General features: G+C 70.9%; 200 protein-coding genes, 7 tRNA genes, 1 rRNA gene and 1 riboswitch (1 of these 209 running past the window's edge). Of the genes, 148 read left to right on the top strand and 60 right to left on the bottom strand.

Annotation, left to right across the window (positions count from 1 at the left end; genetic code table 11):
- Together ACFYWS_RS22455 and ACFYWS_RS22450 are read left to right on the top strand one after the other, a co-directional pair.
- A protein-coding gene (locus ACFYWS_RS22455; RefSeq protein ID WP_389279332.1) for a PLP-dependent aminotransferase family protein crosses the window boundary here: on the top strand, positions 1-1,378 show its 3' portion. It extends 92 nt beyond the left edge of the window; 1,378 of the gene's 1,470 nt are visible here — the last part of the coding sequence; the start codon falls outside the window, past its left edge; the stop codon is at positions 1,376-1,378.
- Between the two features lie 10 nt (positions 1,379-1,388).
- Positions 1,389-1,820: a GNAT family N-acetyltransferase gene (locus tag ACFYWS_RS22450; RefSeq protein ID WP_389279330.1), complete on the top strand. Its 432-nt coding sequence runs from the start codon at positions 1,389-1,391 to the stop codon at positions 1,818-1,820.
- A gap of 63 nt (positions 1,821-1,883) precedes the next feature.
- On the opposite strand, the gene ACFYWS_RS22445 is transcribed toward ACFYWS_RS22450, so the two are convergent.
- Positions 1,884-2,336, bottom strand: coding sequence for a DUF6314 family protein (locus ACFYWS_RS22445; protein WP_389279328.1), 453 nt, complete (start codon positions 2,334-2,336; stop codon positions 1,884-1,886).
- A 119-nt stretch (positions 2,337-2,455) separates the two neighbouring features.
- Between ACFYWS_RS22445 and ACFYWS_RS22440 the strand changes: the two genes are divergently transcribed.
- Complete coding sequence (locus ACFYWS_RS22440; protein ID WP_389279326.1) at positions 2,456-4,951, top strand: alpha-L-arabinofuranosidase C-terminal domain-containing protein; 2,496 nt, start codon at positions 2,456-2,458, stop codon at positions 4,949-4,951.
- Between the two features lie 92 nt (positions 4,952-5,043).
- Here the strand turns inward: ACFYWS_RS22440 and ACFYWS_RS22435 are convergent, their stop codons facing one another.
- Positions 5,044-6,036: an aldo/keto reductase gene (locus tag ACFYWS_RS22435; protein WP_389279324.1), complete on the bottom strand. Its 993-nt coding sequence runs from the start codon at positions 6,034-6,036 to the stop codon at positions 5,044-5,046.
- A gap of 142 nt (positions 6,037-6,178) precedes the next feature.
- Between ACFYWS_RS22435 and ACFYWS_RS22430 the strand changes: the two genes are divergently transcribed.
- The 6 genes from ACFYWS_RS22430 to ACFYWS_RS22405 all read left to right on the top strand — a co-directional run bounded on the left by ACFYWS_RS22430 (position 6,179) and on the right by ACFYWS_RS22405 (position 12,386).
- A complete protein-coding gene (locus ACFYWS_RS22430) occupies positions 6,179-7,399 on the top strand; it encodes a hypothetical protein (RefSeq protein ID WP_389279322.1) in 1,221 nt (406 codons plus the stop codon).
- 101 nt (positions 7,400-7,500) lie between these two features.
- On the top strand, positions 7,501-8,529 hold the full coding sequence (argC, locus tag ACFYWS_RS22425; protein WP_389279320.1) for an N-acetyl-gamma-glutamyl-phosphate reductase: 1,029 nt from the start codon (positions 7,501-7,503) through the stop codon (positions 8,527-8,529).
- Complete coding sequence (gene argJ / locus ACFYWS_RS22420) at positions 8,526-9,677, top strand: bifunctional glutamate N-acetyltransferase/amino-acid acetyltransferase ArgJ (RefSeq protein WP_389279318.1); 1,152 nt, start codon at positions 8,526-8,528, stop codon at positions 9,675-9,677. Before argC ends, argJ begins: the two co-directional genes overlap by 4 nt.
- A complete protein-coding gene (gene argB, locus ACFYWS_RS22415) occupies positions 9,674-10,618 on the top strand; it encodes an acetylglutamate kinase (RefSeq protein WP_389279316.1) in 945 nt (314 codons plus the stop codon). The genes argJ and argB overlap by 4 nt, the downstream gene beginning before the upstream one ends.
- A complete protein-coding gene (locus tag ACFYWS_RS22410) occupies positions 10,615-11,811 on the top strand; it encodes an acetylornithine transaminase (RefSeq protein ID WP_389279314.1) in 1,197 nt (398 codons plus the stop codon). The genes argB and ACFYWS_RS22410 overlap by 4 nt, the downstream gene beginning before the upstream one ends.
- Before the next feature lie 14 nt (positions 11,812-11,825).
- On the top strand, positions 11,826-12,386 hold the full coding sequence (locus tag ACFYWS_RS22405) for an arginine repressor (protein WP_389279312.1): 561 nt from the start codon (positions 11,826-11,828) through the stop codon (positions 12,384-12,386).
- Between the two features lie 85 nt (positions 12,387-12,471).
- Here the strand turns inward: ACFYWS_RS22405 and ACFYWS_RS22400 are convergent, their stop codons facing one another.
- The 7 genes from ACFYWS_RS22400 to ACFYWS_RS22370 all read right to left on the bottom strand — a co-directional run bounded on the left by ACFYWS_RS22400 (position 12,472) and on the right by ACFYWS_RS22370 (position 19,183).
- Positions 12,472-13,437 (bottom strand): PfkB family carbohydrate kinase, encoded by a 966-nt coding sequence (locus tag ACFYWS_RS22400; protein WP_389279310.1) that lies wholly within the window; start codon positions 13,435-13,437, stop codon positions 12,472-12,474.
- Positions 13,434-14,909, bottom strand: coding sequence for a purine-cytosine permease family protein (locus ACFYWS_RS22395; protein WP_389279308.1), 1,476 nt, complete (start codon positions 14,907-14,909; stop codon positions 13,434-13,436). The genes ACFYWS_RS22400 and ACFYWS_RS22395 overlap by 4 nt, the downstream gene beginning before the upstream one ends.
- A 27-nt stretch (positions 14,910-14,936) precedes the next feature.
- A complete protein-coding gene (locus ACFYWS_RS22390) occupies positions 14,937-15,956 on the bottom strand; it encodes an ADP-ribosylglycohydrolase family protein (RefSeq protein WP_389279306.1) in 1,020 nt (339 codons plus the stop codon).
- On the bottom strand, positions 15,953-16,672 hold the full coding sequence (locus ACFYWS_RS22385) for a GntR family transcriptional regulator (RefSeq protein ID WP_389279304.1): 720 nt from the start codon (positions 16,670-16,672) through the stop codon (positions 15,953-15,955). Before ACFYWS_RS22385 ends, ACFYWS_RS22390 begins: the two co-directional genes overlap by 4 nt.
- A gap of 98 nt (positions 16,673-16,770) precedes the next feature.
- Positions 16,771-17,820: a bile acid:sodium symporter family protein gene (locus ACFYWS_RS22380; RefSeq protein WP_389279302.1), complete on the bottom strand. Its 1,050-nt coding sequence runs from the start codon at positions 17,818-17,820 to the stop codon at positions 16,771-16,773.
- A gap of 46 nt (positions 17,821-17,866) precedes the next feature.
- On the bottom strand, positions 17,867-18,592 hold the full coding sequence (locus tag ACFYWS_RS22375) for a L,D-transpeptidase (protein ID WP_389279300.1): 726 nt from the start codon (positions 18,590-18,592) through the stop codon (positions 17,867-17,869).
- Positions 18,593-18,595: 3 nt separating this feature from the next.
- Positions 18,596-19,183 carry a pyridoxamine 5'-phosphate oxidase family protein gene (locus ACFYWS_RS22370; protein ID WP_389279298.1) on the bottom strand — a complete coding sequence of 196 codons (588 nt, stop codon included), beginning with the start codon at positions 19,181-19,183 and terminating at the stop codon, positions 18,596-18,598.
- Positions 19,184-19,308: 125 nt separating this feature from the next.
- Here ACFYWS_RS22370 and argH point away from each other — a divergent pair, with 125 nt between their 5' ends.
- On the top strand, positions 19,309-20,736 hold the full coding sequence (argH, locus tag ACFYWS_RS22365; protein WP_389279296.1) for an argininosuccinate lyase: 1,428 nt from the start codon (positions 19,309-19,311) through the stop codon (positions 20,734-20,736).
- Between the two features lie 99 nt (positions 20,737-20,835).
- On the opposite strand, the gene ACFYWS_RS22360 is transcribed toward argH, so the two are convergent.
- Positions 20,836-21,105 carry a hypothetical protein gene (locus tag ACFYWS_RS22360; protein WP_389279294.1) on the bottom strand — a complete coding sequence of 90 codons (270 nt, stop codon included), beginning with the start codon at positions 21,103-21,105 and terminating at the stop codon, positions 20,836-20,838.
- 121 nt (positions 21,106-21,226) lie between these two features.
- Here ACFYWS_RS22360 and ACFYWS_RS22355 point away from each other — a divergent pair, with 121 nt between their 5' ends.
- Positions 21,227-21,778, top strand: coding sequence for a TetR/AcrR family transcriptional regulator (locus tag ACFYWS_RS22355; protein WP_389279292.1), 552 nt, complete (start codon positions 21,227-21,229; stop codon positions 21,776-21,778).
- Positions 21,775-23,307 carry an MFS transporter gene (locus ACFYWS_RS22350; protein WP_389279290.1) on the top strand — a complete coding sequence of 511 codons (1,533 nt, stop codon included), beginning with the start codon at positions 21,775-21,777 and terminating at the stop codon, positions 23,305-23,307. Before ACFYWS_RS22355 ends, ACFYWS_RS22350 begins: the two co-directional genes overlap by 4 nt.
- A gap of 218 nt (positions 23,308-23,525) precedes the next feature.
- On the opposite strand, the gene ACFYWS_RS22345 is transcribed toward ACFYWS_RS22350, so the two are convergent.
- The gene (locus ACFYWS_RS22345) at positions 23,526-24,215 is read right to left on the bottom strand and encodes a lysophospholipid acyltransferase family protein (RefSeq protein WP_389279288.1); all 690 of its coding nucleotides are present in this window, start codon (positions 24,213-24,215) and stop codon (positions 23,526-23,528) included.
- A gap of 273 nt (positions 24,216-24,488) precedes the next feature.
- Here ACFYWS_RS22345 and ACFYWS_RS22340 point away from each other — a divergent pair, with 273 nt between their 5' ends.
- From ACFYWS_RS22340 to ACFYWS_RS22330, 3 genes are all read left to right on the top strand, one after another.
- Positions 24,489-25,700: a glycerophosphodiester phosphodiesterase gene (locus ACFYWS_RS22340; protein WP_389279286.1), complete on the top strand. Its 1,212-nt coding sequence runs from the start codon at positions 24,489-24,491 to the stop codon at positions 25,698-25,700.
- Positions 25,701-25,774: 74 nt separating this feature from the next.
- Positions 25,775-26,293, top strand: coding sequence for a sigma-70 family RNA polymerase sigma factor (locus ACFYWS_RS22335; protein WP_389279284.1), 519 nt, complete (start codon positions 25,775-25,777; stop codon positions 26,291-26,293).
- Positions 26,294-26,332: 39 nt separating this feature from the next.
- Complete coding sequence (locus tag ACFYWS_RS22330; protein ID WP_389279282.1) at positions 26,333-26,857, top strand: GNAT family N-acetyltransferase; 525 nt, start codon at positions 26,333-26,335, stop codon at positions 26,855-26,857.
- A gap of 3 nt (positions 26,858-26,860) precedes the next feature.
- On the opposite strand, the gene ACFYWS_RS22325 is transcribed toward ACFYWS_RS22330, so the two are convergent.
- Entirely contained in the window at positions 26,861-27,316 is a 456-nt protein-coding gene (locus ACFYWS_RS22325; RefSeq protein WP_389279280.1) for a hypothetical protein, read from the bottom strand.
- Position 27,317: 1 nt separating this feature from the next.
- Positions 27,318-27,677 carry a hypothetical protein gene (locus ACFYWS_RS22320; protein ID WP_266721663.1) on the bottom strand — a complete coding sequence of 120 codons (360 nt, stop codon included), beginning with the start codon at positions 27,675-27,677 and terminating at the stop codon, positions 27,318-27,320.
- 71 nt (positions 27,678-27,748) lie between these two features.
- Here ACFYWS_RS22320 and ACFYWS_RS22315 point away from each other — a divergent pair, with 71 nt between their 5' ends.
- The 10 genes from ACFYWS_RS22315 (at position 27,749) to ACFYWS_RS22270 (ending at position 41,133) form a co-directional block, all read left to right on the top strand.
- Positions 27,749-28,399: an HAD-IA family hydrolase gene (locus ACFYWS_RS22315; RefSeq protein ID WP_389279278.1), complete on the top strand. Its 651-nt coding sequence runs from the start codon at positions 27,749-27,751 to the stop codon at positions 28,397-28,399.
- A gap of 458 nt (positions 28,400-28,857) precedes the next feature.
- Positions 28,858-29,898, top strand: coding sequence for a methionine ABC transporter ATP-binding protein (locus ACFYWS_RS22310; protein WP_389279276.1), 1,041 nt, complete (start codon positions 28,858-28,860; stop codon positions 29,896-29,898).
- The gene (locus ACFYWS_RS22305) at positions 29,895-30,626 is read left to right on the top strand and encodes a methionine ABC transporter permease (protein WP_389279274.1); all 732 of its coding nucleotides are present in this window, start codon (positions 29,895-29,897) and stop codon (positions 30,624-30,626) included. The genes ACFYWS_RS22310 and ACFYWS_RS22305 overlap by 4 nt, the downstream gene beginning before the upstream one ends.
- 57 nt (positions 30,627-30,683) lie before the next feature.
- Positions 30,684-31,514 carry a MetQ/NlpA family ABC transporter substrate-binding protein gene (locus ACFYWS_RS22300; protein ID WP_389279272.1) on the top strand — a complete coding sequence of 277 codons (831 nt, stop codon included), beginning with the start codon at positions 30,684-30,686 and terminating at the stop codon, positions 31,512-31,514.
- Positions 31,514-32,332 carry a MetQ/NlpA family ABC transporter substrate-binding protein gene (locus tag ACFYWS_RS22295; RefSeq protein WP_389279270.1) on the top strand — a complete coding sequence of 273 codons (819 nt, stop codon included), beginning with the start codon at positions 31,514-31,516 and terminating at the stop codon, positions 32,330-32,332. Before ACFYWS_RS22300 ends, ACFYWS_RS22295 begins: the two co-directional genes overlap by 1 nt.
- 147 nt (positions 32,333-32,479) lie before the next feature.
- The gene (locus ACFYWS_RS22290; protein ID WP_389279268.1) at positions 32,480-33,118 is read left to right on the top strand and encodes a GNAT family N-acetyltransferase; all 639 of its coding nucleotides are present in this window, start codon (positions 32,480-32,482) and stop codon (positions 33,116-33,118) included.
- Positions 33,119-33,239: 121 nt separating this feature from the next.
- Positions 33,240-34,454, top strand: coding sequence for a precorrin-6y C5,15-methyltransferase (decarboxylating) subunit CbiE (gene cbiE / locus ACFYWS_RS22285; RefSeq protein ID WP_389279266.1), 1,215 nt, complete (start codon positions 33,240-33,242; stop codon positions 34,452-34,454).
- 374 nt (positions 34,455-34,828) lie between these two features.
- Entirely contained in the window at positions 34,829-38,854 is a 4,026-nt protein-coding gene (cobT, locus tag ACFYWS_RS22280) for a nicotinate-nucleotide--dimethylbenzimidazole phosphoribosyltransferase (RefSeq protein WP_389279264.1), read from the top strand.
- Between the two features lie 154 nt (positions 38,855-39,008).
- The gene (gene cobA, locus ACFYWS_RS22275; RefSeq protein WP_389279262.1) at positions 39,009-40,235 is read left to right on the top strand and encodes a uroporphyrinogen-III C-methyltransferase; all 1,227 of its coding nucleotides are present in this window, start codon (positions 39,009-39,011) and stop codon (positions 40,233-40,235) included.
- Positions 40,236-40,299: 64 nt separating this feature from the next.
- Positions 40,300-41,133: a TrmH family RNA methyltransferase gene (locus tag ACFYWS_RS22270; RefSeq protein ID WP_389279260.1), complete on the top strand. Its 834-nt coding sequence runs from the start codon at positions 40,300-40,302 to the stop codon at positions 41,131-41,133.
- A 46-nt stretch (positions 41,134-41,179) separates the two neighbouring features.
- Here ACFYWS_RS22270 and ACFYWS_RS22265 read toward each other — a convergent pair whose 3' ends face one another.
- Positions 41,180-42,385, bottom strand: a complete 1,206-nt coding sequence (locus ACFYWS_RS22265; RefSeq protein ID WP_389279811.1) for a serine/threonine-protein kinase — start codon at positions 42,383-42,385, stop codon at positions 41,180-41,182.
- A 199-nt stretch (positions 42,386-42,584) separates the two neighbouring features.
- On the opposite strand from ACFYWS_RS22265, the gene ACFYWS_RS22260 reads away from it, so the two are divergent.
- The 4 genes from ACFYWS_RS22260 (at position 42,585) to ACFYWS_RS22245 (ending at position 44,781) form a co-directional block, all read left to right on the top strand.
- The gene (locus tag ACFYWS_RS22260) at positions 42,585-42,860 is read left to right on the top strand and encodes a hypothetical protein (protein WP_389279258.1); all 276 of its coding nucleotides are present in this window, start codon (positions 42,585-42,587) and stop codon (positions 42,858-42,860) included.
- 234 nt (positions 42,861-43,094) lie between these two features.
- The gene (locus tag ACFYWS_RS22255; protein ID WP_385762950.1) at positions 43,095-43,301 is read left to right on the top strand and encodes a hypothetical protein; all 207 of its coding nucleotides are present in this window, start codon (positions 43,095-43,097) and stop codon (positions 43,299-43,301) included.
- Positions 43,302-43,458: 157 nt separating this feature from the next.
- Positions 43,459-44,409, top strand: a complete 951-nt coding sequence (locus ACFYWS_RS22250) for an aminoglycoside phosphotransferase family protein (RefSeq protein ID WP_389279256.1) — start codon at positions 43,459-43,461, stop codon at positions 44,407-44,409.
- 69 nt (positions 44,410-44,478) lie between these two features.
- Positions 44,479-44,781 (top strand): zf-TFIIB domain-containing protein, encoded by a 303-nt coding sequence (locus tag ACFYWS_RS22245; protein WP_389279254.1) that lies wholly within the window; start codon positions 44,479-44,481, stop codon positions 44,779-44,781.
- Positions 44,782-44,823: 42 nt separating this feature from the next.
- Here ACFYWS_RS22245 and ACFYWS_RS22240 read toward each other — a convergent pair.
- The 5 genes from ACFYWS_RS22240 to ACFYWS_RS22220 all read right to left on the bottom strand — a co-directional run bounded on the left by ACFYWS_RS22240 (position 44,824) and on the right by ACFYWS_RS22220 (position 45,270).
- Positions 44,824-44,898 (bottom strand) — tRNA-Val (locus ACFYWS_RS22240).
- Positions 44,899-44,917: 19 nt separating this feature from the next.
- Positions 44,918-44,989, bottom strand: a tRNA-Val gene (locus tag ACFYWS_RS22235).
- A gap of 24 nt (positions 44,990-45,013) precedes the next feature.
- A tRNA-Val gene (locus ACFYWS_RS22230) sits at positions 45,014-45,085 on the bottom strand.
- A gap of 1 nt (position 45,086) precedes the next feature.
- Positions 45,087-45,160, bottom strand: a tRNA-Cys gene (locus ACFYWS_RS22225).
- A 37-nt stretch (positions 45,161-45,197) separates the two neighbouring features.
- Positions 45,198-45,270: transfer RNA gene (locus ACFYWS_RS22220), tRNA-Gly, on the bottom strand.
- A gap of 155 nt (positions 45,271-45,425) precedes the next feature.
- Between ACFYWS_RS22220 and ACFYWS_RS22215 the strand changes: the two genes are divergently transcribed.
- Genes ACFYWS_RS22215 through ACFYWS_RS22205 form a run of 3 tightly spaced genes read left to right on the top strand, consistent with a single transcriptional unit; the run spans position 45,426 to position 48,166 of the window.
- The gene (locus tag ACFYWS_RS22215; RefSeq protein WP_389279252.1) at positions 45,426-46,463 is read left to right on the top strand and encodes a chorismate-binding protein; all 1,038 of its coding nucleotides are present in this window, start codon (positions 45,426-45,428) and stop codon (positions 46,461-46,463) included.
- 13 nt (positions 46,464-46,476) lie between these two features.
- Positions 46,477-47,298 carry an aminotransferase class IV gene (locus ACFYWS_RS22210; protein WP_389279250.1) on the top strand — a complete coding sequence of 274 codons (822 nt, stop codon included), beginning with the start codon at positions 46,477-46,479 and terminating at the stop codon, positions 47,296-47,298.
- Positions 47,299-47,341: 43 nt separating this feature from the next.
- On the top strand, positions 47,342-48,166 hold the full coding sequence (locus ACFYWS_RS22205) for a GNAT family N-acetyltransferase (protein WP_389279248.1): 825 nt from the start codon (positions 47,342-47,344) through the stop codon (positions 48,164-48,166).
- Between the two features lie 3 nt (positions 48,167-48,169).
- Here ACFYWS_RS22205 and ACFYWS_RS22200 read toward each other — a convergent pair whose 3' ends face one another.
- Positions 48,170-48,673: a DsbA family protein gene (locus ACFYWS_RS22200; RefSeq protein WP_389279246.1), complete on the bottom strand. Its 504-nt coding sequence runs from the start codon at positions 48,671-48,673 to the stop codon at positions 48,170-48,172.
- 176 nt (positions 48,674-48,849) lie between these two features.
- Between ACFYWS_RS22200 and ACFYWS_RS22195 the strand changes: the two genes are divergently transcribed.
- Both ACFYWS_RS22195 and ACFYWS_RS22190 read left to right on the top strand, forming a co-directional pair.
- Positions 48,850-49,281 carry a hypothetical protein gene (locus ACFYWS_RS22195; RefSeq protein ID WP_389279244.1) on the top strand — a complete coding sequence of 144 codons (432 nt, stop codon included), beginning with the start codon at positions 48,850-48,852 and terminating at the stop codon, positions 49,279-49,281.
- 125 nt (positions 49,282-49,406) lie between these two features.
- Positions 49,407-49,625, top strand: coding sequence for a hypothetical protein (locus ACFYWS_RS22190; protein WP_389279242.1), 219 nt, complete (start codon positions 49,407-49,409; stop codon positions 49,623-49,625).
- Positions 49,626-49,655: 30 nt separating this feature from the next.
- On the opposite strand, the gene ACFYWS_RS22185 is transcribed toward ACFYWS_RS22190, so the two are convergent.
- The gene (locus ACFYWS_RS22185) at positions 49,656-50,216 is read right to left on the bottom strand and encodes a CGNR zinc finger domain-containing protein (RefSeq protein WP_389279240.1); all 561 of its coding nucleotides are present in this window, start codon (positions 50,214-50,216) and stop codon (positions 49,656-49,658) included.
- 245 nt (positions 50,217-50,461) lie between these two features.
- Entirely contained in the window at positions 50,462-50,875 is a 414-nt protein-coding gene (locus ACFYWS_RS22180; protein ID WP_257850025.1) for an SsgA family sporulation/cell division regulator, read from the bottom strand.
- A 190-nt stretch (positions 50,876-51,065) separates the two neighbouring features.
- Here ACFYWS_RS22180 and ACFYWS_RS22175 point away from each other — a divergent pair, with 190 nt between their 5' ends.
- From ACFYWS_RS22175 to ACFYWS_RS22135, 9 genes are all read left to right on the top strand, one after another.
- A complete protein-coding gene (locus ACFYWS_RS22175) occupies positions 51,066-51,536 on the top strand; it encodes a TIGR02611 family protein (protein ID WP_389279238.1) in 471 nt (156 codons plus the stop codon).
- Between the two features lie 75 nt (positions 51,537-51,611).
- Positions 51,612-51,683 (top strand) — tRNA-Val (locus tag ACFYWS_RS22170).
- Positions 51,684-51,872: 189 nt separating this feature from the next.
- Complete coding sequence (locus ACFYWS_RS22165; RefSeq protein ID WP_389279236.1) at positions 51,873-53,195, top strand: ABC transporter substrate-binding protein; 1,323 nt, start codon at positions 51,873-51,875, stop codon at positions 53,193-53,195.
- A 105-nt stretch (positions 53,196-53,300) separates the two neighbouring features.
- On the top strand, positions 53,301-54,257 hold the full coding sequence (locus tag ACFYWS_RS22160) for a carbohydrate ABC transporter permease (protein ID WP_389279234.1): 957 nt from the start codon (positions 53,301-53,303) through the stop codon (positions 54,255-54,257).
- Positions 54,254-55,126 carry a carbohydrate ABC transporter permease gene (locus ACFYWS_RS22155; protein ID WP_389279233.1) on the top strand — a complete coding sequence of 291 codons (873 nt, stop codon included), beginning with the start codon at positions 54,254-54,256 and terminating at the stop codon, positions 55,124-55,126. The genes ACFYWS_RS22160 and ACFYWS_RS22155 overlap by 4 nt, the downstream gene beginning before the upstream one ends.
- Positions 55,127-55,134: 8 nt before the next feature.
- Positions 55,135-55,734, top strand: a complete 600-nt coding sequence (locus ACFYWS_RS22150) for a hypothetical protein (protein WP_389279231.1) — start codon at positions 55,135-55,137, stop codon at positions 55,732-55,734.
- Positions 55,735-55,871: 137 nt separating this feature from the next.
- Complete coding sequence (locus ACFYWS_RS22145) at positions 55,872-58,616, top strand: Tat pathway signal sequence domain protein (RefSeq protein WP_389279229.1); 2,745 nt, start codon at positions 55,872-55,874, stop codon at positions 58,614-58,616.
- A gap of 33 nt (positions 58,617-58,649) precedes the next feature.
- Positions 58,650-59,105, top strand: coding sequence for an SRPBCC family protein (locus ACFYWS_RS22140; RefSeq protein ID WP_389279810.1), 456 nt, complete (start codon positions 58,650-58,652; stop codon positions 59,103-59,105).
- A gap of 53 nt (positions 59,106-59,158) precedes the next feature.
- Positions 59,159-59,230: transfer RNA gene (locus ACFYWS_RS22135), tRNA-Val, on the top strand.
- 76 nt (positions 59,231-59,306) lie between these two features.
- Here ACFYWS_RS22135 and ACFYWS_RS22130 read toward each other — a convergent pair.
- Positions 59,307-60,032, bottom strand: a complete 726-nt coding sequence (locus ACFYWS_RS22130) for a 3'-5' exonuclease (RefSeq protein WP_389279227.1) — start codon at positions 60,030-60,032, stop codon at positions 59,307-59,309.
- A 184-nt stretch (positions 60,033-60,216) separates the two neighbouring features.
- On the opposite strand from ACFYWS_RS22130, the gene ACFYWS_RS22125 reads away from it, so the two are divergent.
- Positions 60,217-60,783: a DUF4365 domain-containing protein gene (locus ACFYWS_RS22125; RefSeq protein ID WP_389279808.1), complete on the top strand. Its 567-nt coding sequence runs from the start codon at positions 60,217-60,219 to the stop codon at positions 60,781-60,783.
- A gap of 36 nt (positions 60,784-60,819) precedes the next feature.
- Positions 60,820-62,037, top strand: coding sequence for a hypothetical protein (locus ACFYWS_RS22120; protein WP_389279225.1), 1,218 nt, complete (start codon positions 60,820-60,822; stop codon positions 62,035-62,037).
- A 9-nt stretch (positions 62,038-62,046) separates the two neighbouring features.
- Here ACFYWS_RS22120 and ACFYWS_RS22115 read toward each other — a convergent pair whose 3' ends face one another.
- A complete protein-coding gene (locus ACFYWS_RS22115; RefSeq protein ID WP_389279223.1) occupies positions 62,047-62,610 on the bottom strand; it encodes a DinB family protein in 564 nt (187 codons plus the stop codon).
- A gap of 343 nt (positions 62,611-62,953) precedes the next feature.
- Here ACFYWS_RS22115 and thrS point away from each other — a divergent pair, with 343 nt between their 5' ends.
- Positions 62,954-64,933: a threonine--tRNA ligase gene (gene thrS / locus ACFYWS_RS22110; RefSeq protein ID WP_389279221.1), complete on the top strand. Its 1,980-nt coding sequence runs from the start codon at positions 62,954-62,956 to the stop codon at positions 64,931-64,933.
- A 3-nt stretch (positions 64,934-64,936) separates the two neighbouring features.
- On the opposite strand, the gene ACFYWS_RS22105 is transcribed toward thrS, so the two are convergent.
- Positions 64,937-65,629 carry a potassium channel family protein gene (locus ACFYWS_RS22105; RefSeq protein WP_389279219.1) on the bottom strand — a complete coding sequence of 231 codons (693 nt, stop codon included), beginning with the start codon at positions 65,627-65,629 and terminating at the stop codon, positions 64,937-64,939.
- Positions 65,630-65,696: 67 nt separating this feature from the next.
- On the opposite strand from ACFYWS_RS22105, the gene ACFYWS_RS22100 reads away from it, so the two are divergent.
- Entirely contained in the window at positions 65,697-66,260 is a 564-nt protein-coding gene (locus ACFYWS_RS22100) for an HIT family protein (protein ID WP_389279217.1), read from the top strand.
- Between the two features lie 11 nt (positions 66,261-66,271).
- Here ACFYWS_RS22100 and ACFYWS_RS22095 read toward each other — a convergent pair whose 3' ends face one another.
- Both ACFYWS_RS22095 and ACFYWS_RS22090 read right to left on the bottom strand, forming a co-directional pair.
- Complete coding sequence (locus ACFYWS_RS22095) at positions 66,272-68,020, bottom strand: hypothetical protein (RefSeq protein ID WP_389279806.1); 1,749 nt, start codon at positions 68,018-68,020, stop codon at positions 66,272-66,274.
- Between the two features lie 186 nt (positions 68,021-68,206).
- Entirely contained in the window at positions 68,207-70,423 is a 2,217-nt protein-coding gene (locus ACFYWS_RS22090; protein WP_389279215.1) for an elongation factor G-like protein EF-G2, read from the bottom strand.
- Between the two features lie 199 nt (positions 70,424-70,622).
- On the opposite strand from ACFYWS_RS22090, the gene pgsA reads away from it, so the two are divergent.
- The 15 genes from pgsA (at position 70,623) to ACFYWS_RS22015 (ending at position 85,954) form a co-directional block, all read left to right on the top strand.
- The gene (pgsA, locus tag ACFYWS_RS22085; RefSeq protein WP_389279804.1) at positions 70,623-71,336 is read left to right on the top strand and encodes a phosphatidylinositol phosphate synthase; all 714 of its coding nucleotides are present in this window, start codon (positions 70,623-70,625) and stop codon (positions 71,334-71,336) included.
- A complete protein-coding gene (locus ACFYWS_RS22080; protein ID WP_389279213.1) occupies positions 71,333-72,247 on the top strand; it encodes a phosphatidylinositol mannoside acyltransferase in 915 nt (304 codons plus the stop codon). The genes pgsA and ACFYWS_RS22080 overlap by 4 nt, the downstream gene beginning before the upstream one ends.
- Positions 72,244-73,449 (top strand): glycosyltransferase family 4 protein, encoded by a 1,206-nt coding sequence (locus ACFYWS_RS22075; protein ID WP_389279211.1) that lies wholly within the window; start codon positions 72,244-72,246, stop codon positions 73,447-73,449. Before ACFYWS_RS22080 ends, ACFYWS_RS22075 begins: the two co-directional genes overlap by 4 nt.
- A gap of 32 nt (positions 73,450-73,481) precedes the next feature.
- Positions 73,482-74,027 carry a hypothetical protein gene (locus tag ACFYWS_RS22070; RefSeq protein WP_389279209.1) on the top strand — a complete coding sequence of 182 codons (546 nt, stop codon included), beginning with the start codon at positions 73,482-73,484 and terminating at the stop codon, positions 74,025-74,027.
- Between the two features lie 108 nt (positions 74,028-74,135).
- The gene (gene pdxS, locus ACFYWS_RS22065) at positions 74,136-75,035 is read left to right on the top strand and encodes a pyridoxal 5'-phosphate synthase lyase subunit PdxS (RefSeq protein ID WP_389279208.1); all 900 of its coding nucleotides are present in this window, start codon (positions 74,136-74,138) and stop codon (positions 75,033-75,035) included.
- Positions 75,035-75,640, top strand: a complete 606-nt coding sequence (gene pdxT, locus ACFYWS_RS22060; protein ID WP_389279206.1) for a pyridoxal 5'-phosphate synthase glutaminase subunit PdxT — start codon at positions 75,035-75,037, stop codon at positions 75,638-75,640. The genes pdxS and pdxT overlap by 1 nt, the downstream gene beginning before the upstream one ends.
- 44 nt (positions 75,641-75,684) lie before the next feature.
- Complete coding sequence (locus ACFYWS_RS22055; protein WP_389279204.1) at positions 75,685-76,437, top strand: YebC/PmpR family DNA-binding transcriptional regulator; 753 nt, start codon at positions 75,685-75,687, stop codon at positions 76,435-76,437.
- A 127-nt stretch (positions 76,438-76,564) separates the two neighbouring features.
- Positions 76,565-77,122, top strand: coding sequence for a crossover junction endodeoxyribonuclease RuvC (gene ruvC, locus ACFYWS_RS22050; protein WP_389279202.1), 558 nt, complete (start codon positions 76,565-76,567; stop codon positions 77,120-77,122).
- Positions 77,119-77,727 (top strand): Holliday junction branch migration protein RuvA, encoded by a 609-nt coding sequence (ruvA, locus tag ACFYWS_RS22045; protein ID WP_389279200.1) that lies wholly within the window; start codon positions 77,119-77,121, stop codon positions 77,725-77,727. The genes ruvC and ruvA overlap by 4 nt, the downstream gene beginning before the upstream one ends.
- A 47-nt stretch (positions 77,728-77,774) precedes the next feature.
- Positions 77,775-78,854 carry a Holliday junction branch migration DNA helicase RuvB gene (gene ruvB / locus ACFYWS_RS22040; RefSeq protein WP_389279198.1) on the top strand — a complete coding sequence of 360 codons (1,080 nt, stop codon included), beginning with the start codon at positions 77,775-77,777 and terminating at the stop codon, positions 78,852-78,854.
- 164 nt (positions 78,855-79,018) lie between these two features.
- Positions 79,019-79,531, top strand: a complete 513-nt coding sequence (yajC, locus tag ACFYWS_RS22035; RefSeq protein WP_389279196.1) for a preprotein translocase subunit YajC — start codon at positions 79,019-79,021, stop codon at positions 79,529-79,531.
- Between the two features lie 140 nt (positions 79,532-79,671).
- A complete protein-coding gene (gene secD / locus ACFYWS_RS22030) occupies positions 79,672-81,426 on the top strand; it encodes a protein translocase subunit SecD (RefSeq protein WP_389279193.1) in 1,755 nt (584 codons plus the stop codon).
- A gap of 1 nt (position 81,427) precedes the next feature.
- Positions 81,428-82,564 carry a protein translocase subunit SecF gene (gene secF, locus ACFYWS_RS22025; protein WP_389279190.1) on the top strand — a complete coding sequence of 379 codons (1,137 nt, stop codon included), beginning with the start codon at positions 81,428-81,430 and terminating at the stop codon, positions 82,562-82,564.
- A 154-nt stretch (positions 82,565-82,718) separates the two neighbouring features.
- A complete protein-coding gene (locus ACFYWS_RS22020) occupies positions 82,719-83,258 on the top strand; it encodes an adenine phosphoribosyltransferase (RefSeq protein ID WP_389279187.1) in 540 nt (179 codons plus the stop codon).
- A gap of 170 nt (positions 83,259-83,428) precedes the next feature.
- Positions 83,429-85,954 carry a RelA/SpoT family protein gene (locus tag ACFYWS_RS22015; RefSeq protein WP_389279184.1) on the top strand — a complete coding sequence of 842 codons (2,526 nt, stop codon included), beginning with the start codon at positions 83,429-83,431 and terminating at the stop codon, positions 85,952-85,954.
- Positions 85,955-86,067: 113 nt separating this feature from the next.
- Here the strand turns inward: ACFYWS_RS22015 and ACFYWS_RS22010 are convergent, their stop codons facing one another.
- Positions 86,068-87,300, bottom strand: a complete 1,233-nt coding sequence (locus ACFYWS_RS22010; protein WP_389279181.1) for a DUF349 domain-containing protein — start codon at positions 87,298-87,300, stop codon at positions 86,068-86,070.
- A gap of 202 nt (positions 87,301-87,502) precedes the next feature.
- Positions 87,503-88,282 carry a peptidylprolyl isomerase gene (locus ACFYWS_RS22005; protein ID WP_389279178.1) on the bottom strand — a complete coding sequence of 260 codons (780 nt, stop codon included), beginning with the start codon at positions 88,280-88,282 and terminating at the stop codon, positions 87,503-87,505.
- A gap of 142 nt (positions 88,283-88,424) precedes the next feature.
- Here ACFYWS_RS22005 and ACFYWS_RS22000 point away from each other — a divergent pair, with 142 nt between their 5' ends.
- From ACFYWS_RS22000 to rpsD, 5 genes are all read left to right on the top strand, one after another.
- Positions 88,425-89,135: an MBL fold metallo-hydrolase gene (locus tag ACFYWS_RS22000; protein WP_389279175.1), complete on the top strand. Its 711-nt coding sequence runs from the start codon at positions 88,425-88,427 to the stop codon at positions 89,133-89,135.
- Between the two features lie 12 nt (positions 89,136-89,147).
- A complete protein-coding gene (gene hisS / locus ACFYWS_RS21995; protein WP_389279172.1) occupies positions 89,148-90,410 on the top strand; it encodes a histidine--tRNA ligase in 1,263 nt (420 codons plus the stop codon).
- A gap of 175 nt (positions 90,411-90,585) precedes the next feature.
- Positions 90,586-91,227 (top strand): vitamin K epoxide reductase family protein, encoded by a 642-nt coding sequence (locus tag ACFYWS_RS21990; RefSeq protein ID WP_389279169.1) that lies wholly within the window; start codon positions 90,586-90,588, stop codon positions 91,225-91,227.
- A 49-nt stretch (positions 91,228-91,276) separates the two neighbouring features.
- Positions 91,277-92,644, top strand: a complete 1,368-nt coding sequence (locus ACFYWS_RS21985) for a replication-associated recombination protein A (RefSeq protein ID WP_389279166.1) — start codon at positions 91,277-91,279, stop codon at positions 92,642-92,644.
- 364 nt (positions 92,645-93,008) lie between these two features.
- Complete coding sequence (gene rpsD, locus ACFYWS_RS21980) at positions 93,009-93,623, top strand: 30S ribosomal protein S4 (RefSeq protein ID WP_266721773.1); 615 nt, start codon at positions 93,009-93,011, stop codon at positions 93,621-93,623.
- A gap of 54 nt (positions 93,624-93,677) precedes the next feature.
- Here rpsD and ACFYWS_RS21975 read toward each other — a convergent pair whose 3' ends face one another.
- Positions 93,678-95,939 carry an ATP-binding protein gene (locus ACFYWS_RS21975; RefSeq protein ID WP_389279163.1) on the bottom strand — a complete coding sequence of 754 codons (2,262 nt, stop codon included), beginning with the start codon at positions 95,937-95,939 and terminating at the stop codon, positions 93,678-93,680.
- A 185-nt stretch (positions 95,940-96,124) separates the two neighbouring features.
- Between ACFYWS_RS21975 and ACFYWS_RS21970 the strand changes: the two genes are divergently transcribed.
- The 15 genes from ACFYWS_RS21970 (at position 96,125) to ACFYWS_RS21900 (ending at position 113,247) form a co-directional block, all read left to right on the top strand.
- Positions 96,125-96,571 (top strand): DUF948 domain-containing protein, encoded by a 447-nt coding sequence (locus ACFYWS_RS21970; RefSeq protein ID WP_389279160.1) that lies wholly within the window; start codon positions 96,125-96,127, stop codon positions 96,569-96,571.
- A gap of 8 nt (positions 96,572-96,579) precedes the next feature.
- Positions 96,580-96,957 carry a DUF6167 family protein gene (locus ACFYWS_RS21965; protein WP_389279157.1) on the top strand — a complete coding sequence of 126 codons (378 nt, stop codon included), beginning with the start codon at positions 96,580-96,582 and terminating at the stop codon, positions 96,955-96,957.
- The gene (alaS, locus tag ACFYWS_RS21960) at positions 96,957-99,629 is read left to right on the top strand and encodes an alanine--tRNA ligase (RefSeq protein WP_389279154.1); all 2,673 of its coding nucleotides are present in this window, start codon (positions 96,957-96,959) and stop codon (positions 99,627-99,629) included. Before ACFYWS_RS21965 ends, alaS begins: the two co-directional genes overlap by 1 nt.
- Positions 99,629-100,093 carry a Holliday junction resolvase RuvX gene (gene ruvX / locus ACFYWS_RS21955; RefSeq protein WP_266721783.1) on the top strand — a complete coding sequence of 155 codons (465 nt, stop codon included), beginning with the start codon at positions 99,629-99,631 and terminating at the stop codon, positions 100,091-100,093. The genes alaS and ruvX overlap by 1 nt, the downstream gene beginning before the upstream one ends.
- Before the next feature lie 128 nt (positions 100,094-100,221).
- Positions 100,222-101,892, top strand: a complete 1,671-nt coding sequence (gene mltG / locus ACFYWS_RS21950) for an endolytic transglycosylase MltG (protein ID WP_389279150.1) — start codon at positions 100,222-100,224, stop codon at positions 101,890-101,892.
- Positions 101,873-102,706, top strand: a complete 834-nt coding sequence (locus ACFYWS_RS21945) for a shikimate dehydrogenase (RefSeq protein WP_389279147.1) — start codon at positions 101,873-101,875, stop codon at positions 102,704-102,706. Before mltG ends, ACFYWS_RS21945 begins: the two co-directional genes overlap by 20 nt.
- 119 nt (positions 102,707-102,825) lie before the next feature.
- Positions 102,826-104,010 carry a chorismate synthase gene (gene aroC / locus ACFYWS_RS21940; RefSeq protein ID WP_389279144.1) on the top strand — a complete coding sequence of 395 codons (1,185 nt, stop codon included), beginning with the start codon at positions 102,826-102,828 and terminating at the stop codon, positions 104,008-104,010.
- A complete protein-coding gene (locus tag ACFYWS_RS21935; protein ID WP_389279141.1) occupies positions 104,007-104,522 on the top strand; it encodes a shikimate kinase in 516 nt (171 codons plus the stop codon). The genes aroC and ACFYWS_RS21935 overlap by 4 nt, the downstream gene beginning before the upstream one ends.
- Positions 104,519-105,610, top strand: coding sequence for a 3-dehydroquinate synthase (gene aroB, locus ACFYWS_RS21930; protein WP_389279138.1), 1,092 nt, complete (start codon positions 104,519-104,521; stop codon positions 105,608-105,610). Before ACFYWS_RS21935 ends, aroB begins: the two co-directional genes overlap by 4 nt.
- A gap of 134 nt (positions 105,611-105,744) precedes the next feature.
- Positions 105,745-106,596, top strand: a complete 852-nt coding sequence (locus tag ACFYWS_RS21925; protein WP_389279135.1) for a Pro-rich N-terminal domain-containing protein — start codon at positions 105,745-105,747, stop codon at positions 106,594-106,596.
- A gap of 1,582 nt (positions 106,597-108,178) precedes the next feature.
- Positions 108,179-109,297 carry a M24 family metallopeptidase gene (locus ACFYWS_RS21920; protein ID WP_389279132.1) on the top strand — a complete coding sequence of 373 codons (1,119 nt, stop codon included), beginning with the start codon at positions 108,179-108,181 and terminating at the stop codon, positions 109,295-109,297.
- A 61-nt stretch (positions 109,298-109,358) separates the two neighbouring features.
- On the top strand, positions 109,359-109,925 hold the full coding sequence (gene efp, locus ACFYWS_RS21915) for an elongation factor P (protein WP_326014241.1): 567 nt from the start codon (positions 109,359-109,361) through the stop codon (positions 109,923-109,925).
- 2 nt (positions 109,926-109,927) lie between these two features.
- A complete protein-coding gene (gene nusB / locus ACFYWS_RS21910) occupies positions 109,928-110,362 on the top strand; it encodes a transcription antitermination factor NusB (RefSeq protein ID WP_389279129.1) in 435 nt (144 codons plus the stop codon).
- A 105-nt stretch (positions 110,363-110,467) separates the two neighbouring features.
- Entirely contained in the window at positions 110,468-111,808 is a 1,341-nt protein-coding gene (locus tag ACFYWS_RS21905) for an MFS transporter (RefSeq protein WP_389279126.1), read from the top strand.
- Entirely contained in the window at positions 111,805-113,247 is a 1,443-nt protein-coding gene (locus ACFYWS_RS21900; RefSeq protein ID WP_389279123.1) for an aminotransferase class V-fold PLP-dependent enzyme, read from the top strand. The genes ACFYWS_RS21905 and ACFYWS_RS21900 overlap by 4 nt, the downstream gene beginning before the upstream one ends.
- Before the next feature lie 154 nt (positions 113,248-113,401).
- On the opposite strand, the gene bldD is transcribed toward ACFYWS_RS21900, so the two are convergent.
- Entirely contained in the window at positions 113,402-113,902 is a 501-nt protein-coding gene (bldD, locus tag ACFYWS_RS21895; protein ID WP_266721805.1) for a transcriptional regulator BldD, read from the bottom strand.
- A 243-nt stretch (positions 113,903-114,145) separates the two neighbouring features.
- Between bldD and pyrR the strand changes: the two genes are divergently transcribed.
- The 14 genes from pyrR to ACFYWS_RS21825 all read left to right on the top strand — a co-directional run bounded on the left by pyrR (position 114,146) and on the right by ACFYWS_RS21825 (position 130,776).
- Positions 114,146-114,718 (top strand): bifunctional pyr operon transcriptional regulator/uracil phosphoribosyltransferase PyrR, encoded by a 573-nt coding sequence (pyrR, locus tag ACFYWS_RS21890; protein WP_266721807.1) that lies wholly within the window; start codon positions 114,146-114,148, stop codon positions 114,716-114,718.
- Positions 114,719-114,820: 102 nt separating this feature from the next.
- Positions 114,821-115,801, top strand: a complete 981-nt coding sequence (locus tag ACFYWS_RS21885; protein ID WP_389279119.1) for an aspartate carbamoyltransferase catalytic subunit — start codon at positions 114,821-114,823, stop codon at positions 115,799-115,801.
- Positions 115,802-115,803: 2 nt separating this feature from the next.
- Positions 115,804-117,093: a dihydroorotase gene (locus ACFYWS_RS21880; protein WP_389279117.1), complete on the top strand. Its 1,290-nt coding sequence runs from the start codon at positions 115,804-115,806 to the stop codon at positions 117,091-117,093.
- Positions 117,090-117,668 (top strand): hypothetical protein, encoded by a 579-nt coding sequence (locus tag ACFYWS_RS21875; protein WP_389279115.1) that lies wholly within the window; start codon positions 117,090-117,092, stop codon positions 117,666-117,668. The genes ACFYWS_RS21880 and ACFYWS_RS21875 overlap by 4 nt, the downstream gene beginning before the upstream one ends.
- A complete protein-coding gene (gene carA / locus ACFYWS_RS21870; RefSeq protein WP_389279113.1) occupies positions 117,665-118,822 on the top strand; it encodes a glutamine-hydrolyzing carbamoyl-phosphate synthase small subunit in 1,158 nt (385 codons plus the stop codon). The genes ACFYWS_RS21875 and carA overlap by 4 nt, the downstream gene beginning before the upstream one ends.
- On the top strand, positions 118,815-122,123 hold the full coding sequence (carB, locus tag ACFYWS_RS21865; RefSeq protein ID WP_389279110.1) for a carbamoyl-phosphate synthase large subunit: 3,309 nt from the start codon (positions 118,815-118,817) through the stop codon (positions 122,121-122,123). The genes carA and carB overlap by 8 nt, the downstream gene beginning before the upstream one ends.
- Positions 122,124-122,211: 88 nt before the next feature.
- Positions 122,212-123,315 carry a quinone-dependent dihydroorotate dehydrogenase gene (locus ACFYWS_RS21860; protein ID WP_389279107.1) on the top strand — a complete coding sequence of 368 codons (1,104 nt, stop codon included), beginning with the start codon at positions 122,212-122,214 and terminating at the stop codon, positions 123,313-123,315.
- Entirely contained in the window at positions 123,312-124,157 is an 846-nt protein-coding gene (pyrF, locus tag ACFYWS_RS21855; RefSeq protein WP_389279104.1) for an orotidine-5'-phosphate decarboxylase, read from the top strand. Before ACFYWS_RS21860 ends, pyrF begins: the two co-directional genes overlap by 4 nt.
- A gap of 279 nt (positions 124,158-124,436) precedes the next feature.
- Complete coding sequence (locus ACFYWS_RS21850) at positions 124,437-124,760, top strand: integration host factor (RefSeq protein WP_026246651.1); 324 nt, start codon at positions 124,437-124,439, stop codon at positions 124,758-124,760.
- 72 nt (positions 124,761-124,832) lie between these two features.
- On the top strand, positions 124,833-125,390 hold the full coding sequence (gmk, locus tag ACFYWS_RS21845) for a guanylate kinase (RefSeq protein WP_389279101.1): 558 nt from the start codon (positions 124,833-124,835) through the stop codon (positions 125,388-125,390).
- 26 nt (positions 125,391-125,416) lie between these two features.
- On the top strand, positions 125,417-125,689 hold the full coding sequence (gene rpoZ / locus ACFYWS_RS21840) for a DNA-directed RNA polymerase subunit omega (protein ID WP_326014223.1): 273 nt from the start codon (positions 125,417-125,419) through the stop codon (positions 125,687-125,689).
- 58 nt (positions 125,690-125,747) lie between these two features.
- Complete coding sequence (gene coaBC / locus ACFYWS_RS21835) at positions 125,748-127,001, top strand: bifunctional phosphopantothenoylcysteine decarboxylase/phosphopantothenate--cysteine ligase CoaBC (protein WP_389279097.1); 1,254 nt, start codon at positions 125,748-125,750, stop codon at positions 126,999-127,001.
- Between the two features lie 302 nt (positions 127,002-127,303).
- Entirely contained in the window at positions 127,304-128,512 is a 1,209-nt protein-coding gene (gene metK, locus ACFYWS_RS21830) for a methionine adenosyltransferase (protein WP_389279094.1), read from the top strand.
- 122 nt (positions 128,513-128,634) lie between these two features.
- Entirely contained in the window at positions 128,635-130,776 is a 2,142-nt protein-coding gene (locus ACFYWS_RS21825; RefSeq protein ID WP_389279091.1) for a primosomal protein N', read from the top strand.
- A 226-nt stretch (positions 130,777-131,002) separates the two neighbouring features.
- On the opposite strand, the gene ACFYWS_RS21820 is transcribed toward ACFYWS_RS21825, so the two are convergent.
- A complete protein-coding gene (locus tag ACFYWS_RS21820; RefSeq protein WP_389279088.1) occupies positions 131,003-131,578 on the bottom strand; it encodes a hypothetical protein in 576 nt (191 codons plus the stop codon).
- Positions 131,579-131,860: 282 nt separating this feature from the next.
- Between ACFYWS_RS21820 and fmt the strand changes: the two genes are divergently transcribed.
- Positions 131,861-132,790: a methionyl-tRNA formyltransferase gene (fmt, locus tag ACFYWS_RS21815; protein ID WP_389279085.1), complete on the top strand. Its 930-nt coding sequence runs from the start codon at positions 131,861-131,863 to the stop codon at positions 132,788-132,790.
- 105 nt (positions 132,791-132,895) lie between these two features.
- Positions 132,896-134,326, top strand: a complete 1,431-nt coding sequence (locus ACFYWS_RS21810) for an RsmB/NOP family class I SAM-dependent RNA methyltransferase (RefSeq protein WP_389279082.1) — start codon at positions 132,896-132,898, stop codon at positions 134,324-134,326.
- Between the two features lie 83 nt (positions 134,327-134,409).
- Here ACFYWS_RS21810 and ACFYWS_RS21805 read toward each other — a convergent pair whose 3' ends face one another.
- On the bottom strand, positions 134,410-136,542 hold the full coding sequence (locus ACFYWS_RS21805; RefSeq protein ID WP_389279079.1) for an MMPL family transporter: 2,133 nt from the start codon (positions 136,540-136,542) through the stop codon (positions 134,410-134,412).
- A gap of 173 nt (positions 136,543-136,715) precedes the next feature.
- Here ACFYWS_RS21805 and rpe point away from each other — a divergent pair, with 173 nt between their 5' ends.
- The 8 genes from rpe (at position 136,716) to ACFYWS_RS21765 (ending at position 145,600) form a co-directional block, all read left to right on the top strand.
- Positions 136,716-137,402, top strand: coding sequence for a ribulose-phosphate 3-epimerase (gene rpe / locus ACFYWS_RS21800; protein ID WP_326014212.1), 687 nt, complete (start codon positions 136,716-136,718; stop codon positions 137,400-137,402).
- Between the two features lie 198 nt (positions 137,403-137,600).
- Entirely contained in the window at positions 137,601-138,584 is a 984-nt protein-coding gene (locus tag ACFYWS_RS21795; RefSeq protein WP_389279802.1) for a sugar-binding transcriptional regulator, read from the top strand.
- Between the two features lie 115 nt (positions 138,585-138,699).
- Positions 138,700-139,002 (top strand): barstar family protein, encoded by a 303-nt coding sequence (locus ACFYWS_RS21790; protein WP_389279075.1) that lies wholly within the window; start codon positions 138,700-138,702, stop codon positions 139,000-139,002.
- A 117-nt stretch (positions 139,003-139,119) separates the two neighbouring features.
- Positions 139,120-140,562: a GuaB1 family IMP dehydrogenase-related protein gene (locus ACFYWS_RS21785; protein WP_389279072.1), complete on the top strand. Its 1,443-nt coding sequence runs from the start codon at positions 139,120-139,122 to the stop codon at positions 140,560-140,562.
- Between the two features lie 318 nt (positions 140,563-140,880).
- Positions 140,881-142,365: an amino acid permease gene (locus ACFYWS_RS21780; RefSeq protein WP_389279069.1), complete on the top strand. Its 1,485-nt coding sequence runs from the start codon at positions 140,881-140,883 to the stop codon at positions 142,363-142,365.
- Positions 142,366-142,375: 10 nt separating this feature from the next.
- Entirely contained in the window at positions 142,376-142,828 is a 453-nt protein-coding gene (locus ACFYWS_RS21775) for an Lrp/AsnC family transcriptional regulator (RefSeq protein WP_389279066.1), read from the top strand.
- Between the two features lie 171 nt (positions 142,829-142,999).
- The gene (locus ACFYWS_RS21770; protein ID WP_389279063.1) at positions 143,000-143,806 is read left to right on the top strand and encodes a carbon-nitrogen hydrolase family protein; all 807 of its coding nucleotides are present in this window, start codon (positions 143,000-143,002) and stop codon (positions 143,804-143,806) included.
- Positions 143,807-143,881: 75 nt separating this feature from the next.
- A complete protein-coding gene (locus tag ACFYWS_RS21765; protein WP_389279060.1) occupies positions 143,882-145,600 on the top strand; it encodes a flavin monoamine oxidase family protein in 1,719 nt (572 codons plus the stop codon).
- 11 nt (positions 145,601-145,611) lie between these two features.
- Here the strand turns inward: ACFYWS_RS21765 and ACFYWS_RS21760 are convergent, their stop codons facing one another.
- Both ACFYWS_RS21760 and ACFYWS_RS21755 read right to left on the bottom strand, forming a co-directional pair.
- On the bottom strand, positions 145,612-146,544 hold the full coding sequence (locus ACFYWS_RS21760) for an LLM class F420-dependent oxidoreductase (RefSeq protein WP_389279057.1): 933 nt from the start codon (positions 146,542-146,544) through the stop codon (positions 145,612-145,614).
- Positions 146,545-146,626: 82 nt separating this feature from the next.
- A complete protein-coding gene (locus tag ACFYWS_RS21755) occupies positions 146,627-147,340 on the bottom strand; it encodes a DUF5995 family protein (protein ID WP_389279054.1) in 714 nt (237 codons plus the stop codon).
- A 155-nt stretch (positions 147,341-147,495) separates the two neighbouring features.
- Between ACFYWS_RS21755 and ACFYWS_RS21750 the strand changes: the two genes are divergently transcribed.
- Together ACFYWS_RS21750 and ACFYWS_RS21745 are read left to right on the top strand one after the other, a co-directional pair.
- On the top strand, positions 147,496-148,635 hold the full coding sequence (locus tag ACFYWS_RS21750; protein WP_389279800.1) for a glycoside hydrolase family 6 protein: 1,140 nt from the start codon (positions 147,496-147,498) through the stop codon (positions 148,633-148,635).
- 123 nt (positions 148,636-148,758) lie between these two features.
- Complete coding sequence (locus ACFYWS_RS21745) at positions 148,759-149,922, top strand: RNA-guided endonuclease InsQ/TnpB family protein (RefSeq protein ID WP_389279051.1); 1,164 nt, start codon at positions 148,759-148,761, stop codon at positions 149,920-149,922.
- A 350-nt stretch (positions 149,923-150,272) separates the two neighbouring features.
- Here the strand turns inward: ACFYWS_RS21745 and ACFYWS_RS21740 are convergent, their stop codons facing one another.
- Entirely contained in the window at positions 150,273-151,661 is a 1,389-nt protein-coding gene (locus tag ACFYWS_RS21740; RefSeq protein ID WP_389279048.1) for a uracil-xanthine permease family protein, read from the bottom strand.
- Between the two features lie 123 nt (positions 151,662-151,784).
- The gene (locus ACFYWS_RS21735) at positions 151,785-152,999 is read right to left on the bottom strand and encodes an MFS transporter (protein ID WP_389279045.1); all 1,215 of its coding nucleotides are present in this window, start codon (positions 152,997-152,999) and stop codon (positions 151,785-151,787) included.
- A gap of 94 nt (positions 153,000-153,093) precedes the next feature.
- Between ACFYWS_RS21735 and ACFYWS_RS21730 the strand changes: the two genes are divergently transcribed.
- Positions 153,094-154,260: an ROK family transcriptional regulator gene (locus ACFYWS_RS21730; RefSeq protein WP_389279042.1), complete on the top strand. Its 1,167-nt coding sequence runs from the start codon at positions 153,094-153,096 to the stop codon at positions 154,258-154,260.
- Between the two features lie 79 nt (positions 154,261-154,339).
- Here the strand turns inward: ACFYWS_RS21730 and ACFYWS_RS21725 are convergent, their stop codons facing one another.
- Entirely contained in the window at positions 154,340-155,074 is a 735-nt protein-coding gene (locus ACFYWS_RS21725) for an SDR family oxidoreductase (RefSeq protein WP_389279039.1), read from the bottom strand.
- Positions 155,075-155,212: 138 nt separating this feature from the next.
- A riboswitch (FMN riboswitch) is annotated at positions 155,213-155,345 on the top strand.
- Between the two features lie 158 nt (positions 155,346-155,503).
- Between ACFYWS_RS21725 and ACFYWS_RS21720 the strand changes: the two genes are divergently transcribed.
- The 9 genes from ACFYWS_RS21720 (at position 155,504) to ACFYWS_RS21680 (ending at position 162,947) form a co-directional block, all read left to right on the top strand.
- Positions 155,504-156,106 carry a riboflavin synthase gene (locus ACFYWS_RS21720; protein ID WP_389279036.1) on the top strand — a complete coding sequence of 201 codons (603 nt, stop codon included), beginning with the start codon at positions 155,504-155,506 and terminating at the stop codon, positions 156,104-156,106.
- Complete coding sequence (locus ACFYWS_RS21715; RefSeq protein WP_389279034.1) at positions 156,103-156,753, top strand: nicotinamide riboside transporter PnuC; 651 nt, start codon at positions 156,103-156,105, stop codon at positions 156,751-156,753. Before ACFYWS_RS21720 ends, ACFYWS_RS21715 begins: the two co-directional genes overlap by 4 nt.
- The gene (locus ACFYWS_RS21710) at positions 156,750-158,030 is read left to right on the top strand and encodes a bifunctional 3,4-dihydroxy-2-butanone-4-phosphate synthase/GTP cyclohydrolase II (protein ID WP_389279031.1); all 1,281 of its coding nucleotides are present in this window, start codon (positions 156,750-156,752) and stop codon (positions 158,028-158,030) included. Before ACFYWS_RS21715 ends, ACFYWS_RS21710 begins: the two co-directional genes overlap by 4 nt.
- Before the next feature lie 36 nt (positions 158,031-158,066).
- Positions 158,067-158,552 (top strand): 6,7-dimethyl-8-ribityllumazine synthase, encoded by a 486-nt coding sequence (ribH, locus tag ACFYWS_RS21705; RefSeq protein WP_389279028.1) that lies wholly within the window; start codon positions 158,067-158,069, stop codon positions 158,550-158,552.
- Between the two features lie 34 nt (positions 158,553-158,586).
- Entirely contained in the window at positions 158,587-158,859 is a 273-nt protein-coding gene (locus ACFYWS_RS21700; protein ID WP_326014703.1) for a phosphoribosyl-ATP diphosphatase, read from the top strand.
- A gap of 64 nt (positions 158,860-158,923) precedes the next feature.
- Positions 158,924-159,781 carry an ATP phosphoribosyltransferase gene (gene hisG / locus ACFYWS_RS21695; RefSeq protein WP_389279024.1) on the top strand — a complete coding sequence of 286 codons (858 nt, stop codon included), beginning with the start codon at positions 158,924-158,926 and terminating at the stop codon, positions 159,779-159,781.
- Between the two features lie 11 nt (positions 159,782-159,792).
- Positions 159,793-160,254, top strand: coding sequence for a PH domain-containing protein (locus ACFYWS_RS21690; protein ID WP_389279021.1), 462 nt, complete (start codon positions 159,793-159,795; stop codon positions 160,252-160,254).
- A 276-nt stretch (positions 160,255-160,530) separates the two neighbouring features.
- A complete protein-coding gene (locus tag ACFYWS_RS21685) occupies positions 160,531-161,868 on the top strand; it encodes a hemolysin family protein (RefSeq protein ID WP_389279018.1) in 1,338 nt (445 codons plus the stop codon).
- Positions 161,865-162,947: a hemolysin family protein gene (locus tag ACFYWS_RS21680; RefSeq protein WP_389279015.1), complete on the top strand. Its 1,083-nt coding sequence runs from the start codon at positions 161,865-161,867 to the stop codon at positions 162,945-162,947. The genes ACFYWS_RS21685 and ACFYWS_RS21680 overlap by 4 nt, the downstream gene beginning before the upstream one ends.
- Before the next feature lie 121 nt (positions 162,948-163,068).
- Here the strand turns inward: ACFYWS_RS21680 and ACFYWS_RS21675 are convergent, their stop codons facing one another.
- The gene (locus ACFYWS_RS21675) at positions 163,069-164,931 is read right to left on the bottom strand and encodes an AAA family ATPase (protein WP_389279012.1); all 1,863 of its coding nucleotides are present in this window, start codon (positions 164,929-164,931) and stop codon (positions 163,069-163,071) included.
- 407 nt (positions 164,932-165,338) lie between these two features.
- On the bottom strand, positions 165,339-165,980 hold the full coding sequence (locus ACFYWS_RS21670; RefSeq protein WP_389279009.1) for a uridine kinase: 642 nt from the start codon (positions 165,978-165,980) through the stop codon (positions 165,339-165,341).
- Between the two features lie 204 nt (positions 165,981-166,184).
- Between ACFYWS_RS21670 and ACFYWS_RS21665 the strand changes: the two genes are divergently transcribed.
- Positions 166,185-167,579 carry a peptidase C39 family protein gene (locus tag ACFYWS_RS21665; RefSeq protein WP_389279006.1) on the top strand — a complete coding sequence of 465 codons (1,395 nt, stop codon included), beginning with the start codon at positions 166,185-166,187 and terminating at the stop codon, positions 167,577-167,579.
- Positions 167,580-167,624: 45 nt separating this feature from the next.
- On the opposite strand, the gene ACFYWS_RS21660 is transcribed toward ACFYWS_RS21665, so the two are convergent.
- Positions 167,625-169,106, bottom strand: a complete 1,482-nt coding sequence (locus tag ACFYWS_RS21660) for a M1 family metallopeptidase (protein ID WP_389279003.1) — start codon at positions 169,104-169,106, stop codon at positions 167,625-167,627.
- Between the two features lie 185 nt (positions 169,107-169,291).
- On the opposite strand from ACFYWS_RS21660, the gene ACFYWS_RS21655 reads away from it, so the two are divergent.
- Together ACFYWS_RS21655 and ACFYWS_RS21650 are read left to right on the top strand one after the other, a co-directional pair.
- Entirely contained in the window at positions 169,292-169,444 is a 153-nt protein-coding gene (locus ACFYWS_RS21655) for an SCO1431 family membrane protein (RefSeq protein WP_389279000.1), read from the top strand.
- Positions 169,445-169,565: 121 nt separating this feature from the next.
- Entirely contained in the window at positions 169,566-170,195 is a 630-nt protein-coding gene (locus tag ACFYWS_RS21650; protein WP_389278997.1) for a TetR/AcrR family transcriptional regulator, read from the top strand.
- A gap of 70 nt (positions 170,196-170,265) precedes the next feature.
- On the opposite strand, the gene ACFYWS_RS21645 is transcribed toward ACFYWS_RS21650, so the two are convergent.
- Positions 170,266-171,507 (bottom strand): glycoside hydrolase family 18 protein, encoded by a 1,242-nt coding sequence (locus tag ACFYWS_RS21645; protein ID WP_389278994.1) that lies wholly within the window; start codon positions 171,505-171,507, stop codon positions 170,266-170,268.
- A 308-nt stretch (positions 171,508-171,815) separates the two neighbouring features.
- On the opposite strand from ACFYWS_RS21645, the gene ACFYWS_RS21640 reads away from it, so the two are divergent.
- A complete protein-coding gene (locus tag ACFYWS_RS21640; protein WP_389278991.1) occupies positions 171,816-172,985 on the top strand; it encodes an acyl-CoA dehydrogenase family protein in 1,170 nt (389 codons plus the stop codon).
- Positions 172,986-173,008: 23 nt separating this feature from the next.
- Here ACFYWS_RS21640 and ACFYWS_RS21635 read toward each other — a convergent pair whose 3' ends face one another.
- Positions 173,009-173,131, bottom strand: a complete 123-nt coding sequence (locus ACFYWS_RS21635; RefSeq protein ID WP_389278988.1) for a hypothetical protein — start codon at positions 173,129-173,131, stop codon at positions 173,009-173,011.
- A gap of 619 nt (positions 173,132-173,750) precedes the next feature.
- Between ACFYWS_RS21635 and ACFYWS_RS21630 the strand changes: the two genes are divergently transcribed.
- Both ACFYWS_RS21630 and ACFYWS_RS21625 read left to right on the top strand, forming a co-directional pair.
- Positions 173,751-174,830 (top strand): hypothetical protein, encoded by a 1,080-nt coding sequence (locus ACFYWS_RS21630; RefSeq protein ID WP_389279798.1) that lies wholly within the window; start codon positions 173,751-173,753, stop codon positions 174,828-174,830.
- 28 nt (positions 174,831-174,858) lie between these two features.
- Positions 174,859-175,977: a phosphotransferase family protein gene (locus ACFYWS_RS21625; protein ID WP_389278985.1), complete on the top strand. Its 1,119-nt coding sequence runs from the start codon at positions 174,859-174,861 to the stop codon at positions 175,975-175,977.
- Between the two features lie 4 nt (positions 175,978-175,981).
- Here ACFYWS_RS21625 and ACFYWS_RS21620 read toward each other — a convergent pair whose 3' ends face one another.
- Positions 175,982-176,434, bottom strand: a complete 453-nt coding sequence (locus ACFYWS_RS21620) for a hypothetical protein (RefSeq protein WP_389278982.1) — start codon at positions 176,432-176,434, stop codon at positions 175,982-175,984.
- Between the two features lie 233 nt (positions 176,435-176,667).
- Here ACFYWS_RS21620 and ACFYWS_RS21615 point away from each other — a divergent pair, with 233 nt between their 5' ends.
- The 4 genes from ACFYWS_RS21615 to fxsA all read left to right on the top strand — a co-directional run bounded on the left by ACFYWS_RS21615 (position 176,668) and on the right by fxsA (position 181,930).
- Positions 176,668-177,108 carry an Lrp/AsnC family transcriptional regulator gene (locus ACFYWS_RS21615; protein WP_389278979.1) on the top strand — a complete coding sequence of 147 codons (441 nt, stop codon included), beginning with the start codon at positions 176,668-176,670 and terminating at the stop codon, positions 177,106-177,108.
- A gap of 1,238 nt (positions 177,109-178,346) precedes the next feature.
- On the top strand, positions 178,347-179,969 hold the full coding sequence (locus ACFYWS_RS21610) for an amidohydrolase (RefSeq protein ID WP_389278976.1): 1,623 nt from the start codon (positions 178,347-178,349) through the stop codon (positions 179,967-179,969).
- 532 nt (positions 179,970-180,501) lie between these two features.
- Positions 180,502-181,275: a polyprenol monophosphomannose synthase gene (locus ACFYWS_RS21605; RefSeq protein ID WP_389278973.1), complete on the top strand. Its 774-nt coding sequence runs from the start codon at positions 180,502-180,504 to the stop codon at positions 181,273-181,275.
- A gap of 58 nt (positions 181,276-181,333) precedes the next feature.
- Positions 181,334-181,930, top strand: coding sequence for an FxsA family membrane protein (gene fxsA / locus ACFYWS_RS21600; RefSeq protein WP_389278970.1), 597 nt, complete (start codon positions 181,334-181,336; stop codon positions 181,928-181,930).
- Positions 181,931-182,027: 97 nt separating this feature from the next.
- On the opposite strand, the gene ACFYWS_RS21595 is transcribed toward fxsA, so the two are convergent.
- From ACFYWS_RS21595 to ACFYWS_RS21580, 4 genes are all read right to left on the bottom strand, one after another.
- Positions 182,028-182,408 (bottom strand): RNA polymerase-binding protein RbpA, encoded by a 381-nt coding sequence (locus ACFYWS_RS21595; RefSeq protein ID WP_266721963.1) that lies wholly within the window; start codon positions 182,406-182,408, stop codon positions 182,028-182,030.
- A gap of 256 nt (positions 182,409-182,664) precedes the next feature.
- The gene (locus tag ACFYWS_RS21590) at positions 182,665-184,020 is read right to left on the bottom strand and encodes an MFS transporter (RefSeq protein WP_389278967.1); all 1,356 of its coding nucleotides are present in this window, start codon (positions 184,018-184,020) and stop codon (positions 182,665-182,667) included.
- Between the two features lie 46 nt (positions 184,021-184,066).
- A complete protein-coding gene (locus ACFYWS_RS21585) occupies positions 184,067-184,834 on the bottom strand; it encodes a glycerophosphodiester phosphodiesterase (RefSeq protein ID WP_389278964.1) in 768 nt (255 codons plus the stop codon).
- On the bottom strand, positions 184,831-185,541 hold the full coding sequence (locus ACFYWS_RS21580) for a YitT family protein (protein ID WP_389278962.1): 711 nt from the start codon (positions 185,539-185,541) through the stop codon (positions 184,831-184,833). Before ACFYWS_RS21580 ends, ACFYWS_RS21585 begins: the two co-directional genes overlap by 4 nt.
- Positions 185,542-185,605: 64 nt before the next feature.
- On the opposite strand from ACFYWS_RS21580, the gene ACFYWS_RS21575 reads away from it, so the two are divergent.
- Positions 185,606-187,114, top strand: coding sequence for a PLP-dependent aminotransferase family protein (locus ACFYWS_RS21575; RefSeq protein WP_389278959.1), 1,509 nt, complete (start codon positions 185,606-185,608; stop codon positions 187,112-187,114).
- A gap of 53 nt (positions 187,115-187,167) precedes the next feature.
- Here ACFYWS_RS21575 and ACFYWS_RS21570 read toward each other — a convergent pair whose 3' ends face one another.
- Complete coding sequence (locus tag ACFYWS_RS21570; protein WP_389278956.1) at positions 187,168-188,748, bottom strand: hypothetical protein; 1,581 nt, start codon at positions 188,746-188,748, stop codon at positions 187,168-187,170.
- Positions 188,749-188,785: 37 nt separating this feature from the next.
- Complete coding sequence (locus ACFYWS_RS21565; protein WP_266598445.1) at positions 188,786-188,980, bottom strand: hypothetical protein; 195 nt, start codon at positions 188,978-188,980, stop codon at positions 188,786-188,788.
- A 281-nt stretch (positions 188,981-189,261) separates the two neighbouring features.
- Between ACFYWS_RS21565 and ACFYWS_RS21560 the strand changes: the two genes are divergently transcribed.
- The 10 genes from ACFYWS_RS21560 to ACFYWS_RS21515 all read left to right on the top strand — a co-directional run bounded on the left by ACFYWS_RS21560 (position 189,262) and on the right by ACFYWS_RS21515 (position 204,011).
- On the top strand, positions 189,262-189,654 hold the full coding sequence (locus ACFYWS_RS21560; RefSeq protein ID WP_389278953.1) for an ankyrin repeat domain-containing protein: 393 nt from the start codon (positions 189,262-189,264) through the stop codon (positions 189,652-189,654).
- Positions 189,655-189,932: 278 nt separating this feature from the next.
- A complete protein-coding gene (locus ACFYWS_RS21555) occupies positions 189,933-191,345 on the top strand; it encodes a HEAT repeat domain-containing protein (protein ID WP_389278950.1) in 1,413 nt (470 codons plus the stop codon).
- A 152-nt stretch (positions 191,346-191,497) separates the two neighbouring features.
- Entirely contained in the window at positions 191,498-192,634 is a 1,137-nt protein-coding gene (locus ACFYWS_RS21550) for a glycosyltransferase family 4 protein (protein WP_389278947.1), read from the top strand.
- A complete protein-coding gene (locus ACFYWS_RS21545; RefSeq protein ID WP_389278944.1) occupies positions 192,631-193,782 on the top strand; it encodes a glycosyltransferase in 1,152 nt (383 codons plus the stop codon). Before ACFYWS_RS21550 ends, ACFYWS_RS21545 begins: the two co-directional genes overlap by 4 nt.
- Complete coding sequence (locus tag ACFYWS_RS21540) at positions 193,779-194,699, top strand: SGNH/GDSL hydrolase family protein (protein WP_389278941.1); 921 nt, start codon at positions 193,779-193,781, stop codon at positions 194,697-194,699. Before ACFYWS_RS21545 ends, ACFYWS_RS21540 begins: the two co-directional genes overlap by 4 nt.
- Before the next feature lie 44 nt (positions 194,700-194,743).
- The gene (locus ACFYWS_RS21535) at positions 194,744-195,946 is read left to right on the top strand and encodes a cysteine desulfurase-like protein (RefSeq protein ID WP_389278939.1); all 1,203 of its coding nucleotides are present in this window, start codon (positions 194,744-194,746) and stop codon (positions 195,944-195,946) included.
- Between the two features lie 82 nt (positions 195,947-196,028).
- On the top strand, positions 196,029-196,721 hold the full coding sequence (locus tag ACFYWS_RS21530; RefSeq protein ID WP_389279796.1) for a GntR family transcriptional regulator: 693 nt from the start codon (positions 196,029-196,031) through the stop codon (positions 196,719-196,721).
- 92 nt (positions 196,722-196,813) lie between these two features.
- The gene (locus tag ACFYWS_RS21525; protein ID WP_389278937.1) at positions 196,814-198,340 is read left to right on the top strand and encodes a hypothetical protein; all 1,527 of its coding nucleotides are present in this window, start codon (positions 196,814-196,816) and stop codon (positions 198,338-198,340) included.
- Positions 198,341-198,392: 52 nt separating this feature from the next.
- Complete coding sequence (locus ACFYWS_RS21520) at positions 198,393-199,286, top strand: hypothetical protein (protein ID WP_389278935.1); 894 nt, start codon at positions 198,393-198,395, stop codon at positions 199,284-199,286.
- A gap of 36 nt (positions 199,287-199,322) precedes the next feature.
- On the top strand, positions 199,323-204,011 hold the full coding sequence (locus tag ACFYWS_RS21515) for a hypothetical protein (protein ID WP_389278932.1): 4,689 nt from the start codon (positions 199,323-199,325) through the stop codon (positions 204,009-204,011).
- Positions 204,012-204,036: 25 nt separating this feature from the next.
- Here the strand turns inward: ACFYWS_RS21515 and ACFYWS_RS21510 are convergent, their stop codons facing one another.
- Positions 204,037-204,471 (bottom strand): hypothetical protein, encoded by a 435-nt coding sequence (locus tag ACFYWS_RS21510; protein WP_389278930.1) that lies wholly within the window; start codon positions 204,469-204,471, stop codon positions 204,037-204,039.
- A gap of 408 nt (positions 204,472-204,879) precedes the next feature.
- Between ACFYWS_RS21510 and ACFYWS_RS21505 the strand changes: the two genes are divergently transcribed.
- The 5 genes from ACFYWS_RS21505 to ACFYWS_RS21485 are packed head-to-tail and all read left to right on the top strand — an operon-like array spanning position 204,880 to position 212,827.
- On the top strand, positions 204,880-207,678 hold the full coding sequence (locus ACFYWS_RS21505; protein ID WP_389278928.1) for a nitrate- and nitrite sensing domain-containing protein: 2,799 nt from the start codon (positions 204,880-204,882) through the stop codon (positions 207,676-207,678).
- Positions 207,675-208,112 (top strand): roadblock/LC7 domain-containing protein, encoded by a 438-nt coding sequence (locus ACFYWS_RS21500; RefSeq protein WP_389278926.1) that lies wholly within the window; start codon positions 207,675-207,677, stop codon positions 208,110-208,112. Before ACFYWS_RS21505 ends, ACFYWS_RS21500 begins: the two co-directional genes overlap by 4 nt.
- Positions 208,113-208,121: 9 nt before the next feature.
- Complete coding sequence (locus ACFYWS_RS21495) at positions 208,122-208,517, top strand: DUF742 domain-containing protein (protein ID WP_389278924.1); 396 nt, start codon at positions 208,122-208,124, stop codon at positions 208,515-208,517.
- 54 nt (positions 208,518-208,571) lie between these two features.
- Positions 208,572-212,228 carry a hydantoinase B/oxoprolinase family protein gene (locus ACFYWS_RS21490; RefSeq protein WP_389278922.1) on the top strand — a complete coding sequence of 1,219 codons (3,657 nt, stop codon included), beginning with the start codon at positions 208,572-208,574 and terminating at the stop codon, positions 212,226-212,228.
- On the top strand, positions 212,225-212,827 hold the full coding sequence (locus ACFYWS_RS21485) for an ATP/GTP-binding protein (RefSeq protein WP_389278920.1): 603 nt from the start codon (positions 212,225-212,227) through the stop codon (positions 212,825-212,827). The genes ACFYWS_RS21490 and ACFYWS_RS21485 overlap by 4 nt, the downstream gene beginning before the upstream one ends.
- A gap of 100 nt (positions 212,828-212,927) precedes the next feature.
- Here ACFYWS_RS21485 and glpK read toward each other — a convergent pair whose 3' ends face one another.
- From glpK to ACFYWS_RS21455, 6 genes are all read right to left on the bottom strand, one after another.
- On the bottom strand, positions 212,928-214,451 hold the full coding sequence (glpK, locus tag ACFYWS_RS21480; protein WP_389278917.1) for a glycerol kinase GlpK: 1,524 nt from the start codon (positions 214,449-214,451) through the stop codon (positions 212,928-212,930).
- Between the two features lie 43 nt (positions 214,452-214,494).
- Positions 214,495-215,238 carry an MIP/aquaporin family protein gene (locus tag ACFYWS_RS21475; RefSeq protein WP_389278914.1) on the bottom strand — a complete coding sequence of 248 codons (744 nt, stop codon included), beginning with the start codon at positions 215,236-215,238 and terminating at the stop codon, positions 214,495-214,497.
- 315 nt (positions 215,239-215,553) lie between these two features.
- The gene (locus tag ACFYWS_RS21470) at positions 215,554-217,203 is read right to left on the bottom strand and encodes an EAL domain-containing protein (RefSeq protein WP_389278911.1); all 1,650 of its coding nucleotides are present in this window, start codon (positions 217,201-217,203) and stop codon (positions 215,554-215,556) included.
- Between the two features lie 96 nt (positions 217,204-217,299).
- Positions 217,300-218,490: a lipid-transfer protein gene (locus tag ACFYWS_RS21465; protein WP_389279794.1), complete on the bottom strand. Its 1,191-nt coding sequence runs from the start codon at positions 218,488-218,490 to the stop codon at positions 217,300-217,302.
- Positions 218,487-218,945 (bottom strand): Zn-ribbon domain-containing OB-fold protein, encoded by a 459-nt coding sequence (locus tag ACFYWS_RS21460; RefSeq protein WP_389278909.1) that lies wholly within the window; start codon positions 218,943-218,945, stop codon positions 218,487-218,489. The genes ACFYWS_RS21465 and ACFYWS_RS21460 overlap by 4 nt, the downstream gene beginning before the upstream one ends.
- Positions 218,946-219,106: 161 nt before the next feature.
- Positions 219,107-219,916 carry a M15 family metallopeptidase gene (locus tag ACFYWS_RS21455; RefSeq protein ID WP_389278907.1) on the bottom strand — a complete coding sequence of 270 codons (810 nt, stop codon included), beginning with the start codon at positions 219,914-219,916 and terminating at the stop codon, positions 219,107-219,109.
- A gap of 71 nt (positions 219,917-219,987) precedes the next feature.
- On the opposite strand from ACFYWS_RS21455, the gene ACFYWS_RS21450 reads away from it, so the two are divergent.
- Positions 219,988-220,524, top strand: a complete 537-nt coding sequence (locus ACFYWS_RS21450) for an NUDIX domain-containing protein (protein ID WP_389278904.1) — start codon at positions 219,988-219,990, stop codon at positions 220,522-220,524.
- Positions 220,525-220,572: 48 nt separating this feature from the next.
- On the opposite strand, the gene ACFYWS_RS21445 is transcribed toward ACFYWS_RS21450, so the two are convergent.
- Complete coding sequence (locus tag ACFYWS_RS21445; RefSeq protein WP_389278901.1) at positions 220,573-222,930, bottom strand: glycoside hydrolase family 31 protein; 2,358 nt, start codon at positions 222,928-222,930, stop codon at positions 220,573-220,575.
- A 215-nt stretch (positions 222,931-223,145) separates the two neighbouring features.
- Here ACFYWS_RS21445 and ACFYWS_RS21440 point away from each other — a divergent pair, with 215 nt between their 5' ends.
- Positions 223,146-225,119 (top strand): acetoacetate--CoA ligase, encoded by a 1,974-nt coding sequence (locus tag ACFYWS_RS21440; protein ID WP_389278898.1) that lies wholly within the window; start codon positions 223,146-223,148, stop codon positions 225,117-225,119.
- Between the two features lie 103 nt (positions 225,120-225,222).
- Entirely contained in the window at positions 225,223-226,125 is a 903-nt protein-coding gene (locus ACFYWS_RS21435) for a hypothetical protein (protein ID WP_389278895.1), read from the top strand.
- A gap of 83 nt (positions 226,126-226,208) precedes the next feature.
- Here the strand turns inward: ACFYWS_RS21435 and ptsP are convergent, their stop codons facing one another.
- Together ptsP and ACFYWS_RS21425 are read right to left on the bottom strand one after the other, a co-directional pair.
- Complete coding sequence (gene ptsP / locus ACFYWS_RS21430) at positions 226,209-227,879, bottom strand: phosphoenolpyruvate--protein phosphotransferase (protein ID WP_389278892.1); 1,671 nt, start codon at positions 227,877-227,879, stop codon at positions 226,209-226,211.
- A 74-nt stretch (positions 227,880-227,953) separates the two neighbouring features.
- The gene (locus ACFYWS_RS21425) at positions 227,954-228,403 is read right to left on the bottom strand and encodes a PTS glucose transporter subunit IIA (RefSeq protein WP_389278889.1); all 450 of its coding nucleotides are present in this window, start codon (positions 228,401-228,403) and stop codon (positions 227,954-227,956) included.
- A 693-nt stretch (positions 228,404-229,096) separates the two neighbouring features.
- On the opposite strand from ACFYWS_RS21425, the gene ACFYWS_RS21420 reads away from it, so the two are divergent.
- Positions 229,097-229,184: ribosomal RNA gene (locus ACFYWS_RS21420) — 16S ribosomal RNA — on the top strand; the annotation flags it as partial.

Below are 229,184 nucleotides of genomic sequence, written 5' to 3'. Positions count from 1 at the left end.
CACCCTCGTCGACCGCTTCAAGGTCAGCCCGGTGACCGTTTCCCGCGCGCTCGCCCAGCTCGCCGCCGAGGGCCTCGTCGTCACCCGGCCCGGGGCCGGCGCCTACCGGGCCGAGGCGCGGGCCACGGCCGGACCCGTCGGCGACACCTCCTGGCAGGAGGTCGCGCTGAGCGCCGACGCCGCGACGGAGGTCGTGCCGCGCGCGGTCGACGCGGCGGGCGTCCTGGTCACCCTCTCGCCGCCGCCACCCGGCGTCATCGAGCTCAACACCGGCTATCTGCACCCGGTGCTGCAACCGGGCGCCGCCATGTCCGCCGCCCTCGCGCGCGCCGGACGACGCCCCGGCGCCTGGGCCAAACCGCCCGTCGACGGACTCCCCGAACTGCGCGAGTGGTTCGCGCGCGGCATCGGCGGGGCGGTCTCCGCGTCGGACGTACTGATCACGTTCGGCGGGCAGTCGGCGCTCACCACCGCGCTGCGCGCACTCGCGCCGCCCGGCGCCCCCGTCCTCGTCGAATCGCCCACGTATCCGGGCATGCTGGCGATCGCGCGGGCGGCGGGACTGCGGCCCGTGCCGGTGCCCGTGGACCGGGACGGTGTGCGCCCCGAACTCCTCGCGCAGGCCTTCAGGGCGACCGGCGCCAGACTCTTCGTGTGCCAGCCGCTGTTCCAGAACCCGACGGGAGCGGTGCTCTCCGGCGACCGCCGCCCCGAAGTGCTGCGGATCGCGCGGGAGGCCGGGGCGTTCGTCGTCGAGGACGACTTCGTGCGCCGGCTCGTCCACGAGGACGCGGGACCGCTGCCCCGGCCCCTCGCGTCCGACGACCCTGACGGCGTCGTCGTGCACGTCTGCTCGCTCACCAAGGCGACGTCGCCGAGCCTGCGCATCGGCTGCCTTGCCGCCCGCGGGCCCGTCCTGGAACGGCTGCGCGCGATCCAGGTCGTCGACCACCTCTTCGTCCCGCGCCCCCTCCAGGAGGCGACGCTCGAACTCGTCGGATCCCCGGCCTGGCCGCGCCATCTGCGCACGCTGGCGGGGAAGTTGAGGTCCCGCCGCGACATCCTGGCGGCCGCTATCACCACGGACCTGCCCGCGCTCGACCTCACGCACATCCCGGCCGGCGGCTACCACCTGTGGCTGCGCCTGCCGGAGGGCAGCGACGAGGCGGCGCTGGTCGCGGGCGCCCTGCGCGCGGGCGTCGCGGTCGCCCCCGGCCGCCCGTACTTCTCGGCCGAGCCCCCGGCGCCGCACATCCGCCTGAGCTTCGTGGGCGTCGCGACGACCGCCGAGATCACCGAGGGCGTCCGGCGCCTGAAGACGGCCTGCGCGGAGCTGCTGCCCGCGAATCCACTCGCCGCACACGCGGCCGACCTGTGAGGATCCCCGTATGACCAGCTCTCTGCCCGACGGCTACGCGATATCCACCGACCTCGCCCGCATCGACACGGACCGCGTCCACGCGTGGCTGTCCGAGGACGCGTACTGGGCGATGGGGCGCCCGCGCGCCCAGCAGGACAAGGCGCTCGCCGGCTCCCTCAACTTCGGCGTGTACGACGCGGCTTCGGGTGAGCAGGTCGCCTACGCGCGCGTGGTCACGGACGCGGCCACGTTCGCCTGGCTCTGCGACGTGTACGTCGACCGCTCGGTCCGCGGCAAGGGCATCGGCAAGGCGATGGTGACGGCGGTCCGCGACCACCTCCAGTCCCTCGGCATCCGCCGCGTACTCCTGGCGACGAAGGACGCGCACGGCGTCTACGAAGGGGTGGGCTTCAAGGCCCTGGAGCACCCGGAGCAGTGGATGGCGCTGTACTTCGACTGACTCGAGCCCCTGCGGCGATTGAGCAGCGGGGTCCGGGGCAGAGCCCCGCGACCTCGCTCCCGGCTACCGCCCCGATACGCCCCGGCGGTAATCCGTGATGAGCCGGAGGTCCTTGGCGGGCCCCTTCACGCGCCACACGGTCCGCCATCGGTCCGCGTCGTACACGGTGAACTCGCCACGGTAGAGATCGTCCGAGCACGGGTGGTCGGCGACGTGGTGACCGGTCCGTAGATCCAGGTCGTGGAAGAAGCGCCCGTCGGAGAAGTGCACGACGGCGGTACCGGGGTCCTCGCCGGGCAGGTAGCGGAGCGTGCGCTCGGCGGGCCGGGCGACCCCGTGCCACTCGAACGTCCCCGACTCGAAGTGCAGCAGGCCGTCCCCCTCGGCCGTGAAGCCGGTCGTCCCGGTGAACGTCCCCGTCACGTCCGCCGCGAGATCCCGCACCGTCCGCTCGACCCGCCAGTGCCCCGCCAGGAACGCCAAGACGTCGGAAACCGGCCAGAGTTCGCCCGTCACGCACACCACTCCCGCTCACCTCTGCGCGAACCGTTGACGCGCGTATCGCTGCTTCCTATGTTGCCGTTCGCAGTTTAGGACGCCGTACGAAATACCGAACGTAAGGGTAGGGAGTGCGCATGACACGTGGACGACGCAGGCACTGGAGATTCGGGCTCGGGGCCGCGGTGGGCTCCCTGCTGGTGGGCACGGCCGTACTGCCGTCATCAGCTGCTGGGGCCGACACGAAGGCCGATGTCACCGACTACTCCGTCACCGTCGACCCGAGCCGCTCGGGCGCGGCCATCGACGACACGATGTACGGCGTCTTCTTCGAGGACATCAACCGGGCCGCCGACGGAGGCCTCTACGCCGAACTCGTACAGAACCGGTCCTTCGAATACTCCACCGCCGACAACAACGGCTACACCCCGCTCACCGCCTGGAAGACGAGCGGCACCGCGGAGGTCGCCGACGACGACGGACGGCTCCATGCACGCAACCGCAACTACCTGTCCCTGAACGCCGGTTCGAGCGCCACCAACTCCGGCTACGGCACCGGCTACACACTCAAGAAGGGCGAGGCGTACGACTTCTCGGTCTGGGCGCGCGGCGCCTCCGAGCTCACCGTGACCCTCGGCGACGCCGACGGCGCCCTCGCCACGCCCCGCAAGCTGCGGACGCGCGGCGGCTGGTCCCAGTACAGGGCGACGTTCACGCCGCGCCAGGACACCACGACGGGTCGCCTCTCCGTCGCCACCACGAAGGACGCCGCGCTCGACATGGTGTCGCTGTTCCCGCGCGACACCTACAAGGGCAGAAAGAACGGTCTACGTAAGGACCTGGCGGATAAGGTCGCGGACCTCCAGCCAGGATTCGTACGCTTCCCCGGTGGCTGCCTGGTGAACACCGGCTCCATGAAGGGGTACGACGAGGCCTCCGGCTACGAGCGCAAGCGTTCGTACCAGTGGAAGGACACGGTCGGCCCGGTCGAGCAGCGCGCCACCAACGCGAACTTCTGGGGCTACAACCAGAGTTACGGACTCGGCTACTACGAGTACTTCCAGTTCGCCGAGGACGTCGGCGCGATGCCGCTGCCCGTCGTCCCGGCCCTCGTCACCGGCTGCGGCGAGAACAAGGCCACCGACGACGACGCCCTTCTGAAGCGGCACATCCAGGACACGCTCGACCTGATCGAGTTCGCCAACGGGCCGACCAGCACCAAGTGGGGCAAGCTCCGCGCCGAGATGGGCCACCCGAAGCCCTTCCGCCTCACGCACCTCGCGGTCGGCAACGAGGAGAACCTGCCGAACGAGTACATGGCGCGCTTCAAGCAGTTCCGCGCCGCCATCGAAGCCAAGAACCCCGGCGTCACGGTCATCTCCAACTCCGGCCCCGACGACAGCGGTTCGACCTTCGACACGGCCTGGAAGCTCAACAAGGACGCGAAGGTCGACATGGTCGACGAGCACTACTACAACAGCCCGCAGTGGTTCCTCCAGAACAACGAGCGCTACGACTCCTACGACCGGCAGGGCCCCAAGGTCTTCCTCGGCGAGTACGCCTCGCTCGGCAACCAGTGGTCCAACGCCATGTCCGAGGCCGCCTACATGACGGGCCTCGAACGCAACGCGGACCTCGTGAAGCTGGCCTCCTACGCCCCGCTGTTCGCCCGCACCGACACCGTGCAGTGGAAGCCCGACATGATCTGGTTCAACGACCAGAAGTCCTGGGGTTCGGCCGACTACGAGGTGCAGAAGCTCTTCATGCGCAACGTCGGCGACCGGGTGGTCCCGTCCAGTGCCACCGCGACTCCGTCGACCCTGGAGCCGATCACCGGCGCCGTCGGCCTGTCGACATGGGCCACCAGCGCCGCGTACGACGACGTCAAGGTCACCGGCGCCGACGGGAAGGCGCTCCTGAGCGACGACTTCAGCGGCGACGCCGCGCAGTGGACCGGCACGAGCAGCGGGAGCTGGAACGTCCAGGACGGGCAGTACGTGCAGTCCGACGCCGCCGCCGAGAACACCCTGGTCACGGCGGGCGACCCGAGCTGGCAGAACTACGACCTGCACGTGAAGGCCACCAAGAAGTCCGGCAAGGAGGGCTTCCTCGTCGCCTTCGGCGTCAAGGACACCGGGAACCACTACTGGTGGAACCTCGGCGGCTGGAACAACACGCAGTCCGCCGTGGAACAGACCGTGAACGGCGGCAAGTCGACGCTCCTGTCCAAGGCCGGATCGATCGAGACCGGCCGCGCCTACGACATCGACATCAAGGTCCGCGGCCGCCAGGTGACGCTGTACCTCGACGGCCAGGAGTGGGGCTCCTTCAAGGACGACAAGCCGGCCGAGCCGTTCCGCCAGGTCGTCACCAAGGACCAGAGGACCGGTGACCTGATCGTCAAGGTCGTCAACGCGCAGGACACCGCGGCGCGTACGAAGGTCGACCTCGGCGGCGCCGACGTCGCGGACTCGGCGGCGGTGACGACGCTGACCGCGGCGCCCGACGCCGAGAACACGGCGACCGACCGGCCCGTGAAGCCGGTGACGTCGAGATTCGACGGCGTCGCCGACAGGTTCACGTACACGTTCCCTGGGAACTCGGTGACGTTCCTGAGGGTCAAGAAGGGCTGAGCCCTCCCGATCCTGAGGTGAACGGGCGCGCGCGGTGCCCCGGCGCCAAGGACAGGGCGGCCGGGGACCCCGTCACCGCGCGCGTCACGTGCTCAGCCGTTCACGAACTTCATGCTGCCCGCGTCGTAGCGGTCACCGGCCACCTCGCCCGCCGGGGCCGCCGCGTCGATCGCGGCCAGGTCGTCCGCCGAGAGCTCCAGAGTGGCCGCCTTGACGTTCTCCTCCAGGTACTTCTGGCGGCGCGTGCCGGGGATCGGCACCACGTCGTCGCCCTGGTGCTGCACCCAGGCGAGTGCCAACTGGCCCGCCGTGACGCCCTTCTGGGCCGCCAGCTCCTCCAGGCGGGCGACGATCCCGAGGTTGCGCTCCAGGTTCCCGTCCGTGAAGCGCGGCTGGGAGCGGCGCAGATCGCCCTCCTTGAACTGCTCCGTCGACTTGTAGGAGCCGGTGAGGAAGCCGCGCCCCAGCGGCGAGAACGGTACGAGCCCGATGCCCAGCTCCCGGCACACCGGCAGGATCTCCGCCTCCAGGTCGCGCGTCCACAGCGAGAACTCGCTCTGCAACGCCGCGACGGGATGCGTCGCGTACGCCCTGCGCAGCGTGTCCGCGCCCGCCTCCGAGAGGCCGAGATGGCGCACCTTGCCCTCCTTCACCAGCTCCGCCATGGCGCCCACGGTCTCCTCGATGGGCACGTCCCGGTCGACGCGGTGCAGGTAGTACAGGTCGATGTGGTCGACGCCGAGCCGGCGCAGCGAGGCCTCGCAGGCCTGGCGCACGTAGGCCGCGTCGCCGCGGATCTCGACGGGTTCGCCGAGCTTGTTGGCGAAGCCGAACTTCGTGGCGATGATGGCCTGTTCGCGGCGGCCCGGAGCGGCGAGGGCGCGGCCGATCAGCTGCTCGTTGTGCCCGCTTCCGTAGAAGTCCGAGGTGTCGAGCAGGGTGACACCGAGGTCCAGGGCGCGGTGGATCGTGCCGATCGACTGCTCGTCGTCGGACGGGCCGAAGCCGTGGCTCATGCCCATGCAGCCGAGGCCCTGCGCGGAGACGGTGAGCGCGCCCAGGCGGCGATCGGGAAGGTTCGACATGGGGGTGCGGCCTCCTGTGGTGGGTCCGGTGCGGTGTGTGTTCGACCGTATGGCCTGGAGCGCACTCCAGGGCAAGCGATGCGCCCCCCGGGTACGCTGCCCGCGCGCCGGGTGGGTCGGCGGGTGACGAGGAGGAGCGGGCATGAGGGCAGCGCGGAACCGGTGCGGAGCGACGGCGGTGTGTGCCGCCTTCGTGGCCTCCTTGCTCGCCGTCGCGGGGTGCGCGGCGCCCGGCGGGCAGGCGAAAGCGCCGGACCCGTCCAAGGCTCAAAAGGCGGAACTGTCCTGGAAGTTCGAGCACATCGCGGACTTCAACGGTGAGCTGACCGACGTCGCGGTCCTCGCCGAGGACGACATCTGGGCGGTCGGCGCCGAGAACGACGGCAGCTACTCGTCCCTGCTCCTTCACTACGACGGCGAGCGGTGGAGCCGCGAGCCGTTTCCCGAAGCGCTCGGTACCGGTGAGAGCTATCCGCCGATCCTCGAACAGGTCGGCGACAAGGCGTTGTGGATGCGGTCGAGCCCGCGCAAGGAAGGCGTGCCACAGGAAGACGCGGCGGCGGCCAAGTGGGCCCAGTGGGACGGCACCCGCTGGTCCCCGGTGCCGAACCCGCCGCCCGGACCGGCGGGCGACCTCGACGCCGCGTCCCCCGACGACATCTGGACGCTCACCGGCGAGCAGACCGCCGCCCACTGGGACGGCACGCGCTGGACCACGACGCGGCTCCCGTACAAGGTGGCCGATCTGGCCGTCGCGGGCCCTGGCGACGTCTGGGCGGTCGGTAACCGCTCCACCGGGCCGGGCACCAAGACGGTGCACGGCGAGACGTACCCCCAGCCCGCCTCCGCGCACTGGGACGGCACGTCCTGGAAGCCGGTGGACACGCCGCAGGCCCGCTTCGAGGAGCCGATCCCGCCCGAGCCCGTCGCGGGTCTTGGCCGGGTCGTCGCACTCGAAGGCGGGGAGGTGCGCGCGTACGGCGGCAACTCCTTCAACCACGGCGAGGGCGAGCCCGAACCGGAGGACCAGCACATCCGGCTGCGCTGGGACGGCGCGAAGTGGGCCCACCAGGCCCCGGCCCCCGGACAGTGCGAGCAGCGGACTCCGGTCGGCCAGGAAAAGGGCGGCATCTTCCTCGACGGCAACTGGTACCTGACCGACGACGACCGCTGCGTGAAGATCACACGCCAGCGGCTGCCCCTGTCGACCGGTGCCCGCAAGGCCTCGAACCAGATGCTGTGGCTGAAGGAGATCCACCGGATCCCGGGCACCGACGAGTGGATCGGCGCCGGAAAGGTGGATGTCATGCAGAGCGGCGACCCCTTCGGCGCGCCCGTCGTCGTACGCCTGGAACGCGGCTGAGCCGCGGGCGCCGCCCCCTCTGGCCGCCTGCGTCGGTCACACCACTCGTTGCATAAACGTGCACCGCGACGTATAGTCATGCCATCTAGGAGGAGGGTTCCATGGCGGTACGCGCAGCAGTGGCGGGAGCGAGTGGATACGCGGGCGGCGAAGTGCTGCGCCTGCTGCTCGCCCACCCCGAGGTGGAGATCGGCGCCCTGACGGGCAACTCGAACGCGGGGCAGCGCCTGGGCGCGCTCCAGCCCCACCTCTTCCCGCTCGCCGACCGAGTCCTCCAGGAGACCACGACGGAGGTGCTCGCGGGGCACGACGTCGTCTTCCTGGCGCTGCCGCACGGGCAGTCCGCCGCCGTCGCCGAGCGGCTCGGCCCGGACGTGCTCGTCGTCGACATGGGCGCCGACTTCCGGCTGAAGGACGCCGCCGACTGGGAGACGTTCTACGGCTCCGCGCACGCCGGCACCTGGCCCTACGGCCTGCCCGAACTGCCGGGTGGCCGCGCCGCGCTGGAGGGGTCCAAGCGCATCGCGGTGCCCGGTTGCTACCCGACGGCCGTCTCGCTCGCCCTCGTCCCCGCGTACGCCGCGGGGCTCGTGGAGAGCGAGGCCGTGATCGTCGCCTCCTCCGGCACCTCCGGCGCGGGCAAGGCGGCCAAGCCGCACCTGCTCGGCAGCGAGGTCATGGGGAACATGTCGCCGTACGGGGTGGGCGGCGGTCACCGGCACACCCCCGAGATGATCCAGAACTTCAGCGCCGCGGCGGGGGAGCGGGTCTCCGTCTCCTTCACGCCGACGCTCGCGCCGATGCCCCGCGGCATCCTCGCCACGTGCAGCGCCAAGGCGAAGCCCGGCGTCACCGCCGACTCCGTACGGGCCGCGTACGAGAAGGCGTACGGCGACGAGCCGTTCGTCAACCTGCTGCCCGAGGGCCAGTGGCCGCAGACGGCCGCCGTGTACGGGTCGAACGCGGCGCAGATCCAGGTCGCGTACGACGAGGCGGCGGGACGCGTCATCGTCATCAGCGCGATCGACAACCTGACCAAGGGCACCGCCGGTGGTGCCGTCCAATCCATGAACATCGCCCTCGGTCTCGACGAGACCACGGGGCTCTCGACGATCGGAGTCGCGCCGTGAGTGTGACGGCAGCCAAGGGATTCCAGGCCGCGGGCATCACCGCCGGAATCAAGGACAGCGGGAACCCGGACCTGGCCCTCGTGGTCAACCGCGGCCCCCGCCTGGCGGCCGCGGGCGTCTTCACCTCCAACCGCGTCAAGGCGGCCCCGGTCCTCTGGTCCGAGCAGGTCCTCAAGGGCGGCCTCGTCTCCGCCGTCGTCCTCAACTCCGGTGGCGCCAACGCCTGCACCGGCCCCAAGGGCTTCCAGGACACGCACGCGACGGCCGAGAAGGTCGCCGAGGTGCTTGAGCTGAACGCGGGTGAGGTCGCCGTCGCGTCGACGGGCCTCATCGGCGAGCTGCTGCCGATGGACAAGGTGCTGCCGGGCGTGGACAAGGCCGCCGCCCAGCTCTCCGAGCACGGCGGCGAGAAGGCCGCCATCGCCATCAAGACCACCGACAGCGTGCACAAGACCGCGGTGTACGAGGGCGACGGCTGGACCGTCGGCGGCATGGCGAAGGGCGCCGGCATGCTGGCCCCCGGCCTCGCCACCATGCTGGTCGTCCTCACCACGGACGCCGCGCTCGACAGCGAAGTCCTGGACAAGGCGCTGCGCGACGCCACCCGCGTCACCTTCGACCGGGTCGACTCCGACGGCTGCATGTCGACGAACGACACGGTGCTGCTGCTCGCCTCCGGCGCCGCCGAAGTCACCCCTCAGTACGAGGAGTTCGCCAAGGCCGTCCGCCTGGTCTGCGACGACCTCGGGCGGCAGCTCATCGGTGACGCCGAGGGCGCCAGCAAGGACATCAAGGTCGAGGTGATCAACGCCGCGAGCGAGGACGAGGCCGTCGAGGTGGGCCGGTCCATCGCCCGGAACAACCTCCTCAAGTGCGCCATCCACGGCGAGGACCCCAACTGGGGCCGCGTCCTCTCCGCCATCGGCACCACGAAGGCGACCTTCGAGCCGGACGAGCTGAACGTCGCGATCAACGGCGTGTGGGTCTGCAAGAACGGCGGCGTCGGCGAGGACCGGGACAAGGTCGACATGCGCTACCGGGAGGTCACCGTCACCGCAGACCTCGCCGCGGGCACCGAGACCGCGACGATCTGGACCAACGACCTGACCGCCGACTACGTCCACGAGAACAGCGCGTACTCCTCATGAGCGAGACGAAAGAGACCGGCCAGCCCGCTGCGCGCAAGCACACCGCGCTCCCCAAGGCCCAGATCCTCATCGAGGCGCTGCCCTGGCTGACCCGGCACAACGGGAAGACGGTCGTCATCAAGTTCGGCGGCAACGCCATGATCGACGAGGACCTGAAGGCCGCGTTCGCGCAGGACGTCGTCTTCCTGCACCACGCGGGGCTCAAGCCCGTCGTGGTGCACGGCGGCGGCCCGCAGATCAGCAAGGCGCTCGACCGGCACGGCATCGTCAGCGAGTTCAAGGCGGGCCTTCGGGTCACCACCGAGGACGCCATGGACGTCGTACGGATGGTGCTCGCCGGGCAGGTGCAGCGCGAGCTGGTCGGCCTGCTCAACCAGCACGGGCCGCTCGCCGTCGGCATCACCGGCGAGGACGCGCACACCATCACCGCCACCAAGCACCAGCCCCGCATCGAGGGCGAGCTGGTCGACATCGGCCGGGTCGGCGAGATCACCGAGATCGACACCGGGGCCATCGAGGCCCTGCTCGCCGACGGCCGGATCCCGGTCGTCTCCTCGATCGCCCGTTCCCAGGACGACTCGCATGTCTACAACGTCAATGCTGATACGGCGGCTGCGGCACTCGCTGCTGCGCTGGACGCCGAGACGCTGATGGTGCTGACCGACGTCGAGGGCCTCTACGAGGACTGGCCCCACTCCGACGAGGTCATCAGCCGGCTCACCGCCACCGAACTCGAGAAGCTGCTCCCGGAGCTGGCGAGCGGCATGGTCCCGAAGATGGAGGGCTGCCTGCACGCCGTGCGCAACGGCGTGCACACCGCCCGCGTCATCGACGGGCGTGTCCAGCACTCGATCCTGCTGGAGATCTTCACCGACGAAGGCATCGGCACGATGGTCATGGCCGACAAAGAGGGCGACAAAGAGGGGGAGGACAACTCGTGACTGCTAACCAGGAGTTGACGGCGCGCTGGCAGGGCGCCCTGATGAACAACTACGGCACGCCGCGGCTGCCCCTCGTCAAGGGCGCGGGCGCCAAGCTGTGGGACGCCGACGGCAAGGAGTACCTGGACTTCGTCGGCGGCATCGCGGTCAACGCGCTCGGTCACGCCCACCCGGCGGTCGTCGAGGCCGTCTCCACGCAGATCGCCTCCCTCGGCCACGTCTCGAACCTCTTCGTCGCCGAACCGCCCGTCGCGCTCGCCGAGCGGCTGCTCCAGCTCTTCGGCCGGGACGGCGCGGTCTTCTTCTGCAACTCGGGCGCCGAGGCCAACGAGGGCGCGTTCAAGATCGGCCGGCTCACGGGCCGGACGCACATGGTCGCCACGGCCGGCGGCTTCCACGGCCGCACCATGGGCTCCCTCGCACTGACGGGCCAGCCCGGAAAGCAGGACGGCTTCACGCCGATGCCCGGCGACGTCACGCACGTCCCGTACGGGGATGTGGACGCGCTCAGGGCGGCGGTCACCGAGGAGACGGCCTTCGTCATCATCGAGCCGATCCAGGGGGAGAACGGCGTCGTGGTGCCGCCCGCCGGCTACCTCAAGGCGGCCCGCGAGATCACCCGCGCCACCGGCACCCTGCTCGTGCTCGACGAGGTGCAGACCGGCGTCGGCAGGACCGGGCACTGGTTCGCGTACCAGGCGGAGGAGGGCATCGAGCCCGACGTCGTCACGCTCGCCAAGGGCCTCGGCGGCGGCCTCCCGCTGGGCGCGACGATCGCCTTCGGCGAGACGGCGAAGCTCCTCAAGCCCGGCCAGCACGGCACGACGTTCGGCGGCAACCCGGTCGCCTGCGCGGCGGGCCTCGCGGTCCTCGACACCATCGCGGGCGAAGGACTCCTGGAGAACACCAAGGCCGTAGGCGAGCGCCTGAAGGCCGGCGTCGAAGGCCTCGGCCACTCGCTGGTCAGCCATGTCAGGGGCGAGGGGCTGCTGCTGGGTATCGTGCTCACCGGGCCGCGCGCACCGCAGGTGCAGCAGGCGGCCCAGGACGCGGGCTTCCTGGTGAACGCGCCCGCACCCGACGTCGTCCGGCTGATGCCGCCGCTGAACCTGAGCGACGCCGAGGCGGACGCGTTCCTCGCGGCGCTGCCCGCCGTACTGGACACGGCCGCCGAGGACGAAGGACGAGCCTGAGGAATGGGACGACGATGAGCAGCAAAGCGGAGAGAGACGTTTCCGCGGCCACGAACCTGGCCCACGCGGCCGCGGCCGTGCCGCAGACCCGCGCCGCGCGGCACCGCCGGATAGTGGACATCCTCAACCGTCAACCGGTGCGCTCCCAGAGCCAGTTGGCGAAACTACTGTCCGACGACGGGCTCACGGTCACGCAGGCGACGCTCTCCCGCGACCTGGACGAGCTGGGCGCGGTCAAGATCCGCAACACCGGTGGTGAGCTGATCTACGCCGTGCCCAGCGAGGGCGGCTTCCGCACCCCGCAGGCCCCGCTCGGCGAATCGGCCAAGGAGGAGCGGATGCGCCGCCTGGCCGGCGAACTGCTCATCTCGGCGGAGGCCTCGGCGAACCTGGTGGTGCTGCGTACGCCTCCGGGCGCGGCCCAGTTCCTCGCCTCGGCGATCGACCAGGCCGAACTGCACGTCATCCTCGGCACGATCGCGGGCGACGACACGGTGATGCTGATCAGCCGCGACCCGGTGGGCGGCCAGTCCCTGGCGGACCACATGCTCCGCCTGGCACAGAACGAGCACTAGTTTCAGCCCCTGCGGCGTTTGATCAGCGGGGTCCGGGGCGGAGCCCCGAGCCTTCGGGATGGGGTGGGCCGGGGGAGAGGATCCCTCAGCCCAGCCCCACCGCCCGCGCCCCGTCGGCCCCGAGAAACGCCACCAGCTCACCCACCGTAGGTGCCGTCGCCGGTCCCCGCCGGGTAACGGCAAGCGCAGCCGCCGCATTGGCCCCACGCGCCGCGTCCACCGCCGGGACGCCCCGCCCCAGCAACGCCAAGAACGCCCCCACATGCGCATCCCCGGCCCCGTTGCTGTCCACGGCGTCCACGGGGAACCCGGGCACGTGCACCACGTCCCCCGCGCCCGGCGCGGCCAGCCAGCAGCCGTCCTTGTCGGCCCGCACCAGCACCCCGGCCCCGTCGCGCAGCCGACCGCGCAGGGCGGCGGCCGCCTCCCGGGGGCCGTCCACGCCGGTCATCAGGGACGCCTCGCGCGCATTGCAGCTCAGCCAGTCCGTGCGGGCAAGGACCGGGTCCAGGACCTCGGCCGGAATGTCGGCGACCAGCGGCGCCGGGTCGAAACAGACCCGCACGTCGTCGGGGAGGCCTGCCACCATCTTCGCGAGCAGCGGCCCGTTGACCTCCATGACCAGGCCGTACCCGGACACCTGCACGAGGTCGCCTCCGCGCACGGAAGCGCCGATCGTCGCCGCCTCGTCCGGCGTCATCCGGGCGTCGACGCCGAAGCTCGTCACGAACGTCCGCTCGCCGCCGCCGTCGACCATCGCCACACAGAACCCCGTGTCGCCGTCGCCGCGCACCGGAAGCAGTGCCCCGATGCCCTCCGCGGCGAGCGACGAGCGCACCAACTCCCCGTAGGGGCCAGTGCCGTGGACCCCCGCGAAGACGGCCTCGGCGCCCAGCCGACGGGCGGCCGTAAGCGTGTTGAAGCCGCCGCCCGCGTACAGCGCGGTGCGGGTGCCGATGACGTCGCCGCCGCGCTCGGGCAGCGTAGGAACGTCGATGACGAGGTCGGCGATGACGTTCCCGGCGAGAACGACACGGGAGTCGGCGGTCATCGCGTGGCCTCCTCAAGAGCGGTGGGGTCGGTGTCGGGGGAGTCGAGGGTCACCCTCGTACGGCGCCCGAGCAGCGCGTACAGCGCACCGCCCACGACGATCGCGACGAGCCAGCCGAGCCCGTTGGCGCCGAGCCAGGAACCGGCCAGCGGGCCCTTGAACCACACGTCGTCCGCGCTGGTCGAGGCCGTGGTGAACAGCAGCCCGGCCACGATCGCCACCACCCAGGCGACGACGGCGGGCAGATGGAAACCGCCGGTGTACCAGTAGCGGCTGGTGCGGCCGGTGTCCATCACGCCCTCGGGGTCGTACTGGCGGCCCCGGACCATGTCGACGACGATGACCCCGATCCATGCCGAGATCGGCACGGCGAGCAGCGTCAGGAACGTACTGAACGGGCCGTAGAAGTCGCCCGCGATCAGCATGAAGTAGACGCCGCCGAGGAACATCAGGGCGACATCCACACAGACCGCCCAGGCCCGCGGCACCCGCAGGCCGAGCGTGATCATCGTGAGCCCGGCCGAGTACGTGGACAGGTGGTTGGACATCAGCAGTCCGCCGAACGCCGCGATCAGATACGGCACGGCCATCCACGACGGCAGCATCGCGTTGATCGCCGAGACCGGGTCGGTGGAGGTCGCGAGCGACGAGTCGCCCGCCGTGAGCAGGGAGCCGAGCGAGATCATCAGCACCAGCGGGATGCCCGCGCCGAACGCGGAGGCCTGCACGAGCCGCCCGCCCGGGATGGACCGCGGCAGGTAACGGGCATAGTCCGCACCGGCGTTGGCCCAGCCGATGCCGGTGCCCGCGGCGATGAAGCAGATGCCCGCGACGACACCACTGAGCGGTCCTGCCGGGGCGTCGAGGACCTTCGTCCAGTCGACGGTCGCGATGAGGAAGCCCATCACGACGAGGTTCAGGATCCCGAAGGCGACGGTCGCCCACTTGTTGATCCACATGATCGTGGCGTGCCCGAGCCCGCTGATCAGGAGCGTGCAGGCGATGAAGACCAGCAGACAGATCAGGGTCAGGACGGTGCCCTGGCCGAACCCGAAGAGCGTGTTGAGCAGAGCGAGCAGCGCGTACGCCGCCGTGGTCGTGGTGATCGTCTCCCAGCCGATCCGGCTGAGCCAGCTGATCAGCGTGGGCCCGTGGTTGCCGCGCTGCCCGAACACCGCGCGTGACAGCGTCAGCGCGGGCGCGCCGCCCTTCTTGCCGGCCAGGCTGAGCGCGCCGACGAGCGCGAAGGAGCCCACCGAGCCGACGACCGCGACGATCACGGCCTGCCAGATGTTCAGGCCGCGGAAGGCGACGAGCGTCGCGCCGAGCGGCAGCCCGAGGATCGAGATGTTGGCGGCGAACCACGTCCAGAACATCTGGCTCGCGTGGCCGTGCCGCTCGCTGTCGGGGACCGGTTCGATCCCTCGGGTCTCCACGGTGCCGACGCGGTCGTTCTTCGTTGAATCGGCCATGGCGGAACCTCCTTGCTCTTGCTCGGTTCAGTTGGTCCGGTACGTGAGCAGCTGCCGGGTCAGCGGCTCCAGGTCGAGCCCGTTGACCTCGCGCAGGGTGCGTACGGCGTCGGCGGGCAGGGCGGTGAGGCCGTTCAGGGAACCGGCGATGGCGCCGGCCATCGCGGCGATCGTGTCGCTGTCGCCACCGAGGTTCGCCGCGAGGAGCGCGGCCCGCCACGGGTCGCCGCCGGTCAGCGCGAGCACCGCGAACGCCGCGGGGACCGACTCCTGGCTGGCGACGCTGGTGCCGATGAGCGCGACGACACGGTCGAGCGCCGCGGCCTCGTCGAGGCCCGCGATCAGCTCGCGCACCGAGGCGATCCGCGCCGAGATGCTGGCGCCCGCGACCCAGTGACCGCGCCGCGCACCGGCCTCGGAGGCGGCGATCGCGGCGTCGAATACGTCGTCGAGGGTGCCGCCCGCGATACCGGTGGAGACGGCCGCGGCGACGGCCGCCGCGCCCGCGATCCCGATGTTCGTGTCGTGCGTGACCTGGCAGGACTCGACTACCCGGTCCAGGAACGTCTCGCTGTCGTCAGGGGCGCAGGAGTAGGCGATGCCGACCGGCGCGACGCGCATCGCGGAGCCGTTCGTCGTGCCGTACTTCCCGGCCTCCTTGGGGTCGGCGCCCCGCTCCACGGCGTCGAGCGCTGCCTTGGTCGACGGGCCGAGCAGGTCGAACGACCCCTTGGCCTTCATCTCCCGCTCCCAGGACAGGAGTTCCTCGGCGAACCGCAGCGGGTCGACGTGCCCGCCGCCCTCCACGATCAGCCGCGCCACGATGACGGCCTGGTCGGTGTCGTCCGTGACGGACCCGGCGGGCATCCCGGCACTGACCGGGTTGTCGGGCCGCGCGGGCTCGAAGCCGCTCAGCGTGCCGTAGGCGCGGACGACGTCCTCGCGCGACATGACCTGGGTCGGCATGCCGAGCGCGTCGCCGAGCGCGAGCCCGTAGAAGGCACCGGCAGCGCGGTCGAAGAGAGCGGGATCGGGGGTGGTACTCACGGTTGGCCTCCTCGGCCGGTACGTACGTGCAGTTGGAACCGGGACGGGTCCAGCAGGCTCGTGACCTGCTCGACCACGCCCCCTTCCGCGTCGCGGAACACCTGGGCGACGCGGAGGAAGGACTCGCCGGAGGCGCGGCGCAGGATCGCGGCGCCGGCGTCGTCGAGTCCGGCGACGGCGATGTGCGCGTCACTGGACTCGCGAACCCGGCCCGCCGCGGCGAGCGTCTGGTCCAGGGAGCCACCGTCGAGTCCGCGCTCGACCAGATCGGCCAGCGGCCCGACGGCGGGCACCCGGCTGAACTCCAGCGAGACGCCGTGCCCGTCGGACAGTCGGCGTACGCGGTCGAGGGCGATGAACTCGTTGGATTCCAGGCCGAGTTCGGTGGCGAGCTCGGTGTCCCGGATCCGCTCGAAGCGCAGGGTCTGCGTCGTCAGCTCGGTGCCCTGTGCGGCCAGCGCCCTGGTCCAGCCGAGATGCTGGTCGAGCGGGGCGCCGTCGAACGTGACGATCGACCCGATCCCGGCGTGCGTCTCGATGAGCCCCTGCTCGCCGAGGACGCCGAGGGCCTGCCGCACGGTCGTCCTGCTGACCCCGAAGCGCTCCCGCAGTGCGTGCTCACCGGGCAGCTTGCTGCCGTCGGCGTGCACGCCCGTGCGGATCTCCTCGGCCAGCACATGGGCGATGCGGTAATGCTTGTGAACCTGTCCAGGCATGTCTAGAAGGTAAGCCCGAGAAAGCCGACCTGTCTACACCTGTCCAGTGTCGACTCGGTCGGCTTCTTGGTGGGCGTGTAGGGCTTGGCCCTTCTCGCTCAGCTCTTCTCGGCGGCCCTCGACCGGTACGACATCCACGCCGCGACCAGTGCGCCCGACACGTTGTGCCAGACCGAGAACACGGCGGCGGGCAGCGCGGCCAGCGGGCTGAAGTGGGCCGTGGCCAGGGAGGCCGCGAGGCCCGAGTTCTGCATGCCGACCTCGAAGGCCATGGCGCGCGACGCAGGCTTCCCGAGCCGGCCGAGCTTTCCGGCGCCGTACCCGAGCGCGAGGCCGAGACCGTTGTGCAGCACCACCGCGACCACGACGAGGGCCGCCGCCGACTTGATGGCGTCGGCGCTGCCCGCCACCACCACGGCCACGATCACGGCGATGGTCAGCGCGGACAGCCACGGGAGGACCTTCAGCAGCCGGTCGACGTAGCGGCCGAGCACGAGACGCACGACCAGGCCCGCGATCACCGGGAGCAGCACGGTCTTCAGGATGTCCGTCATCATCGACCCGGCGTCCACCGGCAGGTACGCGCCCGCGAGCAGCAGCGTCAGCGGCGGCGTGATCAGTGGCGCGAGCACGGTGGAGACGGTCGCGACGGACACCGACAGGGCGACGTCGCCGCGCGCCAGATAGGTCACGACGTTGGACGCGGTCCCGCTGGGCGCGCAGCCGACGAGGATGACACCGGCCGCCAGCTGCGGGGACAGGCCGAGCGCGTGGGCGATCGCCCAGCCCAGCCCCGGCATGATCACGTAGTGCGCGACGAGGCCGAGCCCCACGGCCCACGGCCGCTGCGCGACACCCTTGAAGTCCGTGAGGGTCATGGTGAGGCCCATGCAGAACATCACGACGCCGAGCAGGTAGGGCACGTTGGTGCCCCACCCGGCGAAGGTGCCGGGGGAGGTGAGACCCCAGGCGCCCGCGACAAGGACGAGTACGGGGAAGACGGTGACCGCGAGCCGGGCGGCGCGGTCGGTGGCCCCGCTCTCCGGGGCCGCCCCGGTCGCGGGACCGGCCGCGCTGTCGGCCGTGGCCTCGGCGGGGGTCTCCGCTGCGGGGGAGGCGGGGGACGTCTGTTCGGATTCGCTTCGCACCGGGCGATGCAACGCCGCGGCGGCGAATCCACGCAACCCTGTCTCGTTATGTGGTCCCTACACGAGTGACCGCCGTCACCCCGCCCGCCGTCCCGATCGCGATGTGCGGGGACCGCTCGGGGCGCACCCAGGTCAGGATCCGGCGCATGGCGTCCTTCGGCACGGACACGCAACCGGCCGTGGCCCCACGCCCGTTGACGTGCAGGAAGATTCCGGCTCCACGGCCGTGCACGGGGCGGTGGTAGTTGAAGCCGACCACGAGCGCGTGCGCGTACTGCGTCGCGTAGTCGGCGAGGCGCTCGGACTCGGCGGCGCGGCAGTCGCGGGGGCGCGGCTCGGTCCAGCGGTTGTACGAGCGGGAGGCGTTGTCCTGGCACCACCAGGAGTCGCGGTGCACGCGCCGGTACGTCGCCGTGGTCCCCTCGGGCGCCGCCTTGACGCCGAACGCGAAGGGCAGGTCGTAGAGGCCGGTGGGCGTGGTGTTGGTGCCCTGTTTGCGCTTGCTCCCCGCCGCGAGCCCGTTCGCCCCGAACCGCGCGGGCGCCGAACCCGCCTTCGCCCAGCGGCCGTTCGCGCCCCGGTCCCACCAGGTGACGGTGCCGGTGGTCGAGGACGTACGGGGTGCCTCGGCGGTGATCAGCTGACGGCCGCCGCCCGTGTCCGCCATACGGGCGGGCAGCGGGTCGGCGGCGGAGGCGGCGGGGGAGGGGGCCGCACCGAGGGCGGCGCAGGCGGCGACGGCGGTGGCGATACCTGCTCGAAAGGGGCGCATGGCTCAGAACGTAGCGGGCGGCAGCGGCAACGGCAGCCCGGGCAGTCCGTCCAGGCTCTTCGCGATGTACTCCTTCTTCTGGAAGTACGCGTCGAGCCCCGCGTCGTCCTCGCGCTCGAATCGCCTGCCGTGCAGGTCGCGGTCCTCGTCGTACGTCATGAAGGGAACGGTGTAGCCGCAGGTGTCGCGGATGTGTTCGGCGTGCACGACGATGATCGCGCGCAGGCCGTTGCGGGTCGGGTCGATGTCCGGGAAGCGGCCGACCAGCTCGGCGAAGCGCGGGTCGTCGCGGAACACGGGCTCGCCGCGGCCGTGCACCCGGACGATGTTCGGCGGGCCCTGGAACGCGCACCACATCAGCGTGATCCGGCCGTTCTCGCGGAGATGGGCGATGGTCTCGGCGTTGGAACCGGCGAAGTCCAGGTAGGCGACGGTCAGTTCGTCGAGCACGACGAAGGAGCCCTTGAGGCCCTTGGGGGAGAGGTTGACCGTGCCGTCGTCGGAGAGCGGCGCGGTGGCGGTGAAAAAGATCGGCTGGTCCTCGATGAACGTGCGCAGCCGCCCGTCTATGCGTTCATGGCTTTTTCCCATACCGGGATGATGCCCGGAAGCGGCGGCCCGTGGGGGCGATTGACGAATCATGCAGAACCCTGCATAATCATGCACAGCGACAAACGCACCGGCATTCAGATCCACCGGCCCGAGGAGCAGAGCACGTGAGCAGCAACACCGGCGATGTCCGCCTCTGGGGCGGCCGGTTCGCCGACGGCCCGGCCGAGGCCCTGGCGAAACTCTCCGCCTCCGTCCACTTCGACTGGCGCCTCGCCCCCTACGACATCGCGGGCTCCCGTGCCCACGCGCGCGTGCTCAACAAGGCGGGACTGCTCACCGAGGACGAGCTGACCCGCATGATCGGCGGCCTCGACCAGCTGGAGACGGACGTCGCGGACGGCTCCTTCGTCGGCACGATCGCCGACGAGGACGTGCACACCGCCCTGGAGCGCGGCCTCCTTGAGCGTCTCGGCCCGGACCTCGGCGGCAAGCTGCGCGCCGGCCGCTCGCGCAACGACCAGGTGGCGACGCTCTTCCGGATGTACCTGCGCGACGAGGCGCGGGCCATCGGCGGCCTGATCGCCGACCTCCAGGAGGCCCTCGTCGGCCTCGCGGAGGCGCACCCGGCCGTGGCGATGCCTGGGCGTACGCACCTCCAGCACGCCCAGCCGGTGCTCTTCGCCCACCACGTCCTGGCCCATGTCCAGTCCCTGTCCCGGGACGCGGAGCGGCTGCGCCAGTGGGACGAGCGGACGGCCGTCTCGCCGTACGGCTCCGGCGCCCTGGCGGGCAGCAGCCTCGGCCTCGACCCGGAGGCGGTGGCGCGGGACCTCGGCTTCGAGCACGGCAGCTCCGCCAACTCCATCGACGGCACGGCTTCGCGTGACTTCGTCGCCGAGTTCACCTTCATCACCGCGATGATCGGTGTGAACCTCTCGCGGATCGCCGAAGAGATCATCCTGTGGAACACGAAGGAGTTCTCCTTCGTCACGCTCCACGACGCCTTCTCCACCGGCTCGTCGATCATGCCGCAGAAGAAGAACCCGGACATCGCGGAGCTGGCGCGCGGCAAGTCGGGCCGCCTCATCGGCAACCTCACGGGCCTGATGGCGACGCTCAAGGCGCTCCCGCTCGCGTACAACCGTGACCTCCAGGAGGACAAGGAGCCGGTCTTCGACTCCTGCGACCAGCTGCGGCTGCTCCTCCCTGCGTTCACCGGCATGATGGCGACGCTCACGGTCAACCGGGAGCGCATGGAGGCCTTGGCCCCGGCCGGCTTCTCGCTCGCCACGGACATCGCCGAGTGGCTGGTGAAGCAGGGCGTGCCGTTCCGTGTCGCGCACGATGTCGCGGGCGAGTGCGTCAAGGTCGCCGAGGCGGAGGGCAAGGAGCTCGACGGCCTCACCGACGAGCAGTTCGCCAAGATCTCCGAGCACCTCACGCCCGAGGTCCGCACGGTGCTCAACGTTCCGGGCGCCCTGGCCTCCCGCTCGGGCCGCGGTGGCACGGCGCCGAGCGCGGTCGCCGTCCAGCTCGCCGAGGTCAAGCAGGACCTGACGGTGCAGCGCACCTGGGCCGACGCGAAGAAGTAGCCCCCGCAGGCACCGAGAAGGGCCCGGTTCGTCCATCCGTGGACGAGCCGGGCCCTTCTCGGTGTGCGCGTGCGTCGGAGCGGGCGCGGGAGCGGGGCGTCAGCGGCGAGCCTTCGCGCCGCCTCCGTAGCTCGACAGGTCGAGCAGCAGGCCGAAGACGATCACGACCCAGCCGATCCCGCCGACGCCGACCACGGGCGCGTACGCGAGGACGTAGCCCAGCGTCGTCCACGGCAGCAGGATCAGTCCCGCGAGCGGCAGCAGGACGCCGCTGAAGGCGCGGTCCACAAGGTTGGTGAACAGCCACGTGATCACCAGGGCCACGCGCGGCCCGATGGCCGCCATCGCCGCGAAGATGCAGCACCCCATGCCGGTACCTCCCGAGGGTCGAATGTCCCGACAGTCGTAACACCGCGTGAGGGGAGCGGCCACCGGAGACGGCCGAGCCGCGTGTGAGACATTTATGTCTCATGTGAGGTACTCTCGTCTCATGCCAGTCGATCGCGCTCAGGTGCTGCACAGCGCCGCCGCCCTGCTGACCCGCAAGTCCACTGCCACCATGGATGAGGTCGCGCGGGCCGCCGGCATCAGCCGCGCGACCCTGCACCGCCAGTTCGCGGGCCGGGACGCGCTGGTCCGCGCGCTGGAGGAGCTCGGCCTCGCCGAGTGCGAATCGGCGCTCGACCGGGCCCGGCTCGACGAGGGCCGGGTCGCGGACGCGCTGCGCGCCCTCATCCGCGAGCTCGAACCCTCGGCGCCGCTGCTCGCCTTCCTCGTGACGGAGAACCAGCTCTTCGAGGGGGAGCAGCAGAACGAGGGCTGGGCCCGTCTGGACGCCCGCATCGAAGCGCTCTTCCGGCGCGGCCAGGAGACGGGCGAGTTCCGGATCGATCTGACACCCGCCTGGCTGACCGAGGCGCTCTACGGCCTCATCGGCAGCGGCGCCTGGGCGGTACAGGACGGCCGCGTCGCGGCCAAGGACTTCCAATTCATGATCGTCGAGCTACTGCTCGGCGGGGCACTACGGAGAGTGGAACCATGACCAGCACACCACAGCGCACCCCTGCGGCGGAGGTGGTGTCGTCCCGTCCCGCGCGGTGGCTCGCCCTCTCCGTCCTCGTGCTGGCCGTGCTGCTCGTCGCCGTCGACGCGACCGTCCTCGGCCTCGCGACCCCGTACATCAGCGAGGACCTGAAGCCCTCCGGCACCCAGCTGCTCTGGATCGGTGACGTCTACTCGTTCGTCATCGCCGGACTGCTCGTCTCGATGGGCAGCCTCGGTGACCGCATCGGCCGCAAGAAGCTGCTCCTCGTGGGAGCGGTCGCCTTCGGCGCGGTCTCCGTGCTCAACGCGTACGCGACGACGCCCGAGCTGATGATCCTGGCGCGCGCCCTGCTGGGCGTCGCGGGCGCGACCCTGATGCCCTCCACGCTGGCCCTGATCCGCAACATCTTCCACGACCCGCGCGAGCGTTCGCTGGCCATCGGCATCTGGGGCGCGATGGCCTCGGCGGGCGCGGCGGTCGGTCCGGTCGTCGGCGGGTTCCTGCTGGAGCACTTCTGGTGGGGCTCGGTCTTCCTGATCAACCTGCCCGTGATGGCGATCCTGGTGGTCGTCGGCGCGAAGCTCATCCCCGAGTCGAAGAACCCGGTGCCGGGTCCGTGGGACCTGCTGAGCGTGGTGCTGTCCCTCGTCGGCATGATCGGTGTCGTCTACGCCGTGAAGGAGGCGGCGGCGCACGGCTTCGGCCTCGGTGTGGCGGCGTCGGCGGTGGTCGGTGTGGTGGGCCTGGTGTGGTTCGTGCGTCGCCAACTCACCCTGAAGGCGCCCTTGTTGGACATGCACCTGTTCCGCAACCGCGGCTTCTCGGGCGCGGTCCTCGCCGACCTCCTGACCATCCTCGGCCTCGCCGGCCTGGTCTTCTTCCTGTCGCAGTTCCTGCAACTGGTGCAGGGGCGTGAGCCGTTGGAGGCGGGCCTCGCCGAACTCCCGGCCGCGGTGGGTGCGGTGGCGGCAGGCCTGATCGCCGGTACGGTGGCGCGCCGCTTCTCGGTACGTTCCGTGGTCGCGGGTGGGCTCGCGGCGGTGGGCCTGGCCCTCGCCGCGCTCACCACGCTGAGCCAGTCGACCGGGTACCCGCTGCTGGGCGCGGTGCTGCTCGTCGTCGGCATCGGCGCGGGCTTCTCGTTCACGGTGACGGCCGACGTGATCCTCTCCAGCGTGCCCAAGGAGCAGGCGGGTGCGGCGTCGGCGGTGTCCGAGACGGCGTACGAACTCGGTACGGCACTCGGTATCGCGCTGCTCGGCTCGATCGTGACCGGCGTCTACTCGGGGTTCACGGTTCCGGCGGGTACGCCGGAGGATGTCGCGGTGGCGGCGCACGATTCGCTCGGCGGCGCGGTCGAGGCGGCGAGTGGCCTGCCGGCCGGGCAGGCGGACGCGCTCCTCGCCGGGGCGCAGTCGGCCTTCGTGGACGGCCTCCAGCTGGCGGCGGGCATCGGGGCGGTGGTGCTGCTGGCGACGTCGGTGGCGGCGTGGTTCCTCCTGCGCGGCCAACGCCTGGAACAGTGACCCGTCCCCGGCCACGGGGCTCCGCCCCGAACCCCGCTGCTCAATCGCCGCAGGGGCTTGAAAATCCCCACCCGCCGCTGGGGCTGCATATCAAGCCCCGCCGGCGTTTGAGGCGCGGGTCCGGGGCGGAGCCCCGTGGCGTGGGAACGGTGCGGCAGCAAGAAACCCGGCCGACCGGAAACATCCGGTCGACCGGGCCCGCACACCCGTAAGCGCGGCTACGCCGCCTTCGCCTTCGAGGCGTACATGTCCACGTACTCCTGACCGGACAGCCGCATGACCTCGGTCATCACGGAGTCCGTCACGGCCCGCAGCACGTACCGGTCGCGCCCCATCCCGTCATAGCGGGAGAACTCCATCGGCTCGCCGAAGCGCACGGTCACCTTGCCCGGACGCGGAATCCCCGCACCCCCGGGCTGCAGCTTGTCCGTGCCGATCATGGCGAAGGGGACGACGGGCGCACCCGTCATCAGCGTCAGACGGGCGATACCGGTCCGGCCGCGGTACAGCCGGCCGTCGGGGGAGCGCGTGCCCTCGGGGTAGATCCCGAAGATATTGCCCTCCTCCAGGACGCGGCGGCCGGTCATCAGCGCGGCCACACCGCCATTGGCCCCGTCGCGGTCGACCGGGATCATGCCGACCCCGGTGAAGAACCACGCCATGAGGCGGCCCTTGAGGGACTTGCCGGTGACGTACTCGTCCTTGCCGATGAAGAAGACCTGCCGGTCACAGACGAGCGGCAGCAGCATCGAGTCGATGAACGTCAGGTGGTTGCCCGCCAGAATGACGGGACCGTTCCCCGGAATCTTCTCTGCGCCTTCCACCCGTAGGCGGAACATCAGGCGCATGACCGGACCGAGCAGTGCCTTGATGAGCGCGAAGCGGGACAACGAGCCCTCCGATGTCAAGGAATGAGTGGTGGTGAACACCTGGTTTGGACTGAGGAATCTGTGCAGGTGAGGACGATACTCGCGGACGAGTACCCGTTGCACATCGGGTTCACCGACTGGATACGCGGAGTTGACCTGAGTTTGCGCCACGTTGATGTGCGGGCAACGCCCGGATGCCACGCCGCATCACCCTGACGTTCCGTCCAGGGTCTCCCACTCGTCACTTCCCCACCCCTACGATCGGTCTCGCTTTGACAGGTGCAAGGCAGTACTTGGTGGGAGGAGTGCTTCATGGGGAACAAGGGGAACGAGAAGTCACAGGCCGCGCAGGGGGCGCAGCAGCCACAGGCATCGGCGGCGCTCGGTCGGCGCTCGCTGCTCGGCGCGGCGGTCCTCGGCGCCGGAGTCACGGCATTCGGGGCGGCCGGAACGGCGAGAGCCGCGAGCAGAGAAAGTGGCGCGAATAACATGAAGAAGGGCCTCGCGGGCCTCCCCGTGCCCACGGTCATCGCGCACCGCGGCGCCAGCGGCTACCGGCCGGAGCACACGCTCGGCTCGTACCAGCTGGCGCTCGACATGGGCGCGCACATCATCGAGGCGGGCGACCTCTGCCCGACCAAGGACGGTCATCTCGTATGCCGTCACGAACCGGAAATCGGCGGCACGACCAATGTGTCGGACCACCCCGAGTTCGCCGGCCGCAGGACGACGAAGAGCCTCGACGGGGTGGCCACCACCGGCTGGTTCACCGAGGACTTCACGCTCGCCGAGCTGAAGACGCTGCGGGCCAAGGAGCGCATCCCGGGCACCCGCCGGCACAACACCCTCTACGACGGCCGCTGGGAGATCCCCACGTTCGAGGAGGTCCTGCGCTGGCGCGCCCAGCAGAGCAAGAAGCTCGGCCGCGAGATCTGGATCTACCCGGAGCTCAAGCACCCCACGTACTTCCGCAAGCAGAACCTCGGCCTGGAGGAGCGCATCGCCAAGGTGCTGCGCGCCCACGGACTGCACCGGAAGAACTCGCCCGTCATCATCCAGTCCTTCGAGCCGACGAGCATCCAGCGCATGAACAAGCTGGTCGGCAACCCGCTGGCCGTCCTGCTGTCCACGGCGAAGTCGCGCCCGTACGACTTCGTGGACACCGGCGACCCGCGCACCGTCGCCGACCTGATCACGCCCAAGGGGCTCGCGGAGATCGCGTCGTACGCGAACGGCATCGGACCCACCCTCGACCTGATCATCCCGAAGGACGCGAACGGCAAGCTGCTGGAGCCCACGACGCTGGTCAGGGACGCGCACAAGGTGGGCCTCGTCCTGCACCCGTACACGATGCGCAACGAGAACACCTTCCTGCCGGCCGACTTCAAGAAGGGCACCGACCCCAGCGCGTACGGCGACGCGTTCGGCGCCTTCAAGGCGTACTACGAGACCGGCATCGACGGCATCTTCTCCGACAACTGCGACACGGCGCTCCTCGCCCGCGAGGACTTCGTCAACGGGTGACCCCAGCAAGCCGGTTGGAGTGAGACCCGACCGCCCCGGCAACCGGCCGCCGGGGCGGCCCCGTCCCGGCGTACATGACGTACGACACCGTGATCGAGCCCCTGCGTCCCCTCCTCGCGGCCGAGGTCCGGGCCGAACTCCCGGGAGCCACCGGTGACCCGGGCGACCTCGAACAGGCCGTCTGGGTCCGCCTCCTGGAGCACCTCGCCACCCAGGGCCCACCGGACGACCCCGCCGCCTGGCTCCGCGAAGCGGTCCGCGCCGAGGCCCGCCGCCAGCGGAGTACGGCACTGCGCGAGCTGCCGTACGGCCTGCGGCCCGCCGCGGACCCGGCCGCCGTCGACCCCGAACGCCGCGCGCTCACCCACGAACGGGACCAGGCGCTGCGCGGTGCGGTGCGCCGGCTGCCCGGGCGCTGCCCGCGCCTCATCGGTGCGCTGCTGTCCCCGAAGGACCTCACTTACCGGGAAATCGCGGGCGAGTTGGGTATCTCACAGGGCAGCCTTGGGCCGGAACGTTCCAGATGTCTGGGTTGCCTGCGCAGAATCCTGTCCTCCGAGGTTGCGCTCACGGCCCGTCGGGGAAAAGGGTGAAGGACAACCGGCGAACAGGTGAGCGGGAGGCATGCACACATGGGCATGAGCGTGACCATCTCTGCGGCGACCGAAGCGGACACCGAGCAGATCCTGAAGTTGCAGTACCTCTGCTACCAGAGCGAGGCACAGCTCTACGGGGACTACTCGATCGAACCGCTCACACAGTCCCTGACCTCGATCAGGGCCGAACTCGACGGCGGCACCGTGCTCGTGGCGCGCCTCGGCGACGAAGTGGTGGCGTCCGTGCGCGGCACGGTCGACGCCGACGGCACGGCGCACATCAACAAGCTGATCGTCCACCCGCGCATGCAGCGGCACGGCCTGGGCGGCCGGCTGCTCACCGCCGTGGAGGCCGAGCTGGGAGGGGCGGGCGCCGCCAAGCGCTTCCAGCTGTTCACCGGCCACCGCAGCGACCACAACCTGCGCCTGTACCGTCAGCACGGCTACGCGCCCGTGTCCACGCAGCGGGTCGACGACCGGCTGACGCTGGTGACGCTCGCCAAGGACACCGAAGACCAGGACCAGGGCGCCGCGGCGAACGCCTTCGTGGCGAGTGCCTGACGGTCAGTTCGCCGGCTGCTGCCGCTGCAGCACACCCTTGCGCAGCCAGTACATCGCGCTCAGCGGCAGCAGTACCGGGATGAACAGATAGCCCACGCCGAAGTCCGACCACACGGTCGCGTCCGGGAACGCGGACGGCTCCACCAGCGTCCACGTACCGACGATCAGCACGCCCGCCAACTCCAGGGCGCAGCACACGAACGCGGCCTTGCGCGCCGTGTCCCCGCCGCGCACCAGCGAGTACGTGATGAAGGCGTACACGAGCCCCGCCACCGCCGACAGCGAGTACGCCAGCGGCGCCTTGTCGAACTCCGTGGAGATCTGCACCGCCGAGCGCGACACGGCACCGACGACCATCACGCCGTAGAGCCACACGAGCAGAATGCCGGGTCCGCTGATGAGGCGGCTCCGCTCCTTCGCTGCCTTCGCGGGTTCCTTCTTCGCAGCGGTCACAGCCACCTCAGCCTCCCCAGATGTCAAAGAGCCGCACCTCGAGAACGGCGAGCACCACGCCGCCCGCGGCGACCGTCACCGAACCCCAGCGGGTGCGCTCGGCAAGCGACATGAAGCCCGCCGCCGGAACGCACGCGAAGGCCCCGATCAGATACGCGACGAAGATCGTCGTGCCCTGGTCCGGCTTCTCGCCCCGCGCGAGCTGCACGATCCCGACCACCAGCTGCACCAGCGCGAGCACCGACACCACGGCCATGCCGATGAAGTGCCAGTCCTTCGTCGGCTGGTCGCGATACGCGGCGAAACCGCACCAGGCCGCGAGCGCCAGCGCGGCGAGACCCGTCACCAGGGTCAGGACATCAAGCATGGCCGTGAGCCTATTACGGGCCAAAAGACCCGATGCGCTCGACCCCGGGGTGACCCGTACCCTCGGGATACATGAAGATCACCGCTGACGCCCTGCTGTTCGACAACGACGGAACCCTGCTCTCGTCGATGGAGTCGGTGTACCGCTGCTGGACCCGCTGGGCCGAGGAGTACGGGATCACCGCCGAGGCCTTCGCCGCCGTAGAGCTGCACGGCCGCCCCGCCGCCGAAATCGCCGCCGACCTGCTGCCCCCCGAAAAGGTCGCGGACGCCGTGAAGCGCATCGAGGAGCTGGAGGTCGAGGACGTGCCCAACGGTGGGACCCACGTCCTGCCCGGCACGCTCGACCTGCTCACCTCGCTGCCCGACGAGAACTGGGCCGTGGTCACCTCCGCCACCCGCCGCCTCGCCGAGGCCAGGCTCGCCGCGGTCGGCATCAGGACACCGCTGCTCATCGCCGCGGACGACATCACGCACGGCAAGCCCAACCCCGAGCCGTTCCTGCTCGCTGCCGGGAAGCTGGGCGTGGACCCGGAGCGCTGCGTCGTCTTCGAGGACGCCCCGGCCGGTCTCACGGCGGGCCGCGTCGGCGGCATGAGGACCGTGGCGTTGACCACAACGCACGAGGCGGACGAGCTCTCCGCCGACGTCGTGGTGAAGGACCTCTCCGCGGTGTCCGCGCAGGTCACGGACGCGGGCGTGGAGATCACCGCCGCCGTCTGACCCCCCTTGAATGTTCGGCCCCCGCTGTCCGAATACCGGACGGCGGGGGCCGCTCGCGTCCTCACGTCTGCTTTACTTGCCGACATGACCACGACGAGCAGCCGCACCCTTGCGACCGAGGCGACCATGACGCCCGGTGCTGCTTGTATGTGTCGAATGTGCGCCTTCTGAGGGCCCCCACACCTCCCCCAAGCTCTCGAACAGACTCGAGCAGGGGGGACCCCCTAGTTCTCGCGCCCCGAAGCGAGACCCGCGCGCCCTGTTCCGTAGGGAGTGACTCCGCAGGGAGAAACCATTCGCCTACGTGACCGGGTCCGCCCCGCGCACAGCCTCTCCTCACCGGTTCTTCCGCCTCTGTGAGACCTGTCGCGCGCCCGGAAACTCCAGCCAAGTTCCCGACCGAATGCCCCGTGCCCGGCGCCACCCGTGCCGCGCACTCGACAGCTACGGAAACCCACGTGATCACCACAAAGGGCCTCACCAAGGTCTACCGCTCGCGCGGCCGAGAGGTCACCGCCCTCGACGGCGTCGATCTGCACGTGCGCGAAGGCGAGGTGTACGGCGTCATCGGACAGTCCGGCGCCGGCAAGTCCTCGCTGATCCGCTGCGTGAACCTGCTGGAGCGTCCGACCTCCGGCACCGTGACCGTCGCGGGACAGGACCTCACCGCCCTCGTCGGCCGCGGCTCGCGCGCAGGCAAGGAACTGCGCGAGGCGCGCAGCCGCATCGGCATGGTCTTCCAGCACTTCAACCTGCTGTCCTCGCGCACCGTGCAGGACAACATCGAGCTGCCGCTCGAAATCCTCGGCAAGTCGGGGAAGGAACGTTCCACCAAGGCGCTGGAACTGCTCGACCTGGTCGGCCTCGCCGACAAGGCCAAGTCCTACCCCGCCCAGCTCTCCGGCGGCCAGAAGCAGCGCGTCGGCATCGCCCGCGCGCTCGCCGGCGACCCGAAGGTGCTGCTCTCCGACGAGGCGACCAGCGCCCTCGACCCGGAGACCACCCGATCGATCCTCCAGCTGCTGCGCGACCTCAACCGGCAGCTCGGCCTCACCGTGCTGCTCATCACGCACGAGATGGACGTCGTCAAGAGCGTCTGCGACTCCGCCGCCCTCATGGAGCGCGGACGGATCGTCGAGTCCGGCACCGTCAGCGAGCTCCTCGCGACACCCGGCTCCGAACTCGCCTCCGCGCTCTTCCCGGTCAGCGGCGAGGCCTCCGGCGACGACCGCACCGTCATCGACGTCACCTTCCACGGCGAGTCGACGACCCAGCCGGTCATCTCGCAGCTCTCCCGCACCTACAACGTCGACATCTCGATCCTCGGCGCCGCGATGGACACCGTCGCGGGCAAGCAGGTCGGCCGCATGCGCATCGAACTGCCCGGCCGCTACGACGACAACGTCGTGCCGATCGGCTTCCTGCGCGAACAGGGCCTCCAGGTCGACGTCCAGGGCACCTCGCCCGCCGCTCTGAAGAAGGAAGGTGTCACCAAGTGACCTGGTCGGAGATGCAGCCGCTGCTGTCCCAGGCATGTTGGGACACCTTCTACATGGTCGGCTGGTCCACGCTGATCGCGATCATCATCGGGCTGCCGCTCGGTGTGCTCCTCGTCCTCACGGACCGCGGCGGACTGCTGCAGAACGCGTATCTGAACAAGATCATCGGGCAGATCGTGAACATCGTCCGCTCGATGCCCTTCATCATCCTGATGGTCGCCCTGATGGGCTTCACGCGCGCGATCGTCGGCACCACCATCGGCCGCGAGGCCGCCATCGTGCCGCTCGCCATCGGCGCCATCCCGTTCTTCGCGCGGCTCGTCGAGACGTCCGTACGTGAGGTCGACGGCGGCCTGATCGAGGCCGTCCAGTCGATGGGCGGCAACACCTGGACCGTCGTACGCAAGGTCCTCGTGCCCGAGTCGCTGCCCTCGCTGATCTCGGCGACCACCACGACGATCGTCGCGCTCATCGGCTACTCCGCGATGGCCGGCACGGTCGGCGCGGGCGGCCTCGGCGACATCGCGATCCGCTACGGCTACCAGCGCTTCGAGGCCAACCTGATGTGGATCACGGTGGCGGTCCTCGCCGTCGTCATCTCGCTCATCCAGTTCGCGGGCGACAGCGGGGCCCGGGTCCTGCACCGCCGTGCGGGCAAGGGCGGCGACCCGATCCGCTTCAACCTCTTCGCCGGCCGTACGGCCGTCACCGCCACCAAGTCCGGCTGAACCCTGTTCCACCCGCCCTGCTCGGCGGGTCGCACTACTGATGGAAAGGCACTTTTCGTGCGTAACACCACCAAGATCACCGCAGCTGTCCTCGCCACCGGCGCCCTCACCCTGGGCCTGACGGCCTGCGGCTCCGAGAAGGCCGACACCAAGGCCAAGGCCTCCGACCCGTTGGTCGTCGCCGCGACTCCCGTCCCGCACGCCGAGATCCTCAACTACATAAAGAAGGACCTGGCGAAGAAGGAAGGCCTCAACCTCGAGGTCAAGGAGTTCACCGACTACGTCACGCCGAACAACGCCACCGAGGACGGTTCGGTCGACGCCAACTACTTCCAGACGACGCCCTACCTGGAAGACTTCAACAAGAAGAACGGCACGCACCTCAAGTCGGTCGCCACCGTCCACCTGGAGCCGCTCGGCCTCTACTCGCAGAAGGCCAAGAAGCTCGAAGGCCTCAAGAAGGGCGGCACCGTCGCCCTTCCGAACGACGCCGACAACGAGAGCCGCGCGCTGCGCTTCCTCGCCGCCAATGACCTGATCACCCTCAAGAAGGGCTCGGAGTCCGCCGCGACCCCGCAGGACATCGCGAAGAACCCGAAGGACCTCCAGTTCAAGGAGGTCGAGGCCGCGCAGACCCCGCGCTCCCTCAAGGACGTCGACGCCGCGGTGATCAACGGCAACTACGCCATCGGTGCCGAGCTGAACCCCGCCAAGGACGCCCTCGCCCTGGAGTCCACCAAGAACAACGAGTACAACAACGTGCTCGCTGTGAAGGACGGAAACCAGGACGACCCGCGCATCAAGAAGCTCGCGAAGCTCCTGACGTCGCCCGAGGTCAAGAAGTTCATCGACGACAAGTACAAGGGCTCGGTGCTCCCCTCCTTCTGATGCGTACTTCCCTGAAGTCCACGATTCCCGCCGCCGTGACCGCCGGGGCACTCGTCCTCGGCCTCACGGCCTGCGGCTCCGACAAGGCGGACGCGAGCGAGAAGCTGGTCGTCGGGGCCACGCCGACGCCGGCCGGCGAAGTCCTCACGTACGTACAGAAGAACCTGGCGAAGAAGGCCGGACTCGACCTGGAGATCAAGGAGTTCACGGACTACGTCCTGCCGAACACCGCGCTCCAGCAGGGCGACCTCGACGCCAACCTGTTCCAGCACACGCCGTACCTGAAGGACTTCAACAAGTCCAAGGGCACGACGCTCGCACCGGTCACCCAGGTCTACCTGCCGCCGCTCGGCTTCTACTCGAAGAAGACGAAGGACGTCACCGAGCTGCGCGACGGGGCCACCGTCGCGCTGCCGAACGACATCACCAACGAGGGCAGGGCGCTCGAACTCCTCGCCTCCCAGGGCGTGATCGGGCTCAAGAAGGGCGCCGGTCTGAACGCGACGCCCAAGGATGTCGCGAAGAACCCCAAGGGGCTCAAGTTCAAGGAGCTCGAAGCGGCCCAGCTGCCGCGCTCGTTGGACGACGTCGACGTGGCCGCCGTCAACAACAACTTCGCGATGGACGCGGGACTGAACCCCAAGAAGGACGCCATCCTTCTGGAGTCCGTCAAGGACAACCCGTACAACAACATCCTCGCCGCGAAGAAGGGCGAGGAGGACGACCCGCGGGTCAAGAAGCTGGCGGAGCTGCTGACTTCGCCCGAGGTCAAGAAGTTCATCGAGACCACGTACAAGGGTTCGGTGCTCCCCGTCTGAGGGACCCGTACACCGCCCTTCCATGGGGGCCGCTCCTGGCAACAGGGGCGGCCCCCATGTGCAGTTACGTGTCTTCATGCTGCATGCTGGGCACTTGACCAGGCCGACGCGAAGGTAGAGGCCAACGAAGGTTACGGAGAGCGGCGCATGACGAACAGCTTCCCCAGGATCTCCATCAGCACGGAGCGCTTGGTGCTGCGTCCGCTCGACGAGGACGACGTACCGGCGCTCGCGGAGATGATGAACGACGAGCTGGTCGTCGCCTGGACGGCGGTGCCGCAGCCGTTCACGGAGGAGGGCGCGCGCGACTGGATCACCGAGGGTGCGCCGAAGGAACGGGCGAGCGGCGCCGGACTCCACTTCGCCGTCACCGAGTTCCTCACCCAGCGGCTCGTCGGCACCATCCAGCTGACCGGAACCGACTGGCATGTGCGCGCCACCGAGCTCTCGTACATCGTCGCCCCCTGGGCCCGCGGTGAGGGCTACGCGTCCGAGGCCGCGCTCGCCACGGCCCAGTGGCTCTTCCGCGACCAGCGCCTGGAGCGCATCGAACTGCGCACCGCCGCCGACAACACCGCGGCCCAGCAGGTCGCCCAGAAGATCGGCTGCATCAGCGAGGGCGTGCTGCGCAACGCCTGCATAGCGCGTACGCGCACCGAGGACGGCGGCCTCGCCGAGGCCCGCACGGACTTCATCGTGTGGAGCCTGCTGCCCGAGGACCTGGAGGGTGTCACCGAGCAACTGGCGGAGGCCGGGGGTTTCACCGCCTTCTCGGACTGGAACTGACCCCACGGGCGATCGGTGGTCCGGGCAGGTACGCTCACGGTGCCCCGACCCCGGCGGCACCCCCGACCTCCGTGCCGCATGGGCACGTACGTACCCGAGCACACCCAGGAGACTGACGACGATGGCCGACCGGGTCACGGTGATCGGCTGGGACGGTTCGCCGCTGACGGCCGCGGCCCGCTCAGCACTCGGCGCGGCCACGCTCGTGGCGGGCGCCGGGCACCACCTGGCGCTCCCCGAGGTGCCCGAGCGCGCCGAGCGCGTCCGGCTCGGCAGCGTGGCTCTCGCCGCCCGCCGCATCGCGGGCCATCGCGGCACGGCCGTCGTGCTCGCGGACGGCGACCCCGGCTTCTTCGGTGTCGTACGCACCCTGCGCGCGCCCCAGTACGGCCTTGAGGTCGAGGTCGTGCCCGCTGTGTCCTCGGTCGCCCAGGCGTTCGCCCGCGCGGGCATGCCCTGGGACGACGCACAGGTGGTCGTCGCACACCGACGCACCCTGCGACGCGCGGTGAATGTGTGCCGCGCCCACACCAAGGTCGCCGTTCTCACCTCACCGGGCGCCGGCCCCGCCGAACTCGGCCTGCTCCTGGAAGGCGTCCACCGCACCTTCGTCATCTGCGAGGAGCTCGGCACCGACCGCGAACAGGTCACCGTCGTCACCTCCGACAAGGCCGCCGACCACGCGTGGCGCGACCCCAATGTCGTCATCGTCATCGGAGGCCCGGTCACCGGCGCCTCGGAGAACGGCGGCTGGCTGGCCGGCGGCGACCCCGACACGGGACCGCGCGGCTGGGCCCTGCCCGCGCACGAGTACGCGGGACCGTTCGGCGAGGGCGAGAGCGAACAGCTGCGCGCCGCCCAACTCGCCCGCCTGGGGCCCCGAGCGGGCGACCTGGTGTGGGACATCGGCTGCGGCAGCGGAGCGTTCACGGCGGAGACCGGACGGTTCGGCGCCGCCGTCATCGCCGTCGACCGGGACGCCGACGCCTGCGCCCGGACCCTCGCCGTCGCCCGCCGCTTCGGCGTCCAGGTCCAGATCGTGAACGGCACCGCCCCGTACGCCCTCGAAGACCTCCCGGAGCCCGACGTCGTCCGCGTCGGTGGCGGGGGAGCGGCCGTCGTATCGGCCGTCGCGGACCGGCGCCCCGCCCGTATCGTCACGCACGCCGCGACACGCGACGCCGCCGAACTCATCGGCAGGGACCTGACGGAGCACGGATACGAGGTCGAGTGCGCCCTCCTGCAATCCGTCGAACTGGACACTCGCGTCTGGACGGAGAAGGAGCGGACCGTGGGGTTCCTCCTCTCGGGACGGCTGCCCGTCCGCCACCCGTGACCCTGGCGGCGCGCCGCGCGCGGTAGGCTGGCCGATCGTTGTACCGCACCGGGACGTTCGGCTCTTCGTACGCCAATGTCCCGAAAACGCACCACTTTTGAGGTGCGTGTGGTACGGCAGCGACCGGAGGACGCGCAACGTGGCGCAGTCCACAGAAGGCCATGGTCGAACTACGTTCCGTGGCCGCGGTCCGACCGGGACAATGCCTGTTGTCCGGAGCGGTTCGTGCCGCGTGGCACGCACGCTCGTTGTTGTTGACGGGCGGTCGACGCGTCGCCCCGGACAGCGAAACAGTGAAGCGTGAAGCTGCTCGCAGTTCCGGCGGACGGCCGGGGGCGGCCAGGAAGTTCTCATTCGATGGGCGAGGGGTAGGCATGACCGACACCGGTCAGGTTCCGGGCGAAGGGCTGCCGGAGGACGCGGGTACGGCGGAGCCGCCGGGCGTTCCCGCACCCGGCGCGTACACCTACCTCGATCCCGCGGACGCCACGGCCGAGGACGACGAGATCCTCCTGATGCCCGGTTCGCAGGGCGCCTGGGGCCAGCCGCAGGCGCAGCCGACGGACCAGAGCCACAGCCAGGGGCAGGGCCAGCAGTACGCCCCGTCCCAGTCTCAGCCCCGCCGCCCGCTGCACATGGGCCCTGCCGTCCCCGACACGAACGGCAGTCCGGTCCGCTCGCTCGCCGACCGCGGCCCCGCCCAGCAGACGCCGATGCCGGCTCGTCAGTCGGGCCCGCCCACCACGGGACCGGAGTACCTGGACATCCCGCCGCAGGGCGCCGCCCCGTGGCAGCCGGCCCAGGCCCAGCAGCTGCCCCCCGCAGAAACGGTCGCTCCGCAGTACGCGCAGCCCGAAACCCCCGCGCACGCCCAGGAGTTCGCCCAGGTCGGCGCGTACGCGGGCCACGCCCCGTACGAGCAGAGCCAGGGCGGCTACGACTACCCGCAGCAGCCGGGCTACGCGGGGCACGGATACGCCCAGCAGCCCGCCGCGGACCAGACACTCGGCCAGTTCATCCCGGTCGACGGCATCATCCCCACGACCCCGCACCTGGCACCGACCCCGCCGCAGGCGATGGTGGTCCCACCACTCCCGGAGGAGCAAGGCGCTGCCGCGCAGCTTGCGGGTGAGCAGGGTGCGACTACGCCGGAAGCCGGCACCGGTCAGGAAGACGCGGCCGGCCGGCCGGACGCGGTTGAGCAGCAGTCGTTCGCCGCACAGCGGGAGGCCGCCGACCAGCAAGCCGTCAGCGACCCGCGAGGCGTGGCCGCGCAGCGGGCTGCTGCCGACCAGCGGGCCGTTGCCGACCAGCGGGCTGCCGCCGACCAGCAGGTGGTTGTCGACCAGCTGAGCGCTGGCGATCAGGTAGGCGTCGCCGACCAGCAGGTCGCTGTCCCGTCGCAGATCGCTGCCGACGGCCAGGGCGCTGGCGATCACGTAGGCGTCGTCGACCAGCAGGTCGCTGCCGGGCAGCAGGCCACCGCCGATCACCAGGGCGCTGGCGCGTCGCAGGTCGCTGCCGAGGAGCAGGGCGCTGGCGATCACGTAGGCGTTGCTGGTCAGCAGGCCGTTGCTGGTCAGCAGGCGACCGCCGATCAGCAGGGCGCTGGCGCGTCGCAGGTCGCTGCCGAGGACCAGGGCGCCGGCGATCACGTAGGCGTCGCTGACCAGCAGGTCACTGCCGGGCAGCAGGCCACCGCCGATCACCAGGCCGCTGCCGCGTCGCAGGCCGCTGTCGACGACCAGGGCGCTGGCGACCGCGCAGGCTTTGCCGGTAACGAGGTTGCGGGCGGTGGCGTAGGCGCCGCTGACCAGCAGGCCGCTGTCGCGCCGCAGGTCGCCGCCGAGGACCAGGGCACTGGCGATCACGTAGGCGCCGCTGACCAGCCGGTCGCTGTCGCGCCGCAGGCCACCGCCGAGGACCAGGGCACTGGCGATCACGTAGGCGCCGCTGACCAGCCGGTCGCTGTCGCGCCGCAGGCCACCGCCTACGACCAGGCCGCAGGCGATCACGCAGGCTTTGCCGGTCACGGGGCTGCGGGCGGTGACGCAGGCGTTGCTGACCAGCAGGCCGCCGCTGTCCACCAGGCCGCAGGCGATGACGCAGGCGTTGCCGACCAGCAGGTCTCCGCCACGCCGCCGGCCGCCGCTGACCAGCAGGTCTCCGCCACGCCGCCGGCCGCCGCTGACCAGCAGGTCGCTGCCGCGCCGCATGCCGTTGGCGGTCACCAGGCCACCGCCGACCACCCGGCTGAAGGTGATCACGTAGCCGTCGCCGACCAACCGGTCGCTGCAACGCCGCAGGCCACTGCAAACGACCAGGCCGCAGGCGTCGCTGACCACCAGGCGGCTGCCACGCCGCACTCCACCGCCGACCAGCAGCCCGCCCCCGGTCAGCCGGAGGCCACCGTCACCGAAACGCAGGACCCGCACGCCATGGCCAACCAGCTGCCCGCCGAACAGGCGCCCGCGCACGCCACGGAGTGGGCCGGCCCCGACTCCGCCGAGACGGCGGAGGCCGCAAGCGTTCCCGCTCCGCGCGAAGGCGACTCCACCGCGATCCCGCTGCCCGAGGCCGTCGGCACCGAGGACCCCGCGGAGCAGACCCTCGCGCCCGCCGAGCTGACGGGCGAGCCCGAGCACCTCACGCCGGAGCGCGAGGCGCACCCCGCCGCCCCCGCCTACGACGACGCCGAGCGCGAGGCGGTGCTGCGCGTGATGCGCGAGCGCCGCGACATCCGCAACGGCTTCCGCAGCGACCCGATCCCGCACGAGGTGCTGCTGCGCGTCCTGGAGGCGGCCCACACGGCGCCGTCCGTGGGCCACTCGCAGCCCTGGGACTTCGTCGTGATCCGCTCGGCGGACACCCGCCACGCGATGCACGAACTGGCCATGCGCCAGAAGGACGCGTACGCCAAGTCCCTGCCCAAGGGCCGCGCGAAGCAGTTCAAGGAACTGAAGATCGAGGCCATCCTCGACACCCCGGTGAACATCGTCGTCACCGCCGACCCGACCCGCGGCGGCCGCCACACCCTGGGCCGCCACACGCAGCCGCAGATGGCCCCGTACTCCTCCGCCCTCGCGGTCGAGAACCTGTGGCTCGCGGCCCGCGCCGAGGGCCTCGGCGTCGGCTGGGTCAGCTTCTTCGACGAACGCGAGATGGTCCGCTCCCTCGGCCTGCCGGAGCACCTCGAAGTCGTCGCGTACCTCTGCGTCGGCTACGTCGACGAGTTCCCGGAGGAGCCGGAACTGATGCAGGCCGGCTGGTCCAAGCGCCGCCCGCTGTCGTGGGTCGTGCACGAGGAGACGTACGGCCGCCGCGCGCTGCCCGGCGAGGACCCGCACGACCTGCTCGCGGAGACCGTCTCCAACATCCGCCCGCTGGACGCGAAGGCGCTCGGTGAGGCGTGGGAGCGGCAGAAGCGGATGACGAAGCCCGCGGGCGCGCTCGGCATGCTGGAGATCATCTCCGCCCAGCTGTCCGGCCTCTCCCGCGTGTGCCCGCCGCCGATCCCGGAGCCCGCGGCCGTCGCGATCTTCGCAGGCGACCACGGCGTGCACGCGCAGGGCGTCACCCCCTGGCCGCAGGAGGTCACGGGCCAGATGGTCGCCAACTTCCTTGGCGGCGGCGCGGTCTGCAACGCGTTCGCGAGCCAGGTCGGCGCCGAGGTCTGCGTCATCGACGTCGGCGTGGCCTCCGAACTCCCGGCGACGCCCGGCCTGTTGCCCCGCAAGGTCCGCGCAGGCACCGCCGACATGACGACAGGCCCCGCCCTGACCCGCGAAGAGGTCAAGGAGGCCATCGAGGTCGGCATCGAGACGGCCCGCGACCTCGTGGCGGCCGGCAACAAGGCGCTGATCACCGGAGAGATGGGCATCGCGAACACCACCGCGTCCGCCGCCCTGATCTCCGTCTACACCGAGGTCGACCCCGCCGATGTGACCGGTCGTGGCACCGGCATCAACGACGAGACGCACTCCCGCAAGGTCGAGGTCGTGCGCCGCGCCCTCGACGTGCACAAGCCCGACCCGGCCGACCCGATCGGCGTCCTCGCGGCGGTCGGCGGCCTGGAGCACGCGGCCATGGTCGGCCTGCTCCTGGGCGGCGCCTCGCTGCGTACGCCGGTGATCCTCGACGGCGTCAGCGCCGGTGCGGCCGCCCTCGTCGCGCGCGCCATCGCCCCCGAGGTCCTCGCGGCCTGCATCGCGGGCCACCGCAGCGCGGAGCCGGGCCACGTGGCGGCCCTGAACAAGCTGGGCCTGCGCCCGCTCGTCGACCTGGACCTGCGCCTCGGTGAGGGCACGGGCGCCCTCCTGGCCCTCCCGATCGTCCAGAGCGCGGCCCGCGCGATGCACGAGGTCGCCACGTTCGACTCGGCAGGCGTCACGGAGAAGTAGCCCCCACCCCTTCCCGAAACTGCCTCTGGTCCGCAGAGCGGGGGGTCCGGGGGCGGAGCCCCCGGTTTCGGGAAGGGGCGGGGTGGGGGAAACCTCCTCGTCACGCCCACGACGTACGCTCACACCAAACCCGCCGCACGCCAGAGGACACCGCATGCCCGCCGCCGACCACCCCGCCTACCCCGTGGGCCTCCGCCTGACCGGCCGCCGAGTCGTCGTCCTCGGCGGCGGCCAGGTAGCCCAGCGCAGGCTCCCCGCCCTGATCGCCGCGGGCGCGCACATCACTCTGATCTCTCCCTCCGCGACCCCTTCGGTCGAGGCGATGGCGGACGCCGGTGAGATCAGCTGGACCCGGCGCCGCTACGAGCCGGGCGACCTCGCCGACACCTGGTACGCCCTGGTCGCCACCAGCGACCGGGAGACCAACGACGCGGCCTCGCGGGAAGCCGAGTCGACCCGCACCTGGTGCGTACGCTCCGACGACGCCGACGAGGCGACCGCCTGGACCCCGGCGACGGGCCGCGCGGACGGCGTGACCGTCGCCGTCCTCACGACCACGGCCGCCGACCGCGACCCCCGCCGCACCGCCGCGGTCCGCGACGCGATCGTCGAGGCGCTCCACGACGGCACCGTCGCCGTGCAGCGCGACCACAAGCCGGGCGTGGCCCTGGTCGGAGGCGGCCCCGGCGACCCGGACCTCATCACCGTGCGCGGCCGCCGTCTCCTCGCGGAGGCCGACGTCGTGATCGCCGACCGCCTCGGCCCGCGCGACCTCCTCGACGAACTCCCGCCGCACGTCGAGGTGATCGACGCCGCGAAGATCCCGTACGGCCGCCAGATGGTCCAGGAGGCCATCAACCAGGCCCTCATCGACCACGCCAAGCAGGGCAAGGCCGTGGTCCGGCTCAAGGGCGGCGACCCGTTCGTCTTCGGCCGCGGCATGGAGGAGGCCCAGGCGCTCGCCGCCGAGGGCATCCCGGTCACCGTCGTCCCCGGCATCTCCAGCTCCATCAGCGTGCCCGGCGCCGTCGGCATCCCGGTCACCCACCGCGGCGTCGCCCACGAGTTCACCGTCGTCAGCGGCCACGTGGCGCCGGACGACGAGCGCTCCCTGGTCGACTGGGAGGCGATGGCGAAGCTGACCGGCACCCTCGTGATCCTCATGGGAGTCGACAAGATCGCAAAGATCGCCGAGGCCCTCGTCTCGTACGGCAAGGACCCCGAAACCCCCGTCGCCCTCGTCCAGGAAGGCACGACGGCGGCCCAGCGCCGCGTCGACGCCACTCTCGCGACGGTCGGCGAAAGGGCCGTCTCCGAAGGGGTCAGGCCGCCGGCCGTCATCGTGATCGGCGACGTGGTGCGCGAGGGGCCAAAAAAGTAACCAGCGGTAACACAACTCGTCCGGAGCCGTTGGCACCACACCCAGAACAAGGCAGTATCGACCCGTGGCTGAAGCTGAACCTCGAGGGATCATCACCATCGATGACCCCGACGACCCGCGCCTGTCCGACTACACGGGCCTGACCGACGTAGAACTGCGCCGCAAACGCGAACCGGCCGAAGGCCTGTTCATCGCCGAGGGCGAGAAGGTCATCCGGCGCGCCAAGCTCGCCGGGTACGAGATGCGCTCGATGCTGCTGTCCGCGAAGTGGGTCGACGTCATGCGCGACGTCATCGACGAGGTCCCCGCCCCCGTCTACGCGGTCGCCCCCGACCTGGCCGAACAGGTCACCGGCTACCACGTGCACCGCGGCGCCCTCGCCTCCATGCAGCGCAAGCCGCTCCCCACGTCCGACGAACTCCTCACCACCGCCCGCCGCGTGGTCGTCATGGAGTCGGTCAACGACCACACCAACATCGGCGCGATCTTCCGCAGCGCCGCCGCCCTCGGCATGGACGCCGTCCTGCTCTCCCCGGACTGCGCCGACCCGCTCTACCGCCGCTCCGTGAAGGTCTCCATGGGCGCGGTCTTCTCCGTGCCGTACGCGCGTCTGGACGCCTGGCCGAAGTCCCTGGAGACGGTGCGCGACGCCGGCTTCGAACTCCTCGCGCTGACCCCGGCAGAGCAGGCCAAGTCCCTCGACGAGGTGGCGCCGCACCGTATGGACCGCGTCGCGCTGATGCTCGGCGCGGAGGGCGAAGGCCTGTCGACCAAGGCCCTGATGGCGGCGGACGAATGGGTCCGCATCCCGATGGCCCACGGAGTCGACTCGCTCAACGTGGGCGCCGCGGCCGCCGTCGCGTTCTACGCGGTGGCGACGGGCCGCCCCGAACTCTGACGTTCCTGGAACCCCGCCCGCGCCGCGGACAGGGTTCCAGATGTGGTCACAGGCTCTGCGCCGCAGCGATCGCCAGCGCCACGAGCAGCGTCACGACGACGAACACGAAGAGCCGCTGCCGCAGCAGCCGCGGGTTCGCGGGCCGCAGCTTCTTGCCCGAACCCGTGCCGTTCGTCCGCTGCGCCGGCCGCCCCGCACCGCTGCGCGGCCCGGACCTGCTGTTGCCGGAGCGGCTGTTGGTGTTCCGGGCGGGTGCCGACCCGTTGCTCCTGCCGTTGCTGGGGCGCGACGCCGGAGTCCCCGGCTGCGTACGCCGCTGGGTGCGCTGCCCCTCGTACGAGGCGTGCGAGTCGGCGATGCGCCCCGTCGGGCGGTCCTGCTCGGCGGTGCGCGGCGCGGGCGGACGCGGCTCCGCGACGACGCCCTGCGCCTCACGGGCCGCGATCTCCTTGAGCCGCAGCGACAGTTGCAGCGTGCTGGGCCGCTCCTCGGGATCCTTCGCGAGGCACGCGCGCAGCAGCGGCGCGAGCGCGTCCGGCACCCCGGCCAGCTGCGCCTCCTCGTGCACGACCCGGTAGAGCATGACCTCGGAACTGCCGTGCCCGAAAGGCGAGTCGCCCATGGCCGTGTACGCGAGCGTGGCCCCCAGGGCGAACACATCCGTCGCGGGGGTCACGGCGGCGCCCCGCACCTGCTCGGGCGCGAGGAAGCCGGGGGAGCCGACGGCGGTGCCCACATGGGTCAGCGTCGAGGCGCCGGTCGCCCACGCGATACCGAAGTCGATGATCCGCGGCCCCTTCGGGGACAGCAGAATGTTGGACGGCTTGAGGTCGCGGTGCACGACCCCGGCCTCGTGGACGGCGACAAGCCCTTCGGACAGCGCCGCGCCCACGGCGGCCACGTCGGAAGCGGCCAACGGCCCTTCCTCGGCCACCTTGTCGTGCAGCGAGGGGCCCGGCACGTACTGCGTCGCGAACCACGGCCGCTCCGCCTCCAGATCGGCCGCGACGAGCCGGGCGGTGCAGCCACCGCGGATCCGCCGCGCGGCGGACACCTCGCGCGCGAACCGCGAGCGGAACTCCTGGTCCTCCGCCAGATCAGGCCTGATCACCTTGAGCGCGACCCGCTGACCGCGCCGGTCGGAACCGAGATAGACCACGCCCATCCCGCCGGCCCCGAGGCGTCTGTGAAGCCTGAACGAGCCGACGACGCGCGGGTCCTCGCGCCTCAGGCGCATCATCGCCATGTTCATCCCCGCTGCTGCCCGGTCCGTCTGACGAGCCACAGCTTACGTTTTCGCGCACGGCGGCGCGCAGAGGCCGCGCCCTCGCGGCCCATTCGATTGTCAGTGCCCGGTGGGAAACTTGAAGGGTGGTCAGGGAGCGCGGGAGTGCAGCGGCTTGCCGCGGGCCCGTGGCCCAACAAGGCGGCGTTAAAGGGGGATTGGACCCATGAAGGGTGACCGGGTCGAGATAGTCGTGGATGCCGGGGACACGACGCGTACGTACGAAGTGACGGCGGGCCGGGCGGGCCGAAGGGTGGAGACGGCGGTGCGCAGAGGGGTGGTGGAAGTGAGCGAAGTCACCCGATCCGGATCCGTGGTGCGCACCGCGCGCTTCATGGCCACCAGGGTGCTGGCCCTGGTAGAACACCCGGTCCCGCGCGAGGAGCCCGCCGAGCGTGAGGCCCGCGTCGGGCGCCCCCTCGGGGATGACCCCGAGAGCTGAGCAGGCCGCCGGGCCTTCGCCTCCACCCAGGGGAGTACGCCGGTCGGTGATGGTCATCCTCGGGGAGGCCCGGCATTCGGTACGAGGGCATGACGTCTCACGCGTCGGCCACTCGTAGATTTGAGGTCAAGCGGCGGGTGCAGCACTCGTCCCCCGAGGTCAGGTACCCGCCGCTTGCCAAGACGCAAGAACTCAACAGACGCAAGAACTCAAGATTTCGACCGGGAGAGGACCATGGCGGACACGGCACCGCGGACGACAGCGTTCCGCACAGTGGCCCGCAGGGCGGGCCTTTTCGGTGGCCCCGCGACCGACCGCCGGCATCCGCTGGTGGCCGCGGCCATGGTTCTCCCTCTCGCGGCCCTTCTCGTCGTCGTGTTCGGCGGCTGGGACGCGGTGGTCACACAAGCGTCGTCCGTGGGCGTGATGCTGGGGCGCTGAGCGGCGCTCCCAGGCCCGGATGAGCGGTCCGGGCGGGGACATCCGGCCATGAAACCCCGTGGGGACGGGGGTGCGGCGGACGGCACAAATGCTGCGCGCAGCTGGGGAGCTGCGCGCAGCATTATTTTGTGCCCGCTGCCGCCCGTAGGCTGCGGCCGTGACCACGCTCATCGTTCCCGCGCTCAGGGCCGAGGCCCGGGGCGCGGCCCATCCGTCGGGGATCGCCTGCGTCTGCGGCGCCACGACCCTCGCCGACTGCCCCGACGCCACGGTGGTCCGGCACGGCGACACCGTCGCCAAGGCGCACGCCCCCGACACCGACCCGGCCGAGCTGAACCTGCGCCTGGCCGTGGCCGCCCACCCGCCCCTGGCCGGCGTACTGCTGCGCCCGCTGCGCCCGACGGCGACCACCCTGGACGACCGGCTCGTCACGTTCTGGCCGCACGGCACCCCCGTCGACCCGGACCACCCGGAGCACGCCCCCTGGGAAGCCGTGGGTGCCCTTCTCGCCCGCCTGCACTGCACTGCGGCACACGAACTCCCGCCCGCGCTCCCGCCGATGCGCGGCCCGCTCAAGGCGGCCCAGGCCATGGCCCGCCTCCAGACCTCGGCTCCCGGCCACCCTGCCGCAAAACCGATCCTCGACGCCTGGCACACCCTGCCGCCCTGGGCCCGCGCCGAAGCCCCGTACGCGCACGCGAGCGCCCTCTGCCACGGCGATCTGCACCTCGGCCAGCTCGTCCGCCACCCCGCCGACTCCGCGGCATGGACGCTGATCGACGTCGACGACCTCGGAATCGGCGACCCCGCCTGGGACTTGGCCCGCCCCGCCGCCTGGTTCGCCTGCGGCCTGCTGTCCGCCGAGGACTGGACCCGCTTCCTCGGCGCGTACCAACGCACAGGCGGCGCAAAGGAGCTGAGCGTCCCCGACCCCTGGCCCGCCCTGGACGTTCCGGCCCGCGCCCTCACCGTGCAGACCGCCGCGCTCGCCGTCGCGAAGGCCACCGACGCGGGCCGCGCGCTCGACGAGGTGGAGGAGGCGGTGATCGACGCCTGCGCCCGGATGGCTTCGGTCCCGCCGCAGTTGGAGAGTGATTCGGCCAAGTAGGGTGCGGGGGAAGGAAGCCGGGAAGTGTTCCGGCGAAGCAGCACCGAACGGCAGGGAGTTGAGCCGAGCATGCAGTGTCCGAAGTGTCACGCACCGATGCACACATACAACCGCAATGGCGTCCAGATCGAGCAGTGCAGCGGGTGCCGCGGGATATTCCTGGACTACGGCGAGCTGGAGTCACTGACCCGCATGGAGTCGCAGTGGCAGCAGCAGGCTCCGCCGCCCCCGCCCGCCCCGCAGGGCTACCCGGCCCCGGCCCCCGCGGCCCCTGCGTGGGGAGCCCCGCACCACGGCGGCCACCACGGTGGTCACCACGGTCACGGCGGTCACCACAACCGTGGCTTCGGGCGGATGCTGTTCTCCTCCTGAACATGAAGAAGCCCCCGGCCACGAGGACCGGGGGCTTCTTGCTGGTGCGCGATACTGGGATTGAACCAGTGACCTCTTCCGTGTCAGGGAAGCGCTCTCCCGCTGAGCTAATCGCGCGGGAACCCACAGGGGGCAGTGGACGATACTGGGATTGAACCAGTGACCTCTTCCGTGTCAGGGAAGCGCTCTCCCGCTGAGCTAATCGTCCGGGATGGAAGCCTTGCGGCCTCAGTGCGCGATACTGGGATTGAACCAGTGACCTCTTCCGTGTCAGGGAAGCGCTCTCCCGCTGAGCTAATCGCGCTTGGAGGTGGAGACGGGATTTGAACCCGTGTAGACGGCTTTGCAGGCCGTTGCCTCGCCTCTCGGCCACTCCACCAGGAGCGTAGGGGTTCGGGAAGATCCCCCACATCCTGAGCGAACGACCGGGTTCGAACCGGCGACCTCAACCTTGGCAAGGTTGCGCTCTACCAACTGAGCTACGTTCGCGCGTCTTTCCGGTCGGCTTCCGCGTCCCGGCGACGTGTTGAACTCTAGCGGATTCCTGGGGGAGGTCCAAAACGCGTTTGCGCAGCGTGCTGCGGTGCCACCGGCGAAGGTCCTGCTCAGGTGGGCCTGTCGTCATCAGCCATAGACTCGAAGGTGTGCACGACCTCCCTGCTCTGGCCCGCTTCGGCGGGCTCGTCGCGACCGATCTGCGCGATGTCACCAGCGATCCCGCGGCCCTCGACTCCACCGGCTTCTGGGCCGTCTGCGCCGATTTCGAGGGCCGCCTCGTCTGTGCCCGCTTCGGACACGTGCGCGAGGAACCGGTACCCGTCCCGCGTCCCGGCGCCTGGCCCGGACCTGCGCCGACGGACTGGACGTCGTCGCTCGACCACGCCGCGTACACGGACGGGGTGCGGCGTATCCGCGCGCACATCGCGACCGGCGAGGTCTACCAGGCCAACCTCTGCCGCGTACTGTCCGCACCCATATCCCCGTACGCCGATGTGGACGCCCTCACCGCCCTCCTCGCGCGCGGGAATCCGGCGCCGTACGCGGGCACCATCCGGCTCCCCGGACACGGCGTGGAGGTCGCGACGGCCTCGCCCGAGCTGTTCCTGCGCAGGGACGGCCGGGTCGTCGAATCCGGGCCGATCAAGGGGACCGGGCGCACCGAGGCGGATCTCCTCGACAAGGACCACGCCGAGAACGTGATGATCGTGGACCTGGTCCGCAACGACCTGGGCATCGTCTGCGCCACCGGCAGCGTGAACGTGCCCGAACTGTGCGTGGTCGAGAAGCACCCGGGCCTCGTCCACCTCGTCTCCACCGTGCGCGGCGAGCTGCCCGACGCGGCCGGCTGGCCCGAGCTGCTTGAGGCCGCGTTCCCGCCCGGCTCCGTCACCGGCGCCCCGAAGTCCAGCGCCCTGCGGATCATCGCCGACCTTGAGACGGCGCCGCGTGGCCCCTACTGCGGCGGCATCGGCTGGGTCGACGCGGACCGGGGGACCGGGGCACTGGCCGTCGGGATCCGCACGTTCTGGATCGACCGCGGCGCCCACGGCGACGTTCTACGGTTCGGCACCGGAGCCGGGATCACCTGGGGCTCCGACCCGGAGCGCGAGTGGCGGGAGACCGAGCTGAAGGCGGCGCGGCTGTTGGCGGTAGCGTCGGGAACGTACGTACCAGAACAGTGAGAGGCAAGAACCCGTGAAGATCTGGCTCGACGGCCGGCTGCAGGACACCGAGGCGGCGCGCGTCTCCGTCTTCGACCACGGGCTCACCGTGGGCGACGGCATCTTCGAGACGGTGAAGGCCGTCGAAGGCAAGCCGTTCGCGCTCACCCGCCACCTCGACCGGCTCGCCCGCTCGGCCCGCGGGCTCGGCCTGCCCGAGCCCGACCTCGACGAGGTGCGACGCGCCTGCGACGCCGTCCTGGAGGCCAACCCGATGGCCCTCGGGCGCCTGCGCATCACCTACACCGGCGGCCTCTCGCCGCTCGGCTCCGACCGCGGCGACCAGGGCACCACGCTCGTCGTCGCCCTCGGCCAGGTCAAGCGGCGCCCCGACACCACCGCCGCGATCACCGTCCCCTGGACCCGCAACGAGCGCGGCGCCCTCGCGGGCCTGAAGACCACCTCGTACGCGGAGAACGTCGTCGCCCTGGCCCGCGCCCACGAACACGGCGCGTCCGAGGCCCTGTTCGCGAACACGGTGGGGCAGCTGTGCGAGGGCACGGGCTCCAACGTCTTCGTCGTCCTCGACGGCGAGATCCACACCCCGCCGCTCGCCGCGGGCCCGCTCGCCGGCATCACGCGCGCCCTCGCCGTCGAGTGGACCGGCGCCAAGGAGACGGACCTCCCGCTGTCCGTGCTCTCGGAGGCCGACGAGGTGTTCCTGACATCGACGCTGCGCGACATCCAGGCCGTGCACCGCGTCGACGACCGGAACCTGACGAACGCGCCGGGCCCCGTCACGACGAAGGCGATGCGCGTATGGGACGAGCGGGCGGCAGACCGCCTCGACCCGTAAATCCGTTGTCGGATCAGGGGCGCGTGCGGGTACAACACCCGTGATGACGACGACTCTGCGGCCGACCGAGCCGCTCCAGCGCACCTCCGACGGCTCGCTCCGCCGCCACTACGCGGTGTGTGTGAACAGCCGCCCCGTGGGCGTCCTGCGCCTCGCCACGCACCCGGTCTTCGGCCCGTCCGTCGCCCAGATAACCGAGCTGAGCATCGACGAGAAGGACCGGGGGCGCGGCCGCGGCACCGTCGCGGCGCTCGCCGCCGAGGAGGTCGCCCGCTCCTGGAACTGCCGCCGCGTCGAGCTGGCCGTCCCCGCCGACGCGCAGGGCATGCTCCGCCTCGCGGGCGCCCTCGGCTACGTCGAGCGCAACCGGAACATGGCGAAGGCCCTGCCCGCACAGCCGCCCGCCCTCCCCGAAGGCAGCGTGGGACGGCGCATGACGGAGGCCGAGTACGGGCCGTGGCTCGCGCACGCCAAGGCCGCCTACGCGCGCACCTGGGTCGAGCGCGGCGTCACCGAGGAAGAGGCGCGGCAGAAGGCGGAGCACGATCACACCGCGCTGCTCCCGGAGGGCGTCGCCACCCCGGACGTCCTGCTCAGCGTGCTGGAGCACGACGGCGAGCGGGTCGGGACGCTCTGGGTGGCGCAGCGCCCCGACGGGGCGTACGTCTTCGACGTCGAGGTGTCGGCCGAGCACCGGGGGCGCGGCCACGGGCGCTCGCTGATGCTGCTCGCCGAGACCGACTCGATCGCCGCGGGCGCCACCCGGATCGGCCTCAACGTCTTCGCGCGCAACGCGACCGCGCTGCGCCTCTACGACTCGCTCGGCTACGAGCCGACCCGCTCCTACCTCTACAAACAGCTGCTCTGAGCGTCAGGCCCGCTCGGCGAGCAGCCGGTCCGCGATCGCCTCGATCCGCTCGCGCAGCCCCTCCTGGCTCTTGCCGCCGTGCAGCAGTTCCCCGCCGATCTCGTACGTGGGCGTGCCGGTCACGCCGATGACCTTGCCCTCGGCCTGGTCGGCGTCGACGATCAGGATGTGCCGGCCGTCGACGAGCGCGGTGTCGAACTCCTCGGCGTCCAGGCCGAGTTCACCCGCCACCTCGACGAGGAACTGCTCGCCCTTGCGGTCGAACTCCTCGACCCGTCCGAGCACGGCCTCCACGTACGGCCAGCCCTTGCCCTGCGCGAACGCCTCCTCGGCGGCCTGCGCACCGGCGAAGGAGTGCTTGTGCTTCTCGAGCGGGAAGTGCCGCAGGCGCAGCTCGACGCGGTCGCCGTAGCGCTCGCGCAGCGCGCGGAGGTCGTCCAGGGCCGAGCGGCAGTCGGGGCACTGCAGCTCGCACCACACGTCAAGGATGGGGTTCGGGGCGTTCATGGGGTCAAGTCTCCCAGGAGCATCCGCAGGCCCCAACCTGGACCTGCGGAGGAGCGGCGACCCCGAGATGTCCCCCAGATGTGGCCGAGGCGGGCTCCGGGCGTGGCCCGCGGGCCCCCGGGCGGTGCAGGATAGGAGGGGAAGCGCCCCACGATGTCCGAACTCGGGAGGACCGGATGATTGCCGAGACCGTGTGTTCCGCCGTTGCCGTGGCGGGCCTGGGCATCGCCGGGGTTCTCGCCTTCCGCAAGCGGTTCCTCAAGGCCGCCCGCACCGCCGCCTACGCCCTCGTACCGCTGGGCCTGGTGATGACGGGCGCGGTGGAGTGGATCGTGGACACGGCGTTCAGTCCGACCGCCTGGGCGGGCTTCGGCGTGCTCGGCGTCGCCTGGCTGATGTTCATGGGTACGCGGGCCGTCGAGCGGCGCCGCTCCGGCGGCACCGGCAAGAAGCGCGAGGCCGTCGCCCCCGCGGCGTCGGCGCCTTCGCTCGGCGAGAGCCGCCCCGTCACACCCGCGGTGCAGCCGAAGCAGTCGAAGCAGGCGAAGGCCGAGCCCGCGGAGGACTTCAGCGACATCGAGGCGATCCTCAAGAAGCACGGCATCTGAACGAAGCACGGCATCTGACGTCAACCGGCGTGCGTGGCCGGCTGTCACGGGTCTTGGCGAACTGCCCCTCGAAAGTGGTGGGTTGAGTGACCGTCACCCGGTAAGTACGCCATCATCGCGACGAGATGCTGGAAACACCGCAGCTGCCCGACCAGCTGGACGCCGACCAGGGGCAGGCGCCCCACAGCGAGCCCGCGCCGCCCGTGCCCGTACGAACCGAGAAGCTGACCGACAGTCCGCGCGGCTGCCTCTTCGCGCTCTCCCAACCCCCGCTGATGATCTTCCTCGGAGTGATCGGCAGCCTGCTCCTGATGGCCGCGCTGCACGACCTCCTGCTGCTGTGAACGCCGCTGTGATCGCCGCCGTGAACGGATTCAGCCCGTGGCTTCCTTGCGGCGCGCCCGATAGGCCGCGACATGCAGCCGGTTCCCGCACGTACGGCTGTCGCAGTAGCGGCGCGAACGGTTGCGGGACAGGTCGACGAACGCGAACCGGCAGTCGGGCGCCTCGCAGCGCCGCAGCCGCTCCTGCTCGCCCGCGACCACGAAGAACGCCAGCGCCATCCCGCAGTCGGCCGCCAGGTGGTCGGCGACGGAGGCGCCGGGCGCGAAGTAGTGCATGTGCCAGTCGTAGCCGTCGTGGTCCGTGAGGCGCGGAGTGGTGCCCGCCTCGGCGACCAGTTCGTTGATCACCGTCGCCGCCGCCCGCTGGTCACTCGCCGCGAACACGGCCGCGAAGCGGTCACGCACCGTACGCACCGACTGGAGATCGTCTTCGCCGATCACGCCGACATCGCTGACATCGTTCCTTCGTACGAAATCCGTCAGCTTGGCCAGACTCGCGAGCCCGTCCGTCCTCGATTCGCCGTCCGGTGTCGTGTTCACCAGATCGACCACGGTGTCGAGCGCGCACCGGGTGTCGTGGGTGATCAGCACGATTCGCTCCCTGGCCTGGGGTAGGGCTCCCGCCCGCCGATGCCGCACGAGCCTAGTACCTGCGGGCCTCCGGATACGCACCTGCGCCGCCACCGTGGAAACTCCCACGGCGGCGGCGCCGGTGTATGCCGTATGCGGTTGTCCCGACCGTGATGCCGTGCAGTCTCCCCGAGTGGACGGCACGGCACGCTCTCGCGCTGCTCACGCCGACCGGGTGCCGGCGCGGGCTTCCTCGTTCCGCGGCGTCAACTCTCCGCGAGGATGTGCGAGAGCTCCTGGTCGAGGTCGAAATGGCGGTGTTCCGTGCCGGGTGGCACGGCGGCGTCCGTTCGCTTGAGGAACGACTCCAGGGCCCGCGCCGGGGCCTCCAGCAGAGCCTCGCCCTCTGGGGAGCTCAGGGCGATGCAGACAACGCCCTGACCGTGGCTACGGGACGGCCAGACTCGGACGTCTCCGGTGCCGGTAGGCCGGTGAAGGCCTTCGGCGAGGAGGTCGCGGGCAAACACCCATTCGACGGTCTCCTCGGCTCCGGTGTGGAAGGTGGCGTGCACGGCATACGGATCGGCCGTGGCATACCGCAGACCTGCGGGAACAGGCAGTGAGGACTCGCTCGACACAACGAGGCGCAGGTGCAGCTCGCAGCTGACCGTGGTGTTCATAAGCGCCAGGGCCTTTCGCTCAGTGTGCGCTCGGGGATTCGCACGTCGGCGAAATCGACATGCCACCTACGGTGTCGTTGTAAACCCCTCTGAGTGTTTTGAGCGTCTTTAGGTAGCTCGTACGGCCGAGTCTTATCTGCGCGAGAACGCCCATTCCGGTGATGCGAAAGAGTCGGGTAGGTTTGAGTACATGAATACGGGGAGTGACAAGGGGGCCAAGGAGCCCGAGGTGACCGAGACGGCCGACGCGGCCTCAGGGGCCGGTGCCGATGCTGGGGCGTCCGAGGAGAAGCCGCTCGGGTCGCGGGCGCCGGGGTTCATCCAGGCCAGGCGGACGCTGCATCTGAGCTGGCAGGTCGGCGTCTTCATCGTGGGGCTCGCGGTCGTCGTGGGCGGCGTGATCATGCTGCCGCTGCCGGGGCCCGGCTGGCTGGTGATCTTCGGCGGCATGGCGATCTGGGCGACCGAGTTCGTCTGGGCGCAGCTGGTCCTGCGCTGGACGAAGCGGAAGGTCACGGAGGCGACGCAGCGGGCGCTCGACCCGCGGGTGCGGCGGCGGAACATCATCCTGACCACGATCGGCGTGGTGATCATCGCCGGGCTCGGCGGGGTCTACCTGTGGAAGTTCGGGCTCGAGATGCCGTGGAACATCAAGCAGTGACGGTGTAACGCAGACCAGGGGGCGCAGAGTGGTCCCAGGCACCCGCTGACATGGGGTAATGTTCTTCCTGCGTCCGGGCGATTAGCTCAGTGGGAGAGCGCTTCGTTCACACCGAAGAGGTCACTGGTTCGAACCCAGTATCGCCCACCCGGACCGAGGGCCCCGGAGACATTCAGTCTCCGGGGCCCTCGGCGTTTTTCGTGGCCGACCTGGGCGTTCGAAGCGCTTCGACCCAAATCTTTGTCCGAACTGTTGACGCACTCCCCACCCGTCTCTACTTTTGCTCGGCAAGCGCTTACCTAAAACGATTCAATGCGCAGGGTGGAGGGGCTGGCTGTGCCTATGAACAGGGATCTTGATCGGCGGGGACTGCTGAAGGTCACGGGGGCCTCGGTCGCCGCACTCGGCCTGACGGCCGCCGGGTGCGGGGGTGACGGTGGGTCAGGAGACGCGGGGAACGCGGACGGTCCGGCGACCTTGCGGTTCGCCTGGTGGGGCGGCGAACCGCGTGCCGTGAAAATCAAGAAGGCGATCGCGCTCTTCGAGAAGAAGAACCCGAAGATCAAAATCAAACCGGAATTCACTGATTACCAGGCATTCTGGGAGAAGTTCCAGACGCAGGCCTCGGGCGGAAATCCTCCGGATGTATTCCTCAACTCCGTTGCCTTCCTTGCGAAGTACGACAAGCGCGGAGTTCTGCTCGACCTCAAGTCCCAGGTGGACGCCGGGAATCTGAGCATGAAGAACTTCCGCGGCGGCGTCGAGACGGCCGGTCAGGTCTCCGGCGGCAAGCAGGTCGCGGTTCCGGTCGGCGCCAACACCATGTCGCTCGTCATCGACAAGAAGGCCTGGGACAAGGCGGGCGTGGAACCGAAGTTCGGCTGGACCTGGGACGAATACTTCGCGTCGCTGCAGACCATCCAGGACAAGCTGAAGATCGCGGGCGACACGGGCTACGCCGGCGTCATGTACCTCTACGACCTGTACCTCCGTCAGAACGGCAAGGCCTTCTTCAAGGACGGCAAACTCGGCTTCACCCAGGACGATCTGACGCAGTGGTGGTCCGACTACTTCAAGCGCGTGAAGTCCGGGATCGTCGCGGACCCCAAGAAGATCGAGCAGGTCAAGCCGAAGTCCGGGCTCTCCGCCGGGCTCGCGGGCGCCGAATTCACCTGGGACAACTTCTCGGTGCGCTACGAGGGTGAGGGCGACTCCGACTACGCGCTCGCGCCGATCCCGACCACCGACGGCAAGGACACCGGCCAGTACCTCGGCTCGCTGATGCTGTCGATCTCCACCAAGTGCACGGCCCAGGCGCAGGCGGCCAAGTTCATCGACTTCATGGTCCACGACCCCGAGGCCGGCAAGGTCCTGGGCTACGACATGGGTGTGCTCGCCACCGACGACCAGTTCGACGCGTACAAGCCGGGCGCGGAGACCGACAAGGCGGTCGCCGAAGCCAACCAGGGCATCGCCGCGTACGAGACCGAGGTCGAAAAGGCCGGTGTGCTCGGCAAGATCACGCCGCACCCGTCGGGCGCGGATGTCGTCGAGGCCGCGTTCCTGCGCATCGCCGGCGACGTCGCCAACGCCAAGCAGAAGGTCCCGGCAGCGGTGAAGCAGTTCTTCAGCGAGTCCGAGGCAGCCTTCCAGGCCTGACGCCCTAGGGCCTGTCGTCAAACTCCCGTCTGCGTCGCGACGCCGCCCTTCGGGCGACGACGGGAGTTTGACGACAGGCCCTGGTTTCCGAGGGGAAACAGCACCATGTCGCTCGTCAAGGACGCCACAGTCCTGGCCGACGAGAGGAACATCGTCCGACCCGTCGCACAGAAGCGGCGGGGACGACGGGACAACCTCGCCGGCTATCTGTTCATGTCGCCGTGGCTCGCGGGGTTCCTGCTGCTCACGGCGGGGCCGATGATCGCCTCGCTCTACTACGCGTTCACGGACTACAACCTGTTCGCCGCCCCCAAATGGATCGGCCTGCGGAACTTCACCGCCATGTTCGACGACCCGCGCTGGCAGAAGTCGGTGGAGGTCACGCTCAAATACGTGGTCATCGGCACCCCGCTGAAACTGCTGCTCGCCCTCGGCGTCGCGCTGCTGCTCAACCAGAGCCGCCGCGGCCAGGGCCTGTACCGCGCCGCGTTCTACGCGCCGTCACTGATCGGCGCCAGCGTCTCGGTCGGCTTCGTCTGGCGGGCGCTGTTCTCCGACAACGCCGTCGTCGACAAGGGACTCGGCTCCCTCGGGCTGAACCTCGGCGGCTGGATCGGCGACCCCGATCTCATTCTCTACTCGCTCGTCGCGCTCACCGTCTGGCAGTTCGGCGCACCGATGGTCATCTTCCTCGCCGGCCTCAAACAGGTGCCGCGCGAGCTGTACGAGGCCGCCGCCGTGGACGGCGCGGGACCGCTGCGCCGGTTCTGGAACATCACGCTGCCGATGATCTCCCCGGTGCTCTTCTTCAACGTCCTGCTGGAGTCGATCCACTCGTTCCAGATCTTCGGCTCCGCGTACGTCGTCTCCAACACGTTCTGCGGACCGGCCGACGCCACCCTCGTCTACACCTGCTACCTGTACCAAAAGGGCTTCCAGCAGTCCCAGATGGGCTTCGCGTCCGCCATGGCCTGGATGCTGCTGCTGGCTGTCGCGCTCGTCACCGCCGTCCTGTTCTGGTCCCAGAAGAAGTGGGTGCACTACGAGGAGGACGCCAAGTGACCGCTCTGACACCTGAGTTGAACAGCGGAGCCAACCCGCGCAAGCGCACAGGATCCCTCGTCTGGCACGTCTTCGCGCTCGCCGTGCTCTGCGTCGTCCTCTACCCGGTCGTCTGGGTGATCGGCGCCGCCTTCAAGCCCGGCAAGAAGATCGTCGGCTCGCTCGACCTCCTCCCCGCCGACCCGATCCTCGACAACGTCAAGGGCCTCGCCGACGGCATCGCCGGCATCTCCATCAGCACGTTCTTCACCAACTCGCTGTTCTACGCGGGCATGGCGGTCGTCGGCGTCGTCATCTCCAGCTCCCTGACGGCGTACGCCTTCGCGAAGATCCCCTTCCGGGGCCGGAACCTGCTCTTCGCGCTGATGATCGGCACGCTGCTGCTGCCGTACCACGTGCTGCTCATCCCGCAGTACGTCATGTTCCAGAAGCTGGAGCTCATCAACACGTACGTGCCGCTGCTCGCAGGCAAGTTCCTGGCGACGGAGGCCTTCTTCGTCTTCCTCATGGTCCAGTTCATGCGCGGGCTGCCACGGGAACTGGACGAGGCGGCGCGCCTCGACGGCTGCGGCCATCTGCGGATCTACTGGTCGATCGTGCTGCCGCTGTGCCGGCCCGCCCTGATCACCAGCGCGATCTTCACGTTCATCAACGCCTGGAACGACTTCATGGGCCCGCTGATCTACCTCAACGAGCCCTCCAAATACACCGTCTCGCTCGGCCTGATGATGTTCCGCGACCAGCAGGGCATCTCCGACTACGGCGGTCAGATCGCCATGGCGATGATGGCGCTCATCCCGGTCATCGCCTTCTTCATGGCCTTCCAGCGGTATCTGATCGACGGCATGGCCACATCGGGGCTCAAGTGAGGGGCGCGGTGCGGGGTACGGTGCGCGGCGCGGCGGCCCCGGGGGCCGAATCGCGGCGACGCGTCGGGTTCTCCGTCTTCGCCGAATGTCTGCTCACCGGTGTGTGGATCGCCCTCGCGTCCCTCCCGCTGGTCACCGCCCCGGCGGCCTTCGCCGCCGGGGCCCGGCACCTGCGCCGCCGGATCGGCGAACAGAGCGGCGGCTGGCGGGAGTTCGCGGCCGACCTCCGTGTCGCAGCGCGACACGGCTGGCTCGTCGGCCTTGCGGGCCTGGGCGCCCTGGCGGCCGTCTGGGTCGACCTGCGGGTGGCGCGGTCCGGCCTCCCCGGTGGTCAACTCGCCGCCGCCGTCGGCATGTTCGCGCTCATCGCGGGCGCCGTCGCCGTACTGCGGGCCGCCGCCGTCTGGGAGCCGGGCCGTGCCTGGCGGTCGCTGCTCGGCGACGCCGCCCGGCGCACCGTAAGGGCACCCGGCGGGTCCCTGCTCCTGGTGTGCGGGATCGCGCTCGTGATCCTCAGCGCGGAGTTCCTCATGCCGCTCGCGGTCCCGGTGCTCGGCGTGCTCGCGGCGGCGGCGGTCGCGGTGGAGGAGCGCGGCCGGGCCGGGTGAGCCGGCGTTATACGTAGAACGCGATCCCGTCTTACGTATAACGCGCCTCCGTCATACGTAACACCCCCTCAACCCCCCTCTCGTACAGCAACCCCCTTCTCGTACAGCACGTTTGGCATGCACGGAAAGGAACGACGATGTCCCCCATTCCCCGCAGGTCCCTCCTCAAGGCCGCCGCGGTCGCCGGCGCCGCCGCGCAGTTCAGCTGGGCGCTCGGCGGCAAGGAGGCGCAGGCCGCACCCGCCGCCGCACCCGCAGAAGCCGAGCCGGTCACGCTCGGCTGGCTGGAGGACGGCGGTCTCGGCGCGGCCCCCGGCTCCACCGTCGGCGTGCCCTGGCCCAAGGGCGCGTACGAGAAGGGGCAGGACTTCGCCCTCGCCACCGAGGACGGCAAGCAGGTCCCCGTCCAGACCTGGCCGCTCGCCCAGTGGCCCGACGGCTCGCTGAAGTGGACCGCGCACGCCGTGGGCCCCGGCGTCGGGAAAGGGAAGCTCTCGCTGAAGGCGGGGACCGCTGCGGCACCCGTTAAGAAGGTCAGCGTTTCGACGAGCGGCGGCGTCGTCACCGTCGACACCGGCGTCGTCGTCGCCAAGCTCGGCAAGAACGGATCGAGCCTGGTCAAGTCCGTCACCCGCGGCACCACCGAGATCGCCAAGGACGGCCGGCTCGTCCTCCTGCGCCAGAGCGAGATCGAGGACGGCGACCAGGGCACCCAGAAGTACGAGCGGTTCGAGTCCGTCATCGAGGAGACGAAGGTCGAGCAGGAAGGACCCGTCCGCGCCGTCGTCCGCATCGACGGCAAGCACCGCAAGGGAAACCGGAGTTGGCTGCCCTTCTCCATCCGGTTCTACTTCTACGCGGGCGCCGAATCGTTCCGCATGGTGCACACCATCACGTACGACGGCACCCAGGAACCCGGCAAGGCGTCCGGCGACTTCATCCGCGGGCTCGGCGTCCGCTTCACCGTGCCGATGCGCGACAAGGCGTACGACCGGCACATCCGCATCGGCGGCGAGGGCATCGGCATGCTCCGCGAAGCCGTCCAGGGCATCACCGGACTGCGCCGCGACCCGGGAGCGGCCGTGCAGGCCGCCCAGTTCGCGGGCGAGAAGCTGCCCGACCCCTCGACCTGGGACCAGCGCGTCACGACCCGCCTCCAGTACATCCCCGAGTGGGGCGACTACACCCTCTCCCAGCTCTCCGCGGACGGCTTCACGCTCAAGAAGCGCACCAAGAACGGACACGGCTGGATCGGCGCGGGCGGCGGCCGCCGGGCCAGCGGATTCGGCTACGTCGGCGGACCCAGCGGAGGATTCTCCTTCGGGCTGCGCGACTTCTGGGAGAAGCACCCGGCAGGACTCGACATCCGCGGCGCGCACACCGACGAGGCCGAGGTCACCCTCTGGCTCTGGTCGCCCGAGGCCCAGCCCATGGACCTGCGCTTCTACCACGACGGCCTGGGCCAGGACACGTTCGCGGAGCAGCTCGAAGGCCTCAACATCACGTACGAGGACTACGAGCCCGAGTTCGGCACCCCCTACGGCATCGCCCGCACCAGCGAGCTGATGTTCTGGGCGAACGACGCGACACCGAAGCCCGAGGCTCTCGCCCAGCAGGTCGAGGCCGTGCGCGTGCTGCCGCAGCTGACCGCCCCGCCCAAGCAGCTCATCAAGGCGAAGGTCTTCGGCCCCGGCCTCTACTCCGAGCCCGACCGCTCCACCCCCGCCAAGGCCAGGATCGAGGACCACCTCGACTTCCTCTTCACCTACTACAAGGACCAGGTGGAGATGCGCCGTTGGTACGGCTTCTGGGACTACGGCGATGTGATGCACTCCTACGACCCCGCGCGCCACCAGTGGCGTTACGACGTGGGCGGCTACGCGTGGGACAACTCCGAGCTCTCGCCGGACATCTGGCTCTGGTTCGCGTATCTGCGCTCCGGGCGCGCCGACATCTTCCGCTTCGCGGAGGCCATGACCCGGCACACCGGCGAGGTCGACGTCTACCACCTCGGCAAATGGGCGGGCCTCGGCACCCGGCACGGCGTCCAGCACTACGCCGACTCCGCCAAGCAGCAGCGCATCGCCAACACCACGTACCGCCGCTACTACTACTTCCTCACCGGCGACGAACGCGTCGGCGACCTCATGCACGCCAACGTCGACTCCGACGAGACGTTCCTCGTGCTCGACCCGCAGCGCAAGGTCCGCCCCGACCCCGACTACAAGCCCGACCCGCACGCCCTGTCCATCGGCTTCGGCACCGACTGGAGCGGCCTCGTCTCGGCCTGGCTCACCGAGTGGGAGCGGCGCGGGCCGAAGTGGGAGAAGGCCAAGGCGCGCGTCCTGTCGACCATGGAGACGATCGCCGCGCAGCCCAACGGGTTCGTTCAGGGCAGCGGGCTCTACGACCTCGACACCGGCAAGTTCGCCATCGCCGACAAGCCCGTCGTCGGCGTCTCCCACCTGTCGGCGGTCTTCGGCCTCAACGAACTGTGCGCGGAGCTGATCGACCAGGTCGACATGCCGAAGTTCGAGGAGGCGTACTACGACTACTGCCGCTACTTCAACGCCACGAAGGCGCAGCAGAAGGAACGGTACGGCTCGGACTTCGGCTCGCTCATCCTCTTCCAGGGCCACTCCCGGCTCGACGCCTACGCCGCCGTGCGCACAGGCGACGACAAGCTGGCCAAGCGTGCCTGGGAGAAGTTCTTCAAGAGCGACGGCTACACCGAGGCCTCGCCATGGAAGACGGAGAAGGTGGCAGGGCCTGTGACGCTCGTCGCCGGCACGGAGGCCAACTGGGTCTACACCAACGACACGGCCCTGTACGGACTCGCCGCCATCGAGAACCTGGCGCTGGTCGGGGACAAGATGCCCTGACCCCGGCAGACTCTGTCCATGGACTGGAAGGCCATGGACCGCAACCGTTACCGCTTTCACAGCGTGTGGGAACTGCCCGCCCCGCCGGGCGCCGTGTACGCGGTGCTCGAGCGGGCCGAGGAGTACCCGCGGTGGTGGCCCCAGGTCCGCTCGGTGACACCCCTGGACGGGAGCGCGACCAGCGGCGACGCCGTCTTCCGGTCCTTCCTTCCGTACGAGCTGCACGTCGCGGCGCGCGAGACGCGCCGCGACCCGGCCGCCGGGACCCTGGAGATCGCGATGACCGGGGACCTGGAGGGCTGGGCGCGCTGGACGCTGACGCCGCTGCCGGGCGGTGGCACCCGCGCCGTCTACGACCAGGAGGTCGAGGTCACCAAACCGCTGATGCGGCGGTTCGCGGTGGCAGGGCGGCCGGTGTTCCTCGCGAACCACGCGTGGATGATGCGCGGCGGGCGGCGGGGTCTTGCCGCCCATCTGCGACGGGTTTGAACGGACGGGTTTGAACACAGGGCGCCGCGACCTGTATTGTTCAACGCGTTCCCGGGCGATTAGCTCAGTGGGAGAGCGCTTCGTTCACACCGAAGAGGTCACTGGTTCGAACCCAGTATCGCCCACCCGGAGAATGACCGGTCCGCCGTACAGGCGGGCCGGTTTTTCGTTTCTTCCTTGAGGCCCCCAACGGGGGAACGATCAGGCCGCCGCCGGAAGTTCCGGGCGCAGCGGCCACGCCGGGTCCACCGCCTCCGGGGTGCCGCTGCGGGCGAACCAGGCCTCCAGACCGCGGGCCTGCGCCGCGTGCCAGACCGCCTGCAGGGTGTGCAGCTCGGCGGGGGAGAGGCGCTCAAGGCGGGACGCGAACCGGCGGCCCACCTGCCGCACCAGGTCGAGGGACGCCTGCGCGTCCGCCGCCGCGTCGTGCGCGTCCGCCAACTCCACCTCGTAGTGCTCACACAGGTCGGTCAGCGTACGGCGCCCCTTGCGGTAACGGTCCAGGTGCTTGTCCAGAACGCGCGGGTCGACCACGCACAGGGACGCCGTCGCCAGATAGTGGGCGAGCGACGAGGCCCGGTGCCGCTTCAACTCGCGGTCAAGCAGTGTCAGATCGAACGGCGCGTTCATCACGACGAGCGGGCGGCCCGCCGCGGCCTGCTCGGCGAGCGCACGCCCGACCTCCTCCATCACCGGCGCGGGCCACCGCCCGGTGCGTTGCAGATGCTCGTCGGTCAGGCCGTGCACCTCGGTCGCGCCGGGCGGCACCGGCACCCCGGGGTTCACCAGCCAGCGCGACACCCGTGGCCGCGTACCCGCCGCGTCCTGCACCACGATCGCGGCGGACACAATGCGATCGTTCTCCACGTCCACGCCGGTCGTCTCAGTGTCAAAGGCGGCCAGGGGACCTTCGTACCAGCACGTCATGATCTCTCAACTCCTGGTTCCCGCGCGGCAGATGACGTCCCGTCGACGTGTTGTCACTGCCCCAAGCGGTGATACCCGCGCTGTTTGCTTCGTACGCCGAGCGGTGACAACACAGGTACGAGTCATGGCAGTTCAGCGGGGTGCCATCGGCGCGAACCCGCATTCCCGGAAGGTCAGTCGGCCCATGGCGCTCGCGCGGCCCGAACAAGGCGGGCTGCTGCCCGAGCGGATCGCACCGCCGCGCGGCAATCTCGCCACCACCGCCTGCATGGAGACCCTGCAGGTGGGCTATCTGCACGCCGTGGCCGCCGCCGCGGGGTGCTCGCTCTCGCAGCCCTTTCCGGACAACGGCATCGACTGGCACGTCAGTCACGGCTCGCCCGGACATGTCGTCGACGACGAGGTCACCATCAAGGTGCAGCTCAAGGCGACCTACCAGGTCGCGCCCGACCCGCCGGGGCCTTCCTTCGCGTTCACGCTCGACAACGCGCACCTGGAGAAACTCGCCCGCACCCCGGTCTCGGTGCACAAGATCCTCGTCGTGATGCTCGTGCCGCGCGCCCAGGACGACTGGCTGCGAGCCGCCCACGACCGGCTCGACCTGCGGCACTGCTGCTACTGGATGAACCTCGCGGGGCACCCGGTCACCGGCCGGCGCAGGACCACCGTGCGCGTCCCGACGGCACGGATCTTCGACGACCGCGCGCTCTGCGAGATCATGGCCAGGGTGGGCGCGGGTGGACGGCCCTGACGGTTCAACTCGGCTTGTGCCGAAGGGAGTTGTGTGATGCAGCATCGCCCGATCGAGGAACCTCTGCGTCCGCTCGGTGCGGGCCGCGGCCACCCCGTCGACCTCGTCGGACCGGAGCCGGGGCAGGTCGACCCGGTGGTGCTCGGCGCCCTGCTCGACCGGCACGGCTGGCGGCGGCGCGGCGGGGCCGCCGGGCGGTACGCGCGCTGGACGCTGCCGGGGTCCGGGGGCCGCACCAGCCTGCTCGTGCCGGAGAGCCGGGCTTTTCCGGACAGCGAGGAACTGCTCGGCGAGGCGCTCGTCGCCCTCGAACGCAGCGGTACGCCGTCCGCGCGCGAGGTGCTGGTCTCGCTCGCCGTGCCCAGCGACGAGATCCGCTGGACGCGCGACGTCCCGGCCGGGCCCGCGGGCGTCTCGTCCTGGCCCGCCGAGGAGCAACTGCGGGGCGCGGCACGGCAGATGCTGCTCGCGGGCGCCCTCGCCGCGCGCGGCCGCGCCGGGTACTACGGGGCCCGGCATCGGCGGCCAGCGGCCGCGGCCCTGGAGAACGTCCTGGTGCAGACGGCGTCCGGCGGGCGCCGTCTCACCGCGTTCGTGCCCGTCGCCACGGGACGGGCGCTCGCGGTCCGGCTGCACCAGGCGCTGTACGCGGTGCGCGAGGCCATCGACTACCGGCGGGCCACCGGCGGCATGGACGCCTTCGACAGCGCCATCGAGGCGGGCGTCAGCCATGAACTGACCGAGGCGCTCGTCGCGCTGGTCCGCGGCACCGAGGGCGCACGCGTCGGCGTGGCCTGGGCGCCCGCCGCCGGAGTGCCGCAGGAGTGCACGGACGGGGACGCGCCCGTCGAGTTCTCACCCGGTGACCTCGATGTGCTGCGCGAGGCCGGCGCCCGCTTTCTGTACGCCGAACCCGCCGTCTCCGTCCGCGTCACCGGCACCGTCGTCCGCCTGCGCAGGACGGGGCCGCGCGGCGCGGGCACGGTGCGGCTGCGGGTGCTCGCGGGCGTCGAGGTGCCGCACGTGCGGATGACGCTGGACGAGGAGGCGTACCGGATCGCGGGGCACGCGCACCTGGTGGGCCTGCCGATCCGCGTGCACGGGCGGCTGGAGAGCCGGGGCGGGTTCCGCCGCCTCACCGGTGCGACCGGAGTCGTACCCGTACAGGTGGAGGAGGCGGAGCGGGACCGGATGATGAAGTCGCTCCAGGAGAACCTGGACTTCTTCGAGGAGGCGTGTGCGGGGGAGGACTAGAGGGGCGCACTAGTCGGTGGGCCGGTGTGTGTACAGGTCTCTGAGTAGGGCGATCTCCGCCGTGTGGTGCAGCATCTCGCGGTTGATGTGCAGTACGAGCGTCGCCATCGGCTCCTTGGCGAACGGGCCCTCGGTCGGGCCGCACGCTTGGGCCAGCGCCGCCTCGTCGAGGCCCCGCACGCCCGCGATCCACCGCGCGTAGGCGGAGTCGAGACGGTCAAGGGCCCCGGCGGCCGTGCCCGGATAGTCGTACGACATGTAGTCCACGGGCTCCGCCCCGAAGTGCGACGCGTTCCGGGCGCCGAGCACGCCCACCAGGATGTGGCCGAGGCGCCACGCGATCGTCGTGACGGGGGCTGGAACCGGCTCCGGGTATTCAAAGTCGATCGTGAGGTCACCGGAGCCGCCCTGGACGGCGGCCGTGCCCGTGCCGCGCGGGTGCAGCGTCCAGCAGTCCGCCACGGGCTCCCAGAAGTACTCGTCGTCGGTGAGCCCCGCCAGGCGGTCGCGGAGCTGGTGGCGCCAGTGCCAGTCGAGCTGGTCGGCGAGGAGCGTGTTCCAGTCGAGTGTCATACGTCTCACGCTAGGGCCCTTCTGACGGGTCAGGCTGGATGCGGGTGGCGGTGCATGTTCGGTGCCGGTGAGCGGGGTCTGGTGCGTGCAGCTGCAAGGCGGAGGAGGGCGTCAACGCGGAGCGTTGGCAACCGACGACAACGCGGCAGATGTGCGTGCCAGGGCCCGCGACTCCAGCAAGATCCGTCAGAAGGGCCCTAGAGCCCGGCACTGACAGTCGCCCGGCCGCCGGACCGCTGCCTGCTTAACCGTTTCGCGAGCCGCCCTGGTGACTCGGTACGATCGTGGCTGCGCGCGTCACAGGTAATGGCGCGGCGTTCCATCTTCAGGTAGGAGAAGTCCGGTGTCTGACGTCCGTGTGGCCATCCAACGCGATTCCGAGCGGGAAGAGCGCGTGGTGACGACGGGCACTACGGCCGCCGAGCTCTTCGCCGGCGAGCGCAGCATCATCGCGGCCCGCGTGGCCGGTGAGCTGAAGGACCTCGCGTACGAGGTCGCCGACGGCGAGACCGTCGAGCCCGTGGAGATCTCCTCCGAGGACGGTCTGAACATCCTGCGGCACTCGACCGCGCACGTCATGGCGCAGGCCGTGCAGGAGCTGTTCCCCGAGGCCAAGCTCGGTATCGGCCCGCCCATCAAGGACGGCTTCTACTACGACTTCGACGTCAAGGAGCCGTTCACCCCCGAGGACGTCAAGCGCATCGAGAAGAAGATGCAGGAGATCCAGAAGCGGGGGCAGCGCTTCTCGCGCCGCGTCACCACCGACGCGGACGCCGCCGTCGAGCTCGCCGACGAGCCGTACAAGCTGGAGCTCATCGGCCTCAAGGGCAACGCGGCGCAGGCCGCCGACGGCGCGGACGCCGAGGTGGGCGGCGGCGAGCTGACCATCTACGACAACCTCGACGCCAAGACCGGCGAGCTGTGCTGGAAGGACCTCTGCCGAGGCCCGCACCTGCCGACCACCCGTGTCATCCCCGCGTTCAAGCTGATGCGTTCGGCCGCCGCCTACTGGCGGGGCAGTGAGAAGAACCCGCAGCTCCAGCGCATCTACGGCACCGCGTGGCCGTCGAAGGACGAGCTGAAGGCGTACCTGGAGTTCCTCGCCGAGGCGGAGAAGCGCGACCACCGCAAGCTCGGCGCCGAGCTCGACCTGTTCTCCTTCCCGGACGAGCTGGGCCCCGGCCTCGCGGTCTTCCACCCGAAGGGTGGCGTGATCCGCAAGGTCATGGAGGACTACTCGCGGCGCCGCCACGAGGCCTCCGGCTACGAGTTCGTGAACACCCCGCACATCTCGAAGGAAGCGCTCTTCGAGACCTCGGGTCACCTGCCGCACTACGCGGAGGGCATGTTCCCGCCCATCCAGTTCGACGAGCAGAACTACCGCCTCAAGGCGATGAACTGCCCGATGCACAACCTGATCTTCAAGTCCCGCGGGCGTTCCTACCGTGAACTGCCGCTGCGGCTCTTCGAGTTCGGCACCGTGTACCGCTACGAGAAGTCGGGCGTCGTGCACGGCCTGACCCGGTCCAGGGGCTTCACGCAGGACGACTCGCACATCTACTGCACCAAGGAGCAGATGCCGCAGGAGCTCGACACGCTCCTGACCTTCGTGCTCGACCTGCTGCGCGACTACGGCCTGACCGAGTTCGAGCTGGAGCTGTCCACCCGCGACGACTCCGACAAGTTCATCGGCACGGACGAGGACTGGGCGGAGGCCACCGAGGCGCTGCGCCTGGCCGCCGAGAAGCAGGGCCTGCCGCTCGTGCCCGACCCGGGCGGCGCCGCGTACTACGGCCCGAAGATCTCCGTGCAGGCCAAGGACGCCATCGGCCGCTCCTGGCAGATGTCGACCCTCCAGGTCGACTTCAACCAGCCCAAGCGGTTCGGCCTGGAGTACACCGCGGCCGACGGCTCGCGTCAGCAGCCCGTCATGCTGCACCGCGCCCTGTTCGGCTCGATCGAGCGGTTCTTCGGCGTGCTCCTGGAGCACTACGCGGGTGCGTTCCCGGCGTGGCTCGCCCCGGTCCAGGCCGTCGGCATCCCGATCGGCGACGGGCACGTGACGTACCTGGAGGAGTTCGCCGAGAAGGCGCGCGCCCAGGGCCTGCGCGTCGAGGTCGACAAGTCCTCGGACCGCATGCAGAAGAAGATCCGCAACCAGCAGAAGGCCAAGGTGCCCTTCATGGTCATCGCGGGCGACGAGGACATGAACGCCGGTTCGGTGTCCTTCCGTTACCGCGACGGCTCGCAGGAGAACGGCATCCCGGTCGACGAGGCCATCGCGAAGATCGCGAAGGTCGTCGAGGAGCGGACGCAGGTCTGACGCTCAGTCCTTGCCTTCGGAGGCCCTCGGGGAGTTCCCCGGGGGCCTCTCGCCTTCCCTCTCGCCTTCCCGCGCGAAGACCTGAAGCAGCCACGACGAGAACGAGCCGGTGACGGCGCCGAGCAGCGCGAGCCCACACGCCATCACGCCGACCGCCACGAGCCGGCCGAGCGCCGTGACCGGCGACAGATCGCCGTAACCCACGGTCGACAGCGTCGTGCACGTGAACCACACCGCGTCGCCGTACGTACGGATGTCCGCGCCGGGCGTCGTGTGCTCCTGCTGGTACAGGGCCAGCGAGCCCGCGAAGCCGAGCAGCGTCACCGAGAGGCCCGCGTACGCGATCACGCGCGCGTGCAGTGCGAGCCGCGGCTCGTTCTGCCGGCGCTGCACCGCCTCATAGGCCTGCACGATCCGTACGGGACGCAGCAGCGGCAGCAGTAGGACCAGCGTGTCCAGCCAGTGCGTGCGCAGGAAGCGCGGCAGCCGCTGTCCGCTCAGCCGCAGCCGCACCACGTAGTCCACGAGGAACACCGCCCACGCGGTGAGTGTCGCCGCCAGACACAGGTCCAGGACCGGGCCCGGCAGGCCCTGGCCGAGGACCCGGACCGCGTATCCGGCGAGGTAGACGAGCGAGGCCACCGCCAGGACGACGCCGTTGTGCCGCTCCCAGCGGGCGAGTGGGGTGTCGGTCATCCCGACAGCATCGCCCGCGCCGACCTGGGGAGGTACCCGCCGACACGCCTCCGTGAGGGGACGCAATATGCTGCATTGCATGACGAGTGAGCCGGAGCAGCAGGTCGGTCCAGTGGGTGAGCCGGACGGATTCGGGCGTCTGTGGACCCCGCACCGCATCGCGTACATCCAGGGCGAGGGCAAACCGAGCGGCCCCGGGGCCGACGACGGCTGTCCCTTCTGCGCGGCTCCCGGCAAGTCCGACGAGGACGCGCTGATCGTGGCCCGCGGCGAACACGTCTTCGCGATCCTCAACCTGTACCCGTACAACGGCGGGCACATGATGGTGCTGCCGTACCGGCACGTCGCCGACTACACCGACCTCGACCTGAACGAGACCGCGGAGCTCGCCGACTTCAGCAAGCGCGCCATGAGCGCGCTGCGCTCCGCTTCAGGCGCGCACGGCTTCAACATCGGCATGAACCAGGGCGCGGTCGCGGGCGCCGGCATCGCGGCCCATCTGCACCAGCACATCGTTCCGCGCTGGGGCGGCGACACCAACTTCATGCCGGTCGTCGGCCACACCAAGGTGCTGCCGCAGATGCTCGCCGACACCCGCACGGCCCTTGCGAAGGCCTGGCCGAGCGAGTAACCGCGCGCACCTCACGCGTTGTACGTGTCCGCCTTCCCCGGAGACGGGTCCTGGACCGCGCCGCTGAGGAACCCCGAGCGGGCGCCGAACTTCTCGGTGTCCACGCCGTTCTCGTCGAGCACCCTGAGGGCCGCCGCGTGCACCACGCGCAGCACGGGCGTGGCCGTGCGCAGTGCGTCGTCCGCCATGAAGCGGTGCCGCCAGGGCTGGTCCGCCCAGGCGTGCCGCAGGCCGAACGGCTCGGGCAGCACGAGCTTGCCGCCGAGGTGGTCCAGGAGCGGCGGATACCAGGTGAAGGGGGCGCGGACCGCGATCCGGACCGACTCGTCCGAGGTGATCAGCGGGAGCGTCTTCTCCGTGGTCTCCCAGAACCGGATGGGCTTGGAGACCTCCTTCTTCCGCGGCTCGGGCTTCGACGTGAACAGGGAGTGCACCGGACCGAGCGCGTGCCCGGTCACCTCTATCCGCAGCGTCTGGTGCAGCACCGTCACCGTGATCAGCATCGTGATCACCAACTGACCGTCCCAGAGCGTGAACTGGACGCCCAGGTAGTGGCGGCTGCCGCCGCCGAACTGCTGCTCGTTGCAGATTCGCTCTATCTCGTGCGTCCTGGTCTCGAAGGCGTCGACGTTCACGCCCGAGGGGCGGGTCACGCTCTTCGCGTTCTCACCGATCGGCGAGACGATCCAGTGCTTGACCGAAGGCGTGGGGAAGCCTCCCGTGTGGATGGGCTTGCGCTCCAGGAGGCGGAGCTGGTCGTGGATCGCGCGGACCACGTCCCAACTGCGGAACGGGTGGATGTCCTTGCCGGGCTCCTTGGACACCAGGTCCTCGGCCAGCTGCCAGCCGCCCCAGCGCGTGCCCATGCCCAGGATGCCCTTGGGGCCTGCGTAGAACACGGAGTTCGACTGCTGCTCGGCCGACAACTTGGCGAGGTTCTGCCGCAGTTGCTCCGCGGCGGTCTCACCGGGGCTGCCGGGCACCGCCTCCGGGATCTTCGCGCCGACCCCGCCGCCGGACAGCAGCCCGCCCCACCGGTCCCGCAGGTCCCGCGCGGTGTGCTCGCAGATCCGCCGCGCCCAGAAGCCGCCGACCACCGGCGCCACGAACGAGGCACGCAGATACCAGGTCCAGCCGCTGGTGGACGGGAGCTGGACGAGCGCGACCACGACCCCGACGAACACGATGGCCATCAACGCCATGGTCAGGGCGGCCCGGCCGCGCGTCGCGCGCTCGCGCTGCTTGGCCTCGCGCTTCTCCTTGGCGCCCTTGCTCTCGGCCTCCTTGACCTCTTTCTCGGCCCCCGCCACCCGGATGTTGTCCCTGCGGCGGATCTCGAATGCCGTCACCCACAGCAGGAATCCGGGCAGGAACAGGAAGCCGAACACCACGGTCACGAGCGTGAGCAGGCTGTCGCGCTGGCGCCGGATCCGATTGGCCGCGAGACAGTGCTCCACCACGACCTGCGGTTCCGTGCCGAACGACTGGATGAGCGGCTTGCGCGCGCCACCCAGCATCCGCACCTGCACCGCCCGCGCGAAGGCCTCACCGAGGTTCGGCGCGAACAGTGACCACATCCCCTTCTTCACCTGGGACTTGTGCCACTCGTTGTTGGTCTCCTCGATCTTCGCCGCCGGGTCGTCCCGGTACGCGGCCGAGGCGATGGCGAACGTCGCGGCGGTCTGGCCCGCGGATCCCTGCAACGGGATCTGCGCGCCCGGTCGGAAGTCGAATACTCCGTCGGCCGAAGCCGGCTTCATCGTGTCCGCCACTGCCACCCCCATCACCGCACGCCGTCGTTGCGGCTTTTCCCGACTTGCCCGCCCCGCACACCTGTTGGGCGCGCCGTCGGCCGGATCCGGCTGATCTTCGACCAGCGTAGCGGCCGCCACCGACACCGGCCCCGAGGAACGACGAAGCCGGGGCCGGTGTGCGTCTCAGGGCGACTACGGGACGTCCTGGGCCTGTTCGCGGATCCGCTCGCTCAACTGGGCCGGCATCGGTTCGTGCCGGGCGTACGCGCGGCTGAAACGCGCGGTGCCGTGCGACAGCGAGCGCAGGTCCACCGCGTACCGGCCGATCTCGATCTCCGGCACCTCGGCCCGGATCAACGTCCGCCCGCCCGCTGCCTGTTCGGTGCCGACGACGCGGCCGCGGCGCCCGGACAGATCGCTCATCACGGTTCCCACGTAGTCGTCGCCGACGAGGACCTCGACCTCGGCCACCGGCTCCAGGAGATGGATCCGCGCGTCGGCCGCCGCCTCGCGCAGCGCGAGCGCCCCCGCCGTCTGGAACGCCGCGTCGGACGAGTCCACCGAGTGCGCCTTGCCGTCGAGGAGTGTCACCCGCACGTCGATGAGTGGATACCCGGCCGCGACGCCCTTCGTCGCCTGTGCCCGCACGCCCTTCTCCACGGACGGGATGAACTGCCGGGGGACCGCGCCGCCGACGACCTTGTCCACGAACTCGATGCCCGAGCCGCCGGGCAGCGGCTCCACCTCGATCTCGCAGATCGCGTACTGGCCGTGGCCACCGGACTGCTTCACGTGCCGGCCGCGCCCCGCCGACTTGCCGGCGAACGTCTCCCGGAGGGAGACCTTGTGCGGGACGACGTCGACCTGCACCCCGTACCGGCTGCGCAGCCGTTCCAGGGCGACGTCCGCGTGTGCCTCGCCGAGACACCACAGCACCACCTGGTGCGTGTTCTGGTTCTGTTCCAGGCGCATCGTCGGGTCCTCGGCGACCAGGCGTGAAAGACCTTGCGAGAGCTTGTCCTCGTCGGCCTTGCTGTGCGCCTGGATGGCCAGCGGCAGCAGCGGGTCGGGCATTTCCCACGGCGACATGAGCAGCGGCGCCTCCTTCGCCGAGAGGGTGTCCCCGGTCTCCGCCCGGCTCAGTTTCGCGACGCACGCCAGATCGCCGGCGATGCAGTGGGTCAGCGTGCGCTGCTGCTTGCCGAAGGGGGCCGAGAGCGCCCCGATCCGTTCGTCCGACTCGTGCAGGGCGCGCGTCTCGTGCCCGTGGTCGGAGAGCCCGTGGCCCGACACGTGCACGGTCTCGTCGGGCCGCAGCGTGCCGGAGAAGACGCGGACGAGCGAGACCCGCCCCACGTACGGGTCGGACGCGGTCTTCACGACCTCCGCCACCAGCGGCCCTTGCGGGTCGCAGGCGCGGATGTCCAGCTCCTTGCCGTCGCGCCCCCGCACATCGGGAGCGGCCCGCTCCAGGGGGGTCGGGAAGCCGCCGGTGATCAGCTCGAGGAGTTCGACGGTGCCGATGCCCTGCCGTGCGTCCTCCGCCGCCGGGGCCGCCGCGAGCACCGGGTGGAAGACGCCGCGCGCGACGGCTCCCTCCAGGTCGTCGATGAGCGTCTTGACGTCGATCTCCTCGCCGCCCAGATAGCGGTCCATGAGGGTCTCGTCCTCGCTCTCGGCGATGATCCCCTCGATGAGCCGGTTGCGGGCCTCCTCGATCAATGTGGCCTGGTCGGCGTCCGGTTCCGACTCCTTGCGTTCGCCCGACGCGTAGTCGAAGAGGCGCTGCGAGAGCAGCCCGATCAGGCCCGTCACGGGCGCGTGCCCGTCCGGTGCCTGTTCGCCGCGCAGGGGGAGGTACAGCGGGAGCACGGCGTCGGGGTCGTCGCCACCGAAGACCTCGGCGCAGCTCCGCGTCATGTCCTCGAAGTCGGCGCGCGCCGCCTCCAGGTGCGTGATCACGATGGCGCGCGGCATGCCGACGGCCGCGCACTCCTCCCACACCATGCGGGTCGCGCCGGCCATCGTCTCGGGCCCGTCGGCCGCGGAGACGACGAAAAGGGCCGCGTCCGCAGCCCGCAGACCGGCCCTCAACTCCCCGACGAAATCGGCGTATCCGGGGGTGTCCAGGAGATTGATCTTGAAACCGTCCCACTCCAGTGGGACGAGCGAGAGCTGGACCGAGCGCTGCTGGCGATGCTCGATCTCGTCGTAGTCGGAGACCGATGTGCCGTCCTCGACGCGGCCCGCCCTGTTCACCGCCCCCGCGGTCAGAGCGAGGGCCTCCACCAGGGTCGTCTTGCCCGATCCGCTGTGGCCGACCAGCACCACATTCCGTACGGACGCGGGATGGTCGGCCGTCGCTGCCCTGCCGGCGGCTCCGGGGTGTCCGTTGTTCTTGTCGCCCATGCCTTGCCTCCCGGTACTGCTTCTTCGGTGAGGTGGTGCTTCAGGGCGCGGACACGCGAATCCGCGTGCGGAGGCGGCTTCGGCGACGCCCGCGGTGTCTTCGAGCTTTCCACTCGGGTCACTGTGCGTCCATACGTCGTACCGGATCGCGCGCCCACGCGTGCGGCCCGTCGGCGGTTCGCACGTGTGCGTGGCTACGATGGGCCAGCCGGTGGCCAGAGGGGCCGCGCGGCCACCGACCCTCGGGAAGGCCATGCTGAACAAGTACGCGCGTGCATTCTTCACGCGTGTCCTCACACCGTTCGCCGCGTTTCTCATCCGCCGCGGAGTCAGCCCCGACGCGGTCACGCTCCTGGGCACCGCCGGAGTCGTGGCCGGTGCGCTGGTCTTCTACCCGCGCGGGGAGTTCTTCTGGGGAACCGTCGTCATCACGCTGTTCGTGTTCTCGGACCTCGTGGACGGCAATATGGCGCGCCAGCTGGGCCGCTCCAGCCGCTGGGGCGCCTTCCTGGACTCCACGCTCGACCGGGTCGCCGACAGCGCCATCTTCGGCGGCCTGGCGCTCTGGTACGCCGGTGGCGGCGACGACAGCGTCCTGTGCGCCGTGTCGATCTTCTGCCTCGCCAGCGGCCAGGTCGTGTCCTACACGAAGGCACGCGGAGAATCGATCGGCCTGCCCGTCGCCGTGAACGGGCTCATCGAGCGGGCCGAGCGGCTCGTCATCTCGCTCGTCGCCGCGGGCTTCGCCGGGCTGCACAAGTTCGGCGTGCCCGGCATCCAGTACCTGCTGCCGGTCGCCCTGTGGATCGTCGCCGTGGGCAGCCTGGTCACGCTGATCCAGCGCGTGGTCACGGTGCGCCGTGAGTCCGCCGAGGCCGACGCGGCGGCCGCCCAGGAGGGGGCCACCTCGTGAGCGGGACGCAGGAGCGGATCACCGACGCGCTGTACGGACTCGGTTGGGCGACCGTCAAGAAGCTGCCCGAGCCGGTCGCCAAGCGCCTCGGCCGCACGATCGCGGACGCCGCCTGGAAGAAGCGCGGCAAGGGCGTGCAGCGCCTGGAGGCCAACCTCGCGCGCGTGGTGCCGGACGCCACCCCCCAGCGGCTGCGGCAGCTCTCCCAGAAGGGCATGCGCTCGTACCTGCGCTACTGGATGGAGTCCTTCCGACTCCCCGCGTGGAGCAAGGAGCGCATCCAGGACGGCGTGTCGATCAAGGACATCCACTACCTCACCGAGGGCCTCGACTCCGGTAAGGGCGTCGTCCTCGCGCTGCCCCACATGGGCAATTACGACCTGGCGGGCGCCTGGGTCACCACCAAGCTGGACACGCCGTTCACGACCGTCGCCGAGCGGCTCAAGCCGGAGACCCTGTACGACCGTTTCGTCGCCTACAGGGAGGGCCTCGGCATGGAGGTGCTGCCGCACACGGGCGGCGCCGCCTTCGGGACGCTCGCACGGCGGCTGCGCGCGGGCGGCCTGGTCTGTCTGGTCGCGGACCGGGACCTGTCGTCCTCCGGTGTGGAGGTCAAGTTCTTCGGCGAGACGACGCGGATGCCCGCGGGGCCCGCGATGCTCGCCCAGCAGACCGGGGCGCTGCTGCTCCCGGTCACCCTCTGGTACGACGACTCGCCCACCATGCGTGGTCGCGTCCACTCACCCGTCGACGTGCCGGAGACAGGTACGCGGGCCGAGAAGGCGTCTGTCATGACGCAGGCGCTGGCCGATGCCTTCGCCACGGGGATCGCGGACCATCCGGAGGACTGGCACATGCTGCAGCGCTTGTGGCTCACCGACCTCGACCATTTCGAAGAGAGGCCGGCGTGAGGATCGGAATCGTCTGCCCGTACTCCTGGGACGTGCCGGGCGGCGTCCAGTTCCACATCCGCGATCTGGCGGAGCACCTCATCGCCCTGGGGCACGAGGTGTCCGTTCTCGCCCCCGCGGACGACGAGACCCCGCTGCCGCCGTACGTCGTGTCGGCGGGCCGCGCGGTTCCCGTGCCGTACAACGGCTCGGTGGCGCGCCTGAACTTCGGCTTCCTGAGCGCCGCGCGCGTACGCAGGTGGCTGCACGACGGCACGTTCGACGTGATCCACATCCACGAACCGGCGTCCCCGTCGCTCGGCCTCCTGACCTGCTGGGCCGCGCAGGGCCCGATCGTCGCGACCTTCCACACGTCCAACCCGCGCTCGCGCGCGATGATCGCCGCGTACCCGATCTTGCAGCCCGCTCTGGAGAAGATCAGCGCGCGCATCGCGGTGAGCGAGTACGCGCGCCGTACGTTGGTCGAGCACCTGGGCGGCGACGCGGTCGTCATCCCGAACGGCGTCGACGTCGGCTTCTTCGCGCGGGCCGAACCCAAGGCCGAGTGGCAATCAGAAGGGGCGCGAAGCTCGGACAAGGGTGGCGGTGGGAGACGGGCGGGAACGATCGGCTTCATCGGCCGGATCGACGAGCCCCGCAAGGGCCTGCCGGTGCTCATGAAGGCGTTGCCGAAGATCCTCGCGGAGCGTCCGGAGACCCGGCTCCTGGTCGCGGGACGGGGCGACGAGGAAGAGGCGGTGGCCTCACTGCCCAAGGAGATGCGCGACCGCGTCGAGTTCCTCGGCATGGTCAGCGACGAGGACAAGGCACGCCTCCTGGCGAGCGTCGACGTGTACGTCGCGCCCAACACCGGAGGCGAGAGCTTCGGCATCATCCTGGTGGAGGCGATGTCGGCGGGCGCACCCGTGCTCGCCTCCGACCTGGACGCCTTCACCCAGGTCCTCGACCAGGGCGCGGCCGGCGAACTGTTCACCAATGAGGACGCGGACGCGCTCTCCGTCGCGGCCCTGCGCCTCCTGGGCGACCCGGAGCGGCGCGCCGAACTACGCGCGCGTGGCAGCAAGCACGTCCGCCGCTTCGACTGGTCCACGGTCGCCGCGGACATCCTCTCGGTCTACGAGACGGTGACCCAGGGCGCGGCTGCGGTGGCGACGGACGAGCGGACGGGCCTCAGGGCGCGCTTCGGCTTGGCGCGGGACTGACGCCCGCCCCGACCCCGGTAGCCTTGCCGCCCGTGACCGTCACCCTCATCTGGATCGCCGTAGCCCTCTTCGCGATCGGGCTCTACCTGAGCTGGACCGCGGGAAGGCTCGACCGCCTGCACGCCCGTATCGACGCGGCCCGCGCCGCCCTCGACGCCCAACTTCTGCGCCGTGCCTCGGTCGCCCAGGAACTGGCCACGTCGGGCGTGCTCGACCCGGCCGCGTCGATCGTGCTGTACGAGGCGGCACACGCCGCGCGCCAGGCCGAGGAGGAGCAGCGCGAGGTCGCCGAGAGCGAGCTCAGTCAGGCGCTCAGGGCGATCTTCAGCGAGCCCGACCAGGTCGAGGTGGTCCGCGAGGCCCCCGGCGGCGACGAGGCGGCCGAGGAGCTCGCGCAGGCGGTCCGCCGCGTCCCCATGGCCCGCCGCTTCCACAACGACGCCGTACGCGCCGCCCGTGCGCTGCGCCGCCACCGCACGGTCCGCTGGTTCCGGCTCGCCGGGCACGCCCCGTTCCCGCTGGCCTTCGAGATGGACGACGAGCCGCCGGTGGCGCTGGCCGACCGCCCCACCAACTAGATCCCAGGCCAAAAGGATCCACCGGCTGCCCATTGGCCCTTGTAGTGGACTGGTCTCCAGAGGTTTCCTCGGTGCTGAAAGAGCCTTCTTCACCGAGTGAGGTCACCCGTGTCCACTTCTGAAAACACCGCCACCGGCACCGCCCGCGTCAAGCGGGGCATGGCCGAGCAGCTCAAGGGCGGCGTCATCATGGACGTCGTCACGCCCGAGCAGGCGAAGATCGCCGAGGACGCCGGCGCCGTCGCCGTGATGGCGCTGGAGCGGGTGCCGGCCGACATCCGTAAGGACGGCGGCGTGGCCCGGATGTCCGACCCGGACATGATCGAGGGCATCATCGGCGCCGTCTCGATCCCGGTGATGGCCAAGTCCCGCATCGGCCACTTCGTCGAGGCCCAGGTGCTGCAGTCCCTCGGCGTCGACTACATCGACGAGTCCGAGGTGCTCACCCCGGCCGACGAGGTCAACCACAGCGACAAGTTCGCCTTCACGACCCCGTTCGTCTGTGGCGCCACCAACCTGGGCGAGGCCCTGCGCCGCATCGCCGAGGGCGCCGCGATGATCCGTTCCAAGGGCGAGGCCGGCACCGGCAACGTCGTTGAGGCCGTCCGTCACATGCGCCAGATCAAGCACGAGATCGCCAAGCTGCGCGGCTGCGACAACAACGAGCTGTACGCCGCCGCCAAGGAGCTGCGCGCCCCTTACGAGCTGGTCAAGGAGGTCGCCGAGCTCGGCAAGCTGCCGGTCGTGCTGTTCTCCGCCGGTGGCGTCGCCACCCCCGCCGACGCCGCGCTGATGCGCCAGCTCGGCGCCGAGGGCGTCTTCGTCGGCTCCGGCATCTTCAAGTCCGGCGACCCGGCCAAGCGCGCCGCCGCCATCGTCAAGGCCACCACCTTCTTCGACGACCCGAAGATCATCGCGGAGGCGTCCCGCAACCTCGGCGAGGCCATGGTCGGCATCAACTGCGACACGCTTCCCGAAGGCGAGCGCTACGCGAACCGGGGCTGGTGATGACCACTCCTGTGGTCGGAGTGCTCGCGCTCCAGGGCGACGTGCGCGAGCACCTCGTCGCCCTGGCCGCGGCCGACGCCGTGGCCAGGCCCGTGCGGCGCCCCGAGGAACTGGCCGAGATCGACGGTCTCGTCATCCCCGGCGGCGAGTCGACCACCATCTCGAAGCTGGCCCACCTCTTCGGCCTGATGGAGCCCCTTCGCGCGTGCGTGCGTGAGGGGCTGCCCGTCTACGGGACGTGCGCGGGCCTGATCATGCTCGCCGACAAGATCCTCGACCCGCGCTCGGGCCAGGAGACCATCGGCGGCATCGACATGATCGTGCGGCGCAACGCCTTCGGGCGACAGAACGAGTCCTTCGAAGCGGCGGTCGACGTCCAGGGCGTCGGGGGCGCTCCTGTGGAGGGTGTCTTCATCCGGGCTCCCTGGGTGGAGTCCGTGGGCGCCGAGGTGGAGGTGCTCGCCGAGTACGAGGGGCACATCGTGGCCGTGCGCCAGGGCGATGCCCTCGCGACGTCCTTCCACCCGGAACTCACGGGGGACCACCGGATTCACGCCCTGTTCGTGGATATGGTGCGGGCGAGGGGCGCTTCGGGTTCCTTGTAGGATCTCTGGCGTTCGTAAATTGGTTACGCGAAGGAGACAGGCAGATGTCCGGCCACTCTAAATGGGCTACGACGAAGCACAAGAAGGCCGTGGTTGATGCCAAGCGCGGCAAGCTCTTCGCGAAGCTGATCAAGAACATCGAGGTTGCGGCGCGCTCCGGCGGCATCGACCCCGATGGAAACCCGACGCTTGTCGACGCCATCCAGAAGGCCAAGAAGAGCTCAGTCCCGAACAAGAACATCGACTCCGCGGTCAAGCGCGGCGGCGGCCTCGAGGCCGGCGGCGCCGACTACGAGACGATCATGTACGAGGGCTACGGGCCGAACGGCGTCGCGGTGCTCATCGAGTGCCTCACCGACAACCGCAACCGCGCCGCCTCCGACGTGCGCGTGGCGATGACCCGCAACGGCGGCAACATGGCCGACCCGGGTTCCGTGTCGTACCTGTTCAACCGCAAGGGGGTCGTGGTCGTGCCCAAGGCCGAGCTGTCCGAGGACGATGTCCTGGGTGCCGTGCTCGACGCGGGCGCCGAGGAGGTCAACGACCTGGGCGAGTCCTTCGAGGTGCTCTCCGAGGCCACCGACCTGGTCGCGGTCCGCACCGCGCTCCAGGAGGCCGGGATCGACTACGACTCGGCCGACGCCAACTTCGTCCCGACCATGCAGGTCGAGCTGGACGAGGACGGCGCGCGCAAGATCTTCAAGCTGATCGACGCGCTCGAGGACAGCGACGACGTGCAGAACGTCTTCGCCAACTTCGACGTCTCCGACGAGGTCATGGAGAAGGTCGACGCGTAGGCGCTGCCGCGCACGCACCACAGCGGCGGGCCGGGGAGACACGTCTCCCCGGCCCGCCGTCGTTGTCGGTGGCAGCGGATAGCCTGGAGGACGTTCGAAGATCACTCGCGGTCGGGAGGGGGCGCGCATGCGTGTACTGGGAGTCGACCCAGGGCTCACCCGCTGCGGTGTCGGCGTGGTCGAGGGAATCGCGGGACGGCCGCTGACGATGCGCGGCGTCGGTGTCGTACGCACGCCTGCGGACGCCGAGTTGGGGCACCGCCTCGTCGCCATCGAGCAGGGCATCGAGCAGTGGCTCGACGAGCACCGGCCCGAAGTCCTCGCCGTGGAGCGGGTGTTCAGCCAGCACAACGTCAGTACGGTGATGGGCACCGCCCAGGCCAGCGCCGTCGCCATGCTGTGCGCCTCGCGCCGCGGCATCCCCGTGGCGCTGCACACGCCCAGCGAGGTCAAGGCCGCCGTCACCGGCACGGGCCGCGCCGACAAGGCACAGGTGGGCGCCATGGTGACGCGCCTGCTGAGGCTCGACGCCCCGCCGAAGCCGGCCGACGCGGCCGACGCCCTCGCCCTCGCCATCTGCCACATCTGGCGCGCCCCCGCGCAGAACCGACTCCAGCAGGCCGTGGCCCAGCACGCGGCCAAGGCAGCACAGCCCTCATACGCACCGAAAGGCCGTACCGCATGATCGCCTTCGTCAGCGGCCCCGTCGCCGCCCTCGCCCCCGACGCCGCGGTGGTCGAGGTGGGCGGTATCGGCATGTCCCTCCAGTGCACGCCGAACACGCTGTCCACGCTGCGTATCGGCCAGCAGACCAAGCTCGCCGCCTCCCTCGTCGTGCGCGAGGACTCGCTCACCCTGTACGGCTTCGCGGACGACGACGAGAAGCAGACGTTCGAGCTGCTGCAGACGGCGAGCGGCGTCGGTCCGCGCCTTGCCCAGGCGATGCTCGCCGTGCACAGCCCGGACGCGCTGCGCAGAGCCGTCTCCACGGGCGACGAGAAGTCGCTCACGGCCGTCCCGGGCATCGGCAAGAAGGGCGCCCAGAAGCTGCTCCTCGAACTGAAGGACCGGCTCGGCGAACCCCTCGGTACGGGCGGCCCGGCCATTGGCACGGCCGTCACCAGCGGCTGGCGCGAACAGCTGCACGCCGCGCTGATCGGCCTCGGCTACGCCACCCGCGAGGCCGACGAGGCGGTCGACGCGGTCGCCCCGCAGGCCGAGGCGGAGGGCACGCCGCAGGTGGGCCGGCTCCTGAAGGCGGCCCTGCAGACTCTGAACCGCACCCGCTAGCCGACCGGCCCACCACCCACCCCCACCCGTAACGCGAGGCACCACACATGAACTGGGACGAGACCACCGACGACGCCGCGACGCCGCAGGCCGACCGGCTCGTAGGTGCGTCCGCCGACACGGAGGACCAGGCGGTCGAGGCCGCCCTGCGCCCCAAGGACCTGGGCGAGTTCATCGGCCAGGAGAAGGTCAGGGAGCAGCTCGACCTGGTGCTGCGTGCCGCCCGCGCGCGTGGCGCCACCGCCGACCACGTCCTGCTCTCCGGCGCTCCCGGCCTCGGCAAGACCACCCTCTCCATGATCATCGCGGCCGAGATGGGCGCCCCGATCCGCATCACCTCCGGCCCCGCGATCCAGCACGCGGGCGACCTCGCGGCGATCCTCTCCTCGCTCCAGGAGGGCGAGGTCCTCTTCCTCGACGAGATCCACCGGATGTCGCGGCCCGCCGAGGAGATGCTCTACATGGCGATGGAGGACTTCCGGGTCGACGTCATCGTCGGCAAGGGCCCCGGCGCCACCGCCATCCCGCTGGAACTGCCGCCCTTCACCCTCGTCGGGGCGACCACGCGCGCGGGGCTGCTGCCGCCGCCGCTGCGCGACCGTTTCGGCTTCACCGCGCACATGGAGTTCTACGGGCCCCCCGAGCTCGAGCGGGTGATCCACCGCTCGGCGAGCCTCCTCGATGTGGAGATCGACACGGTGGGTGCGGCCGAGATCGCCGGGCGCTCCCGCGGCACCCCCCGCATCGCCAACCGCCTGCTGCGCCGCGTACGCGACTATGCGCAGGTCAAGGCCGACGGCCGGATCGACAGGGACATCGCCTCCGCCGCGCTCGGCGTCTACGAGGTGGACGGCCGCGGCCTCGACCGTCTGGACCGCGCCGTGCTGGAGGCCCTGCTCAAGCTGTTCAGCGGGGGCCCTGTGGGACTTTCGACACTTGCCGTCGCCGTGGGGGAGGAGCGTGAGACGGTGGAAGAGGTCGCCGAGCCCTTCCTCGTCAGAGAGGGACTGCTGGCGCGCACCCCCCGGGGACGCGTGGCGACTCCCGCCGCGTGGGCCCACCTGGGACTCGCCGCACCCCAAGGGAGACCTGGGGCGGGCGGACAACACGGCCTGTTCGGGGCATGACGGCGCGCGTACTCGCCGGGGCTGGAACCCCGGTGCCATGCTGAGCGTTGTTCCCACCGTGCGGACTCGCTTAGACTCCGCCGACGTCGCCTTTGCGGCGGCGTAATACCCCATCATCGATGCGGCCGCATTTCGACACGGCCGAATGAAGGAAGTTCCTACCCGTGAGTCTCGTGACCCTCCTCCCGTTCATCGTGCTCATCGGGGCCATGTTCCTGATGACCCGGTCTGCCAAGAAGAAGCAGCAGCAGGCCGCGAATATGCGCAATGAGATGCAGCCCGGTTCCGGCGTCCGCACGATCGGGGGCATGTACGCCACGGTCAAGGAGGTCCACGAGGACGCGGTCCTTCTCGACGCCGGTCCCGGGGTCCACCTCATGTTCGCGAAGAACTCCATCGGTGCCGTGCTCACCGATGACGAGTACAACCGCATCGTCCACGGCGAGGAAGTCGTTGGTGATGATGAACTGACCAACGACGCCGTCGTGCCGGACGACGCGTCCTCCCTCACCGAGACCGACGAGACCGCCGCCGCGGACGACTCGCGTATCGACCTCGGCAAGAAGGACGAGCCTGCCGACGACGCCGAGGCCGAGAAGGCTGAGACGGCTGAGAAGGCCGAGAAGGCCGACAGCGCCGAGGCGAAGAAGACCGACGGCGAGTCCGACGCGAAGTAGTACGGCCGGAACCGTGGGGCGACCGCTCGATGTGCCCCGCGGTTCCTGTTCGTGCGTGACCCGCGCGGACTCTCGACCATTTCATGGCCGTCCGGGCACCCAACCCCGATGCCGGGCGGATGGAGAGGGAGTACGAGAAGGTGGCCACACCTAGCAAGAGCCGAGGGGCAGGTGCCCAGTCGAAGCCGGGACGCGCCCTGGGCCTGATCGTGATCATCATGGTCGCGCTCGTCGGGGGGATGTTCGCCTCCGGCACGTTCACTCCGCGCCTTGGCATCGACCTCGCGGGCGGCACCAGCATCACGCTGGAGGCCAAGAACGAGCCGGGCAAGCCCAACGCGATCAACAAGACCAACATGGACACGGCGGCGGACATCATCAACCGCCGTGTCAACGGCATGGGTGTCTCCGAGGCCGAGGTCCAGACGCAGGGCAAGAGCAACATCATCGTCAACATCCCGCGAGGGACGAACGAGAAGCAGGCTCGCGAGCAGGTCGGTACGACCGCTCAGCTCTACTTCCGTCCGGTGCTCACGATGACCGCCGGCCAGCCGGCCGGCAAGGGTGACAAGTCGGCCACCCCGTCCCCGAGCGCCTCGACCGGCGACAAGGCGACCGACAAGACCACCGGCTCGGACAAGGCGACCGACAAGTCGACGGTCACGCCGTCCCCGAGCGCCACGACGCAGGGCCGCGCCGTCACCGACAGCCTCAAGGCCGACGCGACGCCGAGCGCCTCCGCGAAGAGCGGGGACGACGCGCAGGCGACCCCGAGCGCCAGCACCGACCCGGCGACCGCCGCGCTGCAGAAGAAGTTCATGCAGCTCGACTGCACGGACAAGGCCGCCCGCACCAAGATCAACGAAGGCGCGAAGTCCTCCGACCCGATCATTGCCTGCGGTCAGAGCCAGGGGCAGTGGCAGAAGTACGTCCTCGGCCCGTCCGAGGTGGGCGGCAAGGACGTCAAGAAGTCCCAGGCGACCATCAACCAGCAGTCCGGCCAGTGGGTCGTGAACATGGAGTTCACGGGCAGCGGCTCGAAGAAGTTCGCCGCGACGACCAGCAAGCTCAAGAGCCAGCAGTCGCCGATGAACCAGTTCGCCATCGTGCTCGACGGCGACGTGGTCTCCGCCCCCAGCGTCAGCTCCACCCTCAGCCAGAACGCCGAGATCTCCGGCTCCTTCACCCAGGAGTCCGCCCAGGACCTCGCGAACGTGCTGTCCTACGGCGCCCTGCCGCTGACCTTCCACGAGCAGAGCGTCACCTCGGTGACCGCCGCGCTCGGCGGTGAGCAGCTCGACGCGGGTCTGATCGCGGGCGCCATCGGCCTCGCGCTGGTCATCATCTACCTGGTGGTCTACTACCGCGGTCTGTCGATCGTCGCCCTCGCCTCGCTGCTCACCTCCGGCATCCTCACGTACACCCTGATGACGCTGCTCGGCCCGGCCATCGGCTTCGCGCTGAACCTGCCGGCCGTCTGTGGTGCCATCGTGGCCATCGGTATCACCGCGGACTCGTTCATCGTGTACTTCGAGCGAATCCGGGACGAGATCAGAGAGGGACGCTCCGTGCGTCCGGCGGTGGAGCGCGCCTGGCCGCGGGCCCGGCGCACCATCCTGGTCTCCGACTTCGTGTCGTTCCTCGCGGCCGCGGTGCTCTACATCGTGACCGTCGGCAAGGTGCAGGGCTTCGCGTTCACGCTCGGCCTCACCACGCTGCTCGACATCGTCGTGGTCTTCCTCTTCACGAAGCCGCTGATGACGCTCCTGGCCCGTACGAAGTTCTTCACGGGCGGGCACAAGTGGTCCGGCCTCGACCCGAAGCGCCTCGGCGTGCAGCCCCCGCTGCGCCGCACCCGCCGCGCCACCCGCCCTGTCGACCCGAAGGAGGCGTGAGATGTCGAAGCTGGGCAATCTCGGCGCCAGGCTGTACCGCGGTGAGGTCGGTTACGACTTCATCGGCAAGCGAATGATCTGGTACGGCGTCTCGATCCTCATCACCATCGCGGCCGTCGTCGGCCTCGGGGTGCGCGGCCTGAACATGGGCATCGAGTTCGAGGGCGGCGCGATCTTCACGACGCCCAAGACCAGCGTCTCGGCCCAGAAGGCCGAGGAGTACGCCGCGGAGGCCTCGGGGCACGAGGCGATCGTCCAGGAGCTCGGCTCGGGCGGACTGCGCATCCAGGTCGCGGGCGTCGACACCGCCAAGTCGGACCAGATCAAGTCGGAGCTGTCCAAGGACATGGACATCCCCGCGGAGGACATCAACGCCGACCTGGTGGGCCCCAGTTGGGGCGCCTCGATCGCCAACAAGGCGTGGCAGGGCCTGGCCATCTTCATGGTCCTCGTCGTGATCTATCTGGCGATCGCCTTCGAGTGGCGGATGGCGGTCGCGGCACTCGTCGCGCTCATCCACGACATCACGATCACCGTCGGGATCTACGCCCTCGTGGGCTTCGAGGTCACGCAGGGCACGGTGATCGGTCTGTTGACGATCCTTGGTTATTCGCTCTACGACACGGTCGTCGTCTTCGACTCGCTCAAGGAACAGACGAAGGGCCTGGAGAAACAGACCCGCTTCACGTACAGCGAGGTCGCCAACCGGTCGATCAACAGCACCCTGGTCCGCTCGATCAACACCACGGTCGTGGCGCTCCTCCCGGTCGGCGGTCTGCTGTTCATCGGCGGTGGCTTCCTCGGCGCGGGCATGCTGAACGACATCTCGCTGTCGCTCTTCGTGGGCCTCGCCGCCGGTGCGTACTCGTCGATCTTCATCGCCACTCCGCTGGTCGCCGACCTCAAGGAGCGCGACCCGAAGATGAAGGCGCTCAAGAAGCGGGTGCTCGCCAAGCGGGCCGCCGCCGCGGCGAAGGCCGACGCGACCGTCGTGGGCCAGCAGGCCGACGGCTCGCTCACCCCGGATGCCGAGCCGCAGGACGCCGCCCCCGCGGGCGCGGGCCCCGCCGCTTCGGGACCGCGCAGCCAGCCGTCCCGTAACCGCGGCCGCGGCCGCCCCTCGGGCAAGCGCCGCTGAGCGGGACCTTCACGGTCGTCACAAGGGCGCCAGGAGCCTTCGAGGCCCTGGCGCCCTTGGCGTTCGTCGCCAGTGGTGACTGCTAGGGTTGGCGGTTGCCGCGAAGCGGTCGAATCTCCCGGAAAACTCTTCATATACTCGCTGAGGTGCAGAAATGACCGACATCAAGGAGCTGCTCCTCAGCCGCATCCGCGATGTGCAGGACTATCCGGAGCCCGGCGTCCTGTTCAAGGACATCACCCCGCTGCTCGCGGACCCGGCGGCCTTCACGGCGCTCACCGACACGCTCGCGGAGCTCTGCGTCCGCCACGGCGCCACGAAGATCGTCGGCCTGGAGGCGCGCGGCTTCATCCTGGGCGCCCCCGTCGCGATCCGTGCGGGCCTCGGTTTCATCCCCGTACGCAAGGCGGGCAAGCTCCCCGGCGCGACGCTCGCGCAGTCGTACGACCTGGAGTACGGCTCCGCCGAGATCGAGGTGCACGCCGAGGACCTCGGTGCCGACGACCGCGTCATGGTGATCGACGACGTCCTTGCCACCGGCGGCACCGCCGAGGCCGCGGTGCATCTGATCCGCCGTGCCGGAGCCGAGGTCGCGGGCTGCGCCGTCCTCATGGAGCTGGGTTTTCTGCCCGGCCGCGGGCGACTGGAATCCGCGCTTCAGGGTGCGCCGCTCGATGCCCTGCTCGTGGTGTAAAGCCGCAGGTCACAGCCTTTTCGGCGGGCCCGGAGGAATCCGGTGCCCGCCTCTGGTGTTTCACCGGTACGAAGGCGTCCCAGCGGCCCGGGGCGAGCCGAGGGCGCCGGATCGATACCATGGGCTCTCCGGGACCTGAACGGGGGACCCGTCGCGCAAGAGGAGCGCCGTTGCCAGACGAGGCCAAGCCACTCTCCGCCGCTACGCATGACGAACAGGCCACTCGTGCCGCGGCTCCTTCCGGCACGCCCGAGAAGGACGCGAAGACGGCGAAGCCTGCGCCGCCGGGCGGCACGGCGGCCCAGCAGCCGCGCACCAAGCCCCCCGCCAACCAGCCGCGTGCCACACCCCCGCCGGCGATCCGTGCGGCCACGAACCAGCCGGCCGCGCGCTCCGGCTCCTCCAACCGCGTCCGCGCCCGCCTGGCCCGCCTCGGCGTACAGCGCTCGAACCCGTACAACCCGGTCCTGGAGCCGCTGCTGCGGATAGTGCGCAGCAACGACCCGAAGATCGAGACGTCCACGCTGCGCCAGGTCGAGCGCGCCTACCAGGTCGCCGAGCGCTGGCACCGCGGCCAGAAGCGCAAGAGCGGCGACCCGTACATCACGCACCCGCTCGCGGTGACGACGATCCTCGCCGAGCTCGGCATGGACCCGGCGACGCTGATGGCGGGCCTGCTGCACGACACGGTCGAGGACACCGAGTACGGCCTGGACACCCTCAAGCGCGACTTCGGCGACCAGGTCGCCCTGCTCGTCGACGGCGTCACCAAGCTGGACAAGGTCAAGTTCGGCGAGGCCGCGCAGGCCGAGACGGTGCGCAAGATGGTCGTCGCGATGGCCAAGGACCCGCGTGTCCTGGTCATCAAGCTCGCCGACCGCCTGCACAACATGCGCACCATGCGCTACCTCAAGCGCGAGAAGCAGGAGAAGAAGGCCCGCGAGACGCTGGAGATCTACGCTCCGCTGGCGCACCGCCTGGGCATGAACACCATCAAGTGGGAGCTGGAGGACCTCGCCTTCGCGATCCTCTACCCCAAGATGTACGACGAGATCGTGCGACTCGTGGCCGAGCGCGCGCCCAAGCGCGACGAGTACCTGGCCATAGTGACCGACGAGGTGCAGTCCGACCTGCGCGCGGCCCGCATCAAGGCAACCGTCACAGGCCGCCCGAAGCACTACTACAGCGTCTACCAGAAGATGATCGTCCGCGGCCGTGACTTCGCGGAGATCTATGACCTGGTGGGCATTCGTGTCCTCGTCGACACGGTGCGGGACTGCTACGCCGCCCTCGGCACGGTCCACGCGCGATGGAACCCGGTCCCCGGCCGGTTCAAGGACTACATCGCGATGCCCAAGTTCAACATGTACCAGTCGCTGCACACGACGGTGATCGGCCCCAGCGGCAAGCCCGTCGAGCTCCAGATCCGTACGTTCGACATGCACCGCCGCGCCGAGTACGGCATCGCCGCGCACTGGAAGTACAAGCAGGAGCCGTCCGCCGGCGCCTCCAAGGTGCGCACCGACGTGCCCAAGTCCTCCGGCAAGGGCGGCAAGGACGACCACCTCAACGACATGGCGTGGCTGCGCCAGCTGCTCGACTGGCAGAAGGAGACCGAGGACCCGGGCGAGTTCCTGGAGTCCCTGCGCTTCGACCTGTCGCGCAACGAGGTCTTCGTGTTCACGCCGAAGGGCGACGTCATAGCGCTCCCGGCCGGGGCGACACCGGTGGACTTCTCGTACGCGGTCCACACGGAGGTCGGCCACCGGACCATAGGAGCTCGGGTCAACGGGCGGCTCGTACCCCTCGAATCGACGCTGGACAACGGCGACTTGGTGGAGATCTTCACCTCCAAGGCGCAGGGCGCGGGCCCGTCCCGCGACTGGCTCGGCTTCGTGAAGTCGCCGCGTGCGCGGAACAAGATCCGGGCCTGGTTCTCCAAGGAGCGCCGCGAGGAGGCCATCGAGCAGGGCAAGGACGCCATCGCGCGCGCCATGCGCAAGCAGAACCTGCCGATCCAGCGGATCCTGACGGGCGACTCGCTCGTGACGCTCGCGCACGAGATGCGCTACCCGGACATCTCGTCCCTGTACGCCGCCATAGGCGAGGGCCACGTCACGGCGCAGTCCGTCGTGCAGAAGCTCGTGCAGGCCCTCGGTGGCGAGGAGGCCGCCAACGAGGACATCGCGGAGAGCGCCCCGCCCTCGCGCGGCCGCTCCAAGCGCCGTTCGAACGCCGACCCGGGCGTGGTGGTCAAGGGCGTCGACGACGTCTGGGTGAAGCTGGCGCGCTGCTGCACGCCGGTGCCCGGTGACCCGATCATCGGCTTCGTCACGCGCGGCAGCGGCGTATCGGTTCACCGCAGCGACTGCGTCAACGTGGACTCGCTGTCCCGCGAGCCGGAGCGCATCCTCGAGGTCGAGTGGGCGCCCACGCAGTCGTCCGTCTTCCTGGTCGCCATACAGGTCGAGGCGCTGGACCGCTCGCGGCTCCTGTCCGACGTGACCCGGGTCCTGTCGGACCAGCACGTGAACATCCTGTCCGCGGCGGTGCAGACCTCCCGCGACCGGGTGGCCACCTCCCGCTTCACGTTCGAGATGGGCGACCCGAAGCACCTGGGCCATGTCCTCAAGGCGGTACGGGGCGTCGAGGGCGTGTACGACGTGTACCGGGTGACGTCGGCGCGCCGACCGTGATGTCAGCCCCTGCGGCGATTGAGCAGCGGGGTCCGGGGCGGAGCCCCGTGGCATGAGAACGGCCCCCGAGCACAGTGCTCGGGGGCCGTTCTCGTTCCGGCCGCAGTGGAGGCTCAGCCTCCGAACTCGTGCAGCCCCTTCACCGCCTGGTCCAACAGCGCCTGGCGGCCGTCGAGCTCCCTCTGGAGCTTGTCCGCCTTCGCGTTGTTGCCCTGCGCCCGAGCCTGCTCGATCTGACCCGTGAGCTTGTCGACCGCCGCCTGCAGCTGACCGGTGAGGCCCTCCGCACGCGCGCGTGCCTCCGGGTTCGTGCGACGCCACTCGGCTTCCTCGGACTCCTGGAGGGCGCGCTCCACGGTGTGCATCCGGCCCTCGACCTTCGGGCGGGCGTCCCGCGGTACGTGACCGATGGCCTCCCACCGCTCGTTGATCGAGCGGAACGCGGCGCGTGCCGACTTCAGGTCCCCGATCGGCAGCAGCTTCTCGGCCTCGTCGGCGAGCACCTCCTTGAGCTTGAGGTTCTCGCCCTGCTCGGCGTCGCGCTCGGCGAACACCGCGCTGCGGGCCGCGAAGAAGACGTCCTGGGCGCCGCGGAAGCGGTTCCACAGGTCGTCCTCGTGCTCACGCTGCGCGCGGCCCGCGGCCTTCCAGTCCGTCATCAGGTCGCGGTAACGGGCCGCCGTGGCGCCCCAGTCCGTCGAGTTCGACAGCGACTCGGCCTCCGCGACCAGCTTCTCCTTGGCCTTGCGGGCCTCCTCGCGCTGCGCGTCCAGCGACGCGAAGTGGGCCTTGCGACGCTTGGAGAACGCCGAGCGGGCGTGCGAGAAGCGGTGCCACAGCTCGTCGTCCGACTTGCGGTCAAGGCGCGGCAGCCCCTTCCAGGTGTCCACCAGCGCGCGCAGCCGCTCGCCGGCCGCCCGCCACTGCTCGGACCGGGCCAGCTCCTCCGCCTCGACGACCAGCGCCTCCTTGGAGTGCCGCGCCTCGTCGGACTGCTTGGCCTTCTGGACCTTGCGCTCCTCGCGGCGGGCCTCGACGCTCTCCACCAGCTTGTCGAGCCGCTTGCCGAGCGCTTCCAGGTCACCGATCGCGTGGGCGTCCGTGACCTGCTCGCGCAGGTGCTCGATCGCCGTCATGGCGTCCTTGGACGACAGGTCGGTCGTCTTCACCCGGCGTTCGAGGAGCCCGATCTCGACGACCAGGCCGTCGTACTTGCGCTTGAAGTAGGCCAGAGCCTCGTCAGGAGACCCCGCCTTCCACGAACCGACCTCTCGCTCGCTGCCGTCGGCCGAACGCACGTACACGGTCCCCGTCTCGTCGACGCGGCCCCACGGGTCGCTGCTCACAGCGCCTCCTCCACATGATGCCTGCGCGGGGTGTCTCACCCCTGGGCATCGTCCACAGTTTCCTGGCGGGCCCGGCCCGCCCTCCACAACGCGGCTCGAATCCGCGCCGCTCGAAGCCAATCTAGGCGACCGGCCACCCCACTGTCCGCACTCAGCGCGGCTCAATTCCGTGCCTACGCGCGCGTGGGGCGGCCCTGTGGCCTCACTTCTTGGTGACCGTCGCCTTGCTCACCTTGACGGCCTTCTTCGGCGCCCCGTCCTCCGAGCCACCGGTGACGCCCTTCGCGGCGACGTCCTGGACGACCTTGAGGCCCTTCGCGTCCATCGTGCCGACAGGCGTGTACGTAGGCGTCAGCTTGCTGTCCTTGTAGACGAGGAAGAACTGGCTGCCGCCGGAGTCGGGCTGCCCCGTGTTCGCCATCGCGACGGTACCCGCCTTGTAGGTCACCGAGCCGTCCTTGGCCGGCTTGCCGAGTCCGCTCAGGCCTTCGTCGGGAATCGTGTAGCCGGGGCCGCCCGCGCCGGTGCCCTCGGGGTCGCCGCACTGAAGGACGTAGATGCCCTTCGTCGTGAGGCGGTGGCACTTCGTCCCGTCGAAGAAGCCCTTGTCCGCGAGGTGCTTGAACGAGTTCACCGTGTGCGGGGTCTTCGCCGCGTCCATGGCGACCGTGATGTCACCGGCGCTCGTCTTGAAGGCCATGTCGTACGCGGCCTTCTTGTCGATCGCCATCTTGGGCTCCGACGCCTTCTTGCTCGGCGAGGCGGACGGGCTCGCCGCCGCGTCGGAGGTGTCCTTCTTGCCGTCACCGCTGAAGGCCCCGGCGGCGTACGCGCCGCCCGTGCCCAGGACGACCACCGCGAGCACGGAGGCGATCACGGTGTTGCGGGTGCGTGCCTTGCGTCGAGCGGACTCGCGCCGCTGCTGCTGGCGCAGGAACTTCTCCCGGGCGAGCTGACGCTGCCGCTGATCCTTGCTGACCACCGGGTCTTCTCCTCGTACGTCTCGTGACCTTCTTCGGGCCCCTGATAGTGCCCCGTACCGTATATGGGTTCGCTGTGGAATCGGCCGCGCCGGTAGGCTCTGATCCGCCGCATTCCGATTCGACGACATACGAAGGACGAACGTGCTGATTGCCGGGTTCCCCGCCGGAGCCTGGGGCACCAACTGTTATCTGGTTGCCCCCGCCGCGGGTGAGGAGTGCGTGATCATCGACCCCGGCCACCAGGCCGCTCAAGGAGTCGAGGAAGCGCTCGAGAAGCACCGCCTCAAGCCGGTGGCGGTCGTCCTCACGCACGGGCACATCGACCATGTCGCCTCGGTCGTCCCGGTCTGCGGGGCGCACGACGTCCCGGCCTGGATCCACCCCGACGACCGCTACATGATGAGCGACCCGGAGAAGGGCATCGGCCGCTCCATCGGCATGCCGCTGATGGGCGAGCTGTCCGTGGGGGAGCCGGACGACGTGCGGGAGCTGTCCGACGGCGCGCGGCTGAAGCTCGCCGGGCTCGACTTCACCGTCGCGCACGCGCCGGGCCATACCAAGGGGTCGGTGACCTTCCAGATGCCCGAGGCGGCGGACATCCCGTCCGTCTTCTTCTCGGGCGATCTGCTCTTCGCCGGCTCCATCGGACGCACCGACCTTCCCGGTGGCTCCATGGACGACATGCTCGAATCGCTGGGCCGCGTGTGCCTGCCGCTCGACGACTCGACCGTGGTGCTGTCCGGACACGGCTCCCAGACGACCATCGGCCAGGAGCGCGCCACCAACCCGTATCTGCGGCAGGTGGCCGCCGGCCAGGGACCCTCCACCGAGGCTCCCCGACGAGGAATGTGACGAGAACCTCCCGTGAGTACCTTCCAGGCCCCCAAGGGCACCTACGACCTGCTTCCGCCGGACTCCGCGACGTATCTCGCGGTCCGTGAGGCGATCTCCGCCCCGCTGCGGAACTCCGGCTACGGCTACGTAGAGACGCCCGGCTTTGAGAACGTCGAGCTCTTCGCGCGCGGTGTCGGCGAGTCCACCGACATCGTCACCAAGGAGATGTACGCCTTCGAGACCAAGGGCGGCGACCGGCTCGCGCTGCGCCCCGAGGGCACCGCGTCCGTGCTGCGCGCCGCCCTGGAGGCCAACCTCCACAAGGCGGGCAACCTCCCGGTCAAGCTCTGGTACTCGGGCTCGTACTACCGCTACGAGCGCCCCCAGAAGGGCCGTTACCGGCACTTCTCCCAGGTGGGTGCCGAGGCGATCGGCGCCGAGGACCCGGCCCTGGACGCCGAGTTGATCATCCTGGCCGACCAGGCGTACCGCTCGCTGGGCCTGCGCGACTTCCGCATCCTGCTCAACTCGCTCGGCGACAAGGAGTGCCGCCCCGTCTACCGGGCCGCGCTCCAGGACTTCCTGCGCGGCCTCGACCTCGACGAGGAGACGCTGCGCCGCGCCGACATCAACCCGCTGCGTGTCCTCGACGACAAGCGGCCCGACGTGCAGAAGCAGCTCACGGACGCGCCGATGCTGCGCGACTACCTGTGCGACGCCTGCAAGGCGTACCACGAGCAGGTGCGCGAGCTGCTGACCGCCGAGGGCGTCGCCTTCGAGGACGACGAGAAGCTGGTCCGCGGCCTGGACTACTACACGCGTACGACCTTCGAGTTCGTCCACGACGGTCTCGGATCGCAGTCCGCGGTCGGCGGCGGCGGCCGCTACGACGGCCTGTCCGAGATGATCGGCGGCCCCTCGCTGCCGTCGGTCGGCTGGGCGCTCGGCGTGGACCGTACGGTGCTGGCCCTGGAGGCGGAGGGCGTCGCGCTCGAACTGCCCGCCACCACCAGCGTGTTCGCGGTGCCGCTCGGCGACGAGGCGCGGCGCGTGCTGTTCGCCAAGGTGACCGAGCTGCGCAAGGCCGGCGTCTCCGCGGACTTCTCGTTCGGCGGCAAGGGCCTCAAGGGCGCCATGAAGAACGCCAACCGGTCGGGCGCGCGGTTCACGCTCGTCGCCGGTGAGCGGGATCTGGCCGAGGGCGTCGTGCAGCTCAAGGACATGGAGTCGGGCGAGCAGGACGCCGTCGCGGTCGACGAGATCGTGAACGTGCTCACCGCGAAGCTGAAGTAGGCAAGATTTGCACACCTGATGTTCGAGGCCCCGGAACACGCTTCCGGGGCCTCGAACGTTTTCGCCCCCGAGGGCGTACACGCTTATGCCCAACGAACGGTGGACACAGGGGCCGGTGCGGCAGAATGAGGACGACCGCAGCACCCACTCGCGTACTCACCTACGGATCGGCGTGATGAGCAAGACGACGACAGTAAGCGACACCGGCTCCCGTGACGCCGGTGTCGAGCCCGCACCGCGATCCGTCGGTGGCAGCCGGGCCTTCGGGCTGCTTCTGGTGATCACAGGGGCGGCAGGGCTGCTCGCCTCGTGGATCATCACCCTCGACAAGCTCAAGCTCGCCGAGGACCCGAACTTCACGCCGGGCTGCTCCCTGAACCCGGTCATCTCCTGCGGCAACATCATGAAGAGCGAGCAGGCGACGGCCTTCGGGTTCCCGAACCCGTGGCTCGGCCTCGTCACCTACGCCATCGTGATCGGCGTCGGCATGAGCCTGCTGGCCGGCGCACGGTTCCCCCGCTGGTACTGGCTGACCTTCAACTTCGGCTGCCTCTTCGGCGTCGGATTCGTGACCTGGCTGCAGTTCCAGTCCCTGTACCGGATCAACGCACTGTGCCTGTGGTGCTGCCTCGCCTGGGTCGCCACGATCCTGATGTTCTGGTACGTCACGTCGTTCAACTTCCGCAACGGCTTCCTGCCGGCCCCGCGCCCGGTCAGGACGTTCTTCGAGGACTTCACCTGGGCCCTGCCGGTGCTGCACATCGGCATCATCGCCGTGCTGATCTTCACGCGCTGGGGCGCCACGCTCTGGGCCTGAGCGGCCCGTGCCCGCGGCGTTGTCAGTGGCGTGACTTAGGGTTCTGATCGTGGAAGCCGACCTGTTCACCGCCGCAGCCGAAGAGCGCCAGGAGAAGGACCCGACCGCGAGCCCCCTGGCCGTCCGGATGCGCCCGCGCGTCCTCGACGAGGTCGTCGGCCAGCAGCACCTGCTCAAGCAGGGCTCGCCGCTGCGCCGGCTCGTCGGCGAGGGCGGCTCAGGGCCCGCGGGCGCCTCCTCGGTGATCCTCTGGGGCCCGCCGGGCATCGGCAAGACGACGCTCGCGTACGTGGTGTCCAAGGCGACGAACAAGCGGTTCGTGGAGCTGTCCGCGATCACCTCGGGCGTCAAGGAAGTACGGGCCGTCATCGAGGGCGCCCGCCGCGCCCTGGGCGCCCACGGCAAGGACACCGTTCTCTTCCTCGACGAGATCCACCGCTTCAGCAAGGCCCAGCAGGACTCGCTGCTGCCCGCCGTCGAGAACCGCTGGGTGACGCTGATCGCGGCGACCACGGAGAACCCGTACTTCTCGGTGATCTCCCCACTCCTGTCCCGCTCCCTGCTGCTCACCCTCGAATCGCTCACCGATGACGACCTGCGCGGACTGCTCGCGCGTGCGCTCACCGATGAGCGCGGCCTCGCCGGCGCGGTGACGCTCGCCGAGGACGCCGAGGAGCACATCCTGCGCGTGGCCGGAGGCGACGCCCGGCGCGCGCTCACCGCCCTGGAGGCGGCGGCCGGAGCGGCCATCGACAAGGGCGAGGAGACCATCACCCTCGAAAGCGTCGAGGAGTCGGTGAACCGCGCGGCGGTGACCTACGACCGGGACGGGGACCAGCACTACGACGTGGCGAGCGCCCTCATCAAGTCCATCCGCGGCTCGGACGTGGACGCGGCGCTGCACTATCTGGCCCGCATGATCGAGGCCGGTGAGGACCCCCGCTTCATCGCCCGCCGCCTGATGATCTCCGCGAGCGAGGACATCGGCCTCGCGGATCCGACGGCCCTGCCGACCGCCGTCGCCGCCGCCCAGGCCGTCGCGATGATCGGCTTCCCGGAGGCGGCGCTCACCCTGAGCCACGCGACGATCGCCCTCGCCCTGGCCCCGAAGTCGAACGCGGCGACGACGGCGATCGGCGCCGCCATGGAAGACGTCCGCAAGGGCCTGGCCGGTCCCGTGCCGCCGCACCTGCGTGACGGGCACTACAAGGGCGCCGCCAAGCTGGGGCACGCGCAGGGCTATGTGTATCCGCACGATGTGCCCGGCGGCATCGCCGCCCAGCAGTACGCGCCGGACGCGATAGCGGGCCGCCGCTACTACCAGCCGACGCGCTACGGGGCGGAGGCCCGCTACGCGGACGTGGTGGAGCGGGTCCGCGAGCGGCTCGGGGGCCCTGGCGGCGAGGGGTCCGACTGATCCGGTAGACTGCCCCGAAGTGCTGTGTCCCGTGCCCGGGATCCCGAAAGGGAGACCGGCATCACCAGAGCGGGACATCAAGCCGGATCCCCCGAACCGTTCGGCGTAGAAACCGTACGGCACAGGAGATCCAGGAGCGTCGCGCACCGTCGAAGGTGTCGCGGGCAGCCCACCACCAGCCCGGCCCGCAAGGGCCAGGAGCCCGGTCGGTGGGCCACTCGCGTGCTGCACGTATGTGCCCAGATCTGGGAACGGCTGCCCTGCCGTCCGCAAGGACAGCGGTGGGGTTTCCCGGGCTGCGGATGCGACCTCCCTGAACCCTGGTGAAGCCGTATTCGCATCAGAAACACGAGGTGTTTGGTTCATGCCGAACCAGTCCCGTCCCAAGGTCAAGAAGTCGCGTGCCCTCGGCATCGCGCTGACCCCGAAGGCCGTCAAGTACTTCGAGGCCCGCCCCTACCCGCCGGGCGAGCACGGCCGCGGCCGCAAGCAGAACTCGGACTACAAGGTCCGTCTGCTCGAGAAGCAGCGTCTGCGCGCTCAGTACGACCTGAGCGAGAAGCAGATGGCCCGCGCCTACGACCGCGCGAAGAAGGCCGAAGGCAAGACCGGCGAGGCCCTGGTCATCGAGCTCGAGCGTCGTCTCGACGCCCTGGTTCTCCGTTCGGGCATCGCCCGCACGATCTACCAGGCCCGTCAGATGGTCGGCCACGGCCACATCGAGGTCAACGGTGGCAAGGTCGACAAGCCGTCGTTCCGTGTCCGTCCCGACGACGTCGTGATGGTCCGCGAGCGCAGCCGCAACAAGCCGCTGTTCCAGGTCGCGCGTGAGGGTGGCTTCGCCCCCGACGGCGAGACCCCGCGTTACCTCCAGGTGAACCTGAAGGCTCTGGCCTTCCGCCTGGACCGTGACCCGAACCGCAAGGAGATCCCCGTGATCTGCGACGAGCAGCTCGTCGTCGAGTACTACGCCCGCTGATCTCCCTCACCGGAGTCTCCCTCACGGGAGTGCGGACGTAGTCTCACCTGCGTTTCAGCCCGCCGTCTCCCCGCCCTTCCAGGTGCGGGAGGCGGCGGGTTCGCGTTTGTGGGCGACCGGTTCCGCGAGGCGGGCCGGATGCGGGACCGTTGTGGCCGGGCGCTGCCGCCGGCCGCGGCTCAGCGCGCGGGCCACCGCCTCGTCGTGCTCCAACTGCTCACCCGTACGCGCGAGTTCCGCGAAGCGGGCGTCGCCGAGCACCTGCCGTGCCTGTGTCTCGCACCGCTCGTGCGGCGTGTTGTAGTGGGCCGAGCCGAACAGCGGCAGCCCCACGGAGGACCACATCCGGGCCGACGCCCCCTGCAGCACCGCGGCCTCGGCGGCGTCCCCCTCCTCGACCGTGACCAGGGCGAGCAGCTCCATCGACAGCACCGTGCCCAGCAGATCGTTGAACTCGTGGTCGATGGCCAGGCACGCGTCGAGCAGCCCGCGCGCCTGCGCGTAACTCCCCTCCTTCCACTGCGCGTACGCCAGCACATAGAGCGCGTACGCGAGGGTCCAGCGCTCCCCGTGGTCCTCGCAGACCTGCCGTACGTCCGCGCACAGCGCCACGGCCTCCGCCAGATCGCCCTGGAAGGCGAGCGCCATCGCCAGCTCGACCTGCCCCATCAGCACGTTGCTGTTGAGCTCGCCGATCTCCCGGTAGCCGGCCAGCGCGGTGCGCAGCAGGTCCTCCGCGCGCGGCATGTCGTCGGTGACCAGGGCCAGACACCCGGTGCGGTGCACCGCGTACGCGAGCGCCGTGGCGTCGCCGGTGCGTTCCGCCCCCTCGCGGCACTCCTGCAGCGCGGCGAGCGCGGGCACGGTGTCGCCCTGGAGGATCGCTACGTAGCCGAGCACCCACAGCGCCTTGAGGCGCGAGGCCCCGAACTCCGTGTCCTCGTAGCCCTCGCCGTCCTCGCCGACGAGCCCGGAGCAGATGTCACCGTCGTCGAACTCGACGTCAAGGCCGACGCTGCGGTCCAGCCAGTGCCGCCCCTCGGAGAGCCGCCCGCAGCCCGCCCAGTAGAACCAGAGCGTGCCCGCCAGGTACTGGCCCAGATGCGTCTCGCCCGGTTCGGTCAGGCAGTGTTCGAGGGCCGCCCGCAGATTCGGCAACTCCGCCTCGATCCGGGACGCCACCTCGCCCTGCCGCGGCGAGAACCAGTCCAGCTCGCACCAGGTGGCCAGGCCCATGTACCAGTCGCGGTGCCTGCGCCGCATCCGGCGGCCGTCGTCCAGACCGTCCAGCCACTCGGCCCCGTACGCGCGCACCGTGTCGAGCATCCGGTAGCGCGCCTCGCCCCTGGCCTCCTCGCGGACGACCACGGACTGCGCGAGCAGCTCGTCGAGGACGTCGAGCACGTCGTCCGCGGGCAGGCCCTCGCCCCCGCACACGTACTCCGCCGCCTCCAGGTCGAACGAACCGGAGAACACCGAAAGGCGCGCCCACAGCAACCGCTCCTGGGGCGTGCACAGTTCATGGCTCCAGCCGATCGTGGTACGCAGCGTCTGGTGGCGCGGCAGCAGGTCCCGGCCGCCACCCCGCAACAGCCGGAACCGGTCGTCGAGCCGCTCCATCAGCTGCGGCGGCGACAGCACCCGCAGCCGCCCGGCCGCGAGCTCCACCGCGAGCGGCAGACAGTCGAGGCGCCGGCACACCTCCAGTACGTCGACCAGCGTGCGGCCGTCCAGCTGGAACCCGGGCAGCAGCGCCCTCGCCCGGTCCGCGAACAGCTCCGCCGCGTCGGCGGGCGTCAGCGGCGCCAGCGGGAACACCTGCTCCCCGTCGACGGCGAGCGGCCTGCGGCCCACGGCGATCACCCGCAGCCCCGGCGCAGCGCGCAGCAGGTCCCGTATGAGAGAGGCGCACGCGTCGACGAGGTGTTCGAAACCGTCGAGTACGAGCACGAGTCGGCGCTCGGCGAGGTGGTCCACCAGCACCTGGCGGGGCGCGCGGGTGGTGTGGTCGGTGAGGCCGAGTGCCTCGGCGAGCGTGTACTCGACGAGCTCCGGCAACCGCACGGTCGACAGCTCCACCCGCCACACCCCGTCGGGACACAGGGAGTGCGGGACCCGGGCGGCGGCGTGGGCGGCGAAGCGGGACTTGCCGACACCGCCGACTCCGGTGACCGTGACGAGGCGGCCCGACTCCAGGGCCGCTGCCAGCGCCGCGAGTTCGGCGGCACGGCCGACGAAACGATTGAGTTCGTGGGGGAGGTTGCCGGGTTGTGGGGGACCGGCGGGGACATCTGTGGGGCGCGAAGTGCGTCGCATGGGGCACAGAGCGTACTCAGGCGTGTGCGGTCCGTACAATCGCTCTCCCGAATGTCCACCGCCCGGGACGCGAATGCGGTAGGGAGCGCGGGGTCGGGCGCGATAGGCTCGGGGGACGACTTTTTGATGTTCAGCAGCTGTGCGTTCGTACAGAGTCCTCGTACAGAGCTAGGGAGCGGTGCCACGTGTCCGGTGGAGAGGTTGCCGGGATTCTGGTGGCTGTCTTCTGGGCGATTCTGGTCTCCTTCCTCGCGGTGGCGCTCGTGAGGCTGGCCCAGACGCTCAGGGCGACCACCAAGCTGGTCTCGGACGTGACCGAACAGGCCGTCCCGCTGCTCGCCGACGCCTCCGACGCGGTGCGATCGGCGCAGACCCAGATCGACCGTGTCGACTCGATCGCCTCGGACGTCCAGGAAGTCACGTCGAACGCGTCGGCGCTCTCCTCCACCGTGGCCTCCACCTTCGGAGGCCCGCTGGTCAAGGTGGCCGCGTTCGGCTACGGAGTGCGCCGGGCCATCGGCGGCCGGGGCAAGGACGCGCCCGCCAAGGAGCCGCGCCGCACCGTGATCGTGGGGCGTCCGCTCCCCGGGGCGCGGCGGGCCAGGCGGGCCAATCGGAACCAGAGGGACTGACCGAAGACATGTTCCGCCGTACGTTCTGGTTCACCGCGGGCGCAGCCGCCGGCGTATGGGCCACCACCAAGGTCAACCGCAAGCTCAAGCAGCTGACGCCGGAGTCGCTCGCTGCCCAGGCCGCCAACAAGGCGGTCGAAGCGGGCCACAAGCTCAAGGACTTCGCTCTCGACGTCCGGGACAACATGGCCGAACGCGAGGCCGAACTGGGCGACGCCCTCGGCATCAACGAGGCGCCGGATCCCGAACTGGCGCCGCAGAGCCGCTTCGCGGTCATCCAGAACACCTTCGCCACGAAGCAGACCAAGCAAATCAAGCAAATGAAGCAACCCAAGTACCTCGAGAACACGCGGTACTCGATCAACAATCGGAATGAGGACCACTGATGGAGTCGGCTGAAATCCGTCGCCGCTGGCTGAGCTTCTTCGAGGAGCGTGGCCACAAGGTCGTGCCCTCGGCGTCGCTCATCGCGGACGACCCGACTCTGCTGCTCGTTCCCGCAGGCATGGTCCCGTTCAAGCCCTACTTCCTGGGTGAGGTCAAGCCGCCCGCGCCGCGCGCCACTTCGGTCCAGAAGTGCGTGCGCACGCCGGACATCGAAGAGGTCGGCAAGACCACGCGGCACGGCACGTTCTTCCAGATGTGCGGCAACTTCTCCTTCGGCGACTACTTCAAGGAAGGCGCCATCACGTACGCCTGGGAGCTGCTCACCAGCTCCGTGGCGGACGGTGGCTACGGCCTGGAGCCCGAGAAGCTCTGGATCACCGTCTACCTCGACGACGACGAGGCCGAGCGGATCTGGCACGAGGTCGTCGGCGTGCCGAAGGAGCGCATCCAGCGCCTGGGCAAGAAGGACAACTTCTGGTCCATGGGCGTCCCCGGCCCGTGTGGCCCGTGCTCCGAGATCAATTACGACCGCGGCCCCGAGTTCGGCGAAGAGGGCGGCCCGATCGTCAACGACGAGCGCTACGTGGAGATCTGGAACCTGGTCTTCATGCAGTACGAGCGCGGCGCCGGCATCGGCAAGGAGGACTTCGAGATCCTCGGTGACCTGCCGTCGCAGAACATCGACACGGGTCTCGGCCTCGAGCGCCTCGCGATGATCCTCCAGGGCGTACAGAACATGTACGAGACGGACACCCTGCGCGTCGTCATCGACAAGGCCACCGAGCTGACCGGCGTCGGGTACGGCGACAAGCACGAGTCGGACGTCTCGCTGCGCGTCGTCGCCGACCACATGCGTACGTCGACGATGCTCATCGGTGACGGCGTCACGCCCGGCAACGAGGGCCGCGGCTATGTGCTGCGCCGCATCATGCGCCGCGCCATCCGCAACATGCGCCTCATGGGTGCCACGGGACCGGTCGTGCAGGAGCTGCTCGACGTCGTGATCAACACGATGGGTCTGCAGTACCCGGAGCTGATCTCCGACCGCAAGCGCATCGAGACGGTCGCGCTCGCCGAGGAGGCCGCGTTCCTCAAGGCCCTCAAGGGCGGCACGAACATCCTGGACACCGCCGTCACCGAGACGAAGGCCGAAGGCAAGTCGGTCCTCGCCGGCGACAAGGCGTTCCTGCTCCACGACACGTGGGGCTTCCCGATCGACCTCACCCTGGAGATGGCCGCCGAGCAGGGCCTGTCCGTGGACGAGGACGGCTTCCGGCGCCTGATGAAGGAGCAGCGGGAGCGCGCCAAGGCGGACGCCCAGGCCAAGAAGACGGGCCACGTCAACGTCGGCGCGTACCGCGAGATCGCGGACGCCGCGGGCGCCACCGACTTCATCGGCTACGCGTCGACCGAGGGCGAGTCCCGCGTCGTCGGCCTGCTGGTGAACGGCGTCTCCTCGCCGGCCGCCACCGAGGGCGACGAGGTGGAGGTCGTGCTCGACCGCACCCCGTTCTACGCCGAGGGCGGCGGCCAGATCGGTGACACCGGCCGCATCAAGCTGGACAACGGCGCGGTCGTCGAGATCCGCGACTGCCAGAAGCCGGTCCCCGGCGTGTACGTCCACAAGGGCGTCGTGCAGGTCGGCGAGGTGACCGTCGGTGCCCCGGCCCAGGCGATCATCGACGTGACCCGCCGCCGCGCCATCGCCCGCGCCCACTCCGCCACGCACCTGACGCACCAGGCGCTGCGCGACGCGCTCGGCCCGACGGCCGCGCAGGCCGGTTCCGAGAACCAGCCGGGCCGCTTCCGCTTCGACTTCGGTTCGCCGTCCGCCGTGCCCACGGCCGTGATGACGGACGTAGAGCAGAAGATCAACGAGGTCCTGGCCCGCGAACTCGACGTGCACGCCGAGGTCATGTCGATCGACGACGCCAAGAAGCAGGGCGCCATCGCCGAGTTCGGCGAGAAGTACGGCGAGCGCGTCCGCGTCGTCACCATGGGCGACTTCTCCAAGGAGCTGTGCGGCGGCACGCACGTGCACAACACCGCCCAGCTGGGTCTGGTGAAGCTGCTCGGCGAATCGTCGATCGGCTCCGGCGTGCGCCGCATCGAGGCCCTGGTCGGCGTCGACGCGTACAGCTTCCTCGCCAAGGAGCACACGGTCGTCGCCCAGCTCCAGGAGCTGATCAAGGGCCGCTCCGAGGAACTGCCCGACAAGGTCTCCGCGATGCTCGGCAAGCTCAAGGACGCCGAGAAGGAGATCGAGAAGTTCCGCGCGGAGAAGGTCCTCCAGGCCGCCGCCGGTCTCGCCGACGGTGCCAAGGACGTACGCGGCGTCGCCCTCGTCACAGGACAGGTCCCGGACGGCACGTCCGCCGACGACCTGCGCAAGCTGGTCCTCGACGTGCGCGGACGCATCCAGGGCGGCCGCGCCGCGGTCGTCGCCCTCTTCACCACGGCCAACGGCAAGCCGCTCACGGTCATCGCCACCAACGACGCCGCGCGCGACCGCGGCCTCAAGGCCGGCGACCTGGTCCGTACGGCCGCCAAGACCCTCGGCGGCGGTGGCGGCGGCAAGCCGGACGTCGCGCAGGGCGGCGGCCAGAACCCGGCCGCGATCGGCGACGCCGTCGACGCCGTCGAGCGCCTCGTCGCGGAGACCGCCAACTGATGCGCAGGGGACGCCGCTTGGCGATCGACGTCGGGGACGCCCGGATCGGGGTCGCGTCCTGCGACCCCGACGGGATCCTCGCGACGCCGGTGGAGACCGTGCCGGGACGGGACGTCCCGGCCGCCCACCGGCGGCTGAAGGCCATCGTCGAGGAGTACGAGCCGATCGAGATCGTCGTCGGGCTCCCTCGCTCCCTCAAGGGGGGCGAGGGTCCCGCGGCCGCCAAGGTCCGCGGCTTCGCCCAGGAACTCGCCCGAGGTGTCGCACCCGTTCCAGTGAGACTCCTCGACGAGAGGATGACCACAGTGACGGCCAGTCAGGGCCTGCGCGCCAGCGGCGTTAAGTCCAAAAAGGGCCGCTCTGTCATCGACCAGGCGGCCGCCGTCATCATCCTCCAGCAGGCCCTTGAGTCCGAACGGGCGTCAGGAACTGCTCCGGGCGAGGGCGTCGAAGTGGTTGTCTGATCGCGATACGGTAACGTTCCGCGCGACCGGCGGTGTTCGAATAGCCGCCGCACAGCATCAAGAGGCGGGACGGTTGACCTTCCAGATCGGACAGCGGCCGACCCCGCCTCGCGGCTTGTAGGGGACCGATGACTGAGTATGGCCGGGGCCAAGGCTCCGAACCGTGGCATCCCGCGGACCCGCTGTACGGGGACCAGGGGTGGGGGCAGCAGGCCGGACAAGGCCAGTCTGCCTACGGCGGCCAGGGGAGTTACGACCCTCAGCAGGCCTACGGCGGTGACTGGGACGCCAACGGTCAGCAGGGCTACGGCTACGGCCAGGGCCCCGGCTACGCGCAGGACCCCGGTTACGGTCAGGACCCTGGCTACGGTCAGGATCCCGGCTACGGCCAGCAGTCGTACGGCGGCCAGCAGGGCCAGGGCGGCTGGGACAACACCGGCCCGCACGCCCAGCCCCCGTACGGCGTGGACCCCGCGGACCCGTACGGCACCGGTCAGCACGCCGCCTACAACGGCGAAGAGCCGGATTACTACAACACCCCCGGCGCGTACCCGCCGCCGGAGCCGCCCGGCCGCCGCCGACCGCAGGACCCGGGGACCGGCTGGGACGCCGGCCCCGACCAGGGCGAGGAAGCGTTCTTCAACGGCGGTGGCGACGACGAGGACGACTACGACGAGGGCCGCGGCGGGCGCCGGGGCCGCGGCGGCAAGAAGCCGAAGAAGCGGCGCAGCGGCTGCGCCTGCCTGGTCCTCACGGCGATCTTCGCGGCCGGAGTCGGCGGCGTCGGCTACTTCGGCTACCAGTTCTACCAGGACCGTTTCGGCGCGGCGCCGGACTACGCGGGCGAGGGCAACGGCGAGCAGGTCACCGTCGTCATCCCGAAGGGCTCCGGCGGCTACACCATCGGTCAGAAGCTCAAGGACGCCGGTGTCGTGCAGAGCGTCGACGCCTTCGTCGCCGCGCAGTCGGCGGACCCGAAGGGCAAGTCGATCCAGGACGGCGCGTACGTCATGGAGAAGCAGATGTCCTCGTCCAGCGCGGTCGACATGCTGCTCAGCCCGACGGCCCGCGCCAACCTCACCATCCCCGAAGGCGCCCGCAACGCAGCCGTCTACGCGCTGATCGACAAGAAGCTCAAGGTCTCCAAGGGCACCACGGCCAAGGTCGCGAAGAAGGACTACAAGGACCTCGGCCTGCCCGACTGGGCGCTGGACCACCGCACCGTGAAGGACCCGCTGGAGGGCTTCCTCTACCCGTCGAGCTACGCGGCCGCCAAGGGTATGAAGCCCGAAGAGGTCCTGAAGGACATGGTGGCGCGGGCCGACGACAAGTACGAGCAGCTCGACATCGAGGGCGAGGCCGAGAAGCTCCACCTCGACAGTCCGTGGCAGGTGCTCACCGTCGCGAGCCTCGTGCAGGCCGAGGGCAAGACGCACGACGACTTCCGCAAGATGTCCGAGGTCGTCTACAACCGCCTCAAGACGTCGAACACGGAGACCAACCAGCTCCTGCAATTCGACTCGACCTTCAACTACCTCAAGGGTCAGAGCAACATCAATATCGGCGAGTCCGAGATCAACAGCAACAAGGACCCGTACAACACCTACACGCGCAAGGGCCTCCCGCCCGGCCCGATCGGCAACCCCGGCGATGTGGCCCTCGCCGCGACGCTCAACCCGACGGACGACGGCTGGATCTACTTCGTGGCCACGGACGGCATGCACAAGACCGAGTTCGCGAAGACCGGCGCCGAGTTCGAGAAGCTGAAGGACAAGTTCAATGCCAGCCAGTCCAACTGACCTGCGCAGGGCGGCGGTTCTGGGCTCGCCCATCGCCCACTCCCTCTCGCCGCAGCTGCACAACGCGGCGTACGCGGAGCTGGGTCTGGGCGAGTGGAGGTACGACCGCTTCGAGACCGACGAGGCGGCGCTGCCCGGCTTCCTCGCCGGGCTCGGGCCCGAGTGGGCCGGCCTCTCGCTGACGATGCCGCTGAAGCGCGCGGTGATCCCGCTGCTCGACGAGATCACCGAGACCGCGCGCTCCGTGGAGGCCGTGAACACGGTGGTGCTGCACGCCGACGGGCGCAAGGTCGGCGACAACACCGACATCCCGGGGCTGATCGCGGCGCTGCACGAGCGCGGCGTGGAGAAGGTCGAGTCGGCGGCGATCCTCGGCGCCGGCGCCACCGCGTCCTCCGCGCTCGCCGCGCTCTCCCGGATCTGCACCGGAGAAGTCGTCACCTATGTACGCAGCGAACAGCGTGCCGCCGAGATGCGCGGCTGGGGCAAGCGCCTCGGGGTCCGGGTGCGCACGGCCGACTGGGACGAGGCGGCAGCGGCCTTCGAGGCCCCGCTGGTGATCGCCACGACGCCGAAGGGCGGTACGGACCACCTACTGGAGTCGGTCCCGCAGGACGTCGGCACGCTCTTCGACGTCCTCTACGATCCGTGGCCCACGCCGCTGGCAGCGGCCTGGGAGCGGCGCGGCGGGGCGGTGCTCAGCGGGCTCGACCTGCTCGTGCACCAGGCCGTCTTCCAGTTCGAGCAGTTCACAGGCGACACCCGCCCGGTGCTCGCCGCGATGCGCGCGGCGGGCGTGAAGGCGCTCGGCTGACGCCTGCGTATGTGGCCCGCGTCTCATGTGGCGTCCGCACCCCGGACACCGGAAACGTCGGGCTCCGCGGGCATGGGAGGATCGTTCCCATACACAGAGCGCGAGCATGAGGAGCACCGTTGAGCAGGTTGCGCTGGCTGACCGCGGGGGAGTCGCACGGCCCCGCACTCGTCGCGACGCTGGAGGGGCTTCCCGCCGGCGTTCCGATCACCACGGAGATGGTGGCGGACCACCTGGCACGGCGCCGCCTCGGCTATGGCCGCGGCGCCCGGATGAAATTCGAGCGCGACGAGGTCACCTTCCTCGGCGGCGTCCGGCACGGACTCACCATGGGTTCCCCGGTCGCGATCATGGTCGGCAACACCGAGTGGCCCAAGTGGGAACAGGTCATGTCCGGTGACCCGGTCGACCCGGAGATCCTCAAGGACATGGCGCGCAACGCGCCGCTGACCCGCCCGCGCCCCGGCCACGCCGACCTCGCGGGCATGCAGAAGTACGGCTTCGACGAGGCCCGCCCGATCCTGGAGCGCGCCTCCGCCCGCGAGACGGCCGCCCGGGTCGCGCTCGGCGCGGTCGCCCGGTCGTACCTCAAGGAGACGGCCGGCATCGAGATCGTCAGCCATGTCGTCGAACTGTGCTCGGTGAAGGCCCCGCAGGGCGTCTACCCGACCCCGGCCGACGTCGAGAAGCTGGACGCCGACCCGCTGCGCTGCCTGGACGCGGACGCGTCGAAGCAGATGGTGGCCGAGGTCGACCAGGCCCACAAGGACGGCGACACGCTCGGCGGCGTCGTCGAGGTCCTCGCCTACGACGTGCCGGTGGGCCTCGGCTCGCACGTGCACTGGGACCGCAAGCTCGACGCCCGCCTGGCCGGTGCGCTCATGGGCATCCAGGCCATCAAGGGCGTCGAGATCGGCGACGGCTTCGACCTCGCGCGCGTGCCCGGTTCCAAGGCGCACGACGAGATCGTGAAGACGGACGACGGCATCCGCCGCGTCTCCGGCCACGCCGGCGGCACCGAGGGCGGCCTGAGCACCGGTGAGCTGCTGCGCGTGCGCGCCGCGATGAAGCCGATCGCGACCGTGCCGCGCGCCCTCAAGACCGTGGACGTCGCCACCGGTGAGGCCACGCAGGCCCACCACCAGCGCTCCGACGTCTCCGCCGTGCCGGCCGCCGGCATCGTCGCCGAGGCGATGGTCGCGCTCGTCCTCGCGGACGCGGTCGCGGAGAAGTTCGGCGGCGACAGCGTGCCCGAGACCCGGCGCAACGTCACCTCGTACCTCGACAACCTGCAGATCCGGTGAGCGGCCCGCAGGTCGTTCTCGTCGGACCGATGGGCGTCGGCAAGTCGACGGTGGGCGCGCTGCTCGCCGAGCGGCTCGGCTGCGCCTACCGGGACACCGACGACGACATCGTCACCGCACAGGGCCGCACCATCGCGGAGATCTTCGTCGACGAGGGCGAGGCGCGTTTCCGGGAGTTGGAGAAGGCCTCCGTGGCGGCCGCGCTCGCCGGCCACGAGGGCGTGCTCTCGCTCGGCGGCGGCGCGATCCTCGACGCCGACACCCGCGCCCTGCTCGCCGGGCACACCGTCGTCTATCTCTCGATGGACGTCGACGAGGCGGCCAAGCGGACGGGCCTGAACGTCGCCCGGCCGCTGCTCGCCGTCAACCCCCGCAAGCAGTGGCGGGAGTTGATGGAGGCGCGCCGCCATCTGTACACCGAGGCCGCCCGCGTGGTCGTGGCCACCGACGGCCGTACCCCCGAAGAGGTCACCGAAGCGGTCCTCGACGCACTGGAGTTGAAGCAGGCATGAGCGAGGAAGTAACTCGTATCCACGTCGGCGGCACCGCCGGCACGGACCCCTACGAGGTCCTGGTGGGGCGTCAACTCCTGGGTGAACTGGGCTCGTTGATCGGCGACAAGGTCAAGCGCGTCGCCATCGTGCACCCGGAGGCGCTCGCCGAGACCGGCGAGGCGCTCCGCGGCGACCTGGCCGACCAGGGCTTCGAGGCGATCGCCATCCAGGTGCCGAACGCCGAGGAGGCCAAGACCGCCGAGGTCGCCGCCTACTGCTGGAAGGCCCTCGGGCAGTCCAACTTCACGCGCTCCGACGTCGTCGTCGGCGTCGGCGGCGGCGCGACCACGGACCTCGCCGGGTTCGTGGCCGCGACCTGGCTGCGCGGCGTGCGCTGGATCGCCATCCCGACGACCGTGCTCGCCATGGTGGACGCGGCGGTCGGCGGCAAGACCGGCATCAACACCGCCGAGGGCAAGAACCTGGTGGGCGCCTTCCACCCGCCGGCCGGAGTCCTGTGCGACCTGGCCGCCCTCGACTCCCTCCCGGTGCACGACTTCGTGTCCGGTCTCGCCGAGGTCATCAAGGCCGGTTTCATCGCCGACGAGAGGATCCTCGAACTCATCGAGGAGGACCCGCAGTCGGCCCGCACGCCCACCGGCGAGCACACCGCCGAGCTGATCGAGCGCGCCATCAGGGTCAAGGCCGAGGTCGTCTCCTCCGACCTCAAGGAGTCGGGCCTGCGCGAGATCCTCAACTACGGGCACACGCTCGCGCACGCCATCGAGAAGAACGAGCGCTACAAGTGGCGGCACGGCGCGGCCGTCTCCATCGGCATGCTCTTCGCCGCCGAACTCGGCCGCCTGGCGGGCCGGTTGGACGACGCGACGGCGGACCGCCACCGCACGGTCCTGGAGTCGGTGGGTCTCCCGCTGAGCTACCGCTACGACCAGTGGCCCAAGCTCCTCGAAACGATGAAGGTCGACAAGAAGTCCCGCGGCGATCTGCTGCGCTTCATCGTCCTCGACGGCCTCGGCAGGCCCACCGTCCTGGAGGGGCCCGACCCCGCCGTGCTGCTCGCCGCGTACGGCGAAGTGGCGGAATAGGGCGGTCCGTTCACGTTCGGGCACGTCGTGACCTCCCCGGCCGTTCACACAACGGCGGCCGGGGACGGTACCGTTCGGTAGCGCCCCGTTCGCCGGCGCCCAAGTGACCGTCGTACGAGATGGAGTGGCACCGGATGCAGCACGCAGGGGGATCTCCGCTGCCGCCGCCCCACCGGCCGGGGCACACGCCGGCCGGCCCCTTGCCGCAGGCGAGCCACGCTCAGCAGCCGCCACCGCCCGGCATACCGGGATTCAGCGGAGCGCCGCCGCACCATCCGCCCGCCCAGCCGCCGCACATGCAGGCGCCGCAGGCCCCGCATCGGCAGCAGCAGCCTCCTCGCGAGACCACCGGTCATGTGCAGCTCCCGACCGGCGCTCCCGTCGCCGTGCCGAGTCCGCCGCCCGCGCAGGCGCCCGCCGACTCGACCTCGACCACGCTCGCGGTGCTGCTCATCGGCCCCGCGGGCGCGGGGAAGACAAGCGTCGCCAGGTACTGGGCGGAGAGCCGTCGGGTCCCGACGGCGCACATCAGCCTCGACGACGTACGGGAATGGGTCTGCTCGGGCTTCGCCGACCCGCAGTCGGGCTGGAACGACAACAGTGAGGCGCAGTACCGGCTGGCCCGCCGCACCTGCGGTTTTGCCGCGCGCAACTTTTTGGCGAATGGAATCTCCTGCATCCTCGACGATGCAGTGTTCCCGGACCGGCCGGTGGTCGGCCTGGGCGGCTGGAAGCGGCACGTGGGCCCCGGCCTGCTGCCCGTCGTCCTCCTGCCCGGCCTGGAGATCGTCCTGGAGCGCAACTCCCGTCGCAGCGGCAACCGCCGCCTCACCGACGAGGAGGTCGCCCGCATCCACGGTCGGATGGCGGGCTGGTACGGCTCGGGCCTCCCGATCATCGACAATTCCCAGCTGGACGTCCCCGGCACGGCGCAGGTCCTGGACGAGGTCCTGGCCCGCGCGATCACGAGCCCACCGCAGTGGTGACGGTTCCGTAGGCGGGTGGGATCCGGTGGACCGGGGCGGGGTGGGTTCGGCCGGGTCGATCGGGCTTGGGCCCGTGGGATCCGGTGGGCCGGGGCGGCGTCGGGTGTCCGGGGTTGGTTTCTTCGGCGGGGAGGCGATGAGGGCATGCGGTGCCCCGTGCCGGTTTCCCCTCGCCCATCTCCCACCCACCCGCCCGTCGTGCCGGGGCTGAGCCTCCGGACCCTCATCGCCCGCCGAGCCCGTGCCTCTCGCCTACGAGGGGGCTTGACGGGGCCGACCGTCGCTCCGCTGCGGTCAACCGGGTGCGCTCAGGGCCTCCTCGGCCTCCCCACCCGAGGCAGCGGCCCTCGCCGCGCCTGGGACAAGCATCCGGGTCACGTCTCCCCAGCACCATCGACGGCCTCCCGTCACTGCCGACGCCACCTCCGCCTTGGGCGACCGGGTGGGCGAGGCGGCGCCCGGTGCAGCGCAACGAAGACGAGACACCGACCACGGCGATAGGCCTGCGCCCCGCCCCCGCGCAGCCAGTAGGGCACGAGCCGACTCCGGCGCAGCGGGCCAGGCCCCCGGAGGGGGCGGTGGGTGGGGGATGGGCGGGTGCCGGCGTGGCAGGGGAAGGTGCGGCGCCGGGTACCGGTCACGTGGTCACCGACCCGGGCAAAGCGCCGCCCGGGTATCGCGCGCTCATCACGGCAGAGCGCCGGGTCCCGGGCCCCGGGTCCCGTCGGGCGCCGGGTCCCGCATCCCGTCAGGCCGCGGGTCCCGCATCCCGTCGGGTCCCGGGTCCTGCATCCCGTCGGGCGCCGGGTCCTGCATCCCGTCGGGCGCCGGGTCCTGCATCCCGTCAGGCCCCCGGGCCCCGCGCCCCGTCAAGCCCCGGGCCCCGCGCCCCGTCAGGCCGCGGGTCCCGCATCCCGTCAGGCGCCGGGTCCCGCATCCCGTCAGGCCCCTGGGCCCCGCACCCCGTCAAGCCCCGGGCCCCGTCAAGCCCCGGGCCCCGTCAAGCCCCGGGCCCCGACAGGCCCCGGGCCCCGCACCCCGTCAAGCCCCAGGTCCCGCACCCCGACAGGCCCCGGGCCCCGGCACAGCGGGCCAGGCCCCGGTCGGGCCGAAGCCCCCGGAGGGGGCGGTGGGTGGGAGGTGACCAGCGGAGGCGCGGCCGGGGTGGCACGGCGCCGCGGCATGCGCTGCGGGCAGGCCCGGCCCCCGACAAGGCACACCCTTCGGTGCCGCTCCCAGATCCCGGCGGGGGCCGCCCCGACAAGGCACACCCTTCGGTGCCGCTCCCTGATCCCGGCGGGCGCCGCCCCGACAAGGCACACCCCCTGGTGCCACCCCCCATCCCGGCGGGCGCCGCCCGGCAAGGCCCCACCCCCCGGTGGGCGGGCGCCGCCCGGCAAAGCCCCGCCTCCCGGTGCCGAACCCGAACACCCCGACACCACCCCCGCCCCCCCCGCGCACCACCCCGCCCACCCCGACATTCCCCCGGCCCCCGGCGGCATCCCACCCACACACCCCCGGAGGGACCCGTCCGGACGCGCTGAGGCGGCCGCGTCGGCCGCCCGCTCGTACGCTCGGCGACATGGCAGAGGTGTACGCGGCCCGACGGGACCGGCTCAGAGAGCGTGCGACGGCGGGTGGCGGCGCGGCCACCCTCGTCTCGCGGCCCGCCAACGTCCGCTACCTGGCGGGAACGGCACCGAACGGCGCCGTCCTCCTGCTGGGCCGGGACTCCGACGGCGGTGACGACCTCCTGCTGTGCGCGCGGGCGCCGAGCGACGAACCCGCCGCCGGACGGCTCGACGAGGCGCTGCGCGTGCAGGTCCTGGACGTCCCCGCGGGGGACCCGGCCGTCGCCGCGGCGGACGTGGCGGCGGCCCGCGGGGCCGACTCCCTCGCCGTCGAGGAGCACCACCTGACGGTGGCCCGGCACCGCGCGGTCGGCTCCGTGGCGCCCCGGCTCCGTCTGCTGGACCTCAACAGCGGCGTCGAGCAGCTGCGCCTCGTCAAGGACGAGGAGGAGATCTCCTTTCTGCGGATCGCGGCAGAGATCGCCGACCAGGCGCTAGGTGAGCTGCTCGAGTCCATCCTCGTCGGCCGCACAGAGCGTCACCTCGCCCTCGAACTGGAACGTCGACTTGTCGACCATGGAGCGGACGGGGCCGCCTTCCCCACCTCCGTGGGCACGGGCCCGAACTCGGCGCGCGTGGCCCACCGGCCCACCGACCGCCGGGTCGAGGAGGGTGATTTCCTCTCCGTGTGCCTGGGCGCGACGTACCGCGGCTACCGCTGCGAGATCGGCCGTACGTTCGTCATCGGAACCTCGCCCGCTGACTGGCAGATCGAGCTGTACGACCTCGTCTTCGCCGCTCAGAGGGCCGGACGCGAGAGTCTCGCCCCTGGCGTCGAGTGCCGCGAAGTGGACAGGGCCGCCCGTCACGTCCTGGACGCAGCAGGGTATGGTGACGGGCTCGCGCCGCTGACCGGACACGGGGTGGGACTCGAAATCGACGAGGACCCGCAGTTGGCCCCCGCGGCCATGGGTAAACTGGACACTTGTGTGCCGGTCACCGTCGAGCCGGGGGTCCACCTCCCGGGTCGGGGCGGCGTCCGGATCGATGACACGCTCGTCGTCCGCCCCGAGGCGGACGGCGGACCCGAGCTACTCACCATCACGACCAAGGAGCTGCTCGCGCTCTAGCCCGCAAAGGCTGTTCGCGTGCCCCTGGGTCGTCCACGTCAGTCCAGGAGATTCCGCAACCGTGGCTTCCACGAACGACCTCAAGAACGGCCTGGTGCTCAAGCTCGACGGGGGCCAGCTCTGGTCCGTCGTCGAGTTCCAGCACGTCAAGCCCGGCAAGGGCCCTGCCTTCGTGCGCACCAAGCTCAAGAACGTGCTCTCCGGCAAGGTCGTCGACAAGACGTTCAACGCCGGCGTCAAGGTCGAGACGGCCACCATTGACAAGCGCGACATGCAGTTCTCGTACATGGACGGGGACTACTTCGTGTTCATGGACATGGAGACGTACGACCAGCTGCACGTCGACCGCAAGGCCGTCGGCGACGCCGCCAACTTCCTGATCGAGGGCTTCACCGCCTCCGTCGCGCAGCACGAGGGCGAGGTGCTCTTCGTCGAGCTGCCGGCCGCCGTCGAGCTCGTGATCAAGGAGACCGAGCCCGGCGTCCAGGGTGACCGCTCCACCGGCGGCACCAAGCCCGCCATCCTGGAGACCGGCCACCAGATCGGCGTGCCGCTCTTCATCACGCAGGGCGAGAAGATCAAGGTCGACACCCGTACGAGCGACTACCTCGGCCGGGTGAACAGCTAACCGTGGCTGCCCGTAATACGGCCCGCAAGCGCGCCTTTCAGATCCTCTTCGAGGCAGACCAGCGCGGCGCCGACGTCCTGACGGTCCTCGCGGACTGGATCCGGCACTCCCGCAGTGACACGCGGCAGCCGCCCGTCAGCGAGTACACGATGGAGCTGGTCGAGGGGTACGCCAAGCAGGCGTCCCGGATCGACGAGCTCATCTCGCAGTACGCCGTCGGGTGGACCCTTGACCGGATGCCGGTCGTCGACCGCAACATCGTGCGGCTCGGCGCCTACGAGCTGGTCTGGGTCGACGGGACCCCGGACGCCGTCGTACTCGACGAGGCCGTTTCGCTGGCCAAGGAGTTCTCCACCGACGAGTCCCCGGCGTTCATCAACGGACTGTTGGGTCGCTTCAAGGACCTGAAGCCGACCCTGCGTCGCGACGAGGCCTGAGCCCCGCCGCCGAGCGCAGCATCGTTCCGCGGGCCCGGAGCAGAACATGAACAATGTTCTGCTCCGGGCCTGGTGCGTTTCCGGGGATCTTCATAGGTTCTGGTCATGTCACCGACAGGCCTCCCCGCGCGCGTGCGCATCGGCTACGGGCTCGGCTCCTTCGCCACCGGAACCTTCGGCACGGTCCCGGGCCTGTTGCTGCTGTACTACCTGACCGACGTACTCGGCGTCGGAGCGGGCCTGGCCGGACTGCTCGTCTTCCTGCCCAAGGCGTGGGACGTGCTGCTCAACCCGTGGATCGGCGCCCGCTCCGACCGCAGCACCCGCTCGCGCCTGGGCCCCCGCCGCTCCTGGATGCTGCTCGGCGCGCTCACCCTGCCGGTCTGCTTCGCGGGCATGTTCGCGGCCCCCGCGGGACTCGAAGGCGGGCCCGCCGCCGCGTACGTGGCCGCCCTGTTCCTGCTCAGCGCCTCCGCGTACGCCTGCTTCCAAGTCCCGTACGTCGCGCTGCCCGCGGAACTCACGGCGGACCCCGACGAGCGGGCCCGCGTCATGGCCTGGCGCGTCGCCTTCCTCGCCGTGGCCATCCTGGTGTCGGGATCCCTCGCCCCCGCGCTCGCCGACGCGGGCGGATACCGGCTGATGGGCGTGGTGATCGGTGCGCTGCTCGCCGCCGGGACGCTGGCCGCCGTGTGCGCGACGGCCGGAACGCGCAGCGCCATCCGTACGACGAGCGAGCCAGGCCTGCGCGCGCAGCTGCGCGCCGCCAGGGGCAACGCCCCCTTCGGATGGCTGTTCGGCGCGTACGTCGTGCAGGCCGCCGCGTCCGGCCTGATGCTCGCCGGTACCCAGTACTTCGCGACGTACGTCCTCGACTGGCCGGGCGCCACCACCGTGCTGTTCGCCTGCCTCATCGTGCCCTCGCTCCTCGCGATGCCCCTGTGGCTGGCCACGGGCCGCCGAACGGGCAAGCGGAACGCGGCACTCGGGGCCTCCGCGTGCTTCCTGCTGGGGGCGCTCGGCGCCGCCGCCGGGCGCGAACTGCCGACCTCGCTGATCTACGCAGCCGTGGTTGTGGCCGGCATCGGGTACGCGGGCACGCAGATGCTGCCGCTCGCGATGCTCGGCGACGCGATCGCCGCCGACGCCTACCTCAGCGGGCGGCGCAGAGCCGGAGTCTTCACCGGCCTGTGGACCGCCGGCGAGACACTCGGACTCGCCCTGGGACCCGGCCTGTTCGGCCTCGTCCTCGCGCTCGGCGGGTTCGTCTCCTCCGATGCCACGCACCGTGTCGCGCAGCCCGGCTCGGCGCTGACCGCGATCGTCATCGGCTTCGGCGCGCTGCCCGCCCTGCTGCTCGCGCTGAGCCTTCCGCTGCTGGCCAGATACCGCCTCACCGAGTCCGAACTGATCCGCCTGCGCGCCGACTTCGAGGAGTCCACATGACGACCGACGACCCGATCCTGGCGCGGCTGACCGCGCTGCGCGCGGGCGACCTGCCGGTACACGGCGGGCGCACCATGGCGTACGTATACGACTCCGGGCTCGAGGGCCTCGACGAACTCGCGAACGCCGCGCAGGCCGCCTTCGCCGGGGTCAACGGGCTCGACATGACGGCGTTCCCGAGCGTCGTGGAGCTGGAGAACGACCTGGTGCGGCGCGCCACGTCGCTGCTCGGCGGCAGCGCGGGCACGTTCACCAGCGGCGGCACCGAGAGCTGCCTGCTCGCCGTCCTGACCGCGCGTCAGTACGCCCGCAAGGAGCGCGGGGTGACCGAGCCCGAACTCGTACTGCCGGAGACGGCGCACGCCGCCTTCCACAAGGCCGCCGAGCTGTTCGGCCTGCGCGTGGTGAGCGTCCCCGTCGACCCGGACACCTTCCAGGTGCGCCCGGCCGACGTGACCGCGGCGATCTCCGAGCGCACCGCCCTGGTCGCCGTCTCCGCCCCCTCGTACGCGCACGGAGTCATCGACCCGGTCGTCGAGGTGGCGCGGGAGGCGGAGCGGCGCGGAGTGCTGTGCCACGTCGACGCGTGCATCGGCGGGTGGTACCTCGGCCATCTGCGGCACGCCGCGCGTCTAGGACAGGACGTACCGGACATCCCGGAGTTCGACCTGTCCGTCCGGGGCGTGACGTCGCTCTCCGTCGACCTGCACAAATACGCGTACACGGCGAAGGGCGCCTCGCTGCTCCTGTTCCGCGACGCGGGGCTGCGCCGCCACGGCTGGTTCGCGCACGCCGCCTGGCCCGGCTACCCCGTGGTCAACTCCACGCTCCAGGGCACCAAGTCGGCCGGACCCCTCGCGGCGGCCTGGGCGGTGACGGAGCGCGTCGGCGCCGAAGGTTACGCGGTGCTGTCGACGCGCGTACACCGGACGACCCGCGCGCTCGCTGACGGTGTCGAACGGATCAGCGGTCTGCGGCTCGCCGCGCGGCCCGAGGCGTCCCTGATCGCCGTGGCCTCCGACGACCCGGACATCGATGTCTTCGTGGTGGCGGACGAGCTGCGGGGGAGCGGCTGGTATCTGCAGCCGCAGCCGGCGTTCGGGGCTGCACCGGCAACGCTGCATCTGACGGTGACCGCGGCCGTGGCGCAACAGGAGACGGCGCGGCTGCTCCTTGCCGAGCTGGACAAGGCGGTGGAACGGGCCCGTGAGCTGGGGCCCGTTCGGGTGGATCCGGAGGTCGTCGAGGCGGCGGCCACGCTGGATCCGGACACGCTGACCTCGCAGGAGGTCGAGATCGCGCTCGCGCTCGCCGGGGTGGGGGAGGGCGGCCGGCTGCCGGAGCGGATGGCGCCCGTGCTCGCGGTGCTCCAGGCGCTCCCGCCGAAGCTGAGCGCCCGCCTCCTGCCCGAGGTCATCGGGAGGCTGTACCGCACGTGAGCATTTTCAGCCCCTCCGGCGTTTGAGGAGCGGGGTCCGGGGCGGAGCCCCGCGGCGCCGGGCCTGGTGTTCCGGGCCCGGAACACCGGGAGGGGGCGGAGCCCATTCGCTCCGCCCCCTCAGGGCTGTGACGTTTCTGCGGCGTGTGGCCGGATCAGACGTCGTCGTGCGCCACCGCGCGTCGCGCGTCCGCGTCGAGCACGCCCCAGCTGATCAGCTGCTCGGTCAGGACCGAGGGCGACTGGTCGTAGATGACGGCGAGGGTGCGCAGGTCGTCCTGGCGGATCGACAGCACCTTGCCGTTGTAGTCACCGCGCTGCGACTGGATCGTGGCGGCGTAACGCTGCAGCGGGCCCGCCTTCTCCGGCGGCACGTGTGCCAGACGCTCCAGGTCGAGGCGCAGCTTGGGCGGCGGCTCGGCGGCGCCACCCGGGGTGGTGCCCGGCAGCAGCTCCTGCACCGGCACACCGTAGAAGTCCGCCAGTTCGGCGAGGCGCTGCACGGTGACGGCACGGTCACCGCGCTCGTACGACCCGACCACGACCGCCTTCCAGCGTCCCTGGGACTTCTCCTCGACACCGTGGAGGGAAAGGCCCTGCTGGGTACGGATCGCGCGGAGTTTGGCCCCGAGCTGTTTGGCGTATTCGCTGGACATATAGCTCCCCGGACACTGCATCACTAAGCGGCTGCGCCGCGTGGCTGTAACTCACTGTGAGGTTACGCAGCGTTACTTGGCCGCGTCAAGCCGAATGGTCCGTACCGACCATCTCGTGAATTCGGCGGTCCCGCACCTCCAAGCGGGTGATCAGCGATGTTGTGGGGGCTGGTATGGTTGACGACGCAAATCCGACGTCCTTTAAGGTCCGTCCCGTGAGGCGGAGAAGGGGGTCCGTTTCATATGGACACGCAGCAGTCCGATGCCCGGCCGGTACTCGAAGGCCCTGACATCGCGCGGGTACTGACCCGCATCGCCCACGAGATCGTCGAGCGCGCCAAGGGCGCCGAGGACGTGGTTCTCCTGGGCATTCCCACGCGAGGCGTCTTCCTCGCGCGCCGGCTGGCCGAGAAGCTCGAAGAGATCACCGGCCGCGCCATCCCCGTCGGCTCGCTCGACATCACGATGTACCGCGACGACCTGCGCATGCACCCGCCGCGCGCGCTCGCCCGCACCGAGATCCCGGGTGACGGCATCGACGGCCGCCTCGTCGTCCTCGTCGACGACGTGCTCTTCTCCGGCCGCACCATCCGCGCCGCCCTCGACGCCCTGAACGACATCGGGCGCCCGCGCGCGGTGCAGCTCGCCGTCCTCGTCGACCGCGGCCATCGCGAACTCCCCATCCGTGCCGACTACGTCGGCAAGAACCTCCCCACGTCGCTGCGGGAGACGGTCAAGGTCCAGCTCGCCGAGGAGGACGGCCGCGACGCCGTGCTGCTCGGCGCGAAGCCGGACGCCCAGGCGGCCGAGCAGTAGCACCCCTTCCTGTCGTGCGCGTGCCCGCGTACGGCCCGAAAGGTGTGCCCTCGCGCGCCCGTATGTCCTGAATCTCCTGAACTGCCTTACGGAGCACCCCAGATGATGCGACACCTCATCTCGGCCGCCGACCTCTCCCGCGACGATGCCGTGCACATCCTCGACACCGCCGAGGAGATGGCCCGCGTCGCCGACCGGCCCATCAAGAAGCTGCCCGCCCTGCGCGGCCGGACCATCTGCAACCTGTTCTTCGAGGACTCGACGCGGACGCGGATCTCGTTCGAGGCCGCCGAGAAGCGCCTGTCCGCCGACGTCATCAACTTCGCCGCCAAGGGGTCGAGCGTCTCCAAGGGCGAGTCCCTCAAGGACACCGCCCAGACGCTCGAGGCCATGGGCGTCGACGCCGTCGTCATCCGGCACGGCGCGTCCGGCGCCCCGTACCGGCTCGCCACCTCCGGCTGGATCGACGCGCCCGTCATCAACGCGGGTGACGGCACCCACCAGCACCCCACGCAGGCACTGCTCGACGCGTTCACGATGCGCCGCCGGCTCGTCGGTCCCGACGCCGGGATCGGCCAGGGCCTCGACGGCAAGCGCGTCACGATCGTCGGCGACGTCCTGCACAGCCGCGTCGCCCGCTCGAACGTCGACCTGCTGCACACGCTCGGCGCCGAGGTCACCGTCGTCGCGCCGCCCACCCTGGTGCCGGTCGGCGTCGAGACCTGGCCCTGCGAGGTGTCGTACGACCTCGACTCCACGCTCACCAAGTCCGACGCGGTGATGATGCTCCGCGTGCAGCGCGAGCGGATGAACGCCGCGTTCTTCCCGACCGAGCGCGAGTACAGCCGCCGCTACGGGCTCGACGGCGACCGCATGGCGCGGATGCCGGAGCACTCCATCGTGATGCACCCCGGCCCGATGGTCCGCGGCATGGAGATCACCGCCGAGGTCGCCGACTCCGACCGCTGCACGGTCATCGAGCAGGTCGCCAACGGCGTGCACACGCGGATGGCCGTCCTGTACCTGCTTCTCGGCGGCAACGAGCCCGCCGTGTCCCACTCTCGTACCGAGGAGACGAAGTAATCATGAGCAAGACCCTTATCCGTGGTGCGAAGGTGCTCGGCGGCGAGCCGCAGGACGTCCTGATCGACGGCGGCGTGATCGCAGAGGTCGGCAGCGGGCTGAGCGCCGATGGCGTCGAGACCGTCGTCGAGGCCGGGGGCAAGGTCCTTCTGCCGGGCCTCGTCGACCTCCACACCCACCTGCGCGAGCCGGGCCGCGAGGACTCCGAGACGGTCCTGACCGGCACCCGCGCCGCCGCCTCCGGTGGCTACACGAACGTGTTCGCCATGGCCAACACGTTCCCGGTCGCCGACACCGCAGGCGTCGTCGAGCAGGTCTACCGGCTCGGCCAGGAGCACGGCTACTGCGACGTGCAGCCCATCGGCGCCGTCACCGTCGGCCTGGAGGGCGTCAAGCTCGCCGAGCTGGGCGCCATGCACGAGTCCGCGGCCGGCGTCACCGTCTTCTCCGACGACGGCAAGTGCGTCCACGACGCCGTGATCATGCGCCGCGCCCTGGAGTACGTGAAGGCCTTCGGCGGCGTCGTCGCGCAGCACGCCCAGGAGCCGCGCCTCACCGAGGGCGCCCAGATGAACGAGGGCACCGTCTCCGCCGAACTGGGCCTCGGCGGCTGGCCCGCCGTCGCCGAGGAGTCGATCATCGCCCGCGATGTGCTGCTCGCCGAGCACGTCGGCTCCCGCGTGCACATCTGCCACCTGTCGACCGCGGGCTCCGTCGAGATCATCCGCTGGGCCAAGTCCCGCGGCATCGACGTCACCGCCGAGGTCACCCCGCACCACCTCCTCCTGACCGACGAGGTGGTCCGCTCGTACAACCCGGTCTACAAGGTCAACCCGCCGCTGCGTACCGAGAAGGACGTCATGGCGCTGCGCGAGGCGCTGGCCGACGGCACGATCGACATCGTCGCCACCGACCACGCCCCGCACCCGCAGGAGGACAAGGACTGCGAGTGGGCCGCCGCCGCCATGGGCATGGTGGGTCTGGAGACGGCGCTGAGCGTGGTGCAGCAGACGATGGTGGAGACGGGTCTGCTGAGCTGGGCCGGGGTCGCCGACCGGATGTCCGTGAAGCCCGCCGAGATCGGGCAGGCCCACGGCCATGGACGTCCCGTCTCGGCAGGTGAGCCCGCGAACCTGGTTCTGGTCGACGCCGACTACCGTGGTGACGTGGACCCCGCGGGCTTCGCCTCCCGCAGCCGCAACACCCCGTACGAGGGCCGCGAGCTGCCGGGGCGCGTCACCCACACCTGGCTGCGGGGCAAGGCCACCCTCGCCGACGGGAAGCTCGCGTGACACCTCTGCAACCACTCGCCGTCCTCGCCGAACAGAAGTCGGCGGAGGTGACGGACTGGCCGAACCGGATCGGCTGGATCGTCGGTCTGCTGCTGTTCATCGCGCTCGTCTACTGGCTGATGCGCCAGGGCTGGAAGTGGCGCGGCACCCTCCAGGGCGACCTGCCGCCGCTGCCCGACGCGCCGACCGAGCAGGGCCCGGTGAAACTGGAGCTGAGCGGCCGCTACCACGGCTCCACCAGCGCAGGGCAGTGGCTCGACCGCATCGTGGCGCACGGCCTCGGTACCCGCAGCCGCGTCGAGCTGACGCTCACCGACGCGGGGCTGACCGCCGTACGCCCCGGAGCGAGCGACTTCTTCGTCCCGGCGGAGGCGCTGCGCGAGGCCCGGCTCGACAAGGGCATCGCGGGCAAGGTCCTCACCGAGGGCGGCCTGCTGATCGTCACCTGGGCGCACGGCGACAAGCTGATCGACTCCGGATTCCGCGCCGACCACGCCGCCGAGCAGGCGGAATGGGTCACCGCAATCAACAACATGATCGACACGAAGATCACGACGGAAGGCACCGCACGATGACCACCTCCACCAGGGGAACCGAGAAGGTTCCCGCCGTGCTCGTCCTGGAGGACGGCCGAGTGTTCCGCGGCCGCGCCTACGGGGCCGTGGGGGAGACCTTCGGCGAGGCCGTGTTCTCCACCGGCATGACCGGCTACCAGGAGACCCTCACCGACCCGTCGTACGACCGCCAGATCGTGGTCGCGACCGCCCCGCAGATCGGCAACACGGGCTGGAACGACGAGGACGACGAGTCGAAGCGCATCTGGGTCTCCGGATACGTCGTGCGCGACCCCGCGCGCGTGCCCTCCAACTGGCGCGCGACGCGTTCGCTCGACGACGAGCTGGTCAACCAGGGCGTCGTCGGCATCTCCGGCATCGACACCCGCGCCCTCACCCGCCACCTGCGCGAGAGCGGCTCCATGCGCTCCGGGATCTTCTCCGGCGAGACGCTCCCGGCCGACGCCGAGCTCGTCTCCCGCGTCCAGGCGCAGCCCGCGATGAAGGGCCTGAGTCTGTACGAGGAGGTCGCCACCAAGGAGGCCTACGTCGTCCCGGCGATCGGCGAGAAGAAGTTCACCGTCGCCGCCATCGACCTCGGCATCAAGGGCATGACCCCGCACCGCATGGCCGAGCGCGGCATCGAGGTACACGTGCTGCCGGCGACCGCGAGCGTCGACGACGTGTACGCGGTGAACCCCGACGGCGTGTTCTTCTCCAACGGGCCGGGCGACCCGGCCACCGCCGAGGGCCCGGTCGCGCTGATGACCGCCGTCCTGGAGCGCAAGACGCCGCTGTTCGGCATCTGCTTCGGCAACCAGATCCTCGGACGCGCCCTCGGCTTCGGCACGTTCAAGCTGAAGTACGGCCACCGCGGCATCAACCAGCCGGTGCAGGATCGCACCACCGGCAAGGTCGAGGTCACCGCCCACAACCACGGCTTCGCCGTGGACGCGCCGCTCGACAAGGTGAGCGACACCAGGTTCGGCCGCGTCGAGGTCTCCCACGTGTGCCTCAACGACGACGTCGTGGAGGGCCTCCAGCTGCTCGACCAGCCGGGCTTCTCCGTCCAGTACCACCCCGAAGCGGCGGCCGGTCCGCACGACGCCGCGTACCTGTTCGACCGCTTCACGTCTTTGATGAGCACAGTTCTGATGGAGTCCGCCCGTGCCTAAGCGCAATGACCTGAATTCCGTACTCGTCATCGGCTCGGGCCCGATCGTCATCGGCCAGGCCGCGGAGTTCGACTACTCCGGCACCCAGGCCTGCCGGGTGCTGAAGCAGGAGGGCCTGCGGGTCATCCTGGTCAACTCCAACCCGGCGACGATCATGACCGACCCGGAGATCGCCGACGCCACGTACGTCGAGCCGATCACCCCCGAGTTCGTCGAGAAGATCATCGCCAAGGAGCGCCCCGACGCGCTCCTGCCGACCCTCGGCGGCCAGACCGCGCTCAACACCGCGATCTCCATGCACGAGCAGGGTGTCCTCGAGAAGTACGGCGTCGAGCTGATCGGCGCCAACGTCGAGGCGATCAACAAGGGCGAGGACCGCGACCTCTTCAAGGGCGTCGTCGAAGAGGTCAACAAGAAGATCGGGCACGGCGAGTCCGCCCGCTCGTACATCTGCCACTCCATGGACGACGTCCTGAAGGGCGTCGAGGAACTCGGCGGCTACCCGGTCGTCGTCCGCCCCTCCTTCACCATGGGCGGCGCCGGCTCCGGCTTCGCGCACGACGAGGAGGAGCTGCGCCGCATCGCGGGTCAGGGCCTCACGCTCTCGCCGACCACCGAGGTGCTCCTGGAGGAGTCCATCCTCGGCTGGAAGGAGTACGAGCTGGAGCTGATGCGCGACAAGAACGACAACGTCGTGGTCGTCTGCTCCATCGAGAACTTCGACCCGATGGGCGTGCACACCGGTGACTCGATCACCGTCGCCCCGTCGATGACCCTCACCGACCGCGAGTACCAGCGCCTGCGTGACATCGGCATCGCGATCATCCGCGAGGTCGGCGTCGACACCGGCGGCTGCAACATCCAGTTCGCGATCAACCCCGAAGACGGCCGCGTCATCGTCATCGAGATGAACCCGCGCGTCTCCCGGTCCTCGGCGCTCGCGTCCAAGGCCACCGGCTTCCCGATCGCGAAGATCGCCGCCAAGCTGGCCGTCGGCTACACGCTGGACGAGATCCCGAACGACATCACCGAGAAGACGCCGGCCTCCTTCGAGCCGACGCTCGACTACGTAGTCGTGAAGGCCCCGCGCTTCGCCTTCGAGAAGTTCCCGAGCGCCGACTCCACGCTGACCACGACCATGAAGTCGGTCGGCGAGGCCATGGCCATCGGCCGCAACTTCACCGAGGCGTTCCAGAAGGCGCTGCGCTCCCTGGAGAAGGCGGGCTCGCAGTTCACCTTCGTCGGTGAGACCGGCGACAAGACCGCCCTCCTCGAAGAGGCCGTGCGCCCGACCGACGGCCGCATCAACACCGTCATGGAGGCCATCCGCGCCGGCGCCACGCCCCAGGAGATCTTCGACTACACGAAGATCGACCCGTGGTTCGTCGACCAGCTCTTCCTCATCAAGGAGGTCGCCGACGAGCTCGCCGCCGCCCCCGAGCTGACGAAGGACCTGATCGCCGAGGCCAAGCGGCACGGCTTCTCGGACTCCCAGATCGGCGAGATCCGCGGCCTGCGCCAGGACGTCGTCCGCGAGGTCAGGCACGCCCTCGGCGTCCGCCCGGTCTACAAGACGGTCGACACCTGCGCCGCCGAGTTCGCCGCCAAGACGCCGTACTTCTACTCCTCGTACGACGAGGAGAGCGAGGTCGCGCCGCGCGAGAAGCCCGCCGTGATCATCCTCGGCTCCGGCCCGAACCGCATCGGCCAGGGCATCGAGTTCGACTACTCCTGCGTCCACGCCTCCTTCGCGCTCAGCGACGCGGGCTACGAGACCGTGATGGTCAACTGCAACCCGGAGACGGTCTCCACGGACTACGACACGTCCGACCGCCTCTACTTCGAGCCGCTTACGCTCGAAGACGTCCTGGAGATCGTCCACGCGGAGTCGCTCGCGGGCCCGATCGCGGGCGTCATCGTGCAGCTCGGCGGCCAGACCCCGCTCGGCCTCGCGCAGGCGCTCAAGGACAACGGCGTGCCCGTCGTCGGCACGCCCCCGGAGGCGATCCACGCCGCCGAGGACCGCGGCGCCTTCGGCCGCGTGCTCGCCGAGGCCGGCCTCCCGGCCCCGAAGCACGGCACCGCCACGACGTTCGCGGAAGCGAAGACGATCGCCGACGAGATCGGCTACCCGGTCCTCGTCCGTCCGTCGTACGTGCTCGGCGGCCGCGGCATGGAGATCGTCTACGACGAGGAGCGCCTCTCCTCGTACATCGAGGAGTCGACGGAGATCAGCCCGTCGCGCCCGGTCCTCGTCGACCGCTTCCTCGACGACGCCATCGAGATCGACGTCGACGCGCTCTACGACGGCGAGGAGCTCTACCTCGGCGGCGTCATGGAGCACATCGAGGAGGCCGGCATCCACTCCGGCGACTCGGCGTGCGCCCTGCCCCCGATCACCCTCGGTGGCTACGACATCAAGCGCCTGCGCGCCTCTACGGAGGGCATCGCCAAGGGCGTCGGCGTCCGCGGACTCATCAACATCCAGTTCGCGATGGCAGGGGACATCCTCTACGTCCTGGAGGCCAACCCGCGCGCGTCGCGCACGGTCCCCTTCACCTCGAAGGCGACCGCGGTGCCGCTCGCGAAGGCCGCCGCCCGCATCTCGCTGGGCGCCACCGTCGCCGAGCTGCGCGCCGAGGGCCTGCTCCCGAAGACCGGCGACGGCGGCACGCTGCCGATGGACGCGCCGATCTCCGTCAAGGAGGCCGTCATGCCGTGGTCGCGCTTCCGCGACATCCACGGCCGTGGCGTCGACACGGTCCTCGGCCCGGAGATGCGCTCCACCGGCGAGGTCATGGGCATCGACTCCGTCTTCGGCACGGCGTACGCCAAGTCGCAGGCGGGCGCCTACGGTCCGCTGCCGACGAAGGGCCGGGCGTTCATCTCCGTCGCCAACCGCGACAAGCGCTCGATGATCTTCCCGGCGCGCGAGCTGGTGGCCCACGGCTTCGAGCTGCTCGCCACCTCCGGCACCGCCGAGGTCCTCAAGCGCAACGGCATCAACGCCACGATCGTGCGCAAGCAGTCCGAGGGCGAGGGCCCGAACGGCGAGAAGACGATCGTCCAGCTGATCCACGACGGCGACGTCGACCTGATCGTCAACACCCCGTACGGCACCGGCGGCCGCCTCGACGGCTACGACATCCGGACGGCGGCGGTCTCCCGCTCCGTGCCGTGCCTGACCACGGTCCAGGCGCTCGCCGCGGCCGTCCAGGGCATCGAGGCGCTGGGCCACGGCGACGTGGGCGTGCGCTCACTGCAGGAACACGCGGAACGCCTGACGGCGGCCCGCGACTAAGGATCCAGCAGCCCAAGAGGGGGACACCACACCGGTGTCCCCCTCTTCATGAGGCCACCGCCTCATGAAGACCTATAGGACTTCCAGCATGTACAAGCTGTTCTTCAACCTCGTCTTCAAGCGCATGGACCCTGAGAAGGCCCATTACCTGGCCTTCCGCTGGATCCGCCTCGCGGCCCGCACACCCGTTCTGCGCACCTTCGTAGCCGCGTATCTCGCGCCGCGCTACAAGGAGCTGCGTACGGAGGCCCTGGGCCTGCGCATGCACGGCCCCTTCGGGCTCGCCGCCGGATTCGACAAGAACGCCATCGCGATCGACGGCATGTCGATGCTGGGCTTCGACCACGTCGAGATCGGCACCGTGACGGGCGAGGCCCAGCCGGGCAACCCCAAGAAGCGGCTGTTCCGCCTCGTGCAGGACCGCGCGCTCATCAACCGCATGGGCTTCAACAACGAGGGCTCCCTGGCCGTGGCGGCCCGCCTGGCCTCCCGCAACCCGGTCTTCAGGACCACGGTCGGCGTGAACATCGGCAAGACCAAGGTCGTGCCGGAGGCCGAGGCCACCGGCGACTACGTGAAGTCCACCGAGCGGCTCGCCGCGTTCGCCGACTACCTCGTCGTGAACGTGTCCTCGCCGAACACGCCGGGCCTGCGCAACCTCCAGGCCACGGAGGCGCTGCGGCCGCTCCTGAGCGCCGTGCGCGAGGCCGCGGACCGTACGGTGAGGAGCCGTCGCGTCCCGCTCCTCGTCAAGATCGCGCCCGACCTCGCCGACGAGGACGTCGACGCGGTCGCCGACCTCGCCGTGGAGCTCGGCCTCGACGGCATCATCGCCACGAACACGACGATCACCCGCGAGGGCCTCGCCACCAAGGGCGACGTCGTGAACGAGACCGGCGGACTGTCCGGCGCGCCCCTCAAGGAGCGCTCCCTGGAGGTCCTGAGCCGCTTGTACGCGCGCGTGGGCGACCGGATCACGCTCGTGGGCGTCGGCGGCATCGAGAACGCCGAGGACGCCTGGCGGCGCATCCTCGCCGGTGCCACGCTCATCCAGGGCTACTCGGCCTTCATCTACGAAGGCCCCTGCTACGCCCGCGCGATCCACAAGGGCCTCGCCGCCCGCCTGCGCGACTCCCCGTACGCCACGCTCGCCGACGCGATCGGCGCCGACACCAAGAAGGTTTCCGCATGACGGTCATGGACCCCTTCGGCGCCCGCCTGCGCCGCGTCATGGACGAACGCGGCCCGCTCTGCGTCGGCATCGACCCGCACGCCGCCCTGCTGTCCTCCTGGGGCCTCAACGACGACATCAAGGGCCTGGAGACCTTCACGCGCGCGTGCGTGGAGGCGCTGGCCGACACGGTCGCCGTGGTCAAGCCCCAGTCGGCGTTCTTCGAGCGGTTCGGCTCGCGGGGCGTCGCCGTCCTGGAGCGGGCCGTGGCGGACCTGCGCGCCGCCGGGACCCTCGTCGTCATGGACGCAAAGCGCGGCGACATCGGCTCCACCATGGCCGCGTACGCGCAGACCTTCCTGCACAAGGACTCCCCGCTGTTCTCGGACGCCCTGACCGTCTCGCCGTACCTGGGCTACGGGTCCCTGAAGCCCGCCGTGGACCTCGCCCGCGAGTCCGGAGCCGGCCTCTTCGTGCTCGCGCTCACCTCGAACCCCGAGGGCGGCGAGGTCCAGCACGCGGTCCGCGCCGACGGCCGCGACGTAGGGGCGACGATGCTCGCGCACCTCGCGCAGGAGAACGCGGGGGAGGAGCCCATGGGTTCCTTCGGAGCCGTGGTCGGCGCGACGCTCGGCGACCTGTCCTCCTACGAGCTCGACATCAACGGCCCGCTCCTCGCCCCCGGCATCGGGGCGCAGGGTGCCACGGCGGCCGATCTGCCGTCGGTGTTCGGCTCCGCCGTGCGCAATGTCGTACCGAATGTGAGCCGTGGAGTTCTCAAGGCGGGACCTTCGGTCTCGGCCCTGCGGGACGCCTCCGTGCGGTTCGCGGACGAGGTGCGCGAGGCCGTCTCGGGGGCCTGACGCGAGAGGTTTAAGGGTGGCACTCCGTGCCGACCTTGGGTTTTGCGTCCGAATCCTGTCCGGTTTAGTGGTTGATTTGTCCAGAATGTACGGCTCGACAGAGGCTGACCAGGACTTTTCGTCTGTTCTCGCTGACTCTGGCGGCCATGCCCGCTAGTCTCCGTCGAGAGTCAACGGTCAACTGCACGCCAGCAGGTTGTTCGTTGCTCACCAGGTGTGGGGCGACTAGGTTCCTCACCGGTCCGTATCCGACAGTTCGACATCCGAGGTGACGTAGGCGTGGCTCTTCCGCCCCTTACCCCTGAACAGCGCGCAGCCGCGCTCGAAAAGGCCGCCGCGGCTCGCCGGGAGCGGGCCGAGGTCAAGAATCGACTCAAGCACTCCGGCGCGTCCCTCCACGAGGTCATCAAGCAGGGCCAGGAGAACGACGTCATCGGCAAGATGAAGGTCTCCGCCCTCCTCGAGTCCCTCCCGGGCGTGGGCAAGGTCCGCGCCAAGCAGATCATGGAGCGTCTCGGGATCAGCGAATCCCGCCGGGTGCGCGGTCTCGGTTCCAACCAGATCGCCTCCCTGGAGCGCGAGTTCGGCAGCACCGGAGCCTGAGTGGCCGCGGCCGTCCCGGGCTGACCCCCGGGGCTGGTCCGGGCACTCCGGAACAACTGGAATAATCGCTGCATGAGTGAACGTCCGCGGCTGACCGTGCTCTCCGGCCCCTCGGGGGTCGGCAAGAGCACGGTTGTCGCCCATATGCGCAAGGAACACCCCGAGGTCTGGCTCTCGGTGTCGGCCACGACCCGCAAGCCGCGCCCCGGCGAGCAGCACGGTGTCCAGTACTTCTTCGTCACCGACGAGGAAATGGACAAGCTGATCGCCAACGGTGAGCTCCTCGAGTGGGCCGAGTTCGCGGGGAACCGTTACGGCACCCCGCGCAGGGCCGTGCTCGACCGCCTGGAGGCGGGGGAGCCGGTGCTGCTCGAGATCGACCTTCAGGGTGCTCGACTGGTCCGGGAATCGATGCCCGAGGCGCAGCTGGTCTTTCTGGCCCCGCCGAGCTGGGAGGAGCTGGTCCGCCGGCTCACCGGGCGCGGCACGGAGGCGCCGGAGGTCATCGAGCGCCGTCTCGGGGCCGCCAAGGTGGAACTCGCCTCCGAGTCGGAGTTCGACACCACGCTTGTCAACACCTCCGTCGAGGGCGTGGCCCGTGAGCTGCTAGCCTTGATGAAAGTTCTTTGATCTTTAACCCCATCGGAAGGCAGAGAGTGTCCTCTACCATCACCGCGCCCGAGGGCATCATCAACCCTCCGATTGATGAGCTCCTCGAGGCTACCGACTCGAAGTACAGCCTGGTCATCTACGCCGCCAAGCGCGCGCGTCAGATCAACGCGTACTACTCGCAGCTCGGTGAGGGCCTGCTCGAGTACGTCGGCCCGCTGGTGGACACGCACGTCCACGAGAAGCCGCTCTCGATCGCTCTTCGCGAGATCAACGCGGGTCTGCTGACGTCCGAGGCCATCGAGGGCCCGGCTCAGTAACGCTCATAGTTTCGGTACCTCAGGCCCGGCAGCGCTCTTGCCGGGCCTGTGGTGTGTCATGGAGTCGTACGCTCGCGATTCAGGGGAGAAGCCGGTGTCGAAGCCGAAGGTCGTTCTGGGGGTCAGCGGCGGAATCGCCGCCTACAAGGCGTGTGAGCTGCTCCGTCGGCTGACGGAGTCCGGCCACGACGTGCGCGTCGTGCCGACCGAATCGGCGCTGCACTTCGTCGGCGCCGCGACCTGGTCGGCGCTCTCCGGCAACCCGGTCTCCACGGAGGTCTGGGACTCGGTCCACGAGGTGCCGCACGTGCGCATCGGCCAGCACGCGGACCTCGTGATCGTCGCGCCGGCCACCGCCGACATGCTCGCCAAGGCGGCCCACGGGCTCGCCGACGACCTCCTCACGAACACGCTCCTCACCGCCCGATGTCCCGTCGTCTTCGCCCCCGCGATGCACACCGAGATGTGGGAGCACCCGGCCACCCAGGAGAACGTCGCGACGCTGCGCCGCCGCGGCGCCCTCGTCATCGAGCCGGCGGTCGGCCGCCTCACGGGCGTCGACACCGGCAAGGGACGCTTCCCCGACCCGGCGGAGATCTTCGAGTACGCGCGCCGGGTGCTCGCGCGCGGCGACGCCCCACAGGACCTCGTTGGCCGCCACGTGGTCGTCAGCGCCGGCGGCACCCGCGAGCCCCTCGACCCGGTCCGCTTCCTCGGCAACCGCTCCTCCGGAAAGCAGGGCTACGCGCTCGCCCGGACGGCGGCGGCGCGCGGCGCCCGCGTCACGCTGCTCTCCGCGAACGCGGACCTCCCGGATCCGGCGGGCGTCGACGTCGTCCGCGTAGGGACGGCCGTTCAGTTGCGCGAGGCGGCCCTCAAGGCGGCCGCCGACGCCGACGCGGTCGTCATGGCCGCGGCCGTCGCCGACTTCCGCCCCGAGGCCTACGCCACCGGGAAGATCAAGAAGAAGGACGACGAGGAGCCCGCGCCGATCGTCCTCGTCCGCAACCCGGACATCCTCGCCGAGCTGTCCGCCGACCGCGCCCGTCCGGGGCAGGTCGTCGTCGGCTTCGCCGCGGAGACCGACGACGTCCTCGCCAACGGCCGCGCCAAGCTCGCCCGCAAGGGCTGTGACCTGCTCGTCGTCAATGAGGTGGGGGAGCGCAAGACCTTCGGCTCCGAGGAGAACGAGGCCGTGATCCTGGGCGCCGACGGGCACGAGACGCCGGTCCCCTACGGCCCGAAGGAAGCGCTCGCCGACCGTATCTGGGACGAGGCGGCGCGCCGCCTCGGGCCCGCGACGGCCGGCTGAATGTTTGTCGAACACGCGCGGAACCCCTTCGGCGGGTGTTCGGTGCGTGAAATTCACATCCGGCACGCCTGACGCAGCGAAACCCCGAAAACACGCCAATTTCGGGCGGGCAGTACCCTTCCGAAGACCGATCGTCGTATCGCAGAATGCGGTGTCGCAGGTCACAGCACTCCCATAGGGCGAGACACGTGACCCGGCGGCCCAGTACGACCGATAAACTGTTCCCGGACGGTGCCGGGCGCAGCCCCCCGCACCAACCGTCAAATGATCAGCCAGCAGCCGCTGCAACCACAGGGAGCGTTGTGTCCCGTCGCCTGTTCACCTCGGAGTCCGTTACCGAGGGTCACCCCGACAAGATCGCTGACCAGATCAGCGACACCATTCTCGACGCGCTGCTCCGCGAGGACCCGACGTCCCGCGTCGCCGTCGAGACGCTGATCACCACCGGCCAGGTGCACGTGGCCGGCGAGGTCACCACCAAGGCGTACGCCCCGATCGCGCAGCTCGTGCGCGACAAGATCCTCGAGATCGGCTACGACTCGTCGAAGAAGGGCTTCGACGGCGCGTCCTGCGGCGTCTCGGTCTCCATCGGCTCGCAGTCGCCCGACATCGCGCAGGGCGTCGACACGGCGTACGAGAAGCGCGTCGAGGGCGACGAGGACGAGCTCGACAAGCAGGGCGCGGGCGACCAGGGCCTGATGTTCGGCTACGCGTGCGACGAGACGCCGGAGCTCATGCCGCTCCCGATCCACCTCGCGCACCGCCTCTCGCGCCGCCTCTCCGAGGTGCGCAAGAACGGGACGATCCCCTACCTGCGCCCCGACGGCAAGACCCAGGTCACCATCGAGTACGACGGCGACAAGGCGGTCCGCCTGGACACCGTCGTGGTCTCCTCGCAGCACGCGAGCGACATCGACCTGGACTCGCTTCTCGCCCCCGACATCCGCGAGTTCGTGGTGGAGCCGGAGCTGAAGGCGCTGCTCGACGACGGCATCAAGCTGGAGACCGACAGCTACCGCCTGCTGGTCAACCCGACCGGCCGCTTCGAGATCGGCGGCCCGATGGGCGACGCCGGTCTGACCGGCCGCAAGATCATCATCGACACGTACGGCGGCTACGCCCGCCACGGCGGCGGCGCCTTCTCCGGCAAGGACCCGTCCAAGGTCGACCGCTCGGCCGCGTACGCGATGCGCTGGGTCGCCAAGAACGTCGTGGCCGCGGGTCTCGCCGCGCGCTGCGAGGTCCAGGTCGCGTACGCGATCGGCAAGGCCGAGCCGGTGGGTCTCTTCGTGGAGACCTTCGGTACGGCGACGGTCGACACGGACAAGATCGAGGCCGCGATCTCCGAGGTCTTCGACCTCCGCCCGGCCGCGATCATCCGCGACCTCGACCTGCTCCGCCCGATCTACTCCCAGACGGCCGCGTACGGTCACTTCGGTCGCGCGCTGGCCGACTTCACGTGGGAGAAGACGGACCGCGTGGACGCGCTGCGCAAGGCCGCCGGCCTGTAGGCCCCGCGTCACTGATCGGCCCGTGGGGCCCGGTTCTCCTTGGGGAGGGCCGGGCCCCTTCGGCGTTCGTGGGCCGCTTCGGGGCGGGCCCGGTGTCAGTCCCCTCTGGTAGGAATGCACGTGTGAGCAGCGAGAACGACAGGGGCGACGAGGGCGGGGAGCCGGAGCAGCTTGCGTTGATCCGGGAGAGCGTGCGGGCTGCCAAGAAGCCGAAGGCGAAGCCGCGGACGTGGCGGGGGGCGCCGCTGGCCGAGGAACTGCCGGTGGCGCGGGTGCTCGTGGACAAGGGGGTGCTGCATCTCGACCGGTACTTCGAGTACGCGGTGCCGAAAGAGCTGGACGCCGCGGCGCAGCCGGGCGTGCGGGTCCGGGTGCGGTTCGGGGCGGGGAACCGGAACGTGCGGGACGGGCGGCGTGAAGGCGGCGGGCTGATCGACGGGTTCCTTGTCGAGCGGGTGGCCGAGGCCGAATATCAGGGGCCGCTTGCCGCGCTCGCGCAGATCGTGTCGCCCGAGCCCGTGCTGGACGCGGAGCTGCTCGGGCTGACCCGGGCCGTCGCCGACCGGTACGCGGGGAGCCTCGCCGATGTGCTGCAGCTCGCGATTCCGCCGCGGCACGCCAAGGCCGAGGCCCGGGAGTTCGCTGCTCCCCCCGCGCCGCCTGAGGCTCCCGAGACCGGTTCCTGGGCGCGGTACGAGCGGGGGGCCGATTTCCTGGCCGCGCTGTCGGCGGGCGGCTCGCCGCGAGCGGTGTGGACCGCGCTGCCCGGGCCCGAGTGGGCCGATGAGATCGCCCGGGCCGTGCGGGCGACGCTCGCATCGGGGCGGGGGGCCCTGGTCGTCGTGCCGACCGTGCGGCTCGCGGCGCGCGTCGATGCCGCGCTGCGGGAGGAGCTGGGGGAGGGGCAGCACGCGCTGCTGACGGCTGAGGCCGGGCAGCAGCGGCGGTATTCCGAGTGGCTTGCCGTGCGGCGGGGGACCGTACGGGCCGTCGTGGGGACGCGGGCGGCCATGTTCGCTCCCGTACGGGATCTGGGACTTGTCGTGGTGTGGGAGGACGGGGACCAGCACCACAGCGATGATCACGCTCCCTTCCCGCACGTGCGGGAGGTCCTGGAGCTGCGGGCCACGCGCGACAAGTGCGCGTTCCTGCTGGGCAGTTGGAGCTGTACGGTCGAGGCCGCCCAGCTGGTGCGCAGCGGGTGGGCAGCCGCCGTGAGCGCGCCGCGGGACGTCGTACGGCGGGTCGCTCCGCTCGTCCGCACCGTGGGGGACCGGGATGTGGCGCGCGACGAGGCGGCGCGGGCTGCCCGGTTGCCGAGTCTCGCGTGGGAGGTGGCGCGGACCGCGTTGCGCGAGGGGCCTGTGCTGGTGCAGGTGCCGAGGCGGGGGTACGTTCCGCGGCTCGCGTGCCAGCGGTGTCGTGAGCCCGCCCGCTGCCGGCAGTGCGCCGGGCCGCTGGAGGCGCGGGAGGCGTCCGGCGTGCTCGCGTGTGGGTGGTGCGGGCGCGAGGAAGGGCGCTGGCAGTGCGCCGAGTGCGGGGGAACGCGGTTGCGGGCGCAGGTCGTCGGGGCGCGGCGCACCGCCGAGGAGTTGGGGCGGGCGTTCTCCACTGTGCCGGTGCGGACGTCGGGGCGGGAGCAGGTGCTCGACACGGTTCCGGGGACGCCCGCGCTCGTCGTGAGCACACCCGGGGCCGAGCCGGTCGCCGAGGGCGGCTACGCGGCGGCGCTGCTGCTCGACGGATGGGCGATGCTGGGGCGGGCCGATCTGCGGGCGGGGGAGGAGGCGCTGCGGCGCTGGATCGCGGCGTCCGCGCTGGTGCGGCCGCAGGAGGTGGGGGGCGCGGTGGTCGTGGTCGCCGAGCCCACGCTGCGGCCGGTGCAGGCGCTGGTGCGGTGGGACCCCGTGGGGCATGCCGTGCGGGAGCTCGCGGACCGGGCCGAGCTCGGGTTTCCGCCCGTGTCGCGGATGGCGGCGGTGACGGGGACGGCGGAGGCGGTCGCCGGGTTCATGGCGGCGGTGGAACTCCCGGGGGACGCGGAGGTGTTGGGGCCCGTGCCGGTGCCCGAGGCGATACCGGGTGCGGGGCGGCGGGGCGGCGGGCCGCCGGCCGGGGAGCAGTGGGAGCGGGTGCTGGTGCGGGTGCCGCCGGGGAGCGGCTCCGTGCTCGCGCGCGCCCTGAAGCAGGCGCAGGCGGCGCGGATGGCGCGGGGGGCGGGCGAGCCTGTTCGCGTCCGCGTGGATCCGCTCGACATCGGGTGAGCGGGGGCTTCTGGTCGGCCGTGGCTGACGCCGATTGTGGGTGTGCGCGGCACCGGGGTGCCGCCTTGCCCACGCTGCCGCCCGGTGGGGTCTCCCCTGCTCGGAGCTTGTCGGAGAGCTTGGGGACGGCAGATTGCCCAAGGCGGGGCGGGGAGTCGGAAGTAGCGCTGCCTCCCCGTGCGCGGACGGGCGTACGGGGAGGCAGTGGTCTGCGGGGCGTGGTGGCTCAGCCGTGGCGCGGGCCGGGGAAGGTGGTGGGGCGCGAGTCGTCGCGCAGGCCCGTGGTGACCGCGGTCGGCTGGGCGGGCAGCGCGCGGGCGGCGGGGACCGACGGCAGCGGGCCCGCTCCCATCGGCACGGGGGGCCGCGTGGCCTGCGCCGAGGACGGTACGGCGGACACCGGCGAGCCCGGGATCTCCGCCCCGCGCTCGGCCTCGGCCGCGGCCTGGGTGACCGCCCTGCGCGCCCCGTACCTGCGGTGGACCGCCTGCTTGGTGACGCCGAGCGCGGAGCCCACCGCGTCCCACGAGAAGCCCAGCGAACGGTCGAAGTCCACGGCTGCGGTGACCAACGTCTCGACGCTGTCGCGCAGTTCCTGGGCGAGACGGACGGTGGGGGCGGGCGCCCTCCCGTAGACGACGAACCCCGCGGAGGGGCCTGAGCGGCGCGGGCGGTACACGTTGCCCAGCTGTGCGGTGAGGGTGCGCAGCGCGTCCACCTGACGGCGGACCCGCTCGATGTCCCGCACAAGAAGATGCAGGCTGGCCCGTGCCTGGGCGTCGTGGGTTGCGTGGTCGGCCATGAACAAGCCTCTCGAACCGGCGATGAAAAAGGGATCGGGCCACGCTCGCGTCAAGCGACACCGACGAAGACGAGTGAACGATGACGGAAGACTGATTGCGGCCCATGACTGGTCAACTCTTTCTTGACCAACGCGTCATCCGGTGAGTGGTCACGCTGTTCGGGCGCATCCGCATATGCGCGGGGCGCACGTCAGAACGTGCGCCCCGTACGCGCCCGTCACTCGGCACCCATAGACTGGTGCGCTGCCCTTGACCCTGCCCCGAGAGGCCGTAAGCCACCGATGAAGCTCGTCTTCGCAGGCACCCCCGAGGTCGCCGTTCCCGCCCTGGACGCCCTGATCGCCTCCGGCCGGCACGAGGTCGCCGCGGTCGTCACCCGGCCCGACGCACCGGCGGGGCGCGGCCGTCACCTGGTCGCGAGCCCGGTCGCCCAGCGGGCCGAGGAGGCCGGCATCGAGGTGCTCAAGCCGGCCAAGCCGCGCGACGAGGAGTTCCTGGCGAGGCTGCGGGAGATCGCTCCCGACTGCTGCCCGGTCGTCGCGTACGGGGCGCTGCTGCCGAAGGTGGCGCTCGACGTGCCCGCCCACGGCTGGGTCAATCTGCACTTCTCGCTGCTGCCCGCGTGGCGGGGCGCCGCGCCCGTGCAGCACGCGGTGATGGCCGGTGACGAGATCACCGGCGCGTCCACGTTCCTCATCGAGGAGGGGCTCGACTCCGGGCCCGTGTACGGGACGGTGACCGAGGCGGTCCGTGCCACCGACACCAGCGGCGACCTGCTGACCCGGCTCGCGTTCGCGGGCGCCGGGCTGCTCTCCGCGACGATGGACGGGATCGAGGACGGCACGGTCGAGGCCGTGCCGCAGCCCGCCGACGGCATCACCCTCGCGCCGAAGATCAACGTGGAGGACGCCCGCATCGACTGGAGCGCGCCCGCCCTGCGGGTCGACCGGGTCGTCCGTGGCTGCACGCCCGCGCCGGGTGCCTGGACCGAGTTCCGCGGCGAGCGGCTCAAGGTGCGTACGGCCGTCCTCGCGCCCGACCGGACCGACCTGGCGCCGGGTGAGATCGGCGCGGGCAAGAAGAACCTCTACGTAGGCACCGGTTCGCACGCCGTCGAGCTGCTCTGGGTGCAGGCGCAGGGCAAGAAGCCGATGGCCGCCGCGGACTGGGCGCGGGGCACCCGGATCACCGAGGGCGAGACCCTGGGCTGACGGGCCCACCAGGACCGTTGTCGGGGCCGCGACGTACCCTGGGAGGGAACATCTCGGCGTACGCCCCGTGCGTGGCGCCCGTACGATCCCAGCAGCGGAGCACCTTTGAGCGACCAGCCCGGCCGGCCCCCTCGTAAGCCCGGCAAGCCCCACCGCCGTCCCAAGAAGGACGCCGTGCGCATCCTCGCCTTCGAGGCGCTGCGTGCGGTGGACGAGCGGGACGCGTACGCGAACCTCGTGCTGCCGCCGCTGCTGCGCAAGGCCCGCGAGAAGGGCGACTTCGACGTGCGGGACGCCGCGCTCGCGACCGAGCTCGTGTACGGCACGCTGCGCAGGCAGGGGACGTACGACGCGATCGTGTCCGCCTGTATCGACCGGCCGCTGCGGGAGGTCGACCCGCCGGTTCTCGATGTGCTCAACCTCGGTGTGCATCAGCTGCTCGGTACGCGGATCCCGACGCACGCCGCCGTGTCCGCTTCGGTCGAGCTGGCGCGCGTCGTGCTCGGTGACGGGCGGGCCAAGTTCGTCAACGCCGTGCTGCGGAAGGTCTCGCAGCACGACCTCGACGCGTGGGTCGAGCGGGTCGCGCCGCCGTACGACGACGATCCCGACGACCATCTGGCCGTGGTGCATTCGCATCCGCGATGGGTTGTCTCTGCCCTGTGGGACTCGCTGGGCGGCGGACGTGCCGGGATCGAGGATCTGCTGGAGGCCGACAACGAGCGGCCCGAGGTGACGCTCGTGGCGCGGCCCGGGCGGACCACGGCCGAGGCCGTACTCGCCGAGGTGGGCGAGGAGTCGGGGCTTCCCGGGCGCTGGTCGCCGTACGCCGTGCGGCTCGCCGAGGGTGGTGAGCCGGGCTCGTTCGACGTCGTGCGGTCGGGGCGGGCCGGAGTGCAGGACGAGGGCAGCCAGCTGGTGGCCATCGCACTCGCGAACGTTCCGGTCGAGGGGCGCGACGAGAAGTGGCTCGACGGTTGCGCGGGTCCGGGCGGCAAGGCGGCCATGCTCGCCGGGCTCGCCGCCGAGCGCGGGGCGACACTGCTCGCGTCGGAGAAGCAGCCGCACCGGGCCGGGCTCGTCGCGAAGGCGCTGGCCGGGAACCCGGGGCCCTACCAGGTGATCGCCGCGGACGGGACGCGGCCGCCGTGGGGTCCCGAGACGTTCGACCGGATCCTGATGGACGTGCCCTGTACGGGACTTGGCGCGCTGCGGCGGCGCCCGGAGGCGCGGTGGCGGCGGCGTCCCGAGGACCTGGAGGGGTTCGCTCCGCTGCAACGGGACCTGCTGCGCAAGGCGTTGGAGTCCGTGCGGGTGGGGGGTGTCGTGGGGTACGCGACGTGCTCGCCGCATCTCGCGGAGACGCGGGCGGTCGTGGGTGACGTGCTGAAGAAGTTCGGCGGGGCGGAACTTGTCGACGCGCGGCCGTTGTTCGAGGGGGTGCCGGCGTTGGGGGAGGGGCCGGATGTGCAGTTGTGGCCGCATTTGCATGGGACCGATGCGATGTATTTGGCGTTGGTTCGGCGTACGGCGTGAGTTGTGTTGCGGTAGTCCGGGGTTGACGACTCGGGGCGCTGCCCCGGACCCCGCGCCTCAATCGCCGGCGGGGCTTGGAAGCCTCAATCGCCGGCGGGGCTTGATCGCAGTTTGTTCGGCCACCAGACCTTGTCGCCCGCATCCAGGAACAGGGACGTCACCAGGATCGACCTGACGACGAACGTGTCCAGGAGGACGCCCACCGCCACCGCGAAGCCGATCTCCGCGAAGGCGACCATGGGGAGCGTGCCGAGGGCCGCGAACGTGCCCGCGAGGACCAGGCCCGCCGACGTGATCACCGCGCCGGTCGCGGCCAGGCCCGTGACGACGCCGGAGCGTGTGCCCAGGCGCGCGGCCTCCTCACGGATGCGGGTCGTGAGGAAGATGTTGTAGTCGATGCCGAGCGCCACCAGGAACACGAAGACGAACAGCGGGAAGTCCGTCGACTCGCCCGCGTAGTCGAAGAGGTGACGGAAGACCAGCGCGCTGATGCCGAGGGCCGCGGCGAAGGACAGGACGACCGTCGCGATCAGCAACAGGGGCGCCACCAGGGCGCGTAGCAGAAGCCCCAGGATCAGCAGGACGACCACCAGGACCAGCGGGATCACCAGCTTGTTGTCGTGCGTGGTCGCCCGCTCCATGTCGAGCAGCGCCGCCGTGCCGCCGCCCACCTTCGCCTCCGCGCCGGTCACGTCGTGCACCGCGGACCGGACCCGGTCCACCGTGTCCTTGGCGGCCTGGCTGTCGGACGGCGCGGTCGTCGTCGCCTCGAAGAGGATCCGGCCGTCCGCCGCGGGCTTCGTGTTCGGTGGCACACCGATGCTGCCGCGGACGATGCCCTTCGTCGTGGCGACCGCGCGCCGCACCTGCTCGCCCTGCGCCTCGTTCGCGACGATGACCAGCGGGTCGCCGGTGCCCGCGGGGAAGTACTCGGCGGAGATCTCCTGTCCCACGATGGAGTCGGGTTTGTCGGTGAACGAGTCGGCGTTGCTGATGCCCTCCGCCTTCAGCTGGATCAGACCGAGGGAGAGCAGCGCGAGCGCCGCCGCCGTCACGATCCACACCAGGCGCGGGCGGCGCGCGATCTTCTGTCCGGTACGCGCCCACACGCCCCGCTCGGTGGGCTCCGGCGAGCCGAGGTGCGGGACCACCGGCCAGAACAGCCAGCGGCCGAAGATCACCAGGAGGGCGGGGAACAGCGTCAGCATCGCGAGCAGGGCGACGGCGACGCCGATCGCCGAGACCGGGCCGAGGCCCCGCGTCGAGTTCATGTCGGCCGTCAGCAGGACCAGCATGCTCAGGACGACGGTCGCGCCCGACGCGAGCACCGCGGGGCCCGCCCGGTGCAGGGCAAGCGCCATCGCCTCGTGGCGGTCCTCGTGCCTGCGCAGCTCCTCGCGGTAGCGGGCGACGAGCAGCAGCGCGTAGTCCGTCCCCGCGCCGAACACGAGGACGGTGAGGATGCCCGCGCTCTGCCCGTTCACGGTGAGCCCCGCGTGCTGGGCGAGGAGATAGATCAGCGCCTGCGCCGTGAACAGCGCCGCCACCACGCTCAGCACCGGTACGAGCAACAGGGAGGGGCTGCGGTACGTGCACAGCAGGATCACGATCACGATGCCGAGCGCCGAGAGGAGGAGCGTCGAGTCGATGCCCTCGAACGCCTCGGAGAAGTCCGCAGAGGTGCCGCCGGGCCCCGTGACGTGGACCCGCAGGCCGTCCGCCGACGTGCCGCTGCGGTCACGGATGGAGTCCACGGCGGGCCCGATCCGCTCCCAGCCCTTCGCGTCCATCGTGATCGGGACGTAGATCTGGGCCGCCGAAGGCCCGGACCGCTTGTCGAAGACCGGGCCGCGGGCCTCGGTGCCCCGCACGCCATGGGCGCTCAGCTGCTTGAGCTGGGAGACGTCCTTGGCGATCCGGGCCCGGTCCGCGCCGGTGAGCCCGCCCTCGCGCGCGTAGACCACCACGGCCGGGATGGTCTCCGGCCTGAAGTCCTTGGACAGGTCGAGGACTTGAGTGGACTCCGCGGAGCCGGGCAGCCAGGACTGCGCGTCATTGTCCTGCGCGTCGGTGAGCTTCTGGGCGAGCGGCGCCGTCCCAACGATGACGACCAGCCACAGCAGCAGCACCAGCCACTTGCTGCGCCGCCCGCACACCAGCCACGCGACACCGCGGCGTCCGGGCGCCTTACCCACCGTGCTCTGCTCGTCCGCCATGGGGTCCCCCGCTGCGTCGTGCGCGGTGCTTGCTCTCCCGAGGACCGGCCCGTCAGGCCGGGCCCTCCTGCGAGCCGCCAAGAATGGCACGGGCGGGCACGGCTCGGTATCGGTCTCAGGGATGGAGCCGGACCGAGGCGGAGCGGGGGCCCGGGGCATGGCACGCTTGGGGCATGGCCGTGCAGATCAACCCCAGCATCCTGTCCGCGGACTTCGCCCGCCTTGCCGACGAGGCAAAGGCCGCCGAAGGCGCCGATTGGCTCCATGTCGACGTCATGGACAACCACTTCGTCCCGAACCTGACCCTCGGGGTTCCGGTCGTAGAGTCGCTGGCGCGCGCGACGGACACGCCGTTGGACTGCCATCTGATGATCGAGGACCCCGATCGCTGGGCCCCCCAGTACGTCGAAGCGGGTGCCGGATCCGTCACCTTCCACGCGGAGGCGGCCGCCGCCCCCGTCCGGCTCGCGCGTGAGATCCGCGCCAAGGGTGCCCGCGCCTCGATGGCCCTGAAGCCCGGGACGCCGATCGAGCCGTACGAGGATCTGCTGCCCGAGCTCGACATGCTGCTGATCATGACGGTTGAGCCGGGATTCGGCGGGCAGGCGTTCCTGGACATCATGTTGCCCAAGATCCGCCGCACCCGTGAGCTGATCGGGAAGCACGGTCTGGAGCTGTGGCTCCAGGTCGACGGCGGAGTGTCCGCCGCGACGATCGAGCGGTGCGCCGAGGCGGGCGCCGACGTGTTCGTAGCCGGTTCGGCCGTCTACGGGGCGAAGGACCCGGCGGAGGCGGTACGTGCACTGCGCACCCAGGCGGAAGGCGCTACAGCGTCCGCGGCCTGGGCGTGCGACCACTGAGCCACGGGCACGTGAACGGCGCCCATCGGGGCTGATCAACCGCGTCGGATCTGCAAGGATGAACGGCGTATCCAGGTGTGAGCAGTGCTCGATTCGTGAGCAGCAGTCGATTTCGTGACGTAAGAGAAGTTTTCGTGACGTAAGAGAAGTGAGGAGAACGCCGTGTCCGCATCATCGGCGGGACGGGCGGCCCTGCGGATGGGCCCCGCGGAGCTGGTGCAGGCGGCGGCCATGGCCCGTCGCTTCTACCTCGAGAACAAGTCCAAGATCCAGATCGCCGAGGAGTTCGGCGTGAGCCGCTTCAAGGTGGCGCGGGTCCTTGAGACCGCCCTCGAGCGGGATCTCGTACGCATCGAGATCCGAGTCCCCGCCGAGCTGGACGCCGAGCGTTCCGACGCGCTGCGGGCCCGCTACGGGCTGCGCCACGCGGTCGTCGTCGAGTCGCCCCCCGATGTCGACGAGTCGCCCGACCCGGAGAACCTCGGCGAGGTCGCCGCCGATCTGCTCGGCGAGCTGGTCACCGAGGGCGATGTGCTCGGCCTCGCGTGGGGCCGCTCCACCATCCACATGGCGGCGGCCCTCGACCGGCTTCCGCCGTGCACCGTGGTGCAGTTGACCGGCGTGTACGACGCGGGGACCGCGGAGCGCGGCTCCGTGGAGGCCGTGCGGCGTGCCGCGCAGGTCTCCGGCGGTGACGCCCACCCGATCTACGCGCCCATGCTGCTGCCGGACGCCGCGACGGCGTCGGCGCTGCGCAACCAGACGGGGATCGCCCGCGCCTTCGAGTACTTCGACAAGGTCACCGTCGCGTGCGTGTCCATCGGTTCGTGGGAGCCGGGCATCTCGACCGTGCACGACATGCTGAGCGACGAGGAGCGCGCGCACTACGCGTCCCTGGGTGTGGCCGCCGAGATGTCCGCGCACCTCTTCGACGCGCAGGGCCGCAGGGTCGGGCGCGACCTGGGCGAGCGGTGCATCACCGTCGAGGCGGATCGCCTCCGGCGGATACCGGAAGTCGTCGCGATCGCGGGTGGGCAGCGGAAGGCTGCCGCCATTGACGCGGTGCTGCGGTCGGGGCTTGTGACCAGTCTGGTCACGGACACGGCCGCGGCGGACTTCTTGTTGGCGGCTGGGTCTGCGCCCAAGCCGGCGTTGCAGCGGGCGGATCCCGACGGAGTGTGAGCCGGAGGCGGGGTTGACGTCGCGGGGCGCTGCCCCGGACCCCGCGCCTCAATCGCCGGCGGGGCTTGAAATGGCTCGATCGGCGGCGGGGCCTGAAGTGGAGGATTCGGTGGGTGTGCGGCGGATTGATCTTCATGGCGTCGTCGACAAGGACGCGTTCATGGACCGGTGTGCCGCCGCGCTCGGGCTGCCGTCGTGGTTCGGGCGGAACTGGGACGCGTTGGCCGATGCCCTCAGCGATCCGGGGCAGCTGCCCGAAGGGCCCGAGGGCGGCGCGCTCGTCGTGGTCGTGACCGGGTGGGCCGGGTTCGAGGAGCGGCAGCCGGAGCAGTGGGAGATCGCCCGTGACGTGTTCGCGCGGGCGTCGGCCGCGCGGATCCGGTTCGAGCTTGGATCATCATCCAAGCAAGACCCCTGACCTTGGGATGTTCGGCCTGAAGACGCGGATTCAGCCGACATGGGAAAATGAAGTACGTGCTTTGTGCTCCGGGAGCAGACTCCGGGAGCCCCCTTCTACCGACTGGGATGTCCGCACGTGCGTTTCCTCAATGACATCAAGCCCGCGTACGACCTGACGTACGACGACGTCTTCATGGTGCCGAGCCGGAGCGCCGTCGGCTCCCGGCAGGCCGTGGATCTTTCGGCGCCGGACGGTACGGGCACCACGATCCCGCTGGTCGTCGCCAACATGACCGCGATCGCCGGGCGCCGGATGGCCGAGACCGTCGCCCGCCGCGGTGGACTTGTCGTCATCCCGCAGGACATCCCGATCGAGGTCGTCACCGAGGTCATCTCCTGGGTCAAGACGCGCCACCTGGTGCTCGACACCCCGATCGTCCTCGCGCCGACGCAGACCGTCGCGGACGCCCTGGCGCTGCTCAACAAGCGCGCGCACAACGCCGGTGTCGTCGTCGACGGCGAGCAGCGGCCCGTCGGTGTCGTCACCGACCAGGACCTGACCGGCGTCGACCGCTTCACGCAGCTGTCCGAGGTCATGGCCAAGGACCTGCTGCTGCTCGACGCGGACATCGACCCGCGCGACGCCTTCAACAAGCTGGACGGCGCCAACCGCCGCTACGCCCCGGCCGTGGACAAGGAAGGTCGGCTCGCCGGCATCCTGACGCGTACCGGCGCCCTGCGCGCGACCCTCTACACCCCGGCCACCGACGCCCAGGGCAAGCTGCGCATCGCCGCCGCCGTCGGCATCAACGGCGACGTGGCGGGCAAGGCCAAGCAGCTGCTCGACGCCGGCGCGGACACGCTTGTCATCGACACGGCCCACGGCCACCAGGAATCGATGATCGAGGCGATCAAGAAGGTCCGCGCGCTCGACCCGCAGGTGCCGATCGTCGCGGGCAACATCGTGGCCGCCGAGGGCGTCAAGGACCTGATCGAGGCCGGCGCCGACATCATCAAGGTCGGTGTCGGCCCCGGCGCCATGTGCACCACGCGCATGATGACCGGCGTCGGCCGGCCGCAGTTCTCCGCCGTCCTGGAGTGCGCCGCCGAGGCCAAGAAGTACGGCAAGCACGTGTGGGCCGACGGTGGCGTGCGGCACCCGCGTGACGTCGCCATGGCGCTCGCCGCCGGCGCGTCGAACGTCATGATCGGTTCGTGGTTCGCGGGGACGTACGAGTCCCCGGGCGACCTCCAGCACGACGCCAAGGGCCGCGCCTACAAGGAGTCCTTCGGCATGGCCTCCGCGCGCGCCGTGAAGAACCGGACGAGCGACGAGTCGTCCTACGACCGCGCCCGCAAGGCGCTCTTCGAGGAGGGCATCTCGACCTCACGGATGTTCCTCGACCCGGAGCGTCCGGGTGTCGAGGACCTGATCGACTCGGTCATCGCGGGTGTTCGCTCCTCCTGCACGTACGCCGGTGCCAACTCGCTCGCCGAGTTCGAGCAGCGCGCCACCATCGGCATCCAGTCCGCCGCCGGTTACGCCGAGGGCAAGCCGCTGCACGCCAGCTGGAGCTGACCGCTCCCGCAGCCCGCCGAGAACCCCGCGTCCCTCTCCCGAGGGGCGCGGGGTTTTGTCGATTCCGGTCAATCCGTACGCAATGGATGAAAGCTCGCGCGCAACGATAGTTCGAGTCCGGGGACGTAGCGCAACGATCATGCGCGACTGCGCAAGGTTGCTGCATTACACCTGAGAAGAGAAACCCTCTAGAGTCATCCGCTGTACGTTGCGTGGCGGGGGTTCGGCCTGCTCGGCGGGACCCGTTTGACGGGTGTGCTCCGCCACGTCCCCCTCGCTGCGCTCGACCCCACCCGGCAGCGATCAAGGAGCCAGTCCGTGCTCGATCACGGCGCACCCCCGCGCACCCCGCAAGCCGCCCCCGCATCCGTGGGGTTCGGTTCCCGCCTCATGCGCCGCAAACCGGTGGATCTCCTGGTCGCGGAGGGCGGAAAGGGCGAAGGCGGGTCGCTGCGGCGCTCCCTCGGGCTCTGGCAGCTGACCATGATCAGCATCGGGGCCACGCTCGGCACCGGCATCTTCGTGGTGCTCGGTGAGGCCGTGCCGAAGGCCGGTCCCGCTGTCACGATCTCCTTCGTGATCGCCGGCCTCACCGCGCTCTTCTCGGCGCTCTCGTACGCCGAACTGGCCGGCACCATCCCGGTCGCCGGATCCTCCTACTCGTATGCGTACGCAACGATGGGCGAACTTCTCGCCTGGGTGTGCGGCTGGTGTCTGGTCCTGGAGTACGGGGTCTCGGTCGCCGCGGTCGCCGTCGGCTGGGGCGAGTACCTCAACGAGCTGCTCGACGGGACGATAGGCGTCACCATCCCGGCCGCCCTGTCCGCGCCGCCCGGTGACGGCGGGATCTTCAACCTGCCCGCGCTCATCGTGGTGCTGCTCGCCATGGTGTTCCTGCTGGGCGGCGCCAAGGAGTCCGCGCGGGCCAACACCATCATGGTCGCCGTGAAGATCGCCGCCCTGATCCTCTTCTGCGTCATCGGCTTCATGGGCTTCAAGTCCGGCAACTACGAGGACTTCATGCCGCTCGGCATGGCGGGCGTGAGCGCCGCCGGTGCCACGCTCTTCTTCTCGTACATCGGCTTCGACGCCGCCTCCACCGCCGGTGAGGAGGCGAAGAACCCGCAGCGCGACCTGCCGCGCGCCATCATGCTCTCGCTGATCATCGTCACCGCGCTGTACGTCCTGGTGGCCGCCGTCGCCGTGGGTGCCCGCCGCTGGACGGACTTCACCGACTCCGAGGCGACGCTCGCCGCGATCATGAAGGACGTCACGGGACAGCCCTTCTGGGGCACGGTGCTCGCCGCGGGCGCCGTCATCGCCATCGCGTCCGTCGTGCTGACCGTGCTCTACGGACAGACCCGAGTGCTGTTCGCGATGTCCCGCGACGGCCTCGTGCCCAAGGTGTTCGCCAAGGTGCACCCGAAGACCGGGGCGCCGCGCGCCAACACGGTCATCGTGTCCCTGTTCTGCGGTGTCCTCGCGGCCGCCGTCCCCCTCGGTCAGCTCGCCGACGCCACCAGCATCGGCACGCTCTTCGCGTTCGCCCTGGTCAACATCGCCGTGATCATCCTGCGACGGACCCGCCCCGACATGAAGCGCACCTTCCGCGTGCCGCTGTCGCCGGTCCTGCCGGTCATCGGTTTCGCGCTCTGCGTGTGGATGATGGGCAGCCTGTCCGCGATCACCTGGATTGTCTTCGGTGTCTGGATGGCCGTCGGTCTCGTGTTCTACTTCAGTTACGGGATGCGCCGCTCCCGCCTGGCCGCCCCGGACACAGGCCTCGTAGACGCAGAAAAGTGAACCTCCTGCCTTGCTGAACGATCTCGACGAACGCATCGTGCACGCCCTCGCCGAGGACGCCCGCCGCTCCTACGCCGACATCGGCCAGCAGATCGGCTTGTCCGCGCCCGCCGTGAAGCGCCGCGTGGACCGGCTGCGGGCCACCGGCGCGATCACCGGGTTCACGGTGCGCGTCGACCCGGCCGCGCTCGGCTGGGAGACCGAGGGGTTCATCGAGATGTACTGCCGCTCCAACACCTCGCCGGAGTCGATCCGGCGGGGCCTGGAGCGTTATCCCGAGGTCGTGTCCGCCTCCACCGTCACCGGTGAGGCGGACGCGATCGTCCAGGTCTTCGCCTCCGACATGCGGCACTTCGAGCGGGTACTGGAACGGATCGCGGGGGAGCCGTTCGTCGAGCGGACGAAATCGGTGCTCGTCCTGTCGCCGTTGATGCGGCGTTTCACGTCGGGTTCGCCCGCGTAGCGAGGCGGGAGCGGGGCCCACGGGCTCCGCGCAACGAATCGCCGTCCGGCCGGAAAATCACGCAACGAACAGCTCAGCATCGTGCAACAGGTGCTCCTTGTCCACGGGTGGATGGCGACCGTAGCTTCTAGGTGGCCCAAGAACCCCACCCCGTACCGGTTGAGGACACCCATGCGCACCGCCCTGCTCCAGAGCTCAGGACACCCCGGCTCGACCGCCGCGAACCTCAAGGTTCTCGACGCGGCCGCGGGCCGGGCCGCCGCGGCGGGCGCCGGCATCCTCGTGACCTCGGAGATGTTCCTGACCGGGTACGCGATCGGTGACGACGTGGCCCGGCTCGCCGAGCCCGCCGACGCGGACGCCGCCGACGCGGACGCCGCCGACGCGATCGCCGAGATCGCCCACCAGCACGGCCTGGCCGTCGCCTACGGCTACCCGGAGCGCTCCGGTGACGCCGTCTTCAACTCCGTACAGCTGATCTCCGCCGACGGCGCCCGCCTCGCGAACTACCGCAAGACGCACCTCTTCGGCTGCTTCGAGCGCGAGCAGTTCACGCCCGGTGAGCAGCCGGTCGTCCAGGCCGAGGTGAACGGTCTGCGGGTCGGCCTGATGATCTGCTACGACGTCGAGTTCCCGGAGAACGTCCGGGCGCACGCCCTCGCCGGCACCGACCTGCTCCTCGTACCGACGGCGCAGATGCACCCCTTCCAGTTCGTCGCCGAATCGGTCGTGCCGGTGCGCGCCTTCGAGAACCAGATGTACGTCGCGTACGTCAACCGGGTCGGCGCGGAAGGGGAGTTCGAGTTCGTCGGGCTGTCCACGCTCGCCGGCCCCGACGGGGTGGCCCGCGCCCGCGCGGGGCGTGGCGAGGAGCTGGTGTTCGCCGACGCCGACCCCGGCTTCCTCGCCGCCTCCCGCGCGGCCAACCCGTATCTGAGCGACCGCCGCCCGGCCCTCTACGGCTCGCTCGCCGTCTGAGGCCCGGCCCGCCGCAGCCGCCTCAACTCCCGCTTTCTGCCCAGCACTTCAGTACCCGCAAGGAGTCCGCACCCCATGACGTCCACGGTGCCCACCGCCGCCCAGCACACCGAGGGGCAGCCGCCCATCACGATGTTCGGGCCGGACTTCCCGTACGCGTACGACGATTTCCTCGCCCACCCGGCGGGCCTCGGCCAGATACCCGCGACCGAGCACGGCACCGAGGTCGCGGTCATCGGCGGCGGCCTGTCCGGCATCGTCGCCGCGTACGAGCTGATGAAGATGGGCCTCAAGCCCGTCGTGTACGAGGCCGACCAGATCGGCGGCCGACTGCGTACGGTCGGCTTCGAGGGGACTCCTGCGCAGGCCTCCGGCCTGACCGCCGAGATGGGCGCGATGCGCTTCCCGCCGTCGTCCACGGCGCTCCAGCACTACATCGACATGGTGGACCTGAAGACGAGGGCGTTCCCCAACCCCCTCTCGGAGGCCACGCCCTCGACCGTCGTCGACCTCAAGGGCGAGTCGCACTACGCGGAGACGCTCGCCGATCTGCCGCAGGTGTACCGGGACGTCGCCGAGGCGTGGAACAAGTGCCTCGACGAGGGCGCCGACTTCTCCGACATGAACCAGGCGATGCGCGAACGCGACGTGCCGCGGATCCGCGAGATCTGGGGAAAGCTCGTCGAGAAGCTCGACAACCAGACCTTCTACGGGTTCCTCTGCGAGTCGGAGGCGTTCAAGTCCTTCCGGCACCGGGAGATCTTCGGCCAGGTCGGCTTCGGCACCGGCGGCTGGGACACCGACTTCCCGAACTCCATCCTGGAGATCCTGCGCGTCGTCTACACCGAGGCCGACGACCACCACCGCGGCATCGAGGGCGGCTCGCAGCAGCTGCCGCTGCGCCTGTGGGAGCGCGCGCCGCAGAAGATCGTGCACTGGGCGCCCGGGACCTCGCTGTCCACCCTGCACGTGGACGGCGAGCCGCGCCCGGCCGTCACCCGGATGTCCCGCACCGCAGGCAACCACATCACCGTCACGGACGCCGACGGCGACATCCGTACGTACAAGACGGCGATCTTCACCGCCCAGTCGTGGATGCTGCTGTCCAAGGTGGACTGCGACGACTCGCTCTTCCCGATCGACCACTGGACGGCGATCGAGCGCACGCACTACATGGAGTCCAGCAAGCTGTTCGTGCCGGTCGACCGGCCGTTCTGGCTGGACAAGGCCGCCGACGACAGGGGAAATCCGACCGGGCGTGACGTCATGTCGATGACGCTCACGGACCGCATGACGCGCGGCACGTACCTGCTCGACGACGGTCCCGACAAGCCCGCCACGATCTGCCTCTCCTACACGTGGTGCGACGACAGCCTGAAGTGGCTGCCGCTGTCGGCGAACGAGCGGCTCGAAGTGATGCTGAAGTCGCTCGGCGAGATCTATCCGAAGGTCGACATCCGGGGGCACATCATCGGTAACCCGGTGACCGTGTCCTGGGAGAACGAGCCGTACTTCATGGGCGCGTTCAAGGCGAACCTGCCCGGCCACTACCGCTACCAGCGCCGCCTGTTCACGCACTTCATGCAGGAGACGCTGCCCGAGGACCGGCGGGGCATCTTCCTCGCCGGTGACGACATCTCGTGGACGGCCGGGTGGGCTGAGGGCGCCGTGCAGACCGCGCTGAACGCGGTGTGGGGTGTCATGCACCACCTGGGCGGCAGCACGGACGCGTCGAACCCGGGTCCGGGCGACGTGTTCGAGGAGATCGCGCCGGTGGAGCTCCCGGAGGACTGAGACCGGTCGTCCTAGATCCCGGCCGCGCGCGCCTTCTCGTACAGCTCCGCCGCGACGCCCTTGAGCTCCTCGGCGTCGCGGGCCTGGCCCTGGAGTTCGATCAGGATCTCCTCCAGGCCCACCTCGTCGTGCGCGACCAGGTCCTCCACGATCTGGTCGACGCTGCCCTGGAACGGCCTGCGGTCCTCGCCGGTGAACGGCTCGCGCGTGTAGGCGGCGTTGGCGCGCAGCACCGTTCGCAGCGGAGCGGTGCGGCCGCGCTCCTCGGCGAGCGCCTGGAGGTCGGCCCACTGCTGCTTGAGGCCCTCGGCGCCCATCGCCGCGGGCATCCAGCCGTCCGCCTTGTCGACCAGGCGGCGGGCCGACTTCGGGCTGTTCGCAGGCAGCAGGATCGGTAGCGGTCCTGCCGGCTTGGGGCCGACCACGGACGGCGCGATCGTCGTCAACTCACCCTCGTACGACACGGGATCCGGGCCCCACACCGCGCGGCACACGTCGATCAGCTCGTCCAGCACCTTGCCGCGCCGCTCGAAGGGCGCCACGCCGGCCGCCGCGTACTCGTCGTGCGACCAGCCCGTACCGAGCCCCGCGACCACGCGGCCCCCGCTCGCCGCGTCCAACGAGGCGAGGGAGCGGGCGAGTTGGAAGGGAATGTGCAGCGGCGCCACGAGAACGCTGGTGCCGAGCCGTGCGCGGGACGTCGCGGACGCCGCCAGCGTGAGCGCGACGAGCGGGTCGGCGACCGAGCGGTACTGGTCCGGCCAGGGCAGGCCCGGGATCCCGTACAGACCCTGGGTGGCGGGCTCGGGGTACAGGACCCGCTCGAACACCCACAGACTGTCGTAGCCGATCGCCTCCGCGGCGCGCGCCACGTCCGGCACGTCCCTGCCGATGTCGTACTGCTTCATCTGCGGCAGTCCGAGGCCGAGTCGGGTCGTCGTCATGCTCGTGCTCCTTTGCTCGACAGCGCGGGTCCTTGGGTCAACGCGCCTGCGCGGTACGGATGTTCCCGACGCGTCGGCCGGGTCAGTCGGGCAGCGGGGTGAGCAGCATCCGGCCGACCAGACCCACGGAGGCGTCGAGGCGGTGCGCGAACTCGGCCTCCACGGACGGCAGGTCACGCAGCGCCCACAAGGCGCGCGCCGCTCCCCACGCGCCGTCGCGGGCGCGCTCCAGGCTCCACGCGCCGAGCAGATGGGTCAGTGGATCGGCGACCTGGAGCAGATCGGGGCCCGGCATCAGCTCTTCGCGGATGCGCTCCTCCAGCGATACGAGGAGGTCACCCACGCGCTCGAACTCGTCCTCCAGCGCGTCCGGTTCGCAGTCCAGTGTGCGACACGCGTCCACGACGGCGAGCGCCAGATCGTGCCCGATGTGCGCATTGATGCCCGCCAGCGCGAACTGCAACGGGCGTACGCCGGGATGCCGGCGGAGCTGGAACAGGGGACGCCAGCAGGCGGGCGGGCGCGCGCCGTGGGCCGCCGCGTCGACCGCCACGAGATAGCGCTCGGCGAACCGGACGTCCAGCGTGACCGCCGCTTGCCGGTCGGGGAAGCCGCGCGCGAGGCCCTCGTCGATGGCCCGGTCGATCTCCTCCGTGACGGAGAGATAGACCCGGTTGAAGACGGCCACGCCATCGCGCGGTGGCAGATCCGCGCCGAGCGCGCGCATCCGTGCGATCACGATGTCGACCCCGAGAGCCGGGATCCGGGCCTGTGCGAACCGCTCCAACTGCGCCATGAACGCAGCGTCCCAGCCGTAGCCTTACGCGGACGTCGGCTGGCCGGGGGCTTCCCCAGAACGAGGGAACGGCGGACCTGGAGGGGGAGGGTGCGGTGTCGGGCTCACGCGCGCGGCGGCTGGCCGAACGGCGGGCGGAGCGGCGCGGCAGAACCATGCGCGGCGCGCTCGCCGCGGTGGCCTCGGCCGTGGTGGCCGTCGGCACCGTAGCGGGCCTCGTCTCCGCCCTCGACGGCGGCCGGGACGGCGCCGACGAGGCGCGCCCGACCGCGAGCGCGACCCCCAGCCTGCACCCGCTGCCCGCGCTGCCGACTCCGTCGGCGACGAGCAACTCGCCCTCCCCGTCGAAGAGTTCGGAGCCGAAGCCGAAGAAGGAGACGTCGGCCTCGGCGTCGGCTCCGGCTCCGGAGAAGTCGCGGGCGTCGGGCGCCGCGAGCGACCTGTACCGGTACGGCGACTCCCAGGTCCTCGACTGGGTGCGGGCCAACCGCTCCGATCCGCGCCGCCCGCTCATCGAGTCCCGGATAGCGGACCGCCCGGCCGCCGTCTGGTTCGCCGACTACGCGCCCGCCACGATCACCGCACGGGTGCGCGCGGTCACCTCGGCCGGGGCGCGCGCCGGGCAGGTGCCCGTGCTCGTGCCCTACGCCGTCCCCGACCGGGACTGCGGCGGGCACTCCGAGGGCGGGGCGCCCGACCTGGACGCGTACGGCGACTGGATCGAGAGGTTCGCGCGGGGACTCGGCTCCCGCGAGGTCGTCGTGATCCTGGAGCCCGACGCGCTGTCCCAGACCGAGTGCCTCTCCAAGGGGCGGCAGGCCGACCGTTACGCGGCGCTGGCGCACGCGGGCCGCGTCCTCAAGGCGGCGGACCCGCGTGCCCGCGTCTACTACGACGCCGGGCACTCCGCCTGGAACCCGCCCGGCACCCAGGCCGCGCGGCTGCGCGCGGCGGGCGCCGCCTCGGCCGCGTCGTCCGACGGCGTGTTCACCAACGTCTCCAACTTCCACCGGACGCCGGACGAGATCGCGTACGCCCGCAAGGTGCTCGCCGCGATGGGCGGACCGAGCGGCATGGGCGCCGTCATCGACACGAGCCGCAACGGCAACGGCGCCCCGCCCGACGGCGAGTGGTGCGACCCCGACGGCCGCGAACTGGGCCGGGCTCCGACGCTGCGCACCGGGGAAGCCCGCATCGACGCGTACCTGTGGGTGAAGCTGCCCGGGGAGTCGGACGGCTGCAAGGGGAAGCCGGGGACGTTCACGGCGGACTACGCGTACGAGTTGGCTGACTGAGCCACCCATCGGGCTCCCGACCGAGCAGGGTAAAACGAACCCGTGATCGATTGGCCACTGGTTCGGGTGTATCCGTCTGGACTTCGGGTGGACGTACGAGTACCGGTCGTATCGTCGATTTCTATGAAGCTGGTGGTGCAGGTGAAGCTGCTGCCGACGCCCGTACAGGCGGCGGCACTTGAGGCGACCCTGCACGCCTGCAACCGGGCCGCTGACCACGTCGCCGCCATCGGCTTCGCGCGCGGGATCAAGGACCGCAACGGTTTGCAGAAGCTGCTGTATGCCGAGATCAAGGCCCGCTTCGGTCTCTCCGCCCAGCCTGCGGTGCGGGTGGTGAAGAAGGTCGCCGATGCCTACACCGCCCTGGCTGCGCAGGCGAAAGCCGGACGTCTGGGTCGGCCCTCCGCCAAGCGGTATCGCAAGGCAATCGGTGCAGCCCCTTGCTTCCGGGCTACGGCGGCGCAGCCGTTCGACGACCGCTGTCTGTCCTGGCAGGTCGATGCCCGCACGGTGTCGATCTGGACGACGCATGGGCGGATGAAGGGCGTGCGCTATACGGGGGCGGCCGATCAGCTCAAGATGCTGGCCGAGCACCGCAAGGGCGAGTCGGACCTGGTGTGCCGACGTGGCAAGTGGTTTCTGATCGCGACCTGTGACGTGTCCGATCCTCAGGTGTTCGAGCCGGTGGACTTCATCGGAGTCGACCGGGGCATCGCCAATCTGGCCACCACCTCCGACGGCACCAACTATCAGGGCCGCCGCCTGTCGCGCTACCGGCGCTGGCACGCTGTGAAGCGGGCCCAGCTCCAGGCGGTGGGTACCCGTTCCGCCAAGCGACTGCTGGCGCGCCGCGCCGGGCGCGAACAACGTCACGCCACGCAGGTGAACCACAAGATCAGCAAGGAGATCGTGTCCGTCGCGCAACGCACCGGTCGTGGCATCGCCGTCGAGGAGTTGGACGGCATCCGGGACCGGGTACGGCTTCGACGCGACCAGCGGGGCACGCTCTCCTCCTGGCCGTTCCATCAGCTGGGAAGGCACCTGGAATACAAGGCCCGCCGGGCCGGGGTGCCGTACCTCAAGGTGGATCCGGCCTACACCTCGCAGTGCTGCCCGCGCTGCGGGCACACCGAGCGAGCCAACCGGCCCGACCGGGACCGCTTCTCCTGTCGTCGGTGCGGTCTCGCTGGGCCCTCCGATCACGTCGCCGGGGTCAACGTGCGCAACCGCGCACGCTCGGTGTGGGCCTTCGTCAACAGGCCCGTCTCTGCTGCTGCTCCAGACTGAGCACTATCAGAGAGATGCGACCCGTGACCGTCCTGTCGTAGGGGGCAGTCGGGAGCGCGACGAGGTGTGAACGCAACCGAGTGCTCAAGCTCGGCCGTTCACGGCCGAGACGTTGACGAACGTCAACTTCATACTCGCCCAGTTCGAAGTGCAGGCCGGCAGGGTGGACCCTCGTGAGGCGAGGGCCAGCTGTTCTCCCCTCGGACTTGCCGAGGAGCGAACCGGGCATGTGGGGGAGCGAGTTGGAGGCGGACGGTCTGCTCGGGAGAGCGGCCGACCTGCCCATGAAGGAGCGTCGCCCGGCGCGGCCCGCGGATTCCGTCTTGACCGGATCACCGCGTCCGTGCTCGCTACTGCTTGTCCGACGGAGCCGCATCGTACGTCGACGTCCCCTCGTCGAGCAGCGGCGCTTGCGTCTTGAGGTGGGCGGGGGCCATGGCCCGCAGCGCGTGGTAACCCGTGATCACGACGATCGTGCCGAGGGCGATGCCGCTCAGCGAGAAGGTGTCGGTGAACTTCAGGGAGACGTCGCCGATGCCGATGATGATGCCCGCGGCGGTCGGCACCAGGTTCAGCGGGTTGCGCAGGTCGACGCCCGCGTTGATCCAGATCTGCGCGCCGAGCAGGCCGATCATGCCGTAGAGGATGACCGTGATGCCACCGAGCACGCCGCCCGGGATCGCCGCGACGATCGCGCCGAACTTCGGGCACAGGCCGAAGAGCAGGGCGAAACCGGCCGCCGCCCAGTACGCCGCCGTCGAGTAGACGCGGGTCGCGGCCATGACGCCGATGTTCTCGGAGTACGTCGTGTTGGGCGGGCCGCCCACGGCGGTGGAGAGCATCGACGCGGCGCCGTCCGCCGAGATCGCCGTGCCGAGCTTGCCGTCGAGGTTGTCGCCGGTCATCTCGCCGACGGCCTTCACATGACCCGCGTTCTCCGCGATCAGCGCGATCACGACCGGCAGCGCCACGAGGATCGCCGACCACTGGAAGGACGGGGCGTGGAAGGTCGGCAGGCCGATCCAGTCCGCATGGCCGACGCCGGAGAGGTCGAGCCGCCAGTGGTCGACGGCCTTGCCGCCGCTGTTCGGCGAGTGGATCTGCCCGAAGACCCGGTCGAGGACCCAGGAGATCCCGTAACCGAAGACCAGGCCGAGGAAGATCGCGATACGCGACCAGAAACCGCGCAGGCACACCACGGCCAAACCGGTGAACAGCATGACGAGCAGCGCCGTCCACTGGTCCGTCGGCCAGTACGTGGAGGCCGTGACCGGGGCGAGGTTGAAGCCGATCAGCATCACGACCGCGCCGGTCACCACCGGCGGCATCGCCGCGTGGATGATCCGCGCCCCGAATTTCTGTACCGCGAGGCCGACCAGGAACAGTGCGAGGCCCACGACGAAGACCGCGCCCGTGACCGTCGCGCTGGTGCCGCCCTGCGCCCGGATCACGGCGGCGACGCCCACGAAGGAGAGCGAACAGCCCAGGTAGCTGGGGACCCGGCCGCGCGTCGCGAGCAGGAAGATGACCGTCGCGACGCCGGACATCATGATCGCGAGGTTCGGGTCGAGGCCCATCAGGACGGGGGCCACGAAGGACGCGCCGAACATCGCGACCACGTGCTGTGCGCCGAGCCCGATCGTGCGCGGCCAGGAAAGCCGCTCGTCGGGGCGGACGACCGCGCCGGGAGCCGGCGTGCGCCCGTCGCCGTGCAGTTTCCAGCGCACGCCGAGGTCCATGAGAGTTTCCGCCTTCTGTGGTGGCCGTGAGGTGGGTGGTGCCTGTGCGGCTCGAAATGATCGCTTCATGTTAATGCGACGTAAGTGCGAGTTCGTACCGAGCCGCCGCCCACCTGCCAGGCCCTACGACGCGTGATCCGCCGCCCGCGCGGTGCTCGGCTCCGCCGCCCCCGTCCGCGTACGGTCGCCGCCGCGCAGCACCTTCGCGAACACCACGAGCCCGGCCGCCAGCACGGTCACCAGGCCGAACGACACCACCAGGCTGGTCGCGTCGGCGATCGTGCCGATCGCTGAGGGCGCGATCAGGCCCGAGGTGTACGTGATGGTGGCGACGCCCGCGATGGCCAGGCTCGGGTTCGGGCCGCTGCGCCCGGCCGCGGCGAAGCAGAGCGGCACCACGACGGCGATGCCGAGGCCCACCAGGCCGAATCCGGCCATCGCGACGCCCGGGTTCGGTGCGACCACCACGAGCAGCGCGCCGAGCGTGGCAACGACGCCGCTGACGCGCACCGTGCGCACCGCGCCGAACCGGTCCACCACCGCGTCGCCCGCGATCCGCGCCACCGCCATCGTGAGCGTGAACGCCGTGGTGCAGGCCGCCGCGAGCCCGGCCGATGTGCCGATCACGTCCCGCAGGTACACCGCCGACCAGTCCAGGCTCGCGCCCTCCGCGAACACCGCGCAGAACCCGACCGCGCCGATGAGCATCGCCGACTTGGGCGGCAGCGCGAAACGCGGCGGCGCCTCCTCTTCCTCCGTCGGCCGCAGATCGAGCACCCACCGGCAGACGACCAGGCCGACCACGGTCAGGACGACCGCGGCGATCGCGTGGTGCACGCGCGCGTCCGAGCCGAGATGCGCGGCGAGGGTGCCGCCGAGCGAACCGATCAGGGCGCCCACACTCCACATCCCGTGCAGCCCCGACATGATCGACTTGTCGAGCCGGGTCTCGGTCTCGACGCCCAGCGCGTTCATGGCGACGTCCGACATGCCCGCGGTCGCCCCGTACACGAGCAGCGCGGCGCACAGGGTGAGCACATTGGGTGCGAGCGAGGGCAGGATCAGGGCCAGCGTCCACAGCGCGAGCAGCCCGCGCAGTCCGGCGCGGGCGCCGAAGCGGTGGGTGACGCTGCCCGCCAGCGGCATCGAGAGCGAGGCGCCGATCGCGGGGAAGGCGAGGGCGAGACCCAACTGCCCCGCGCTCACGCCCGCGTGCTCCTGGATCCAGGGCACCCGCGTCGCGAACGACCCCGTCACGGCGCCATGGACGCAGAAGACGGTGGCGACGGCATACCGCGCCCGCTTCAACTCCCTTGATTTGTACGTCAGTTCCGGCATCCCGCAGGCCCTCCCCAAGTCTCCCTTGCGTGCCGCCGTAAACTATCAGGAACCCTGCCTGATAATGCCAGTGATATCCGCGTAGGATCCCGCCATGCCCGCATCGCCGAGAACCGCCCGAGCCATCAACGACCGGCTCGCGCTGCGCCTCCTCCAGGACGAAGGGCCGCTCACCGCAGGGCAGTTGAAGGAACGCACCGGCCTGTCCCGGCCCACCGTCGCCGACCTCGTCGAGCGGCTCACCGCGGCCGGTCTCATCGAGATCGTCGGCGAGGCGGGCGCCGAGCGGCGCGGCCCCAACGCCCGGCTCTACGGGATCGTCGCGGGACGCGCCCACCTCGCCGCGCTCGACGTGCGCACCGGGGGCGTACGGCTCGTCGTCGCCGACCTGCTCGGCACCGTGCTCGCGGAGGCGTCCGCCCCGGTCGAGCCCGGCGACGGGACCGGGGCCGCCGTCGAGCGGGCGGTGGAGCTGCTCGAACGTACGGCGAAGGAGGCCGGGGTCGAGCGGCTGCACACGGTGGGCGTGGGGGCGCCGGGGCTGATCGACCCGGCGACGGGTGAGCTGCGGGACTCCTCGGGGCTGCCGCGCTGGCACCGCCGCCTCGTCGCCGCGCTCCAGGAGCGGCTTCCCGCGCGGGTGCTCGTGGAGAACGAGACGAACCTCGCAGCCGTGGCCGAGCGCAAGGACGGCGCCGCGCGCGACCGCGACACGTTCGTGCTCCTGTGGCTGGGGCTCGGCATCGGCGCGGCGGTCGTCCTCGACGGCAAGCTGCGCCGCGGGGCGTCCGGCGGCACGGGCGAGGTCGGCTTCCTGCCGGTGCCGGGGACGGCTGGGCTGCCGTCCGCGTCAGGCTGCGACGGAGGTTTCCATTCACTGGCCGGCTCGGCCGCGATCCTCGAACTGGCCGTGGCACACGGGCTCGTGGGCCCGGGGGAGCCGCTGGAGCGGGCGGCCGACGTGGTGTGCGGCGCCGACGATGCCTTCCTGGACGCGCTGGCCGACCGGGTGGTGCTGGGCGCCGCCGCGGTGGTGGCCGTCCTCGACCCGGGCTGCGTGGTGCTGGCGGGCGAGATCGGCCGGGCGGGCGGGGCGGCGCTTGCGGAGCGCGTCGCCGCACGCCTGGCGGCGATGTCCCCACTGCTCACCGACGTACGAGCCGGTGAGCTGGGCGGCGGGGCGGTCCTGCGGGGCGCGTTGCTGATGGCCCGGGAGGTGGCCCAGGAGGCCGTCTATCCACGCGAGGCCACCCGGGGTTGAGCTTGGGGCTCTGCCCCATACCCCGCTGCTCAATCGCCGCAGGGGCTTGAAATGCACACCCCCGCGACCGCGACGCCGGTCAACGCCGCGCCAGGTACTCCGCGAACGTCACCTTCCCGGTGCGCCGCTCCGGCGTCAGATGCCCACCCGCCCGGAACGCCCGATACGCCTTCCCGGCCAGCGGAACCGAGACGACCGGACGCCGCTTCCCCACCGCCCCCAGATACGTACGCGCGAGATCCGCGAACGCGAGAACCTCGGGCCCGCCCATGTCCGCCACCCGCCCCGCCGGTGGCGAAACCGCCAACTCGGCCAGCCGGTCCGCCACTTCGGCCACCTCGATCGGCTGATCGCTGACACCGGAGGGCAACAGCACCACCGGCAGCTTCGCCGCGCCCCGCAGAATCGTCGCCACCAGGTCGTGGAACTGCGTCGCCCGCAGCACCGTCCACCCCAGCCCCGACTCCTCGACGAGACGCTCCACCGCGAGCTTCGCCTTGTAGTAGGGGAACGGGACCACGTCCACGCCGACGATCGAGATGTAGACGAGATGCGGGACCTCCGCCCGGCGCGCGGCCGCGATCAGGTTCGAGGCCGCCTTCTCGTCGCCGCCGGTCTGCGTCGTCGCGCAGTGCACGATCGCGTCCACACCGGTCACGGCCCGGTCGAGCGCGGGCCCGCCCTCGCGCAGGTCCACGGCGTACGGCTCGCTGTGCCTGCTCAAGCCCCGCACCTCGTGCCCCGCCTCGCGCAGCTGCTCGGTGACGCGCCGGCCGAGCGTTCCGGTCCCGCCGGTCACCAGGATCGTGGTCATCGCCGTCTCAACTCCTTCGTAGGGTGTGACATATTCCCGTGCGCGGGCGAAAACCATCGCCGCGGCCTGTGAGTCAGCCCACAGGGTTCGCATGCGTGCACGTCGAGGAGACGTGGCAGACTGGCGGTGTACCAGAAGCAGCGCACTCCGGGGTCGGTGAAAGTCCGAACCGGCGGTTACAGTCCGCGACCCGGTCACGATTTTTGTGGCTGGTTGACCAGGTGGAATTCCTGGACCGACGGTTAAAGTCCGGATGGGAGGCAGTGCGCGGCGGGCGGGCACGTGAGTGCGCGTCGCCGTCTGTTTCAGCGGTTCCCCAGGGGACCGGTGTCTACCGCGGCGTCGCCCCAGGTGTCGCAGTCCGTACGTTCTGTCGTCGTCGTACGACAGTGCCCCGGAGTCCAGGCCCGTAAAGGGAGGACCCGGGAAGTGTTCACCGGAATCGTCGAAGAGCTGGGCGAGATCACCGCCGTCGAGATGCTTGACGACGCGTGTCGCTTCCGTGTCCGAGGCCCCGTCGTCACCAACGGCGCCAAACACGGCGACTCCATCGCCGTCAACGGCGTCTGCCTCACCGTCGTCGAGCACGGGAACGACGAGTTCACCGCCGACGTCATGGCCGAGACCCTCAAGCGCTCCAGCCTCGGCGCACTCGCCACGGGCTCCCGCGTCAACCTCGAACGGCCGATGGTGGCCGACGGCCGATTCGGCGGGCACGTCGTGCAGGGCCACGTCGACGGGACGGGCACGATCGTCGGGCGCACTCCCTCCGAGCACTGGGAGATCGTCAAGATCTCGCTCCCGGCCGAGCTGTCGAAGTACGTCGTCGAGAAGGGCTCGATCACCGTCGACGGCGTGAGCCTGACGGTCGTCGAGGCCGCCGCCGACTACTTCACCATCAGCCTCATCCCCACCACCCTCGCCCTGACCACGCTCGGCGTGAAGAAGGCAGGGGACCCGGTCAACCTTGAGGTCGACATCATCGCGAAGTACGTCGAGCGGATGCTCGGATCCCAGGGCGGTGCGCGGTGAACTGGCTCAACACCGAAGCGTTCACGATCTTCGGCCAGCACATCCTCTGGTCCGACATGATCGGCAACACGATCGGCCTCATCGCCCTCGCGCTCGGCTGGCGCCGCTCCATATGGACCTGGCCCGCCCAGCTGATATCCGGCGCGATCCTGCTCACCGCCTTCGCCACCGCCCACCTCTCGGGCAGCGCGGGCAAGCAGCTCGTCGTCATCGTCGTCGCCCTGTACGGCTGGTGGCAGTGGAACCGCGGCAAGGGCCAGGCGCAGGACGGCTCCATCGCGGTCCGCTTCGCCACCTGGCGCGAGCGCGGCTGCCTCCTGGGCGCCGCCGCCGTCGGCACACTCGCCGTGGGCGGCCTGTTCACCGCGTTCCCGGCGCTGTCCTGGGACCCGTGGCCGGACGCGTACATCTTCGTCGGCACCGTCGTCGCCATGTACGCCCAGGCCCGCGGCATGGTCGAGTTCTGGTTCGCCTGGCTGCTCGTCGACCTCGTCGGCGTCCCCCTGAACTTCGCCAACGGCTTCGCCTTCTCCGGCTTCGTCTACGTCATCTACGGCGCGCTCGTCCTGTGGGGCATGCGCGACTGGTGGCAGCGCTCCCGCGCCGCCGCCCCCGCCACCACCTCGCTGGAAGGAGCGCGCGCATGAGTACGGCACCGAACCTCTACGAGGTCGAGGACCTGAGCCTCGACCCGGTCGAGATGGCCGTCCGCGACATCGCCGCAGGACGCCCCGTCGTGGTCGTCGACGACGAGGACCGTGAGAACGAGGGCGACCTCGTCGTCGCCGCCGAGAAGATCACGCCCGAGATCGTCGCCTTCATGATGAGCGAGTGCCGCGGCCTGATCTGTGCCCCGATGGAGGGCGCCGAGCTCGACCGGCTCGACCTGCCGCAGATGGTCGGCAACAACACCGAGTCGATGCAGACCGCCTTCACCGTCTCCGTCGACGCCTCCGGCGCGCACGGCGTGACGACCGGCATCTCGGCGGCCGACCGCGCGGCAACGCTGCGGCTGCTCGCCTCCGGCACCGCTGCGCCCGGCGACTTCGTCCGCCCGGGACACATCTTCCCGCTGCGCGCCAAGGACGGCGGCGTCCTGGTCCGCGACGGCCACACCGAGGCCGCCGTCGACCTCGCCCGGCTCGCGGGCCTGCGCCCGGCCGGAGCCATCGTGGAGATCGCGGGCGAGGACGGTGTGATGCTGCGCCTGCCCGAGCTGGTCCCGTTCGCCCGCAGGCACGGCCTGACGATCATCTCCATCAAGGACCTGATCGACTACCGCCGCACCTCCGAGCCCACGGTCAAGCGCGAGGCGACCGTCCAACTCCCCACCGCCTTCGGCGACTTCACGGCCTACGGCTACCGCTCCACGGTCGACGGCGTCGAGCACGTCGCCCTCGTCCACGGCGAGCTCGGCGACGGCGAGGAGGTCCTCGCCCGGATCCACTCCGAGTGCCTGACCGGCGACGTGTTCCACTCGCTGCGCTGCGACTGCGGCCCCCAGCTGGAGGAATCCATGCGCCGCATCGTCGAGGAGGGCCGCGGCGTCGTCGTCTACCTGCGCGGACACGAGGGCCGCGGCATCGGCCTCGTCTCCAAGCTGCGCGCGTACGAGCTCCAGGAGCAGGGCCGCGACACCCTCGACGCCAACCTCGAACTCGGCCTGCCCGCCGACGCCCGCGACTACGCGGCCGGCGCCCAGATCCTCGGCGACCTCGGCGTGCGCAGCCTGCGCCTGATGACCAACAACCCCGACAAGACCGACGCCCTCACCCGCCACGGCCTCAAGGTCGCCGAGCGGGAGCCGATGCCCGTCACGGCGGGCGAGCACAACCTGCGCTACCTGCGCACCAAGCGGGACCGCATGGGCCACGACCTGCCCTGGCTGGACGCCCCGCGGACGTCCGCCTGCAACAACCAGTAACCCCCTTTCGAACGACGTACGTACGAGGAGAAGCGCGTGAGCGGCAAGGGTGCACCCGAACTGAGCGTGAAGAACTGCGGAGACCTGCGCGTGGCCGTCATCGCGGCCCAGTGGCACGAGCAGGTCATGGACGGACTCGTGGACGGCGCCCTGCGCGCCCTGAACGAGCTGGGCATCAGTGAGCCCACCGTCCTGCGCGTCCCCGGCAGCTTCGAGCTGCCGGTCGTCGCCAAGGTCCTCGCGGGCCGCGGCTACGACGCGATCGTCGCGCTCGGCGTCGTCATCCGCGGCGGCACCCCGCACTTCGAGTACGTCTGCCAGGGCGTGACGAACGGACTGACCCAGGTCACCGTCGACACCGGCGTCCCCATCGGCTTCGGAGTCCTGACCTGCGACACCGAGGAGCAGGCCCTCGACCGGGCCGGCATCGAGGGCTCCAGTGAGGACAAGGGGCACGAGGCGGTCACCGCGGCCGTGGCCACCGCCACGACGCTCCGTACGATCGCCGAGCCCTGGCGCTGAGCGCCGGCCCGGGACGCGTAAAGTAGACGCCACCATGTCCAATAAGACGTTCGAGGAGCTCTTCACCGAGCTCCAGCACAAGGCAGCCACCGGCGACCCCGCCACTTCCCGCACCGCTGAACTGGTCGGCAAGGGCGTCCATGCCATCGGCAAGAAGGTCGTCGAGGAGGCCGCCGAAGTCTGGATGGCCGCCGAGCACGAGGGCAAGGACGCCGCCGCGGAGGAGATCTCGCAGCTCCTCTACCACGTCCAGGTGATGATGGTCGCCCGCGGCATCTCCCTCGACGACGTGTACGCGCACCTCTAGGCCGGCCAAGTCCGCGTATCCATCCCATCCGCAACTCACCCCTTACACAAAGGAATCCGACCTCATGCTGCGCATCGCTGTCCCCAACAAGGGTTCACTCTCAGGGCCTGCGTCGGACATGCTGCATGAGGCCGGATACCGGCAGCGCAAGGAGTCCAAGGAACTCGTCACGGTCGACCCGGACAACGAGGTCGAGTTCTTCTACCTGCGCCCCAAGGACATCGCGATCTACGTGTCCTCGGGCAAGCTCGACATCGGCATCACCGGCGAGGACCTGCTGATCGACTCCGGCGCCGAGGCCGAGACGATCCTGCCGCTCGGCTTCGCCCGCTCCACGTTCCGCTTCGCCTCGCGGCCGGGCGCCGTGAAGGACCTCGCGGACCTCGCGGGCAGGACGATCGCCACGTCGTACGAGGGCATCGTCGGCAAGTACCTCGCCGAGCGCGGCATCGACGCCAACGTGGTGCACCTCGACGGCGCCGTCGAGACGGCCATCGAGCTCGGCGTCGCCGACGCGATCGCCGACGTCGTCGAGACCGGCACGTCGCTGCGCAACGCCGGCCTGGAGGTCTTCGGCGAGCCGATCATGCGCTCCGAGGCCTGCGTCATCCGCCACAAGGGCGCGTCCGCCGACGAGGCCGCCGACCCGAAGGTGGACCAGTTCCTGCGCCGCCTGCAGGGCGTCCTCGTCGCCCGCACGTACGTGATGATGGACTACGACTGCCGCGCCGAGCACCTGGAGAAGGCCGTCGCCCTCACCCCGGGCCTGGAGTCGCCGACCATCTCGCCGCTGCACAACGAGGGCTGGGTCGCGGTGCGCGCCATGGTCCCGGCCAAGGGTGCGCAGCGCATCATGGACGACCTGTACGCCCTCGGCGCGCGGGCCATCCTCACCACGGCCATCCACGCCTGCCGCCTCTGAGGACGACCACCATGTCCGACCACCCCACCCTGCCCGTCACCTTCCGGCCGGGCCGCACCCGCGCCGTCCTGCACGCGCTCGGCGCCGTGTCCTTCGTGGTGATCACGATCGTCGCGCTGCTGCTCGGCGGCCTGAGCCCGGGGGAGAAGGCCAGCTTCGTCTTCACCGGCGCGCTGTTCTGGGGCGTGCTCTGGCTGCTCGGCCGGCCCAAGGTCGTCGCCGACACCGAGGGCGTCACGGTGGTCAACGTGGCGCGCAGCCGCCGCCTGTCCTGGGCGGAGATCGTCCAGGTCAACCTGCGCCCCGGCGACCCCTGGGTCTTCCTCGACCTCACCGACGGCACCAGCATGGCCGCCATGGGCATCCAGCCCGGCATGGCCAAACAATCCGCCATCCGCGACGCGAAGGCGCTCCGCGCGCTGACGGAGACAGCGCACACACGGTCGAGCAGTTCAAGCCCCGCCGGCGATTGAGGCGCGGGGTCCGGGGCAGCGCCCCGAGACGTCAACCCCGATGCAGGTGACTCCAGCGGGCGTAGCCCCTGCCACATCGGCCCCCGGCTTGATTAACCTGGTCCCGGGGCACGCCCAACGCGCCGCCCCGCCCCTGCCCGCCCCCGGCGGAGCCAGGGGCTCCCTGCTCACCAAGGAGTGACTCCCTCCAGCGATGGACGGATCGTCCGGTAGTACCTGCGCCGCCCCCTCCCGACAAGGCGCGCCCCGCGCGCTGACGTCCCCGGAGGCGGCGGCATGACCATCCCGTTGCTGCTCCTAGCGGCCGCTTTCCTCCTGATCCTCGCCAATGGCTTCTTCGTGGCGGCCGAATTCGGCCTCGTCACCGTGGAGCGCCCCGACGCGGAGAAGGCCGCGGCCGCGGGCGACAAACGCGCCCGTACCGTTGTCAACGCCCTCAAGCAGCTGTCCTTCCAGCTCTCCGGCACCCAGCTCGGCATCACCATCACCTCACTGGTCGTCGGCATGCTCGCCGAACCGGCCCTCGCCGAGCTGCTGCGCGGCCCCTTCACCGCCACCGGCCTGCCCGAGGGCGCCGTCGGCGGCTTCTCCGTCGTCGTCGGCATGCTGCTGGCGTCCGCCGTGCAGATGGTGATCGGCGAACTCGTGCCGAAGAACTGGGCGGTGTCGAAGCCGCTTCAGGTCGCCCGATTCGTGGCCGGCCCGCAGCACGCCTTCTCTCGCCTGTTCCGGCCGGTCATCGCCCTGCTCAACGCGGTGGCGAACCGGATCGTGCGCGCGCTCGGCGTGGAGCCCGCCGACGAACTCGCCTCTGCCCGCACCCCGGGCGAACTGGTCTCCCTGGCAAGGCACTCCGCGCAGGCGGGCGCCCTGGAACAGGACACGGCCGACCTGTTCGTCCGCACCCTGTCGCTCGCCGGACTGACCGCGCAGCACGTCATGACGCCGCGCGTGAAGGTCAGCGCGCTGCAGGCGTCCGCGACCGCCGAGGACGTGGTCAACCTGACCCGCGCCACGGGCCTTTCCCGCTTCCCGGTCTACCGGGAGCGGATCGACGAGATCATCGGCATGGTCCACCTCAAGGACGCCCTCGCGATGCCCGCGCACGAACGGCTGCGCACGCCGGTCGGTCGCATCGCACAACCCCCGCTGCTCGTCCCCGAGACCCTCCCCGTACAGCCCCTGCTGGCCCGGCTGCGCAGCGAGCAGCCGATCGCCGTCGTCGTCGACGAGTACGGAGGCACGGCCGGGGTCGTCACCCTGGAGGACATCGTGGAGGAGCTCGTCGGCGAGGTCCGCGACGAGCACGACGGACTCGACCTTCCCGAACTGGCGGTCGCCCCGGCCGAGGACGGCCGCCCCGCCTGGGACGCCGACGGCGCCTGCCGTGTCGACATCCTGCGCCGCATAGGCCTCGACGTCCCCGAGGGCCCCTACGAGACGGTGGCCGGGCTCGTCGCCGATCTCCTGGGCCGTATCCCGGCCCCCGGCGACAAGGCCGAACTTCCCGGCTGGCGCCTGTCGGTGCGCGCCGTCGACCACTACCGGGCCGAGCGCGTCCGCATCGTCAAGGCGGCGGACGCCCCGCTGCCCGTTCTGGAGGCGGCCCGATGAGCGCGCTGCAACTCGTCTTCGCCGCCCTGCTGGTCCTCGCCAACGGCTTCTTCGTCGGCGCGGAGTTCGCCCTCGTGTCGGTCCGCCGAAGCCAGATCGAACCCGTCCCCGGCAAGCGGGCCAAGCAGGTCCTGTACGGCCTGGAGCACCTGCCGCAGATGATGGCGGCGGCCCAGTTCGGCATCACCATCTGCTCGCTGACCCTGGGCGCGGTGGCCGAACCGACCGTGGCCCACCTCCTGGAGCCCGTCTTCGAGGCGGCCCACGTCCCGCACGGCATGATCCACCCGCTCGGGTACGTGATCGCGCTCGCGGCCGTGATCTTCTTCCACCTCGTCATCGGCGAGATGGTGCCGAAGAACCTGGCGATGGCGGCCCCGGAGAAGACGGCGCTGTGGTTCAGCCCCGGCCTCGTCGCCTTCGCCCGCCTCTGCAAGCCGGTCACCATCGCGCTTGGCGCCTGCGCCCGGCTGATCCTCAAGCTCTTCCGGGTCGAGCCGAAGGACGAGGTGGAGGCGGTCTTCACGAGCGAGCAGCTCAACCGTCTCGTGGAGGACTCGGGCCAGGCGGGTCTCCTCGGCCCGGAGGAACAGGAGCGCCTGGAGGACGCCCTGGAACTGGGTTCCCGCCCGGTGACGGACGTCCTGATCGACCGCGCCTCCCTGGTGACGGTCGGCCCCGCGGTCACCCCGGCCGAGATCATCGGGCTCACGGGCCGCACGGGCTACTCGCGCTTCCCGCTCTGCTCCGAGGACGGCGCGTTCATGGGCTACCTCCACATCAAGGACGTCCTCGACCTGATCGAGGGGCCCGACATCGACCGCGCGGTGCCGCAGCAGCTCTGGCGCCCCATGGCCACGCTGAGGTCCGAACTCCCGCTGGACGACGCCCTCACGGTCATGCGCCGCGCGGCCACCCACCTGGCCCAGGTCGCGGACGCCTCCGGCCGCGTGCTCGGCCTGGTCGCCCTGGAGGACGTACTGGAACTCCTGGTCGGCGAGGTCACCGACCCGACCCACCGAGAGCCGGAGCAGCCTCGGGTCCCGGTGGCCCGAAAGCGCGAGGGGGCGTTGGCGTAACCAAGCGGCCCGGCGGCAGGTGAGCAAGTCAAGCCCCGCCGGCGATTGAGGCGCGGGGTCCGGGGCAGAGCCCCGAGACGTCAACCCCGTTTCGGGCGCACAGGGGCCGTCCGCCACAGAGTCACCCGGCGGACGGCCCCCGCCCCGACAACACCTCGCCATACGCCTGCATCAAATCCGGCAACCGCAACGTCGCCAGATCATCCCGAGTAGGCTCCACCGCATACCCGGTAAGCCGCAGATCGCGATACGCACACGACTTCTCGTACAGCGTCCGCAGGAACCGCCCGTTCCCGAGCTCGTCGATCCACCCCTGGTCCACCACATGCCCGGCGATCGAGCGGAGCTCGTCCCGCGCCTCCTCGTCCCACACATCCCCGTTCTCCCCGGCCAACACCTCACCGATCGCGGTGAGTTCGAGCGGCCGGTACGACGGAAAGTCGACCCGCGTCGTGAACCGCGACGAAAGACCCGGGTTGGCCGCGAGCAGCCGGTCCATCCCCTCCGGATACCCGGCGAGGATCACCACCAGATGATCGCGGTTGTCCTCCGCCCGCTTCAGCAGCACCTGAAGCGCCTCGTCGCCGTACGCGTCGCCCTTCCCGTAGCCGGAGTTGGACAGCGCGTACGCCTCGTCGACGAACAGCACCCCACCGAGCGCCGAGTCGATGAGCTCATTCGCCTTCACGGCGGTCTGCCCCAGATACTCGCCCACCAGGTCCGCCCGCTGCGCCTCCACGAGGTGGTCCCCGCCGAGCAGCCCGAGCGCGTAGAAGACCCGCCCCAGAATCCGCGCCACGGTCGTCTTGCCCGTACCCGAGGGCCCGGAGAACACGAAGTGCCGCTTCGGCGGCTGGACCGGCAGCCCCTGCCCGGACCGCAGCCGCGCCATGTTCAACTGGGCGGACAGCGCCTTCACTTGGCGCTTCACGGGCTCCAGGCCCACCATCCGCTCCAGCTCGGTGAGCGCCTCCTCCAGGAGCACCGGATCCGTGCTGCTGGCCGGCGGCGGCGCGGGCACCGGCACCACGGCCTTCTGCCGCACCATGTCGGTGTCGTCCGCGGCCGCGCCCCCTGGAGGCGGCAGATCGGGGTCGGTCACCTTCAGGTTGCGCCCGTCGCTCTCGTACAGCGGATCGCCCGCGTCGCCGTCGCCCCCGTCCTGGTACCCGGTCATGGAAAGCGGCGTGAGGTCGGCCCCGTCGGCGAAGTCCCCGTACCCGTCCCCCTCGGCGATCGCCGCGAGCCGCGCGGAGGTGTCCATGAAGGCCGGATCGACCCGGTGCACCGCCCGGTACAGGGGGAGCGCGGCCGCCGAACGCCCCGTGCCCTCATGGGCCCTGGCCAGCCAGTAGCGCAGCTCCTTGCGCTGTGGCTGCTCGCTGCGACAGCGCATCAGGGCCGAGGAGAGCAGCGGCTCCGCCTGCCCGTACATCTCCAGGCGCACCCGGGCCATGCCGCCGAAGAGGCCGGCCTCGATGCCGAGCATCGGGTCGTTCGTCAACGGGTCGGTGTGTCGGACCAGTTGATCCCAGTCCTTCACCAGGTACGAGCGGCAGGCGTGCAGGAACCGCACCTGTGGATCCGCGTCGAACGGCGGCAGCGTGGCCAACGCCCGGTCGAGGTCGGGGACATGGCGTCCGTCCAGCCAGTGCGAGGCGTGCGCGAGCAGCAGGTCGCGCGAGTGCTCGAGCACCGGCTGCACCCACCAGCCCAGCCAGTACCAGGAGTTGAGTGTGCGCCGGTGGCGTACGCGCTGCTCGCCGAACCGGTCGCGGTGCCGGAACATGCGCAGCAGCGCCGTCGTCGTGTCGACGCGCAGGGCGTGCAGCCCGAGCCAGCCGTCGGCCATCCCAGGGTCCATCCGTACCGCCGTGCGGAATTCGTCCTCCGCCTGCGGATACGCACCCATGGTGTAGGCGTCGACGCCTCGCAGCCAGGCGAGGTCGGCCGGGCCGGCCTGTGCACCGGTGCCGAAGTCCATCACGTCCCCCACAAGCCGTGCCCCCGATGAACCGCTCTGTCATGGACGGGAGTTGTCACGATGCGGACAGCGAGCCGCCCGTAGACCGCACCGAGGGCATCGTACCTGCGGGGGCATGCCCGGCCGTAGGGCGCGACCCGGTCGGATCGGGGTCCGGGCGGGGGGATTCGGCGCAGGTGAACGCGGCGCCGGACGGTGACCCAGGGTGAGCGAAGCACGCCTCGGTGCGCTCGGCGAGGGGCATTGTGGGCAGAACGAAGCCCCCGATCACGGGGGAACAACCGGGGGCTTCGTGTCTGTAGGCGGACCCGAAAGGCCGCACATTGAGAACGTAAGTCCTGTACGGCCCCTCGGTCAAGCAGAGTTGGAGCTCTCGCGGAAAGTGGCGGAAGGGTGTTTCCAGAGGTTCACCGCACCGCTGGCGGTCCATCACCGTGAGTGACGGACGCCTTCAAGGGTGGGATCCCGCCAGGTCCTTTTCGCACCTCATATCCCTCCGGGCACTCGCGTACCAAGAGGTGCGCGAAGGGGAGGGACGGGTTCACTTGGAAGTGCTCCCGCTCCGCTGGGATCCAGCCGTCCCAGAACTCTCGCTGCGCCTCGCCGTCCCGGGCCCGCCCTCGCGCCCACGCCGCCTCACCGGGCATGTCGAGCCACAGCAACATCGCGAGTTCCGGCCGAAGTTCGCTCCGTCCCGCCCCCACGCCCTCGATCAGGACGACGTCCGAGGGAGGCAGCTCGCGCACGGCGTCGTAGCGGCGGGCATGCCAGTCGTACGTCTCGTAGCGCGCGGCCTCCCCGCGGGAGAGCGGGGCGAGGACCTGGGTGCGCAGGCGCTCGGTCCAGGCGAAGAGCGCGTCGTGGCTCGCGAGGTCGTCGAGGCGCAGGACGGGCGCCCCGCCGAGCGCCTCCGCGAGCCGCGCCGCGAAGGTCGACTTGCCGGAACCCGCGTGCCCGTCGATGCCGACGAGCCGCACGGGGCCGCAGGAGGGCGGCAGCCGGCGGATCCGGTCGGCGCAGTCGGCGAGGGGCACATGGTGGTAGCTCACGGCCGCAAGGGTACGACGCCGCCCGGATCGGTTTCGCGCACGCCGCCGCAGGTCATGCCAGTGGTGAAGACCAATATTTGTGCCGGTGACCCGCTGCGGAACGCTGGTGGAAATCCCGCCCCGGCGGCCATAGTTGGCGCACTCTGTCACGTCAGTCTCCGTCTCCGTCACGCCCGTCAGAACCGACGACCGAGGGATCAGCCGATGACCCGACCCGAAACCCCGTCCCCGCTCTCCCGGAGAACCGTTCTCGCGGCGGCGGCGGGCGCGGCGCTCGCCACGACGGCCGCGGCGGGCTCCGCGCGCGCCGCCGCCCCCGGGCAGCAGTCCGCACACGCCGCACGGAAGGGCGCCGTGAACCGCTCCGTGGACAACCGCACCTGGACGACGTCCGCCGACTGGCGCTCCGGCACCGCGCACGGCACGCGCGTCGTGGGCGGCGCGCGCCCCGGCGTGACGATCGGCGCGCCCGCCGGCACGACGACGTACAAGGATCCGCACCTGAACAAGACGGCCGAGTGGGAGTACGCCGAGTGGCTCTCGCCGGTCCACGCGCTCTCGGTCCCCGCCACCGAGGTCATCGCGTCCTGGAACGCGCACACCCCGAAGGGCACCTGGATCCAGATCGAACTCCGGGGCACCTACACGGACGGCGCCGCGACCCCCTGGTACGTGATGGGCCGCTGGACGGCCGGCGACGACAAGGACGCCGACATCCGGCGCACGTCCGTGGACGACCAGTCGGACGGGAAGTCGAGCGTCTGGACGGACACGTTCTCCATCGACGACGCGGCCTCGGGCCTGCGCCTGGTCTCGTACCGGCTGCGCCTGAGGCTGCTGCGCGCGCCGGGGTCGAAGGCGGCGCCCACGGTGTGGCGCCTGGGTGCGATGGGCTCGGACGTCCCGGACCGCTTCACGGTGCCCGCGTCCACGCCGGGCCTCGCCAAGGAGCTGAAGGTCCCGCGCTACTCGCAGAACACCCACGTCGGCCAGTACCCCGAGTACGACAACGGGGGAGAGGCCTGGTGCAGCCCCACGTCCTCGCAGATGATCATCGAGTACTGGGGCCGGAAGCCTACGCCCGCGCAGCTGGCCTGGGTGGACCCCTCGTACGCCGATCCGCAGGTCTGTCACGCGGCACGTTATACGTATGACTACCAGTACGAGGGCTGCGGAAACTGGCCGTTCAACGCGGCGTACGCGGCGACGTACAAGGACCTCCAGGGCGTCGTCACCCGCCTCTCCTCCCTCGCCGACCTGGAGAAGCTGATCGCGGCGGGTGTCCCGGCCATAACGTCCCAGTCGTTCCTCAAGGAGGAGCTGACCGGTGCGGGTTACGGCACGGCCGGACACCTGATGACGGTCATCGGCTTCACCGCCGACGGCGACGTGATCGCCAACGACCCGGCCTCGCCGAGCAACGCCGCGGTCCGCCGCGTCTACAAGAGACGCGAGTGGGAGAACATCTGGCTGCGCACCAAGCGCTACAACGCGAGCGGCAAGGTCGTCTCCGGCACCGGCGGCGTCTGCTACCTGTACTTCCCGGCGCACCCGACCGAGAAGCAGCGCAAGGCGCTGGCGGCGGTGGGCGTGCGCTGACCGCCCGGGGCCGTGGACGCGCGGCGCGCCGACCAGTGATGCGGGTCATCCGGTGACGACAGGGTTCACCACCCAGTCCGGGTGGCCCGGCATCGGCGGGGTCCTCGAGCCGTACAGCCACGGGCGCAGGAAGCCCGTCAGGTCGTGGCCCGCGGTCTTCGAGGCGAGCGCGATGTAGTCGGCCGTCGACGCCGTCTTCCCCCGGTACCGGGTGACCCACGCCCGCTCGATCCTCGCGAAGGTCTCCGCCCCGACCTGCTCGCGCAGCGCGTACAGGACGAGCGCCGAGCCGTCGTAGCGCATCCGCTTGAAGAGGTTCGGCTCCGTGGGTCCGGCGGGGGCGCCGTAGTCGTGGCGCCACTGGTCGTGGTTCTCGTAGGCCGTCCTCATCGCGGCCTCGAAGCTGTCGCCGCCGTGCTCCTCGGAGTACCAGCGCTCGTAGAAGCGGGCGTGGCCCTCGCTCACCCACAGGTCGGACCAGGTGGCGATCCCGACGCTGTTGCCGAGCCACTGGTGGGCCAGCTCGTGGACGAGATCGCGTTCGGCGTCGACCTTCGTGCCGAGCAGATCCGCCTTCGGGACGAGTGACAGCGTCTGCGTCTCCAGGGCCACGCCGAGGTCCGTGTCACCGACGAGGACGCCGTAGCGGTCGAAGGGGTAGGGGCCCAACTTCTCCTGAAGCCACGTCAGATGGCCGGGGGTCAGGTCCCGGTACTGCTTGGTCGGCGCCACGAGCGCGTCCGGCACGACATCGCGCAGCGGCAGCCCGCCCGGCCCCGAGCTGTCGATCAACTGGAACTTTCCGATGGCCAGTTGGACCAGCTGCGTCGCGATCGGCTGCTCGGATTCGTACGTCCAGCGGACCCGCCCGTCGCTCCGCTCGGCGCGGTCGACGAGACGCCCGTTCGCGACGGCCGTCCGGTCGGCCGGGGTGGTCACGCGGAACGTGACGGGCGCGCGCCGGCTCGGGTGGTCATTGGACGGGAAGATCATCTTGGCGCCGTTCGGCTGCGGGTACAGGACCGTCCCGTCGGGCGTCGGGATCCAGCCGTAGTTCTCGATCGCGTCGTCGCGGTGGCGTACCTGCGTCGGGTCGGCGGTGTACCCGACCTTCACGGTGAACGCGCTGCCCTTGGGGATCGGCGAGGCGGGCGTGACGATCAGCTCGTCGCCGTCGCGCCGGGTCTGCGCGGCGCGGCCGTTCACGGTGACCGAGTGCAGCTCGTTCCCGGCGAAGTCGAGGTCGAAGCGGGACAGCGCCTGCGTCGCCGTGGCCTTGACGGTGGTGGAGGCGGCGAACGGGGTCCGGGGTCCCTGCCAGTCGAAGTCGAGCGTGTAGTGGCGCACGGTGTAGCCCCCGTTCCCGTCGAGCGGGAACATCGGGTCGCCGAGGCCCGCGGCGCCCGGCGCCGGGCGGTCGGTGGCCGCCCGGGAGACGGCCGCCGGGCCGGTCAGCGACGCGGTGACGGTGATCGCCGCGGCGAGGGCGAGACGGGTTCTGCGGCGTGGTGTCCGGTACGTACTCATCGGGAACCTTCCGGTCGGACGGAACGCGTCGCAGTGTGGGACGCGCGACGCGGCGGCCCGGTTGTACGTGACCAAGGTCTCTGCGGCGCGGCGGCGATCCGATGGCAAGGTGGAGGAGGCGCCACGGGGAGCACGGGCGCAGCCGGGGGAGTCAGGACCATCACAGCGACCCGAGCGAGACGCCCATGACCGCACATTCCGCCACCGCTTCCACGGCCGCCACGCGCACGCGCACCGGCGGGCCCGACGACAACGGGCCGAAGATCCTCGAACACGTCCTGGGCTGGACCTTCGTCGTGGTCCTCGCGATGCTCGTCACACAGCTCGGTCTGATGTGACCGGTCCGTCGCCCACCGCGACGTGACGCGCACCGCCCCGGTCCTCGCCACGCGCGCGTGAGGACGCCTCGGGAAATGCCATACTGCGGCATTCGCAAGGAGTCCGAGACCAGGGCCGGAATTGAACACTAGCCACCAGCGAGTGCGCGGCACCGAACGCTCCGCCGCCCGCCGCGCCGAACTCATCGCCATCGGACGGAAGTTGTTCGCCGACACGTCCTACGACACGCTGTCCATGGACGACATCGCGCAGCACGCGGGCGTGGCCAAGGGGCTGATCTACTACTACTTCGAGTCCAAGCGCGGCTACTACCTGGCGATCATCGAGGAGTCCGTCGGCGAACTCGTCGACGGCGCGAGCAGCGTCGGTGACTTGACCCCCGTGGAGCGCGTGCACCGCACGGTGGAGGGCTATCTGCGCTACGCCGAGCGCAACCAGGCGGCGTACCGCACGATCGTCACGGGCGGCGTGGGCTTCGACGCCCAGGTGCAGGCCATCAGGGACGGGGTGCGCGACGCGCTGATCGCCACCATCGCGCGTGCCGCGTACGGGACTTCGCGGGTGCCGCGGCTCGCGCGGACGGCGCTGCTCGGCTGGCTGTGCAGTGTCGAGGGCATCACGCTCGACTGGATCGGCCATCACGAGCTCGAACGGGACACGGTGCGCGCCCTGTTGGTGCGCACGCTCGGCGAAACCCTGCGGGTGATCGAGGAGTTCGAACCCTCGTACCCCGCACCGGTACTCCCCTGACCACGCGCGGGTACGCGCGCGTGGTCAGGGGAGCGTGTGTGGGTGCTTTCCAGGGCGGTCGTCTGTGGGGCTAGTTGATCGACTTGATCAGCTCACCGTCCGAGGTGTCCCCGGACAGCTCCCAGAAGAACGTGCCGCCCAGGCCCTGCTCGTTCTTGTAGTCCATCTTCCCGGCGATGGTCTGCGGGGTGTCGTAGCTCCACCAGTTGCTCCCGCAGTGCGCGTACGCGGTGCCGCCGACCGTGCCGGTGGCCGGGCACTTGCTCTTGAGCTCCTTGTAGTCGTCGATGCCCTGCTCGTACTTGCCGGCCGCGGGCCCGGTCGCCGTGCCACCGGGAGTGTCCTGTGTGACGCCGGTCCAGCCGCGCCCGTAGAACCCGATCCCGAGCAGCAGCTTGGAGGCGGGCACGCCCATCGCCTTGAGCTTGGCGATGGTGTCCGCGGAGTTCCAGCTCGCCTTCGGGATCCCGTCGTACGTGGTCAGCGGCGAGTGAGGGGCCGTGGGCCCCTGCGCGTCCCAGGCGCCGAAGTAGTCGTACGTCATCGGGTTGTACCAGTCGACGTACTGGGCGGTGCCCGCGTAGTCGGCGGCGTCCAGTTTGCCGCCCTCCGAGGCGTCGGCCGGGATGGCGGAGGTGACCAGGTAGTCGCCGCCGAACTTCGCACGCAGCGCCGACATCAGGTTCTTGTAGGCGTCGCGCCCGCTGGTGTCGCAGGTGAGGCCGCAGGCGTTCGGGTACTCCCAGTCGATGTCGATGCCGTCGAAGACATCGGCCCACTTGGAGTTCTCGACCAGGTCGTAGCAGGACTGGGCGAACGCGGCCGGGTCCTTGGCCGCCTCACCGAAACCGCCCGACCAGGTCCAACCGCCGAAGGACCAGAGGACCTTGAGGTCCGGGTGCTTCTTCTTCAGCTTCAGCAGCTGGTTGAAGTTGCCGCGCAGCGGCTGGTCCCAGGTGTCGGCGACACCGTCCACGGACTGATCCGCCGTGTACGCCTTGTCGGTCGCGGCGTAGGCGTCGCCCATCGCGCACTTGCCGCCCTGGACGTTGCCGAAGGCGTAGTTGATGTGCGTGAGCCGGTCCGCGGAGCCTGAGCTCTCGACGTTCTTGACGTGGTAGTTCCGGTCGTAGACACCCCACTCGGTGAAGTATCCGACGGCCTTCGAGCCGGCCGCTTTCGGCTCGGTGTCGGTCTGCTGCTGTGCGGCGGCGCTGCCCGCTCCGGCGAGCAGCCCCGCGCCGAGGACGGCGCAACATGCGGCGGAGAGGAGGGTCTTGAGGCCCCTTCGGGGGAGGTGCGGTCTGAGCATCGTGTCTCCTCGTGGGGGAGGGGAGCGTGGGGGATCGTGCTGTGGACCTGCGCGCCGCACCTTAGAAGGACTAGACCAGTGGGGTCAATGGTACGAACCAATTCCGCCGCCGCCGAAAAACTTGGAGTAAGCGGTCGTTAACCAGTGACGGGCCGCTCCGGATCGGGAATACTCAACACGCCGCGGCCGCTTGGTCTGCGCTTTCCGTGATCCGGAAGGGCAGCATCGGCCCGGCACCGACCATCCGGCGACGCCCGCCCACCCGGCGGCCGCCGCCGCAGCGCCCGCCCAGGGAGGAGAGCGTCGCCATGCCGGAGCCAGGAGTCGAGCGTCAGTTGCCGACGGACGAAGCTCAGGATCTGATGCGGCTCGTCCGCGACATCGTGCAGCGGGAGATCGCCCCGCGCGCGGCCGAGGACGAGGAGGCGGGCCGCTTCCCGCGCGAGACCTTCCGCCTCCTCTCCGAGTCGGGACTGCTCGGACTGCCCTACGATGCCGAGTTCGGCGGCGGCGAGCAGCCGTACGAGGTCTATCTCCAGGTCCTGGAGGAACTCGCGGCCGCCCGTCTCACGGTGGGCCTCGGCGTCAGCGTGCACTCGCTGTCCTGCCACGCCCTCGCGAACTTCGGGACGAAGCAGCAGCGCACCGAGCACCTGCCCGACATGCTGGGCGGCGGCCTGCTCGGTGCCTACTGCCTCTCCGAGCCGTCCTCCGGCTCCGACGCGGCGTCCTTGCGCACCAAGGCGATCCGCGACGGCGACGCGTGGGTGCTCACGGGAACGAAGGCCTGGATCACCCACGGCGGCGTCGCGGACTTCTACACGGTCCTGGCCCGCACCGGCGGCGAGGGCGCGCACGGCATCACGGCGTTCCTGGTGCCCGGTGACGCGGCGGGGCTGAGCGCGGCGGTCCCCGAGAAGAAGATGGGCATGAAGGGCTCGCCCACCGCCCAGATCCACTTCGACGGAGTGCGGGTGAGCGACGCGCGCCGTCTCGGGGACGAGGGGCAGGGCTTCCAGATCGCCCTCTCGGCGCTCGACTCGGGCCGCCTCGGAATCGCGGCCTGCGCGGTCGGCGTCGCGCAGGCCGCGCTCGACGCGGCGGTGGAGTACGCGAAGGGGCGCACCCAGTTCGGCCGGCCCGTCGCGGACTTCCAGGGCCTGCGCTTCATGCTCGCGGACATGGCCACGCAGATAGAGGCGGGCCGCGCCCTGTATCTGTCGGCGGCCCGGCTGCGGGACGCGGGCAGGCCCTTCTCCAAGCAGGCCGCCATGGCGAAGCTGCTGTGTACGGACGCCGCGATGAAGGTCACCACGGACGCGGTGCAGGTCCTCGGGGGGTACGGCTACACGGCCGACTTCCCCGTGGAGCGCCTGATGCGCGAGGCGAAGGTGCTCCAGATCGTCGAGGGCACCAATCAGATCCAGCGCATGGTCATCGCCCGTCACCTCGCCGGTCCTGAGAGGGGCCGGCAGTAGGTAGCCCCGCGACGCCGCGGGACCTACTGCCGGGCGCTCTGCACCGCGCTGAACTGCCCGGGGCGCACAGTGGGCGCGATCAACCGCGCCCACTCCGGGTCCTCGCGCCCCGGCAGTGTCCTGCCGCGCTCGGTCCAGGCCGTCATCAGCGCCTGGTAGATCGGGGGGTTGTGCAGACGCGGCTGGGGCGGCTGCGGCGGCCGGGCCTGCTGCGGCCGGGGGAGCGGCTGCGGCCCCGCGGGCTGGAGCGCGGGAGGTTGCGGGGGTTGTGCGGCCGGGGGCGTGGCTGGCGGCGGGGGCAGTGCGGCCTGCGGGGTGCGCTGAACCTGTGACGTGTGCGGGGGCTGCTGTTCCTGTGGCACCTGCCGGCCCTGGGGAAGCGGGTGGGACGTGGGGGACTGCCGGTTCTGGTGAACCGATTCTGCGGTAACCGGCACGAGGATGCGCCTGCGTCGTCCCGTGGGCGCAGGTGCCGAGGTCTGCGTCGAGGTCATGCCCTTTCAACGAAAGAGGGATCGGCGAGGTCACCGGTTGACGAATTCGAGCGTCAGTTCACCCCAAACTCGTACGCGTGGCACGGGCCGGTCGAACATCTGGCCAGCCAAGCCGAGCTGACGTACCGTCAACTCCGCCGCCGGGCAGGCCGCACCCCTCCGGGCGACGCCAACCACCGTGCCCCCAGGGAGGTTTGCCGTGTCCGCAGACGAGGCCGTCGACCGTCCTGTCGCCTTCGACGAGTGGCCCATCCACCAGGTCCCGCTGTCGATGAAGCACGTCGCCACCAGCGACCGCAACGCCTACGACCGCTGCATCTTCCATCTCTTCGACCCCGAGGGCCGGTTCCTGCTCATCCTCGGCCTCGGCGTCTATCCGAACCTGGGCGTGATCGACGCCTACGCCACCCTGCGCATCGGCGACACCCTGCACGCGGTCCGCGCCTCCGACGCCCTGAGCGAAGAGACGCGGATGAACATGCAGGTCGGCCCGCTGAAGATCCTGGTCGAGCGCCCCCTCAAGGACTTCATCCTCAGCTGCGCCGCCGACCCGGACGACCCCGACGGGCTCTCGTACGAGATCAACTGGAGCGCCGACTTCCCGGCCCTGTGGGAGCCGCACCACACGCAGCGCAAGGGGGCGCGGCTCACCCTGGAGGGCAAGCGGTTCGTGCAGGCGGGGCGGTGCGACGGGTGGCTGCGGATCGGGGGCCGGGAGATCCGGCTGAGCGACTGGACCGGGACCAGGGACCGGAGTTGGGGGGTGCGGCCGGTGCCGGGCGAGGAGGGCGGCCGGCTCGCGCAGGAGTACCCCACCGAGGGCTTCCACTGGATCTGGGCACCGATCCGCTTCGACGACCGCTTCCTCATGGTGATCACCCAGGAGGACGCCGACGGTTACCGCACCCTGAACGACGCCACGGTCGTCCGCGAGGGCCACCGCGACCGCCAACTCGGCTGGCCGCAGACCGACATCACCTACCGGCCCGGCACCCGCCACCCCGAGCGCGCGGTCATCCACCTCATGGACCCGGTCGACCGCAAACCCCTCGATGTGGACGTCGAGATCCTCGCCTCCTCCCCGCTCGCCGTCGGCGCGGGCTACCCACCTGCCGACGACTGGCAGCACGGGACCTGGCGCGGTCACGACTGGTGCGAGCGGCGGACGTACGACCTGTCGGACCCGACGGCCCACCCCCGGGCCGCGTACGGGGTCATCGACCACGCCGCCCGCTTCACCCTCGACGGGCAGGTCGGGCACGGCATCTTCGAGCACGGGTCCTTCGGCCGCCACGATCCGAGCGGCTTCACCGGCTTCGACTCGGTGGCCCCGGCTCCCGAGCGGTCGTAACCACCCCTCACGGACAGGGAGTTCGGCGATGGCGACAGCACCGCGACAGCCCAGGCCCCGCACGTCCACCCGCGAGCCCGAGGAGATCGCCCGACGCCTGACCGCGTGGCTCGGCCACCGGCTGCCCGGGGCGAAGGCGGTGAACGTCACCGTCCCCGAGTCCAACGGCATGTCGAGCGAGACCCTGCTCTTCGACATCGAGCACCCCGAACCCCCCGTACGCGCCTGTGCGTTGCGGCTGGCCGCGGACCCGTCTGCGTACACGATTTTCCCGGTGTACGACATGCCGCGCCAGTACCGGACGATGCGCCTCGCGGCCGAGCGCACCGGGCTTCCGGTGCCGCGCGTGTTGTGGCTGGAGGAGGACGCCGGGCCGCTCGGCGCCCCGTTCTTCGTCATGGAACGGGTGGCGGGCCGCGTGCCACCCGACGTCATGCCCTATACGTACGAGGGGAATTGGCTGCACGAGGCGACCGACGACGAGCGGGAACGCCTGGAGGGCGCGAGCATCCAGGTGCTGGCGCGACTGCACGACGGCGTGCCGGCGGCCGAGGCGTCCTTCCTGGAACTGCCGGGGGAGGGAAGCCCCCTGCGCCGGCACGTGAATACCCAACGCGCCTACTACGCATGGGTGGTGAGGGGCCGCAGCCCCTCGCCCCTCATCGAGAGCGCCTTCGCCCGTCTGGAGGGATTGTGGCCGGAGCGGGAGGGCGCCCCGGTCCTCAACTGGGGCGACGCCCGCATCGGCAACATCATCTACGAGCAGGACGGGTTCGCACCCGCCGCCGTCCTCGACTGGGAGATGGCCGCGCTCGCCCCGCGCGAGGTCGACCTCGGCTGGACGGTGTACCTCCACCGCTTCTTCCAGGACCTGACCGAGACCTTCGGTCAGCGCGGCCTGCCGGAGTTCCTGCGCCGCGACCGCGTCGAGGCGCGCTACGCCCGGCTCACCGGACACACCCCGCGCGACATGGAGTTCTACACGCTCTACGCGGCCCTGCGGCACGCCGTCGTGATGCTTCGCGTCGCCTGCCGGCAGATCCACTTCGGCGAGGCCACCGAGCCCGCGGACCCGGACACACTGATCCTGCACCATGACAGCTTGCGGGCCATGGTGCGGGGCAGTTACTGGGCCGACAGGTCGTAGCGGGTCAGGCGGCGGCCCGGCGGTAGGGCTGGTCGGGCACCCGGATGGGGCGCGATCCGGCGCCGCCGGCGTGCGAGAAGGGCTGCGTACGCCAGTCGAGCCCCTGAGGGAGCGTCAACAGGAGGGCGGCGTCCTGCTCTTGGGTTCCCACCAGGTCGTCCGTGGGCAGGGCCGCCGTGACGGCCCTGCCGCTGCCGACGCAGACGGTGAGCCCGAACGGGTCCCACGGTGACGTCACATGGGCGTGCTCCGGCAGCACGTCCTCCTCCGCGAGGAGGGCGATGGCCTTGCCGCAGTCGGGGCAGGCCACCCGGTACATCTCGAACGTCTCATACCCGTCCCCCTCGTCCCCGGCCAGGTCGAAGGCGTCGGATTCGACGCCCTCCGGCTGGGGTTCGGCGATCGCCTGCTGGCGGCCGCGCGCGCCAGGACGTCCGGAACGCTTCACACTCTGCATGGGATTCTCCCCCTCGGGTGGGCCGGCCGCGGATGTCCATGAGGTGCGGCCTCGACCACAGCAAGCATTTCCCGGCTGCTCGTCGAGGTAATCACTCCATGCCGGTGGACACGGTCTGAGGCCTGTGGTGTTCGTCACATGCCGAATGAACTCGCCCGCCTGGCGGTAGACGTATCGCCCATCTCGATCCTTCAGGTATCCGTGGGGATCAAGGGACCGGTAGGTTCAGCGGCATGGAGGAGCTCGACCGACAGATTGTGCAGCTGCTCGTCAAGGACGGGCGGATGAGCTACACCGACCTGGGCAAGGCCACGGGCCTGTCCACGTCCGCGGTGCACCAGCGGGTGCGCCGCCTCGAACAGCGCGGCGTGATCCGCGGCTACGCCGCGGTCGTCGACCCGGAGTCGGTCGGCCTGCCGCTCACCGCGTTCATCTCGGTGAAACCGTTCGACCCGAGCGCCCCCGACGACATCGCGGAGCGCCTCGCGGGCGTCCCCGAGATCGAGGCGTGCCACAGCGTGGCCGGCGACGAGAACTACATCCTCAAGGTCCGCGTCGAGACGCCCCACGACCTGGAAAACCTCCTGGCCCGCGTCCGCTCCCTCGCAGGCGTCTCCACCCGCACGACGGTCGTCCTCTCCACGCCGTACGAGGCGAGACCCCCGCAGGTCTAGTCGTCGAGCCGATGCGGCCTGGCGGGACGGGGCCGGTCCGGGACGGGGGCCGGTCCGGGGCGAGGGCCGGTCGGAGGTGAGGGTCGGTCCGGGGCGAGGGCCGGTCCGGTGGGGCGGGGCGAGACCGGTTCGGCGCGGCGCTGAACGGCCTTTGGCCTTCGGCCTTCGGCCCTCGGCGTCGGGCGTCGGGCGTCGGGCGAGCGTCCACCTGTTTTATCTCCCCACTCACCCGCTCATCTCCCACCCACCCGCCCCCTCCGGGGGCGTCGGTCCGACGGGGTGCCGCCCGCGACTGGGTTGCCCGGCCGCCGGAGCGTCTCCTCACCCCTTTGCGGCCGTCGCTGGCCCCGCCTGGGGCGCCCGGCCGTCGGAACGTCTCCCTGCCCCGTACGGCCGACGTCACCCCGCCTGGGACGGCCCCCGGCCGTCGGAGCGCCTCCTTGCCCCGTACGGTCGTCGCCGCCCCGCTTGGGGTTGCCTGGTCGACGGAGCGCTTCCACGCCCCTTTGCGGTCGTCGCTGCCCCCGCCTGGGGTTGCCTGGCCGCCGGAGCGCCTCCCCGGTCCCTTGCGGTCGTCGCTGCCCGTGCCTCGGGCGCCCGGCCGCTGGAACGTCTCCCGCCCCTTTGCGGTCGTCGCTGCCCCCGCCTGGGGTTGCCTGGCCGCCGGAGCGCCTCCCCGGCCCCTTGCGGCCGTCGCCGCCCCCGCCTCGGGCTACCGGCCGCCGGAGCGTCTCCCTACCTCCTACGGCCGCCGCCGCTGCCTGGGGTGCGTGGCCGTCGGGCGCCTCCCTACCTCCTACGGCCGCCGCCGCCCCCGACTTGGGCAATCTGCCGCCTTGGGCGGCAGGGTGGGCAAGGCGGCGCACGGTGCCGCGCGACGGTGACGGAGGGCGCCGCCCCCGGCGACCCCCCGGACCCCCGGTGCCGCGTGACGATGAGAAGGGCGCCGCCCCCGGCGGGCCCCTGGGCCCCAGTGCCGCGCGACGGTGACGGAGGGCGCCGCCCCCGGCGACCCCCCGGACCCCCGGTGCCGCGCGACGAGGAGAGGGGCGCCGCCCCCGGCGCCCCCCGGCCCCCCGGTGCCGCGCAATGATGAGAAGGGCGCCGCCCCCGGCAGGCCCCCAGACCCCCGGCACCGCCCGAAGATGACGGAACGCCCCGCCCCGGCACAGGTCAAAAAGCCCCGCGTCCACCACCCCCCGCCACACCCCACCCCCCGGACACGGGAAACTGTCACCATGAGCACGCCCCCCACCCCCCGCACCGTCCTCCTTCGGCAAGGCGAGATCCACAGCCCGGCCGACCCCTTCGCCACCGCCATGGTCGTGGAGGCGGGCCACATCGCCTGGGTCGGCTCGGAGGGCGCCGCGGACGCGTTCACGGACGGCGTGGACGAGGTGATCGACCTCGACGGCGCCCTGGTGACCCCCGCGTTCACCGACGCCCACGTCCACACCACGTCGACCGGCCTCGCCCTCACCGGCCTCGACCTCACGGCCGCCCGCACCCGCGCCGAAGCCCTGACCCTCGTACGGGAACACGCCGCCGCCAACCCCACCGACCGCGTCCTCCTCGGCCACGGCTGGGACGCCGCCCGCTGGCCCGACCGCACCCCCCTCACCCGCGCGGAACTCGACGAGGCCACGGCGGGCCGCCCCGTCTACCTCTCCCGCATCGACGTGCACTCGGCCGCCGTCAGCACCGCCCTCCTCGACCTCGTCCCCGGCATCGCGGACCGCCCCGGATTCGCCCCTGAGGGCCCTCTCACCCGCGCCGCCCACCACGCCGTCCGCGCCGCCGCGCTCGCCGCCGTGGGCCCCCAGCAACGTACGGAGGCCCAGCGCGCCGCACTCCAGCACGCCGCGTCGCTCGGCATCGGCTCGATCCACGAGTGTGCGGGCCCCGACATCTCCTCCGAGGACGACTTCACCGGCCTGCTCGACCTCGCCCGCTCCGAGCCGGGCCCGCGCGTCGCCGGCTACTGGGCGGACCGTGACATCGAGCGCGCCCGCGCCCTCGGCGCGCTGGGCGCCGCGGGCGACCTGTTCGTCGACGGCGCCCTCGGCTCCCACACGGCGTGCCTGCACGAGCCCTACGCGGACATCGCCGACGCGCCGCACAACGGCACCGCCTACATGTCGGCCGCGGAAATCGCCGCCCACGTAGTCGCCTGTACGGAGTCCGGCCTCCAGGCCGGCTTCCACGCCATCGGTGACGCCGCCGTCACCGCCGTGGTCGACGGTATGCGCGCCGCCGCCGAAAAGGTCGGCCTCGCGCGCGTACGCGCGTCCAGGCACCGCGTGGAGCACGCCGAGATGCTCACCCCCGAAACCGTCGCCGCCTTCGCGGAGTTCGGCCTCACCGCCTCCGTACAGCCCGCCTTCGACGCCCTGTGGGGCGGCGAGGACGGCATGTACGCCGACCGCCTCGGCGTGGAGCGTGCACGCACCCTCAACCCGTACGCGGCCCTGCTGAAGGCCGGCGTCCCGCTCGCCTTCGGGTCCGACAGCCCGGTCACCCCGCTCGACCCGTGGGGCACGATCCGCGCCGCCGCTTTCCACAGGGCGCCCGAACACCGCGTCTCCGTACGCGCCGCGTTCACCGCCCACACGCGCGGGGGCTGGCGTGCCGTCGGCCGCGACGACGCGGGCATCCTCGTCCCGGGTGCCCCCGCCGACTACGCCGTCTGGCGCACGGACGAGCTGGTCGTGCAGGCGCCGGACGACCGTGTGTCCCGCTGGTCGACCGACCCGCGCTCCGGAACGCCCGGCCTGCCGGACCTCTCCCCGGGAGTCCAACTCCCGGTCTGCCTGCGGACGGTGGTCTTCGGTCAGACGGTCTTCGTAGGGCCGGACGAGTGATAACCGGGGCGCCACGACTTCGATCTTGCCGCGCCACGGTCCCGTGCGACCTGCGAATCCTCCGCGCTGACCAGGGCAGTTCACAGAGAGCCGCAGGTCGAACGCCTGTTGACAAGGCGCGGCTGTCGGCGGGTAGGTTCGGCCGGGTCCACCACCTCCAGGTACGACCGGGGAAATCCAGGCAGTCGTAGAACGCAGCTGGGTCAGGGGGTGGTGCGCCGCACCGGCGCACCACCACTGGGAGCCAGGCCCAGCGCCCGCGCCACGGGGCGCTGGAACGTTCCGGCCGGTCGGCCAGGTGCGACCCGGGTGGGGCCCGGGCGTTCAGTAGACAACGGCTTTCGGTCGACCCGCAGCCAGCGGGCCCCAGGTCGGCCCGAAGGACGCCCGGCCCCGATCCGCAGTATTCGTCGATCCGCAGTGATTGGTTCCGTTTCCGGCCCTCCCCAGCTGACCCAGGGCGCCTTATCGGCGTGAACTGGGGTGCTCGCTATGGTGGTCCCCCTGTGGACGGAAGTTTTAAGGGGAAGCTGTGAGCGACGGCGGCGGGCGGAAGTTCGGCCCTCTGGGTACGACCTTGGTGATCATCCCGACCTATAACGAGGCGGAGAACATCAAGCCCGTCGTGGGCCGCGTCCGGGAGTCCGTGCCCGCGGCGCACGTCCTGATCGCCGACGACAACAGCCCCGACGGCACCGGCAAACTCGCCGACGAGCTGGCCGCCGACGACGAGCAGGTGCACGTCCTGCACCGCACCGGCAAGGAGGGCCTGGGGGCCGCCTACCTCGCGGGCTTCGCCTGGGGCATGGAGCACGGCTACGGCGTCCTGGTCGAGATGGACGCCGACGGCTCCCACCAGCCGGAGGAGCTGCCCCGCCTGCTGACCGCGCTCAAGGGCGCCGATCTCGTCCTGGGCTCGCGCTGGGTCCCGGGCGGGCGCATCGTCAACTGGCCCAAGTCCCGCCAGTTCATCTCCCGCGGTGGCTCCACGTACTCGCGTCTCCTCCTGGACGTCCCGATCCGAGACGTCACCGGCGGCTACCGCGCCTTCCGTCGCGAGACCCTGGAGGGCCTCGGTCTCGACGAGGTCGCCTCGCAGGGCTACTGCTTCCAGGTCGACCTGGCCCGTCGAGCGGTGCGGGAGGGCTATCACGTGGTCGAGGTCCCCATCACCTTCGTGGAGCGCGAGCGGGGAGACTCCAAGATGAGCAAGGACATCGTCGTCGAGGCGCTGTGGCGGGTCACCACGTGGGGTGTGGGGGCGCGGGTGGGCAAGGTCCTGGGCCGCAAGCCCGGCGATCGCTGAGAGCGATCTTGAACCCCCGCTTATGCCAATCGCATCCGACCCCAGGCAAACTGGGTGCATGACCACTGGCACTCCGCCTCGCAATCCGTCCACCGGAGCCCGGCGCTCCCGGCTCCGCAGATTTCTGCCGCTCGGCGTCGCGGCCTGGATGGTCCTGGAGATCTGGCTGCTCACGGTGGTGGCGGGCGCGATCGGCGGCTTCACGCTCGGCATCCTGCTGGTGGCCGGCATCGTGCTCGGATCCGTGGTGATGAAGTCCGCGGGGCGCCGCGCGTTCAAGAACCTCACCGAGACGCTGCAGCGCCAGCAGAGCGGCTCTCCCGAGGCCTCCAAGCCCACTGAGCGGCGCTCGCAGGGCAACGGGCTGCTGATGCTCGCGGGGCTCCTCCTGATGATCCCTGGGCTGGTCTCGGACGTTCTCGGCCTGCTGCTGCTCGTTCCGCCGCTGCGCACGGCGCTGAGCCGGTACACGGAGCGCAAGGTCGAGCGGAAGATGGGCGCGGGGGTGGGCCAGGGACCGCTCGGTGACGCGTTCCAGCAGGCCCGGATGCGGCAGTCCGGCTCCACCGTGATCCAGGGCGAGGTCATCAGGGACGACGAGCGTCCGGGCCCGCGCGGGGACGACACGGACCCGCGGCCGCCGCTCACCCCCTGAGGGGACCACGGCGGGCTGAGCCAACCACGACGAACGGCCGGGGCCGGACACACGGTGTGTGTCCGGCCCCGGCCGTTGTGCGGTGTGCCTCTGGGAGTCAGGCCGACTTGCGGCCGCTGTTGTCCCGCGGGTGCACCGCGATGTTCATCGCGCCCGAACGCAGAACTGCCAGACGCTCCTCGAGGACCTCTTCGAGCTCCTCACGGGTGCGCCGCTCCATCAGCATGTCCCAATGCGTACGAGCCGGCTTCCCCTTCTTCTCCTCAGGGCCGTCACCGTCCACGAGGAGTGCCTGGGCCCCGCAGACCTTGCACTCCCACTCCGGCGGAATTTCGGCCTCCACCGAGAAGGGCATCTCAAAGCGATGTCCCTTCTCGCATGCGTACTCCACGGCCTGGCGCGGGGCCAGGTCGATGCCGCGGTCCGTCTCATAGCTGGTCACTACGAGGCGTGTGCCGCGAAGAGCTCGCTCACTCATGAATCGTGCCTCCCGGGCTTGTCGCCCACAGGACAGGTGTCGCTGTCGTCGTCATCCGGTCAACGTCCGGTCGGCGGTAAAGATTCCCGGTTCCCGGGTCATGCGTCGCCGTCGTAGCCGCCCCTTGTTGTACCCACCGGTGACCGGTTTGTCACATCTCACGCAGGATGTCACCCAACGTTTCGCGATCTAGACGTGCAGTAACGGTACGCCTGGCAGGCCAACCGCGTACACTACCGGGATTTGCCTTCAGGTGCTAAATCCGGGCCGGTACGGAATTGCCCGCGTCGCGCACCGCCTGCTGGACCGGAACTCTCGCGAGCAGGACAAAACCGATCACGAAGAAGGCCACAAGGGACACGATCGCGTCGCGATAACTCCCGGTCAGCTGGTACGCGAGGCCGAACACCAGGGGCCCCACCCAGCTCATCCCGCGGTCGCTCATCTCGTACGCGGAGAAGTACTCGGCCTCCTTGCCGGCCGGCACGAGGTGCGAGAACAGCGAGCGGGACAGCGCCTGGGTGCCGCCCAGGACGAGCCCGATGCCGGCGGCGAGCGCGGAGAACCAGGCCGGTGCCCCGGCAGGCAGGAAATAGCCGGCCCCGATCGTCACCGTCCACGCCACGAGAGAGCCGAGGATCGTGCGCTTGGCGCCGTACGTACGGGCGAGGCGGCCCATCGCGAGCGCCCCGGCCACCGCCAGGAGCTGCACGAGGAGCACCGCCACGATGAGCGTCGACTGGCCGAGCCCGAGTTCCTCGGAGCCGTACACGGAGGCCTGCGAGATCACCGTCTGTACGCCGTCGTTGTAGACCAGGTAGGCCAGGAGGAAGGAGAGCGTCAGCGGGTGGCGGCGCATGTCCTTCACCGTGGCCAGCAACTGCCGTGGGCCGGAGGCCGTACCACCCGGCGTGGCCTGTGTACGCCGGTCGCGCAGGCGGCGTAGCGGCACCACGGTGAACGCGCCCCACCAGACGCCCGCCGAAGCCAGGCAGATGCGTACCGCCGTCGACTCGGAGACACCGAAGGTGTCGTGGGCCGTGTACAGCACCAGGTTCGCCATGAGGACGAGAGCGCCCGAGGCGTAACCGAAGGCCCAACCGCGCGTGGAGACCGCGTCGCGCTCCTGTGGGGGCGCGATCTGCGGCAGGTACGAGTTGTAGAGCACCATCGAGACGGCGAGCGAGGAATTCGCGACCACGAGGAGAAGGCCGCCCAGGAGATAGCGGTCACCGTCCAAGAAGAACATCCCGGCCGTCGCCGCCGCGCCTATGTAGGCGCAGAGCGCGAGCAACGGCTTCTTGCGGCCCGTACGGTCCGCGGCCGCGCCCGCGAGGGGCATCACGAAGATCGACAGGATCACCGACAGGGAGACCGAGTACGCGAAGAACGAGCCCGCGCGGACCGGGATGCCCAAGGGGTGCACAAAGCCGTCCGCGTCCGCCGCGGCCTTCGCGATCGAGGTCAGATACGGCCCCAGGAACACCGTCAGGACACTGGTCGAATAGACCGAGCACGCCCAGTCGTAGAAGTACCAGCCGCGCTGCTCGCGCTTGCGCTCGGCAGCCGCGGACGCCCCCTGCGTCGCCTCCGGCGCGATCTCGGTGCCCACCCGTGTCCCCTTGCCGTCCCCGCCGTCCGGCGCCGCGGGATGGCGGTCAGACCCACGCCCCCCGGTCCTTGAGGACGTCCCGCAGCGTCTCGATGTGATCGGAAACTATGCCATCGACCCCGAGGTCGAGAAGCCGCCGCATCTCCTTCTCGTCGTTCACCGTCCACACGTGGACCTGCAGCCCGCGCGCGTGGGCGGCCCGCACGAAGCGGTGGTCGACCACAGGAACCCCCGAGTGCGCCACCGGCACCTGGGCGCAGACCGCGGAGCGGCGCAGCGCGGCCGGAATCCCGTACGAGCGAAGGCGCAGGCCCAGCACGCCTCTGGTGCCGTACGACGTGGCGAGGCGGGGGCCCGCGAGCGCCTGCGCGCGGGCGACGCGGGCCTCGGAGAAGGAGCCGACGCAGACACGGTCCCACGCGCGCGTGCGGCGCAGCAGGTCGAGGAGGGGCACGAGGGCGGGTTCCGCCTTGACGTCCACGTTCCAGCGCACGTGCGGGAACGACTCCAGCAACTCCTCGAAGAGCGGCACCGGTTCGGTGCCCGCCACGCGCGCGTGGCGCACCGTGGACCACGGGAGGTCGGCGATCCTCCCGCCGTCGTCCGTGACCCGGTCCAGCGTGGTGTCGTGGAAGGCGACGAGGCGCCCGTCGGACGTCGCGTGCACATCGGTCTCGATGTAGCGGTAGCCGAGCTCCACGGCACGGCGGAACGCGGCGACGGTGTTCTCCAGGCCGTCCGCCGCTCCGCCCCGGTGGGCGAGCGCGAGCGGACCCGGGTGGTCGAGGTAGGGATGGCGTACGCGCGAGGTCACCGTCGCAGTATGGCCCGCAGAGGTGAGCCGCCGGCGACCGCGGGGGAGCCGGCGGGCGATGCGGGGACGGCGAAGACGCGCAGGAAGAACTGCGCCAGCGGGCCGATCGACAGGGCGTACAGGACCGTGCCGACGCCGATCGTGCCGCCGAGCAGGAAGCCGCTCGCCACGACGGCGATCTCGATGACCGTGCGCATCAGGCGGATCGAGCGGCCGGTGCGCTGATGGAGTCCGGTCATCAGGCCGTCGCGCGGGCCGGGACCGAACTTCGCCGCGATGTAGAGCCCGGTCGCGGCGCCGTTGAGCACGATGCCCGCCAGCATCAACGGGATGCGCACTCCGTAGGAGTGCGGATCCGGGACGGCCGCGAGCGTGCCGTCGATCGCGAGGCCGACCACGAAGACGTTCGAGACGGTGCCGAGGCCGGGCCGTTGCCGCAGCGGGATCCACAGCAGCAGCACGACCGCGCCCGCGATGATCGACACGACACCGATGGAGATGCCCGTCAGCTCGGCGAGCCCCTGATGCAGCACGCCCCAGGGCTCCAGGCCGAGACCCGCCTCCACGAGGAGCGCCGAACTGGCGCCGTACAGCGCGAGACCTACGTAGAGCTGCACGAGGCGGCGGACGAGCGGGCCGCCGGGCGACGGGACGGACGGAGACGCGGACAAGGTGAGCCCCTCTGTGGTGGTAGTGGCCTGACGCATGACACTGTGTGGCGTGGAATCGGATGCCAACCATGGCCAATTCGAGGAAGGTGGACTGGCTCGCATGGCCCAGTGGACTTCGGCGATCGGCTCGACCCAGCTCGCCCGGCTGCTCACCTCGCAGCAGCCGCGCCCCGCGGGCCCCGGCACCCGCCGCCCGCCCGCCTACCGCGCCCTCGCCGACGGCATCCGCCTGCTCGTCCTGGAGGGCCGTGTCCCGGTGGCCACGCGCCTTCCTGCCGAGCGCGAACTCGCCCAGGCACTCTCGGTGAGCCGCACCACCGTCGCGGCCGCCTACGAGGCGCTGCGCGGCGAAGGATTCCTGGAGTCCCGCAGGGGAGCGGGCAGCTGGACCGCCGTGCCCGCCGGGAACCCGCTGCCCGCGCGCGGCCTGGAACCCCTGCCGCCCGAGGCCCTCGGCTCCATGATCGACCTCGGCACGGCGGCCCTGCCCGCCCCCGAACCATGGCTGACCCGCGCCGTACAGGGCGCCCTGGAAGAACTGCCGCCGTACGCCCACACCCACGGCGACTACCCGGCGGGACTGCCCGCACTGCGCACCATGATCGCCGAGCGGTACACCGCGCACGGCATCCCGACCATGCCCGAACAGATCATGGTCACGACCGGCGCGATGGGCGCCATCGACGCGATCTGCCACCTCTTCGCGGGCCGCGGCGAACGCGTGGCCGTGGAATCACCCTCGTACGCGAACATCCTCCAGCTGATGCGCGAGGCGGGCCTCAGGCTCGTGCCCGTCGCCATGGCCGACGGGCTCCAGGGATGGGACCTCGACCGCTGGCGCCAGGTGCTGCGCGAGGCGGCGCCCCGGCTCGCCTACGTAGTCGCCGATTTCCACAATCCGACGGGCGCGCTCGCCGACGAGGAGCAGCGTCGCTCGCTGGTCGACTCCGCGCGCGCGGCGGGCACCGTGCTGGTCGTCGACGAGACCATGACCGAGCTGCACTTCGACGGGGACAGCGGGGGCGCGGCCATGCCGCGCCGGGTCTGTGCGTTCGACCCCGCGGGCTCCACGGTGATCACGGTCGGCTCGGCCAGCAAGGCGTTCTGGGCGGGCATGCGGATCGGCTGGGTGCGGGCCGCGCCCGACGTCATCCGCAGCCTGGTCGCCGCGCGCGCGTACGCGGACCTCGGCACCCCGGTCCTGGAACAGCTGGCGGTGAACTGGCTGCTGAACACCGGAGGTTGGGAAGAAGCCGTCGCACTGCGGCGCGCACAGGCGCTCGGGAACCGTGACGCGCTGGTGACCGCTGTGCGGCGGGAGCTGCCCGACTGGGAGTTCGACGTGCCGAACGGAGGTCTCACCCTGTGGGTGAAGGCCGGCGGCCTTTCGGGCTCCCGCCTCGCCGAGCTCGGCGAGCGGGTCGGGGTGCGCGTCCCCTCGGGGCCCCGCTTCGGCGTCGACGGCGCCTTCGAGGGGTACGTACGGCTGCCGTTCACCGTGGGCGGCGCCGTGGCCGACGAGGCGGCGGCGCGGCTCGCGGCGGCGGCGCAGCTCGTCCGGGACGGTCAGGGTGCGGGCGGGGACGTGCCGCGCACCCTGATCGCGTAGCAGACCGCTGCTCTCGTGGGAGAGCGATGCTGCTTTCGTGTAGCGCCTTGCTTTCAGCGCTCGGCCAGCGCCTCGGCCTCCTCGGGCACCGCCTCGACCGGTGCCTGAATGGCCGCGTCGGCCGGCGTGCTGCGCTCCGGGAGGAGCGCCGTGACCGCCTGCCGGTGGGCCTCGCTGGTCGCCTCGTCGTACGGGTCCGGGGTGGCGGGGACCTGGAGGCGGTGGACCGGCCCTGTGCCCAGGCGTGCGTAGCCGCGGCCCGCCGGGATGTCGGCGGTGGGCGTCGTCTGCGGCACGGTGCCGAGCACGTCCCGCAGCTCCTCCGGGGCGGCCGGGCCGAGCACCACGCGCGCGCGGGTGTGCTGCCGGACCGGGTCGATCAGGGCGTCGAGGCTGTCGAACTGCTCGGCCACGACGACCGTCACGCCGGCCGCGCGGCCGTGCCTGAGAGGTACCTGGAGCAGCGTCTGCGGGTCCTTGCGGCCGTCCGCGGCGGCGAGGTGACCCAGGGCGCTGGGTCGGTCCAGCAGGACCCACAGCGGGCGCTTGATGTCGTCCGGGGTGGGGTGCCCGGCCTGTCGCGCCCGGTTCGCGGAGATCAGCCGCCGCTCCGTCTCGTGCGCGGCCCATTCGAGACTGGTCAGCGCCCCGGCGAGCCCGCACTCCACGGCGAGGACCCCGGAGCGGCCGACCAGGCACGCGTAGTCGCCCGTGCCGCTGCCCTCGACGACCAACACGTCACCGTGGCGCAGCGCCTGCAGCGCCACGGAACGCAGCAGGGACGTCGTGCCGCTGCCCGGCTGCCCCGCGATCAGCAGGTGCGGTTCGGTGGAGCGGACGCCGGTGCGCCACACGACGGGCGGCGCGTCCCGCTCCTCCTCGCCCGCCAGTACCGGCAGCGTGCGCTGGACGCCGGTCCCGTCGGTGAAGCCGAGGACGGTCTCACCGGGCGAGGTCACGAAGGACTGGGCGGCGATGTCCGTGGGCAGCGGGTCGAGCACGTTCACCGTCAGGTGGTTGCCCTCCTCGTCCCACGCGAAGTGGTACTCGCGGCTCCGGCCGAGCTTGGCGTGCAGCAGCTGCTCGATCCGGGCCCGCGACGCCGCCTCCCCGTCCGTGAAGTACGCGGGGTAGCGGATGTCGATCCGGTCGACACGGCCGTCGCCGTCGAAGTCGAACGTCTCGAAGGCCTTCTCCCAGTCGCCCCCGTGCGCGTACAGCGGGCTCGGGTCGTCGGCTACGGAGAAGTACGGTACAAGCGCCTCGTAGAGGGACGAGAGGCGCTGTACCTGCGAATCGTCGGGGCCGGTCTGCTCCGGCTGCTTCGGATCGCGCCCCTTCCATCCGGCCGCCGCCATCAGGGTGATGAGCGCCAGCAGCGGACCGTACGGAATGAACACCACGACCAGGACGACGGCGGCCACCAGGAAGAGCAGCGGTCCGCGCTTCTCCTTGGGGGTGTTCGCCCATTTCTGCCGCCCTGCACCGGCCAGGCGGCGCAGTCCACGGCTGACCGTGATGAGGGGGTGGAGGACGTCGGTGGCACCGTCGGCGGCCGTCCGAGCCATGTCCCGGCTCCGGGCGATCGTGGCGCTGCCGTTGCTCAGAATGCGGGGGAGTGGGCGCCTGGCCACGTCGTTCTCCTGAAGGTGTGTGCGGGTGAGTGGTCCGTCAGAACTTGATCCCGCCGAGCAGGCTGGCGAGGCTCTGGCCGCCCGCCTTGATGCTCGGGGCGATGGCAGTGCCCGCCAAGTAGAAGCCGAAGAGGGCGCAGACCAGTGCGTGCGAAGCCTTCAGGCCGTCCTTGCGGAAGAACAAGAAGACGATGATGCCGAGCAGCACGACGCCCGAGATGGACAGGATCATGAGGGTTCTCCTGGTTGATGGGGACAGTCACCATGAGTTCTTCCAGGCTCACAGCATGTATCTATACGACAAAAGGTGCAAATGGGTGGAAATTCGTAGCTTTCACCCAGTTGACCAGCCGCTGCTGGGCCGCTCGAGCGTGCTGCCGGACGGTCGTCCGCACTCTTCGTGATCTTTGCCTCGGCGGGATCGGGTCATGTGCCGGACCGGGCAGTACCCTGTCGATTCACTCGTACGGCTGCACAGCCGTACCGGCACGTATGAGAAAGGCGGTCCGCCCGATGAGCGAAGCCCCCGACCCGGAGGTCGTGGAGCTGGCCACCAAGATCTTCGACCTCGCGCGACGCGGCGAGACGGAGGCTCTCGTGGGCTACGTGGACGCCGGAGTGCCGGCGAACCTCACGAACGACCGGGGCGACACGCTTGTCATGCTCGCCGCCTATCACGGGCACGCGGAGGCGGTGCGTGCCCTCCTGGAGCGCGGCGCCGACGCGAACCGCGCCAACGACAAGGGCCAGACCCCGCTCGCGGGCGCCGTCTTCAAGGGCGCCGACGACGTCATCAGGGCGCTGCTCGACGGTGGCGCCGATCCGGCCTCGGGGACGCCTTCGGCGGTCGACACGGCTCGGATGTTCGGCAAGACGGAGCTCGTCGACCTCTTCGGCGCCTCCTGACAGACCGACTCTGACCAGGCAAAACGGGGGTGCGGGAAATGTGGTCGCGGTGCGCTCCGCCGCTGGGTCATGATGACGGCGTGATTTACGGACGCGAGGCCGGGGCAGGTGGTGCCCACGTGCAGAGCGGGTCGTGAACGGCCCGGTTCCGGGCCTTGGACGAGAGGCAGAGAAATGGGTTGCAGCAAGCAAGAGACGGCGGGCGCTCCGACGTGTTGTCGCGTGGCCAGGTAGGTGACATCCCGGTTGCGTCGACGCTTGATGTGAGGCTGTTTCCCATGTTCGAACCGGTCATAGCGCCCAGCGGTACGCTGCTCGGCCTGCTCCAGCGGGGCCGCGGCGACGGCACGCTGCACGCGCTGACGGCACCGCGTGCCGAGGCGCTCGCGGCTCTCAATCACTGTGTGCTGAGCGACCCCCGCCACGACTGGCAGGTGGAGAACCGCTCGCTGTACTACGCCCGGCTCTACGTCGATCTCCATGGCGAGCTCGACGAGATCGAGCGGCATCTCTTCGACCCCGAGGACGTCCTCGACACCGAGGAGTCGCGTACGGGGCTTGCGCTCGCGGTCCTCGGCCACCTCGCCTCCTACGGCAGGCGGGACGCTTTGGAGCTGCTGCGCAGGTACGCCGCCGTGGGCGGCAACTGGGCCTGGGCGCTCGACGAGCTCGCCCTGCGCGACGACGACGCGGGCCTGCGCGCCCTCGCCGAGCCGGTCCTCGCCCGCTTCCCGGCCGACGCCGAGGCCGAGCTCGCCGTCGTCGTGCGCGACGCCTTCGAACCGCGACCCTGGCGCCTGTGGGCCGAGGATCCGCGCCCGCATGTGGGGGCACGCGTGCGTGCCGCGCAGGAAACCGGCTCCTTCGACCGCTGGCAGCGGCAGATGCGGCCGGCGGGACCGCGCCCCGAGTGGAGCGTGCAGGCCGTCTTCGACTGGGCGCAGGAGGGCTTCGAGCGGGGCGCCGTCCTGTACGTGCCCGCCGCCCGCTGCCTGTCCGCCGTGGCGGGTCCCGAGGACCACGCCGGGATCGTACGGGCCGCGCGGGACGGGACCGACGGGGCACGCTGCACCGCCCTTCGCTACCTCGCCGACATGCACGACCCGGTCGTATTCGATCTCATCGAGGTCGCCGTGGAGGCCCCGTCCCGCGCGGTCGTGGACGCCGCCCTTGACGCCTTCGAGCGGATGCGCAGCGTCGCCGTCGTGCAGCGGGCCCGGCAGTGGGCGCCCCGGCCGGACGCGCTCGGCGCCGCCGCGGGCCGCATGCTCGCCTGCAGGGGCGGCGCACAGGACGGCGAACTCGTCCTCGCCTCCCTACGGGAGGCAGTACGCGGCGACGGCCCCGACGCCCCCACCCTCTGGCCGCTCGTCGACGGGGCCGGACGGCTCGGCATCGTCTCCGCCGCCCCCGTGCTGCGGCACGTCTACCGCGAGACGGCGTCCTCGCATCTGCGCGGGCGCGCCGCCTGCGCGCTCGCCGCCACCGATCCCTCCTTCGCCGCCGGGTTCGCCGTCGAGTGTCTGTGGGACTGCGAGGAGAGCACCCGGGAGGTCGCCGCGCGGCACGCCGAGACCGGCGACGCGCGCGTCGTCGACCAACTGCGCCGCCTCGCCGCCGATCCGGCCGAGGAGGACGAGGTGCAGACCGCGGTCCGCAGCAGGATCGGACCCGACGCCACGGCGTTGTGACGCGCTGATTTCCGGGAGGTGGCCCTTCGATGAGGGGCCACCTCCTCGTCGTTCACCTGCGGTTTTCGGTGGCGGCCAACGCTCACGGACCGTTCCTCGCCAGGACAGATCCACTTTGACGTGAGCACGTCCTGCGGGGCGACAAACCACGTATGCGAGTCGTCATCGTGACCGAGTCCTTCCCGCCCGACATCAACGGTGTGGCGCACTGCGCCCTCCAGACCGCGCGGCACCTCGCCGCCCGCGGCCACGACCCCCTCGTCGTCGCCCCCGCCACCCCCGCAGGCCCGCAGGCGGACGCGGCGGCGCCCTGCCCCGTCGTCCGGGTGCCGTCCCTGCCCCTGCCCGGCTACCCGCAGGTCCGTGTCGCGCTGCCGGGGCGCCGCCTCGCGCAGACCGTCGCCGCGCACCGGGCCGAACTCGTCCATCTGGCCAGCCCGTTCGTGCTGGGTATGCGCGGCATGGCGGCCGCGACCCGGTTGCACGTGCCCGCCGTGGCCGTCTACCAGACCGACCTGGCGGGCTATGCGCGTACGTACGTGGGGGCGGGTGAGAGCGCGGCCTGGCGGCGGATCCGTACCGTGCACGCCGCCGCGGACCGCACGCTCGCGCCCTCCACCGCCGCGCAGCGCGACCTGGAGGCGCACGGGGTGCCACGGGTGCGGCTGTGGCCGCGTGGGGTCGACGCCGTGCGGTTCCGGCCCGAGAGGCGCTGCGAGCTCCTCCGCGCCGACCTGGCGCCGCGCGGGGAGCTGCTCGTCGGATACGTCGGGCGGCTCGCGCCGGAGAAGAACGTGGAGCTCCTGGCGCGGGTGTGCGGTCTCGACGGCGTGCGGGTCGTGGTGGTCGGCGACGGGCCCAGCGAGGCGTCCCTGCGCAGCGCGCTGCCCGGCGCGACCTTCCTGGGGCGGCGCACCGGAGACGAACTCGCCCGGATCTTCGCCTCGTTGGACGTGTTCGTGCACACAGGGCCCTACGAAACGTTCTGCCAGACCGTGCAGGAGGCCATGGCGAGCGGGGTGCCGGTGATCGCCCCTGCGGCCGGAGGGCCCCTCGACCTCGTCGCGCACGGCAGGACCGGGCTGCTCGTACCGCCTGGCGACGCGGAGGCGCTGCGCGACGCCGTCTGGGCGCTCGCCGGGGACCCCGGGCTGCGCGCCACATTCGGAAGTGCCGGGCGCGCCGCGGTGTCCGGGCGCAGCTGGGAGGTTGTGGGCGACCTCCTGGTCGAGCACTACGTAGACGTGCTGCACGCGCGGTCGGCGGGCGCGGGCGCGGTGGCGGCATGAGCGGGCGCCTGCGGATCGTACGGCTGGCGAATTTCGTCGCCCCCGCTTCCGGTGGACTGCGGACCGCGCTACGAGAGCTGGGCGCGGGGTATCTGGCGGCCGGGCACGAGCCGGTGCTGATCGTGCCGGGGGAGCGGGTCGCGGACACGGACACGCCTCAAGGACGCGTCATTACGTTGCCGGGAGCGCAGCTCCCGGCGAGCGGCGGCTACCGCGTCCTGACCGACCGGCAGCGCCTGGGGCGGCTGTTGGAGCGGTTGTGCCCGGACCGGCTTGAGGTGTCGGACCGGACGACGTTGCGCTGGACCGGGGAGTGGGCGCGGCGTGCGCGGGTGCCCGCCGTGATGGTGTCCCACGAGACCGCCCATGGAGTGCTGCGCACATGGGGCCTGCCCGAGCGCGCCGCGCGGCGGGCCGCCGACGTGCTCAACGTCCGTACGGCGCACGCCTACACGCGCGTGGTGTGCACCACGGAGTGGGCCGAGCGCGAGTTCGTGCGGATCGAGGCGCGCAACGTGGTCCGGGCGCCGCTCGGCGTCGATCTCCTGCGGTGCCGACCGCAGGAGCGGAACGCGGAGGTGCGCGCACGGCACGCGCGCGTGGACGAGGTTCTGCTCTTCATGTGCACACGGCTCTCCGTGGAGAAGCGGCCGGGCATCGGCCTCGACGCGGTGGCGCGGCTGCGCCGGGTCGGCGTGCCCGCCCGGCTCGTCGTCGCGGGGGACGGGCCACTGCGGGCGCGGCTCGAACAACGCGCGCGGGCACGGCGGTTGCCCGTCGCCTTCCTGGGGCACGTCGCCGACCCGGCCGCGCTTGCGGCCCTGCAGGCCACGGCCGATGTGTGCCTGGCGCCGGGACCCGCCGAGACGTTCGGGCTCGCCGCCCTGGAAGCGCTGGCCTGCGGGACACCGGTCGTCGTCAGCGCGTCCTCGGCGCTGCCGGAGGTGGTCGGCGGCGCCGGAGCCGTGGCCGAGGACAGCGGTACGGCGTTCGCGCACGCCATCCGGGACGTGCTCGGACGACCCGCCGCACGGCGTAGGGAGCAAGCACGCGCGCGTGCCGAGTGCTTCGGGTGGGACGTCGCCGTGGACGCCTTCCTGGCGGCGCACGACGCGCCTGCTCGGGCGCGGCTTCGGGGCGCGGCATGAAGCCGCTCAGGTTCGCCGCGCTCGGGGACTCGCTCACCGAGGGCGTCGGCGACCCGGTCGGCGGCGGATGGCGGGGCTGGGCCGCGCTGCTCTCCGAAGGTCTGGCGCCCGCCGAAGTTCCCGTGGAGTTCCGCAACTTCGCGGCCAGCGGGGCGCAGACCTCCGATGTGTTCGCGCGGCAACTGCCACGTGCGCTGGCGTTCACCCCCGATGTCGCGTCCGTCGTGGTCGGCGTCAACGACACCTTGCGCGCCGGCTTCGACATCCACGCCGTGGCCGATCGGCTGGACTCCGTGTACGGGGCGTTCGCCGAACGGGGCACCGTCCTGCTCACTGCGTGCCTGCCCGACCCCGGCGCCCTGCTGGGCCTGCCCGGAGCCCTGGCGCGCCCTCTCGCGCGTCGCCAGCGCGCCGTCAACTCCGTGGTCCATGCCCTGTCCGAACGCCACGGAGCCGTCCATCTGCACGCCGCCGACGGCGACTGGGCAGCCGACCGTGCCCTGTGGAGCGCGGACCGGCTGCACCCCGGCGAGCAGGGACACCGTCAGTTCGCGGCCCGCTTCCACGCCGTGCTCGCCGCCACGGGGGAGGCACGCGGCCCAGCGCCCGGCGTCGAACCGGAACGGCCCGCGCCGACCCGCGCAGCCGGCCTGTGGTGGCTCGCCACGGCGGGCACCGGCTGGGTCGTCCGGCGCTGCGTCGACCTGCTGCCCCAGCTCCTGGCGCTCGCCGCGGACGAGGTACGGCACGAAATGCGTGGCACCGGCGCCCGTCTCGACCTGCGGACCTCCGCCGGGGTCGCGGCAGCGCTCGACTCGGTCTCCGGTCTGGAGGTGCCGCCGCGGGCTTGCGATCATGTGACGGGAGTCGCGGGAGCGGCTCCGGTTACGAGCCAGCCGTGCGAGGTCCGCCCCTGACGGGGAGGGGCCCCGCATCGCCTACGCACCATAGGAGTTGAGCCATGGCCCTCGACATCGCCGCGGTCCGCGCACAGATCCCCGCCCTGAAGTCCGGCACGGCCCGCTTCGACGCGCCGGGCGGCACCCAGACCCCGGGGCCGGTCATCGACGCCGTCGCCGCCGCGCTGACCGGGCCGCTGGCGAACCGGGGGCAGATGACGGAGGGCGAGCGCCGTGCCGACGGGATCGTCGTCGAGGCCCGTGCGGCGCTGGCCGATCTGCTCGGCACCACGCCAGGGACTGTCGCGTTCGGACGCAGCGCCACGCAGCTCGTCTACGACCTGTCCCGGACGCTCGCCAAGACCTGGCGCCCGGGCGACGAGGTGGTCGTCACCCGGCTCGACCACGATTCCAACATCCGCCCGTGGATCCAGGCGGCCGAGGCGGCGGGCGCCACCGTACGGTGGGCCGACTTCGACCCGGAGTCGGGGGAGCTGGGACCTGAGCACCTCAAGGCGGTGCTCTCGGAACGTACCCGCCTGGTGGCCGTGACCGCCGCGTCCAACCTGATAGGCACGCGTCCCGACCTGCCGGCCCTGGCCGCCCTCAGCCACGAAGTGGGCGGGCTGTTCCACGTGGACGCGGTGCACTACGCCTCGCATGCCGCGGTCGACCTGGCGGCGCTCGGCGCGGACACGCTGGTCTGCTCGCCCTACAAGTTCCTCGGACCGCACCTGGGCGTCCTCACCGGCCGCGCCGAGCTGCTCGAGTCGCTGCGCCCCGACAAGCTGCTGCCCTCCAGCGACGCCGTGCCCGAGCGCTTCGAACTGGGCACCCTTCCCTACGAGTTGCTGGCGGGAGCGAGCGCCGCCGTGGACTTCCTCGCGAACCTGGACGCGGGCGCCCGCGGCAGCCGCAGGGAGCGCCTCGTCGCCTCCTTCGCGGCCCTGGAGGAGCACGAGGACGCGCTGCGGCAGCACATGGAGCGCGGCCTCGCGGACCTCGGCGGCATCACCCGGTACTCGCGCGCGCAGCGGCGCACCCCGACCCTCCTGTTCACCGTCGAGGGCCGCAGCCCGGCCGAGATCTCCCGGCTCCTGGCCGACCACGGCATCGACGCCCCCGCCGGGTCCTTCTACGCGGTGGAGGCCTCGCGGCGGCTCGGCCTCGGGGACGCGGGCGGCGTCCGCGTGGGCCTCGCCCCCTACAGCAGCGCGGAGGACGTGGAGCGGCTGCTCGCCGCCCTGGAGGTCATCGTGTCCTGAGGCGTGCGCAGGCGTCGTTGAACGATCCACCGATACCAACGTTGTCTCGTTCCTGGAACTGCGCTTGAATTCGGCCGTGGCCATGGACGAACTCAACGCCCTCGCGGACGACCGCGCTCTGCTGGGACGCACCAGCACCGCGGAGCGCGTCGCGGACATCCTGCGGAACCGGATCGCGGAAGGCTACTTCCCGCCCGGCACGCGCCTGTCGGAGGACAGCATCGGAGGCGCCCTCGGAGTGTCGCGCAACACGCTCCGTGAGTCGTTCCGGCTGCTCACGCACGAGCGGCTGCTCGAACACCGGCTGAACCGCGGGGTCTTCGTCCGCGTCCTGAGCGTCGACGACGTCGAGGACATCTACCGGACGCGGCGCATGATCGAGTGCGCCGTCGTACGGTCCCTGGGAGACCCGCCGTACGCGCTCGACCGGGTCGCCGGAGCCGTCGCCGACGGACACCGGGCGGCCGAGCGGCGCGAGTGGAAGAGCGTCTCGACCGCCAACATCCACTTCCACCGCGAACTCGTCGCCCTGGCGCGCAGCGAGCGCACCGACGAACTGATGCGCAGCGTCCTCGCCGAGCTACGCCTCGCGTTCCACGTCGTGGACGACCCGCAGCGGCTCCACGAGCCGTACCTGGCGCGCAACCTGGAACTCGTGGAGATGCTGCGCGAGGGGCGCAGGGACACGGCTGAGACGCTGCTCGGCGAGTACCTCGACGACTCCCGCGAAGGGCTCGTCGAGGCGTACCGGCAGCGGATGCCGAAGGACGGGTAGCGGCCTTTCGCGGCTCGTCACGGGCGGGCCCGAAAGCCGTCGCATCTGCGCCGTTTCGACCGTTGTCAGACCCAGCGCATACCCTGTGCTCCGTGACTTCGCCTGCCAGCACGGAATCCGTTCCGCCCCAGCTCAGCGCGGGGCCGCGCCCCGCACCGGGCCCGGCCGCCGACGAAGGGCTCGCGCGCCGCCTTCGCGCGCTCGCGTGCACCGCGCCGCTGCACGATCTGGACGTGCGAAAGGCCAACCTCGCGGGCGAGTACTCGACGTACGGGATGGCGGAGGTGGCGCTGTCCGCCATCGACCTCGTCACACTGAACATGGACTTCGACACGGGCGCCGACCACGAGGAGATAGTGGCCAGGCTCCTGCCCCGCATCGCCGCGCAGGCCTCCCAGCGGCCCACCGCCGAGCACGAGCGGGTGGCCCGCTGGGTGCTGGAGAACCTGATCAACGTCGGCAGCGTGGACCGCGGCTTCCGCGCCGTGTACGGCACGTTCGCGCCGGACGGCTCCTACGTACGACGTGATTACGACTTCAAGCTGATCGAGGAAGTCCCCGGCTACGGAGGCAGCGTCTACCTCCGTACGACGGACGAGGCGGTGAACGTCCTGGTCGGCGCCCTCGACACGGACGTCACCAGCGCGCAGATCGCCGCCGAGGTCAAGCTGGAGGTACTGATCAGCCGCGGCCGCCTCGCGGACGCGCAGCTCGCCGCCGAGCAGGCCAGATATCGGACCGTGCAGTACTCGGAGACGCTCCGCAAGGCGCTGGACGCGACGCGGCGCAATGTGCGCGCCGTCGACTGGCTGCGGGCCGTGCCCGACATGATTGCCGAGGCGCTCGACCACGTAGCGGACCGCTACCGGCACGAGAACGCGATCCTGACGAACATCCGCAAGGCCCGTGACGAGTCGGAGGACCAGGAGCACAAGCGCCGCGCCGCCGAGCTCGTCGACATCGTCAAGGACTGCATCCGCCGTCACACGCAGCTGCAGTCGCGCCTCCTGGCGGCCGGTCCGCTGTTCCGCGCCGAGCAGGACCGCCAGGCCTTCACCGCGCCCTCCGCGCGCGCGGGCCTCGATCTGTACGGGCAGCTGCTCGCGCCGCTGCTGCCGCTTCCGGTGGAGAGCGCGACCAAGGCGACCGACGCCTTCTTCGCGCGCGGCACCGGGCTCCGTACGCCCGTGTCCGTCCGCGTCGGTGACCTGGTCGACATACTGCTCACGCCTCCCATGGAGCGCGAGCACCTCGGCGCGGAGATGCCCGAGCCGGACCTCATCGCCACACCGGACGACAGCCGGTTCAGCGAGGAGCAGCTCGCGGGCGCCATGGAGCTGCTCGACCTGCCCTCGGACGCGCCGCGCCGACTGTCCGGGCTGCTCGCCGACGCCCGCAAGCGCGACGCCGAACTGCCCTACCTGGTGGCCCTGTTGGCGGTTCACGCGGCGAGCCCGCCGGTCGGCACCGCCTACCGCCAGGGCGAGGAGAAGCTGCTGTTCGCCGTGGACGACGGCGCCGAGCTGGACGACCCGGAGTTCGGCGGAGCCGACCTCATCGTGGGCACGGCCCTGCTCGACGCGGTCGGGATGGCCGCGGACCGGACGGAGGCCGCGTGATGCCGACCCGCGTCCAGGGAGAACACGTAGAACCCACGAAGGAGCACCACTCGTGACCGAGTACGCCGAAGAGCACGCCGAACGGGGCGAGCCCGACGCTCCGGGCTCGGCCAGGGCCCAGGCGCCCGTCACCCCGGCCGATGCCGCCGACGCGGCACGGCTCGTCTCCTTCGGGCTCCAGCCGAAGCTGCAGCCCTCCCGTGACCAGGAGTACGGTGAGCTGCTGCGCCGCTACCGCGAGGACCCGCCCTTCGCACGGCTCGCCGACGCCGTGGCCACAGGGCTCGGCCTCGTCGTCCTGGAGGTGTCCCCGCGCGCGGGGATGGCCGTGACCGCCGCCGACGACTCCGTGTTCGCGGTCCGCATGGGCGACTACGCGCGCCGGACGGCCGCCGACTCCACCGACCGCTTCCTGCACGGCCTCGCGCATCTCGCGGTCGCCGCGCTCGCCTTCCCGCGCCCCGAGGACCTCGCCGACGACGGCTACATCGGCCGCGTGAGTGTCAACGGGGTGGACGCCTTCGTCCGTCAGGCCTGCCGCAAGCTGGAGGAGCGGGCCGAGGAGACCGGCGAGAACACCGACCCGGCGACCGAGGCCCCCGGGCTCGAAGCCGCCTGGCGGATCTGGGCCCGGCGCAGCTCCACGGGAGCCACCAAGGACACGCGCCGCCTCGCCAGTTCGACGACCGGCATCGTCGGCAAGGCCGTCGCGTTCCTCACCGACTCCGGCTTCCTGCAGAGAACCGGCGACGACTCGGGCGGCACGTACCGCACCACCGCCCGCTACCAGCTCCAGGTCCGCGACATGGCCGGCACGGCCGCCATGGCCGAACTCCTCGAACTCGGGGTCGTCCCCGTGACCGACGGGTCCGCGAGCCTGGTGCCGCCGATGGACGAGGACGGAGGCGAGCTCGCCGCCGACGCGGGCCTGCCGTTCCACTCCTGACCTTCTGAACTTCCGTACCTACCACGAGAGTCCGCCATGTACGAGCTGTCCCGCGTTCGCCTCTACTCCATCGGGCCCGCCGGTGCGCGCTACGCCGACACCGTGCTTGACCTGCGGGGTGTCGGCGAGCCCGTGCCCGACCCCGCGCCCACCCAGGCGGAGTTCTTCGAGGACGAGCCCGTCGGCCCGCCGCGCCGCCCGGCGCCCGCCGGTGTGCTCTTCCTGGAGAACGGCGGCGGCAAGTCGGTCCTGCTCAAGCTGATCTTCTCGGTCATGCTGCCCGGCCACCGGAACACGCTGGGCGGCGCCAGCTCCGGAGTGCTGCGCAAGTTCCTCCTCGCCGACGACTGCGGGCACGTCGCCCTGGAGTGGCAGCACACGCTCACCGGCGAGTGCCTCGTCGTCGGCAAGGTGAGCGAGTGGCGGGGGCGCCAGGTCTCCAACGACCCGCGGAAGTTCGCCGAGGCCTGGTACTCGTTCAGGCCGGGCCCCGGTCTGAGCCTCGACTCGCTGCCGGTCGCCGAGTCCAGTGCCGTACGTCCTGTGGGTGAGGGCGCCTCGGGCGCGCAGGGGCGGCGGCGCACCATGAAGGGCTTCCGTGACGCGCTGACGGAGGCGGGCAAGGCGTACCCGCACCTGGAGGTGCACTGGGAGGAGATCCACGACCGGTGGAACGAGCACCTGGGTGACCTGGGCCTCGACCCTGAACTCTTCCGCTACCAGCGGGAGATGAACGCGGACGAGGGCGAGGCCGCCGGCCTCTTCGCCGTCAAGAAGGACTCCGACTTCACCGACCTGCTGCTGCGTGCCGTGACCGACACGCGGGACACGGACGGCCTCGCCGACCTGGTCAGCGGATTCGGGAACAAGCTGGGACGGCGGGCCGAGCTGATCGCCGAGCGCGATTTCACCGCCGGCTCCGTCGACCTGCTCACTCGCATCGTGGAGGCCGCCGACGCACGGGCACGCGCGCGTGACATCCACACCGCATCCGAGCGCCGCACGCGCACGCTCGCCCGCCGCCTGTCCGCCCGCGCCGCCGTCGAGCGCGGCCGCACCGGGGAGCTGGCCCAGCAGGTCACCACCGCCGCGCACACCGTCACCGAGGCGGAGTCGGCGCGCGAGCGCAGCTCCCTGATCGCAGCCGAACTCGCCTACCGCCACGCCTCCTTGGCGCTCGCCGGTGCCGAGAAGGCCGCCGCCGCGCAGAAGCGCGAGCTGGCCGATGCGCGCAACCTCCACTCCGCCTGGCAGGCCGCCGAGGCCGTCCTGCGGCACCGCGCCGCCGCGGATCGCTCCGCGCGCGTGGCCGTCGCCATCCGTGAGGCCGAGCGCGACGCCGCCCCCGCCCTCGCGGCCCGCGCCAAGGCCGCGTCCGAACTCGTCCGGGCACTGCACGGCGCCGCCGGGCAGGCCGAGACGCACGCGAACGAGGAGGAGGAGCGCTCGGCCGTCCTCCAGGAGGCGGGCGAGACCGCGCACCGCGACGCCACGGCCGCGGCCACCGAGGCCCAGCGCGCCCGCAGTGAACTCGGGCACCTGCGCCAGCGGTTGACCGAGGTCGAGCAGGAGACCACCGAGGCCGTGCGCGCCGGGTGGATCGACGACAGCGCGCCCGACGCCGACCCGGCCCGCGCCGCGCTCGCCGCGGCCGACGCGGAGAAGACCACCGTCGCCGCGTGGGACACCGCGCGCGAGGCCGCCCGCCGAGCTTCCGAGCACGCGCGCGAGGCCGGCGCCGTCGAGTCGCGCGCCGAGCTGACGGCGGCCCGTGCCGCCGACGCCGCGAGCGCCGCGGAGCAGGCACACCAGGTGGAGGAGCTGGCCGCCGCCTCCCTCGCGGGGGAGGAGCGGCTGGCCGAACTGCTCGGTGTGGGCGGACAGTTCGAGGCCTCCGCATCCGCCTCCGCCTCCGTATCCGTATCCGTATCCGTATCCGGGGAAGGCGCGCAGGACGCGTCCGCCGCCGACCGCGGCCGGGCCGGTGGGGCCGACGGAACCGCAGAGGGCGCCCTCACCGCCGACGACCTGGACCGCGCCGCCGACGACCTGAAGGCGCTGCTCGACGACACCGTGACCACCGCCGAGCGGCAGTTGTTCGAACTCCGTACGGCCGCCGCCGACGACTCCCGGATCCTGGGCGCCCTGGGCGACGGCGGCCTGCTCCCGCCGGGCCCCGACGTGCTGGCCACCGTCGAGTTCCTCGGTGAGCACGGCATCCCGGCCCTGCCGGGCTGGCGCTACCTCGCCCAGTCCGTCGATCCGGCCGACCACGCGCGCGTGCTCGCCGCCCGGCCCGAGCTGGTCGACGGCGTCGTGATCACCGAGCCGGCGGCTCATGAACGGGCCCGGGAGGCGCTCGCCGGTGCGGCCCTGCTGCCCCGCTCCGCCGTCGCCGTCGGCACCGCCGCCGCGCTGCTGGCCCCTACCCCGTCCGAGAGCGCGTCCTCCACCAAGGACGCGGCCGTCTTCCTCGTACCGCCGAACCCGGCCATGCACGACGAGCACGCCGCCGACGAGGAGCGGCAGGCGCTGCGCGAGCGCGCCGCCCAGCGCGACGAGGACATCCGAACGCTCGCCGGGCGCCTTGCCAAGGACCGCGAACTGGCGGCGCGCCTCACCTCCTGGCGCTCCGGCTGCCCCACGGGCCGCCTCGGTGAACTCGCCGCCGCGGCCGGTGAAGCCCGTACGTTCGCCGAGGAGTCCGAGGCCGAGCTCGCCGAGGCCCGCACGCTGCGCGCCGAGGCCGACGAGTCCGCGGCCGAGACGACGCGCGTGCGCGACGAGCGCCAAGAGGCGGCGCAGAAGGCCCGCCGCGCCGCCGACGCGCTCGCCGGACTCGCGTTCCGCCTGCGCGAGCGCGCCGGCTGGCAGGTGAAGGTCCGCGAACTCGCCGACGAGGCCGTCGAGTCGGAGGCCCGCGCCCAGTCCTGCCTGGAGCACGCGCGTTCGGCCGACGAGGACCGCCGAGCCGCCCAGCGCTCCGCCGACGACGCCCGCCGCACCGCCCGCACCCTGCGCGCCGAGCGTGCCGAGATCGCCGGCGCCCCCGAGGACGTACCGGAGGGTGCGGCCCCTCAGGCGTCGCTGCCCGCGCTCCGCGAGGCATACCGGGCTGCGTCCCAGCTCTACGAAAAGGTGGGCGTCGGCGCCGACCTGAGGGCCGAGCAGGCCCGCGCCGAGTCCGACGAGTCCGCGGCGCTCGCCGACCTCGACCGGCTCAGCAACAAGGTGCGTACGCGCGCCGCCACCCTGCTGGAAACCTCCGAAGGCGCCGACGGCCCGTCCCGGCAGGCCGCCGCCGCCCGCGCCGATGAGCTCGTCCAGCTCCTGGAGACCCGCGCCTCCACCGCGAGCGAGCAGCTCGGCCGGCTGCGCGGCGAGGCCGAGCGGCACGCGCCCGAGGACGGCGACGCGCACACGGAGCTGCCCGAGGACCTCGTCCCGTCCGGCGCCGAACACGCGCAGAGCCTGCTGCGCACGGCCACCACCGAACTCGCCGTCCGCACCGACGCGTTGAGCACCGCCCGCGCCGCCCACGCCGAACTTCTTGACGCGCACCGTGCCGCCGAGGACGGGGCCGGGGGCTTCGACGAGACCGCGGCGCTCCTGCGCGACCTGCTGCGCGACCACGCGGACCCGTCGGAGGAGCAGGACGAGCCGGAGCCCTACCCCGGCGCCCTGGAGGAGGCCCGCCAGACGGCGGCCGAGACCAGGCGCTCGCTGCGCGGCTGCGCCGCCGACCTGTCCGCCGCCGAGGCGGCGGTCCGCGAGGCGAGCGACATCCTCGTACGGCACGCGAACTCGACGCGGTACGAGCAGGTGCGGACGCCCGCCCGCCAGCAGATCCGCGAACTGCCCGCGTCCGCCCTCCCCGAGCACGCACAGAAGTGGGCCGACGCGTTCGCCCCCCGACTGCGCGTCCTCACCGACGAGCTGGCCCAGCTGGAGCGCAACCGCGACTCGATCGTGGACCGGCTGCGCGGCCTCGTGGAGTCCTCGCTCGCCACTCTCCGCTCCGCCCAGCGCCTGTCACGGCTGCCCGAAGGACTCGGCGAGTGGTCCGGGCAGGAGTTCCTGCGGATCCGCTTCGAGGAGCCCGACCAGGCCACGCTGGTCGAGCGGCTCGGCGAGGTGATCGACGAGGCGACGAGCGCGGCCGTGAAGAAGAACTCCGACCTGCGCCGCGACGGCATGTCCCTGCTGCTGCGCGGCGTCAGCGCGGCACTCCAGCCCAAGGGCATCGCCGTCGAGATCCTGAAGCCGGACGCGGTGCTGCGCGCCGAGCGCGTCCCCGTCGGACAGATGGGCGACGTGTTCTCCGGCGGTCAGCTGCTGACCGCGGCCATCGCCCTGTACTGCACGATGGCCGCGCTGCGCTCCAACGACCGGGGCCGCGACAAGCACCGCCACGCGGGCACGCTGTTCCTCGACAATCCGATCGGCCGCGCCAACGCCACGTACCTGCTCGAACTGCAGCGCGCGGTGTCCGACGCGCTCGGTGTGCAACTCCTCTACACCACCGGCCTGTTCGACACGACGGCACTCGCCGAGTTCCCCCTCGTGATCCGGATGCGCAATGACGCGGACCTTCGGGCCGGCCTGAAGTACATCAGCGTGGAGGAACACCTGCGTCCGGGGCTGCCGCAGCAGGACCCCGAAGGCGAGACGGTGCACGGCGAGATCACGGCTACGCGCATGTACAAGCGGCCTGTTGAAGGCTGACGCCTGACCGTGCGGCGGGGTCGGCTCAGGAGTGGGTCAGCTGCCCGGCCCTACCGCGCCTGCGTATGTTGACCGAGTCGGGCCGCGCGACGCCGCGTCGCGACCTCGCGGCACGGCGTGCCTGGCGGCGCTCCTTGCGCAACTGCCGGGCCGTGCTGGCCGGGACCGAAATGACGCCGTGCCGCTGGTTCCACACCTGGCGCGTCACCCAGACGTCGAGGACGCCCCACGTCGCCACCACCGTGCTTCCCACGCTGCTGAGCACCATGGGGAAGGCCAGCCAGGAGTCGGTCAGCGTGCACAACACGGCGATCATGGACTGGATCAGGGTGAGCGCGACTATCAGGACGGCCCGCACCGCGGACGTCCGTACGGGATCGGGCATGCGGCGTCTCCGCGCCGGCTCATCGATCCACAGTCCGTTTCGCTCTGCCGTGCCCATCGCCACGTCACTCCCCACCGCTCGTGGGCCCTCAACGACCCTCAAGCCGATGCCCCCGCATCGGCACTGCACAGTGACTGCCCGAATTGCCGTGCTTCACGCCGTCGAGTCGCCCCTCCCTTGGTGAAGACGAACGGTGGGCCAGGAAGATTCCCCTTTCGGCGGACTCGCCTGCTCCGGGCGGGCGGTACACAGGATTCCGGCCAACTCTTCGACAGGACAGGCTGATTGTGATCGCCGGCGATGGTGGTCCAGAGCGGAGGGAATCTCCCGCAATACCGGACAACTCATGATGTCAGCACCACAGTTCACCCGGACATCATCCGGACAGGTCTTCGAGTTGCTCCTGTCTCAGTAGTAGGCTCGCGCCGTTTGTTGACGCACATGTGTGCCCCTGAAGGCAGAGGGGTCGATCTGGGGGAGGCCATGCGCTTTCGCGGGAAGTCCATCCGCCGGAAGATCGTGGCGTTGTTGCTGGTGCCGTTGCTGTCCCTGACAGCCATCTGGGCCTTCGCCACAGTGATCACGGGGCGCGCCGCCGTCCAGCTCATCTCCGCGGGCCAGGCGATCGACTCGGTCGCCTACCCGCTGGTCGCCACGAGCCGCACCCTGCAGGCGGAACGCCGCCAGACGCTCGTCTATCTCGCCGACCCCCGCGCCTCCGACGCCCAGTCGGCGCTGCGCGCCAAGCGGACCGCGGCCGACGAGTCGATCACCCGGATCAAGGAGAGGGTGCGCGACGGCGACGTCCGCGACGACCTGGACGGCGACGCCCGGGTCTCTCTCGACACCGCCGTCGAGGGTTTGGAAGGGATCGCGTCGCTTCGCCGGAACGTCGACGAAGGCACCGTGACCCGCGCCCAGGCCCTCGAGTTCTACAACCGCCTCGTCGCGCCGACGTACGACTTCCTGCTCGACCTCACGGCCCTCGACGACGCGAAGGTGGAACGCCAGGCGCGCGCCCTCGTCGGCGTACTGAAGGCACGCGAACTCCTGTCCCAGGAGGACGCCCTGGTCGGCTCGGGTCTCGTCGCCCGCCGGTTCACCCAGCAGGAACTGCGGCAGGTCTCCGACCTCGTCGCCCAGCGTTCCCTCCTCTACGAGAGCAATCTCGCGCTCCTGCCCGACTCCGAGCGCTCCCGCTATCAGCGGTACTGGAAGAGCCCGGACACCAACCCGCTGCGCACCGCGGAGGAAGCGCTCGTGAACGGCTCCTCGGGCACACCGAGGGGCGTCACCGCGCGGAGCTGGGACAAGGCCTCGCAGCCGGTGCTCGACGAGCTCGTCGACCGGGACACGGCCGCGACCGAGCGCTACCAGGACCGCGCCCGCCCGGAGGCCATCGACGTCCTGGCGCGGGCAGGGTTCGCAGGAGTGCTCGGTCTGCTCGCCCTGCTCGTCTCCCTGTACCTGTCCGTACGCATCGGCCGCGGGCTCGTCCGCGACCTGCGCCGGCTCCGTCTGGAGGCGCACGAGGCATCCGGTGTGCGGCTCCCCGGTGTGATGCGCCGACTCGCCGCCGGGGACGTGGTCGACGTGGAGACCGAGGCGCCGCGCCTCGAATACGACAAGGACGAGATCGGGCAGGTCGGTCAGGCGCTCAACACCTTGCAGCGATCCGCCGTCGAAGCCGCCGTCAAGCAGTCCGAGCTGCGCCGCGGCGTCTCCGAGGTGTTCGTCAACCTCGCCCGGCGCAGCCAGGTCCTGCTGCACAAGCAGCTGACCCTGCTCGACACGATGGAGCGCAGGACCGAGGACACCGACGAGCTCGCCGACCTGTTCCGCCTCGACCACCTCACCACCCGGATGCGCCGCCACGCGGAGGGCCTGGTGATCCTTTCCGGCGCCGCTCCGTCCCGGCAGTGGCGCAGACCCGTCCAGCTCATGGACATCGTGCGGGCAGCCGTCGCCGAGGTGGAGGACTACGAGCGCATCGAGGTGCGGCGGCTGCCGCGGATCGCCGTGACGGGTCCGGCCGTCGCCGACCTCACCCACCTCGTGGCCGAACTCCTGGAGAACGCCACGGTGTTCTCGCCTCCGCACACCGCCGTACAGGTGGTCGGCGAGCGCGTCGCGAACGGCTTCACCCTGGAGATCCACGACCGCGGACTCGGCATGGCCTCCGACGCGCTGCTCGACGCCAACCTGCGCCTGGCCGAGACACCGGAGTTCGAACTCTCCGACACCGACCGGCTCGGCCTGTTCGTGGTCAGCCGCCTCGCACAGCGGCAGAACATCCGCGTCTCCCTCCAGCCGTCGCCCTACGGCGGCACCACCGCGGTGGTCTTCATCCCGGACTCCCTGCTCACGGACGCCCCCGACACGGAGGGCGCCGGCTTCCGTCTCGACCGGCCCAACGCGCTGCGCCGCACGGCCCCGTCGGTGACCCAGGCGAAGCCGGGCACCGTGGCCGGACTGCCCGGTCTGCCGGCCTCTGTGCTCAACGGGCCGGTCGAGCTGGAAGCCCCGCTGACGACCTCCGACATGACCCAGTTCCCTGGAGCCCTGGGCGACGAGGACAGCGAGCGCGGCGGTCTTTTCCGCCACCGTCGTGCTGTGCCCGGGCCTCCCGGCGAACAGCACCAGCAGGCCGAGGACGACGGCACAGCGGCCGGCGGCACGGATACCTCCCGCCTCACGGGCGGCCCGCGCCGCTCCGGGGACCGCGACGCCCAGGAGCCAGCAGCCGGTCCGGAGGGACCGCTGCCGCTTCCGCGCCGACGCGTGCCCAAGCTCGTCAGTTCGCACGGCAGGCCTGTGACCCACAGCCGGCCCGACGCGGACGACCGCACTGCGCCCGAACCGGGCGAGCGGCACGACCGGGGCAACGGCGACGGACAGCGTGACACCCCGCCCGGCCTCCCCAGACGCCGCACCCGTGCGGTGGAGGAGACCACGGCCGCGCGCGCGGCCCCCGAGCCCGCAGCGGACGCCCCGCGGCCCGGCGCGCCCAGCACCACTCCCGGTGGCCTGCCCCGCCGCGTCCGGCAGGCCAACCTGGCCCCGCAGTTGAAGGACGGCCCGGACCTGCGCGGCGACAGCATGGCGCCGGCCGAAGACAGGACTCCCTCCGCACAGCCCGCCGACCGGGACGCCGACGAGGTGCGCAGCCGTATGGCTTCGCTCCAGCGCGGCTGGCGGCGTGGACGCGAGGAGAACACCGCGGGCGATGAGCGCGCCGACGGTACAGCACGAGGAACGAACTCTGAGGGGGACGGTCGATGACCGCGCCGAAGGCCAATGCGCAGACCACCAACGGTGTTGTCGGCGAGCTGAACTGGCTCCTTGACGACCTGGTCGAGCGTGTCGCCGGCATCCGCAAGGCGATGGTGCTCTCCGGCGACGGGCTGCCGACGGGCATCTCCGAGGGGCTCAGCCGCGAGGACAGCGAACACCTCGCCGCCGTGGCCTCCGGATTCCACAGCCTCGCCAAGGGGGTGGGGCGGCACTTCGACGCGGGCGGGGTCCGGCAGACGGTCGTCGAACTCGACGAGGCCTTCCTGTTCGTCACCGCGGCGGGGGACGGCAGCTGCCTCGCGGTGCTGTCCGACGCGGACTCCGACGTCGGCCTCGTCGCCTACGAGATGACCCTGCTGGTAAAGCGCGTCGGAGTGCACCTGGGGACGGCCCGGCGCACGGACCTGCCCGCCGGAGGGTAGTGGGTTGGCATGAGACCAGACGGTCAGGAGACGCATCACTGGTTCGACGACGACGCGGGTCCCGTCGTGCGCCCGTACGCCATGACGCGCGGCCGCACGAGCAGCGCGGCCCAGCACCGCCTCGACCTGATCGCGGTCGTCGTCGCCGAACAGTACGGAGGTGGCGTGGCGACGGACCAGACGCTGTCGCCGGAACACGTCGACATCGTCGAGCTCTGCCAGGACGCCCCGCAGTCCGTGGCCGAACTGGCCGCGGAACTCGATCTCCCGATAGGGGTGGTGCGCGTCCTCATCGGGGACCTCGTCGACGACGAACTGGTCCATGTCACGCGGCCGGTTCCACCGGCGGAGCTGCCCGACGCGAGTATTCTCCGCGACGTGATCGACGGCCTCAGAGCGCTCTGATCCGACAGCGGAGCCTGCGGGGCACAGGAACGGGGCGGACGGCGGGAGACACACGTGGCAGGCTGGCAGTTCTGGATCGACCGAGGTGGCACCTTCACGGATGTCGTGGCCCGGCGCCCCGACGGCCGCCTGCTCACGCACAAGCTGCTCTCCGAGCATCCGGCGCGCTACGCCGACCCGGCGGTCTTCGCGATCCGCGAACTCCTGGGCGAGGACGAGAGCGCGGAGTCGGCACCCGGCGATCTGGTCGACTCCGTCCGCATGGGCACCACGGTCGCCACCAACGCCCTCCTGGAGCGCCGCGGCGAGCCGACCGCCCTCGTCATCACACGCGGCTTCCGCGACGCCCTGCGAATCGCCTACCAGAACCGGCCCCGCATCTTCGCCCGCAACATCGAACTGCCCGAACTGCTCCACGAGCGCGTCATCGAGGTGGACGAACGGGTGGACGCCCAGAGTGAGGTGGTCACTCCGCTCGATCTGGACTCCCTCGAAGCCTCGCTGCGCCGGGCCTACGAAGACGGCATTCGTGCCGTGGCCGTCGTCTGCCTGCACAGTCACCTCCACCCGCATCACGAGCGCGAGATCGGCGCCCTCGCCGAGCACGTCGGCTTCCCGCAGATCTCGCTGTCCAGCGAGGTCAGCCCGCTCATGAAGGTCGTGCCACGGGGCGACACGGCCGTCGTCGACGCCTACCTGTCGCCCGTCCTGCGCCGCTACGTGCGCCAGATCGCCGAGCAACTCCCCGACGTACGGCTGATGTTCATGCAGTCCAACGGAGGGCTCACCGAGGCCGGGCAGTTCCGCGGCAAGGACGCCATCCTGTCCGGGCCCGCGGGCGGCATCGTCGGCATGGCCCGGATGTCGGGGCGCGCGGGCTTCGACCGCGTCATCGGCTTCGACATGGGCGGCACCTCCACGGACGTCTCGCACTTCGCGGGCGAGTACGAACGGGTCCTCACCACACAGATCGCCGGAGTGCGGCTGCGCGCACCCATGCTCGACATCCACACCGTCGCGGCGGGTGGCGGCTCCGTGCTGCACTTCGACGGCAGCCGCTACCGGGTCGGACCCGACTCGGCCGGCGCGGTGCCGGGACCGGCCTGCTACCGAGGCGGCGGCCCGCTCACGGTCACCGACGCCAACGTCGCCCTCGGTCGCGTCCAGCCCGCGCACTTTCCCCACGTGTTCGGCCCCGAAGGGGACCAGCCGCTCGACGACGGCCTCGTCCGCGAGCGCTTCGCCGCCCTCGCCACCGAGATCCGCGAAAGGACCGGTGACACGCGTACCCCGGAGCAGGTCGCCGAGGGCTACCTCCAGGTCGCCGTGGCGAACATCGCCAACGCCGTGAAGCGCATCTCGGTGCAGAAGGGCCACGACGTCACCCGCTACGCCCTCACCACCTTCGGGGGCGCCGGTGGCCAGCACGCGTGCAAGGTCGCCGCCGAGCTCGGCATCCGGACGGTCCTCGTACCGCCCATGGCGGGCGTCCTCTCGGCGCTCGGCATCGGGCTCGCCGACACCACGGCCATGCGGGAACAGTCGGTCGAGGCCACCGTCGACGCCTCCTCGATGCCGCACATCCTCAAGACCGCCGACGACCTGGAGAGCGCCGCGCGCGAAGAACTGCGCGCCGAGGACGTCCCGGAGCAACGCATTCGGATCGTGCGCAGGGCTCAGCTCCGCTATGACGGCACGGACACCGCGCTCACCGTGGAACTCGCCGAACCCGACGCCATGACCCGCGCCTTCGAAGAACGTCATCGCGCTCACTACTCCTTCACCCTGGACCGACCACTCGTCGTCGAATCACTCTCCGTAGAAGCCACTGGCCTGACCGATCCCCCCGATCTCTCCCACCTCGCACCCCGCGCCGCCGCCCCGAACACTGCCCCGACAATCGCCCCGACCGTCCGCCTGCACACGGGCGGAACCTGGCGGGACGTACCCCTCCACCACCGGGACCAACTCCCGCCCGGCGCGCCCGTCCAAGGGCCGGCGATCATCGCCGAGGACGGCTCGACGACCGTCGTCGACGACGGATGGCAGGCGGCCCTCGCGGACGACGGTCACCTGCTCATGGAACGGGCGGCGATTACAGAGAGTTCCGATCTCGGCACGGAAATCGATCCGGTTCTGCTCGAGGTCTTCAACAACCTCTTCATGTCGATCGCGGAGCAGATGGGCGCCCGCCTCGAATCGACCTCGCAGTCCGTCAACATCAAGGAACGCCTGGACTTCTCCTGCGCGCTCTTCGATCCCGACGGCAGCCTGGTCGCCAACGCCCCGCACATTCCCGTGCACTTGGGCTCGATGGGCACCAGCGTCAAGGAGGTCATCCGCCGCCGCGGCTCGGCCATGCGGCCCGGCGACACCTACGCCGTCAACGACCCGTACCACGGCGGCACGCACCTGCCCGACGTCACCGTGATCACCCCGGTCTTCGACACGGACAGTGACCGGATCCTGTTCTACGTCGCCTCGCGCGGCCACCACGCCGAGATCGGCGGCATCGCTCCCGGCTCCATGCCCGCGAACAGCCGCACGATCGACGAAGAAGGCGTCCTCTTCGACAACTGGCTGCTCGTGGAGGCCGGCCGGTTCCGTGAGGAGGAGACGCTGCGCCTGCTGACCGAAGCGCCCCACCCCTCCCGCAACCCGCGGACGAACCTCGCCGACCTGCGTGCCCAGATCGCGGCCAACCAGAAGGGCGTCGACGAAGTCGCCCGCATGATCGAGAACTTCGGCCTGGACGTCGTGCTCGCCTACATGAAGCACGTACAGGACAACGCCGAGGAATCCGTGCGACGCGTCATCGACACCCTGGAGGGCGGCGAGTTCAGCTACGAGACCGATTCGGGCGCGGTCATCCGTGTGCGCGTGAGCGTGGACCGCGCACAGCGCAGCGCCACCGTCGACTTCGCCGGCACCTCCGACCAGCTCCCCACGAACTTCAACGCCCCGTTCGCCGTCGTCAACGCCGCCGTCCTGTACGTCTTCCGGACGCTCGTGGACGACGACATCCCGCTCAACGACGGCTGCCTGCGCCCCCTGAACATCGTCGTGCCGCCCGGATCCTTCCTCTCCCCACAGCCGCCCGCCGCGGTCGTCGCCGGCAACGTGGAGACGTCACAGGCCATCACCGGAGCGCTCTACGGAGCCCTGGGCGTGCAGGCCGAGGGCTCCGGCACGATGAACAACGTCACCTTCGGGAACGCGCGCCACCAGTACTACGAGACGGTGGCCTCCGGCTCAGGCGCAGGCGACGGCTTCCCCGGCGCACCCGTCGTACAGACCCACATGACCAACTCGCGGCTCACCGACCCCGAGGTCCTCGAGTGGCGGCTGCCCGTCCTCCTGGAGGAGTTCGCGGTGCGGCGCGGCAGCGGGGGAGCGGGCCGCTGGCCCGGCGGTGACGGTGCCGTGCGGCGCATCCGCTTCCGCGAGCCGATGACCGTCTCCACGCTGACCCAGCACCGCAGGGTGCCGCCCTACGGGATGGCGGGTGGCGCCCCCGGAGCCCTCGGCGCCAACTCCGTGGAGCGCGTGGACGGCACCGTCACCCGCCTCGACGGCAGCGACACGGCCGACGTGGCCCCCGGCGACGTACTCGTCGTCGAAACGCCCGGAGGCGGCGGCTACGGGCCGCCCGGGGCGAGCAGCAGTACCCGAGACAGCGACACCAGCGAAGCAGGAGTGACACAGCCATGATCTTCGGGCGTTCTGAGCGCCGTAAGGCCCCCGTCGAACCCGTGACCCTCAAGATCCTGGTGGCAGGCGGCTTCGGTGTGGGCAAGACGACGCTGGTCGGCGCGGTCAGCGAGATCCGGCCGCTGCGCACGGAGGAACTCCTGACGGAGGCGGGACGCCCCGTGGACGACACCGAGGGCGTGGAACGCAAGAGCACCACTACGGTGGCGATGGACTTCGGTCGGATCACGCTCCGCGAGGACCTCGTGCTCTACCTCTTCGGCACACCGGGCCAGAACCGGTTCTGGTTCCTGTGGGACGAGTTGGCGACCGGCGCGCTGGGAGCCGTCGTCCTCGCGGACACCCGCCGCCTGGAGGACTGCTTCGCCGCGGTCGACTACTTCGAGCGGCGCTCCATACCGTTCATCGTCGGTGTCAACTGCTTCGACGGCGCCGCCCAGCACCCGGCCGACGCGGTCCGCCAGGCGCTCGACCTCGACCCGGACGTCCCCGTGATCCTGTGCGACGCGCGCGACAAGGAGTCGGTGAAGGACGTGCTGATCGGCGTCGTCGGCCATGCCGCGGAAGCCGCCGAGCGCAGGCAGCCCGCGGCGACCTGAGCACGCACAGCGACGGTTCGGGCCCCCGCCGACCGGGGTCCGAACCGCCGCGTACGCGCGCGTGGAGGGCTGTACGTCACCACGCGCGCGGGGACATGGCCTACGCGCCGTCTCCGTCCTCGTGCCAGCCGAAGCTCTTCTCCACCGCCTTGCGCCAGTTGTCGTACTCGCGGTCCCGAACGCCCGCGTCCATCGCGGGAGTCCACTCGACGTCGCGCTGCCAGTGCGCCTTGAGTTCGTCCAGGTCGTTCCACACGCCCGTCGCGAGCCCGGCGGCGTACGCGGCGCCCAGGCACGTCGTCTCGGAGACCCTGGGCCGGATCACCGGTACGCCCAGGACGTCGGCCTGATGCTGCATCAGCAGGTTGTTCTTGGTCATGCCGCCGTCGACCTTCAGGGTCGTGATCTGCACCCCGGAGTCCTGGTACATCGCGTCGACGACCTCACGGGTCTGCCAGCTCGTGGCCTCCAGGACGGCACGCGCCAGGTGCGCCTTGGTGACATACCTGGTGAGGCCGGTCACGACACCGCGCGCATCGGAGCGCCAGTAGGGCGCGAACAGACCGGAGAAGGCGGGCACGATGTAGGCACCGCCGTTGTCGTCCACGCTCGCCGCGAGCGTCTCGATCTCGTCGGCGGTCTTGATGATGCCGAGCTGGTCGCGGAACCACTGCACCAGGGCACCCGTGATCGCGATCGACCCCTCGAGGCAGTAGACGGGCGCCTCGGAGCCGATCTTGTACCCCATGGTGGTGAGCAGGCCGTTCTTCGAAGGCACCGGCCGGTTACCGGTGTTGAGCAGCAGGAAGCTGCCCGTCCCATAGGTGTTCTTCGCGGTGCCGGTGTCATAGCAGGCCTGCCCGAAAACGGCCGCCTGCTGGTCGCCGAGCGCCGAGGCCACTGGCACACCGGCCAGCTGGCCGACGGCCGTGCCGTACACCTCGGCGGACGAACGGATCTCCGGAAGCAGGGACTCCGGGACGTTCATCGCCGACAGGATCGACTGGTCCCACTGGAGCGTCTCCAGGCTCATCAGCATGGTGCGCCCGGCGTTCGTGACGTCGGTGACGTGCACGCCGCCGTCGGTGCCGCCGGTGAGATTCCAGATCAGCCACGAGTCGATCGTGCCGAAGGCGAGTTCCCCGCGCTCGGCCCTGGCCCGCAGGCCCGGCACGTTGTCGAGCAGCCAGGCCGCCTTCGGCCCGGAGAAGTAGCTCGCCAGGGGCAGGCCGGTCGTCTCGCGGAAGCGGTCCTGGCCGTCGGCGCCACCCAGCTCGTTGCAGAGCGCCGAGGTCCGCGTGTCCTGCCACACGATCGCGTTGTGCACGGGTTTGCCGGTGGCCCGGTCCCAAAGAACCGTCGTCTCCCGCTGGTTGGTGATGCCGAGGGCGCTGAGCTGGTCCGCGCGCAGGCCCGCCTTGGCGATCGCTCCCGCGACCACGGCCTGCACCTTGGACCAGATCTCGGTGGCGTCGTGCTCCACCCAGCCCGGCTTCGGGAAGATCTGGCGATGTTCGCGCTGGTCGACGGCGACGATCTCGCCGTCCTGATTGAAGATGATGCAGCGGCTCGACGTGGTGCCCTGGTCGATGGCGGCGACGTACTTCACTGAAGTGTCGGGCATGGCTACCCCTTCGTAAGAAGACGGGCGAGAGCGGTTCTGCGCTTCAGAACGCTGCGTTGTAGATGACCCCCGCCAGCGCGCCGCCGACGAGCGGGCCGATGACCGGGACGAGGGCGTAACCCCAGTCGGACGTCCCCTTGTTGGGGATCGGCAGGAACTGGTGCACGATGCGCGGGCCCAGGTCGCGGGCGGGGTTGATCGCGTAGCCCGTCGGCCCGCCGAGCGACAGGCCGATGCCGACGACCAGGAGCGCCACGATCAGTACCTGGGTGCCGGACTCGCCGAGTCCCTTGGTGAGCCCGAACGCGAGGATGGGCAGCACCAGGCCGATGGTCGCGATGATCTCGGTGATCAGGTTCGCGACCACGTTCCGGATCTCGGGGATCGTCGAGAAGATGCCGAGCGTCGGCGTCGGGCCGTCCTCCGCGGACTCCTCACCCGAAGCGACGTTGGCGTTGAACTGCGCGAGATACACCAGGTAGGCGAGCACGGCGCCGAGCATCGCGCCGACCATCTGGCCGAGCACATAGACCCAGACCTTGTCCCACTTCCCGGTGTCGACCGCGATGCCGATGGTGACCGCGGGGTTGAGGTGACCGCCCGACAGCGGAGCGGCCGTGTAGGCGCCTGCCAGCACGCCGAAGCCCCAGCCGAACGCGATGACGACCCACCCGGAGGCCTTCGCCTTGGAGTGTTTCAGGGTGACAGCGGCGCAGACCCCCGCGCCGAACAGGATCAAGATGCCGGTGCCGATGACCTCACCGATGAAGATGTCTCCGTTGCTCATGGCGGCTCCTAGGCCCTCGCCCGGGGGCAGTGCTCCCCGGTCCTCCGTGCAGGGTGCGTTTCCCATGGCTGGTTCTGAACTACGGCTGCCGTAGGCAGGGAAGTCCCGCGCCCCGCCCGGCATCCGTGACGAGCGCGCCCGCACAGTCGGAACCACATGTGGGGGAGCGGCCCTGACCTGCCACAACCCGGCAGGACAGCGCACCTGGGGCAGGCAGGGCCCCGAGCAGCGGTGGGCCGATTTGCGGCGATGCCGACTGACACCCGGAAGTGTTCACCGGCCTCACTGGAGCGTCAAGGTCGTGGACGGCAACGGTTAACCGGCGGCTGACGCTCCCCTCCGGTGGCGCGCGGCAGCCGTGGCGCGTGCGCCGCGGCGCACGTCGAAACCTTCACGCCCCGCCTGACCGCAGACCCAACTCGCCCCGCTGAGCGTCTTCGCGGCCTTCTTCAGTGGGGCGAGCAGCGCCGCGGCCAGCCGGTGGTCGGGCACGCTGCCGGGCGGGCACACGATCGTGGCCAGCGACAGCGTCACCGCCCTGCCGCCCGCCGACCAGGGAGCGTCGAGCACGGCGGCCGCGAGCGGACCGAGCCGCTCCGGATCGGCCAGGACCAGGAAGTCGTCACCCCCGATGTGCCCCACCCGAACGGCCTCCGACTCCGTGTGCGCGAGGGCCCGTCCCACCGAGCGGATCAGCTCGTCGCCCGCAGCGAACCCGGCACCGTCGTTGACCTGCTTGAACCCGTCGATGTCCAGCCAGCTCAGGGCGAAGCCGCGGCCCTGCGCCACCCAGCGGTCCAGCTCGCCCGTCACGGCGTCCGAACCCGGCAACCGCGTCAGCGGGTTGAGCCCGGCGGCCTCCTCGACCCGGTTCTCGGCGAGCGCCCGTACGAGGTCGGTGAGGCGTACGACGCCGACGCAGCGCCCGCCGTCGTCCACCACGGCGACATCGTCGGCGGTGCGGGCGTGCTCGCCGTCCGCGACCACGTCGAGCACCTCCCAGGCGGTCGCGTCGACGCCCACCGTGCGCGGCCGGTCGCCGAGCCGCGCGGCGGGCCGGTCGGCGTACAGCGCGTGCCCGTAGCGCGTGGACAGGGACAGCAGGAAGCGGTCCCGCTGCACCGACCGCACCGGCACCCCGGCGGCGTCGACGAGCAGCACCCCGGTCACCTCACCCGCCCCGGTGAGCCGGCGCCGCACCTGCTCAGCGGACGCCGCATCGGGCAGCAGAGCCGCGGGCCGCACGAAGTCCCGCACCCGCGGCCCGGCCGGCCGCGACGCGCCGACAGCCGGAGGCAGTTCGGGTACGTACACCTCGGAGATCGGCAGGCGGGACGCCGGGGCGAACAGATTGCCCTGCGCGAGCTGCGCCCCGGCGTCCCGGGCCGCCATGCACTGGGTCTCGGTCTCCACACCCTCAACGGCGAGCAGCGCGCCGATCTCCTCGCACAGTGTCCGCATGGCCCGCACCGTCGCCCCGCGCGACAGCAGCGAGGCGTCGAGCTTGATCAGGTCCGGCGCGAGATCGTCAAGCAGCCGCAGGGGTACGTCGCCGTCGCCCACGCCGTCGGCACAGACCCGGAAGCCCTCCTTGCGCAGCACCGCGACGCCCTCCAGGAGGGCGCGGTGCGGCACGTGCGTGAACGGCGGGCCCACATCCACGGTCACCTCCCACGGCAGGCGGCCCGCATCCTGTACCGCGCGTCGCAGCGCATCAAGGCCGCCCAGGTCGGCGAGCGTGCCGGCGAACACGTTCACGTGCAACGGCAGCAGCGTCTCCCGGCGTGCGGCGTCGCGGATCGCCAACGCGGCGAGGTCACCGTCGAGCTCGGGTTCGCGATGCGCCCGCGCGAGCACATCACCCGACTCGGGGCGCGCGAGTATCTCCAGAGCCGCAGCCGACCCCGTGGCCAGATTGACCACGGGCTGGAACGCGAAGCGGAGGCTGTCCGGCCAGGTGTGCACGCCAGCATGATGGCGTTGCGCGGACGCCCCCAAGGCCGGTTCACACGCTGTTCACGCAGCATTCCCGCACGGCCACGCAGCGTACGCACCCGGCGCTCAGCGCACCGCCACGACCGACGAACCGTGGCCGAACAGGCCCTGGTTGGCGGTGATCCCGGCTCTGGCCCCGGTCACCTGCCGGTCGCCCGCCGCGCCCCGCAACTGCCACGTCAGCTCGCAGACCTGGGCGATCGCCTGGGCCGGAACCGCCTCCCCGAAGGACGCGAGTCCACCGCTGCTGTTCACGGGTATTCGGCCTCCGGGGGCCGTCGCGCCGTCCCGCAGCAGCTTCGCGCCCTCACCCTCGCCGCACAGCCCGAGATCCTCGTACCACTGCAGCTCCAAGGCCGTGGACAGGTCGTAGACCTCCGCCAGGGACAGGTCCTCGGGGCCGATACCCGCCTCTTCGTAGGCGGCCCGGGCGATCGAGGCGCGGAACGTGGGTCCTTCGGCGGCGACTCCGGCGGCCGAGTCCGTGGCGATGTCCGGGAGGTCGAGCACGGTGTTCGGGTACGTCGGAGTCACCGTCGACACGGCTCGGATACGGACGGGATCCGCGGCTCCGTGCCGGCGTGCGAACTCCATGCTGGACAGCACCAGCGCCGCACCGCCGTCCGACGTGGCGCAGATGTCGAGCAGACGCAGCGGATCCGCGACCACGGCGGACGCGGCGACCTCCTCGGCCGTCACCGTCTTGCGGTAGCGCGCGTTCGGGTTCAGCGCGCCGGAGGCGGCGTTCTTCACCTTGACCTGGGCGAAGTCCTCGAGCGTGTCCCCGTGCACGGCCATGCGCCTGCGCGCGTACAGGCCGAAGTACGCCGGGTTGGTCGCCCCGAGCGCACGGAAGCGCAACCAGTCGGGGTCATCGGGCCGGTCGCCGCCGGCGGGCTTGAAGAACCCCTTGGGCGCGGCATCTGCCCCCACCACGAGCACGACGTCCGCGAGTCCCGAAAGGATCTGCGCCCGCGCCGTGTTGACCGCCTGGGCTCCCGAAGCGCAGGCCGCGTAGACGCTGGCCACGCGCGCGCCCTGCCACCCGAGGGCCTTCGCGAACGTCGCTCCCGCCACATAGCCGGGATATCCACCGCGCACCGTGTCCGCGCCGACGATCGAGCCCACGTCGCGCCAGTCGACCCCGGCGTCGGCGAGCGCGGCCCGCGCCGCTGCCACCCCGTACTCGACGAAGCTGCGCCCCCACTTCCCCCAGGGGTGCATGCCCGCGCCGAGAACCGCCACGTCCCCCGTCATGCCGTCACCCCCGTCGGCCGCCAGTGCCATGTCGTCCATGTCGTCCCGGTCTCGTCGTCCCCCTCCTCGTTGAGCACGCCCGGTACGACCTCCACCTCCATGCCGACCGCGAGGTCGGTCACGGAGACGCCAGGAGCCCCCTGGCCGAGCAGGACCAGGCGCTCGGCCTCAAGCTCTACCGCGATCAACGCGTAGGGCTGCCAAGGGAGTTCCCGATCCGACACATATGGTTCCGGTGGCCGGTACCTGGAGTCCGTGTACGACCAGACGCGTCCGCTTCGCGACAGGGGCAGTTCCACCAGCTCACCGCCCGCGCAGGCGGGATTGCGGCACGCCCCGTCCTCGCGCGGAAAGAACACTGACGCACACGCGGAACAGCGCGTGCCCAGCAGGCGGAAGTCATCCCCCTCTCCGCTGAACCAGTCGGCCACGACAGGTGTACGCGTACGCCCCACAGTTCCTCCCCGGCAATGAATCTGACGGAACGTCAGAAGTGTGCCATGGGGAACCCAATGACGTCAGGGGTCCCGCAGAACCGTCCGCGTCCTCCCGGCGTCCGTGACCGGTGAGGGCGCGACCGGGGCCCACGGGGGAGCTTCCGGTCGCGCCCGCCACGTCACCGCCCCGTCAGCGAACGTTTGGAGACCGGGAAGTCGAAGTACGTGTCCGGGTAGAGCTCGGGCTTGTACGTGAAGTGCCACCACTCCTCAGGAAGATTGACGAACCCCTGCGCGCCGAGCGCGTTCCGCAGCAGGTCCCGGTTGGTCCGCTGCACGCCCTGGACGCGCGGATCGTCCGTGTGCGAGAGCGTGTCGAAGCAGTCGAACCCGGTCCCCATGTCCAGCGAGTTGTCGGGGAAGCGCTCCGCCTTCGGCCCGTAGCAGGGCGTGAGCTTCTCCCCGGGCACGTAGGGGCGCGTGGGCTGCGCGGGCAACCTAACGATGGTCAGATCCAGGGTGGAGCCACGGCTGTGGCCCGACTTCTCCGCGATGTAGCCGTCTGTGAACAGGCGCGTCTTGTCGACGCGCGGGTAGAACTCCGTCTTCATCTTCTGGTCGTCGAGGTCCTTCGCCCAGCGGACGAAGTGGTCGACCGCGCGCTGCGGGCGGTAACAGTCGTACACCTTCAGGGAGTAGCCCTTCTTCAGGAGGCCGATCTGTGCCCTGTGGAGCGCCTGCGCGGCAGGTCTGGTGAGGAGGCACATGGGCTTCTTGTAGCCGTCGACCGGCTCGCCCACGAAGTCGTGCTCTGTGTAGTAGCGCATTTCCTGGATGACCGTGGGGTCGACGTCATGGAGTGCCACGAAACCCTTGGGCGCCTTGGGATCGGGCTTCGCTTGGGCAGCTGAAGGCGCGGCGGCCACGCCGAGCAGCGCGGCGGCGGTCAGGGCGGCGAGTTTCCGCAGAGCGGTGCAGGCTCGATTCATGGATCAGCGTCTATCAGGAGCCGGGTCCACCGGGGAAGACCGCGGCCGAGTGATCGGATACAGTCCGCGCCGTGCCCGCATCAACCCACTCCCCGGTCAACCCCGTTCCGGATTCCCACTGTTCGAGCTGTGGGGCCGCCTACGAGGCCGAGGTACACCGCTGGCCCCGCACCTGCCGGGCCTGTGACTCCGTCGCCTATCGCAACCCGCTCCCGGTGGCCATCGCCCTGCAGCCGGTGTACGACACGGTGGGCACCGCCCTCGTCGCGATCACGCGCACCATCGCCCCCGCGCGCGGGGAGCCCGCCCTTCCCGGCGGCTTCATCGACGACCGGGAGGACTGGCGGCGAGCCGTCGTCCGTGAACTCCAGGAAGAGACGGGCATCGCCGCCGCGGCGCGCGACGTACGCCTCGTGGACGCCATGAGCGCCCCGGACGGTCACCTCCTGCTCTTCGGCCTCCTGCCCGAACGCCCGGCGGGACTCCTGCCCACCAGCGCGGCCACGGACGAGACGGACGGCTGGCACCTCCTGCGCCGCCCGACCGAACTGGCGTTTCCTCTCCACACGTTGGCGGCGAAAGCCTGGTTCGAGGGCCGCTACCTGTAGGTGCCAGGCCCCTGTGAGCGTCCAGCGCCACCCTCCGCCGAAAGGCGCTCACAGGCCGCGCACACGCACCGGGTACCGCGGTTCGACCTCGCCGTCCTCCCCGTCCGCCTCGACGACCACACGCCCCTGGCTCCAGCGCACCCGGAACCGCTCGATCTGCGGCTCCTCCCAGCCGTCCCCGACGCCGCGCGCCGCGTAGCCGCCTCCCGTACGTCCCGGCGCCGGCGCCCACCCCTCCAGGACGACGCCCCCGCCCGGATCGCGTACAGGAAGCACCGACCCGCCACGCGCGAGCACCGGAATACGCGACAAAGGGGCGTCCACCGTGACCTGCCCGGGCCCTTCGAAGGCTTGGCCGGTCACCGTGTCGTACCAGCGCCCAGGCGGCAGCTGAACGGTGCGGCGGTCGGCTCCCTGCTCCAGAACGGGGGCGACCAACAGGCAGTCACCCAACAAGAAGGCGTCCTCACAGTCACGCAAAGCCCGGTCCTCCGGAGCACCCCACCACAGAGGCCGCACATACGGGGCGCCGGTACGCCGGGCGAGAAGCGCGAGGGTCATGAAGTACGGAGAGAGGCGACGCCGCTCCTCCAGCGCCACGCGTGCGTGCGCGAGCACCTCCTCGCCGAACATCCAGGGCTCGCGCCGACCCGCCCGCCGCACCGAATGCGTACGGAACAGCGGCATATGGGCGCCCAACTGGAACCAGCGCAGGAACAGTTCAGGTGACGGCTCCCCGTCGAGACCGCCCACATCAGGTCCGGAGTAAGGCACCCCGCACAACCCGAGCCCCATCACCAACGAGAGCGAGGAGCGAAGGCCGTCCCACCCGGTGGCGACATCACCGGACCACGTCCCTCCGTAGCGCTGCAAACCCACCCAGCCGGACCGGGAGAGCAGGAAGGGCCGTTCCTGCGGCTGCAGTTCGCGCAGCCCCTCGTAGCCGGCCCGTGCCATGCACAGCGCGTACACGTTGTGCGCCTCCCGATGGTCGCCGCCCCGCCCCTCGACCGCGTGACGTGACGAACGCGGAAGCGTGCGCCTGCTGATGGCGGCGAAGGGCACCGGCTCGCTCATGTCGTGACAGAAACCCGAGAAGCCCTGCGCGAGACGCTCCTCGTACAGGCCGCCCCACCACTTGCGCACCCGCTCCGCCGTGAAGTCCGGATACACCGACTCACCCGGCCCCACGACCCCGCGCACGGTCCGGCCCGCAGCGTCGCGCACAAAAGCGTCGATCGCCTGCCCTCCGTCGTACAGGGCATTGCCGCCCTGCGCCTTGACCGCCGGGTCCACCATCGACACCAGCCGAACGCCCTCGGCACGCAACTGTTCGGCCAGCCGGGGCAAGGACGGAAACCGCTCACGATCCACGGTGAAGCCCTGCCCCAGCGTGGAGTGACCGATGTCCAGATGGACGGCCTCCAGGGGCAGATCACGCTCCCTGTAGCCCGCGACGACGCCACGCACCTCCTGCTCGCTCCCGGACCCCGAACTCGCGTGCTGGTGACCCAGCGCCCAACCCGGCGGCACGGTCGGAGCACCGGTCAGCTGGGACCAGACGTGGAGCACGCGCGCGGGCGTCCCCACCACCACCCAACAGCGCAACGGGCCGCCCTCCATGCGCAATTCGGACGTCCCGGCACAGTCATGCCCGGAGCCCGCACCCTCGCTGCCCTCACGAAGGCTGACGGCGCCGTCCCACGTGTTGTCGTGGAACACCAGATGCGTCCCCGCATCCGCGACCACCACCTGCACCGGCATCGTGAGCGACAACGGATCGTCCTGCCGGCCGGACGGGCCACCGGGATCCCTGTTCCACAACCGGTACGTCGCGTCCCGCAGCCGCGGGCCCGACACGCGGCCTCCAAGGCCGAAGAAGCGCGCATCGGCGGAGACCTCGGTCCGCTGCGCCCAGCGTGCCTCACCGCCCCCCTCGGGCTCCCACCACCGGGGCGGCAGCTCACGGCGCAGCAACACCCCACCCGGCGTGCGCACCTCCAGAGCGCCGTGCCGCGAGACCACGACAGTCACCCGCTCGGAGACCACCCGCCAGCCACCGTCCTTGTCCGGCTCGAGCACCGCCCGCGGGTCCGCCTCCGGGCAGAGCCCGGCCAGCGCGTACGAGGGCTCGGGTTCGGCCCCGTCCCAGCCCCAGAAGAGGGCACCGCTCACGGTGACGGTGATACGCAACCGGGACCGCGTGAACCTCACCAGACCGCCGCCCGGTTCGGGCGTCGCACCGACCACGGAGCCCGGGACCCGGGCCCGCTCCACGCCCCGCCGGGGGAGGCCCACGGAGTCCGCGCGACGGTGCCGCCACGACGCCCGAACGGAGCGCAGCCCATGAGCCGACCCCACGGACGAGACCGCCTTCGCCAAGCGCACCAGGTCACGACCATCCATGCTGCTCACCCTGCCACCGAGGCGTACGCGTGCGTGCCACGTTCAACTGCCGTTCATCCGTGGTGCCGGCACATCTTCGCGAGGCCGACTATGTGGGATACGCCCTGGTGCCGAAGTCGATCACGTGGCATCGTCCAGTGAGCCGCGTCAGGCGCACACTCCGCAGTGCGCGCCGAGAACGCACACGCCGCACACGCACTTCCTGGAGCCGCATCATGCCCACCGTGAACCCGTCACCGCTCTGGCAGCCCAACCGGCAGCAGATCGCCGACGCGCAGATCACACGGTTCCAGGCCTGGGCGGCCGAACAGCACGGCGCGCCCGCCGCAGGCGGCTACGAGGCGCTGCACCACTGGTCGGTCACCGAACTCGAAACCTTCTGGAAGGCCGTCACCGAGTGGTTCGACGTGCGCTTCACGCACCCGTACGCGCGCGTACTCGGCAGCCGTGACATGCCCGGCGCCGAGTGGTTCCCCGGAGCCACGCTCAACTACGCCGCGCATGCCCTGCGCACAGCGGACGACCCTGCGCGCGCGGACACCCCCGCGATCCTCCACGTCGACGAGACACACGAACCCCGCCCCGTCACCTGGTCCGAACTGCGTGGCCAGGTCGGCTCACTGGCCGCGGAACTGCGCGCCCTCGGAGTGCGCCCCGGCGACCGCGTCAGCGGCTATCTGCCGAACATCCCCGAGGCCGCCGCCGCTCTCCTCGCCACGGCGGCCGTCGGAGCGGTGTGGACGTCCTGCGCCCCCGACTTCGGCGCACGCAGCGTCCTGGACCGTTTCCAGCAGGTGGAACCCGTGGTCCTGTTCACGGTCGACGGCTACCGCTACGGCGGCAAGGAGCACGACCGCCGCGCCACCGTGCAGGAACTCCGCGACGAACTGCCCTCCCTGCGCGCGGTGGTGCACATCCCGCTCCTCGGCACCGAGGCACCCGAAGGCGCCCTGGAATGGTCGGCCCTCACCTCCGCGGACGTCACACCCGTCTACGAAGAGGTGACTTTCGACCATCCGTTGTGGGTGCTCTACTCCTCCGGCACGACAGGCCTGCCCAAGGCCATCGTGCAGTCGCAGGGCGGCATCCTCGTCGAGCACCTCAAGCAGATCGGCCTGCACTGCGACCTCGGCCCCGACGACCGCTTCTTCTGGTACACGTCCACGGGCTGGATGATGTGGAACTTCCTCGTCGGCGGCCTGCTCACCGGCACCACGATCGTCACCTACGACGGCAGCCCCGGGTACCCCGGGACCGGCGCCCAGTGGGCGATCGCAGAACGCACGGGCGCGACCCTCTTCGGCACCTCCGCCGCGTACGTCATGGCCTGCCGCAAAGCCGACGTGCACCCCGCACGCGACCACGACCTCTCCCGCGTCAAGTGCGTCGCCACCACGGGCTCCCCGCTCCCGCCTGACGGCTTCCGCTGGCTCCACGACGAAGTGCGGGACGACCTGTGGATCGCCTCCGTCAGCGGCGGCACCGACGTCTGCTCCTGTTTCGCCGGAGCCGTGCCGACGCTCCCCGTCCACATCGGCGAACTCCAGGCGCCCGGCCTCGGCACGGACCTCCAGGCCTGGGGCCCCGCCGGCGCCCCCCTGACCGACGAGGTCGGCGAACTCGTCGTCACCAACCCGATGCCGTCCATGCCGATCCGCTTCTGGAACGACCCCGACGGCGCCAGGTACCACGACAGCTACTTCGACACCTACCCCGGAGTCTGGCGCCACGGCGACTGGATCACGCTGACCTCGCACGGCTCCGTCGTCATCCACGGCCGCTCCGACTCCACCCTCAACCGCCAGGGCGTCCGGATGGGATCGGCCGACATCTACGAGGCCGTGGAGCGCCTCCCCGAGATCCGCGAATCCCTCGTCATCGGCCTGGAACAGCCCGACGGCGGCTATTGGATGCCCCTCTTCGTCCACCTCGCGCCGGGCGCCGTCCTCGACGACGCGCTCCGCTCCCGCATCAAGCAGATCATCCGCGAACAGCTCTCGCCGCGCCACGTGCCCGACGAGATCATCGAAGCCCCCGGCGTCCCGCACACCCTCACCGGCAAGCGCATCGAGGTGCCCGTCAAGCGCCTGCTCTCGGGCACACCGCTGGAGAAGGCGGTCAACCCCGGCTCCATCGACAACCTCGATCTCCTCAAGTTCTACGAGGAGATCGCCCGCAAGCGAGCCTGACCGACCGCCCGAGAACCGGACGGTTCGCCGTCACCGAACGTGGGATTGTCAGTGCCTGTGATTACTCTGAGTGAGCATCGTTCAAGCGCACTCAGGGGGAATCATGGGGCACACCCAACACAGCCGGACGACCAGCATGCGGCGCGGCCTGCGCCGTGAAGTGGTGGGAACCATCGGCCTGTTGGCCGACGAGCGGGACTTCGAGGCGATGCGGCTCTACCGCAGCTTCACCTTCGACGACCACACGACGTACATGCGCCAAGTGGAAGGGCTGCTCAAATCCCAGGCCGCGGCCGGCGGATACACCACGGTCACGCTCTTCGACCCGGCCGAGTTCACGGACTACTGCAGGGCGGAGGGGCTGGACCCGGACAGCGTGGTCAGCCGTACACGATTCACCGCGGAACTCGCCGCGTCGGGCCCGGTGATCGCCTACCAGGGGCAGCCCATGGCCGACCTCGTCCCCGAGCTCGTGGAAGAGGCCGTACGCCACGCGACCTGGGAGTTCGCGACGTCCGTCCTGTCCCAGACAGGGGCATGCGCCGTGTGCGGGCAGGAGGTGGGCCGCATGGCCTTCGCCAGGGCCTCCTATCTGGTCTCCCGAGTGATCGACGCACTCGGCGAGGGAGCCCACCACTGGGTGTGCAGCGTGCTCACCGACAGGGAGTCCCTGCATGCCGTCCTGCACGTGGACGCTACGGAACCCGACACGGTCAAGGTCGATGAGGCCGCGGCCATGGAGGTCACGGCCGTACTGGCGCTGGCGATCGTCAGCCGACGCGCGTGTGCGGTCATCGTGCGCAGCTCGGTCACCGGCAAGGAAGACCGCGTCTGCGGCTGGCACCTGAAGGACGAGGGGTTCCAACCGATCCCCGGAGGACGGGTCTTCGACGCCTACTGCACCGACGCGGACTCCGGCGACCTGTCCGCACCGGAACCCGGCGTGAACTACTGCACCGCACCAGAGGTGGACGACACGAACCCGGAAGGGAAACATCTGCACTGATCCCTGACTGATCCCTGCGGACAAGCGCGAAGGGCGCCCCGCCCAAAGGCGGGGCGCCCTCCAAAGGCACCGGTCGTGCTCGGTTACTCGCCGGACAGCACGGCCTGCGCGGCGTTGCGCGCTTCCTCCGCCGACTCCGCGGCACGTGCGGCAGCGGCAGCGCGCTCGCACTGGGCCAGCGTGTACTTGCCGAGCGTCGCCCGCACGTACGGAATCGAAGCGGCGCCCATGGAGAGGGAGGTGACACCCAGACCGGTCAGGACGCACGCGAGCAGCGGGTCGGACGCGGCCTCGCCGCAGACGCCACAGCTCTTGCCCTCGGCCTTGGCCGCCTCGGCGGACAGCGAGACCAGGTCGAGCAGCGCGGGCTGCCACGGGTCCTGCAGACGCGACACGGCGCCGACCTGACGGTCCGCGGCGAACGTGTACTGGGCCAGGTCGTTGGTGCCGAGCGACAGGAACTCGACCTCCTGCAATACCGACCGGGCACGGAGCGCGGCGGACGGAATCTCCACCATCGCGCCGAACTTCGCCTGCAGACCGGCCGCACGGCAGGCATCGGCGAACGCCTTGGCGTCGGCGCGGTCGGCCACCATCGGCGCCATGACCTCAAGGTAGACCGGGAGCCCTTCGGAAGCCTTCGCCAGCGCGGTGAGCTGCGTGCGCAGCACCTCCGGGTGGTCGAGCAGCGTCCGCAGACCGCGCACGCCCAGAGCCGGGTTGGGCTCGTCGCCGGGCGTCAGGAAGTCCAGAGGCTTGTCGGCGCCGGCGTCGAGCACCCGCACCACGACACGGCCCTCGGGGAACGCCTCGAGCACCTGCCGGTACGCCTCGACCTGCTTCTCCTCGGACGGAGCGTTCTTGCTGTCGTCCAGGAAGAGGAACTCGGTACGGAAGAGACCGACACCCTCGGCCCCCGCCTCAACCGCCGCGGGCACGTCCGCCGGGCCGCCGATGTTGGCGAGCAGCGGCACCTTGTGCCCATCAGAGGTGGCACCGGGACCGGTCGAAGAGGCCAGCGCGGCCTTGCGCTCGGCGGCAGCGGCCTCCATCGCGGCCCGCTTCTCCGCACTGGGGTCCACGAAGATCTCACCGGTGCTGCCGTCGACGGCGACCACGGCACCCTCGGCGAGCTCGCCGGCACCGGGAAGCGCCACCACGGCCGGCACACCGAGGGCACGGGCCAGGATCGCGCTGTGGCTGGTCGGCCCGCCCTCTTCGGTGACGAAACCGAGCACGAGTGCGGGGTCCAGGAGCGCGGTGTCGGCGGGCGCAAGGTCACGGGCGATGAGCACGTAGGGCTTGTCGCTGTCCGGAACGCCGGGCATGGGCACGCCGAGGAGCCGGGCCACGATGCGGTTCCGCACGTCGTCGAGGTCCGCGACGCGGCCCGCCATGTACTCACCGGCGCCGGCGAGGAGCTCGCGATAGTGCGAGAACGCGTCATAGATGCCGCGCTCGGCCGTGCTCCCGACGGCGACACGACGGTCCACGTCGGCCATCAGCTCGGGGTCCTGGGCGATCATGGCCTGAGCCTCGAGCACCGCCTGGGCCTCGCCACCGGCCAGATTGCCGCGTGCCATCAGGTCGGCGGCGACAGCTTCGACGGCCTGGCGGGCGCGCCCCTGTTCGCGCTCTGCATCCTCAGCCGGAATCTGCTTGGCCGGCGGCTCCAGCACCGCCGTACCCATGTGCCGAACCTCGCCGATCGCCACACCGTGGCTCACGCCGACGCCTCGCAGCGTTGTCTCCATCTCACCCGTCTCCGATAGTGCGGCGAGCGCTGCCGCCGCGTTGGTTTGCTGCCGACCGTCAGTGACGGAGTACGTCACTTCCAGCCGAAGAGCGCGTCGCCGACCTTGATGTCGCCGTCCTCGACGACACCGGAAAGGGACTCGGCCGTGGCCTCGAGGGCGACGACCGGGCAGATCGGCGACTTGCCGGCGGCCTCGACGGCAGCCGGGTCCCAGCGGACCACGGCCTGCCCGCGCTGCACAGTGTCGCCCTTGTTGACGAGCAGCTCGAAGCCTTCGCCGTTGAGCTGGACGGTGTCGATGCCCAGGTGCGTCAGCACACCATGGCCTTCCTCATCCACGACGACGAAAGCGTGCGGGTGAAGGGACACCACGATGCCGTCCACCGGCGACACGGCGTCGGACGCCTCGCGCGCGGGGTCAATGGCGGAGCCGGGGCCGACCATCGCACCGGAGAACACCGGGTCAGGAACGGCGGAGAGCCCGATGGCGCGTCCGGTGAGCGGGGACGTCACACTGGTCATGGCAAGCCTCCCAGAGGGCGGAGATTCAGGGTCGCCGTCACTGCCTGTCCTGGACGGCGTACTGTTCAGAAGCGTAAGTCATAAAAAGTCCCGGTTCCCTACGAGAGGTACCGGTTGGCAGCCGTAGGGGCCGCGGGCAAACGATTTGCGCCGAAGCTCGGGCCCGATGTACTGTCGTACCTCTGCCAGGGAGGGAAGCGACGCCATCGAGCGTCCAACACCCGGGCAGCATCTATCAAGTCCTAAGTTGCATTGCGAACCGTAATTCTGCATGTCTGCAGAGGCGTGGCAAGCGGGCCGGAAAAAGACTGATAGTGTTTGACCTCGCCGAAAGGGCCGCGAAAGCGAACTCCCCTTAAGGTGGGCGTCAATCCGAGGAAATCGGCCGGTGAAACGGTCTGATAGAGTCGGAAACGCAAGAACAGCAAGACCGAAGGGAAGCGCCCGGAGGAAAGCCCGAGAGGGTGAGTACAAAGGCAGCGTCCGTTCCTTGAGAACTCAACAGCGTGCCAAAAATCAACGCCAAATTTTGTTGATACCCCGTCTCCGGCCATTCGGTCGGGACGAGGTTCCTTTGAAAAGTCCTGCCGTTCCTTCGGGTTCGGTGGGCAACACAGCGAGGACGCTGTGAACGGTCGGATTATTCCTCCGACTGTTCCGCTCTCGTGGTGTCACCCCGATTACGGGGAAACATTCACGGAGAGTTTGATCCTGGCTCAGGACGAACGCTGGCGGCGTGCTTAACACATGCAAGTCGAACGATGAAGCCCTTCGGGGTGGA

It is taken from the genome of Streptomyces sp. NPDC002795 (assembly GCF_042888725.1).
Taxonomy (GTDB): Bacteria; Actinomycetota; Actinomycetes; order Streptomycetales; family Streptomycetaceae; genus Streptomyces.
This window is presented reverse-complemented; position numbering and strand designations above follow the sequence as displayed.

Excerpts from the sequence above, each read along its gene's own strand:
- ACFYWS_RS22450 (WP_389279330.1), top strand. The coding sequence starts at position 1,389 with ATGACCAGCTCTCTGCCCGACGGCTACGCGATATCCACCGACCTCGCC.
- ACFYWS_RS22440 (WP_389279326.1), top strand. The coding sequence starts at position 2,456 with ATGACACGTGGACGACGCAGGCACTGGAGATTCGGGCTCGGGGCCGCG.
- ACFYWS_RS22435 (WP_389279324.1), bottom strand. The coding sequence starts at position 6,036 with ATGTCGAACCTTCCCGATCGCCGCCTGGGCGCGCTCACCGTCTCCGCG.
- ACFYWS_RS22430 (WP_389279322.1), top strand. The coding sequence starts at position 6,179 with ATGAGGGCAGCGCGGAACCGGTGCGGAGCGACGGCGGTGTGTGCCGCC.
- argC (WP_389279320.1), top strand. The coding sequence starts at position 7,501 with ATGGCGGTACGCGCAGCAGTGGCGGGAGCGAGTGGATACGCGGGCGGC.
- argB (WP_389279316.1), top strand. The coding sequence starts at position 9,674 with ATGAGCGAGACGAAAGAGACCGGCCAGCCCGCTGCGCGCAAGCACACC.
- ACFYWS_RS22405 (WP_389279312.1), top strand. The coding sequence starts at position 11,826 with ATGAGCAGCAAAGCGGAGAGAGACGTTTCCGCGGCCACGAACCTGGCC.
- ACFYWS_RS22400 (WP_389279310.1), bottom strand. The coding sequence starts at position 13,437 with ATGACCGCCGACTCCCGTGTCGTTCTCGCCGGGAACGTCATCGCCGAC.
- ACFYWS_RS22395 (WP_389279308.1), bottom strand. The coding sequence starts at position 14,909 with ATGGCCGATTCAACGAAGAACGACCGCGTCGGCACCGTGGAGACCCGA.
- ACFYWS_RS22385 (WP_389279304.1), bottom strand. The coding sequence starts at position 16,672 with ATGCCTGGACAGGTTCACAAGCATTACCGCATCGCCCATGTGCTGGCC.
- ACFYWS_RS22375 (WP_389279300.1), bottom strand. The coding sequence starts at position 18,592 with ATGCGCCCCTTTCGAGCAGGTATCGCCACCGCCGTCGCCGCCTGCGCC.
- ACFYWS_RS22370 (WP_389279298.1), bottom strand. The coding sequence starts at position 19,183 with ATGGGAAAAAGCCATGAACGCATAGACGGGCGGCTGCGCACGTTCATC.
- ACFYWS_RS22360 (WP_389279294.1), bottom strand. The coding sequence starts at position 21,105 with ATGGGGTGCTGCATCTTCGCGGCGATGGCGGCCATCGGGCCGCGCGTG.
- ACFYWS_RS22355 (WP_389279292.1), top strand. The coding sequence starts at position 21,227 with ATGCCAGTCGATCGCGCTCAGGTGCTGCACAGCGCCGCCGCCCTGCTG.
- ACFYWS_RS22350 (WP_389279290.1), top strand. The coding sequence starts at position 21,775 with ATGACCAGCACACCACAGCGCACCCCTGCGGCGGAGGTGGTGTCGTCC.
- ACFYWS_RS22340 (WP_389279286.1), top strand. The coding sequence starts at position 24,489 with ATGGGGAACAAGGGGAACGAGAAGTCACAGGCCGCGCAGGGGGCGCAG.
- ACFYWS_RS22335 (WP_389279284.1), top strand. The coding sequence starts at position 25,775 with ATGACGTACGACACCGTGATCGAGCCCCTGCGTCCCCTCCTCGCGGCC.
- ACFYWS_RS22330 (WP_389279282.1), top strand. The coding sequence starts at position 26,333 with ATGGGCATGAGCGTGACCATCTCTGCGGCGACCGAAGCGGACACCGAG.
- ACFYWS_RS22320 (WP_266721663.1), bottom strand. The coding sequence starts at position 27,677 with ATGCTTGATGTCCTGACCCTGGTGACGGGTCTCGCCGCGCTGGCGCTC.
- ACFYWS_RS22315 (WP_389279278.1), top strand. The coding sequence starts at position 27,749 with ATGAAGATCACCGCTGACGCCCTGCTGTTCGACAACGACGGAACCCTG.
- ACFYWS_RS22295 (WP_389279270.1), top strand. The coding sequence starts at position 31,514 with ATGCGTACTTCCCTGAAGTCCACGATTCCCGCCGCCGTGACCGCCGGG.
- ACFYWS_RS22290 (WP_389279268.1), top strand. The coding sequence starts at position 32,480 with ATGACGAACAGCTTCCCCAGGATCTCCATCAGCACGGAGCGCTTGGTG.
- cbiE (WP_389279266.1), top strand. The coding sequence starts at position 33,240 with ATGGCCGACCGGGTCACGGTGATCGGCTGGGACGGTTCGCCGCTGACG.
- cobT (WP_389279264.1), top strand. The coding sequence starts at position 34,829 with ATGACCGACACCGGTCAGGTTCCGGGCGAAGGGCTGCCGGAGGACGCG.
- cobA (WP_389279262.1), top strand. The coding sequence starts at position 39,009 with ATGCCCGCCGCCGACCACCCCGCCTACCCCGTGGGCCTCCGCCTGACC.
- ACFYWS_RS22265 (WP_389279811.1), bottom strand. The coding sequence starts at position 42,385 with ATGAACATGGCGATGATGCGCCTGAGGCGCGAGGACCCGCGCGTCGTC.
- ACFYWS_RS22260 (WP_389279258.1), top strand. The coding sequence starts at position 42,585 with ATGAAGGGTGACCGGGTCGAGATAGTCGTGGATGCCGGGGACACGACG.
- ACFYWS_RS22255 (WP_385762950.1), top strand. The coding sequence starts at position 43,095 with ATGGCGGACACGGCACCGCGGACGACAGCGTTCCGCACAGTGGCCCGC.
- ACFYWS_RS22245 (WP_389279254.1), top strand. The coding sequence starts at position 44,479 with ATGCAGTGTCCGAAGTGTCACGCACCGATGCACACATACAACCGCAAT.
- ACFYWS_RS22205 (WP_389279248.1), top strand. The coding sequence starts at position 47,342 with ATGACGACGACTCTGCGGCCGACCGAGCCGCTCCAGCGCACCTCCGAC.
- ACFYWS_RS22200 (WP_389279246.1), bottom strand. The coding sequence starts at position 48,673 with ATGAACGCCCCGAACCCCATCCTTGACGTGTGGTGCGAGCTGCAGTGC.
- ACFYWS_RS22195 (WP_389279244.1), top strand. The coding sequence starts at position 48,850 with ATGATTGCCGAGACCGTGTGTTCCGCCGTTGCCGTGGCGGGCCTGGGC.
- ACFYWS_RS22190 (WP_389279242.1), top strand. The coding sequence starts at position 49,407 with ATGCTGGAAACACCGCAGCTGCCCGACCAGCTGGACGCCGACCAGGGG.
- ACFYWS_RS22180 (WP_257850025.1), bottom strand. The coding sequence starts at position 50,875 with ATGAACACCACGGTCAGCTGCGAGCTGCACCTGCGCCTCGTTGTGTCG.
- ACFYWS_RS22175 (WP_389279238.1), top strand. The coding sequence starts at position 51,066 with ATGAATACGGGGAGTGACAAGGGGGCCAAGGAGCCCGAGGTGACCGAG.
- ACFYWS_RS22160 (WP_389279234.1), top strand. The coding sequence starts at position 53,301 with ATGTCGCTCGTCAAGGACGCCACAGTCCTGGCCGACGAGAGGAACATC.
- ACFYWS_RS22145 (WP_389279229.1), top strand. The coding sequence starts at position 55,872 with ATGTCCCCCATTCCCCGCAGGTCCCTCCTCAAGGCCGCCGCGGTCGCC.
- ACFYWS_RS22140 (WP_389279810.1), top strand. The coding sequence starts at position 58,650 with ATGGACCGCAACCGTTACCGCTTTCACAGCGTGTGGGAACTGCCCGCC.
- ACFYWS_RS22130 (WP_389279227.1), bottom strand. The coding sequence starts at position 60,032 with ATGACGTGCTGGTACGAAGGTCCCCTGGCCGCCTTTGACACTGAGACG.
- ACFYWS_RS22125 (WP_389279808.1), top strand. The coding sequence starts at position 60,217 with ATGGCGCTCGCGCGGCCCGAACAAGGCGGGCTGCTGCCCGAGCGGATC.
- ACFYWS_RS22120 (WP_389279225.1), top strand. The coding sequence starts at position 60,820 with ATGCAGCATCGCCCGATCGAGGAACCTCTGCGTCCGCTCGGTGCGGGC.
- ACFYWS_RS22115 (WP_389279223.1), bottom strand. The coding sequence starts at position 62,610 with ATGACACTCGACTGGAACACGCTCCTCGCCGACCAGCTCGACTGGCAC.
- ACFYWS_RS22105 (WP_389279219.1), bottom strand. The coding sequence starts at position 65,629 with ATGACCGACACCCCACTCGCCCGCTGGGAGCGGCACAACGGCGTCGTC.
- ACFYWS_RS22100 (WP_389279217.1), top strand. The coding sequence starts at position 65,697 with ATGCTGCATTGCATGACGAGTGAGCCGGAGCAGCAGGTCGGTCCAGTG.
- ACFYWS_RS22095 (WP_389279806.1), bottom strand. The coding sequence starts at position 68,020 with ATGAAGCCGGCTTCGGCCGACGGAGTATTCGACTTCCGACCGGGCGCG.
- ACFYWS_RS22090 (WP_389279215.1), bottom strand. The coding sequence starts at position 70,423 with ATGGGCGACAAGAACAACGGACACCCCGGAGCCGCCGGCAGGGCAGCG.
- pgsA (WP_389279804.1), top strand. The coding sequence starts at position 70,623 with ATGGGCCAGCCGGTGGCCAGAGGGGCCGCGCGGCCACCGACCCTCGGG.
- pdxT (WP_389279206.1), top strand. The coding sequence starts at position 75,035 with ATGACCACTCCTGTGGTCGGAGTGCTCGCGCTCCAGGGCGACGTGCGC.
- ACFYWS_RS22055 (WP_389279204.1), top strand. The coding sequence starts at position 75,685 with ATGTCCGGCCACTCTAAATGGGCTACGACGAAGCACAAGAAGGCCGTG.
- ruvC (WP_389279202.1), top strand. The coding sequence starts at position 76,565 with ATGCGTGTACTGGGAGTCGACCCAGGGCTCACCCGCTGCGGTGTCGGC.
- ruvA (WP_389279200.1), top strand. The coding sequence starts at position 77,119 with ATGATCGCCTTCGTCAGCGGCCCCGTCGCCGCCCTCGCCCCCGACGCC.
- ruvB (WP_389279198.1), top strand. The coding sequence starts at position 77,775 with ATGAACTGGGACGAGACCACCGACGACGCCGCGACGCCGCAGGCCGAC.
- secF (WP_389279190.1), top strand. The coding sequence starts at position 81,428 with ATGTCGAAGCTGGGCAATCTCGGCGCCAGGCTGTACCGCGGTGAGGTC.
- ACFYWS_RS22020 (WP_389279187.1), top strand. The coding sequence starts at position 82,719 with ATGACCGACATCAAGGAGCTGCTCCTCAGCCGCATCCGCGATGTGCAG.
- ACFYWS_RS21990 (WP_389279169.1), top strand. The coding sequence starts at position 90,586 with ATGAGCAAGACGACGACAGTAAGCGACACCGGCTCCCGTGACGCCGGT.
- rpsD (WP_266721773.1), top strand. The coding sequence starts at position 93,009 with ATGCCGAACCAGTCCCGTCCCAAGGTCAAGAAGTCGCGTGCCCTCGGC.
- ACFYWS_RS21975 (WP_389279163.1), bottom strand. The coding sequence starts at position 95,939 with ATGCGACGCACTTCGCGCCCCACAGATGTCCCCGCCGGTCCCCCACAA.
- ACFYWS_RS21965 (WP_389279157.1), top strand. The coding sequence starts at position 96,580 with ATGTTCCGCCGTACGTTCTGGTTCACCGCGGGCGCAGCCGCCGGCGTA.
- alaS (WP_389279154.1), top strand. The coding sequence starts at position 96,957 with ATGGAGTCGGCTGAAATCCGTCGCCGCTGGCTGAGCTTCTTCGAGGAG.
- ruvX (WP_266721783.1), top strand. The coding sequence starts at position 99,629 with ATGCGCAGGGGACGCCGCTTGGCGATCGACGTCGGGGACGCCCGGATC.
- mltG (WP_389279150.1), top strand. The coding sequence starts at position 100,222 with ATGACTGAGTATGGCCGGGGCCAAGGCTCCGAACCGTGGCATCCCGCG.
- ACFYWS_RS21945 (WP_389279147.1), top strand. The coding sequence starts at position 101,873 with ATGCCAGCCAGTCCAACTGACCTGCGCAGGGCGGCGGTTCTGGGCTCG.
- aroB (WP_389279138.1), top strand. The coding sequence starts at position 104,519 with ATGAGCGAGGAAGTAACTCGTATCCACGTCGGCGGCACCGCCGGCACG.
- ACFYWS_RS21925 (WP_389279135.1), top strand. The coding sequence starts at position 105,745 with ATGCAGCACGCAGGGGGATCTCCGCTGCCGCCGCCCCACCGGCCGGGG.
- ACFYWS_RS21920 (WP_389279132.1), top strand. The coding sequence starts at position 108,179 with ATGGCAGAGGTGTACGCGGCCCGACGGGACCGGCTCAGAGAGCGTGCG.
- ACFYWS_RS21905 (WP_389279126.1), top strand. The coding sequence starts at position 110,468 with ATGTCACCGACAGGCCTCCCCGCGCGCGTGCGCATCGGCTACGGGCTC.
- ACFYWS_RS21900 (WP_389279123.1), top strand. The coding sequence starts at position 111,805 with ATGACGACCGACGACCCGATCCTGGCGCGGCTGACCGCGCTGCGCGCG.
- bldD (WP_266721805.1), bottom strand. The coding sequence starts at position 113,902 with ATGTCCAGCGAATACGCCAAACAGCTCGGGGCCAAACTCCGCGCGATC.
- pyrR (WP_266721807.1), top strand. The coding sequence starts at position 114,146 with ATGGACACGCAGCAGTCCGATGCCCGGCCGGTACTCGAAGGCCCTGAC.
- ACFYWS_RS21885 (WP_389279119.1), top strand. The coding sequence starts at position 114,821 with ATGATGCGACACCTCATCTCGGCCGCCGACCTCTCCCGCGACGATGCC.
- ACFYWS_RS21880 (WP_389279117.1), top strand. The coding sequence starts at position 115,804 with ATGAGCAAGACCCTTATCCGTGGTGCGAAGGTGCTCGGCGGCGAGCCG.
- carA (WP_389279113.1), top strand. The coding sequence starts at position 117,665 with ATGACCACCTCCACCAGGGGAACCGAGAAGGTTCCCGCCGTGCTCGTC.
- ACFYWS_RS21860 (WP_389279107.1), top strand. The coding sequence starts at position 122,212 with ATGTACAAGCTGTTCTTCAACCTCGTCTTCAAGCGCATGGACCCTGAG.
- pyrF (WP_389279104.1), top strand. The coding sequence starts at position 123,312 with ATGACGGTCATGGACCCCTTCGGCGCCCGCCTGCGCCGCGTCATGGAC.
- gmk (WP_389279101.1), top strand. The coding sequence starts at position 124,833 with ATGAGTGAACGTCCGCGGCTGACCGTGCTCTCCGGCCCCTCGGGGGTC.
- coaBC (WP_389279097.1), top strand. The coding sequence starts at position 125,748 with ATGGAGTCGTACGCTCGCGATTCAGGGGAGAAGCCGGTGTCGAAGCCG.
- ACFYWS_RS21820 (WP_389279088.1), bottom strand. The coding sequence starts at position 131,578 with ATGGCCGACCACGCAACCCACGACGCCCAGGCACGGGCCAGCCTGCAT.
- fmt (WP_389279085.1), top strand. The coding sequence starts at position 131,861 with ATGAAGCTCGTCTTCGCAGGCACCCCCGAGGTCGCCGTTCCCGCCCTG.
- ACFYWS_RS21805 (WP_389279079.1), bottom strand. The coding sequence starts at position 136,542 with ATGGCGGACGAGCAGAGCACGGTGGGTAAGGCGCCCGGACGCCGCGGT.
- rpe (WP_326014212.1), top strand. The coding sequence starts at position 136,716 with ATGGCCGTGCAGATCAACCCCAGCATCCTGTCCGCGGACTTCGCCCGC.
- ACFYWS_RS21795 (WP_389279802.1), top strand. The coding sequence starts at position 137,601 with ATGGGCCCCGCGGAGCTGGTGCAGGCGGCGGCCATGGCCCGTCGCTTC.
- ACFYWS_RS21770 (WP_389279063.1), top strand. The coding sequence starts at position 143,000 with ATGCGCACCGCCCTGCTCCAGAGCTCAGGACACCCCGGCTCGACCGCC.
- ACFYWS_RS21765 (WP_389279060.1), top strand. The coding sequence starts at position 143,882 with ATGACGTCCACGGTGCCCACCGCCGCCCAGCACACCGAGGGGCAGCCG.
- ACFYWS_RS21760 (WP_389279057.1), bottom strand. The coding sequence starts at position 146,544 with ATGACGACGACCCGACTCGGCCTCGGACTGCCGCAGATGAAGCAGTAC.
- ACFYWS_RS21755 (WP_389279054.1), bottom strand. The coding sequence starts at position 147,340 with ATGGCGCAGTTGGAGCGGTTCGCACAGGCCCGGATCCCGGCTCTCGGG.
- ACFYWS_RS21750 (WP_389279800.1), top strand. The coding sequence starts at position 147,496 with ATGCGCGGCGCGCTCGCCGCGGTGGCCTCGGCCGTGGTGGCCGTCGGC.
- ACFYWS_RS21745 (WP_389279051.1), top strand. The coding sequence starts at position 148,759 with ATGAAGCTGGTGGTGCAGGTGAAGCTGCTGCCGACGCCCGTACAGGCG.
- ACFYWS_RS21740 (WP_389279048.1), bottom strand. The coding sequence starts at position 151,661 with ATGGACCTCGGCGTGCGCTGGAAACTGCACGGCGACGGGCGCACGCCG.
- ACFYWS_RS21735 (WP_389279045.1), bottom strand. The coding sequence starts at position 152,999 with ATGCCGGAACTGACGTACAAATCAAGGGAGTTGAAGCGGGCGCGGTAT.
- ACFYWS_RS21730 (WP_389279042.1), top strand. The coding sequence starts at position 153,094 with ATGCCCGCATCGCCGAGAACCGCCCGAGCCATCAACGACCGGCTCGCG.
- ACFYWS_RS21725 (WP_389279039.1), bottom strand. The coding sequence starts at position 155,074 with ATGACCACGATCCTGGTGACCGGCGGGACCGGAACGCTCGGCCGGCGC.
- ACFYWS_RS21710 (WP_389279031.1), top strand. The coding sequence starts at position 156,750 with ATGAGTACGGCACCGAACCTCTACGAGGTCGAGGACCTGAGCCTCGAC.
- ACFYWS_RS21700 (WP_326014703.1), top strand. The coding sequence starts at position 158,587 with ATGTCCAATAAGACGTTCGAGGAGCTCTTCACCGAGCTCCAGCACAAG.
- hisG (WP_389279024.1), top strand. The coding sequence starts at position 158,924 with ATGCTGCGCATCGCTGTCCCCAACAAGGGTTCACTCTCAGGGCCTGCG.
- ACFYWS_RS21690 (WP_389279021.1), top strand. The coding sequence starts at position 159,793 with ATGTCCGACCACCCCACCCTGCCCGTCACCTTCCGGCCGGGCCGCACC.
- ACFYWS_RS21685 (WP_389279018.1), top strand. The coding sequence starts at position 160,531 with ATGACCATCCCGTTGCTGCTCCTAGCGGCCGCTTTCCTCCTGATCCTC.
- ACFYWS_RS21680 (WP_389279015.1), top strand. The coding sequence starts at position 161,865 with ATGAGCGCGCTGCAACTCGTCTTCGCCGCCCTGCTGGTCCTCGCCAAC.
- ACFYWS_RS21675 (WP_389279012.1), bottom strand. The coding sequence starts at position 164,931 with ATGGACTTCGGCACCGGTGCACAGGCCGGCCCGGCCGACCTCGCCTGG.
- ACFYWS_RS21665 (WP_389279006.1), top strand. The coding sequence starts at position 166,185 with ATGACCCGACCCGAAACCCCGTCCCCGCTCTCCCGGAGAACCGTTCTC.
- ACFYWS_RS21660 (WP_389279003.1), bottom strand. The coding sequence starts at position 169,106 with ATGAGTACGTACCGGACACCACGCCGCAGAACCCGTCTCGCCCTCGCC.
- ACFYWS_RS21655 (WP_389279000.1), top strand. The coding sequence starts at position 169,292 with ATGACCGCACATTCCGCCACCGCTTCCACGGCCGCCACGCGCACGCGC.
- ACFYWS_RS21645 (WP_389278994.1), bottom strand. The coding sequence starts at position 171,507 with ATGCTCAGACCGCACCTCCCCCGAAGGGGCCTCAAGACCCTCCTCTCC.
- ACFYWS_RS21640 (WP_389278991.1), top strand. The coding sequence starts at position 171,816 with ATGCCGGAGCCAGGAGTCGAGCGTCAGTTGCCGACGGACGAAGCTCAG.
- ACFYWS_RS21635 (WP_389278988.1), bottom strand. The coding sequence starts at position 173,131 with ATGACGGCCTGGACCGAGCGCGGCAGGACACTGCCGGGGCGCGAGGAC.
- ACFYWS_RS21630 (WP_389279798.1), top strand. The coding sequence starts at position 173,751 with ATGAAGCACGTCGCCACCAGCGACCGCAACGCCTACGACCGCTGCATC.
- ACFYWS_RS21625 (WP_389278985.1), top strand. The coding sequence starts at position 174,859 with ATGGCGACAGCACCGCGACAGCCCAGGCCCCGCACGTCCACCCGCGAG.
- ACFYWS_RS21620 (WP_389278982.1), bottom strand. The coding sequence starts at position 176,434 with ATGCAGAGTGTGAAGCGTTCCGGACGTCCTGGCGCGCGCGGCCGCCAG.
- ACFYWS_RS21615 (WP_389278979.1), top strand. The coding sequence starts at position 176,668 with ATGGAGGAGCTCGACCGACAGATTGTGCAGCTGCTCGTCAAGGACGGG.
- ACFYWS_RS21610 (WP_389278976.1), top strand. The coding sequence starts at position 178,347 with ATGAGCACGCCCCCCACCCCCCGCACCGTCCTCCTTCGGCAAGGCGAG.
- fxsA (WP_389278970.1), top strand. The coding sequence starts at position 181,334 with ATGACCACTGGCACTCCGCCTCGCAATCCGTCCACCGGAGCCCGGCGC.
- ACFYWS_RS21595 (WP_266721963.1), bottom strand. The coding sequence starts at position 182,408 with ATGAGTGAGCGAGCTCTTCGCGGCACACGCCTCGTAGTGACCAGCTAT.
- ACFYWS_RS21580 (WP_389278962.1), bottom strand. The coding sequence starts at position 185,541 with ATGCGTCAGGCCACTACCACCACAGAGGGGCTCACCTTGTCCGCGTCT.
- ACFYWS_RS21575 (WP_389278959.1), top strand. The coding sequence starts at position 185,606 with ATGGCCCAGTGGACTTCGGCGATCGGCTCGACCCAGCTCGCCCGGCTG.
- ACFYWS_RS21565 (WP_266598445.1), bottom strand. The coding sequence starts at position 188,980 with ATGATCCTGTCCATCTCGGGCGTCGTGCTGCTCGGCATCATCGTCTTC.
- ACFYWS_RS21560 (WP_389278953.1), top strand. The coding sequence starts at position 189,262 with ATGAGCGAAGCCCCCGACCCGGAGGTCGTGGAGCTGGCCACCAAGATC.
- ACFYWS_RS21555 (WP_389278950.1), top strand. The coding sequence starts at position 189,933 with ATGTTCGAACCGGTCATAGCGCCCAGCGGTACGCTGCTCGGCCTGCTC.
- ACFYWS_RS21550 (WP_389278947.1), top strand. The coding sequence starts at position 191,498 with ATGCGAGTCGTCATCGTGACCGAGTCCTTCCCGCCCGACATCAACGGT.
- ACFYWS_RS21545 (WP_389278944.1), top strand. The coding sequence starts at position 192,631 with ATGAGCGGGCGCCTGCGGATCGTACGGCTGGCGAATTTCGTCGCCCCC.
- ACFYWS_RS21540 (WP_389278941.1), top strand. The coding sequence starts at position 193,779 with ATGAAGCCGCTCAGGTTCGCCGCGCTCGGGGACTCGCTCACCGAGGGC.
- ACFYWS_RS21535 (WP_389278939.1), top strand. The coding sequence starts at position 194,744 with ATGGCCCTCGACATCGCCGCGGTCCGCGCACAGATCCCCGCCCTGAAG.
- ACFYWS_RS21530 (WP_389279796.1), top strand. The coding sequence starts at position 196,029 with ATGGACGAACTCAACGCCCTCGCGGACGACCGCGCTCTGCTGGGACGC.
- ACFYWS_RS21515 (WP_389278932.1), top strand. The coding sequence starts at position 199,323 with ATGTACGAGCTGTCCCGCGTTCGCCTCTACTCCATCGGGCCCGCCGGT.
- ACFYWS_RS21505 (WP_389278928.1), top strand. The coding sequence starts at position 204,880 with ATGCGCTTTCGCGGGAAGTCCATCCGCCGGAAGATCGTGGCGTTGTTG.
- ACFYWS_RS21500 (WP_389278926.1), top strand. The coding sequence starts at position 207,675 with ATGACCGCGCCGAAGGCCAATGCGCAGACCACCAACGGTGTTGTCGGC.
- ACFYWS_RS21495 (WP_389278924.1), top strand. The coding sequence starts at position 208,122 with ATGAGACCAGACGGTCAGGAGACGCATCACTGGTTCGACGACGACGCG.
- ACFYWS_RS21485 (WP_389278920.1), top strand. The coding sequence starts at position 212,225 with ATGATCTTCGGGCGTTCTGAGCGCCGTAAGGCCCCCGTCGAACCCGTG.
- glpK (WP_389278917.1), bottom strand. The coding sequence starts at position 214,451 with ATGCCCGACACTTCAGTGAAGTACGTCGCCGCCATCGACCAGGGCACC.
- ACFYWS_RS21475 (WP_389278914.1), bottom strand. The coding sequence starts at position 215,238 with ATGAGCAACGGAGACATCTTCATCGGTGAGGTCATCGGCACCGGCATC.
- ACFYWS_RS21465 (WP_389279794.1), bottom strand. The coding sequence starts at position 218,490 with ATGACGGGGGACGTGGCGGTTCTCGGCGCGGGCATGCACCCCTGGGGG.
- ACFYWS_RS21455 (WP_389278907.1), bottom strand. The coding sequence starts at position 219,916 with ATGAATCGAGCCTGCACCGCTCTGCGGAAACTCGCCGCCCTGACCGCC.
- ACFYWS_RS21445 (WP_389278901.1), bottom strand. The coding sequence starts at position 222,930 with ATGGATGGTCGTGACCTGGTGCGCTTGGCGAAGGCGGTCTCGTCCGTG.
- ACFYWS_RS21440 (WP_389278898.1), top strand. The coding sequence starts at position 223,146 with ATGCCCACCGTGAACCCGTCACCGCTCTGGCAGCCCAACCGGCAGCAG.
- ACFYWS_RS21435 (WP_389278895.1), top strand. The coding sequence starts at position 225,223 with ATGGGGCACACCCAACACAGCCGGACGACCAGCATGCGGCGCGGCCTG.
- ptsP (WP_389278892.1), bottom strand. The coding sequence starts at position 227,879 with ATGGAGACAACGCTGCGAGGCGTCGGCGTGAGCCACGGTGTGGCGATC.
- ACFYWS_RS21425 (WP_389278889.1), bottom strand. The coding sequence starts at position 228,403 with ATGACCAGTGTGACGTCCCCGCTCACCGGACGCGCCATCGGGCTCTCC.